A 217,286-nucleotide genomic window follows, 5' to 3' on the forward strand; every position below is an offset into this window, starting at 1 on the left:
GGCGGACATTGCGGACACAGGCCGCGAGGGCATAGACATAGAAAAAATCTCCGGGGCTAGATGAGGGCGCCGGAGGTTTCGAGCCTCGGATCGACGGCGCAAAGCGCTCAGTCAACCGCTCCGATCAGAATCGGCCAGACCAATATGGTAGCCGATTTCTGACCGCGCTTGTAAGGCCAATTGCCGGCACTTCGAAAGGATTTTCGATCGGGTCTGCCGATTGTGAGAGCTGGCCGTGAGGTCGTTGGACGCTCGCTCGGAAACGTGATGACGGCCGTCAGCTTGCGCTGGATGGGCGGAATTTAGCTGGTTTCTGGAGTTTGCGCACTGCCGATTTAACGGCCATTGATTCGCGTAGCGCATTTTGATATTTAGTGCGGGTAAATCCCCTGTTTCGGTTGTGTTTCGAAACTGTTCGAAACACTTTCATTTTTGTAGCCTCTGATTGCCGTGTCTTGGCCAGCCGTTATCGGACCGATCCCCCCGTGTCCTTCGTCGGCTCTGCAAAAACTACTTATTCCTAGGAGAACTGTGACCTTTCACAAACCTGTAAGGCGGTGGATCGCATCGGCTATCACCGTCGCTTGTACGACGGCGCTGGTGCTATCAGCGGCTTCTGTCGCTTCTGCCGTGGAGCCATCCGACCCTGTTGTCGCATCCGGAGACGACTGGTCAGTCACCTCGACACCAGGCGGCTACGTCGTTGATCTCAAACTCGATCAGCCGCTCCCCATCGTGAATGATGCCCCCACTCTGATCGTCGACGGTCATCCGGTCGGCCTCGCGGTCGAGTCGGCTGACGGACTCTCGCTCAGCGTGGTCACTCACGACCCTGCGGTGACCTCTGCCAGCGAGGTTACGAAGGGATGGTCCAGCGGCAAGGAGGACAAGGCATCCGAATCACCCGCTGCCCCGGTCACCCAGGGTGATACGCAGAACCTCAAGATGACGGAACAGTTGAACGCGCTGTCCGACGTCGCCGCCGTACCCGACCCCTCAGAACCCGGACCGTACACGGTCACGGAAGCCGAATACGACTTTGGTGACCAAGCCACACCTCTCGCAGCAATCGGCGGTATACGAGGCGAAGTCACAGGCAAGATGTACCTGTCGAGCGCAAGCGGAAACCGACCCGTCGTCATTTTGCTGCACGGTCGACATGTCTCGTGTGCCTCCACAGCGACTGATCTGCCTTGGCCTTGCGGACCCGGCCAGATGAACATCCGTTCCTATCTCGGCTATGAGGGCACCGCTCGTGCCCTCGCCACAAACGGGTACAACGTACTGTCGATCGCGGCCAACGCCATCAACGCCTATGACAACAAACTTGCGTTGGACTTCGGAGCCCAGGCCCGTGGCCAACTCGTCCTCGACACCCTCGGAATGCTCGCGAAAGCCAACGCCGGGGAGACCGTTTCCTACGATGACGTCACACCCGCGACCGCGAGCGCGCCGAGTACTACGACCTCTCGCACGCTCGATGATGCTCTCGTTCATGCGACCACCCGTAGCGATCAACCAGCCGCCCCCTCGGGAATAACCGCTGCATCGTTGAAAGGTCGTTTCGATCTCAATCAGGTTGGTCTGATGGGGCACTCGCGTGGAGGAGAAGGGGTCGTCTCAGCGGCGACTCTCAACGAGGCCCTCCCTACGCCGTACGGCATCAAGGCCGTGCTGCCACTCGCCCCCGTGGACTTTGGGCGCATGACGATGCCCGATGTCGCGACCGCCGTGTTCCTGCCCTACTGCGACGGAGATGTCTCCGACCAGCAAGGCCAGCACTTCATTGATGACTCGCGCCACGCGTTCGGCGACGACGTCCTGCGGTCGTCCGTCTGGATCATGGGTGCGAACCACAACTTCTTCAACACGGTCTGGACGCCCGGGGAGTACCCCGTCGGCGGTTCTGACGACTGGTGGGAGGGTGATGCCACCTCGAGTTGCTCGCCGGAGAACGCCACAAGGCTGACCGCGGCTCAGGAGTACCAAGTCGGCGTCAGCTATATGACCGGGTTCTTCCGGCTCACGCTGGGTGGTGAAACTCAGTTCCAGTCTCTTTTTGATGGATCGGTCAAACCATCCACCACGTCTACCAGCTTCGCCGATGTACGCGTAGCGGCAACTCAGCCCTCATCCGAGACGTCGCTGGTCACTGATTTCACGTCGAATAACTCTCTCATCCAAGTCTCAGGTGACGCGACCGCAGGGGTGTGTACAAACCTCGACGGGCTTACCAGTGCTCCGCAGCCGTTGCCGTTCTGTTCGACCACGCGGGGGGAGACTCAGGTGCCGCACTGGTCGCCGGGGTACCTCGCGCCGAACGTACCCGAGTTCCCCGTTACACGCTTTCTCTGGAAGGGTGCTTCAGCGGACGATCCGACGGCACAGAGCAGCGGTGAACTCCGGATCTCCGTCCCCAAAGAGATGAGGGATCTTTCAGAGCACACTCAGGTCACGATAAAGACGGCTCCTGACGAGTCGGTCCCCAGCGGCACGGACTTCACTCTCGCCGTTGTCGATGGCAAGGGGAAGGCCTTCAGTATCCGTGCGTCGGAGTTGAACCCGCTCGCGATCAACCGGATGCCAGGGGGGACTAACGAGACGCTCAACAAGATCGTGCTGCAACAACTCACGCTTCCCACCTCGTCCATCACGGGCATCGATCTCACGGACGTCCGCGAGGTACGGATCACCGCAGGTGTCGGAGCCGACGGCACAGGGGCAGGCGGGGTGTATCTTTCGGATCTCGCATTCGACACTCCATCGCTCGGCGCCGCCGTGTCGCAAACCCGCTCGACTGTGAACGTGGCGCCTACGGTTGTGGAGGAAGGTGCAGGACCCGGCACGGCCGAAGTCGCCGCGTACCTCAGTCGCCCATCAACCAGCACCGTGACTGGGTATGTCAGTGTGCTCGGTTCGCCGTCCGACACCGTGGGTGTCGGAATGCAGCAGGTCGTTTTCCAACCCGGTGAGACCTGCACCACCGTCGTCGTCCCGACTTCGGGCGACGAGACACCGTCCGATAGGCCGAGTTCGAAAGTCACGGTGAGCGCGACCAACACGAGCAATGCGGTCATGGGAGCTAACGCCTTTTCCAATTTGGTCGTTAGAGAAGACGACGGAGTGACGGGAGCCTCCGAGTTGGCCCCGGTCGGTATACAGGGAGACGCCTGTGCAGAGTACGAGGCAAGTCTCGCGCCGGTCGCGCTCGGCACCTCGGCGAGCACCGTCGTGCCCGGCGGAGAAGTCGACCTTGAGGCGACGGGCTTTCGTTCGGGCGAAGCAGTGCTGTTTTCTTTCGGAGACGTAGCTGCTGGCACGGTCACCGCCGACTCGGAAGGCAAGGCGCATCAGACCGTGAAAGTCGCGCCGGACTCGGTTCTCGGGCCGATCGAAGTCGTCGCGCGGGGTGCGGGATCTGCACGGGATGCGCGAGCGACCGTCTCCGTACTCTCGCCGACAACGACGACGCTGACCGCAACGCCCGCGTCGGCAACCGAAGGCGATGAGATCACTTTCACCGCCAATGTCACAGAAACCCTTAAAGCGGTTCCCGGCACACCCATCACCTCGGGTTCCGTGCAGTTCTTCGAGGGCGACGTCAGTATCGGCACAGCGAATGTAGCGGATGGAATCGCCACACTGCGCTATTCGGGCTTCGGCACGGGCAAGCATGACGTGACCGCAAGGGTCGCCGAAACTGCGACCACAGCTCAGTCTCAATCCGATCCACTTTCGGTAGAGATCGCCGCGAAAACCGCACCTCCCACGGCAACACCGAACCCAGGCGTGGGCAATAATTCGAATTCAGACACAGCATCGGCCTCAGCGTCACGGGGCGATGGCATCCTTGCCGCAACAGGCACGAACATCGCGATCTGGATCGCCCTGTCCGTACTCGTGCTCGGCGCGGGAATCGGAATCCGAATCGTAACCAGACGCCGTCACGCCTCACAGTAGGCACCGCAACAACGAGGGGCCCTGCTCCATTCACGGAGCGGGGCCCCTCGCTGCCTGACGCAACATTCGGACGACACGATGCGGGCCTGAGACGCTTTGCTACCTGGAGATGACTGTGCTTCCGCGCATGACAACCCTGGGAGCCAGGTATTCCGTGCCACCACTCAGCGGCTCTCCATCGATTGCCTCGAAGATCCGCTGGGCCGAACGACGCCCAAGCTCCTGCAGTCTGCAGTCGATGCTGGTGAGTTCGGGCCGGGAGTTGGTGGTAAGCACCTCCCAGTTGTCGTAACCGATCACCGAAACGTCTTCAGGTACTGAACGGTCGAAGTCGCGAAGTGTCTCAAGAGCCCCCCGAGCGATCTGGTCGGAGCCGCAGACGAATCCGTCGATATCGGGATACCGCTCGAGCAGGATAGCCGTGGCGTCACGCCCCCAGCCTTCGGACCAGGTGCCGAACATCGGTTCGGCAACAGCGTCTAGTCCTGCCGCCGCTAGCCCTTCTTGAAAGCCCTTTGCCCTGTCTCGGGCTGCAGCGTAGTCCGGGTTGCCCGTAATGTGCGCGATTCGACGACGCCCGAACGAGATCACGTGTTCTACAGCCAGCCGCCCGCCCGCAACGTTGTCGGGAGTGAGCGAATGGTCGGCCGGGTGATCGGATGGGGCGTATGCGTAAACCACCGGTACGGGCAAGTCCCGCCCGAGGGTGGGTCGCGGGTCGGTGGAGCTCCCTACCACGATGATGCCGTCAACACGGCGGCTCAGAAGGGTATTCAGATGGTAGGTCGCGCGGATGCTGTCGCCTCGTGCATCGCAGAGCAATACGCTGACCTGACCTGAGTCGAACGCATCCTCCGCTCCTGTCAGAATGGGTAACACAAACCGGCCCTCGAGGTCACACGTGAGTAGGCCGACGGTACTGGTCCGACCGGCGATAAGGCTTTGCGCTGAAGAGCTCGGCGTAAAGCCGATTTCCTCCACTGCCGCCATCACGCGCTGCCGAGTAGTCGCTGCCACTTCAGCTCGGCCGTTGACGGCTTTGGATGCTGTGGCCATTGAAACGCCGGCCAGCCGAGCGACATCGCCCAGTGTCGCGCCCCGGGGTTGACCGGCTCGTGCGCTGTTCCCCATAAAAATCTCACTTTCGAAAGCGTCGTTCGAGCCTACTCTTGGGATAAGTCTGCGCTTCGCGCTACTGACTGAAAGCTTGTTCGGAAGTCCTGCATCGCAGCAGCACGAACGCCGCTGATCGTCAGCGGAGTTTGCCCGTTCAACGGGAAGGTGGCGCGAGTTCTGCGGCTCTGCTCACATAATGATCCCGTTGGACGAGGTGGTTCCATTGGCTTCGCGCACTTGGATTCTCGCCCTTCAACGGATGGTCGAGGTCCCCGAAGGGGCAGCGATGACAGTCGAAAGAGAGAGTGACCCGATGACACGAGAACCCGGAGCAACGGTCCGAACGACCGGGGGGCGCGTTCAGGGCGTCATAGAGGGTGAGTTCGAGCATTGGCGGGGCATCCCGTACGCCTCCCCGCCCGTGGGGCCACGTCGGTTCCGCGGCCCCGGTGCCGTTGAGCCGTGGAAGGACGTCAAGTCGGCGGTGGACTTCGGCCCTGGCCCTTGGCAGACCCCGCTCTCTCGGTCGGCACGCCGCTTTCCCCAAGGGCCTGGTGTCAGCGAAGACTGCCTCACGGTCAATGTGTCGAGGCGCGTGAGTCATGATCAGGGACTTCCGGTGATCGTCTTCATCTACGGCGGAGGAAACCGAACAGGAAAATCCTCGCAATACCCGGGAGAACGACTCGTCGGCAACGGTGAAGTAGTGGCGGTGACCTTTAATTTCCGGGTCGGCGTGATGGGGTTCCTCGACGTCGCCGGCGTAAGCGGGGGAGAGGAATTCGACTCGAACCTGGCCCTTCGAGACCAGCTCGCCGCGTTGCGATGGGTGAAGGACAACATCGCAGAGTTCGGCGGGAACCCTGACAACGTCACGATCTACGGGCAGTCGGCCGGAGCGCTCGCGGTGACGACTCTGCTCGCGACTCCGAGCGCGGAAGGGCTTTTCGCCAGGGCTGTATCGGCGAGTTCTCCAGCCTTCCACGTGTACTCGCGTGATCGTGTGCGTGGATGGACCGAAGACTATCTAGCTCTACTCGGCCTCACTCCGCATAGCGATCTCTCGGAGCTGACGCGACTCCCGGCTGAGACTCTGATCACTGCCGCCATGACCTTCGATAGGCGCACGAGGAAGGACACTGCCGGCACCATCAGCATGAGCTATGTCGTCGACGGCGACCTCTTGCCGGAAACGCCGATCAGCGCATTCCGAGGCGGCCGCGCCCATCGGGTTCCTCTGATGATCGGAACCTGCAGGGACGAGCATAAGATGTTCACGAAGCTGATCAAGGGCGAGTTGGCGAACTCCCCGGCAGAAATCGAGAAGCTGTTCGCAGGGTCGCCTTCGGAGGCGCTCGAGCGGGTTCGTACCGCGTATTCGACGAATGGCAGGTTTGACCGCGGCCGTGTCGGAGGGGACGCGGCATTCTGGTATCCGTCCGTCGCCGTCGCGGAGGCTCACAGCCAGTTCGCACCGACTCGGATGTTCCGGGTCGACCAAGGGCCTCGTGTCTTGACGATGTTGGGCCTGGGCGCGACGCACGGGTCTGACATCGTCTTGGTATTCGGTCAGACCGACGGCATCGACAAGCTCCTCGGAGCGGCACGAACTGACAAGGTGATCGCAGAAAACCTTCGTGCCGACCTCGTGACCTTCGCTCGAGGAGAAGACGAGACATGGCCGCTCTACGAGGTGAGCGAACGCTTGACGGGTGTCTACACGAAAGAGCGCGCTATGGTCAGCGATCCTGAGAGCGACCGGAGGGTGGCGTGGAGCGGATTCGTCGGTTACGTCTGAGTTCGGTGCAGTGTTGAGTGAAGGTTGACGGACGATCGCGACCCACGCGTTCGCCTTCACCACCGGCACTCCGGCCAGCGCTGAGGCATCTGGTTGGGCGACTGTTCGTCATGACCCGGTGGTGCGTGCGCGCATGGTGCCCATCGCCTTCATGCTCGTAGTCTGCACTGGTGATGCCTACCGGCCGTCGCGCCTAGGGTGTGTCCTGTAAGTTATCTGAGCCAGACGATGGTGGCGGCGACGAGGATCTCGGCCGTGAAGTATGCGGCGCGTTTGGCGTAGCGGGTAGCGAAGTCGCGGAACTGTTTGTGCGGTGCGGGTGGCGTCAGACGCGCCCATTCGATCCAACGTCGATCACTCGCTGCACCGCTGTCAGAAGGTCTTCTCGGAATCTGCTTCGCAGCGTCGACTGAGGGGAACCCCGGTCGCCCTGGTCTGAGGCCGGGATCACGTTGTCGAGCGCACTGGCCATGCCGTACAGAAGCGCGGCGAGATTCGAGCTCGTGTAGGCCGCCGGGACGTGTCCTTCGAGCTGGGCCTGCTCGATAGCGCCGGTCCAAGGGAAGTGGTCCTCAACGGCAGCGGATTCCGAGTGGACCTCCTCGAGTCGCTTCCAGGCGGCAAGGCGCATAACGGTCGGGTTGTCAACGATGTAGTCGAATAACCGCCCTACGAACCCGAGAACGTCGCCGGAGTCACACGGGACAGCGGTGGACACGTTCTCGGACTGCGTTCGCAGGACGGCATCAAAAAGCCCGGCCTTGTCACCGAAATAGAAATAGATCAATTGCTTGTTGACCTTCGCAGCATCCGCGATACGGGCCACTCGAGCTCCCGCAAAACCGTACGACGAGAACTCGATTATTGCTGCTTCGAGAAGCCGATTCTTGCGCGCAACCTCGACCTCCACCATGGGGTCAGGTTATCAGCCGACCGATGCGCACCCAGCCTCTGACCGAATCACACGTTGGCTGTGAAGAACCGGTGGAGGGTGCCCACAACTTGTTCCACATATTCGTCGCGATCGTATAGGTCGATATGACTGGCGCCGTCGACCAGCACAAGTTCCTTTGGCTCGCGAGCCGCCTCGAATGCCGCCTCGTTCTGTCCTCGACTACCCGATACGGTCCCGACCACGAACAGGGTCGGTCGGGGCGCGATCATAGCGATCATGTCGACCGCGTTGAACGTCATCTGCTTCTCGATCGACCACGCCAAAACCTCGTTGTGCCACCGCGGATGGGCGCCTCTGTTCTCGTCGAAGTAGTACGACGGCGCCTCTTTCAAAGGCTCGATGACGTTCGCAGAGCCGGCTTCGGGAATGACCACTCCATACTGAGGGGGATTCCCCTCGCTGAACGACTGGCGCGCTGCGGACGTGCCGTCCAGTACGTACGCCAGAGCGCTCGGGTCCTCTCCCATCATCTCCTCGAAGGATGCTCGGTTGTTTGTCATGCCGCTGACCGTGGCGACCGCCTTGATTCGCCGATCAGTCGCCGCTGCGTAGGTCACGTAGCCTGCGCCGCCGCAGATTCCCATCGCGGCCAGTCGTTGAGGATCGATCTCCGGCCTTCTCCCGAGGAAGCTGATGGCGTTCTTGATGTCCTCGGCTTTTGCGATGGGGTCTTCGTCGTAGCGGGGGTAGCCCTCGCTTTCGCCGTAGCCCCGGTGGTCGAACGCCAGGGCGGCGAACCCCAGACGCGACAACTCTTCTGCATATCGGCCGGATGTCTGCTCTTTGATTCCGCTGCCCGGGCTGGCGACGACAACAGCGGGCAGGGATCGGGTGGAGCCAGAGGGGGAGTCATCGGGGAGGTAAAGATGACCGGCGAGCGCGTGGCGTTCGCTGGGAAACCAGACTTCATGACGCATGGCGAAAGACCTTCCTATAGGTTGAGCAGCCTCCAGCCTGAGGGTGTCGGCCGGTATGTGCTGTTGAAATGAGGCTACGTAGATTTCCATCAAGAGTCAACCATACGGTTGGTTGATAGTTCTCACCACAATCTTCCTCGTCGCGTCTTGAGGGTTGGTTTATCGAGCTCTGGCTAACGCTCCAGGACTACAGCGAGTCCTTGGCCGACGCCGATGCAGATGGCGGCGACACCGATACCGCCGCCGCGGCGCTTCAGCTCGTGCGCGAGGTGGCCGATTATGCGTCCGCCGGATGCGCCGAGCGGGTGTCCGAGGGCGATGGCACCGCCGTGCACATTCACTCGGTCGGGATCCAACTCCGGCCAGAGTCCTATGCAGGCCAGCGACTGAACGGCGAAGGCCTCGTTGAGTTCGAGGATGTCGACGTCGCTCCACGACCTGCCGGCATTCGCTGATGGCGGAGCACCCGTCGAAGGCTGGCCGCTTTACGAGTCGGTTGATCGTCAGACCAAGGTGTACTCAGACGATGCGACTATTGTCAGCGATCCTGAGGAGGGTCGCCGTTCCGCGTGGAAGGGCTTTCTGGGCTACCCGTGAGTCGTCATCTCATCAGAAGGGTCGTGGCACGAGCCTGAGACGGGAGCCGGTCAGGCGATTGCCTCTCCGAGCATCGCGGCCTGAAGGGTATTGCGCATTAGTGCTGCGATCGTCATCGGGCCGACGCCTCCTGGCACGGGTGTCATGTGCGAGGCGTGTCCCAGGAGCTCCTCGAATCGGACGTCGCCGATGAGACCTTCTGCCGACCGGTGGATGCCGACGTCGATGACCGTCGCGCCGGCCCGGGTGTCGTCTCGTCCGATGAGATGGGGAATGCCCGCAGCGACGACCAGGATCTCGGCGCGTAGCGTCACCTCTCTGGCGTTCCGCGTGCGGGAGTGAACCGTGGTCACCGTCGCATCCCGTTGCAGCAGTAGCTGAGCAAGAGGCCTCCCCACGAGTTCCGAGCGCCCCACCACGACGACCTCACGGCCAGCGATCTCGACACCGGCCGAATCGAGCAGCGTGATCACTCCGCTCGGGGTGCACGGCCTGAGGCCGGGGCGTGCCCGGGCCAGCAGGCCGGCACTCGTTGTCGTCAGCCCATCGACGTCCTTGTACCACGGGATACGGTCGATCACGGTTGTCGCGTCCAGCCCACCCGGCAGGGGCAGCTGCGCCAGGATGCCCGACACTGCGTCATCGCTGGCGAGTTCGTCGATCACCTCGAGGAGCCGGGCCTGGGTGGTGTCAGCGGGGAGGTGGCGGTGGTGATCGGCTATTCCTAGCCGCTCGGCGCTTCGTCGCTTGTTGCGCACGTACACCTCGGATGCGGGGTCTTCACCGACGAGCACCGTGGCAAGGCCCGGCTGCCGTCCCGTGCGTTCGCGGAACGCCGCGACCTCGAGAGTGAGCGACTCGAGCACGTCGCGCGCGACAGCAGCTCCGTCGATGATCGTGGTGTGCATCAGATCCTTCCGATCACGGCGATGTCGGGTGCGAAGAGGTCGCCGTCGTCGAGGGCGGCCGGGTCGTGTCCGGTCACGACGATGTCGATCGCACCCGACTCGAGTAGCTGTTTCACGGTCCAGAACCCCTTGTACATCGCAGGCAGGTCGGTCACCGAGACGAACGGACGCTCGTCTCGGAGCTCTTCGGTGAAGTGGACTACGTCGGAGGTCAGGAGAACGACTCCCGCGCTGGTGCGCACCGTCACCATCGATTGGCCGGGCGTGTGCCCTCCGACCCGCTGCATCGCGACGCCGGGAGCGATGTCCGCCCGCTCGTCGAAGTATGTCAGCCTGCCCTCCTCCCCGAGTCGGGCCAGCTGCTCGAGTTCCCGATCCTCGGTGAAGTACGCGATCACGCGCTGTCGGGAGACAGGTGTCGACCAGAAGCGCGCTTCGGCACGCGCGATCCAGAACTGCGAGGCAGGAAACAGGTCGAGGTTGCCGATGTGATCCCAGTGCGCATGGGTGATGACGACGGGGTGCCCGGCGCTGGGGTCGACGCCCATCCGCCGGAGGAGGTCCGCCGGGTGGTTCAGCACAACCCTCCCTCGTCGGGTCGCCGCTGTCGCGTCGAACCCCGTGTCGACGACGATCGTGCGGGCGGAGTTGCGGACGACCCAGAGGTAATAGTCGGTCGTGAGCGGGGCATCCGGTTCGCCGTAGAGCTCGTAGTTGAGGAAGGCCTCGCCGCGGGTGCCGGTGCGCGTGCCGTGCCGCGCGATCAGGACCTCGTACTCGTCGTCGGGCATGATGAGGTGCCGGACCGCACTAGTTGCTGGAGCCGTTGAAGCCTTCGACTGTCGGCTCGAGCCCGTCGGCGCCGACCACCTCGCGCCAGGCCTCGAAGCCATCCTGGAAGGCGACGATTCCGGCCTCCGGCAGGGTGATCTCGATCGCCTCGAGGATGGCCTGTTCACTTACCCCGAGCTTGAGCGCAACGCGGATGTGCGCCTGAATCTGTGCGCGGGGGGCGCGGATGACCGTGAGACAGCAGATGAAGATGAGTTCCTTGGTCACGCGGTCGAGGAGACGCTCGTTCAGATAGGCCGCGTTGACGATGCCGTTCGCGGCCTGGAGGAAGGTGAAGTCCTGCTTGGCCATGACCTTGTGGTAGTCGAGCACGTAGCCGCGGCTTGTGACCATGTCATCGATGTACTGCTGGGCTTCGTCGGTCATGATGGGTTCCTTTCGTGGGGACGCAGGAGCACGCTGTGCGTCGTCTCATACCATTCGGCGATCTGGGTGTGGTCGAGACCGGCGCCGCCGAGGTCGCGCAGCGCGGCCTCGGTGACACCGGCCGCCGCGTGAGTGACAGGGGAGTCGACCCCGAGCTCGTCTGCGAGGGACAGGGCGATGCGAACGTCCTTCACCATGAGGTCGAGCGCGAAGCCGGAGGCGTACTCCCCTGTGAGCACCTGCTGCGGGTATTTCACCTCGCTGGCCTGGCTGCGCCCGGTCGAGGCGTTGATGACGTCGACAAGAATCGCGGGGTCGATGCCGAATCGGGTGGCCACCACAAGCACCTCGGCGATGGCGGCGAGGTTGGTCGCCGAGATCAGATTGTTGAGTGCTTTGGCCGCGTGGCCGGCGCCCGATGGTCCGACGTGAATGAACGTTGATGACATCGGGGCGACGATCGCCCGTGCCCGTTCGACGGCGTGGGGGTCGCCGCCAGCCATGATCGCGAGTTCACCGGTCCTGGCCTTCGTGACGCCTCCCGACACGGGTGCGTCGACGAAGTCGATTCCCAGCTCGGATGCTCGTCGCGCCAGTTCACAGGTGCTCGCGGGTACTGACGAACTCATGTCGACGACGATCGCCCCCGTATTGAGCTTTGCCAGCAGCTGATCACCATCGACGAGCACGGACTCGATGATCCGGCTGTTCGGCAGCATAAGAACCACCGAGTCCACGTCGTGCGGAATCAGCGACAGGTCGGGGATGGCCCTCGCTCCGAGCTCGCTGGCCAGCGTCTGGGCGGCAGGGCTGAGGTCGAAGAGCACGAGATCCGTGGTGCCCGCGAGACGACGGACCATGGGCGTGCCCATCATGCCGAGTCCGACGAACAGGGTGCTCACGCGAGCTCCTCGTGGTGGCGGGGCAGTGAGCCGCGCAACACGGTCATGCCTGTGAGGCGGCCCAGTGTCGCGACCGGATCTGTGAAGTCCGAAGAGCCGCGCACCAGTCCTTCGAGCTTGGAGACGTCAGTCTCGTCGTAGACCATGTGCTTGGTTGCGGAGGCCATGGGTGACGCATGGCGACGGAAGGTCTCGAGCCTGACAGACGCCCACTCCTCGAGAGAAGACTCGTCAGTTTCGCCGGTGATGACTCCCGCGAGTGGCTCGATGAGCGAGAGCAGGTCGTACATCCCCGACGTGAGCCCGAGGCCGCCCGTGGGATTGGTCGCATGAGCCGCGTCGCCGATGAGGAGCACACGACCGTGTTTCATGCGGTCGGCGGAGCGCTGGTGCATCCGGTAGGGGGTGAACGCATCGATCTCGTAAGGCGCATCACCGAAGCCGAGCGCCGCGAGTCGACCGGGGAGGCGGTCAAGCACTCCTTCTTCCGGCAGCTCGGCCGACTCGCTCCAGGTCCAGCGGTAGAGGCCCGTATCGTCGATGCGCGCGATGACGCATCCGTTCTCGGGGTCGAAGATCATGTTGGCGTTGCCGAGCCCACCCAACTCGCCGAACGGGTAGCGCAGGTTGGTGGCGACGAAGCGGTCGGGCCACGTGGTGCCACCGAACCCGAGGCCCAGGCTGCGCCGCACCAGGCTGCGTGCGCCATCGGCGCCGACAGTCCAGCGCCCGCGCCACTGACCGCGGCCGCTGTCGCTCTCTCCTTCGATGACGACGTGGTCACCTTCGTCGGAGACCGCCGTGACCTTGGCTCCGAACTCGACGTGAGCGTTGGGCAGGCGCTCGAGATGCTCGAGGGCAATACGCACGAGCTCGTGCTGGCCCAGATGGATGTTGTACGGGAACCCGGTGACGGCGGCCACGGGTGCCAAGGGCACGTCGGCCTGCAGACCGGTCGAGAGGACGCGCTGTAGGAAAGCCTTGTTGCGGAAGCCGCGCGCATCCATGTCGTCGAGAACCCCGAGACGATCCAGGCCCTCGAGAACGTGCCAGTAGTAGACCATGGCCCGCGGAGACGGCAGGATGTTCGGCTCCGACTCGAGGAGCAGAACCTCGCGGCCGCGCTGGGCCAGACCCAGGGCGAGAAGCGCACCGACCGGTCCGGCACCGATGACAACAATGTCTGACTTACTCATGCGGCAAGCTTTCGCCGCCGCACCCCTGGGTCGCATCAGTGACCTCACCGGTGCGAGGGTTGGTGACGGAATGGGCTAGGGTACCGACCACGATGGAGTAGGCGGGAGTTGTCGTGGCCGGGATGCACGAGCACGACGCAGGTATTTTCGGCGACCTCCTCGACAGTCTTGCTGGCGGCAGCGGAGGAGTTCTCGTGGTCGCCGGCGCAGACTCGTCCGCCGCGGCGGACCTCCGCGCTGCGTATGCTCGCGTCATCCATGTTTCTGCAGCGGCGTCGGAGGCGTCTGTCGCTTTCGCCGGCCTGCACGCGATGCTGCCGTCGCTCCCCGCGACCGAAGCGGATCCGGCCGTTCTCGCCGCGGGGCTTCTCGCTCGCAGCGACCCCGGCACGTTCTGGCTTGTCGAGCGCGGCGAGTTTCTCGACCCCGCGACGCTCTTCGTGCTGCGCGAACTGTCGACACTGGTGGCGGGCCATCCGGTCGCGGTTGTTGTGACCGTGCGTGCCGCCGCCGTGCCCGCCGAGCTGGACGGCTGGCCGCGAATCGACCTGCCGGTCACGCGGATCGCCGACCTGGATGCCGATGGCCGGCTCGAGCTGGCGCTCGCCGCGGCCGACTCACCCGCCGACGAGATGTATCGGTCGTTGCCCTCGGAGTCCCGACGAGCAGCACACACGCTTCTCGCTCGAGTCGCCGCCGACCGTGGGGATGATGTCGCTGCGGCGAGGCACGAGGCCGCGGGAGCCATGGGCGCTGACGACAGGATCGCCAAGGACCTCGAGGACGCGGCATCGACCGTGACGTCTCGCGGTGAGCACGCCGCAGCGAGCGAACTCCTCGAGCGTGCCGCGCAGCTCTCGGTCGAGCCGTCAGCGGCGGCGCGCCGGCTCGTTCTGGCCGCGGAGTCGGCGTGGCACTCGGGCTCCGCCGCGGGTGTCCGCAGGCTGTCGCGCCAGCTGCGCGGACTGCAGGTCGAGGCGCCGTGGCGCGCGCGATCGTGCATCGCAGAGGGGTCTGCAGCCTTCGCGGGAGGAGACATGGCGGAGGCATATCGCGCCTTTATGCTTGCAGCGCGCCTGACCATCGAGGAGCGCCCAGCCACCGCGACCTCGGCGCTCCTGCGCGCTGCCGAGGTCGCGTGGTGGTCGGGGCGGCGGGACCGTGCTGCCGAGGTGGCGGCCGTGGTCGAGTCCCTTCCTCGGGACGGCAGCACGAGCGCCGAGTTCATTGTGGCGGTGCTCGCGGGCGGTGCGCACAGCTTCACCGGCGATCTCGAGGCGGCTGGGCATGAATTACTCACGGCACTTCGTCTCGCCGAGAGTCTGAGTGATCCCAGGGTCGCGGTGCTGGCAGCCCAGGCCGCACTGCTCCTCGGCGATGACCGCGCGGCCGCGACCTTCCACGAGCGAACACTCGCCGAGCTGCAAGCTGTCCACTCCGAGGGGGAGCTCCCCTGGGTGCTGCAGAGCTTCGCCTCGGTGGACATCTGGCAGGGGGACCTTCGGAGCGCGTCCGCGCGGGTGGCGCAGGCGGCCGAGCATGACGAGGTATCAGGGGCGGATGCAACGCAGCACTCGATCCTCGCCCACATCGCGGCGCTCCGTGGTCAGAGCGGCGTGTGCCGTGCCCATGTGTCGGAGGCGCTTCGGCTCTCGGAGTACGACCGCTCTCCGACAGCTGCCGCTTCTGCCCTGTGGGCGCTCGGACAACTCGAGCTCGGACTCGGTAACCCCAGTGCTGCACTCGCCCAGCTCTCGGCGATCGATGATCCCCGGTCAGAGCACGCCAACCCCGTGGTCGCCTTGTTCGCGGCGCCCGACCTCGTCGAGGCCGCAACCCGAGCGGCTCGACCGGAACTCGCGGCATCCGCCCTCGCGTCTTTCGAGCGGTGGGCCGACGCGGGGGCACGATGGGCTCAAGCAGTAGTTCCCCGCCTGCGCGCGCTGCGCGCCCAGGGCGACGGGACTTTCGATCATTTCGAGAGGGCTGTCGAGGCCGTGGCCGGCGAGGGGCTTCCGTTCGAAGAAGGGCGCACCCGACTGCTCTACGGCGAGTACCTGCGGCGGGACCGGCAGCGCGTGCTCGCCCGGAAGCAACTCGAGCTGGCCGTGAAGCTGTTCGACGCCGTCGGTGCCGAACCGTGGGCGGAGCGCGCGAGGCAGGAACTCTCGGCATCCGGGCAGACAGCTCGCCGGCGCGACGGCGGTTCCGAGGAGAGGCTCACACCCCGGGAGCGCCAGATCGCCGAGTTGGTCGCCGTCGGCGCGAGCAACCACGAGGTGGCGGCGCGGCTCTTCCTCAGCCGGAAGACCGTGGAGTATCACCTGCACAAGGCCTACACAAAGCTCGGAATCACCTCCCGCTCGACGCTCGCCGCCGCGTTGGAAGAGGCCGCTATCGACTGGTAGTCCCATCGATGCGAATCCCGCTCGTCGGCACGAACAATCGAAGCATGCGAAGAAGCTTCCCTCCCCGTCCCATGGTGACCGCGTGAGTACGAACGCGGGCCTCGACCCCGCGGCTCTAGAGCGTCTTGCCGCCTCGATCGAGTCGGACGTGGAGTCCGGGCTCTACGACGGGGCGGTGATTCTCGTCGCACGCGGTGGGGAGGTCGGCCTGCACCGCGCCGTCGGATACTCGGACCGCTCGACCCAGCGGGCGACGAGCGTCGACGACGTGTTCCGTATCTTCTCGATGACCAAGACGTTCACCAATGCCCTCGTGCTGAAGGCCTTCGATCGAGGACTCGTCTCGCCCACCACCAAGGTCGTCGACGTCATCCCGGAGTTTGCGGGCTCGGATCGCTTCCGTACCGGCGCGAAGAGCCGTGTGAGCATCGAGCACCTGATGACGCACCGCGCCGCACTCTCACCCACGCCGTGGCCCGTGCCACCGCTCGAGGCCGGCGATCAAGCACATACGATCGCAGCGATCTGCGAGATGGACCTCGTCGGCATTCCCGGGGAACGGGTCAACTATTCACCCTGCCTGTCGCACGCCCTGCTCGGTGAGATCGTGCGGCGCACCCTCGGTGACGGCCGCACATTCACGCAGACCCTCGAACAGGAGTTGCTCGACCCGCTCGGCATGACCGAGACGTCGATGGGCGCGCCGACGGCGTGGGCGGACAGGCTTGTTCCGGTCGCGGTGAAGTTCCCGCCGGGGGGATTCTTCTCGCCTGAGGACATCAAGGACACAGGAGCGGCCGCCTACGAAGGGGCCGAGATGCCGTGGGTGGGATGCGTATCGACGGTGCGCGATGTCTTTCGGTTCACGGAGATGCTGCGTCGGGGCGGAGAATTCGAAGGCAACCGAGTGCTGTCGCCGGCGTCGATCGCGCTCGCAACCCGAAACCACACGGGGGACCTCCTCAACGACCGCTACGCGAAACTGGTCTCCGCGATGGAGTGGTATCCGTGGGTGGCGAACATCGGCCTCGGCTTTATGCTGCGCGGCCCCCAGCTGTACCAGACGTTCTTCGGCACGATGGCGTCGGCGGGCACATTCGGCGGTTACGGTGCGGGATCATCGCAGTTCTGGATCGACCCCGAGCGCGACCTCACGTTCGTCTGCATGACGGCCGGAGTGCTTGGCGAGGCCGACAACGTGCGCCGCTTTCAGCGCCTGTCCGACATGGCACTGGCCGCCGCGGTCTGAACTCAGTCCGACGCCTGGATCGCCGTGGAGAGTTGTGCGCGCGAGCTGATCCCGAGCTTCACATACACCTTTGCGAGATGGTATTCGACGGTGCGCGGGCTCAGGTGGAGCTCCAGCGCGACGTCCCGGTTGGAGGCGCCTTCGGCGACGAGTTCCGCTATCCGAGCCTCACCCGCAGTGAGGTGCGCGGTCGGGGTGTTGCCGGGCGCGGCCACGGTTGCGCCGCTCGCGCGCAGCTCCGAGCGAGCTCGGTCAGCCCACGCCGTGAGCCCGAGGGCGGTGAATGACGCGAGCGCCTGACTGAGGTGCTCGCGTGAGTCGAGTCGGCGGCGTAGCCGCCGCAGGTGGCGGCCGAACAGCAGGAGCGTGCGCGCATACTCGAACGGTCGGCGCTGTGAGCCCGGCTCGTCGAGCGCACGCTCGAAGAGTGCCGTTGCCTCTTCCGGCTCCGCGAGCAGTGCGCGCACTCGAAGCAACGTGGTCTGTGCCCAGAGCGAGCCGTGGGCCGCCCACTGCTCGAACGCGGTCACGGCATCCTCCACAGCCTCGGCATGACCGCTGTCGACCGCGGCTTCGACGAGGTCGGGTGTGCCGTAGAGGGCGACGATCGGGTGCCGAGTCGTCTCCGTGAACAGCGGCGCGAGTTCGCGGTAGGCATTCTCGGGGCGATCGAGGCTCAGCTCGAGCCGACCCACGGCCCACCGGGCCGTGGGATAGCGCTTGTCGGGGGCGGAGGCTGCCGCCCGCTGCGCCAAGTCGCGCGCGGAGTCCGCCTCGCCCCGCAGTGCGGCGAGGTGGGCGAGCATGGCGAGCTGGAACGACCCCTCGTGCTCCTCGTGCGCCTCCTCGGCGAGCCGCAGGCCCTCCTGTGCCGCTGCCGCGCTCGCGTCGAGGCGAGCGTGGAGGGCGTTCGCGTAGGCATACAGTTCGAGGGCGAACGGCAGCTCTGGGGCATTGCTGGAGCCGCGAAGGGCGTCGATCGCGCGGGACTGTAGAACCACGGCGTTGATGTCGTCACCGAGCAGTCCAGCGCATTCACTCGCGTACAGAAGCCAGCGAGGGTCGGTGAACTCCTCGGCGTCGGCCAGTGCCGTCGTCATAGCGGGGCCACCCGACTCGAACCGGTAGGCGAGGATGTCGATCCCGGCTTGGGATGTCGCGCGCGCGAATCGAGAGAAGAGGGAGGCGCCGTCGGTCGACGAACTCACGAGGTTCATGGCGCTCTGTGACCAGTCACCGAGCCCTGCCCACCACGCGATTCCCGTCGCCCGCGACGCCAGATTGACCGCGAGCTCAGGGTCGGACTTCGAGACCGAGGTGGCCCCGGTGACGAGCAACGAGAACGCGTCGTCGGGATGCCCGCCGCCCAGGGCGATGGCTCCTGCTACGAAAGCTGCGGTCGCCTGGGCCGTGGGATCGGTGACGAGGGGCTCCGCGCGGCTCAGCAGCGCGGCCGCACGGTCACCCTGCCCCGACTGCCAGTGTGCAGAGGCCGCGGCGACGAGCCGACGGCCGCGTTCTGAAGGTACCTCGCTGAGCTCCGCGGCACGCTCCCACACCCGTGCGACTCCCGCCGCTCCCGCCCTGTGCCAGGCCAGGTCGATCGCCTGCTCCAGCATCGCCGCGGTCTCGTCTTCGGGGGAGTGGAGTGCCGACGCTCGGTGCCAGGCTTGCCGGTCTGCATCATCCGGGCCGTCGAGTGCTGCTGCGATGCCGAGGTGAATTTCGTCGCGTTGGGCGAGGGATGCTTGAAAGTACGCGATGGACCGCAGTAGCGGTGTGGTGAACCGCACGCGCTCCTGGGCGACGACGATGATGCCGGCGAGTTCGGCAGGTGTGAGGTCGGCGAGGGTGAAGCGACGATCTCGAGCGAGGGACGCCAGATCTGTGGCCCCCCAGGCCGAGAGGACGAGTAGCGCGCGCCTGGTGGCAACGGAGAAGCCGTCGAAGACGGGTGCCCACCAGGCCAGGGCGGAGGGTGCCGGTTCCGACAACGACGGCAGGTGGGTGCGCCCCTCCAGCTCGGCCCGGCTTCGCGCTTCGATGATCTCCTGCAGCCAGCCCGGGTTGCCGTCGCACACGGAGAGGATCGCCTCGAGGGCCTCGCTGTTGAGAGCAAAGGGCATCGAAGAGGCGGCGACGCGCTCGAGAGACGCCCTGTCGAGGGGGCCGAGGCGCACGAGGGGCAGTCCGGAGTCTGCGTAGACGGCTCCCGGCTCCCGGCTGACGAATACGAAGCCGAGCGGCGTGCCCGTGGCCCTGCGGGCGATGAAAAGCAGCACTCGAGTGAGTGCGGGCTGAAGGGCGTCGGCGTCGTCGACCATAACCAGTGTGCGCTGGTCGCCAGCCTCCTGAAGCAGCCGCTCGCGCGCGGCAACGAGCCCCCGCAGGTCGGTGCCCTCGGCGGCGAGTGATTCGAGATCGGTCCCGCGCACCATCCGCGGAACAGAGCTCGCGAGCGCGACGAGCAGGGCGCTCTTGCCGATGCCGGGAGGGCCGTGGAGCACAACGGCGCTGGGCGCATCCGGGCCGTCCCAGAGCAGCGCACGTAGCGTGCGCAGCTCGGCATTTCGGCCCGGGAGAGTGCCGCCCACCATCGACTGCGGGTCGACGGATCCGTTCGTCATCATGTCACTCCGTGGGTACAGGTGGGCTCATGGATGCGAGGCGTAGCGACCGCGAGCGACTATCTGAACATGTCAGACCCCAACGCCGCGGTCGTGTTGTCGCTCCATGAAGTGCAGCGCACACAGATCCTTACACACTCCGAGAAGACAGACGATCCCACACCGCGGCTGCTGAGCCGCTCCGTTGCACAGCCGGTGTCACGATGAGCAGACTGGCCGACGCACTTGCCCAGGCCGATAGGGAGCGCAGCGTCACCGAGCAGGTCGTCGAGAGCTTCGCTGCAGGGGAAGATCCGCGGTTCCGACTCGTTATGGAAAGCCTCGTGCGGCATCTGCACGGCTTCATCAGAGACGTCCGGCTGACCCAAGCCGAGTGGGATGCCTCGATCGCCTTCCTCACTCGAGTCGGGGACATCACCGATGAGCGGCGGCAGGAGTTCATCCTGCTCTCCGACGTGCTGGGTGCCTCGATGATGACCGTGGGTGTGAACAGTCCGGCGCGCACGGAGGCTACGGAATCCACGGTATTCGGCCCGTTCTTTGTCGCGGATGCGCCGGCTTTCGAACACGGGGACGACCTGTCGCAGGGCCTCTCCGGTCGGCCCTGCCATGTGCACGGCAGCGTCACGTCAGCGACCGGGACGCCGCTGCTCGGCGCTCGTGTCGAGGTGTGGGCGGCCGACGACGAGGGCTTCTATGATGTGCAGATCGAGGGCACGGAGTTCGCGGGTCGCGGGCATCTCGCCACGGACAGCAACGGCGAGTTCTCGTTCTGGACGGTTCAGCCGGCTCCGTACCCGATTCCTCACGACGGACCCGTGGGCGACCTGCTGACCCTCGCCAGACGCTCGCCCATGCGGCCCGCGCACATCCACTTCATGGTGACAGCCGACGGGCACGAGAAGCTGATCACGCACGTCTTCGTCGCCGGGGACCCCTGGCTCGAGAGTGACGCGGTGTTCGGAGTGAAGGAGAGCCTCATCCTGGACTTCGTCGAGCGCGAGCCCACGTCGCACGGCCCGCACGGGAGGGCGCTTGAGGAGCCGTGGAGTGAGGTCCGCTTCGACATCGTGCTGGCCGAGGAGTGATTCGAGCGCAGCCGGATGCCGTGTGGTCACATTCCTCGGCCGGCGAATGCCCCGGTGAGGATGCGTCGCACCGCGGCTTCGTCGACGAGGCGAGGGTGAACGATGGGCAATGCGGCGACCACGATGTCGATCGCCGACTCGAGCTGGTCTGCGAGCATCCCGATCTGCTGAAGCGAGCGCGAAACGCCGGCTCTATCGTAGAGTGCGCGCAGCCCTACCACGGCGTCAGCGCTGCCTAGCGCATCGGCCATGCGAGCGGCCTCGGTGGGAACCGACGGCGCCGTGAACTCGAGTACGTGCGGAAGCACGACCGCATGCAGCTGAGCGTGGGGCAGATCGAAAGCACCCCCGAGGATGTGACAGATCTTGTGGTGGAGGCCCGATCGCGCTCCCGCGAACACGAGCCCGCCGAGAAACGCGCCGTACAGCAGGTCTTCGCGCGCCGCTGCCCCGGTCACGAGCGCGTCCATACCGCGTGCAAGAATTCGGATGCCTTCGGTCGCCTCGAGCGCCAGCACCGGGTTGGACAGGGGGGTCCAGAACGCCTCGACGCAGTGGGCGAGGGCGTTGGCCGCAGACGTGAGCGCGGTGGAGTCGGGGAGGCCGGCCAAGAGATCAGGATCGTAGATCACGATCGAAGGCTTCACACGGGGGTCGACGCCGGTCTCTTTGTGGGATTCGGTCGTGAGGCCCCACACCGGTGTCATCTCGGAGCCGGAGTACGTGGTCGGCACGGCGATGATCGGAAGGCCGCTCGTGAGCGCGACCGCCTTGGCCGTGCCGGTCGCCGATCCGCCGCCGATGCTGATGAGCACGTCGATTTCCGAGGTCGCGGCGAGCGATCGGGCGACCTCGGCCACCGCGATCGGCACGTGCTGGCGCACACCCGTGAAGGTGCATGCCAAGCGATCGCCGAGTCCGGCGGTGAGGGCTGCGGCGCGCGGAGCCTCTCGGGAGGAGCACACAACCATTGCGTTGCGATATCGGCCGCGGCTGATCTCGTCCGTCAGGGCGGCGGCGGCACTGCCGGCGCCGAACCTGACGCGGCCCGGCAGCGATTCGAAATCGAATCGCATGGCTAGCCCGCCGTCGTTCTCCGCTGCACGGCGTCGTCGCCGGGCGGCGTCGGCGCAGGTCCGCCACGCATCCATTCGAGCTGCGATGTCGTCGCGCTGAGTGTCATCGCCGGGTGGGTGAGCAGGTAGAAGCGGCGCTCGCGGATTCCGTCGAGCACCATGGAGGCCACGTCCTCGGGGGACACCCCGACTTCGGCTGTCGCGCGGTCGATGTTCTGATGGATACTCATCCGCAGCGGGTCCTCGTCGGTGGGCGGTACGTCAACCGGTCGATTGCGCTCGGAGTTGTTCATGCGGGTCTGCACAAGGCCCGGTACGAGCAGCGAGACGCCGATGTGCGGATCCGTCTCGCTGAGTTCGCGCTCGAGGTTAGCCGTCATCGACGCGACCGCAGCCTTCGATGCGACATACGCGTGGAAGGTCTGCAGTCCGGTGGCGAATGCAGCGTGCGACGCGGTCGTGACGATATGCGCCTCGTCCTGTTGACGCAGGATCGGGAGAAACACGCGACAGCCGTGCAGCGGCCCCCAGAAATTGACGTCGAACACCCACTGCCACGTGCGAAGGGACATGTCGGAGAACAAAGCTCCACCCTCGACGCCGGCGTTGTTGCACAGCACATGCACGGCGCCGAACTCGGCTACCGAGCGTTCGGCGAGGGCTTCGATCTCGTCGAGCTGCGTCACATCGGTGCGCACCCCGATCGCTTCGGCGCCGGTGGCACGCACCTCGGCAACCGCCCTGTCGAGGGCCGACTGCTCGATGTCTGCAAGGACGACCTTCATCCCCTCGGCGGCGAACCTGTCCACCATCGCGCGTCCGATTCCACTGGCACCGCCGGTGACAACCGCCACGCGGCCGGAGATCTCGTGCATCTGCGCACCTTTCGTTCGTGCCCTCATGGTGCGCGCCAGTGCAGCGCTATCGCATCGGTGACCCCACCAGTGGCCCGCGACGGCCATGGGCTAGGCACCTCATGGATGCGACCCCTCCCGCCGCGAACGAGAGTTGCCTCAGACACGTACATTCAAAGGAGCACGTTCGTATGTCCATCACAGAGCCGACCGCCCGCCCGATCGGCGACATCGACAGGGCCTTGGCGGCCTTCACCATCCTTCTCGGCGAGGATGCCGTGATCACCGACCCACAGGAGTTGCTCGCGTTCCGCGACCCCTTCACCTACCGTGAATCCGACCAATGGGATGCCTCGGCCTGCGTGATGCCAACGAGCACCGAGCAGGTCTCCGCCGTCGTCAAGATCGCCAACGAGCATGGTGTTCCGCTCTGGACCTTCAGCCAGGGGCGCAACAATACGTACGGCGGGCCGGCCCCGCGTGTGCCCGGCTCTGTGATCGTCAATCTCCGCAACATGAACCGTGTGGTCGAGATCAACGAGGAGCTCGCCTATGCGGTCGTCGAGCCGGGCGTGCGCTGGTTCGATCTCTTTGACGCCCTCGAGGAGGCCGGGGGCAAGCTCTGGACCTCGATTCCCGACCTCGGATGGGGGAGCGTCATCGGCAACAGCAGCGAGTATGGCCGCGGATACACGCCATACGGCGACCACGCAGAGAACATCTGCGGCCTCGAGGTCGTTCTGCCGACCGGCGAGATCGTGCGCACGGGTATGGGCGGCATGATCGGCAGCCAGAGCGCGCACATCTACAAGCACGCCTTCGGTCCGCAACTGCAGGGGCTGTTCCAGTCGTCGGGCCTCGGAATCATCACGCGTATGGGCTACTGGCTGCAGCGTCGGCCGGAGGCCTATGCCTCGTGTTGGTTGAGCTTCCGCGGCGATGAGGCGCTCGCGGCATCCATCGACCTGATGCGCGAGCTCATGCTCGACGGCACCGTCACCAACTACCCGGTGGTGTTGCACGGCGTCGAGCTCGATGCAGACGGCAACCCGAGCTTCTCGCCCGAGAAGGACCTATGGCTCGTGCGGTTCGCGCTGTACGGCCGACCGGAGATCGTCGACGCGAACTGGGTTGCGTGCGAGCGTCTGTTCGGTGCGGTGCCCGGAATGTCTCTGCGACGCCGGGTATACGCGGGCGACGACCGCACGAGCCACGCCGGCCACGAGGACCGCGTGATGGCGGGTATCCCCGATATGGACATTCTCGATCTCTTCCAGAGCGTCTACGGCGAGGACACCGCCCATCTCGACTTCTCGCCGGTGGGTCCGCTTCGCGGGGCCGACGTCGTCGAGACGGCCCATCTCATGCGCGGGTTGTACGAAAAAACGAGGGAGAGGTTCTTCTCCGGCCTTATGCTCTCGCCGCGCAGCGTCATCCACATCAGCACGATGTTCTTCGACCCGCATGACGAGAAGCAGACAACAGCCGTGTACGAGAACTACTCCGCCATGCTCGCGGTCATGCGCGATCGCGGGTATCCGGTCTACCGCACGAACCTCCAGCACATGGATGCGGTCGCCGCGCAGTTCGACTTCAACGACAACGCTCTGCTGCGCCTCAACGAGCGAATCAAGGACGCCCTGGACCCGAACGGCATTATGCAGCCCGGCAAATCGGGAGTGTGGGCGCGTCGTTACCGGGAGACGGCCCAGTGAGCGAGAGCGGAGAGTCCTGGGTCCTTGCGTTCTCCTGCGACGACAGGCCAGGCATTGTCGCAGCAGTCAGCGGCGCGCTTTTCGAACTGGGCTTCACGATCCAGGAGTCTCAGCAGTTCGACGATCCGATCTCGGGTCGCTTCTTCTCGCGGCTGCAGTTCGCCCCGGCTTCGGTCCCGAACACTGCAGCTCTCCAGCTCGCCGTGGCCGAGGTTCTCGCGCCCTTCGAGGCCGAGTACACGCTCGAGGCGTCGACGACACGCAAGCGGGTACTTCTGCTCGCCTCGAAGCTCGACCACTGTCTCGCTGACCTGCTCTACCGTGCTCGCACAGGAGACCTGTCCATGGACATCGTGGGCGTCGTGTCCAACCATCCACGCGAGGTGTATGGCAATCTCAACTTCGGGGACGTGCCGTTCTTCCACCTCCCGATCGCGCCGGGCCGCAAGCGCGAGCAGGAGCAGCAGATATCGGCGCTCAGGGACGAGTTGCGGGTCGACCTCGTCGTGCTCGCGCGCTACATGCAGATCTTGAGCGACGAGTTCTCGGTCGAACTCGCTGGTCGGTGCATCAACATCCACCACTCGTTCCTGCCCGGTTTCAAGGGCGCACGTCCCTATCACCAGGCCTATGAACGCGGGGTGAAGCTCATCGGCGCGACCGCGCACTACGTCACGGGAGACTTGGATGAGGGGCCCATCATCGCCCAGGACGTCGAGGCGGTAAGTCATCGGGACGTGCCCGAAGCGCTTGTGCGCAAGGGACGCGATATCGAGCGACGTGTGCTGGCTCGAGCCGTGCGTTACCACCTAGAGAACCGAGTGCTGCTCAACGGTCGAACGACCGTCGTCTTTCCGGACTGAACCGTGACGACACACGCGCCCCACAACGCAGACATGCCCCCACTGTCGACCCGCCGCGGAGGGTTCTGGATCGAGGGCGACCACGTCGACATCGCCGGCGGCACGCACCAGCACGGCCCCATGTGGGCGGAATGGGAGGCTCCCGGGTCAGGCGCACGCGAGCTCCCCGTGATCTTTCTGCACGGGGGCGGGGGCCAGGGGACCGACTGGCTCACCACCCCCGACGGCCGGCCCGGATGGGCGCGAGCTTTCGTCGCCGCGGGGTTCGCAAGTTATGTGGTGGATCGCCCTGGCCACGGTAGAGCATCACAGACAGCCGAGGTCTTCGGGCCCGTCGGCGCGCAGGCTCCGGCGGAGCAGACCGCGTTCCTCTTCGCTCCTTCGGATGCCGTGGACAGTCAGACTCAGTGGCCCTGGAGCAGGCAGCCGCATAGCGCCGAAATCGGCCAGCTTGCGGCGGCGAACTCGGCCCTGCTCACCGACCTCGCCGAAGTGAACCGCATCGATGCCGCGCGCGTCGCGGCGCTGCTCGACCTCACGGGACCGGCGATCGTGGTGTCGCACTCGCTCGGTGCCATCGGCGCCTGGACGGCGAGCAACATGCGTCAGGGGCTCGTGCGGGCGATCGTCGCGATCGAGCCCGCCGGACCACCCTTCGGCACGATTCCCGGAGTGGGTACCCTGACGTCGGGCATCACCGTGCTGCCCTGGATTACATCAGCAGACGGTATTCCCGGTATCACAGGGACGCCCGTCGCGGTGGTGAGCGGTTCGGCCTCGCGCTTCCGCGGCGGAGCTGCAGCCGTGCGCGACTACCTTCGCGACGAGTGCGGCGCGCGCGCCGACCTGCTCGCGCTTGCGGATCAGGGGCTCGTGGGCAACGGGCACGGACTCATGTACGAGCGGAACTCAGACGAGGTCGCGAACGCAGTGATTCGCTGGCTCGATTCGCGCGTCGTCGACGGCACTAGTGGTGTCATGGATGCGCCCCGCGAGGAATTCGGCGAGGGTTGACCCCAGGCTGGCCCCGGCGTTGTGGTCCACGTTCGGGGTACCGATGACATCAGCCCGCAGCGCCGTTGCTGCAGGGCTTACCCAGAGAACGAACGTAAGGAGAAAGCCTCATGGCAGACACGAACACGGGAACGCCGATCGGGCAGGTCATCTTCGCCCCCGACAGCCCCATCTTCGCGGGCTCGAACGTGCAGACCAACATAGGGTTCGGATGGCTGCCCGCCGAGTACTCGACGACCCGCGAGGAGTCCCTCGCGGCGCGCGAGACGGCATCGCTTGGTTTCGTGCTCAACAACAGCCCCGTCTACGACGTCACCGGCCCCGACGCTGTGCCCTTCCTCAACTCCGTGGCGGTCAACAGGGACTTCGGTCTCATGAAGGACGGGTCATCGAAGCACATGCTCATCTGCAACGACGACGGCTTCATCCTCGCCGACGGCCTGCTGATGAAGGTTGCCGAGAACCACTTCCGCGCCTATTGGCTCGCGCCCGTGCTCGACTTCTACCTCCGTGGCAGCGGCATGAACGTCGAGGGAACCTGGGTCATTGACGAGTATTTCTTTCAGATCGACGGCCCCAAGTCGCTCGAGGTGATGGAGCAGGTCACGGGCAGCGATCTGCACGATCTGAGATTCGGCCAGAACAAAGAAGTGCAGCTCGCGGGCGACACCGCACGCGTGCACCGCCTCGGCATGTCCGGCGCCCTCGCCTACGAGGTGCACGGTCATTCGAGTGTGGCCCGCGAGGCCTATGAGCAGCTGCGCGCCGCGGTCGAGGGTGTGGGCGGGCGTCCGCAAGGCTTCTGGAACTACTCCCTCGTCAACCACACGAACGGTGGATACCCGAATCAGGTCATCCACTTCCTGCCTCCGTACCGCGACTCGGGCCCCGAGCTCGCCGCATTCATGGACCAGGTCATCCCCTTCGACCTCGGCCTTCATGGCAGCGCCGCCGATGTCAAGACGAACGCGTTTGTCACGCCGTACGACATCGGCTGGGGCTACCTCGTGAACTTCGACCACGAGTTCCCCGGCAAGGAGGCGCTGAAGCGCATCGCCGAGAACCCGGCCCGTACCGCGGTCACCCTCGAGTGGAACGCCGATGACATCGGCGAGATCTACTCGGCTCAGTTTCGCGGCAAGGATTCGGTTGTGTACGACCGTATGAGCAACGACCCGGTCATCGCGATCGAGGACTACGCCGTAGGCCGAATGCGCATCGACTACGTGCGCGTCGATGGCAAGGATGTCGGACTCGCCACGGGTCGTACACCCTCGTTCGACTACGGCACGATGATCTCCCTCGCCTGGATCGACCGCGAGTTCGCGGCCGAAGGCACCGAGGTCACAGTTCTGTGGGGAGATGTCGGTCACCCGCAGTTCGAGATCCGCGCCACCGTTGCGCGCTTTCCCTACTACAACGGCAAGTACCGCAATGAGACGTTCGACACCTCGGAGATTCCCCGACTGCACGGCTGAGTCGAACGCAGAATGGCCCGGGCGGATTGCCCGGGCCATTCTGCGTTGCGGTTACCTCAGTGACCGAGGTCGTCCGCCCTTGTGGACATCCCCCCGATGACGGTGCCGCCGTCGACGGTGAGCGCCGTGCCGATCACATACGACGCGCCGTCGGAGCATAGCCAGAGGACCGCCTGCGCTATCTCGTCAGGCTCCCCTAGGCGGCCGATGGGGGTGCCCGTGAGGAGGCGATCGAGTACGGGCTTCGGGAAGTCGGCGATGAACGGGGTGTTGATGGGACCGGGCGCGAGCGAGTTGATACGGATGTTGTGTTCGGCCATCTCCTGAGCGACGTGCTTAGTGAGGCCGATGACTCCGGTCTTGGCTCCGCCGTAGGGCGCGAAGCCGTAGCCGCCGATGATGCCCGCTGCCGAGGCGGTGTTGACGATACTGCCGCCGCCGCGCTCGAGCATCGCAGGGATCTCCGCCTGCATGCAGTGGAAGATCGAGGCGTAGTTGACCGCGACGGTCTTGTCGAAGTTCTCCCTGGACTGCTCGAGGAACTTGCCATGCTGGCCTTCGGCCCCGGCGTTGTTGTGTGCGAAGTCGAGCCCACCGAAGGCGGAAACCAGATCGGCTACGCCCGCCTGGACCGAGTCGGGGTCGGTCACGTTCACCTCGAAGAACCTCGCGTTGCCGCCGGCATCCGTGATCTCCTCAGCAACGGACCGCCCGCCCGTCGTGTCGATATCGGTGACCGCGACAGTCGCGCCGGCCGCAGCGAATGCGAGGGCGCTCACGCGGCCCATCCCCGAAGCCGCTCCGGTGACCAGCGCTACCTTGCCGGAGAAGTCGTATGTGACATTCATATGTTGTGCCTCTCTGTGACGTCGTCGTCGAACATCACCCCATGGTGCGCGGGGGTGCTCCGGAGCCGCATCCATGAGGCCACGTGTGTGCTCGGCGCGCCGCATGGGCGCCCGAGGTCAGGACAGCGGCCAGCCGGTGTAGGCCTCCGCCAGCAGCGTGCGGCCCGCCTCCGACTCGGCCACCGTTCGGAGCTCCCCGAGCTGGCGTCGACGGTCGAACTCCGTGGCGTCCGGTGCGACGTGCAGCAGATTCGTCATCCACCACGAGAAGTGCTGCGCCTTCCAGATGCGGTCGAGAGCCCGCTCCTCGTACCCGTCGATCGGGCCCTCGTTCTGATCGACGAGGAGGGCGCGGAGAGCATCCGACAGCAGGACCACATCGGCGATCGCGAGGTTCATCCCCTTGGCGCCCGTCGGTGGCACCGTGTGGGCAGCATCGCCGACGAGGGCGACTCGACCACGACGGAGATCCCGGGCCACGAAACTGCGGAACCGGAGGACATCCCGTTGGATGATGGGGCCGTCGATCAGCGTTGTGCCGGGCACTCGGGCTTGCAGAGTGTCCCAGATCTCGGCGTCGCTGGGGGCGGCCGGATCGGCTCCGGGGTCGCACTGGAAGTACATGCGCTGCACCTCCGGGCTGCGCTGGCTGATCAGGGCGAATCCTGCTTCGGAGTTGCTGTAGATGAGTTCGGGCGAACTCGGCGGCGCCTCGCAGAGAATGCCGAACCAGCCATACGGGTACTCCCTGAAGTGCCCGGTCGATCGCGCGTCGGTCACCGCTGCGCGCACGACGCTGCGCGAGCCGTCGGCCCCGACCACGAAATCGGCGGTGACGCTGAGAGATTCGCCCCGGGCATCCGTCGCGACGACGACCGGATGCTTGGGGTCGCTCGAGTCGACGCCCGCGACCGAGACGCCGAACCGTAGGTCCTGGCCCGCCCTCAGCCGCAGGGCCAGCAGGTCTTTCAAGACCTCGTGCTGGGGATAGAGCCACACGCTCCGGCCGACCAGAGCGGGAAAGTCGATGCGATGCCCCTCGTCTCCGAACCGAAGTTCGATGCCGTCATGCCGGTTGCCGACGGTATCGACCCGGGTGTCGGGGTCGATACGACGCAACAGGTCGACGGTGCCCTGCTCGAGGATGCCGGCGCGGATGGTCGCCTCGATGTCCTCGCGCGACCGGGAGTCGACGATGACGGAGTCGATGCCCGCATCGGCCAGCAGCTGAGACAGGATGAGCCCGGCGGGTCCGGCGCCCACGATGGCGACGCGTGTACTGACAGAGCTGGACATGGGCGTCTCCTTCGACGTGGTGACGCCATTGTGGGAGCCGGTGATTCTGCGAAGGCACGTGTTCCCGTTCAACGGGAGATTCACTCAGGAACGGAAGCCGAGCGACCTTGCGATATCTGTGGCCGCGCGGTGCAGCTCCACGATCGCGAAATCGGACTCCGCATCGCGTGGAAGCACCACCGACAGTGCCGCAATCACCCGGCCGGTCTCATCGCGCACGGGCACCGCGATACCGGTCGAGACCTCCTCGATGTAACCGGGAGCGATGGCGTGCCCCAGCTGGCGCACCTCGGCGAGCTTGCTGCGCACGGCGTGCGGGTCGGAGAGCGTCGCCCGCGTGAGCTGAGTCAAGCCCGACGACAGCACCCGCTCCTGGAGGTCTGGCAGCCCGAAGGCCAGCAGCACGAGGCCAGAGCTCGATGCGTGCAGGGGCAGTCGGCCTGCGACGCGCGTGACGTTCGAACCCGATGCCGGGCTGCTCAATCGTTCGAGAAACAGTGCTTCGTCTTGCTCCAGGATGGCGAGCTGGGTGTGCTCCCGCACCCGCGACTGCACCCGCTCCATAAAGGGCATGGCCGCCTGGCGCAGTCGGAGGGCGTGCGAGGATCGGGTTGAGAGCTCCCACAGCCTCATGCCGATCCGCACTCGTCGATCCTCGTCGCGCTCGAGCAGTCCTGCGTTGACCAGTTCGTTCACGATGCGGTGCGCAGTGGAGCTGGGCAATTCCGCTCGGCGGCCGATCTCGGTCACCGTCTGGACGGTGCGAGTGGGCGTGAAGGTATCCAGAATTCGCACGAACCGATCGGTCCCGGAGTCCCCGGTGGGCGAGTTGGCCATGTCTCATCATGGCACGCCGTGAAATCTGTTCCCGTTCATCGGGAAGGTTCGATGACCGTGGCACGTGGTGGCGCACCATGGGAGAACCCAGATCGAGCAGTCGAAGGAGACGCCGTGACCCCACCGCCGGCCCCGGCTCCCGAGAGTCTCACGGACACGCCCGTCCGTGCCTCGCAGGCTGACATCACGGCAGAGATCGACGCTCTTCACCGTTCTTTTGAGCAGCGCGAACTCTCGGGTGAGCGCCTCCCGTCTACCGTTCATGACTTCCCCGCCTACCGCTCGAGCGTGCTGCGCCACCCGACGAAGAACCTCAAGCTCGTCGACCCCGAGACGATCGAGCTGCTCTCGCCGGCCTTCGGGCAGCGCGACGTCGCGGCGATCGAGAGCGATCTCACCATCCAGCACGCGGGCGAGCCGCTCGGCGAGCGGATGACGGTCAGTGGGCGGGTCACCGATTCTTGGGGCCGTCCGGTGGCGAATCAGCTGATCGAGGTGTGGCAGGCCAATTCCGCCGGTCGCTACATCCACCAGCGCGACCAGCACCCGGCGCCGCTCGATCCGAACTTCACCGGCGCGGGGCGCCTCATCACCGACGACGCCGGCGAGTACACGTTCACCACCATCAAGCCCGGCCCCTACCCCTGGAAGAACCACGTCAACGCCTGGCGGCCCGCGCACATCCACTTCTCCGTCTTCGGCTCATCGTTCACCCAGCGCTTGGTTACGCAGATGTACTTCCCGGGCGACCCGCTGTTCGCGCTCGACCCGATCTTGAACACCATCTGGCGGCAGAAGGATCGCGACAGTCTGATCGCCGTCTACGACCATGAACTCACCTCGCCGGAGTGGACGACCGGATACCGTTTCGACATCGTCGTCGACGGCCCGGATGCGACCTGGTTCGAGAACGACGATGAGAGAGGCGAGCAGTCATGAGTGTCCCAGCTCGCACCCTGCGCGCCACCCCGGGCCAAACCGTCGGACCGTTCTTCGCATACGGCGTGGAGTACGACCGGATGAATCAGGTCGTGCATCCGTTCGCCCCCGGAGCCGTGCTGCTGGGTGGCACGGTCTACGACGGGGCAGGGGCTCCCGTTCCCGATGCTTTCCTCGAGATCTTCGCGGCCGACTCCGACGGGAGGATGCCGCGCGTCCGTGGCGCCTTCCGGCGCGATGACCACACCTTCGCCGGTTTCGGCCGGGCCTTCACGAACGACGATGGCCGATACGAGTTCTTCGTCCGCAACCCCGGTGCAGGGGCTGGCCACCCCGCCTTGTTCGCGGCCATCGTCTTCGCCCGTGGCCTGCCCGACAAGCTCCACACCCGCATCTACCTCCCGGACGACCCCGATTCCCTGGCATCCGACCCTTTCCTCGCCTCGCTCGAGGGCGCAGAACAGGCGACACTCATCGCGGAGCGACGGCCAGATGGCTCCCTGCAGCACGACATCAGGCTTCAGGGCGAGAACGAGACGGTGTTCCTTGCCTTCTGAGATCGGGCCACGGGCAGCCTGCTTCGATCGCGGCCTGCTCTCACCAGTGACTTTCGCACACGATTCCCTGGTGTCCGACGACGCCGTGCTCGACGCCTTGGTGGCCGCTGAAGCCGGACTGGTGCGTGCGTGGGCGGCCGTTGGCGACCTGCCTCCGGCGGAAGCAGAGTCGATCACGGCGGTGTGGGACTCGCTCGCGCTGGATGTGGAGGCAGTCGCCCGGTCTGCGGTCGACGGGGGAAACCCGGTCATCCCGCTGCTGTCCGAGCTGCGTCGGGCGCTCCCGGAAGCGCAGCGTGGGTGGCTGCACCGGGGCGCGACAAGTCAGGACATCCTCGACACCGCCATCATGCTGGTGTCGCGGGGGGCGGTAGATGTGGTGCTGGCCGATCTCTCCCGGGCCGAGGCAGCCCTCGTGACCCTCGCGCGGGAGCACCGCGATGTCGTCGCCGCCGGCCGCACGCTCGGGCAGCACGCGGTGCCGACGACCGTCGGGCTGCGAGCTGCGGGTTGGCTGTCCGGAGTTCGCCGTTCGACGGGACGTCTTCGCAGCCTCACCTTTCCAGCGCAACTCGGCGGAGCATCCGGCACACGTGCCGCTTTCGTGGAACTGGGCGGCGCCGCAGCGACCCAGCTGCCGGCGCGGTTCGCCGAGGCGCTTGAGCTCGATCACGTCGGGGCTGTCTGGCACACCTCCCGGTGGCCGATCACAGAACTCGCCGATGCCCTCACCCAGGCGACGGATGCTCTGGGCAAGTTGGCCGGGGACATCGTGACGCTCACGCGCACCGAGCTCGCGGAGTTCTCGGTGGGAGTCGGCGGAGGGTCGTCGGCCATGCCGCAGAAGCGCAACCCTGTGGCCGCGGTGCTGATCCGGTCGGCGGCGTTGCGCGCACCCCAGCTCGCCGCGACCTTGCATCTCTGTGCGGCCCTGTCCGAGGACGAGCGTCCTGCCGGCGCTTGGCACGCCGAGTGGCCCACGCTCCGAGAGCTCCTGCGGCTCACACTGGGGGCGAGCGCCCACGCGGTGCAGCTCATCGCCGCTCTCCGCGTCGACCACGACGCGGTGGCGCGCAACCTCGCGCTCAGCCGGGGGCTCCTGCTCTCCGAACGCCTCTCGATCGTGCTCACTCCCCGCATCGGACAGGCCCGCATGGCCGCCCTGGTGGCCTCGGCGGCCGCTGGCGGCGACCTGACGACCCTGCTTCGCGAGCTACCGGAAGCTGCGGACCTCGATATCCCGGGGCTGCTCGATCCGGCCGGCTACACCGGCGAGGCGGGTGCTGCTGTGGATCACGCGACCGGTGATGGCGCCGGGGAGGTGCGATCATGACCGCTCCCGCGCTCGCCTTCCGAGAGCTCGGCGGCGCGCTTGGCCTCCCAACCCTCGTGTTGGGCCCCTCGCTCGGCACCTCGACGATCCTCTGGGAGGCGGCCGCGCCGGCGCTGCGTGAACGGTACCGGCTACTGGCGTGGGATCTGCCGGGGCACGGCTCCGCGCCGGCCGCGGAGCAGTCTTTCACTGTGGCCGATCTGGCCGATGCCGTCGCATCCTCGATCGACGGTCCATTTTTCTACGCCGGTGTCTCCCTCGGCGGAGCGACGGGACTGGAGCTGCTGCTCCGGCACCACGAGCAGGTCCGCGCGGCCGCGATCATCGCTTCCGGAGCCCGGATCGGCGACCCGGCGGCCTGGCTGGCGCGCGCGGTGACCGTGCGGGCGGAGAGTACGTCGAGCATCATCGTCCCGTCTGCGCAACGGTGGTTCGCGCCGGGGTCGGTGGCCGCGCATCCGGAGCTCACCGGGCGGCTGCTGCACGCCCTGCAGAATGCAGACGACGAGTCGTACGCCCTGTGCTGCGAGGCGCTCGCCACGTACGACGTGCGGTCGCGGCTCGCGGAGATCAGCACGCCCGTGCTCGCCCTCCAGGGCCGCGAGGACGCCGTCACCCCAGTGGAGAAGGCGGTCGAGATCGCCCGAGGAGTGGCCCGCGGAGAGATCGCCGTGATCGACGATGCGGCCCACCTTCCACCCGCCGAGCAGCCGGTAGCTACCGCGGAGGCGCTTCTCGGCTTCTTCCTCCGCGCGACCGAAGGAGCGTGACCGTGACCCGACCAGATGGCACCGGACTCAGCGATGCCGAGCGATGGGCGCAGGGCATGGCGGTCCGACGCGAGGTTCTCTCTGATGAGCATGTCGACCGGGCAGTCGCGGCTACGACCCCGACGACGGCAGCCTGGCAGGACTTCATCGTTCGCACGGCCTGGGGAGACGTCTGGTCGCGACCAGGTCTCGACCGCCGGGCACGTTCGATCGCCGTGCTCAGCTCGCTCATCGCGCATGGCCATCAGGAGGAACTCGCAATGCACCTGCGCGCCGCGCTTCGCAACGGCCTGACCATCGATGAGATCGGTGAGGTCATCCTCCAGTCGGCGATCTACTCTGGAATTCCTGCCGCGAACACCGCCTTCCGCATCGCGGGTGCGGTTTTCGCGGAGACAGACGGGAAGCGGCCGTGATCGACAAGACCGTCGCCAGTGCGGCGGACGCGGTGTTCGGGATCGAGGACGGGTCGACCGTGATGATCGGCGGTTTCGGTCGGGCCGGCCAACCGGTCGAACTCATCGACGCGCTGATCGCTCAGGGTGCGGGCGACCTGACGATCGTGAGCAACAACGCCGGCAACGGCGACACCGGGCTGGCCGCGCTGCTTGCCAGAGGCCGCGTTCGTCGTATGATCTGCTCCTTCCCTCGTCAACACGACTCCTGGGTGTTCGACGGTCTCTATCGTGCGGGGAAGATCGAGCTTGAACTCGTGCCACAGGGCAACCTGGCCGAGCGCATCCGGGCAGCTGGCGCCGGCATCGGGGGGTTCTTTACTCCGACCGGGGTCGGCACCGACCTGGCACAGGGTAAAGAGGAACGCGTCATCGACGGCCGCCGCTACATCCTGGAGCATCCGATCGCCGCCGATGTGGCCCTCATCTCCGCCTACCGGGGAGACCGCTGGGGCAATCTGGTGTACCGGGAGACCGCTCGCAACTTCGGCCCGGTCATGGCGTCGGCCGCCACCGTGACGGTTGCACAGGTCGACCACGTGGTCGAGCTGGGTGCGATCGAGCCCGAGTCGGTGGTGACGCCCGGCATCTTCGTAGACGGGGTGGTCGCCGTCCCGCCACGACGCTGGGTCGACCACGGCCGGTTCGTGGGCGGCGTCGACATCGATGGCGAACCACTCGAGGTGACCCGGTGACGGGGCTAGGGCGCGTCGAACTCGCGCAGCGGATCGCCCGTGACATTCCGGAGGGCGCCTACGTGAACCTCGGCATCGGTGCTCCGACCCTCGTTGCCGACCATCTCCCCGACGGGCTCGAGATCATCCTGCACACCGAGAACGGGCTGCTCGGCATGGGGCGGGCACCCGAGCCCGGGGCGGTCGATCCCGACCTCATCAACGCGGGCAAGCAACCCGTCACCGCGCTTCCGGGCGCGGCGTACTTCCATCACGCCGATTCGTTCGGCATGATGCGTGGCGGCCACCTCGACGTATGCGTGCTGGGCGCCTTCCAGGTGAGCAGCTCCGGCGACCTCGCCAACTGGTCCACTGGCGCCCCTGGTGCGATCCCGGCCGTAGGAGGGGCGATGGATCTCGCCATCGGGGCGAAGAGTGTGTGGGTGATGACCGATCTGCTCGCCAGGGATGGCACATCCAAACTCGTCTCCGAGTGCACCTACCCGCTCACCGGTGTCGCCTGCGTCTCCCGGGTCTATACCGACCGCGCGGTCTTCGACGTGATGCCCGACGGCTTCCGGGTGAGGGAACTACTGGGTGGCGCAACCGTCGCAGAACTGGAAAGCCTCACCGCATTGACCTTAAGGGATCGCCCATGACCGCGAGCTTCATCTACGACGCAGTCCGCACGCCGTTCGGTCGCGCCGGCGGCGCACTGTCGGGCGTGCGGCCCGACGACTTGGCCGCCGTCGTCATGGCCTCGATCGTCGAGCGCTCGGGACTCGACCCGGCTCGCATCGACGACGTCGTGTTCGGCGACGCCAATCAAGCGGGCGAGGACAACCGCAACGTGGCGCGCTTCGGCGCCCTGCTCGCCGGCTTCCCGACCTCGGTGACCGGAACCACCGTCAACCGGCTCTGCGCCTCCTCGCTGGACGCGGTCATTCATGGATCGCGGGCGATCGAGGCCGGCGATGCCGAAATCGTGCTCGCCGGCGGAGTCGAGTCGATGAGCCGCGCCCCGTACGTGCTGGAGAAGTCATCCAAGCCTTGGCCGGCTTCTGGTAACCCGACGCTCTGGAACACCTCGATCGGGTGGCGGATGACCAACCCGGCACTGCCGCGGGAGTGGGCGATCAGCAACGGGGAATCGGCTGAGTACATCGCCCGCACCCGAGGTATCGGCCGGGAGGCCCAAGACGAGTTCTCGGTGCGCTCGCATCGGCTCGCCGCGGAGGCCTGGGCCTCCGGGATCTTCGACCGCGAGATCGTGCAGGTCCCGGGCGCGCCGCTGGACCGTGACGAGGGCATTCGCGATGGTACGAGCCTCGAGCGGCTCGCCACCCTGAAACCACTGTTCGCCGTCGACGGTACCGTGACGGCGGGCAACGCCTCGTCGATCAACGACGGCGCCTCAGCCGTGCTCGTCGCTGCGGAGAATGCGCTCGACGGCGAACCGCTCGCCCGGATCGCCGGCAGGGCCGTCCACGGGGTGGACCCACAGGACTTTCCGATCGCTCCGATCGAGGCCGCGAACAAGGCGCTTGCCCGGGCGGGACTCAGCTGGCAGGACGTCGACTTCGTCGAGCTGAACGAGGCCTTCGCCTCGCAGACGCTCGCGTGTCTCGCGGGCTGGCCCGACCTCGATCCGGCACGGCTCAATATCCACGGGGGAGCGCTCGCCATCGGGCACCCGCTCGGTGCGTCAGGGGGTCGCATCATCGGCCACGCCGCGCACGAACTGGCACGCCGCGGCTCCGGCGTTGCCGTCGTCGCTCTATGCATCGGCGTGGGCCAGGGGCTCGCTGTCGTGCTGGAACGTTAGCGTTCTGTCGCAGCTCAGTCGACGACGGCCGGGATCCACGTGTGCTCAATCTCGGGTGGCGTCGATCCGCAGACCTTGGTCGACGAGCGCGCCGTCGACCAGCCGCAGCACCGCGTGCATGCGCGGAAGGTGCACGAGGTCGTGGGTGACGAGCAGCGTAGACGTGTCGAGCTCGGCGGTGAGCCGCAGAATCAGCTCGATGATGCTCGCGCCCCTCTCTTGATCGAGCGCGCTCGTCGGCTCGTCGATCAGCAGAACGCTGGGCTCGTTCATCAGCGCGCGGGCGATGTTGACCCGTTGCCGCTGGCCGCCCGACAGTTGGTGCGGTCGCTTGTGTCGCTGGTCGGCCAGGCCGACCGCGTCCAACAGCATCGCTGCGCGATCGGATGCGACGGCTCGGCCACGTCGCCCGGTCCGCCCGCGTCGCGCCCCGAGTTCGTTCATGACCATCAGCTGCTCCTGCGCCGTGAGCGACGGAATCAGGTTGGACTGCTGGAAGACGATGCCGATCTTCTCGCGGCGCAGCTCGGTGGCCTCCGTCGCGTTCAGACGGCCGGCGTCGACTCCGTCGATGAGCACCTCGCCCGAGTCCGGCCGGATGAGCGTGGCGGCGACCGCGAGCAGGCTCGACTTGCCCGAGCCGCTGGGCCCGGTGATGCCGGTCACGGTTGCCGGATGCGCCGTCAGCGACACACGGTCGATTGCGGTGACTCGCCTGTCGCCGTCGGCGAAGGTCAGAGTGATGTCGTTGAGGCGGATCATCGGGTGCTCCCAAGGGCGGTGAGGGGGTCGGCGGAGGTGACGGAGCGCAGCGCGAACGCTGCTCCGGCCAGCCCGAGCGCGATCATGATCGCTCCGGGCAGCAGGGTGGTGAGGGGGCTGAGCAGAAAGGGCAGCGCCGAGCCGGCGAGCAGCCCGAGCGCGGTGACGACGCCGAGGCCGACCGCGATGCCGACGACCAGAACGACGAGCGCCTGGCCCAACGCATCCACTCGCAGAGACCGGGTGCTCGCGCCGAGGGCTTTGAGCACGGCGACGTCGCCCTTGCGCTGCATCGTCCAGACCGTGAAGAACGCGCCGATGACCAGACCGGAGATGCCGAAGAGCATGGCGACCATCAGCAGGAGGGAGCCGATCTCCGAGCGGAAGGCGCTGAGCGCGGTCAGCGAGCCGAGGATGCTCGTCGATACGGTCGCGGTGGCGGCGTCGGCCGCGTTCCAGTCGGGGGTTCCGGATACGGCCAGCACGGTCGCATAGCTGTCGGGGTTGCCGGTGGTTGCCGCGTCGGCCTGCCAGTCCGCAAGCGTCATCCAGACGACCGGAGTGTGGCTGTACCAGGCATCTCCGGCGACACTGTCGACGACGTAGTCGGATCCTCCGATCGTGACGGAGTCGCCGGCCGACACCCCCAGGTCCTTCGCGGCCGGCGCCGCAAGGCTCACGTGTCCGCTCTGGGTGGGCGAGGTGGGCCTGAATCCGGGCTGTACCCCGAAGACAGCAATCGCTGCCCGGGTGTCTCCCGCCTCGGCGCGGGTCTGGGTGATGCCGATCGGCTGCGTCGAGGTGACACGATCGGTCGCCGCCCATGCTGCGGCCTGTTTCTCGGTGACGGTCGAGTCGGAGTAGCTCGCGGCCTCGCCGCCCGGGCTCGAGAAGACGATCCGGTCGCCGGGCAGCTGCAGAACCGCCGAGATGTTCTGGGTGGCCAGCCCTCCGGTGAGGCCGCTGAGAAAGCCGACGAGAATCGTGATGAGGGCGACCACAGAGCCGATCAGAATGAATCGGCCCCGGGCGAAGCGCAGGTCGCGGAGTGCGACGAACATAAAGCGTCCTTTCGTGTCACCGGTGCGATGACCCTCCTCACTTTTCCGCCGAAGCCAGCCCGAGGCATCCGTCGCCCGCACGGCGCTGAACGACCGATGTATCGGGCCCGCAGTCGTACTTTCGGAGGATGACGCCGCCGAGCCGACGCGTAGAGTTCGATTCATGGCTCACTCGGCGCTCACCCCTGTCTTCGTGGGGCTGCGCACCGGGCTGCATATTCTCTTCGCGGCGCTCGCGGTGTTGGTGATCGTTCGCGCCGCAGTGGATCCGAGCGAACGCGGCGGAGTCGTCATCGGCCTCGCGATTCTGCTCCTCGTCACCTACGCGTTCGGGGGAGTCGTGGCCCGGGCGGCTCGCGTTTCGGGCCGGCGTCGCATCGCGGGTTCTCTGTGGCTGGGCGCGATCACCCTCGAGTGGATCGCCCTGGTGTGGCTCACTCCCGAGGCCGCCTACCTCGTCTTCCCCCTGTTCTTTCTCTATCTGCATCTGCTCGGCCGCTGGTGGGGGTCGGCGGCGATCGTGGCGGCGACCGTCGTCGCGATCTGCGCCCTCGGCATCCACGGCGGATGGACCGTCGGCGGCATCGTGGGTCCGCTCGTGGGCGCCGGCGTCGCGCTTCTCATCGGCCTCGGCTACCAGGCGCTCGCCCGTGAGGCGCAGCAGCGCGAGGAGTTGATGCGGGAGCTGCTCGCGACGCAGGGGCAGCTCGCGGCGACAGAGCACGAGTCGGGTGTCCTCGCAGAGCGTGCGAGACTCGCCCGCGAGATCCATGACACGCTCGCCCAGGGGCTGTCGAGCATCCAGATGCTGTTGCACGCGGCGGAGCGAGCCGACCCCGACCGGCCGGGCGTGGAGCACATCCGGCTCGCGCGTGAGACCGCGGCCGACAATCTGGCCGAAGCCAGGCGCTTCATCCGCGAACTCACCCCGCCCGACCTCGACGACAACGGGCTCGGGGGTGCTCTGCGCCGGCTGGCCGCCGGGCAGTGGAAGGCGCAGGGCCTCGACGTCGCGGTGCGGGTCTCCGATTCCGTCGAGCTGCCGATGCACCTGCAGACCGCGCTGCTGCGAATCGCCCAGGGCGCGGTGGCCAATGTCATTCAGCACGCGCAGGCCTCGGGCGCCGTGATCTCACTCGAGTCCGACGATTCGACTCTGCGTTTCACCGTGGTCGACGACGGTGTCGGCTTCGATCCTCAGGCGGCGGATGCTCGTGGGGGCCGGTCGGACTCGTTCGGTCTGAAGGCGGCCCGGGAGCGTGTCGCCCAGCTCGGAGGCCTCCTGTCGGTGGAGTCGTCGCCCGGTCGGGGAACGACCGTGCGCGTAGATCTCACCCTCGAGAGCATCGCATGATCAGGCTCGTCGTCGCCGACGACCACCCCATCGTTCGCGCCGGACTCGCCGCGCTGTTCGGCCTCGAACCCGACATCGAGGTCGTCGCCGAGGCATCCACGCCAGACGAAGCCGTTGCGGCGACCGTGCACGAGAACCCCGACGTCGTGCTCATGGATCTGCAATTCGGCGCCCGCTCGCAGGCGACGGGCGCCGACGCGACCAGGCGCATCCGGGCTCTCGACGCCGCGCCCTACGTTCTGGTGCTCACGAACTACGACTCGGATGCCGACATCTTGGGCGCGGTCGAGGCCGGGGCGAGCGGGTATCTGCTGAAAGACGCCCCGCCACACGAACTCATCGCGGCGGTGCGCGCGGCGGCGGCGGGCGAGAGCGCCCTCGCGCCGGTGATCGCGTCGCGACTGCTGAGCCGCATGCGGGCGCCGCAAGCGAGTCTGAGCTCGCGCGAGATAGAGGTTCTCGAGCTCGTGGCGGCCGGCCGGTCCAACACCGAGGTCGCCGGCGATCTGTTCGTGAGCGAGACCACGGTGAAGTCGCACCTCGCGCACATCTTCACGAAGCTGGGCGTGAGCTCGCGCACCGCGGCCGTGTCTGCCGCCCGCACTCGCGGCATCCTGCGTTAGGGCTCGCCCTCGGTCGGGCTGCGGTCCGGGTGTTCCCGCAGTCGGGCGGAGATTCGGGGCATCCGGCGAGCAGAGGAGCACGGGACCCTCGAATCTCCGACCAAACCCCGCACAACGGGAGGAGTTTTGACGATCCGACGCTGTATTCACGATGGATGCGTGATTTTCCTCCCGTTTCAAGCCGTGCTCGGCGGTCCCCACCCTTCTTTCTCGCGGATGGCGCGCTGGATGCGTTCGCTGATCGCGCGCAGCTGCAGTTTCTGAGCGCTCGTCAGCGGATCGAGCACGAGCTCCGTGACCGTCTGCTCGTGCACGGGCGTTGCGTTCTCGAAGACCTCGAGACCTCGAGCGGTCAGGATGGCGAGAGTCGAGCGCCCGTCGGCGGGGTCGCGCGTGCGGCTGATCCAGTCGCGTCGTTCGAGCCGGGTCGCCGCGCGAGAAAGCCTGGAGAGCGAGCTGTTCGCGTATCCCGCGAGAACGCTCATGCGGAGCGTTCGCCGCGGAGCCGCGGCCAGGGCGTAGAGGATTCCGTACTCGAAGTGCGTGAGATCGAAGTCGCGTACCAACCGGGCGTCGAGCGCCGGTGGCAGCCACTCGAGCACTGTGGCGAGGGCCGCCCACGTCGATAGCTCGTCGCCGCTAAGGGTGGAGGGGTTCACGTCGTTCACAGTCGAAGACTACGCGATTGGTTGCCCAGTCAAGTGAAATCGTCTATCTTTTTACTTGCTCAGTCAAGTAAAAAGGGAGAAACACACCATGGAGCTGCAGCTCGCCACCAAGCGCGCCTTCATCAGCGGCTCGACCCAGGGCATCGGATACGCCATCGCGAGAGCCCTTCTTCGCGAGGGCGCGGAGGTCGTGATCAACGGGCGAGACGCCGATCGGGTGGAGGAGTCCGTGCAGAGTCTGCGTCGTGAGGTCGCCGGCGCTGTCGTCTCGGGCATCGCCGCCGACTTCTCTGACGCCGACGACGTGCAGCGGTTGATCGGGTCGATCGGTCGCGTCGAGATTCTGGTCAACAACGTCGGGCTCTTCGACGTGGCGGCTTTCGCCGACGTGACGGATGCCGAGTGGGCGCGCTACCTCGACGTCAACGTCATGAGCGGGGTGCGATTGTCGCGTGCGCTGTTGCCGAGCATGCTCGCAGACCGGTGGGGGCGCATCCTGTTCATCTCGAGCGAATCGGGCGTCGACGTGCCCGCCGACATGACGCACTACGGCGTCACCAAGGCAGCCATGATCGCCCTGGGCAACGGGTTGGCCAAGCTGACCCGCGGAACCGAGGTGACGGTCAATACGATCCTCGGCGGACCCACGTATTCCGATGGAGTGGCGGCGACCGTGGGTCAGATCGCCGAGTCGCAGGGGATGCCGGTCGAAGCGCTGAAGTCGGCGATCATCGGGCAGAACCAGACGTCGCTGCTCGAGCGCTTCATCGAACCCGACGAGATCGCCCACCTCGCCGCCTACCTGGCGAGCCCGCTGTCGTCGGCAACGAATGGTGCCGCCGTGCGCGCAGACGGGGGAGTGCTGACGACGATGCTCTAGGCGGGGTTTGGGATGTCGGGTCTCATCGCTCGTTTGCCCCTCGGGAGTGAGCGGGCAGACTTGAGGCAGGCGATCGAAGGAGAAAACGCGATGCGAGTCGTGCGGGAGCATCCGACCGTGGTGTTGGCCGCCGCCTGCATCGTTCTGCTCGTAGGAATCGTCGCTACGGGCCTCGCTCTCTCGTCATCGGTGAACTCGCTGACCGTCGACGACGTCACGACCCAGGTGACCGACGGCATGGACGAGTTGCAGGGGCAGCTTCCACAGGACGCAGTCTTATCGGCCGCGGACACCATCCGAACCGAGCCGTGTCCAGACGGCGGGGAGGGAACGCTCGTCGCCGTCGAGCGATCGATCGTGACGGTCGACGGATTCGATCTGACCGGGTGGGTGCGCGAACTCTCGGCCACGTACGCGGCCAAGGAGGGGTGGAGCGCGACCATGAGGTCCGAGCAGGGGCCAGCGCCGATTCTCACCCTGGCCAGCCGTTCACTGATGCTGTTCACTCTCAAGCCTTCCGCCACCTCCGCCACGGACCCTGCCCCGAAGCTGACGATCGAGGCGACCTCCCGATGCTCGACCGTCGATTGATCTGACCGTGCACGACAACGATGCTTTGGAAAGGCTGAAGACATGAAGACATCGACGGTGGTTACGGGGGCGGTGGTGACGCTGTCACTCACTGCAGCCCTCTCGGCATGCGCACCGGTCGGAGGGCTCGACGTCTTCGACCGCGACCAGGCGGCGAGCGATGCGCTGCCGGCCGGCGGAACGGGGAATGTGGTGGCCTCTGTCGACGCAGATTCCACCCGGCTGCTCTGGCAGAAGGGCGAAACGACGTTCTACGCGGCGAAGGGCACCGGAGATACTGAAGGCAACACGTGCCTCATGATCTTCGAGGGCGACGTCGGTGTCAGCGGATGCTCGAGCGGCTTGCCTCTGACAGTCGGTGCCGAGGGCACGCCGAACTACATGCTCAGCGACACACCTGTCGCGGGCGACGACTGGATGAAGGTCGCCGACTACCTCTTCGTCGAGAGAGGTCGGGCTGAGAGCGGCTGATCTGGGCGGCCATGGGCGTTGCCGCGGGGAGCCTCGTCTTCTATCGTGACTCCATGACCAGCCACCGCGTTGTCGCCCCCGAGCAGCCCACCGACGGATCGAAGCTGAAGGGGCCGGCGTCGTACTTTCCGAGCATCGAAAGCACCTATGGCAAGCCCATCCAGGAGTGGCTCGATCTCGTCGTGGTCGAACTGGCCGACCACCCTCACATGCAGGTCGTGTCGACGCTCAAGTCGGAACACGGGCTGGGGCACGGACACGCCAACGCCATCGTCGCCTATGTGAAGGCGGCTCTCGCCACGCAGTGATGCGTCACGCGGCGCTGGCGTGACCTGTGGCCTCAGGCTCGCGCGGTGACCGGCCCTCGATTGCTGACCGGCACGAAGGCGGCGATCACAGAGATGATTCCCGTGACGAGGTGGAATCCGATGTCGAAGCCGGTGAATCCCGTCGGCAGGAGGCCGAACAGGGTCGAGTCGGCGAAGGCCAGCAGGGCCATGGCGACGTACATGATGCCGACGATCGCCAGCACTGCGCGGAGCGCGCTCGCGGAGGTGCGACCAAAGCCGACCCAGAGCAGAGCTACGGCGATGATGACGCGCGCGATGTCGAGAGTCAGGTCGACATTCGCGATGCCCGCGAGGTGTTCGCCTTCGACAAAGAAGCCGACCACCGCCAGAAGGGCGACGATGATGCCGAGAATTCTTGCTGTCCAGCGTGCCATAACGCGACCTCAGTTCTGTATCGAAGCGGGTCCGGGCTGTCCGGACTCCTGTTTCGACGCTAGTTAGGGTGCGGCGGCCGCCGAAAAGGGGGTTGACCTCGAGTCGTGGGTGCCTCTAGCCGGCACGCCTTCCTGCCCGTGCCTCCCTGACGAGGAACCAGACGAGGTAGCAGCCGCCGACGACCACGGTGACGACGCCGACGGGCAGCGTGACCGGCAGTGCGTGCTGGGCGATCAGGTCGGAGCCGCTGAGCATGGCTGAACCGAAGAGGGCCGTGGTCAGGAGCGGGATGTGCGGAGTGCCGACGAGGCGTTTCGCGATCTGCGGGGCAGCGAGGGCGACGAAGGCAACGGGCCCTGCCACGGTCGTCGCCACGCACACGAGAACCACACCGACCGCGAGCATCGTGATGCGGGTGACAGAAATGCGCACTCCCGTGACGATGGCGACGTCGTCACCCAGGCCGAGTTGGTGCAGCGCGCGAACGTGCAGGGGGATCACGGCGAGCAGAAGGCCGATGAGCACCGCCGCGGCGGCTACGCCTCCTGCGGTCGCGCCGGCGAGGGTGCCCGCGCCCCAGGCCGAGGCGAACAGAGCGGTGTCGAGGTCGACCTGCAGCAGTAGCCAGGTGCCGAATGCGGCGGCCATCGACGAGATCGCGACGCCGACGATGATGAAGCGGAAGCCCCCGAATCCCACCCCACGAGAGAACGCGAAGATGAGCAGAGCCGTGGCGAGACCACCGACGAGGGCGCCGATCGTGCGCGACTCGACAGATGAGCCGGCGACGACGAGCGATACGAGCATCCCGACGAAGGCGCCGTTCGACAGGCCCAGCACATCGGGACTGGCGAGCGGATTGTGCGTCACCGTCTGAAACAGGCCGCCGGCGACGCCGAGGGCCGCACCGACCACGATCGCCGCCGCGATGCGGGGCAGTCTCCACTCGAGCACCACCGTCGTCGTGAGGTCGTTCGCCGTGCCCGAGATCACCTTCATCAGATCGGGGAAGGGGATGGGGAAGTCGCCCGACATCGCTCCGATCGCGGCGAGAACGGCGATCACCGCGATCAGCGTCAGGTTCACGGTTGCCGGGCGGATGCGCCGTCGTGCGTGATGCATCACAGCCCCGTCACCCGTCGATTGCGCCGCACCAGCAGCACGAGAACGGGAGCGCCAACGAATGCAGTGACGATACCCACGGGCATCTCCGCGGGCAAAGCCACGAGCCGCCCGACGATGTCGGAGGCGAGCACCAGAACGGGCGCGGCGACGATCGACCCGGCGATGATCCGACGGTGATCGACTCCGACGATCCACCGCACGACGTGCGGCATCATCAGCCCGACGAACGAGATGGGGCCGGCGACGGCGGTGGCCGTTCCGGCGAGCAGCGTGATGGCGACCACGGCCAGCAGCCGAGTGCGGGGAACGCTCACGCCCTGACCTGCGGCCACGTCGTCGCCGAGTGCCATGGCATTGAGCGCCGGACCGATCGCGAGCGCGAGCGCGATGCCCACGGCCAGTGGAAGAAGAACCGGGGTCGTCACGTCGAAGCCGCGGACGAGCAGGCTGCCGGCCGACCAACCGAGCATCCGTTCGAAGGCGTCGGGGTTGGTGAGGGTGAGACCGGTCGTGAGTCCGGACAGGACGGCGCCCACGGCCAAACCGGCGAAGGTGAGAGTGAGGGGGTCGGCCCGGCGGGGGCCAGCGGAACCGAGAAGGAATACCGCCACCGTCAGAACGAAGGCCCCGGCATAGGCGAACCACACATACTGGCCCGGGCTGGCGGCGCCGAGGAACACGATGGCGACCGCCACGGCGGCCGCGGCTCCGGCGTTGACGCCGAGAATGCCCGGATCGGCCAGCGGATTGCGCGTGATCGCCTGAATGAGTGCGCCCGCGCCACCGAGTCCGGCTCCGACTACGAGCGCCGCCGCCGTCCGCGGCACCCGCTGATCCAACAGGATGAAGCGCGACTCCTCGGTTCCTCTGCCCGCCAGGGTGTCGAGGAGCATGGTCGGCGCGACCGTGTTCGCGCCGACCACGAGCGAGAGAACGACGAGCAGTGCAATAAGCACACAGGCGCCCGCGACGAAGAGAACAAACCGTCGGGTCGGGTGACTGGTCACTGAGCGTCGCGGAGGATGCTCTCGATGTCGTCGAGTACCTTCAAGCCGCCCATCGGTCCTACTCCGGTGATCCAGTACGACTGGTCGACGAGGTGCACGTCGGGGAACGACGACGGGTTCGCGGTGATCGCCTCGGGCATGGTGGTCGGGTCGTCGACGTTCGTCGTCGTCACGACCACGAGATCGGCGCTGGCCTCGAGGACCTTCTCGGGAGACAGATCGACCGAGATCGAGTTCTGCCAGTCTCTTGCCGGCGTGGTGAATCCGACGCACTCGAGCGTGCTTCCGGCGAACGACTCCGGTCCATAGACCGTGAGCAGGCCGTCGCGGGGTCGGATGAGCTGCGCGGTTTTGCCCTCGACGGCGAACTCGGCCTTGACCTCGTCGCAGCGGGCGTCGTAACCCGCGAGCAGGGTGTCAGCCTGGTCAGCGAGGCCGAGCGCCTTGCCCACCAGTTTCACGTTGTCCTTCCAGGGGTCTGCCTGCGAGGCGAGGAAGACCGTGGGCGCGACCGAGGAGAGCTGGTCGTAGAGCGCCGAGTGGCGCGACTCGGTGCCGATGATCAGATCGGGTTTGAGCGCGGCGATCTTCTCGACATTGGGCTCGGTGACCGTGCCGACCGACTGGATGCCACTCGCCGCCTTGCCGAGATATGCCGGGATGCCAGCGGCCTCGTTGAGAACGGCCGCACCGACCGGAATGACTCCGAGAGCGACCGAGGCATCGAGCGCAACGGGCTCGAGAACCACGACGCGCTTGGCCTGGGCCGGAACCTCGGACTCGCCGCGAGCGTGCGTCACCGTGATGGTGCCCGCATCCGCTGCACCGGTTGCGGCAGGAGTTGTCGTTGTGGCTGAGCAGCCGGAAAAGGCCAGAGCGGCAACGACGAGGCCGGCGATCAGCGCGGGGCGTCGGAGGCGACGGGATGCAGGGCGGAGCGGGGGCATGGAGGGTTCTCTCGTTCGACGTCGGGTGGAGGCGTCGACGACGATGGCGACTCAAGTTAGGGTACCCTATCTAAATCCTCGAACCACGTGCACCGTGGTTCCAATATCCCTGAGAGTGCACGAGTTTGCGTGGGATTCCAGCGTCGGCGACGATGGAACGAAGCCGCGAAACCGCAGAGCTCTCCGCCGCGATCCAGGCGGCGAAAGCTTCGTCGGCGGCCCGTGCGGCACGAGCATCCGATGCGGCCCACGAGTGTGCGGCGGCAGAGAGAGCCTCGCCAGCAAGCCGGCCATCGCGCGCGAGGTACTGCACGCTCACGCCGCTCGGAACGCGCTCGATCGTGGGGCACGCCCCGACGTCGTCTGCTTCGACCACGATGCTGCCCAGGGCATCAGGGGAGAGGGATGCGACGATGCCGTTGAGAGCGGGAATCGCCGTTTCGTCGCCGAGCAGCAGTACGTTGGTGGGCGGCTCGGCCGGCCGCCATTGGATGCCGTGCCGCCGATCGTTCGCCCGCGCATCCGGCCCTGAGACAAGGATGCGGTCGCCGGCGACGGCGGAGGTCGCCCAGTTCGAGGCGGGCCCGGTCGGATGGTGGATGAAGAAGTCGATGTCGAGTTCGCACTCCTGCGGCCGTGCGCTGCCTGTTGTATAGGTGCGCGCGAGGTGGCGTTCGTCTGCGGGCATGCCGGCCAGGGCGGCCCGCCATTCGGTGACCGAGAGTCCGTCGACGTCGCCCGAGAACGGCCCCTGCCACGGTTGCCGTCGCGCCGCCGTGTGGGTCACATCGTGCGGAAGGATGAGTTTGAGCCGCTGGTCCAGGCCCCACGGAGCGAAGTGGCGAAGCGACGGCGATCCGAGCGTGACGCGCACGAACGTGCGTGTGATCCTGCGGGTGCGGATGACGCGGGTGTCGAAGAGGCGGTACGCGGGGATTCCGGGCACGATCGTCACCCGAGGGAGCCTAGCGGGGTCCGGCCCGCTAGGCTCACCCGCATGGTTTCCCCGTCTCTTCTGGTGAAGATCTGCGGCCTCCGCACCGAGGCTGCGATCGATGTGGCCGTCGCGGCGGGGGCGGATGCCGTCGGTTTCGTGATCGCCGAAGGCAGCCCTCGGTTCGTCGATGCTGAGACGGCTCGCCGACTTATCGACCACACCGCCGGGCGGGCGACCACCGTGCTCGTGACGAAGGGGCTCACCCCCGAAGCTGCGGCGTCCGCCGCGCACGGATGCGGCGTCGACGTACTGCAGGTGCATGGATTCGACCGGCCGCAGGTCGAGCGCACGCTCGAACTCTTTCCGCGCGTGTGGCGGGCCACGTCGCTCGCTGCTGCGACGGTCGCGTCCGACCTCGACTCCTGGGGCGAGGAGATTCTGCTGATCGACTCACCCCGCGCCGGGTCGGGCGAGCGCTGGGATCTGGGTGCATTGCAGGCGGGTCGGCCTACCGGCTCCTGGTTGTTGGCCGGTGGACTCGACCCGCAGAACGTGGCACAGGCCGTGAGCGAAGCGCGGCCGTCGGGAGTCGACGTGTCGAGCGGCGTCGAGTCGGCTCCGGGCATCAAGGACCACGCGCTCATCGAGCGGTTCGTGGCCAGTGCCCGGTCGGTCGCGTCGTCGTCGTCGTCGTCTCCACGCGAACGCCGCACGATCTGAACTGAGTCGGGACCATGGTCGACTTGTCGCGGGCGGCCGTTGTTAGTGTCAGACGGTGGACAGTAGAGCAGCGGCACCGTCGAAGGGCATCACCTTCGAGAGCGGATCCGAGCTGTCCCGTGCGATGGTCGACGAGGTCTCTCGCGCGTGGACGCTCCTTCCACGGATCAACGCGGTTGCGCCTGGAGACTTCGCCGCGATGCGTGAGGTTCTCGCTGAGCTCATCGGCGAGGAGCTCGAACCGACCGTGCGGGTGCTGCCCCCTTTCTATCCGGATGGCGGCCGCAATCTGCGGTTCGGTCGAAACGTCTTCGTGAACCACGGATGCACGGCGGTGGTCGTCGGTGGAATCGATATCGGTGACGACGTGATGATCGGCCCCAACGTGCAGCTCATCAGCGGAGGGCACTCCCTCGACCCCGACACCCGCCGGTCCGTGTGCACCTGCGCTCCGATCCGGATCGGCCGCGGCGTGTGGATCGGAGCCGGCGCGACGATCCTGCAAGGTGTGACCGTGGGAGACGACGCGGTCGTCGCGGCGGGTGCGGTGGTCACGAAGGATGTCGCACCCCGCACCCTCGTCGGCGGTGTGCCGGCACGCCTGATGCGTGAACTCTAAGCGGCAACACGCCACCCGACCCGAAAGGAAACCGACACGATGAGCGATCCGCAGGATGCTCTTCACGATCTAGCGGCAGCGGCCCGCCGATCTCCAGGAGCCAGACTCGTGACCATCTCGACCATCGATGTGGATCAGGACGAGATGACCCGGGTCTACTCGACCGATCCCGGGAGCTATCCGGTCGGAGACCGGGACAAGCCGCTTCGAGAGGGAGACGACGACCCCTGGTATGACCGCGTCGTCGTGCAGCAACGGCCCTGGGTGAGTCTCGACGTCGATGACCTTCGCGCGAATTTTGCAGACCATGAACTCATCGAGTCTCTCGGGTGCGGAGCGATCATCAATGTTCCCGTTGTGCACGAGGGTGCCACGATCGGCTCGATCAACCTGCTCGATGCCGCTGGCCGATACGACCAGTCTTCCGTGCACGCCGCAGTCGCGCTTGCCGCCCGCATCGTTCCGGTCTTGGCTGCGCTGTAGACGTCGTGGCGCCGTGACAAGCTGAGTGCCATGCCCAACCCGCGCTTCTCGCCCTCGGATGCCGAGCGCGTCGCATCCGACCCGGGGCTGCTTGTCGAGTTCGTCGAGCATTACACGGGTGTCCATGATCCGCTCGATGCACTGTGGTGGATGACGCACCCGAACGATCCCGCTCCCAGCGGACGCCACTCGCCGCTGAACGAACTCAAGCCCCTGGAAGCGGTCGTCTACGGCGTTCCATCACCGGCTACCGCGGCGGCCACAGAGCAGCTGCGCAGGCTGGTTCAGACAATCGAATCGGAGCGTGCGGCGACTCGCGCCGCCCTCGCCGCGAGCCTCGCCGCGGAATCGCGAGCCATCGCTCGGGGCGCCGAGCAGGCCGACTCGTCGCATCCGGAGCCGTCGCATCCGGAGCCTTCGCAGCGGGAGGCGGGCGTGCGGATCACGAGACGGCGCTTCTACCGAGCGACGGTGCTCACGTCGGTAGCGGTCATCGCTGCGCTGATCGGCGTGCTGGCAGGCGGTTTCGTGGGCAACCAGAGAGAGGCGCCGGCGGTCGACACGACGGGAGCCCTTGCGATCTTCGACGAGCCTCAGGTCGTCGCGGACGTTCCTCCCAACGCACTGAACCAACCGCAGTTCGACGTCCTCAGTTTCCGCGCACTCGTGGACTCCCCGCCGGTGTACGTGGCGCGGGCAGCCAGCGGACAGGACGTGTGCCTGGTTCTTGTTCAGCCCGAGGGCAAGATGGCTGCGAGCTGCGTCGACGCTGAGTCGTTTCCAGAGTCAGGGCTCACCATCAGAGGTTCCTACGAGAACCCGGGAACTGTGCAGGCAGACGATCCCGACACCGGAACGTTCTTGCTGGTCGACGTGACCTGGCTGCCCGACGGAAATTTTTACAGCAGATCCGGCTGACGGGCGCAACCGCGCGATTCGATCCGCCGCCCGCGGCGCGGGCATAATCGAGGTGTGGAGTTGGAACAGGTGTCGCCCTCTGACACCGGCTCGATTCGAGAGTTTCTGAGGGCTGCCGATCTGACTCTGGCAGGGCTGGATGCGCCGGGCGTGCACCTCTGGGTCGCGCGAGACGAGCGTGGCCGAATCGTCGGCAGCACGGGCTTCGAGCTCAGTGCGGATGGCCGACACGCGCTCATCCGGAGTGTCGCGGTGGACCCGCAGCAGCGTTCCGCGGGTTCCGGCTCCCGACTCGCGCGATTCGCGATGGATGCCGCGCGGCAGAGGGGCGTGGAGCGCGCGTGGTTGTTTTCACGCAGGTCAGGGCCGTTCTGGCAGAAGCTGGGCTTCACGGGTGCCGACCGAGGCGAACTGGCGTCAGCCCTCGCCGATACGCACCAGGTGCGACTCTTCGTCGAGACGGGGCAGCTGGACCGCGAGGTCGCGTGGTCATGCCTACTGACGAGTTGACGAGATGACGAACGGCGCACCCCGGGTTGTCCGGAGTGCGCCGCGTGCTGTCAGCGCGAGCGCTGAGGCTGACGTCGTTACTGCTGAATGAACGCCAGCAGGTCGGGGTTGATCACGTCGGCGTGCGTCGTGAGCATGCCGTGGGGGTAGCCCTCGTAGACCTTCAGGGTCGAGTTCTGAAGCAGCTCGTGCTGCTTCAGCGACGCGTCTTTGTAGGGCACGACCTGATCGTCGTCACCCTGGGTGACGAGAACGGGAACCGAGATCGCCTTCAGATCCTCGGTCTGGTCGGTCTCGGAGAAGGCCTTGATGCCCTCGTAGTGGGCGAGCGCGCTGCCCGTCATGCCCTGACGCCACCAGTTCGCGATCACCGGCTCCGACACCTTCGCGCCCTCGCGGTTGAAGCTGTAGAAGGGGCCGGATGCGACGGCCTGGTAGAACTCGGAACGGTTGGCTGCGAGGGCCTCGCGGAATCCGTCGAAGACCGCGATGGGCGTTCCCTCGGGGTTGGCGTCGGTCTGCACCATCAGCGGCGGAACGGACGAGACGAGCACGGCCTTCGCTACGCGGCCCTGCGGCTCGCCGTACTTCGCGACGTAGCGCGCGACCTGGCCGCCACCGGTCGAGTGTCCGATGTGGATGGCGTTCTTCAGGTTGAGGTGCTCGACGACGGCCGAGACATCGCTCGCGTAGTGGTCCATGTCGTGACCGGTGCCGATATCGGTCGATCGGCCGTGACCGCGGCGGTCGCTCGCGATGACGCGGTAGCCCTTCGAGTGGAAGAACAGCATCTGGGCATCCCAGTCATCGCTCGACAGGGGCCAGCCGTGGTGGAACACGATGGGCTGGGCGTCCTTCGATCCCCAGTCTTTGTAGTAGATCTCGGTGCCGTCTTCTACGGTCACAAACGCCATGATTGACCTCCATTTTCGTGTCGAACCAAGTCGTGCTCGGGACGACTGCGTGTGGGAATTGCGCTCGTCGATGAGGTGAGGAGCGTCTTCACAGTAGCCCCGCTGAACGGCGCAATCGAGGGAAAATGCGAGGGTTGCGACATCTGTCCAGTGAGCCTCCGATCATCCGTCGCAATCAGTGAGTTCGCTCGGGCTCCAACTGCATACAGACCAGCCGCGGTCTCTCCTCCCACGACGCCACCGTCTCGAAACCGCGCGCGCGATACAGCCGGATGGCGTCGTCGCGCCAATCCCACACTGTCAGGCGCACCGGCAGATCCCTGAGGTCCGTCGCCGCGTCGAGCAACGCCGAGCCGACCCGCTGGCCGCGGGCGCGGGGGGCGACCCAGAGCCTCTTGATCTCTCGCGTCGTGCTGTTCGTCTGCACCACGACCATGCCGACGATCTCTCCGTCTGACTCGGCCACATGAACGACCGAGTCCTCATACGCTGTCGCCGGCTCGTCGATCTCGGACCGGTATCGCGCGGGGAGAGCGGCGTCGAGCGAAGCACCACCGATTTGCGCAGCCTTCTCTCGCTCGGTCTGCCTCAGGTACGCCTCGACGAGCTGACTCACTCGTTCGCCGTCCGGTCCTGACAGATCCGCCCGACGCACGGACAGGTGCAACGCGCCCGGGGCGCCATCGAGTGGTGTCATCAGACCAGTATTGCGAGCGGTGCGCTACGGCGGCACTTGCAACTATCTTGCATCGCACGTATCGTGTGATGCATGGTAGCGGATGTCGGAACCCAGCTGCGCAAGGGCGTGGTCGAGTTCTGCGTGCTCGGGCTGCTCTCGCGGCAGGCCATGTACGGCTGGGAACTCTCGGAGCAGCTCGTCTCGAGCGGCCTGATCGCGAGCATCGGAACTCTCTATCCCATGCTCGCCCGTCTGCGCAGTCAGGGGCTCGTCACGGCTTACGACGAGGCATCGGTCTCCGGTCCGGTGCGCAAGTACTACAGACTCACGGCTCTGGGCGAGGCGCAGCTCGAATCGTTCCGGCTGCAGTGGGCGCCCTTCGCCGCCACCGTTGATCAGCTCGTCGGAAAGGACAGCGGCTCATGACCGAACAGACCTCGAACACCGTAAAGACCTATCTCGCCCGCCTCGATGCGGCGCTTGCAGGAGTCGACCCCGATGTGCGCCTCGAGATCGTGTCGGGCATCCGCGAAGAACTCGCCGGGCTCGACGATGACGCAGCCGCCGCCCGCATCGCCGAGATGGACGACCCCGCGCTGATCGCAGCAGAGGCACGCGCCGAGATGCCTCCCGCTCCTGCGCCCCCGGTCGCAGAAGCTGCTCCGGGTCGGGCGTTCTCGATCGCCGCCGTGCTCGTGCTCATCATCGGCACGTTCGTCGTGCCGATCATCGGCCCGCTGGTCGGCCTCGTCTGGGTCAGCATGGCCAAGGCGTGGACGCGTCGCGAGAAGATCGTCGCATGGGTGCGGCCCTTCGCCGCCGGACTGATCGTGCTCGCGATCTCGTTCGTGGCGAGCCTGTTCGGGCAGAACCAGCCGACTCAGACCAATCAGCCCACGCTGGCCTTCGCCTTTGTGGCGCAGTGGCACTTCGTGTTCATCGTGATGTTCATCGTGCTGCCGATCGAGGGTATCGTGCTGCTGGTTCGGGCCAACAAGCGCGGGTGGCGCGCCCCTTCGCAGCCGTAGCAGGCTCTACGTCAGGAAGAACCGCGCCTCGGCGTGCGAAGCCCGCTGATTTGGCCGGTTCTTCCTGAAAACGAGCGTGCGCAGCTCAGTGCCCCCGCGCGATCCACTCGTCGAGATGCGGGGACTCCGCGCCGATCGTCGTGGAGCCACCGTGACCGGTGCGCACCTCGGTGTCGGCGGGCAGCGTGAGTAGCTTCGCGGTGATCGAGTCGATGATCGTGCCGAAGTCGCTGTACGAGCGGCCGGTCGCTCCAGGCCCTCCGGCGAACAGCGTGTCACCGCTGAAGACGGTGCCGAGTGACGGGGCGTAGAAGCAGACCGCTCCCGGGGAGTGCCCCGGCGTGTGCAGCACCTGAAGCTCGGTTCCCGCGACGCTGAGAACCTGGCCGTCGTTCAGGCCGGAACTCGGCGCGGAATCGGGGTAGACCGCGTCCCAGAGCATCCGATCGCCGTCGTTGAGCAGCACCGGCGCGCCGGTTGCAGCCTGCAGCGCCGCGACGGCATCGATGTGGTCGTTGTGGGCGTGCGTCAGCAGAATCGCGGTGAGGGTGCGGTCGCCGACGGCGGTCAGGATGGCGTCGGCATCGTGGGCGGCGTCGATCACGACGCACTCACGGTCGTCACCGACGATCCACACGTTGTTGTCGACATCCCACGTTCCGCCGTCGAGGCTGAACGTGCCGCTCGTGACCAGGTTCTCGATGCGGGCGGCCATTACAGAACCACCACCGAACGGAGCACGTCGCCGCTCGCCATGCTGGCGAACGCCTCTTCGATGTCGCGGATGCCGATGCGCTCGGTCACGAATTCGTCGAGGGGCAGTCGGCCCTGCAGAAACAGGTCTGTGAGCATCGGGAAGTCGCGTTCGGGTAGGCAGTCTCCGTACCAGCTCGACTTGAGCGAGCCTCCGCGACCGAACACGTCGAGCAGGGGGATCTCGAGCATCATGTCGGGGGTCGGAACGCCGACGAGAACGACGGTTCCGGCGAGGTCGCGGGCGTAGAACGCCTGACGCCACGTCTCGGGGCGGCCGACCGCGTCGATCACGACGTCGGCGCCGAAGGAGTTGGTGAGTTCTTGCACGGCTGCCACGACTCCCGCCTCGTCGAGCTCGCTCGAGTCGATCACGTGGGTCGCGCCAAGTGCGGCAGCCTTGGTGAGCTTCTTGGCGTCGCGATCGATGGCGATGATCGTGCTCGCGCCGGCCAGCTGCGAACCGACGATGGCTGCGGTGCCCACGCCGCCGCATCCGATGACCGCGACGGAGTCGCCGCGCGTGACGTTGCCGGTGTTCATCGCGGCTCCCAGGCCGGCCATGATGCCGCAGCCGAGCAGGCCCACGGCGGCGGGATCGGCATCCGGATTGACCTTCGTGCACTGCTTGGCGTGCACGAGCGTCTTCTCGGCGAACGCGCCGATGCCGAGCGCGGGGCTCAGCTCGGTGCCATCTTCGAGAGTCATCTTCTGGGTGGCGTTGAAGGTGTTGAAGCAGTACCAGGGCTCGGCACGAACGCAGGCGCGGCACTCGCCGCAGACGGCGCGCCAGTTGAGCACCACGAAGTCGCCGACTCTCACATTGCTGACGCCCTCACCGATCGCGCTGACGCGGCCGGCTGCCTCGTGGCCGAGGAGGAAGGGGAAGTCGTCGCTGATTCCGCCCTCGCGGTAGTGGTAGTCGGTGTGACAGACGCCGCAGGTCTCGACGTCGACGACGGCCTCGCCTGGCCCCGGATCCGGGATGACGATGGTGGTCAGCTCGACAGGAGCGCCTTTCGAGCGGGCGATGACGCCGGTCACGGTAGTGGGCATCGAAGGACTCCTTTGTGCGGGGGCAAGGCCGTTTCAGCGTACCCGTCATCAGGGCACAGAAAAGGGGCAGCAGCGACCGAACGGTCGCGGCTGCCCCCTTCTTATGGTGCTAGTTGGTGCGGGTGGCGCCGATGCGACGTGCGATGAGCATCATGCCGCCAGCAGCGATGAGCAGCGCGAGGCCACCTCCGAGCAGCGGCATCACGGGCGCACCCGTGTTGGCGAGAGCCGCGGGAGTGCCCGGGGTTGCCGCCGGTGCCGTTGCTGCGGCGATCGTGATGGTCGAGGTCGCAGCAGTTCCGGTGACGCCGTTGATCGCCTGCGTAGCGGTGATGGTCACCGATCCGGCAGCGAGCTGTCCGACGAGGGGCAGAACCCATTCGCCGTCGGCAACGGTGGTGGTGCCGGCCGAGACGCCGTTGACCAGCACGGTGACGATCGCACCGTTGATGCCGGTGCCGTTGACCTGGGTGGGGCCGTTGCCTTCGGCATAGACCACGCCAGCGGCGGGGGTGCTGATGACGGGGGCTACGGGGCCGACCTGGAACGCGACGGTGGTGCCGGTCGACGCGGCCTGAGCCTGGAACTCGCGAGCGGCCGTGGGGTTCACGTCAGCCGTGTCCTGGGTCGCGGTGATGCTGTACGAGCCATACGACAGATCGGCGGGAACCGACCAGTTTCCAGCGCCGTCGACCGTGGCGGTTCCGGTCACGTCACCGGTGAGGGTGACGGTCGCGCCGGCCTTGCCGGTTCCGGTGACTGCCTTGAGCGAGGTCTCGATCAGCTGGCCGTTGACCGGTGCAGTGAAGACCGGCGGGGCGAGAACCACGGCGATGTCGAACGTGGTGGCGGCGGAGGTGTCGAAGCCCTTCTTCGCGACGATGGAGTAGCTGTAGTTGCCCTCCGTGCCGGGTGCGGCAAACGACCAGGCGCCGTTGGCGTCGATCGCGACGTCGAACGGGGTGCCGTTCTCTGGAGTCACCGTGAGGGTGGCGCCCGCAGGACCGGTTCCCGAGACGGGAGCGTCCGTGAAGTACGGGGTGCTCTGCGCGGTAACGACGGGAGCGTCGAGGAAGAGGGCGACGGTGTAGCCGCCGGTCAGGGCGAGACCGTTCTGGATGTTCGCGCCCCACATGACCGACTGGCCCTGCACGGTGGTGCCACCGGAGACGACGCCGACGGCGCGGTCACCCTGGATGATCGAACCACCCGAGTCGCCCTGGCTGGAGGTGAGGACCGACAGGAATCCGGATACCTGACGGCCGTCGACGTTGGCCCATCCGACCGACTCGACGTTTCCGGAGGTGAAACCGGTCGTACGACCGCTCTTGCTCACAGGCGCGCCGACCTCGGCAGCACCCACGGAACGAACCGGAAGGGTGGAGCCGGAGAGGTCCTCGGTGGCCGATGTCGTCCAATCGGTGACCTCGGGGAGGGTCGTCAGTGCCGGGTTGGCTACATCGATGACCGAGATGTCGACGCTGTCTGCTGCGCCATCTGCGCCGGGGGTGTTGCCGGGGCCGCCGTACTGGGAGAAGGCGAGCGTTCCGAGCGCCTGCGTGACCGTCACGGTGCTGTCGTTGCCGCCGCCCGCGGCGTCTCCTGTCGGGAGGGTCAGGCCGCTGATCACTGCGGTGCCGTCTTCGGTGCAGTGTCCGGCCGAGATGACGGCAGGATCGCCTGCGGGCGACCACGCTGAGAAGCCGATCGAGCAGAGGCTGGCCGAGGTTGCGTTGGGGTCAGTGAGACCTGCGTAGCCGGCTCCGCCGACGACGTCGTTGGTGGAATACGAGGAGATCGGCTCATCCATGACCTTGACGACCACGTTGCTGCTGTCTTCTGCGACGGAGCGAGCGCCGGCACCGATGTCGTCGGTGGGCTCGGTCGTGTAGATGACGACGTTGCCGTCGGCGTCCGTCGCGACGGCCTGAACGGCATCCTCAGTCAGCAGCGACTGCGCGAGCGTGTCGAACTGGGCGCCCGACGTAGGAGCGACATCGTCGCCCTCGGTGGCGAACGCGGCTGTGCCGAACGTTCCGCTGAGGCCCGTCAGCGCGAGCGAGCAGACTGCGACATATGCAGCCCTCTTTTTCCAAGTGGACAAGTGTTACCCCTAGTTCCGTATGTGATGAGAGCCGAGGGCATAGATCTAGTTCTGGCTGCGCGTGCCGCCGAGATACCCCCGCCCCTGAGAGCGTAATTAAAAACTCGCGGCAAAAGCAAAGAATATTCAGAGGTTAACCACAGCTGCTTGATCGAGGCGGCATCGACTGATCAGATTGCGTCATGCGTACATCACCGATTCTGGCCTTGGCCCTCGCTGGCGGAGCCGTGCTCGGCCTCGCGGGATGCGCGAGCTCGAGTTCATCCGACCCTGCCGCTGTCGATCCCGAGGGAACCTGGCAGGCCGCAGATCCGGATGCGGCGTGGCTCACAATCGATGCCGCCGGAAAACTCGAGGGCGATGACGGCTGCAATCACTTCACCGGCACCGCGACCGTCGTCGATGACGAGGTTCGCTTCACACTCGATCTGTCGACTCTCAAAGCATGCCTGGGAGTCACCACCTCGTTCCAGGGGATGTCCTCGGCGGTCATCGAGGGCGAGACGATGACGACGCGAGACTACAAAGGCAATGAGATCGTTCAGCTGCACCGCTGACGCGACCTCAGCGCAGCATGAGGTCTGCGGTGCGCAGCGACAGCGCCTGCTGTACCAGACACGGATTCGCGCTGAGCGAGCTCGCGAACGTCGAGTTGTCCGAGATCCACATATTGGGGATGTCGTGGCTGCGCCCCTCGGAATCGACCACACCCGACGACGGGTCGACACTCATGCGGCACGTGCCGAGGGTGTGTGCGGTGCGAGCGAGCACGCGGGTCTCGAGAGCCCCGGCTGCCTCGAGGATGCGCGTCATCGTGACGGTGGCGTGCTCTTCGATGGCTGTCTCGTTCGAACCCGCCGTGAAGGAGACGACAGCGCGCGGCACGCCCCACTCGTCGAGTTCGTCTGACAGCACGAGCCGGTTCTCGTCGGACGGCAGGCACTCGCCGTTGATGCCGATCCCCGCGGAGTACCGCCAGGCATCCAGAGCGTTCATGAGTTCGTCGCCCCACAGACCGGCGCCGCGCACGAGGCTCGTGGCGTAGTTGAGCGGCATCACGCCCAGGCTCTGCAGGAGGTAGCCGCCCACGAAGTCGACGCCGTCGGGGCGCACGAAGTCTTCGCTGATGAGCGACGACGGGTAGCCGCGGTAGCCGCGGATCTGTTCGTCGAAGCGGCCCCACACCTGTACGCCTCCGTGGGCGAGGAAGTTGCGGCCGACCTGGCCGCTCGAGTTAGCGAGGCCGGTGTTCAGTAGCAGGCGGGGCGTCTCGATGCCCCCGCCCGCCAGCACGAGGTTCGCGCAGCGCTGGCGGACGTCCTGTCCGTCGCGCCGATAGACGACGGCCTCGACGCGACCCTGCGCATCGACTTCGATCTCGTGCACCATCGAGTCGGCGCGGATCTCGGCTCCATCGGCGACGGCCGCAGGCAGGTACGTGTTCGCGGTCGTGGCCTTGGTTCCGTAGCGTTCGCCCTGGTGGATGCTGCCCAGGTTCTGGCTCGACCGGCGGTTTCCGAAGTGCGGCTGGTCGCGGTCTCGGCTCAGGATGGCCGCCGGCGCATCCGTGGCCCGGATGCCGAGCTGTGCGCATCCGGCGGTCATCATGTCGGCCGCAGCGTTGCGGTCGACGGGCGGCTCGAGGTATTCGCGCTCTGGATCCCAGGGGTAGGGAGTCGGTCCGGAGACGCCGATGGTGCGCTCGACCTCGACGACATAGCGGGTGAGCTCGGCGTGGTCGATCGGCCAGTCCTGCCCCTCGCCGGTCTCCGTGCGCAGGCGGAGGTCTCGTGCGTCTGGGCGAGGAGTGAAGGCGCCCCAGTGCAGGGTGCCGCCGCCCACACCGAAGCCGCTGTTGTTCGAGCCGAACGCGGTGGGGTCGTCGCCACCCGAGAGTCGCTCCGACATCCAATTGATGCGCGGGGCCTCGATCTCGTCGTTGGTGAACCCATCGGCGTTGGTGTTCGGTCCGGCCTCGAGAGCTACGACCTTCAGGCCCCGTTCGGCGAGGCGGGCGAGCAGCGGGCCACCGCCCGCGCCCGTGCCGACCACGACCACGTCGACGATCTCCTCGGTGTCGTACGTGCGCATGCGACTCAGATCCACGCGGGGTTCTCCTCGACGGTTCGGGCGTTGTTCAGGGCGGGGTGGTCGTGGTGCTCGTCGTCTCGTTCGTCGACATCGTCGTCATCGGATGCGACGCTCCCGAGCTCGGCCGGCTCCCACGGGTCGCGCTCGCCGGCGGCGACGGTGACGTAGCCGGCGGGGCCGCTCGCCGGCCCGCTGGTAGCGAAGCCGTCGTAGCCGACGCGGGCCATCGACGCCGGATGCGACAGCCACACCCGGGTCAAGTCGGTGCGTACGTCGTCGAGCCAGTGCTGGCGCATGGTGCCGTTCCAGGCGGAGTTGCCGCCAGCTTCGAACTCGTTCAGCTCGCCGGAGATGATGCCGTCGATGAGAGCGTCTTGTTCTGCGCGGTCGTCGTCGGGCCAGAGCGATGCCAGGTCGTCGAGCCCAAGCCGATACGCCGACACGTCTGCGGGCTGGCCCGTGTTGCGCCACCCGTCGCTGCGGCCGATCGCGAGGTCGTCGTCGACCCGCGCGGCGAGGTCGATGCGAGGCGACTCGGGCTGCGGAACCAGCCGGTCGGCCACTGTGCGCAGCATCTCGAGCTGCTCGGCAGACAGCGCTCGGGGCGTGTAGTCCGGGTCGTCGGCGATCGCTCGACGCGCAAGAAAGCCGCGAGCCTCGGGAGCCGTGCGCTCGGAGGCGACGAGCCGACCCCACTCGGGCGTGAGTTGCGGGGTCACCGACACCGTCGCATCCCACAGCCGAACTATCTCGGCGGCGACCTCGTTCGGCCGCTCGTAGGGCAGCAGATGCCCGGTGGATGCGAGCGAGACGAAGCGGGCCTGCGGGTACACGCCGTCGAGCAGGCGGGGTTGGGCGGATGCGCCGAGGTCGTCGTCGTCTTCGCCGGCGAGCACGACGACGGGCAGGTCGATCGGGCCGACGTCGTTCGACACGTCTTCGGTGCTGCCCTCGTCGAGCCAGCGGCGCCAGGCGAGCGGCGACATCAGTCGCACCTGGGCGATGGCCGCGCGCTCGTCGTCGTCGGCGAGGCTGGTCGCAACGTTCTGGGCGACGAACTCCACGGCGTGATCCTCGGAGATCAGGCCGTTCTCTGCCCAGGCGAGCATCTCGGCGCGTTTGTCATCGGACATGGGCTCGGGCGTGCGCGGTGACGGCGCGAGAAGCACCATGCCGGCCAGACCGAAGATGTTGGCGTCGCCACTCAGGATGCGGTCGGCGACGAGGGCCGCGACCTTGCCGCCCATGCTGTGGGCGGCCAGAAAGAAGGGGCCGCCGTCGGCCTCGGCCTCGATGACCTCTACCGCGCGATCGGCGAGGGCCGCGACCGAGCCGTTCGGCGCATCCGGAGACCCGCCGTGACCGGGCAGATCGATGCCCACGACCCGGAAGCGGTCGGCGGCGATGCTCTGGAGGGCGGCGTCGAGCGGCGTGGCCGCCACCGCGTCGAATCCGAGGCCGGGAAGGAAGAAGATCGTGCCGTCGTGAGCGGTCACGGGGTGACCATTGCTCCGTTGACGTTGAGCGTCTCGCCCGACACGTAGCTCGACTCGGGGGAGGCGAGGAACACGAAGGCGGGTGCGAGTTCGGCCGGCTGGCCGGCGCGCTGGTAAGTGCTCTCGTCGTCGAAGGCCGTCATCTGCTCGTCGGAGACGCCCTGCGACACCTGCAGTGCTGTCCACACCGGGCCCGGCGCCACGACGTTGACTCGGATGCCGCGCGGCGCCAGCTGCTGAGCCAGACCCTTCGAGAGGTTGTTGATCGCGGCCTTCGTCGAGGCGTAGTCGAGTCGATCGGGCGCAGGCTTGTAGGCCTCGAGCGACGCGGTGTTGATGATGGTCGCGCCCTCGGGCAGGTGGGGGAGGGCGGCTTTGCTGAGCCAGAAGTTGGCGAAAACGTTGGTGCGGAAGGTCTGCTCGAACTGCTCGTCGCTGAGGTCTTCGAGGCGGTCGACAGCGACCTGCTTGCCCGCGTTGTTGACGAGGATGTCGAGTCCGCCGAGCACGCTCACGGCCTCGGCGACGATGGCGCGGCAGGTGGCCGCCTCGGTGATGTCGGCCGCGATGGAGTGGCCCTTCCTGCCCGCCTCGTCGATCAGGCCCACGATGCGGTCGGCATCCTGCTGCTCTGCGGGCAGGTGCACGATGACCACGTCGGCGCCCTCGCGAGCGAAAGCGATCGCCACGGCGCCGCCGATGCCCGAGTCGCCTCCGGTGATGAGCGCCTTGCGGCCCGTGAGCCTGCCGGTGCCGCGGTAGGTCTTCTCGCCGAGATCGGGAACCGGAGTCATCTTCGCCTGCACTCCGGGTTCAGGCTGGTGCTGAACGGGAGGCTCGACCCGATCGTAGAGGGTGACCGGGTTGCCAAACGTGTACTGATCGCGTGCAGTCATAGGGATCAGGTTAGGCGGGTGGCCCGATTGGACGAGGGCATTGCACGCCATGTGATTTCTGGTAGTGCCGGGTGGGCTTCGCGGCCGGCTCCCGACATGAGTGAAGCGGTGCCACATGATCTGGCACCGCTTCACCGGTTCGTCACGTCTGAGGCGGAGACCTGCTCCTGCCCGGGTGTACCCGAGGGGGTGGAGTCCAGATGCTGTAGCCGTCTTCGGATTCATCCGCGTGCGCGGACCACGCATCCGGCTCCGGCTCACGAGCGTCGACCGGGGTCAGCAACTGACGCACGATGTCGTCGAACAGGGCGCTCACGACGATGTCGTCGGCCTCCGCGAGAACTTGGTCAGACGCTGAAGCCGACGTCGTTCGCGGTTCGTCGCGAGGCTTGATCGAGGCGACGAGAAACATGGCTCACCTCGTCAGCTTTGCAGAGCGGCCTGCTCGCGCGGTGCGCTGGGGTGGACCTCGATCTTGCGGGGCTTCGCGCGCTCGCTCACCGGAAGCAGTAGCGAGAGAACACCGTTGTCGTAGTGCGCAGTGATGCTCGCCGAGTCGATGCCCTCTCCCACACTGAACTGCCGCACGTACGAGCCGTGCGGGCGCTCCTGGGTGAGCCACTTCACGCCGCTTCGGATGTCGGAGGTGCGTTGGGCGCGGACCGTCAGCACCTGCCCGTCGACGTCGATGTCGACGCTCTCCGGATCGATCCCGGGGAGGTCGGCGTTGAGTACGTAGTGATCACCTTCGCGGTAGAGATCGACGGGCATGAACCGCGGGCCGGTCTGGCCGCCGTTCAGGCTGCTCGCTAAGCGGCCGAACTCGGTGAAAGGATCGAAAAACATAGCCATGATGAGGAGTCCCCTTTCTGATATCGCGTGTGGAATTGTGCTGGCTAACGAGGGTTTTGACCTTCGGACGGCAACATATTAACTCCACTCGAGAGCCCGATTCAAGACCCTTTTTTGCATAATTCTGAGCGCAATGCTTCAACTCAGGAAAAGCCGTATAGCGGCGTGCGAAACCGCCTATTTGGGGCGGTTTTTCCTGAATTGGAACGGAGCCGGTGGACCGGTCAGCGGGCCGAGCACCAGTTGGGGTCGCGGCCGTCGACCGTGCCGAGAGTCGTGCCGTTCGAGAGATCGACGTAGGTGATCTGCTCGGCACTCGTCGTGACCGCGGCGTAGAGACCGTTGGGTGCGACGCAGACGCCCGTGATGGATTGGCCGGCGGGCTCGAGGGAGTCGAGGGAGTACAGAATCTTGCTGTCGGCGGCTTCGAGCCTGGCCACGGCCGTATCGGGGCCACTGCCCGAGTCTTGGATATCGAGGGTGGTGCCCGCGGCATCCACGATCGCGGAGTCGGCGGCGTCGGGGTCGCCGGCGACAGAAGGGAACGAGCTGCTGGGATGGTCCGCCTGACCGAAATCCGTCGCCGTGCGTGTGCCGCCCGTCGCCGTGATCAACGTCTTGGTCGTGGGAACGAAACCGACCAGTGAGTCCGCGCTCCCGATCGGCACCGGTCCAGACGTGCCATCGCGTTCGCCGAGAGTGTCGACCAGCAGCAGGTCCGAGCCCTCTGTCTGCGCGACCAACGAGGTGGTGCCGGGGATGAGCGTCCAATCTTTGGCCGTCAGTACCTCGAAATCGGTGCCCGTGATGGGTATCGAGTAGTCGTTGCCCCGCGTGATGTCGTAGACGTAGAGCTGGTCGGGCTGCGCCTCGTAGTGCGGGGACGGCTGTGGCGTGAACGTGTAGCCGAAGAGCTTGCTCGTCGGGTCGGCCTTGAGGCTTGTGATGGTGCCGGAGCCCGCGAGGTTCACGACGATGGGCGCACCGCCCGTGAGCGGCACGATGGTGAGAGCGTCGGTTCCATCGTCGTTCACGGTGTCGACGACCAGGGTGTCGCCGAGCGCCACGAACTGCCGGATGCGCGCGGCTTGGTAGACCGGTTTCGGTGTGCCCCCGCCGATGGGTGCGGCCAGAACAGCGTCGCTGAACTGTTCTCCGTCTTTTGACGGTGACAGGAAGTAGGTCGTCGGATTCGCCGTGGTGAAGGAGTAACCGAGGGTCGACGCGCCTCCACCCGCGACGCTGCGAACCTCGGGCACAGAGACGGTGTAGCGGGTGTTGTAGCTGAGGATTCCGGTGAACTGCACGTCGATGGTGTCGCCGTCGACGGTTGCGGTGGCCGCCGCTGCCGGGCTGACCGTGAGCTTGCCCGCAGCCGAGGGGTCGAGCGGCTCGTTCGCCTGCAGAAGCAGGCGCTGGCCCGAGCGTTCGACCGCGGTGTTCACGTTGATCTGTGCGGACTGCAGCTGTGGCCCGTGCGAGAAGTTGGCGCCGACCAGAACGGCAGCCACGACCGACACGATCGTGATGCTGCCGTAGAGCAGTCGACGGAACCTGCGGGCCGCGCTATCAGTAGACATAGGGCTCGGCAGGTTGATCGACGGCGGTGAGGCTGTCGGGGCGGACGACGGTGGTGGCTGCGCTGAGCACGCTGGGGTTCGGCTCGAACGCGCCCGTGACCGTCACCCAGCTGTCTGTGGGGTAGCTGCTCGACCAGCCTGGCGAATAGACCGGAACCCCGACGGGCTGCGCGTCGACCGCGCAGCAGGTCACCACGAAGCGGGCGACGTAGAAGACGTTGTCGGGATCGTCGGCGTCGGGGGTCACGAACCCCGTGAGGGTGGCGGTTCGGCCGCTCAGATCGTCGGCGCTCGCGCCCTGGCGAATGAGCGCGGCCCAGTCTTTGACCGAATACGCCGAGGTGTCGTCCGACGTTCCCGGGGGCGGTCCGGCGTTCGCGAGGGTGTTCGATGAGCCGTTGAGGCTGCGCTGTTCGACCGCCGCCGACGTGAGCGAACTCGGGGGCACGACGAGCAGGGCGACGGCCGCGGCGGCGACGATGACGACGGCGGTGAGCGATCCGCCGAACGCGAGCAGCGGACGGCGGCGACCGGCGCCGGCGACGTCGCGGGCGTTGGGCCTGCGCCCATCCGGCCCATTGAACCCGGCGTGCTCGTGATCGTGCTCGTCGTCTTCGCCCGGCCCCGGAATGACGAGGAGCGCACCGATCGTGAGCACGAACGCGATGCCGGCCATGATCAGGGTGAACACGTAGTAGCGCGGGTTGATGTAGAGGCCGAGCTGGCCGGTGACGCCGAGCCAGACCGTGGCGATCGCAGCGAGCAGTGTCAGAGCCAGACCTTTCCAGCGCGTGACGAGACGACTAAAAAACAAGGTTCACCGCCAATCCGATGGCCGCCGCGCAGACGGCGATGAGCACGCTCACCTGCACCAGAGTGCGCACGGTGAAGGTGGTGCGCATCAGGGCGAGCATCTTGATGTCGATCATGGGTCCGAAGATGAGGAAGGCGACGATGCCGCCGGGCAGGAAGGTCGAGCCGAACGAGAGGATGAAGAACGCGTCGACGTTCGAGCAGATGGCGACGATGAAGGCGAGCGCCATGAGTGCGAGCACAGACCACAGGGGGTTGCTGCCCAGCGTGATCAGCAGGTTGCGCGACACGGCCACCTGGATGAGTCCCGCGACGCCCGCGCCCACGATCAGAGCGGGCATCATGGCGGCGGATTCGCGTCCGAAACTGATAAGAGTGCGGCGCGTTCGAGTGCCGTGCTCGGCGTGCGGATCGACGGCGCAGGCCGCCTGAAAGCCGCGCGTGAGCAGCGTCTGCGGAGCCGGGTGGGCGCTGTAGATGAAGCCGACGAGGTTCGCGATGAGCAGGCCGCCGACGATGCGGCTGATGAGGATGCCGTCGGTCCAGCCGAACGCTTGATAGGTCGTGACGATCGTGATCGGGTTGATGATCGGCGCCGCGAAGAGAAAGGCCATGGAGTCGGCGACGCTGAGGCCACTGACGATGAGCCCTCGGGTCAGGGGCACATTGCCGCATTCGCAGACCGGCAGCAGAACGCCGAGCAGAGAGATGAGGCTGCGCCGCAGCACGGGATTTCGGGGCAGTCTCCTCAAAAGAAAGCCCGCCGGCAGCCAGATCTGCACGATGGCCGAGAGCAGTATTCCGAGGATCACGAACGGAAGCGACTCGATGATGACGCTCACCGACAGAGTCACGAAGTCCTTCGCCGGATCCGTCATCCACGACGTCCACTCGGCCGGCGCCAACAGCCTGATCGCCACGAGAAGCAGCACCGCGGCGATGCCGATCGTGGGCGTCCAGCGCCACTCCGACCGGGTCAGTTCGCGCAGTGAGGGGTGCGCCGCGGGTGTCGTGCTCAGCGTTCGCTCCTCGCTCTGTCGACCGTCGTTCCGGCTACCCCATCATGGTGCGCTCATGCCGTGCGGTAGCTGGGCGTGACTGCTCACACGCTGACGCTGGGTCCGATCGCCCTGTCGCGTTGCTTCTCCTGTCTGCGCAGCAGGTGGGTCAGAGCCGTGAGATGAGGGAATTCGATGAGCATGCCCAGGATGATCGCCGCGTAGACGACGGGCTGATCAGGCAGGGCGACGGTCGTGACGGCGAGCATCAGCGGCGCGTTACGAGCGGAGGTCGTCATGGTCAGCAGCGCCTTGGACGGATATCCGAGATGGAACAGGCGCGCGACTCCCTCGCCGATCACGAAGACGACGACGAAGAAGAGGAAGACGACCAGCAGCACCCGCGCGAACGAAGCCGGGTCGGCAAGGATCGTTCCGACGTTGCCGGCGAACAACCCGAGGATCACCACGGCGATCACGAGGGGAACCAGCCTGTCGGCCGCCTCGACGATGCGCTCCCGCAACGACGAGTCGAGGAACAGACGCATCAGCAGCCGCGCTCCCAGCGCGAGTCCTGCCGGCACGGCGAACCACGTGACGAGCGTCGGCGCGATCTCGACAGGCGAGCTCCCCACCTGCTGGCCGCCGAAGAGGCCGAGCCAGACGGGATAGAGCACCAGCTGCAGCGTCATCTGAATCGGGATGAGCGCCGCCCCCGTCGTCGTGTCGCCGCCGGCCATCCGGGTGAAGCCGAGGAACCAGTCGGTGCAGGGGAACAGGCAGTAGATCAGCACTCCCAGTCGCAGCGCCTGCTCGGGCAGCAGGAGCGAGGTCAGACAGAACGCGACCAGCGGAACCAGGGCGAAGTTGAAGGCCAGTGCGAGCAGCACCGTTCGAGGCGCACGCTTCAGCGCGGCGAGGCCGTCGAGCCGCAGCGTGAACACGAGCAGCCCGACCAGCACCATGATCGACGGATCCACCATCGATGCGACAGCGGTGCCCGCCGCGGGAGCGAGTGCGCCCGTGAGGCTGCCGATGAGGATGGCGGCGACGAAGAGCGCGGTCACCGCCCAGGGGCGAGGTGTTGCGGTCAGCACGCGCACTCCACTCCACAGCACGACAGGTCGTCGGTGAGCATGCCCGCGGTGCGCCATTCTTCGAGGCCGCTGCAGTCCTTGCCCTGCGCTTCGCCGATCACACGAGCGACGTGGGCGAAGCGCTGTCTGAACTTGTAGATGAAGCAGAACTTGAGCGCGCCGTGCCGCATTGCCGGACCGGACAGGAAGAGTCCGGGGGTGATGGTGGACTGGTCGTCGTCGTCGAGTTCGGGCCACCCGTCGCGGCGCAGCGTGAACAGCTCGGACACCGGGCCCAGACCCGGGCCGAAGCCGGTAGCGGCGATCGGTCGAGAGTCGGCCCGGATGCGCGTGCCGTTGTCGAGGCTCACGACCCATTCGGCGCCGTCGCGTTTGATGCTGCTCGCGTGAGCGGCGGTCAGCGTCAGCCGGCCGGTCGCTGTGGCGCCGTCGAGTCGCATCCGTGAACGCGGAGCGAGGCGGAACGACGGATCGGAGCCCGAGCCGGCATCCCAGGGGCTCCCGGCATCCACGACCGTGACCTGCGCGCCGTGCTCGATGTGATGGCAGGCGATGTCGATGCCTGATTCGTAGCCGCCGATCACGATCACCCGGCCCGAGCGCGGCTCCCAGGCCTCGGGGGTGGCGGAGTGATCGGAGAGGCCGGCTCCGGCAAGACGCACGTCGGGGCGATCGGAGAACTCGCCGCCGGCCCACACGACGGTGCGCGCAGACACCGGTCCGCGCGAGGTCGCCACCGTGAACCCGTCGCCGACAGCCTCCACCGCGGTCACCTCGGTATCCGACAGCACCGGCACCTCAAAGTGCTTCACCACGCTGCGCAGATACTTCGCGTACTGCGGCCCGGTGAGGTAGTCGGCGCCCAGGCTGAAGGCGGGCGACGTGCGCGGGTGCACCGCGTTGAGGTCGGTCGCGCCGAACCCGTTGCCCGTGAACGAGGGAGTGAGAAAGGTCTGCTTCGTTGGCCAGTTCAGAAACGTCTGACCGATCTGACCGCGATCGACCACGCCGATCAGGAGGTCGTCGACCGCCGAGAGGGCAAGCGCCGTGCCGATTCCGGCCGGGCCGGCGCCGATGACGAGCGCGTCGAGGGCCTTGGCTGTGGGAGCCATGTCGCGTCGGGAGCTCATTGCGCGAGGACCCCGTAGACCACGTGATCGTCGAGGTACTGCCAGACCGTTCCCGTCTCGGCGAATCCGGCGCTGGCGAGGCTCTCGAGGTGGAAGCCGAGCGTGACCTTCGGCGGCGCCTCGTGCAACTCTGCTCCCCAGACCTCCGACCGCCGCGCCAGGGCCTCTGCGTAGCGGGGCTCGTCGGCGACGGCCTGCCACCACTCATCCCAGGTGTCGGTGTCGCCGGCGAACGTCGTCTGCTGCATCGCCGCGTCGTCGGCGAGGGCGACGCGAGCCAGCGTGCTCTCGTGCCGGGCGCTGTACGACAGGTGGTCGCCGTTCAGCACGATGCCGCCCGGGCGCATCAGATCGGGCAGAGCCCGGTAGACATCGGCGAGGGTTCCGGGCTGCAGCCAGTGCAGCGCGGTCGACGAGACCACGGCGTCGAACGGCGCGGCCGCGATGGCCGGATGCGTCGCCCAGTGTGGGTGCGCGAGGTCGACTTCGGCGGTCTGCAGGCGAGCATCGCCGGCGGCCAGGTCGGCGGCGATGGCCAGAAGTGCCGGATCTTTGTCGGTGACGACCGCGCGACCGTTCGGAACGTGGCCGAGAACGTGCAGAGCCAACGAGCCCGTGCCCCCGGCGAGGTCGAGGATGCGCGGCTCGGCGACGTCGGAGCACACAGCGGCGACGACGCGGGCGATGGTGTCGAAGCGCTCGGCGCGGTGTCGGATGTAGCCGGTCTGCTGGGCGTCCCAGCGGGCCGCGAGGGAGCGTGCGGTGTCGAGGGTGGCGAGGTCTGTCATGCGGATTCCTTTGTTCGAGGGGTGAGATGCGGCGAGGGGAGGGTGAAGGAGAGGCGCGCACGCCCATCCGGCCCGGGATGCGTGTGGGTCGTGACGTCGTACACGTCGTCGAGCAGCTGCGGCCGAAAGACGTCGGACGGGCGCCCGGCACCGGCGACCCGTCCGCGGTGCAGAACGACGACGTGATCGCACACCTCGGCCGCGAGGTCGAGGTCGTGCAGCACGATCACCACGGTCGGAGCGATGCGCCGGAGCAGAGAGACGATCTCGAGCCGATGCCTGATGTCGAGGTGGTTGGTGGGCTCGTCGAGCAGAACGTGACTCGCGCCGTGGGCGAGCGCTCGGGCTAGCGCCACGCGCTGCAGTTCTCCGCCGGAGAGGGTCGACAGCCGGTCGAAGGCCCGATGCGACAACTCGACCGCGTCGAGTGCGTCGGCCACGCGGTCGTCGAACGCGGCTAAGCCCGAGCGCAGCACCCCGTGCTCGGCGAGCCCGCCGAGCGACACCTCGTCGACGATGCGCAGCGAGGGGTCGGGCTCGCTGCGTTGGCCCACCTCGGCGATGTGTCGCGCGATCCAGCGTCGGGGCCGGATGCGGAGGTCGTTGCCATCCAGAACGATCCGGCCCGACGACACCGGCGCTGCACGAACGAGTGCGCGCAGCAGAGTGGTCTTGCCGCTTCCGTTCGGCCCGACGATTCCGGTGACCGCCCCGGTCTGCGCAGTGAACGAGACGTCATCGAGCAGCACCCGGCGGCCGATGCGAACGGTCACCGCCTCGGCTTCGATCACGGCAGAGTCGAGAGTAGCTCGCGCAGGTGCTGCGGTCCAGCGATCGAGAGCATGCTCGGCGGGTCGGTGTAGGGGAACTGCAGCGCAACGACCCGTCCCTTTTGCACCGCCGACAGGGCGGAGACTCCGGGTGCGCTCATGAAGCTGTCGATCACGTCTTTCGGCTCGCCGCTCGAGTAGAGCAGCACGATGGTCGCCGGGTCACGCGAGATGATGTCCTCGATATTGGCGTCGAAGACCCGCTCTGTGGAGTCGGCGTAGACGTTGGTGAGCCCTGCCGCGGTGAACACCGGCGTGACCATGCTCGGGCCGCCGTAGGGCGAGAGCACGCTTCCTCCGGATGAGACGTAGAGGGCGGCGGCGGTGCCGGCATCCGGAGCATTCGAACCGAGGTTTGCCGAACCCTGCTCGACGACCTGCTCGGCCTTGTCGCTCTCACCGAGGAGGGTGCCGAGGGTGCGCACCTCGCTCCAGACACGACCGAAGGTCGCGGGCTTGCTCAGCTCTGGGCCGGGGTTGGCGCAGTAGGCGCTGGGCGTGTAGACGGCGATTCCGGCGGCGGCCAGGGCGGCTCGGTCGACCGCGTTCTCGGGCGCGATCACGAGATCGGGCTGGGCGCCGAGGATGCTCTCTTGCGACACGATCGACCCGCCGGTCGCGTTCTTCTCGGTCGAGAGCAGGTCGAGCGAAGCGAGGGTCGTGTAGGTGGAGTCTTCGTAGAGCCCCGGCTGCACAGCCGAGGTGAGGGCGACCACGCGGTCGACCGCGTCGAGCGCCTCGAGGTTGGGCAGGGAGTCGTTGTTCACGAGCACGATGCGCTTCGCTGGCGCCTTCAGAGTGACCTCCGACCCGCAGTTCTCGATGGTGATGGGTGCGTCGGCGGCACTCGTTGTGGAGACGCTGCTCGCCGTCGTGCTCACGCAGGCGCTCACGGCCGCGAGGGTAAGCGCGGCGATGGTGAGGGCCGCCGGCAGTCGCCGGAGGAGGGGTGTATTCATCGGGTTCTTTCTAGATGGGTTACGGGGTGTGTGCTGACGAGGAGGGGGTGCGGAGCAAGAGGAGCAGAAAGGGGGCGCCGATGATTCCGGTGATCACGCCCACGGGAATCTCCTGGGGAGCGAATGCGGTTCTCGCCACGGTGTCGGCGGCGACAAGCAGGATGGCGCCGAGAAGCGCAGAGATCGGCAGCACGACGCGGTGGCGGCCGCCCGCCAGTCGGCGCGCGAGATGGGGCACGACCAGGCCGATGAACCCCACGCCTCCGACCGCGGCGACGGTGACGCCGACCATCGCCGAGACGCCGACCATCACAGCGATGCGGGTGCGCTCGGGATCGATTCCCGCCGAGCGGGCGGAGTCGTCACCCGAGGCCAGCGCGTCGATCATCGGCGCGATCGCGATCAGGATGCCGATGCCGACGGCCGCGGTGACGGCTGCGGCCGCGAGGGCGGCCGGCTGCACGGCGGCGAGCGAACCGAGCAGCCAGAAGAGCACCGAGCGCGCCGCCTCGGGAGAGTCGCTCGAGAATACGAGAAAGCTGGTGGCGGCGTTGAGCGCGTAGCCGACGGCGAGGCCGGCCAGCACCAGGCGCAGCGGACCGCGCCGGTTGGCTACGCCGGCCAGCATCAGAACGAGAAGCACGGCGCCGATGGCACCGGCGAGGGCCGCGCCGGAGAACAGCAGGGCACTTCCGCCGCCGATCACCAGAACGACGAGGGCGACACCGGTGGATGCGCCGGAGTTGAGTCCGAGCAGGTAGGGGTCGGCGAGGCTGTTGCGCACGAGCGCCTGCAGCACTGCTCCCGACACAGCGAGAACTGCACCGGCGACCAGGGCCATCGCCACACGCGGCAGCCGGGTCGCCCACACGATCTGCTGGGCGGAATCCGACCAGTCGCCGTGACCGGTCGAGAAGAGTCCGTCGCCGATGATGCCGACGACGCTCGCCGGGGCTATCGGCACGGGGCCGATGCTGACCGCGACCAAGGCCGCAATGGTCGCTGCGCTCGCCAGGGCAGCGATCATCGCGGCGCCGCGTCGTCGACCACGTCTGATCGACGAGACGACCTGGCGCTGGGCGAGGCTCGTCATCCGTGAGGGGCTTTCGCTTCTCACCCCTGGCGGGCTTTGAAGCGCGGGTTGAGCTTGTTGATCACGAAGACACGACCGCGCCGTCTGACGACCTGCGAGCCGGGCATCTTCTTCATCGACTTGATCGAATTGCGGACCTTCACAGCCACCTCCATTTGTTATTGAGAACGATTCTCACATACAGTAACTCACTATGAATGAGTCCTCCGACCGCCGACCGATCACCCGTATCGCTGGCCTCGCCGTCACGCTCGTCTCGTCGAGCGATCGGCTCCGGGCCGAGCGGGTCGCCGCCATCCTCAGCGGCTGTACCGTCTCGGAGTCTCCGGCCGAGCTCGATGTCGGAGGCGACGACGACTCCACGTTCGCCGTCGAGCTCGCCGAGCAACTCGCATCCGACTACGACGACGGCCTCACGGGCAACACCGTGGTGGTGCTGGAGTCGAGCGCCGACATCGTCGAGATCGCGCTGGTGCTCGAGCACATGCTCGAGAGTCGTCGACCGCGCGTGCCCGTAGGCATTCGCGACGTGGTGGCGGTGACCTCGGTGCGCGAGGTGGGGCAGCAGCTCCTCGGCTGGGCCGCAGGAAAGTCTGCGCCGGCAGACGACTTCACCTCGCCGGGGCGGTTGGCCTCGCGCCTGGAGTTCGCCAGCATGATCGTGCTGACCGATGCGCCCAACGGGGCTGCCGCCGACGACACGCGGCTCGTCCTGGCGCTTCTCGAACGGCTGGCGCCATCGGCTCTTATGCTGACGCCCTTAGACGTGGCGCACGCGCGGCAGTTGTCAGGGCTGCTGGTGCGCGGACGCGCTCGCCGACTCGGAGCGTCGATGGGCTGGCAGCGGGAGCTCGCGGAGGGTGCGCCCGCGCATCCGGTGTCTGCGTGTTCGACGTTCGTGTTCCGCGATCCGCGACCGTTTCATCCGGGTCGGTTGCACGCCGCCGTCACGCTGCGGCTGACCCCCGAGAACGTCGGATGCATCGCGCGCTCGCGAGGGTTCGTTCGGCTGGCGACGCGCGGCGGCCGGGTCGGGTCGTGGGCGACCGCGGGCAATGTGCTCGACCTCGAGCCGACCGAGATGCTGAGCTGGAGTGCGGACTCGCCGATCGGGCAGGAGATCGTGTTCTTCGGTCCAGGTCTCGACGAGACTGCCCTCGAAGCGGTGTTGTCGGAGTGCCTGCTGACGACCGAGGAGTTGGCGGCGGGGCCCGAGGAGTGGGCTCGCTACCCTGACCCGTTCCCTGAGTGGATGGTCGAGCACCACCACTGAGGTGCGGCGCTGCGGCGGGCTCGTGGTGGCTGGGCTGGTGGGCTGTGCTGCAACTCAGGAAGAACTGGCTTTCGGGGTGCAGAAGTGCCCGATTTCGGTCGATTCTCCTGAATTAGAGCGGCGCTGCGGCGCCGGCAGGCGCCGTCGTAGCCACGTGTCAGCCCAGAGCGGCGGTCAGCTGGGCGAGCGAGTCGAGGCGAATGTCGGCGAGCTGTGCTTCCTCGCGTTGAGAGTGGATATAGCCCCAGGGGCCGCGACGAATAAACGCAGTGCGCATGCCCAGGTGGCGCGCGGGCAGAATGTCGTTGTCTAGGCGGTCGCCCACATAGAGGATGGCGTCGGGATTCAGGTCAGCGCGCTCCGCGATCCGAGAGAAGAACTCCAGTGACGGTTTTGCGACACCCCACTCGGCTGACGATGCGACGAAGTCAGCCTCGAACCCCAACGTGTGCAGCTGCGTGACGGCGCCGGCCGGCTGATTCCCTGCTATACCGACGAGAAGCCCGGCGGCGCGGGCCGCGTGGAGGCAGGGCGTCGCGTCGGCGTAGAGGTCGTCGCGCTCGATCTGCACCACGACAGTGGGCGGCTCGACGTCGAGGATGTCCCAGACCCGCCGATGATCCTGGCCTCGTTCAATGAGTGCTCCCAGAGCGCCCATCAATGCAAACGGAGTGACCCCCACGTTTAAGGCCCGGAGGGACCATGCTCGCGACTCGTCGACCAGCGTCTCGCCGACGTCGAAGACGATCGCCTGCACGTCTGCCGGAAGCATGATCTTGTCCATGACTCACATTGTCTCGTGTCGCTGACGGCGTGCCGCAACTCAGGAAGAACCGGCCCTCGGCGTGCAGAACTGCCCGATTTCGGCCGATTCTCCTGAACTAGAGCGGCGCACGTCACCTATCGTCGCTGGCATTCGTGGGCGGTGTGGCTTAATCGGGAGATGGATACCCTCGCGATGTGGGCCGGCACCATCGGAGCCTGGTTGCTCTTTGCGGGGCCTCTGTTTCAGGGGTCGCTCGAACTCTGGGAGGTCGCTCGCACCGGTCCGGCGTGGCCCGACCGCAAGCGAATCGACAAAGCCCTCTGGTTGGTGCCGCCCGTCATGTACTTTGTGCAGCGCGCTCGCTTCAGACGCAGCGGCACAGCGGCGGCAGACGTGACGAGTTCGTTCTCCAACCGTGCCTCGGGCTGGTTCGCGGTGGCCATCGGAGGACTGCTCGTCGCGGTCAAAGAAACGTGGGAACTTGCAGAGCGATATGAGCTGTCGCCGGTCGCCTACTGGTCGATCGTGGTCGTTGTACTTCTCGTGTCGCAGCTGAATGTGACCGTTCGGATGCTCCGCCTCAGTAGAGAGCCTGCTGCTGGCGGTTCCTCCTGAATTAGAGCGGCAGGGCGCGATCGTCAGGAGTTCGAGTGTGCGGCCATCTCGTCGAGGTGATCGAGCACGTCGACGAATGTGCGTTGGCTATCCGTGAGCCGAGATCTCGTGATGGCCATGACGTCGGCCATATTTCCTCCCGGCACCTCGACGAGGGGCTCGCCCTCGCGGATCACTCTCCACTGGCTTCCGGGAATCGACTGGATGACGACATCGCCGAAGTACATCGCCATCGCCTCGTCGAGTCCCTCGGGAAGAGTGGCTATGGACGCATCGAACGCCGCCAGCCCTGCGCGGCTCACTTCGAGGTTCATCCCGATCTGGTCGGCGGCATCGATGAGTGCGTCGTATCCGCCCACGTCTGTGATCGGCACTCCCGCCGGCTGGTCGGTTGGTGCTGCTCTATAGCTTGCGTAGCGTCGGGCCATGCCGGACGGAAGCGTCTGAGTGGCCTGTCGATGTGACCGATTCATCTATCCACCATCTGTCGGTTTTAGTGTCATGTCAAGCTGCGCTTATCGCCTCTGCGGTGTCGCCGGTTCTCAGGGGTCAGGACTCTCGTCGCCATAATTGGTCATGGCGAATTCTCCTCGTGAGTCCTGGTTGGCAACGACTCATGCGTGGGCCGACGAAGTCGATCTGGAGCATCTGGACGCGGCTCGACAACTCGTCGGTTCCGTCGGCTCTTCCGAACTCATGCACATGGTGCTCGAGGTCGTGGCATACGCCGACGACGAAGCCGCCGATCAACAGCGAATCGCTCACGTTCTCATCGAGGTGGCTGACGATCAGATCAGCGTTGCCGACGACGGGCGTGGAACCAATACTCGGCGCGATGCAGACGGCAGAGCGGTGAGGAAGCCGGTCATGGCGACGAAAGACATACGTTTCTTCGAAAGACGAGACGCTCCGGCGCTCCCCGATGGTGAACCGCGTCGGGGCATGTCTGCCGTAGCGGCAGTGTGTGAGCGGCTTGTTCATGAGAACCGGCGGCACGACGGTGCGTGGTCTCAGACATACGAGCGCGGAGTCCCCACATCTGCCCTCGAGAACGTGGAGCGGCAGGGCGGGACGGGGACGGTCGTGCGACTGTCGCATCTCGACCGACGGGCAGTCGCAGATCTCGACGTGGACCGGCTCCGATCGTTGCTCGCTGCCTTCCCGAACGTCGAGGTCGTCGTCCGATCGTTCAGCGAGTCGCTCGAATAATCGCCTGCTCGTCGACTGCGCTGAGCCCCGCCCGGCGCTCGCGGTCGACGCCCCGTGCGACCTCATCGGCATGCACGCGCGACAGCGTCTCGTGAAGCGATCGCCGGATGCCGGATGCCAGGTAGGCGGCTCCGGAACGCTGAGCAAAGGCCGCGTCGCTGAGCGGAAGCCACAGGGGGAGCGACCTGGGCCCGGCCCAGTAGTTCACCTCGTGAGTGAGCAGCGCCTCGTCGTCGACCTCGACGAGTTCGCCGTCGTAGCCAGCCACCGTCGCTGCAGCGCGCAAGAACTCCGCCATGGGCAGTGCCTCTCCGACAGCATTCACCACGCCCGACAACCGAGTATGCCCGGCGCGCTCGATCCACGAGGCGAGGTCGGAGACGTCGATCGCCTGCACAAATCGACCCGCCGTCGTGGGGACGAGCGCAGGGCCCGTGCGGCTGAACCGTGCCGGCCAGTACCCGTAGCGATCGCTCGGGTCGCCGGGGCCGACGATCAGTCCCGGACGAGCGACGAGCAGGCGGTCGCCGAGGTGCTCGAGGCTCAGGCGCTCCGCGGCGACCTTCGCGTCCGCGTAGTCCGAGGTGTCGCGGGGCTCCACGACGGCGGCCGACTCGTCGGCATCCGGTTCATCGTTTCGGCTGTAGACCGAGACGCTCGACACGAGCGTCCAGTGCGCCGCGTTCGACGCGAGGGCATCGAGGGCTGGGCCGACGAGTCTCGGGTCATACGAGAGCTCGATCACGTCGTCCCACTCGTCGGTCGCATCGTCGTACGCCTGTGGCGACATGCGATCGGCTGGCACGAGATGCGCACCATCAGGAGCCGACCCCGATTCGCCCCGAGCGAGGCAGGTGACCTCTGCTCCCTCGGCCACCGCCCGCTGCGCGATCTCGCGCCCAAGCCATCCCGTTCCGCCCAGTACAAGCACTCGTCGCATGGGGCTAGTCAAGCGTGCGGGGCGACCTCGCGTAGTGGGCTTCGCTGGGGGCGCAATCCGCGACGATAGTGCGCGCCGTCAGGTCGTCACGACGACGTGCTGCCGCGGTTGGTGAGCAGGCGCTCGCTTCAATGCAGGAAAAACGGGGTGTCTACGTTCGAATTAGCCCGATCGGGGTCGTTTTTCCTGATTTGGGGCGGCCGCCACGAGGGAGCTTGCCCGAGTCTTGAAGCCCACTCGATAGGGTCGATGGAAGGCACGAAAGACGGTGGCCGGTCTGACGGAGGAGTTCGATGACTCGGTGGAGATGGCGTTACGCCTTCTGGTATCTACTGCTGATTCCGCTGATCGTCCCCCTGTCCGTGGTTGCCGGATGGGTCGTGAAGAACTCGTCTCGTATGGCGGATCCGCCCGACTACCCGCTGTCGGCGAACCTCTTCCTCGGCACAGTGGTCATCGTGCCCATCGTGATCTTCCTGTTCATCTACGAGGCGAGGGCTGCCCGGCGCTTCGCGGCAATTCGCGCGCAGTTTCCTCGAGCGGTCGTGGTGGAGTTCGGTGTCAGCCGTGAACTGCGAGCTGCGTTGCAGCAGCTTCTCGGTCGACGATTGGCCGGGCCTGTTCTGGCGTCGATGGTCGTCGTCGTGTCCGAAACAGCGATCGGTCTGCACCGCCGTGCCGACCCGACGACACCCGAGATCGTTCTGCGTTGGAGTTCGATCGGTCGGGTCGCCGTCGTGCGCGAAAGAAGAACGATCGATGTCGTCGTCGAGATCCTCCGGTCGAGCACATCAGAGAGCAACGCTCAATCCGACTCGCTGATCATCAACCTGCCCGTGGCGCTCAACCACTCACCGAGCCCACGGCAGTACGCGGGTCGCCGCGAGGTGCTCGAATCGGCGCTCGACGGCATCGCGTCGTGGCGCGAGCACCGCTTCGTGGCCGGAGATGCTCGGATATGAGCGCCCTCCCTCCCCTTCCGTCGATTCGCAAGCCACCCCCAAGGTTGCCCGCGTGGCCGGTCTGGGTGCTCTTCGTCGTCATGCTCATTCCCGGTACCATCGCTCTCGCCCTGCTCGGTGTCAACAAAGATGCCGCAGCGAACGGCCTCGATTTTCAACGCGATGCGATCGGCCACAGCGTCGTGCTCACGGGGACCTTGACGAGCGTCGACACGACCTCGGGCTTGCCCAAGACCACGAGCTACTACGAGGTCGCGATTCCGGATGCCGACGGCGGCCCCGGCGACATCGTCACGTTCGCCGGCGGCGAGCAGTGGGGCTTCCCGCCATCGAAGGACTACCCGGCCGAGCGGTCTTTTCTCGTGGTCACCGACGACCCGCCGCGAGTGGTCAAGCAGGGGCCCGTCGACAGCGTCGAGCCGGTGACCGACGAGACGGTGCGCGAGGCCGAAGGCGCCATGACGATCGCTCAGACGGTGTGGGTTGTGGGCATCGTCTTTTTCTGGATCTTCGCGGTGGGGCTCCCCGTGCTCGGGACCGTGCTCGCGGTGCGCAGACATCGAACGCGCCCCGGGGTCGTTCCACGCATCTAGTGCGTCGCGAACTCAGTACTCGCGAAACGCCGGTGCCTGCGCGCGCTGCGTCGTCATGGCCTGAGAATTCAACTCGGCACACCAGCTCGGATACACCCGGAAGCCGCGCTTTCCCGGCCGGCGACCGGAGGTGACGCCGAGTCGGGCGAGGTGCTCGCGGGTGAATCGGAAGACCCCGCGTCTGCCTTGCCGTTCGACGAAGACGAGCAGCCCGGCAGAGAGATCGTCATCGCCGAACGGCACCGTCGTCCCGTCTGCGTCGCGCTGCCAGAAGGCGACGAAGGATCCCGGCTTGGTCGGGGTGTTCCGCGCGGTGCGAATGTGCCACGTTTCGTCATCGATCTGCGCGACACCCGACTCATAGTCGCTGTTCTGCGACTCCGGGGTCACCGAAAATGCCGCCCCTACCGAGGCCGCATACTCCTCGAACGCATGGAACTGCACGCGGCCAAGCTATCCCATCTGTCCGCGCTCCAATTCAGGAAGAGCCGACCAGCCGCGTGCGAAACCGCCCGATTCGAGGCAGTTCTCCTGAATTGTGGCGCGCACTCCTTTATGACCCCAGCGGCGCCGCGAAGAAGGCCAGTTCGTGCTCCGCAGAACGCACGAACGCCTCTCGCATCGCCTCGCGACCCGGTTCGTCGGCGCGCGCGGCAGCCTGCATCACGAACTCGACCGCCGTCTCGGTCACCTCGGCGATGCCGGCGTCGGCGTACGTCTCGATCCACGATCGATACGGGTGCGCGTCGTGCGATCGAGGCAGCAGTCGCAGGCCGATGTCTTGATACAGCCAGAAGCACGGCAACAGCGCGGCGATGAGCGTGTCGTAGCTGCCCTCGGCGCACCGAGCGAGCAAGTGGTCGAGATAGGCGGTCGTCGCGTCGTCTGCGACCGTGCCGTCATAGGCTCCGTCGGCGAGCCACGACTCGTGCAACTCCAGCTCCGCGGTGATCGATCCCTCTGCCGCTGCCGCCCAGAACGCCTGCTCTGCGACGGTCGGAGCCAGGGCGCTCGCGGTCGCCAGAGCACGTGCGTAGTCGCGCAGATAGAGCGCATCCTGAGCCAGATAGCCGCGGAAGGCGTCGTCGCGCAGCGATCCGTCGCCGAGGCCAAGCACGAACGGCAGCGCATCGATCTGCTCGCGCACGGGCCGGATACCGTCCCACCACTGAGCCCGGATCTCGCCGGCCGTGGGGCGGGTCTCGAGCCCGGCGCGCTGCCACATTCCCGCGAAGTGGTGGATCGGCCCGTTGCCTCCCCCGACAGAGAGGTCGCCGCCGCCCCGGATGCTCTCGCTGATCCAGCGCTTCACCTCGCCGACCGCGTGCGCCGGGTGCGCGGAGCCCACGAGTCGGGTGGCGAGGCCCGACGAGAGGGAGCATCCGGTGCCATGCGTGTTCGTCGTCTCGATGCGCGTGGCCTCGTAGACCGTCACGAGCAGCTCGTCGCCCGTCGCGTCGACCAAAGCGTCGGGGGCGGTGTCTCCATCGAGATGCCCGCCCTTCGCCAGCACCATCACGCCGAGTCGCGTCGACACTCGCGCGGCCTGGTCGAGCGTCTGCTGCCAGCTGGTTGCCTGCGGTTCGTCGGCCAGAATCGCCAGCTCGGGGATGTTCGGGGTGACGACGTGCGCCAGCCGGGCCAGCTCGCGAAGCGCGCCCTCCGCATCGGCCCGCAGCAGTCGGTCTCCGCTGGTCGCGACCATCACGGGGTCGAGCACCACGATCGGCGGAGCCACCCGAACCAGCCATTCGCGCACGGCAGCGATCACGTCCACGTCGGCGAGCATCCCGATCTTCACCGCGTCGATCTCGACGTCGTCGCTGACGGCATCGAGCTGCTCGCGCAGGAACGCTACCGGAGGCACATGCACCGAGCGCACCCCGCGTGTGTTCTGCGCGACGAGGGCCGTGACGACCGCCATGCCGTAGCCGCCGTTCGCCGCGATGCTCTTGAGATCGGCTTGAATCCCGGCGCCGCCCGTGGGGTCTGTGCCGGCGATGCTCAGCACACGAGGCACGGCGCGGGTCGCAGACGTTCGAGTCGCGGCGCGGGTTGTCTCGACGCTCATCGGGCGCTCCGCCACTCGCTCGCCAACTCCCGAGCAGCGTCGCCGGGGTTCGGCGCCGAGCAGATGGCCGACACCACGGCGGCACCGGCCGCTCCCGCTCGGCGCAGCGGTGCGATGTCTACCCGCCCGATGCCGCCGATGGCGACGGCCGGCAGACGGGTGGATGCGGCCAGGGCCGCGAACGCCTCGAGCCCCAGAGGCCGGGGCGCGTCGGTCTTCGTCGTGGTCGCGTGCAGCGCCCCGATGCCGACGTAGTCGATCGCGCCGGGATCGTTCTCGGCCTCGAGCAGCTGCGTCGTCGTCGACGCGCTGAGCCCCAGCACGGCGTCGGGGCCGATGAGCTCGCGCGCCAAAGCCGGCGGAAGGTCGGACTGTCCGAGGTGCATGCCGCTGACTCGCGCACCGAGCCTGCGGGCGGCGAGAAAGACATCCACCCGGTCGTTGACGATCACGGCGACCTCGTCGGGCACTGCGTCGCCGACCCGGCACACCAGGTCGAGAAACTCGCGGGCCGTGGCGTTCTTCTCGCGCAGCTGCACGACGGTCACGCCGCCTGCGACGGCCTCGCGCACGACCGTGAGAATCGGATGCCCGGCCGCCGTCGCGAGGGCCGTGTCGGTCACGAGGTAGAGAGACAGATCGAGCGTCGAATCGACGCTCACAAGATGCTCGCTCGCGCCACGATGTCGTCGGCATCGACGGAGGCCAGTGCGTCGAGGAAGGCGACGCCGAAGCTTCCCGGGCCGACGGACTTCAATGCGGCCAGCTCGGCGGCGACCGTGTAGACGGTGACCGCCGCGACGGTCGCAGCCAGCCGGTCGTCGTGGGCCGCCAGGAATGCGGCCATCACGGCGCCCAACGCGCATCCACCGCCCGTGATTCGGGTGAGCAGCGCGTCACCGTTGGCGATGCGCACCACCCGCGTGCCATCGGTGAGCAGGTCGACAGCTCCGGAGACGGCGACGACGCCCGACGTCGTCTCGGCGAGAGATCGGGCGGCGGGAAGGGCGGCCTCGACCGAGTCGAGGGCGTCGACGCCGCGCCCGCCCTCGCCCATGCCCGAGAGCGCGATGATCTCCGAGGCGTTGCCTCGGACGACCGTGGGGTGCAGATCGCGCAGGCGGTAGGCGAGGGGTGTGCGCACCGGAAGCGATCCGATGGCCACAGGATCGAGCACCCATGGGGTGTCTCCCACTGCGGCTCCGGCCTGCGCTTCGAGCATCGCCGCGCGCTGCTCGGGCGTCGGCGTACCCAGGTTGATCAGCAGGCCGGACGCGACGGTCGCGAACGGCCCGGCCTCGCCGACTATGTCGACCATCGCGGGGGAGGCCCCCACGGCGAGAAGGGCGTTGGCCGTGAAGTTCACGACCACGCTGTTAGTGATGCAGTGCACGAGCGGGCTGCTCAGCCGCACCTGCTCGAGGGCATCGACGGTGGATTCGATAAATGGTTTTGACGTGCGCATGAGCGCGACATCCCTTCGCTAGTACGAACTAGATCAGGTTCGACGGGTGTGTTCTCAGCCCGGATGGGCACCCCGTGTCACGTAATTGCGGCCAGCCTAGCAAAGTCCCCGATCAAGCTGTGGCTAGACGAAGGCGGGCACAATGAGTTACTCCCAGCGCTCTCGTAACCAGGCGGCTCCGGCGATTCCTTCCTTGCGCTGAAACTCACGCAGGGCAGGCATATTCGGAGGGGAAGGCTGGCGAGCCTTGTTGAAGAATCCGCCCGTGACGGCCGACAACACCGAGTCGATCGCTGAGGCGTCGACGCCCTCGAAGAGAGGATGCGTTCGAAGAATCGTGTCGCTGTCGACCGCTTCGTCTCTCACCCGGCAGTCGAAGAGATACATCAGGCCATCGACCCATCTCGCTCCGACGCTCGCCCACGGCCAGTCGATTATCCACGCCTTCTGTGTCACGTCGATGAGGACATTGTCGGCTCGAGAATCGAGGTGCTGCAGATGCTCCCCGTCGGCTGCCTTCGGCGCCGCGTCGGCTGCATCCCGCAGCTGAGCCAAGCGCGACTGAGCCCATTCCGGCAGGAGGTTCGCTGCGCCATCATCTGCGATCTCTCGCCATCCGCGCGCTTCTGTCGCGATGTCGTCGAAGACGCGAGGAAGCCGCCCCTGCGTCGACCGATCGATACGGGGGAAGGTTGCGAACGCATCGAGTACCGCCCACGTCTCGGAACCGTCGCCGTCGTGGCCAGGGTGACGCCCGTCGATGTCGTCGAGGATCAGAGCGACCCAGCCATCGCGGTCGTACGATCCGAGCAGCGCGGGTGCGCTGACCGTCGGCGGCAACACTGTCATGACATCGATTTCTCGTCGATGCAGATCGAAGGCGCCGGGGTTTCGGTCACGGTGCACGGCTTTCACGAACGCTCTTCCGCCGTTGGCACCCGAGACTCGATCGGCGCTTCCCGGCGAGAACCCGTTCATCTGACTGATCGCGCTCGTGACTCGGGCATCGAGGATCTCGGCCACAAACTCGTGGATTGCCGGGGGGAGGTCTATCCAGTCAGTGCGCGGGCGCTCAACGGTTGCCATGCGACAACGCTAGCGAGCACCGGCGTCGCTTCATGGTGTCGTTTCGCCCGATCAGGGCAGTGGCCGCATCCGCCGCCGCGAGATCGCCACGAGCGTCAGTGCCACCCCGACGGCTCCGGCGATCACCAGCGATGCCGTCGCCGCGCCGACCTGTGCCCAGCCGCCGTCGCCCGCCGCGAGTGCCTGCAGCGCCCGGGTCGCCTGCGCCAACGGAAGGCTGGCGGCTAGCGACTGCACCGGATTGTCGGCCCCCGCACGCACGAACAGAGTGCCGACGGCGGCGAGCTGCAGGGCGATGAACGCCAGCGAGATCACCCAGCCGACACGGCCGAACAGCGCCACCAGTCCCTGATGCAGCAGCACGAATGCCAGCGAGATGCCGAGCACGACGAGCACACTGCCGACGTGGTGAACGGGCGATACGCCGAAGGCGGCCAGCCAGACCAGCACCAGCACGGCCTGCGTAAGAACGAGGGCGGCCACGACCGCGAACGAGCGTGCCCCGATGCGCCAGCTCGACGCCGCCGAGAGCAGGGCTCGTGGCGGGAACGGGCGTAGCAGCACGAACAGCACGAGCGCGCCGATCCACAGTGCCAGGGGCAATACGGCGATCGATATCGCCGTCTTCGGCGCGGGCGCAGAGGTGGTGTCGCTGGTCGTCGTGACGATCGGGTCGCTGACCACGGTCGACAGCGTCTTCTCCTGGTCGTCGGTGTAGCTGGGCACGGCGTCGGCCGCCGTGCGAAGGCCGGATGCGAGTTTTCCCGTTCCGCCGGACAGCTCGGCCGCTCCGCTCGCGAGAGCGGCGGTTCCTGTATTCAGAGACGAGGTACCCGTGGCCAGTTCTGAGGCGCCACCCGCGAGCAGGGTGAGTCCGTTGCTCAGCTCGGGAGTCTTCGTGGCGAGCGCATCCGTGCCCGTCGCGATGAGCTTGTTCGCTTCGGTGACAACGCCGGCGCCGAGGGTCGCAGCGTCGAGATCGATGCCGAGTTCGATGGCCTGGGCCTCGGTCGTGTTCGCGGTCGTTTGCGACGCCTCGAGCTTCTGCTGCAGCTCCAGCTTCAGGGGTGCCAGCGCGGGGTCTGTCGTCGTGTCGATGCCGTCGATGACCTGGCGCAGCGCATCCATCTCGCCGCGCAATTGCAGCTGATTGGCCTGGAGGGTCTCGGCTTTGCGGGCGGTGTCGCCGAGGCCCGAGGTGAGCAGTGTCGACCCATCGACGGTCACGCCGGCCAGGGTGTTGAGTTCTTTGGTCGCGGTGGGCAGCGCGCCGGCGCCGACCGCCGCGGCGGAGAGTGCACTCGACAGCTGCTGCGCGCCCGTATCGAGCTTCGCGGTGCCGGTTGCTGCGTCCTGCAGCCCCGTGGCCAGCTTGCCCGCTCCCGAGGCGAGGGTGCTCGCGCCGTCGGCAGCCGTGCCGAGCTGGTTGTGCAGATCGGTGTATCCGACGAGCAGCTGAGAGACGAAGCCCTGAGTGAACGTGGTGGCGAGGCTCTCGTGCAGGCTGCGGGCGAGTGCCGAGGCGAGCGCCTGCGCGGATGCTCCCTCGACGCTGCTGGTCTGAACGTCGAGCTGCGCCTGCACGGGGGCGTCGCCTGTGCTCGAGACGTAGGCCGCCGAGAAGTTCGACGGAACCGTCACCACGGCCGAGTAGAGGCCGTCGGCAAGGCCGGCCGACGCGGCGGTCGGATCGGTCAGCGTCCAGTCGAAGCCGCTGTCGTCGGCCGACACCAGCTGCTGGGTGAGCAGTTTTCCGGCCGCGACGGGAGTCGATTTTCCGCCCGCCTTGCTGTCGATCGGAGTGTCGAGGTTCACGATCGCGGCGGGCATGGTGGGCACCCCGTTCGCCGCGGAGGGGGTGGCGGGCGTCATCGCCGTGACGGCGATGCCGGCGACGACGAGCGGCGTCACGAGAGCGAGCGCGAGGATCGCCCCGCGCAGCCAACGCGGCCGCCGGGAGTCGGCGTCGTTCAGCAGGCCGGTGAGCGCGCTCATGCCAGCACCTTTCCGTTCAGGTCGTGCGCCGGGTCGTCGACGGCCATCCTCAGCTCGACGGTGTGAGCGACACGATCGATGTTTCCTGTGCCGCTCGCGTTCGCCTCGAGAGCGATCACCAGCGTGACGTCGGTGGCTGCGGCCTCGGCGAGGGCGACCACGAAATCGGATGCGTGCCGCGGCTCGATCGCGCCCGTGTCGACGGCGATCAACGGCCGGCCCGACGAGAGCGCGATGGCGGCATCGACGGCGAGCAGTTGCCCGCTCGAAAGCTCGCGAAGAGGTGTCTTGTCGGTCACTCGCCGTGCGCCCGCGATCGGGCGGGCATCTATCGCGGGCAGCACAGCCGTCCATCCCATGGCGCCGTCGTCGCTCACCGCGACGAGCAGGGCGGGCAGGATGCGGTGCGCGACTCCGCGACGATCCGCACGGTGGCCGCGTGGCGCATCCATGGCGATCTGGGCCGTGAGGTAGCGGCCGACGGTCAGCGGTTCCGCGGGCTGGGCGATCACGAGCTCGCTCTGGGCGCGCAGCGCGTGTGCGTCGAAGGGCAGGGCGTTGCCGAGAACGCTGAGATGGCCAGACGCGGGGCGGCCTCGCCCGGTGAGCGTCGAGAGGAGCTCGACGCGTGCGGGTGCGGAGGCTCCGACGAGCAGAAGCACGTCGCCCACTGCCGCGTCGATGTCGATGGGGGAGAGGCCCGCGGTGGCAAGGTCGCGCGCCTCGACCGCGGGTGCGGCCGGAGCGGCCGGGAGCGGGCCGGTGTCGGGGTGCCAGCCCCGGGCATCCAGAAGCTCGTGCACCGTCTCGCCCTCGATGTCGACGTTCGGCACGATGCGGTCGAGCCACGCCGGCAGGCCCCACGCGCGATCTCCGAGCAGCGCCATCAGGGCGGGGATGAGGGTCATGCGCACAACGAAGGCGTCGATGAGCACGCCCACGGCGAGGCCCCCGGCGAGGGGCTGCAGCACGGCGCCTCCGCCGGGAACGAACGAGGCGAAGACGCTGAACATGATCAGTGCGGCGGCCGTGACCACGCGAGCCGACGCCGTGAAGCCATCGATCACCGAGCGGTGTGCGTCGCCGGTGTTCGTGAAGTCCTCACGCATGCGGGTGACGAGAAAGACCTGGTAGTCCATGGCGAGGCCGAAGAGAACGGCCATCACGAGAATGGGCATGAAGCTGATAACGGGCCCGACCTTCTCGACTCCGAGCGGGTCGGCCAGCCAGCCCCAGTTGAAGACCGCTGTCACCAAGCCGAAGGACGCCCCGACCGACAGGAGGAAGCCGAGCGTCGCCGTGAGCGGAACGGCGAGCGAGCGGAACACCATGGTCAGCAGCACGATGCACAGGCCGACAACCACCAGGGCGAAGGGCAGCAGCGCGTTGCCGAGGCGTTCGGAGATGTCGATCGCGACCGCGGTCTGGCCGGTCACCATGTAGCCGAAACCGTTCGCCTTCTCGAAGGCGGGTTCCCTGTCGCGGATACCGGTGACGAGCGCCTTGGTGGCGTCGGAGTCGGGCGCGCTCGATGGGGTAATCGAGATGATGGCCATGTCGAGTGCCTGATTCGGAATCGCCTGGCTCACGGTGGCCACATCGGCGACGCCGGTGAACTGCTTCTCGAGGGCGTCGAGCGCATCCTGGATCTCTAGCGTGCCGCTGATGTCTGCGGTCACGAGCAGCGGGCCATTGAAGCCGGGGCCGTAGCCCTTGGCCAGCAGATCGTAGGCCACCCGCGCCTGCGATCCGGGGGCGTCGTAGCCTGCGTCGGGCACGGTGAGCTTGAGCCCGAGGGCGGGCACGGCGAGCAGGCCGAGGCCCAGAACGGTGGCGACGACGGTGATCACCGGGCGCCGGGTCGCCATGGTCACCCAGCGGTGCCGGATGCTCGTCTCCTCGGTGCGCGGGCGTCGCGGTGCGCGAACGGTCGGCTTCTTCGATGGATGCTTGGCGGCCTTCGCAGCGGCCTTCGCCTCTTTCTTGGCTTCTGCGGCGGCCACCTTCGCGGGGGCCGACCGGGGGATCAGTCGTTTTCCGCAGAGACCGAGGATCGCGGGCAGCAGAGTGACGGAGATGACGATGGAGATGACCACGCCGAATGCGGCACCCGCGCCCATGACAGAGAGGAACGGGATGCCCACGACCGAGAGGCCGAGCAGGGCGATGATCACGGTGAGGCCGGCGAACACCACTGCGCTGCCGGCAGTCGCGGTGGCGAGAGCCACTGATTCGCGCGGCGCCATGCCCGTGGCCAGCTGTGCCCGGTGCCTCGACACGATGAAGAGGGCGTAGTCGATTCCCACGGCGAGGCCCAGCATCGAGGCGAGCACCGGAGCTGTCGATGAGATGGTGACGAAGGCCGAGAAGATGCCGATGCCGCCACTCGAGATGCCGACGGCTATCAGGGCGGTGACCAACGGCATCCCCGCTGCGAGAAGCGAGCCGAAGGTGACGGCGAGGATCACGAAGGCCACACCGAGCCCGATGGACTCCTGGCTCACATCGGAGGCCGCCGCGGGTGGGGTGACGCCCGCGTACGACACCGTGAGCCCGTCTTTCTCTGCGGCGTTGCCGATGCTCTGGATGTTCTCCTCGGCCTCCGGGGTCAGCGACGTCTGGGGAACGTCGTACTGAACAGATACATAGGCGAGCGACTTGTCTGCGCTGATCTGGCTCGAGTTGCCCGACGCGAAGGGATCGGCCGCGTTGGCGACATCGGCCATCGCGCCCAGGTTCTTCGAGATGGCGCTGATCTCGGTGGAGTAGTCCTCGATGTCGTCGCCTGCGGGCGCTTGGAAGATGACCTTCGCGCTGCCGCCGCTGGCCTGCGGAAAACGCGTCTCCAGCATGTCGATGGCGGTCTGCGACTCGGTTCCCGGAATCTCGACGCCCTGCTGCATCTGCCCGTTGAGAACGGCGGATCCGCCGAGCGCGGCGGCGGCGAGAAGCAGCCACGCGACGATGACGAGAAAGTGCCGACGGGCAGAGAACGCCCCGATCGAATACAGCAGTGTTGCCATCAGAAAGCACGTCCCCCGGTGAGCGCTTGCGCCCCGACGGGTGCGCCGCACGGTCGCGGCCACGGGGCATCCCCACGATACCGGAGGAGGACCTCAAACGCGACGAGGTATCGCGATTTTGCGCGGGCGGAGAATCGGGTGGTCCGAGCGCGAGAGGCGGTCGGATGCGCGGAATCTCCGCCCGTCTGCCAGGTCGCGCTAGCGTCGAGCCAACGACAACGGCAAGGAGGTCTCGATGCGAGCCGAATGGGATGAGTCGTACTTCGATGCACAACCGGAGGATGCAGCCGTCTACTGGGTCTGCTTCTGGACGGGCGACGACATTGAACGGCCCGCCGCGTACGACCCACAACGCGTCACCGGGGCCGAATCGGTCGAGGAGGTTCTCGCCTGGGTGCACGCGGTAAAGGGTGAGAGATTCTTCGAGCTCTTCGTCGAAACCGACGGCAACTCGCAGACGCGCGAGCACGGTTGGATGCCCTACCGTAAGCGGATCCGCCTGGCCGGCGACTTCACCCCGGCCCGAGTCACCGTCACGATCACCGCTACGCGTCCGGATTGAGGTCGCTCAGGCGGAGTCTTCCGGCCTGTTCTCGATGAGACTCAGTTGCGTGCCGTCGGGATCGATGAGGAATCCGGCTCGATGACCCCACGGCTGCAGCGTCACGGGATGCAAGCGCGGTGCGCCGACGGACTTCTCCTCGACTCCGGACCGTTTGATCTGCTCGTAGAGCTCATCGATGTCGTCGACGCGAATGCTGCACATGAACGAGCTGTCTTCGGGAACGAGCTCGGGAAAGGGAAAGAACTCCACGTGCATCTCGCCGCGGCGCAGGATCAGCCAGTCGTCGCTTCGGTAGCTCGGCTCGAATCCGAACGCGCCGTAAAAGGCGGCGGTCACGTCGAAGTCTCGGGACGGCAGATTCGGCACGGCGCGATCGTTCATAGAACGAGGCTAGTGAGACGGATGCGTCGGGGCTAGTTCCACACGTACAGCTCGTGCGAGCCGACGCCGTGATGCGGCAATATGGAGCGCGACGACATCGAGGAGGTTCTTTTCCATGACATCGCCGAGAGCTCCGAAGCTCGCTCTCTTGTTCGGTACCGCCATCATCGCAACGGCGCTCGCGGCGTGCTCCACGACGGCGGCCACTGACTCACCGAGTTCGACCCGACCCACTGCGATGGCGACGCCGACGCCCACTGCGACGCCCGACGCATCCGGAGACTCTGCCGAAGAGCGATACGCGGCTTTTTGCTCCGCCAACACGGCTGCGGCGGCGGCGAAGGCCGGCACGGTCGGCGAAGACCTCGAGGCCGTCCAAGCTCAGGGCGCCGCGATCCGAGAGCTCCTTCCGATGACCGAGGTGAGCCCAGAGGTCGCAGCGGGCGCCGAGGTGTTCGCAGCATCGACCGACGAGACCGCCGGGATCCTCGCGCAGTTTCCGGCAGACAGCCTGGTCTCGGATGTCGGGCTCGACCCGAGATTCACGCAGTCGCAGTCGGTGCAGAGCGCGATGACCGACCCGAACTACCAGGCGTTCATAGCCTGGACCATGCAGACCTGCGGACTGGGCGCAGCCGACGAGGGCTGATTCAGGCACGTCACGCGAGGCCGGTTTCGTGTGCCATCGGCGAGGTGATTTCGAGCCGGCTCTGGGGCGATACAGCTGTCTCTCGGTATGATCGCGAGACCGGGCCCTGGGGAAGCGTGCCTGACATCGATGGACGGATGGCATGGACGAGACACAGCAGCTCCGCGAGGTAGAGGCACGATCTGTTCTCGAGACGGGCATCGCCGGTCTCGACCACATAACCGGCGGCGGGCTGCCGCGCGGGCGAGTGATCACCATCTTCGGGGCGGCCGGTGCGGGAAAGACCGTGCTCGGCCTGCAAATTCTCGCCCATCGCGTGGCTGAGGGCGAGCGCGCCGTCTTCATAAGTTTCGAGCAGACGGCGGATGGCGTGCTCGAAGACATGGCCGGCTTCTCCTGGGGCGCCGATGGCTTTGCCGAAGACGATCTGATCGTGCTCGAGACCGGGATGCCGACCGAACTGCACGTCTCTGGACGCTTCGACATGCAGGGGCTCATCGCCACGCTGCTGGCCGTGACCGACGCATCAGGCGCCACGATTGTGATGCTCGACGGACTCAACGCGCTGCTGTCGCTGCTGCTCGAAGAGGCTGACGAGCGGCGAGAGCTCTTGCGTTTGACCGACTGGGTTCGCAGCCAGGGGCTCACCGTGCTGATCACGGCCAAGGCGAGTGCAGAGAACGATCGAGCACGTACTCGCGCCGAGATCCTCGACTACCAGACCGACTGCGTGGTGGTGCTCGATCGGCTTCAGACGGGCAACTCCATTTCGCGCACGCTCCAGGTCACGAAGTACCGGGGCGCCGCGCACATCGGGCACGTCGTTCCGGTGGTCATGACGAACGACGGCCTCGAGGTCGTCATCGCGGGGGGACTGGCATCCGAGGAGCTCGCGTCAGGCGCCCCCTCGTCGCGGCCAGATGAGCGGATGCCTACCGGCGTCGAGGAGCTCGATCCACTTCTGGGCGGCGGATATCTCCTGGGATCGAGAACATTGCTCTCGGGTGCGCCCGGAACGTCGAAGAGCACCCTTGCGGCGGCGTTCTCTCTCGCTGTCGTGCGCGGTGGCGGGCGAGTCCTCTACGTGAGTTTCGACGAGGTGCGTGCTCAGCTCGAGCTGCATACCGCGAGCGTCGGCTACTCGTTCCGGGAACCTCTTGAGAGCGGGAGCCTCCGCATCCTCGAGGAGTCGGCGACGGGGAGCACGCCCGAGGAGTCGGCGCTGCGGATCATCCGCGCAGTCGATGAACTGGGCGCCAACGCGGTGGTCATCGACCCCGTCTCGGCATTGACCGGCTCGGGGCATCCGTTTGCCGATGAGGCGCTCAGCTATCTTCTGACCAGCCTGAGCCAGCGCGGGATCACGGTGCTGCTGACCTCGCTGCTGCACGGCGCGGCCTCGCTCGATGAAGAAGCGACGAAGAGCAATATCTCGACGATCGCCGACAACTGGATCCACCTCACCTATATAGCGAACGGTGGAGAGCGCAACAGGGCGCTGACGATCGTCAAGTCGAGGGCGACCGCACATACGAATCAGGTGCGAGAACTCGTGATCACCTCGGAGGGCATCGAGCTGCGTCCGGCCTACGTCTCCGACGGCGATGTGCTGCTCGGCTCGGCGCGCGCTCAGAAAGAGGAGCTGGATCGCACGGCTGCCTGGCTGCGTGCGGTCGAGTACGAGCGGGGCGAGGCGGAGATTCTCGCTTCGATGGCCGAGCTCGAAGGCCGCATCTCGGGCCTCGGCAACGAGGTCGATCTGCGTCGACGAGATCTCGAGCGACTCAGATCGACCAGGGATGGCGCGTTGGAGCGGACGGCCACGGCGCTCGAGGCCCGCGTGGCTGCCCGAGGGTCGGGCAACCTCGCAAACGAGGAAGGGGACCAGCGATGACCGAGATGTCTACATCGAGAAGCGCCGAGTTGACCCTGCTCGTGGCTGGCGAATCACAGGCGACGCGATCGGCGCGGGCGACCCTCGACAGTCTGATCGGCGACGGTCTCGCAGAGGCATCGCACGTGCGCGTGATCGATATCCTCCAGCAGCCCGACTACGCGCTGCGCTACAAGGCCTTTTTCACGCCGAGCCTCATCGTCGAGACCCCGACCACGACGACGACGATCGTGGGAGACCTGCACGAACTCGACGAGGTCAGGTCGCTGCTGGCCGCTGCCTGAGAACTGGGCAGCGCCGCTGATTTTTCGCGTCGGCCGGCGCCTGCTTAGCTGGTCGGATGCGTGACCACCTTCCTGTAGTCGAGTTCGCCTTCCCTGGTCCCCTCCGGGATCGCCTCGTTGATGCCATCCGCTCCGGCGCCAAGACGGCCACCAGCTCTTTGCTGAACGAATACGAGGTCAGCGAGGACCCGCTGCCCCTCGTCGGTGACAAGGGTGCGGTCATCGACTCGAACGGCGACAGGGTCGCCGTGATCGAAACGACCGCTGTGCGCGTGGTCGCTCTCGAGGACGTGTCGCTGGAGCATGCCATTGCCGAGGGTGAGGGCTACGAGTCGGTCGCAGAATGGCGCGCCGGGCACACCCGTTTCTGGACCTCGGCGGCCATGCGTGCCGAACTCGGCGACGGCTTCGAGCTCACCGACTCGTCGCTCGTCGTGCTCGAGCAGTTCATTCTCGTCGGCTGAGGTCTCTGTCGCCCCGGGCTCTTCGCAGCTTCCGGATGGGCCGGATGCCTACGCTTGGTGCACCCGCGAACAACCGAATGGACCGTATGCCCTCCGTGAAGCACGCCGCACCGACGCCCGGAGCGCATTCGCACATTCTTCGTGCCGACCCGCATCCTCGTCGAACGCTCATCGTGGCCGCCGTCGCGATCGTGGCGCTCACGCTTCTCGGGTTCCTGCTGCGATCCCACCCCGTCGACCAGCAGCTGTCCCAGGCATTCAACGTTCTGCACACCGGCGCCCTCGGCGCCGTCACTTCGGCTGTCTACGTGGTGATCGGCCCGGGCCCCGCCATCGTCGGCACGGCACTCGTCGCCGTGGCGATCGGCTTCGTCGGGCGGCACTGGCGCAGGGCCGCGGCGTTCGCCGGCGTCGTCGCTCTCACCTGGGTCCCTTCCGACCTCGTGAAGATCCTGGTCGATCGGCCACGACCGGATGCGCAGGCGCTCGCACACCCCACCGTTCCGGCGGCGGTCGATGCCTCGTACCCGAGCGGGCACACCGTCTTCATCGTGGCACTGGTGATCGCCGCGCTGTACCTGCTCGCGGGCACGCGCTGGTTTCGTGTCGGGGTGATCGTCGGCGCACTCTTCGTCGCGGTCGTCGTGCTGTCGGTCGTGATCGACGGCCTGCACTATCCGACGGATGCCGTCGCATCCGTCGCCTGGGCTCTGCTCGTGGCGCCGGCGGCCCGCGTCGTGTGGGTCGACTGGATCCTCGCCCGGTTCTGGCCAGGCAGGCGCTAGGCGAGAAGTTCCGCGTCGCTCACACCGGCGCCTCGGTGTCACGATGGTGGTCGGTCCGGTGCGAGATCCAGGCCATCTTGCGCCTGGTCAACGACTCGACGAGAGGGGCCGTGTCGAGATCGACATCGGGCTCGTCGCTCGGAGCGACGTGCAACTGATCCCCAGGAATCAAGACGAGGGAGAGCAGATTCTCTCCTGTCGCGGAGTCGGTGACGATCGGTACGTCTATACGAACGACACGCCCACGTCGTTGGGCTGCCTCGTAGAAGTTGCGGAGCGCGTCGGCGACGTCATTCGTCGTGACGAAGGTTCTTCCCTGGCATGTCACCGTGCGCATCGATCGGTTCCCCACCTGATTGCGGCAAACTGCGGCCTGCGAAACTTCGGGGTCTGGGAAGAGCGCTGTGGAAAGCATATTGCGCATTAGTGCCGAGAGTGAACCCTTGAACAGGGCGATCGACTCAGCGCGTGCGCGCGAGCCGCAGCGCCAGCGCCGTGCGATCGGGCTCGTCGAGTTTGCGCAGCAGTGCCGACACCGTGTTCTTCACCGTGCCGTGTGCCAGGTGCAGGCGCGCCGCGATCTCGGCATTCGGCATGCCTCGCGCGACGAGGTCGGCGACGGCGCGTTCCGCCTCGGTGAGAGCCGGATGCCGCTCGCTCGGCTCGGCGGTGGAGAGCGCGGCTCGTGCGACACGAGGGTCGAGAACGAGGCCCCCGCCCAGAACCTGACGGATCGCATCCGTCAGCGCATCCGTCGAGATGTCTTTGAGAAGAAAGCCGGCGGCGCCGGCGTCGAGCAGCTCGCGCACCAGGCGCGCATCGTCGAAGGTCGTGAGCACGAGCACGGGCAGCCCGGGATGCGACGCCGCGCACTGCTGCACCAGCCCGAGCCCGTCGAGCACGGGCATGCGGGCATCGGCGAGCACTACGTCGGGGGCCAGCTGGGGAATCAGTGCGAGGGCGCGCGTGCCGTTCTCGGCCTCGCCGACCACGTCGATCGACGGGTCGGTCTCGAGGATCATGCGCAGACCCCGCCTCAGCAACTCTTGATCGTCGACGATGAGAACGCGGATGCCGGTCATGCGGCATAGCCCGTGACTGCAGCGGCCGTGTCAGTGCCCGCCGTCGCGCTCGCCGGGAGCGGTCGTGCCTCGACCGACGCCTGCGCCGGCGTGGGCAGGGCGAGCGACAGTCGGAAGCCGGACGCGGTGGGCGTGGCGTCGAGCGTTCCGCCGAGTGCCTCGGCTCGCGCGCGCAGCGAACGAAGGCCGAAGCCCGGAGTTAACGAGGCCGCCGAGGCGCTCGACGATGGGCCTCCGCGATCCTCGAGTACGGCGTTCACGGCGCCGTCGCGCAGCTCGTCGCTGGCGCCGCAACCGACGACCACGCGCAGCTCCGCCTCGCTCGCGTTCGAGTGCCGCACCACATTCGTGAGCCCCTCTTGCACGAAGCGCAGCAGCAGAAGCGAGCGCTCGTGACTCAGTGCAGAGTCGTCGCCCTCGATCGCCACGCGGATGTCGATGCCTGTGCCTCTGAATGCCTCGGCCACGGCACGGAATGCCTCCGCGTTGCCCAACGTGCTGAGCTCGACCGGGTGCATCGCGCGCACGAGCCGGCGCATCGCATCCAGGGACTCGCCGACCAGGTCGCGGGCGCGGCGCAGCTCGTCACGCGCGGCATCCGAGTCGTCGACTCGGGCGGCGTAGTCGAGCGAGAGGCCGATGGCGGTGAGGCGGTGGCCGAGTCCGTCGTGCAGCTCGCGCGCGGTGCGTTCGCGCTCCTCGGCGAGCACCAGGTCGCGGTCGGTGTCGAGGCGCCCCCGCAACTCGGCGTTGGCCGCATCCAGTTGCTCGAGCGCGCCGCGCAGGGCCTCGCCCACGCTGAAGCTGTCTCGCAAGATGCCCGCGACCGCGGCAGCGATGCCGGTGAAGAACGCGGCGCCGATCGCTTCGGCCACTAGGAGTTCGATCGAGCTGCCGGACGAGAGATGCAGCGCCACGGACAACGTCACCAGTGCCGCGGCGTAGCCCCATACGACGGCACCCCTCGCGAAGGTGACACCGAGCATAAGACAGGCCGCCCAGATTATGCCGTAATAGAGAACGCCGTTGCCGAGCATCAGGGTCGCCGTGGCGACGATCACGAAGGCGATCGCAGCGGTGCGTGACCTCTGCCCGGAGCGGCGCCACAGCACCCAGATCACAATGGCGGCGATCAGCAGCAGCACGACCGACATCGTGGCCTCGCCGGGCCTGCTGTCGAAAGAGTCGAGCACCATGAGCGCCGGCCCACCCAACCCGATGGCCGCGGCGAGGTCGAGCAGCAGGGCGCGGCGGGTCGGGATGCTGGGCATACTCTTCAGCGTATGCAGTCGCCGGGTCCGGCCGCACGTGACCGCGGTCACGTTTCGTCGTGACCCCAGGGGCGGGCCGGATGCCGTGCGGCTCCGTAGCGTGCTGGATATGACCACCGCACCCGTCGCATCCACCCCGCCTGCCGCCCCCACGTCGCCCGCGTCGTCGCCCGGGTCTCCACGACTCGGCCTCGGCCCGCTCGGCATCGCCGTTCGTGTCGTGGTGGCCATCGGCATCCTGATGATCGCGAACCTCGTCGCCGGGCTGTTGCCCGCCGCCATCCTGCTCATTCCGGGAACGACCGAGATCGTCGAAGGGTCATCGCCGTGGGTCTTCGCGCTGGCGTTCGTGCTGCAGGCGATCGTGCTGTGCCTCGTGGTGCTCTGCGTGTGGCTCTGGATGCGGTGGGTCGAGCGCGCCCCGATTCGCGCCGCCGGCTGGCGCTGGGGCAGGCGCTCGATTCTGTGGCTGCTGCTAGGAGTCGTGATAGCGGCGGGCAGCGCGTTCGCGGTCGTGGCGTTGCTGCCGGCGACGGGACCGGTGCTCGACGACTCGCAGTTGCCTGGCGGTCAGGAGGCTACGCCGCTGATGATCGTGCTGCTGATCGCCTATTACCTCGGCCTGGCTTTCCTGCAGCAGGGCATTCCCGAGGAACTGCTGTTTCGCGGGATGCTTCTCTGGAGTCTGCGCGAGCGACCGGTGCTCGCGGTGGTCGTGACGACTCTGGCGTTCACGGTGATCCACCTCGTGTCGAGCGGCGGGCAGCAGTCGGCAGCGGAGCACGTGCTCTACCTCGCCCTGCCGTTCGGCTTCGCGCTGCTCGCGGTGGGGCTGCTGCTCTGCACGGGCTCGCTGTGGGCGGCCGTCGGCGTTCACGGAGGATTCCACGTGGGCAACTACCTCGCGGTGGCGTTCCTGCACCAGGTCGAGCCGGTGGCATCGTGGCTTGTGATCGGCGGAGTGCAGGCGGCGCTCGGGCTTGTGCTGGTGGTCACCGCCCTGCGCCGGGGCAAGCGCATTCTCGACGGCCAGAGCTGAGAGCCGGCGCGAAAGGAGGACATATTGCGAGGAGCAGAGAAGTCCAGCGGATTCAGCTCCCGAACTCTGCACCTTGGGGCGAGGGCGCAACCAAGTTGTCCTCAGTTGGCCATCGGGCTGTCGACCATGTCGTGCTTCTCCGGGCTAAAGAAGCACGTTTTGAGCAACATGCCGCTCTCAGAGCCCTGGGTGGCGGCGTGTCGACCGATTCGTGCTCCGTTAGCTCGTTCCGAACCGCTCCGTACGTTAGTCGCGGGAGTCCGAGCGATCGGCCGGGTCGGTCCAGTGGTCCAGTGCAACCGTGAAGCCGCGGATCAGCCGCTCGAAGCTGCGGTCTATGTCCGCCGTGAGGGCGAATCCTCCCGTGGTCTCGAGCGACACGAATCCGTGGAGAAGCGAGCGGAAGGCGCGGATCGCGTCGACCGAGTCGTCGCCCTCGAGCCGATACGCGGTGAGCACATCGGCGATGACCTGCACCGCAGACATCATGGTGTTCTCGTCTTCGGTATCTCCAGGGGAGGCCGGTGTCTGCGTGACGTCGTAGCGGCCGGGATGCTGGATCGCCCAGTTTCTGTAGGCATGCGACATGGCGAAGATGGCGTCGGAGCCGGAGCGACCGACGGCGGCGCGCGAGATCGCCTCTCCGAGTTCGCGTTTGGCGAGCAGAGAGACGCTTCGGTGCAGGCCCGCCAGCGAATCGAGATGCTTGTAGAGCGAGGGCTGCTTGACGCCGAGTCGTTCGGCCAGGGCGGCGAGGGTCAGGGTGTTGAGCCCCACCTCATCCGCCATGACCGCGGCCGTCTCGACGACGCCGTCGCGAGTGAGGCCCGCCCTAGGCAACGGGAGCCACTGTGCGGAGGAAGCCCAGAACCGCGGGCGTGGTGATCTCGGGACGCTGCGACTGCGGGTAGTGCCCGGCGTCGGGCACCATGACGACGTCGGCGTGCAGCTTCTCACCGATCCACTGGGCTTCGCCGACCGGGTTCTTGAAGTCGGGATCACTATCACCCATGATGACGATGGCTGGAGCCGCGACCTTGCCGAGGCTGGCCTCTGCGGGGGCGTGGTCGGTCTGCCTGGTCGTGAGCGAGAACGCCTTGCCGTATCCGGGGCGCTTGAGGCTAGCGACCACGCGCGCGCGGTACTGCTCGAAGTCGGCGGGCTTCGTGCCCTTGTAGAGCGTCGGCATGTAGGCCTTCCACATGGTGGTCACCCACAGCGGAGCCATCATCGTGCGGAACATCCAGGTCTCGAACCCTGACGCTTGTGGATTGCGCACGAACGGACCGAACAGCAGCAGGCCCGAGACCTTCTCGGGGTGCGCTGCGGCGACGATGACCGCCGCGCCCGCCGCGAGCGAGTTGCCGCCGATCACGGCCTTTCCGCCCAGCTCGTCGATCAGGGCGTCGATGTCGCCAGCGGTCTCGGGGTCGCCGTAAGACGAGAAGGTGATGTCGCTGTCTCCGTGGCCGCGAAGGTCGGTGGTGGCGACGGTGTATCCGGCCGCGACGAGCTCGGGGGTCAGGTAGCGGTAGGTGGCGCGGAGATCGCCCATGCCGGGAACGAGGACGACGAGGGGGCCGGCGCCCTGAACGTCGTAGGCGATGCGGCCTTCGGGCCGCTTGATGTAGCGAGTGGAAGGCGATGATGTTGTCATGTAGCTAGTATGCATTCCCGTTTGGCTAACGTCAATAGCCAACGTTGGAATTGCTCGTCGTGGCGTCTGCGGATCGCCGCCCTCCTGATGCCTATGTCGCGACGGCGGTGGCTGTGATAGTTCTTAGGTGCCCGTCGAAGGCCGACGGTGTCGACCGAACGAACATCGATGTCAAGGTGGTGGCTCGACGATGCTTCTGAACGTGAACGAGTTCCTCCTCGGTGTCGCCGGCGTCGCATCGACCCTGATCGGTACGTTCATCGTGGGTGTCTTCTTCTATATCGACACCGATCTGCACCGCATGATGATGTCGTCGGATGCCGCCGATCGCTATCTGCGTTCTGGAGTGCGCTGGGTCTTCATCATCTACACCGTGCCGCTCTTCGTCGCCCTGGCGCTCGCGGCGTTCGAGCCGATCTGGGGTGCGGTGACGTTCATCGCTCTAGGCCTGTTCGTCGTGCTCACCACTGTCGATACCGGACTGCGCATGCTGCGGCGGGGCGGCTCGGGCAACTCCATGGCCCTCGTGGTCAATCAGTGGGCGTGCACGGTGGCCGTCGTCGTGATGGTGGCGCTTCCGTGGGTCATCGGTGGCTGGGTGCCTCCTGCGACGGCATACATTCCGTCACTTCTCATCGCGCTCGGTGCCGGCTTCGCCAGTACGGCGGCGCTGATCATGACGCAATTCGACGCGACGGCGGCGATGGCCGCGTCGCGCGATGAGGATGGCAGGCCGAGAGGGCCGCGACATTAGAGGTGCCGGCCGGGCCCGCACCCGGCCGACACCCGCCTGCCGAGCCGGGCTTAGTAGTACTCGCCCTGTCGGTAGTCCCAGCTCGAGAATGTGTCGGCCAGCAGCGACATGATGCGGTCTACCGCCAGTCCCTTGCGAATGAGCGTCGGAGCGGGCGTGATCGATCGCTGCCCGTTCTGCTCGGGCACGAGAGTGCCGAATACGTCGACCATCGACACCATGACGCCCTGCTCGTAGCGGCTGTCGGCATCCTTGTCGGGCTGGATCGACGCGACGTAGTCGTCTGCCTCGATGATCACGTCGGCGGCGTCGAAGATGCGCTCGCCGATTCCCTCGACGAGACCCCGGTTGCCCTTGCCCGAGGGGTTCGCCGAGCTGGCGAAGGCGATCTTGCCGTGCGTCTCGTAGAGTTCGCGGGCCGTGTTCTCGGCCGGAAGACCGAACTTGATGACGAAGCACGACGTGCCTCGGGTATCCATCATGAGTTCGTCCGAACCATCGGCGGGCAGCGACGCCTTGCCCTCCTCGCTCCACGGCAGGATGCATCCGAGCAGCACGTCTTCATTCCAGCACCGCTCGTAGAGCGAGTCGATCTCCGGGGTGAGCTGAGCCAGCTTGCGCAGCATCTCGAGCGAGCTCACCAGCACGACTCCGGGCTTGTTGCGGTTGCGCTCCTTGGCGTCGAACTTGCGCTCGAGTCCCTCCTTGTCGCTCGTCATGATGATGTAGCCGACCTTGGTGGCGACGACGGCGATGCCGCCTTCGCCCGAGAGAAGGTCGACGGCCTCGGTGGGGGTGCCGCCAGTCCAGTGGATGGGTGTCGTGCTCATCGGGTTCCGTTCAGTGGGTCGTGACGCGGTGAATGATGTACGCCCCGGCGATCTCATTAGACGATCGTCTGAGCAAGTTGATCGTACGGTCGTCGACGTGGTGCCGGATGCCTGACGGCGGCTTTAGCGGCGGGCATTCAGCGTCTTCAAGGCGGGAGCGAAGCTGGGGATCCGTTTAAGCGGTGCGAGCGTGAGATCGCGACAATTGACGCATCCGGCGGCCCGCTGCGTCGAGCAAGATGGCACTACCGAGCTGAATGGGGAGCAATGCCTGAGCCGCACGTCGTTGAATCGACCACTGACACCATCCGATCCGGTTATCTCGACCCGACGGCCCCGCCGGTCGTGTCGATCGCCTCGGGAGACCGTGTGTCGTTTCCCAACACCTGGACTCATTGGGGAAACGAGGCCGTGTTCGGCATGACGTTCGCCGAGCGGGAGCCGCTGCGCCACAAGTATCCGCAGGGCCCTTACTCGATGCTCGGCCCCGTTGAAGTCGTCGGAGCCGAGCCTGGCGATGTCATCGAGTGCAGCATCGAGACGCTGAGGACTCTGGATTGGGGCTGGAACAGCTTCCCTCTCGGCGTCGGAGCGCTACCCCATGATTTCTCCGAGCCCTATCTGCACTACTTCCGCTTCGACGACGACCGCCGGCGCGCCGAATTCGTCTCCGGTGTCGAGTTCGATCTGAACCCTTTCGTGGGAGTGATCGGCACCGAACCGGCCGGCGAGAACGCGACGAGCGCCATCCTCTCTGGACCATATGGCGGAAACCTCGTGCTGAACTCGCTCACGGCCGGCACCTCGGTCTTCCTTCCCGTGTTCAAACCGGGGGGACGGGTCTGGTTCGGAGACATCCATGCGGTTCAAGGCGACGGCGTCGTCGACCAGACGGCGATCGAGACGGCCGCCGAAGAACTCGTGATCCGCTACGACCTCCGCAAAGACGTTCCCTTGTCTGGGCCGTTGGTCGAGACAGAGACGGAGTGGATCGGGTTCGGGTTCAGTGACACCCTCGACGACGCGCTCGTGCAGTGCCTGCGCGGCCTCATCGCGTGGCTTCACGTCGCAGCGGGAATCAGTGAGAGTGAGGCCTACGCTCTGTGCAGCCTCTCGGTGAGCTTTCGGGTCACCCAGTTCGCGAACCAGACGGGATCGGCCTACTCATCGGTACCCGCGAAGACGGTGCACGGCGTGGTTCCGAAGCGGGTGTTCTCTCCCGACAAGGTGGCTCAGATCAATGCATGGTTGAGGCCCGCTACGTGAGCGCGCTGTCCGACGCTGATCAGCAGCAGATCGTCGCGGTCGTTCGTCGAGCGGACGAGCTCGCGACGGCACGCGACGTCGACGGGTATCTCGCACTCACGACGCCCGACATGGTGCTGGATGGAATTCAGGGTGCTGCCTCCGGCCGCGACGCAGTTCGGTCGGCGATTGGTGGCATCTGGGCGGCTGAACCTGTCGGCACGCGGCATGTCACGAGCGATGTCGTCGTCACGTCGAGTGACGACGCAACCGCGGATGCCCACTCCACCCTCACCCTGATAGGTGCTGACGGCGAGGTGCGCGCCGTCGCCAGCATCTCGCAGTCACTGCGCAAGACGGATGGCACGTGGCTGATCGCCCGCCGCTCCGTCGGTTAGAACCGGATGCGCACAAGGCGCCTCGCCATCAGCTATTCGGCGCGGCCTCTCTCACCGAGAAGAGGTTGCCGAAAGGGTCGAGCAGCTGGCACAGGCGCTCACCCGTGAACACCGTCTTCGGCCCTCGATGTGCCACCGCGCCGTTGTTGGTCCACTCCTCGACGAAGGCGTCGACGTCGGAGACCGTCCAGTAGGGGCTGGTTCCCGCCGGCCCCGGCGAATTGAGTTCGTCTTTCTGATGCAGTGTCAGCCTGGTGCCGTCGAGGTCGAAGGCCACGAGTGCTCCGCCGCGCACGACCGGCTCGCGTTGCAGTCGCGCCGAATACCACTCGACCGCGGCGTCGAGATCGTCGACGAAGTAGAAGACGTTGCCGACCCCGGCGAACTCCACTGCTGCTGGCTGATCCGACATCACAGACCTCTTTCCGTCGGGCGGTGTGATCATCGCCAGCCTACGAGCGGGTGCCGCCGCGTGACGAGCCCTCGTGGGGTCACCCCGACGGCATCCGAGACGCGACGATCACGAATCTACTTCTCCGGCTTCTCCTGAATTTTCTGAACGGCTTCGTTCCATTCAGCGGCCAGCGTCGCGCGAGTGTCATCGTCGAGCCGATCATCGAGTACGTCGAGGAACGGGTTGGGCATGGCCTTCTTGGCGGGTAGGGAGGACAAGTAAAGGCTGGCCGCCTCCCTCACGCGCGACGTGGCGCGTTCGATCTGCTTCATGGAGCTCTTGTCGGCGTTGGCCACAAGGGAGTGCTTCTCTAGAGCCGACAACAGCTTGTTCAGAGCCTTCGCGTTCTTGGTCATGTACGTATTGTGGCGCGTTCAGGCGTGCGGGGCGTACGGCATTTTGAGCAAGCCACTGGGCGCCCGAGTCAGCTCTCCAACTCGGCTCTCAAGAGTGCGATGGCTTTCGGTCCGACTCCATGAAGTGTCGCGAGAAATGCGAGATCGGCATTCTCCAGGTCGTCGAGGTTCCGCACCCCTACCTCGGCCAGCGCACGAGTTGCCGGCGCCCCGATGGCGGGAAGGGGCCGGGGATCGTCCATGATTTTTAGGGTACGCCTCCGTCGGAGCGGCCCGTAAGTCGGTCGGTCACCTCGTGCCGACATCCCTCAGCGAAGACGTTCGGTCTGCGCCCTGACTTGACGAAGGCGCGCGGACGGTGGAGGAGGACCCGACCCGACGGAGACAACGAGGATGAAATCGCTCCTCCTTTGGTAGGACCGGCCTCCATCCGCCGACATCCGACGTCGTCTTCGACCTAACGTGATGGCATGCAACCTGTCAGACGATTTCGGTGGGCGGTCGAGCCCCTGGTGGCCATCCTGTTCGTGTTGGTGTGGTGGGCGAGCGAGTCCGATGGATTCACCGATGCCGTGTCGCTGCGCTCAGACACCTCCTTCACCAGCCCGTACGGCGTCGCGGTCGCCGCGGGATTCGGCCTCTCTGTTGCCGTGTCGCGGTTGAGTCCCGCGTGGTCGGTAGGGATGACAGGCACGCTGCTGCTGGCCCAGCTGCTCTTCTGGCCGGCCCGGTTCAGTCAGGTGAGTTGGACCGCATATCTGTTCTTGGCTGTCTTGGTGTTTCTCCTCGGCCTCAGCGCCCCTCCTGTGAGCCGGTGGGTCGTCATCCCCTCCCTTGTCGCTGGTGCTGTGGTCGTGACGGCCCTTCTGAACTTTCCGTCACTGTCGATCTCGGGAAGCTATGGAACCATCAACGGAAAGTCGTGGGACTCGATCGAGATCGTTCAGGGTGCCGCTGTGTGGTGTGTCGTCTGCCTCGCTCTGGCGGCCGGATGTTGGCGGTACGGCCGCAAAGCAAGGCGCGTCATCGAGGTCGAATCGGCTTCTGCGCCCAGCTCGGAGCCGGCGGCGCGGACATCGACGGAGTTACTTCTGGCTCCGCTCTCCCCTCGCGAGCGGCAGATCTTTTATCGAGTCGCCGAAGGCCTGTCGAACGGCGAGATCGCGAGCGAGGAGTTCATTGCAGAGACCACCGTCAAGTCCCACGTCGGCAGCATTCTCAACAAGCTCCATGCCTCATCGCGCAGCGAACTCATCGCCCTGGCCTACCGGCCGCGGGTCGCCAATACTCAATCAGTGACCGACCGGAGTCTCGGCAACTAGACGGTGTCATTGGCTTTACCGTAGAATGAACGTGTTCACTGAATGCGTTCATTGGAGGAATTAGTTGGCAGCAACACGCACAGAGCTGCGCGAAGCGACCCGGGAGCGGGTGCTCGCCGCGGCGGATCGACTCTTCCGTGAGCGCGGGTTCGACGCCGCGACGATTCGCGACATTGCGGAGGCGAGCGGCGTGAGCGTCGGCTCGGTGATGGCGACGGGAGACAAGAACGCTCTGCTGGTACAGATCTTCGATGGACTGATCGAGGCCGGTCACGAGCGGTCGACATCCGATGCCGGCGATGACACGTCGTGCGCCCAGCACATCGTGAATCTCGTGCGGCCGTTCGTCTCTCTGTTCGCGAGTCGGCAAGATCTGTCGAGGACGTACGCGTCGATCCAGGTTTCGGGAAGAGAGCCGTCGCCCCTTTTCTCGCGTCTCGCCAAACTGCTCGTAGACGAGATCACTTCCACCATCACGCGTCACGGATGCACCACGCTCGGAGCCGTCGCACCGACGGCTCAGGCGATCTACTTCGCCTACCTCGGCACCCTCTTCAGCTGGTCGGCGCGCACGACGATCGACGAAGGCGAACTCACCGACAGCCTGCACGCCACGTTCGCTGCTATCTGCACCTGCAAGGAGTAACCGAGATGATCCTCATTCCCGACGTGTGGTGGCCGACGGCCCTGCTCGCTTTCGTGCTGTTCGTCGATGCGGCGATGTCGGTGCGACCGCCCAAATTCATCAGCGACTGCCTCGACGGTGTCGGCTTTCCGCGTGACTGGTGGTGGACCTTGATTGTCATCAAGACCCTGGCGGTGGTTGGTCTGATCGTGGGCATCTGGGTGCCCGGTGTCGCACTCTCGGCGAACGTCGCCGTGATCATCTACTTCTGCAGCGCAGCAGTCGCTCACCTGCGAGCACGCAATACCGGACAGGCATTCTGGATGAACTGCCTCGGCATGCTCCTGCTCTCCGTCGCGGTCCTCGTGCTGTCGCTCATCCTCTAGGGTTTCTGCATCGCAAGGAAGACGCGGATCGCCGTGCGCAACCGTGTCAGCGGTCCGCTCCCGAATCGCGAACGCTACGAGAATCTCGTTTTCCAGTTCATGACCCTCCGCTGGGGAAAGGTGTCATCCGTGGAAACGGTGGAAGACCTGCAGGTCCTCGAGCGAGCGCTGCAGATCGTCGCTGAGGCTGGAAACTCCGAAGCCCGTGCAGCACCGATCGTCGGCTAGAGACGGTTCAACTGCGATCAGGACGCGGTCGGCACGTCTTCATCCGCCGCAACATCCTTCTGCACAGCGAACTGCGTGCGGTGCAACTCCTCATACCGCCCGCCCGCAGCCAGCAACTCCTCGTGCGTGCCCCGCTCCACGATCGAGCCGTCCTCGACGACGAGAATCAGGTCTGCGCTTCGGATGGTCGAGAGGCGGTGCGCGATCACCATCGCGGTGCGCCCCTCGAGCGCCTCGCTGAGCGCCGCCTGCACGGCGGCCTCCGAGGTCGAGTCGAGCGCCGCAGTCGCCTCGTCGAGGATGACGACGCGCGGCTGCGCGAGCAGGAGCCTCGCGATGGTCATCCTCTGGCGTTCACCGCCCGACAGCCGGTAGCCCCGCTCTCCCACCATCGTGTCGAGCTGGTCGGGCAGCGATCGGATCAGCGGCTCGAGCCGCGCACGACGCACAGCGTCCCACACGTCGTCATCGGATGCATCCGGCCTCGCGAGACGCAGATTGGAAAGAATGGTCTCGTGGAAGAGGTGGCCGTCTTGGGTCACCATGCCGAGGGTGTGCCGCATCGACGCGAAGGTGACGTCGCGCACGTCGGTGCCCCCGAGGCGCACTGCGCCGCTGTCGACGTCGTAGAGGCGCGAGAGCAGCTGCGCGATCGTGGACTTGCCGGCACCAGACGTACCCACGAGGGCGACGGTCTGACCCGGCTCGATCCTGAAGGACAGGCCGTGCAGAACCTCCTCGCCACCGCGGGTGTCCAGCGTCGACACCTCTTCGAGCGACGCGAGCGACACCTTGTCGGCAGACGGGTAGGCGAAGCGCACATCGTCGAACTCGACCGACACGGGCCCTTCGGGCACGGATGCGGCGTCGGGCTTCTCCTGGATGAGCGGTTCGAGATCCAGAATCTCGAAGACCCGCTCGAAGCTGACCACCGCGCTCATGATCTCGACCCGGGCGCTCGCGAGGCCGGTCAGCGGTACGTAGAGGCGGGTGAGCAGCAGAGCCAGCGTGACCACGTCGCCGGTGTCGAGCTGGCCGGCGAGGGCGAGGAAGCCGCCGAGCCCGTAGACGAGCGCGAGGGCGAGGGCGGAGACGAGCGTCAGGGCGGTGACGAAGACGAACTGCAGCATCGCGGAGCGCACCCCGATGTCTCGCACGCGGGCGGCGCGCACGCGAAACTCCTCGGCCTCGTCGTCGGGCCGGCCGAACAGCTTCACGAGGGTGGCGCCGGGAGCCGAGAAGCGCTCGGTCATCTGCGTGCTCATAGCGGCGTTGTGGTCGGCGGCCTCGCGGCGCAGGGCAGCGAGTCGGCTGCCCATGCGGCGTGCAGGAAACAAGAAGAGGGGCAGCATGATCACGGCCAGGATCGTCACGAGCCACGACGTGCTGAGCATGACGATCAGGGTGAGGATCAGCGCAACCACGTTGGTGACCACCCCGGAGAGCGTGCCACTGAAGGCCTGCTGAGCGCCGATCACATCGTTGTTGAGGCGGCTCACGAGGGCGCCCGTTCGGGTGCGAGTGAAGAACGCGATCGGCATCTTTTGCACGTGATTGAAGACGGCGGTGCGCAGATCGAGGATCACGCCTTCGCCGATTCGGGCCGAGAACCAGCGCGTCACGAGCGAGACTGCGGCGTCAGCCACGGCCACGAGGGCGATGACGACGGCGAGCCACACGATCGTCGAGACCGCGCCCCTGGCGACGATGACGTTGACCACCTGGCCGGCGAGTACCGGCGTCGCGACCGCGAGGAAGGCCCCCACGACGGAGAGCGCGATGAAGATCAGCAGCTTGGCTCGGTAGGGCACCGCAAACGTCAGGATGCGCCGCACGGACTCACGGGAGAACCCGTGCTTGCCGTCTCTGGCAGACGAGATCTTGTACAGCGAGCTCCAGGCCGCGCTCTCCATGCTCATAGCAATTCCTTTCGAGGGCACCAGGCCACAATGAAAGTCTGACTGGTCATGCTCGAGGTTCTGACCAGCGGGCGCCCGACTTGGCGAAAAGTCGTCGATTGAGAGGGGACCTCGTCAGATCGAGTACCCGAGCGCCGCTGCGCCGAACGATGCGAGAGCCGTGCCGACGGCGTAGGTCGCCGCAGGCATCCATTGGCGTTTGAGCAGCAGGTCGGCGCTGTCGACACTCGCCGTGCTGAAGGTGGTGAAGCCGCCGCAGAATCCCGTGCCCGCTATGGCGAGCCAGGCCGGGCCGGCCGGCGCGAGAGCGGCGCTCATGACGAGCCCCAAGAGGAACGACCCGCTGACGTTGATGACCAGTGTGCCGATGGGAAAAGACGTGCGCACCGCGTGTTGGATGGCTCCGCCGAGAACGAGGCGCGCGACGGCCCCGAGCCCGCCGGCGATGGTGATGGCGATCACGGTGAGCGGCAAGAAATCGGTCATCGCTTGCTCCCGGATGTCGGCCTCGTGACGAAGGTCTCGACGAGGCAGCGTCCCGTCATCGCCGCGATGGTTGCGACGACGATGCTCGCCACGGCGAGAAGGGCTGCGTCAGCCACAGAACCGGATGCCGCCTCGGTCGCGACCGCGACGGAGAACGAACTGTAGGTGGTGAAGCCGCCCATGAAGCCCGTGCCGAGGAGCAGCCGAAGACGACGTTGAGCGGGCGGAGTCTCGACCCGCAGCTGAATGAGCGAATAGATCACGGCGAGTGCGAACGAGCCGACCACGTTGATGATGAAGGTCGTGTGCGGCAGATTGTGCGCCGGCGTGATCAGGTCGAGCGACTCCCTGGCGAGCGTGCCGATGGCGCCGCCCAGAAACACCAGCCACACCGCTGACCAGGTGCGATAGTCGGGCTTCGGCGCATCCGGAACCCGTGACACCGCGGTCTGCTGACCGAGAGCGCTCATGACGCGGGCTGTTCTTCGCGCGGCGCGAACAGGCGCGGATATACGAGTGCGGCCAGCGCGCCGCCGAGGAGCGGGAACACGATGAAGACCCAGCTCTGCGCTAGCCACTCGGGCCCGCCGAAGAGTGCCGTGGCGATCGACCGTGCCGGGTTGATCGACGCGTTGTCGATCGGCAGCGCGACCAGGAGCATGGAGGTGAGAGTGAGGCCGACCACAAGAGGTGCCAAGGGAGTTCCTTTGACCGGGTGGGTAGCAGCGAGCACAACGAACACCAGCACAGCGGTAGCGATCGTCTCGACCGCCGCAACGGGGAGCAGCCCGAATTGCCCCGGCGACAACGAGTCGAAACCGTTCGACGCGAATCCCGATGACACGGCCTTCTCGAGAAAGCTCTGCTTCGCTCCGGATGCGAGCCCGTAGACCGCCGTCGCACCGACGATTGCGCCCACGATCTGGGCTACCAGGTAGACCGGCACCAGGCGCCACGGCAGACGCCCCGCGATCGCGGTTCCCAGCGTGACGGCCGGGTTGAAGTGACCGCCCGAGATCGGGCCGAACGCGAAACCCCCTGCCGTGACGGCCAGGCCGAGTGCCAGCGCGATGCCCAACAGGCCCGTTCCGGGTTGCGCGGCCGCCCCATTCGAGTCGGGCGCCGTGAACAGCGCTGCTCCGACGAGGCCGAAGACGAGGAGAAACGTTCCCGCGAATTCGGCGGCAGCACGCGAGCCAGGGCGAGACGCAGCGGGAAACGGCCGGTGCTGGGGATTCGTCATGCCGCCAGGCTAAAGAAGATCCCGCTCAGCACACTCGGACTGCTGTCGCGAGACGATTCGACGAACTGAGCAATCTTTGCCTACGTCCGGCGAACAACCCTCCCGGCAATGACGACAGCCGCCGCCGCCGCGAGAGCCACCGCCAGCGGCAGTATGGGCCCGGCCCATTTGGCGGATGCGATGACCACGGTCTCGCAGACAGCCCCGAGTGGCAGCATGAGAATGCTGAGAACGCGAATGAACTGTCCGGAGGAGCTGCGTTCGGCCAGGGCTTCCATCGTGCTCGTCAGTGTGCCCGTGACATAGGTGGTCGTGACGCCCGAGCGATCCGACAGGCGCCGGGCCGCGACCGTCTGCAGGGCCAACGCCGCAGAGGCGAGCGCCACTGCGAGAATCTGGCCGTTCGGGGCCGTGGCCCATTCGAAGACCCAGACCAGCACAACGATCGCCTGCAGCACGATCGAGCCGACCAAGAGATGGGTCCAGGTCGTGGCGCGGGGCGAATTCGTCGGCGGGCGATGCGCGCTCGTCAGCCGGAAGCCGAGGTAGAGAAAGGCGGCGAAGGCCAGAATCGCCGTGACGGAGCCGATGAAGGTCTGCAGAAACTCCGGCCTCGAGAACATGCCGCTCAAGATGAGGTTGCCGGTCATGTTGGCGGTGAAGATGCCGCCTAGTGCGAGGAACGCGAACGCGTCGGCCGCGCCAGAACCGAACGACAGCAGCAGCAGGCTGACGTGAACGGTGCGTCCGCGGGACTCACTCGGCGGTGTCGACGTCATCGAGAGTCGTTGCTTCTTCGTCCTCCGCTGCGTCGTCGCTGTCGGCGAGCTCACTGAGAATCGCTTCGGATGCGTCGGCGTCGGCCGGTTCGCCGGCGAACTCGAATCCGTCTTGATTGGGGTCGCTTGGCAGGCTCATACGAGTTCCGATCTGAGAGAGTGGCTGGCACATGCGGGCCCTCGCGACACTACCCGCGAGGCCGGATGCCGCCACGCGACAAACGTCGAAAGCCTGGCCCCTGCTGCACCTCTTCGGCGTACACATACTCGTCATGCTCGACAAGAGTCGTAGACAACCGAGCACCTGGTGGATGAGGATCGACACGACACCGTGCAGCACCGCTGAACGGACTCTCAACACGCAGATAAAGGAGCAGATCATGGCCGACCTCGAAACCCAAGCAGCGCTCTCCGAAGCGCGCAAAGCCGCAAGTGCTGCGAGCTATGACATTCAGAAGCTCCCCGAGGATTCCGTGGAGCGCCAGGCGCTGCACAACCTCCTCACCGCCGTGGACTACTTGATTCAGGCGGCCGACGGATCAGAGTGACGCATGGCCTGACCGTCGAGTCTGGGCATCACATGAACCCGGCGTCTTTGAATATGCGGCGCAGTTCGAGCAGCGTCTGCTCGCTCACGGGAGTGCCCTCGGGTCGAGTCAGCTCGAGCCGCTGATTGGCCAGGTGCACGACGACCTTCGCGCCGGCGTGGCTCTCGTCGACCGTGGCGACCTCTTTGAGCATGACGACCAGGTCGTGCCAGCCCAGGTTGTGCGTCGTGGGGTGGTACTCGATCTGATCGAGAACGCGTCGGGCTTCGGGCGTCAGATCGCTGGGTGCATGCATGGCTGTCCTCGTTCCGTTGGCTGGCCCCGGCATCGACGTGCTGACCCTCTCAGTTGTCCTCCGGAGCGTGACTGCGACGTTACTCCGGGGGTTGTTCGCGACGGCACGACAAACGTCTGAACCCTCGGGCCTCGTCCGCCCGTCGTTCGGGCCAACTAGTATGCCTACGTGTCTGCCATGTTGTACGTCGAGATCGCCGATGACCTGCGCCGCAAGATCGTGAGCGGCGAGCTGTCCCCGGGTGACGACGTGCCGAGCGAGGGAGAGCTCGCCGACCTGTGGCGCAGCTCCCGCGGCCCGATTCGCAACGCGCTCGCGGCGCTGAGAAACGAGGGGCTCATCGAGACCCGTCGTGGTCGCCCCGCCAGGGTCGCCGAGCGCAAGGCGCAGCAGGCGGCGGATGTGTCGATCCCGTTCACGCGTTGGGCGGAGCAGATGGGAACGCAGCCTGGTGCCCAGACCCAGGAGGTCTCCCTTCGTCGCGCCGACGAGGACAAGGCCCGGGCGCTCGGAATCGAGAAGGGTGCCCCGATCGTCGACGTCGTGCGTCTGCGCCTGCTCGACGGCCGACCGACGATGCTCGAACGCCTCACGTTCATCGAGGAGGTGGGCCGTGTTCTCTTCGATGTCGATCTCGACACCGTCTCGATCACCGAGTACCTGAACGAGCGAGGCTTCGGCTACCAAGACGTCGACCACGAGATCGACGCCGTCGCTGCCGACGAACTCGACAGCCGGCTCCTCGACGTCGAGCCCGGAGCGCCGATTCTGCGCCTGCACCGCGTAACGCGAGGCCCCGACGGTCGCATCTTCGAGGCGTCGGATGACCGCTACCGCAGCGACATCATCCGCTTCACCGTCTCGGCGTCAGGGCGCGCCCGAGAAGGCAGCCACTTCATCCGCGCGATCGGCTCGATCGGCGCCTAGCCGGTCTGCGTGCGCGATCCCACCGGTTCGAGGCTGGGGGACACACCGATGCGCACGGCACCCCCGCCGGCCGCCGCCTCGATGCCGTCATCGAGGTCACCCAAGGCGACCGTCGCTCCGACGAGGTCTGCGAACGGGTAGGCATCGTGTCGAGCCTCGACGAATCGGGCCGCCTCCTCCAGGTGCCGAGGGGCGTAGTTGTGCACTCCACGAATCGTGATCAGCCCTCGCACGATGGCCTCGGGGTCGATCGGCACGGCCGCCGAGGGTGACACGCTGCCGATGAGAACGGCGACTCCGCCGGTGCCGAGGCAGTCGATCGCCGACGCGACGGCGAGAACCGATCCGGATGCTTCGATCGCCACGAGCGGACGCGTCCCGATCCCGTCGATCGCGGCCTCGAGCGATCCCGGGTCGCCTGTCTTCAGGGTGGGATCGACGGTGGCCGCAGCGCCGAACCGCGAGGCGAGGGTTCGACGACGCCGGGCCGGATCGACGACGATCACGCGCGCTCCCCGGTCGGTGGCGAGCGCGCTCGCGGTGAGCCCGATGAGACCGGCTCCGAACACGATCACGACGGCGCCGTCGAGCGGAGTGATGGTGGATGCTGCGTCGAGTGCAGCGACCGCCGTCGCCGTTCCACACGAGACCGGTGCCAGCACTGCGGCGGGCAGCACGCGAGAGACGGGAACGATGGCCGTGCCGCGGCGGAGGTGCGCGTGAGAGGCGAACCCGCCGCTGAGCTCCCATCCGGCCTCGAGCCGTTCGTGGCCGTACTTTCTGACCGTCTCGCACTTCTGTGGGAGCCCGCGCAGGCAGGTGTCGCAGCTGTCGCATCCGAGGGTCAGCGACCACACGACCCGTTCGCCCACGTCGAGCGGCTCGCCCGTCGACGTGACGGCTCCAACGCCCACAGCGACCACCCGCCCGACCTGCTCGTGCCCGAGCACCAGAGGTGTGGGGGCGCTGCGATGCCCCTGGGTGGTGTGCACGTCGGAGCCGCAGATAGTTGCGAGCTCGATGGCCACCAACGCGTCGCCGGGGGCCAGTGACACCGTCGGAACAGCGATGCACTCGTGCTTCTGACCCGGCTGCACCCAGACCATGGCCGTGGGTGCCGGGTCGAGCTGCAGGCGCGTGACAGCAGCGACGGCTGGCGGCTCAGCCAAAGGTGTCGAGGTGCGGCTGCGAAAGAGGATCACCGAGCAGCCAGCTGAGGCAAGGATGCGAGCTCGCACACGCTGTCGAGCACGACGTCGGCGCCCGCGGCCTCGAGCTGCTCACGGTTGTGTGCCCCGGTGGTGACGCCCACCACGAGGCCCGCGCCTGCGTTGCGGCCCGAGCGCATGTCGCTCATGGTGTCGCCGACCACGACGACGGATGCGACGGAGCTCGCACCGGTCGCCATGAGGGCGGTGAGAACGAGGTCTGGCGCGGGGCGGCCGCGACCGGCGTCGGCGGGCGACAGCGCGGCATCCACCTGCCAGCCGAGGCGGGCGAGCACGGCGTCGCGGGTGACGGGCGAGAAGCCGGTGGTGAGTGCGACCTTGATGCCGGATGCCCGGAGCGCGTCGATCGCGTCGCCCGCGCCGGCGATCGGGTCGACTCCGATCTCGTCGATGAGCTCGGCGTAGGCCGCCTCGAACGCCGTGTTCGCGGCGTGAGCCGCGTCTTCGTCGCCGCGCGTGAGATAGCGGAACACCTCGATCTTCGACTGGCCCATGGTGTCGCGCACGTACTGCAGTGACTCCTCGAGCGGCCGGGTCGACGCGAGACCCGAGCGGCGGGCGGCGCGTTCGAAGGCCTGCTCGACGATGCCGTCGTCGACGACGGTGGTGCCGGCCATGTCGAGAACGACGAGCTCGACGGGAACGATCGCGGCGGCGGAGTCTGCGGAGGCAACGGGAGTGGTGAGGGTCATGAGATCGTGCTTTCTGTCAGTGTGCGGGCGAGGGTGTCGAGGTGTCCGCCGACGACCTTTTCGGCCAGGCCGAGTCCGGTGGTCATGCCGATGCCGGTGGTCACGATGGTGACGAGCACGCCGGGCTCGATCTCCTCGATGAGGAACTCCTCGGGTGCCGTGGCGTACACGCCTTGCCAGCGCTCGACCACGTCGGGCCGGCGCTGAAACAGCGTCTCGAACTCGTCGAGGAGCGCGTGAGGCGCAGCTTCGGGCTGGAAGGGCGAGACTGTGGCGCCCTTCCAATGGCTGTCACCCACGATGAGTGAGCCGTCGGGCCGCTGCGTATACATCTGGTTGAGGTCGAGCGCGGCCAGTTCGGGTCGCTCGGCCGTGAGTCGATCGCGCACGTCGGACGAGGCGGCCATGCCCGTGAAGGCGCTGTACCGAATGAGCGACCATCCGGTGAGAAGCGGCCCGGTGAGCGGCCTCGGCAGGTCGGCGGTGACGCGCATCATGTCGAGTCCGCAGCGCACCACGCCGTATCGCTCGGCCAGCTCGGGGAACAGCTGATCGATGTCGTGGTTGACCGCGACGACGACGGTTCCGGCGTCGACCGGTCCGCGGCTGGTCTCGACCCGCCCGCTCGCGATGCGGCCGGCGGCCGTGCGCATCCGGAACTCGACGCCGCGGCCCGACAAGAGGTCGCGGATGGCGGCGGCGGCGAAGCGCGGATCGACCTGCAGGTCGAGGGGCAGTCGCGCCCCTCCCACCGCGGTGCCCGGGGGCAGGGCCGCCAGCGTCTCGATCTCGGCGGCGTCGAGGAGTTCGATCTCGACCCGGTCTGCGGCGGATCGTGGGGACCGCTGTGCGGCGAGCTCGCGGAGGAGCTGCAACTCGTCGTCGTGCCGGGCGACCACGAGGGTGCCGGCGTCGTCGATCCAGAATCCGGCGTCGCGCGCCAGGCGCAGCCAGATCTCGCGTGACGCCATCGCGTAGTCGCGGGCGACGCCCGACTGCGGGGTGAAGCAGAGGTGACCGAAGTTGCGGATGCTCGCGCCCGCGATCTCGGACGCACGGTCGATGACCAGCACCGAGCATCCGCGATCGACGGCGGCGAGGGCCGCGCCGAGCCCCACGATGCCAGCCCCGACCACCACCACGTCGAAACGCTCGATCGCGCTCATCGGAAGACCCGTCGCATCCAGATCGCGAGACCCTCGACGAGCAGCACGGTGACGAGGATCATCAGCACGATCGCCGTGACGACGCCGTAGTGAGAACCCTGACTCGCGTTGAGCAGGTAGTAGCCGACGCCGCCGGCGCCCACGATGCCCAGAAGGGTGGCGGAGCGGATGTTGCAGTCGATCATGTAGAAGGTGTGGCCGATCATCGCGCGCAGCCCCTGCGGCACGGTGGCTCCGGCGTACACCTGCAGTCGCGACGCACCCGCCGCGGTGAGCGCCCGCTCGGGGCCTGCCTTGACCTCCTCGAAGGAGTCGGCGAGCAGCTTGCCGAGCAGACCGACGCCGCCGATGGCCAGGGCGATCGTGCCCGCCTGGGTGCCGAGGCCCGAGATCACGATGAGCACGATGGCGAGGATGATCTCGGGAATGCCGCGCACCACCACGAGCAGCAGCCGCATGCCCCCGCGCACTCCGCTGTTCGGGGCGACGTTGCGGGCGGCGAGCGAGCCCACCACGATCGACACGATCGCGGTGAGGAGGGTCGCGGCGAGCGCGATCGCGATGGTCTCGCCCATGGCGTCGAACATCGTCGAGGCTTCGTAGCTGCCGAACGAGGGTGGCCAGAACTGCACCGCGATCGCCGGAACCTTCGCCCATACGGTGACGAGGTCGCCCCACTGGATGTTGCAGATCAGGATGCTGCCGACCACGACGGCCGCCGCGATCCATCCCCACACCGTGTTGCGTACCCGCGCACTGTTCCACGGGCGGTACAGCATCGCGGCGGGGGAGGCGGCAGCGGCCTGAACGCCGAGCCGTGCAGAACCGGGCCGGATGCGCCGGAGCCCTCGGAGCATCCGGTCGCCGAGGCCTCGGCCGGTCGGCTGAATGCCGAGCATGGCGGCCCGCACGGCGCTGGAGACGACCTCCATCACTACGCAGAGCACGAAGATCACAAGGGCGAATCCGAGGCCGAGGCCGTAGTCGAGCGACTTGAACGCGAACGACATCTGCATGCCCAAACCGACGACGCCGACGTAGCCGAGAATCACCGAACCGCGCAGGTTGATGTCGTTGCGGTGCAGCACGGTGGCCACCCACGACGGCATCACCTGGGGCAGCACCCCGGCCATGAACTCCTGGAGCTTGCTTCCTCCGCCGGCGCGGATGGCCAGGCGCGGACCCTCGTCGATCTGCTCGATGGCGTCGGCGAACATCTTCGAGATCATGCCGATCGAGTGGATGCCGATGGCCAGGATGCCGGGCAGCGCACCGAGCGAGAAGATCAGCACGAAGACCATCGCGAAGACCACGTCGGGGATGGCGCGGGTGAGCACTCCGAAGAACCGGGCGAAGGCTCGCCAGCCATTGCCGGGCGTGGTGTTGGATGCCGCCAGGTAGGCGACGGGAACCGAGATGACCGCGGCGAGCAGCGTGCCGCAGATCACGAGTCCCAGGGTGAGGCCGGTGAGGTAGAGCAGCTCGCCGGGTTCGGGAAACGAGATGGCGCCGACTCGAGTGAAGAAGCGCTCTGCGTTCGACCAGCTGCGCGCCATCTTCGCGGGGTCGATGCCGATGTTGTCGAGGGCCACGATCGACGCGGCGAGAAGGGCGAGCAGCGTGATGCCGGCGGCGATGCGCTCGGGCGAGATGCGGCGGCGCGGTGCGCGTTCGGCGACGCTGCCCGGAGGAGTCTGGGGGCCGCTCGGCTCGCGCGATCCGGAGCGGTTGCCCGCTCGGCTGTTCGAAGAGGTGCGGGTCGCGGTACTCATCGCACCGAGCCCGCGATGGTGTCGGCGAGCAGCTCTGCCTCGATGGCCTGCAGCTCACGGGTCGTGGTGGCGACGCGGCCGTAGATCTCCATCACCTGCGCCTTCGTCAGTCCGACTGTCGTGGTGTCGAGCACGACCTCGCCGTGCCGAAGACCCACGATGCGGTCGGCCCACGAGAGGGCGAGATCGACCTGGTGCAGGCTGCAGAGCACGGTGAGTCCGCGGTCGAGGGCGATCTCGCGGATGAGAGCCATGACCTGGTCGCTGGACTCCGGGTCGAGCGACGCGACCGGTTCGTCGGCGAGCAGGATCTCGGGGTTCTGCATGAGGGCCCGAGCGATGGCGACCCTCTGCTGCTGACCGCCGGAGAGGGTGTCGGCGCGCTGGTACGCGCGGTCGAGCAGGCCGACCCGGTCGAGGTGGCCGAGAGCGGCGAGCTTGTTGGTGCGGCCGTAAGACCAGAGGCCGAGCCGAGGGCCTCGAAGGGTGGCGAGTGCCCCGGTGAGCACGTTCTCGAGCACCGAGAGCGAGGGCACGAGCTCGAACTGCTGGAAGATGAAGCCGACCTTGCTGCGGAGCGCGCGCAGGGGTCGACCGGAGAGCCCGGGAACATTCTCTCCGAGCACCTGGATGCTGCCGTCGGTGGGCTGCTCGAGCCCGTCGACGTGGCGCAGAAGGGTCGACTTGCCCGATCCGGAGAGTCCCAGGAGGACGACGATCTCGCCGCGCTTGACCTCGATGGATGCGCCGTTGAGAGCGGTCGTCGCGCCGAAGCGCTTCGTGACGCTCGACAGCGTGATCACGGTGTCGGTCGGTGTCTGGGGATTCGTCATTGCAGTCTCCGGATCGGGTTCGTCAGCGGGTTTCGGTCTCAGGCGTCGCGCTCGGTCAGCTCTGGCACTGTTTCGCCTTGGTCTTGTCGCAGATGTCGCGGATGGTGTCGTAGTAGGTGTCGTCGACCGGCTTGGTCTCGTAGAACACGCTGCGGAACCCGTCGGAGTCGGCCGAGCTGACGCCCGACTTGATCATCTGGTCGATGGTGACGTCAGAGAGCGTCTTCGTGAGCTTCGTCTGCACATCGGTGGGGAGCGTGCTCGACATAACGATCGGAGCTCCGGGCACCATCGTCTGGGCGATGACGGTCACCTTGTCGGACTTGGCGACCTCGCTGTCTTCGGCGAAGCCGGCGTCGCACTCGGTGCCCTCGCCCACCTTGGTGACGCTCACGTCGTGCTTGCCGGCGAACACCGGAGTGACGTCCTTCTCAGGGTCGATGCCGGCCTCGAGCAGGTTGTAGCTCGGGAACAGGTAGCCCGAGGTCGACGACGGGTCGACGAAGCAGACCTTCTTGCCCTTGAATCCGGCGAGGTCAGTGATGGAGCTGCCCTTGGGAACGATCGCCTGCGAGTAGTAGCCGGGCTCCTGGCCCTCCTTGGTGACGATCGACGAGATCGGGGTGAGCTTTGCGCCGTTGTTCGAGGCGGTGACGTAGGTGAAGCCGGAGAAGCTGGCGACGTCGATCTGGCCGGCGATGGCGGCCTCGATCAGCGCGGCATAGTCGGTGGACTCGTGGTACTCGACCTTCTTGCCCGTCTCCTGGGCGATGTAGTCCATGAGGGGCTGGTAGTTGGTCTGGGTGTCGACCGAGTCGGGAACGACGCCGAACACCAGGGTGTTCTCGTCGACGGCGTAGGTGCCCGCACCCGAGGCGTCGTCGGTGGAGGGGGTGGATGACGCGGCAGGTGACGCGCAGCCGGCGAGCGTGGCGGTGAGGAGCACGACGCCGGCGAGCGCGGTCGCGAGCGGTGAACGACGGATTTTCATGACGGCCTTTCGGTGAGAACGGGACGCCAGAATCGTGTCATGCAGCGGAAAACAAATATACCTAAGTAAGCCCAATTCAGCTTAAGTTCATGTGTTGTATGCCTATCTCGTGCCCACCTCTCAGATCGCGAGCAGCACAACGCCCGCGACGACGACGAGGGAGGCAGCGATTCGCCATCCGGCTCGCCCTTCTCGCAGCACGACCACGCCGAAGAGGCTCACCAGAATGACGCTGATCTCGCGCATCGGGGCGACGAGCGCGACGGGAGCCATGGTGATCGCCACCAGCACGAGGATGTACGACAGTGGCGAGAGCACGCCGAAGGCGACGAGTCGGGGCCAGTGCTGTCGGAACACGGTGGCGAGCTCACGACGGCGACGACCGAGCGCGGCCGTGTAGATCGGAATCTCGATCAGCGTGCAGCCCACCATAAAGGCCACGGGCGCAAGGCCCAGCTCGCGAACCGCGTGGGCGTCCCAGATCGTGTATGTCGCGATGGCGACGCCGGTGAGCAGGCCGAAGAGGATGCCGGGGTCGAGTCGCCGACGTGCCCCGGGCATCCGGCTCTCGCCCCGCTCGCGGTCGACGAGCCCGACGGTCACGACGCCGAGCAGGATGGCCGCGACTCCGACCAGCGCGACCCACGACGGGCGCTCGCCCAGAAACGCGACGGCCACCACCACGCTGATCGTCGGCCCGGTTCCCCGCGCTGTCGTGTAGACGGTCGAGAGTCGTCCGACGGCATAGCCGCGTTGCAGCACCAGCATGTAGGCCACGTGCATCACTCCCGAGACGCCGACTCCCAGAAGGAAGGCGCCGATGTCCGGGGTGCCCAGCCCGCCGGTGAAAGGAATGGCCCCGGCCCAGAGCACGGTGCTGAACACCGCGGACCACCAGAGGAACGGCAGGCCGATGCGGCTGACGCCGTGCGCGAGTATGTTCCAGGCGGCGTGGCAGACGGCGGCGGCGAGAACGAGGAAGACGGCGAACGAAGACACGGGCAGACCCTTCTACCTGTCGCAGGCGCGACAAAGCAGGGTCCTCCGGGCTTTTGTCCTGTCAGATGACGGTCGTTGCATGGGCTTCGACCGTGGCGCCGCTCGGACCAGGCGAGCGTGCTGCTCCGGAACCCTAGGCGCTATCGCGGCTGACCGTAGCAGACCGAAGTGTCTGGCTGGGGGTTGGGCGGCTCAGGGTGCAGTGGCTGGGGGTGCAGTGGCTCAGGGCGCCACGCTCCAACTCAGGAAGAACCGTCTCTCGATGTGCAGAAGCATCCGATTCCGGCCGATTCTCCTGAAATAGAGCAGGCGAGGCGCGTTCAGTCGTGGGGCTCCGAGTGAAGGAAGCGGCGCAGGGCTGCGTAGCGGTACTCCTGGTAGAGGCCGTGCAGAACGGCGAGAAGCGCGGCGGTTCCCAGCCCGACGAGGATCGACGGCGTGGCCTGCTCGGTGGACTGCACGATGATGATCGCGACGCCCGCGCCAGCCACCATCGAGTTCACCACTGCGATGGCCGTGGCCGTCGTGAAGAACACTCCGATCCAGGAATGCCGGCGGCCGATGGGCAGCATCTCGTTGGGTGCGTGCGGGCCGACGGGGCGGGGAAAGTACTTCGCCGCCCCCGGCAGGAGCGTGGAGTAGACGGCGCGGATGCGCTGGATGGAGTCGAGGGCCGCGACGTCTTCGAGGGAGGTCTCGACGAGTCGCTCATACGTGAAGATGCCGAGCAGAAAGACGACCGGGATGATCACCATGAGGAACCCCAGCGCATAGTCCGTCTGGGCGAGGAAGCCGAAGGCGACGAGGCTGCTCGACAGCGTCGTGAGGTACAGGGCGGCTCGGCTGCTGGCCTCGCTCACGGTGATGCTGCGCGCCGATTCGAGCACGAAGTGCTCGTTCATCAGCGCGCTGTAGAACGCCCCGGCGCGATCAGACAGCGCTGCGATCGCCTCGTCAGCGGTCGGCAGATCTGCCGAGGTGGCCGGCGGCAGAATCGCAGGACGCTCGTCATCAGTCATGGAGGGCTCCTTCTCGATTGGCAGCTTACGGCGCACAATCGAGCCTAGAAAGCGACCTCCCCGCGAACCACGCCCCGCTGGGGCCAGTTGGGGCTGCGGCGTTCGAATCGACCTCTCGCGGCTCAGCCCGCACTAATGCAGGAAATGTTGAGGGTCTGCGTGCAGAACTTCCCGATTCCAGCCGTTTCTCCTGAATTAGAGCGGCGCGAGCCGCGGGCTCAGGCTTTCGGAGCAGTGTTGAGCGCCGCCGCCGCGCGGATCACGGCGCGGAACGCATCCGCATCCGGTGTCTCGCCCTCGCGGATGTCGATGGCGCGACGCACGCCCGCGCCCACCGCGAGCAGCCCTGCGGGGTCGTCGATCGACGAGCCCTTCGGGAACGTGAGTTTGACCTTGTCTTTGTAGGTCTCGCCGGTGCAGATGAGGCCGCCGAGGCTCCAGGTGGCGACGCCGAGCGGGTTGGTGGGCTTCTTCCACTTGGCCTCTTCGGTCACGTCGGGCAGCGCCTCGACGATCAGGTTCCGGATGCGCGAGAGCGTGTCGCCGCGCCAGTCGGGAAATGCGGCGATGATCTGGTCTACCTCGGGTGATGCCATGGGATGACCTTATTGGGGTGCGGCGAGTTCTGGGCCACATTTCTGGGGAGACTCGGCAGGCGAGTCAGATGCCCCGACGCTAGAGCGTCAGAGACAGCACGAGTACGGCGACAGAGAACGCGAGCATTCCTAGGCAGTTCAGCCAGAATGCCTGTGTGGTGTTGCGCGCCCTGATGTGCGGCCCACGACGGTGGGTGGTTGGTTGGGCATGGCCCTTCTCGATGAGGGAGTCGAAGACCTGAACCAGCAGAGAGTTCTTGTCGCCTGACGCCATGACCGATCCGACGCTCACGCCGCTGGCCTCGGCGATGTCTCGAATGGTCGTCGCGTCGAATCCGCGCTCGCGGAAGAGGCTGTCGGCAGCGGTGAGTACTCGCTCTTGCGTGGCCAGTCGAAGCTCGGCGTGTGCAGCTCAGCCCGCTTGGAGCGTGTACCCGACCCCGTAGACGGTGACGAGTCGAGCGGGGCTCTGCGGGTCATCCTCGATCTTCGCGCGGAGGTTCTTCACATGCGTGTCGATGGTGCGGCCGCCGATCCAGCGGTCAGTTCCGTGGAGTCGATCAAGGAGCCTGGCGCGGCTGAGCACGATCCCGGGGTGCACCGCGAATTCCTCGAGCAGGTCGAACTCGGCGCGGGTGAGGTCGAGTGACCGTTCGGCGATCGTCGCCTGACGTCGCTCTGGGTCGATCTCGAGGTCGCCGACCGTGATCACGTTGGAGGCGGGAGCAGTTCGGCGGGCCCGTCGCAGAAGTGCACGAACCCGCGCAACGAGCTCTCGGGGGCTGTAGGGCTTGGCGAGGTAATCGTCGGCGCCGAGCTCGAGCCCGAGAAGGAGGTCGTTCTCGGTGGAACGGGCGGTGAGCAGAAGGATCGGCAGTTCGTACTGCTCCTCGCGCAGTGTGCGGCACACTGTGAGGCCGTCGGCGCCGGGCAGCATCACATCGAGTACGAGCAGGTCGGGCGCGGAGCGACGTACCTCGGAGAGCGCCTCGAGGCCGTCGGCCAGAACCGTCACGTCGTGCCCCTCTCGTTCGAGGTAGCGGCGGATGAGCTCGGACTGCAGCACATCGTCCTCGACGATCAAGACTCTGGTCACGCTCCGATCCTATGCATGCAACAGACATGCGGTCGGGCTCTGCACCGATCGCTCACAAGTCCCTCACATTCGGCGGCGAGTGTGGATCACAGCCACTCTCGACCTGAGGAGGAACCGTGTTTCGTATAACCCACCGATCCCTGACAGCCGCAGCGGGCGGCCTTGCACTGCTGGCGATGCTTGCCGCGTGCGCTGCCCCTGCGGATGAAGAAGGCAAGGGCGGCGATTCGAAGATCGCCACGCTCGAGACCGGGAGTCCGGCGCCGACTGCGAGCGCCGATCCGCTCTTCGCCAAGTACGGTGAGCCCGTTCGGGAGCGCCTCGACATGACAGACGAAGAGGGAGAGGCCGCATGGAAGCCGCGTGATCGCTGTGTCGCCGACCACACCTCCGCGCCGCAGGGCACCTCGGAGCAGGGAGGCGGCGGCAGCAGCGCGGCCGCGGGCGATGCAGAGGCGGAGGCGATCTGCTCGCGCCTGGCTCCGCTGCCCCCGTGGCAGCTGGATGCGCAGAACCCCGATGCGCTGCGGTTCGTGCAGCAGGTCGTGGACTGCCTGCGCGAGCACGGCGTGCGTGAGGTCGAGATCGGCGAGGCTGATCAGTTCGGTCGCATCGGCATCCTGCTTGGCGGCGAGAGCAACGACTCCTCTTCGATCTCGCTGGGCATGCAGCACACCGATGCCTGCATGGCAGCCGCGTCTGAAGAGGTCGCTCCGTGACGCGGTCGCGACGTCGCACGGCGCTCGTCAGCACGCTCGCGCTCTGCCTGGCCTTGGCTGCGGGCGGCGGCGCAGCTGTTCTGCTGCTCCACCCGGCCGACGACGCTGCCCCCGTCGAGAAAGCGGCTGCTCCGGTCACCGTCGTCATCGAGCGCGGCACGCTCACGCAGTCCGCTCGCCTCGACGGCGCCATCGGCTTCGGCCCGGCAGTGCCGGTGACAGTCAAGGCCGAAGGCGTCATCACCAAACTGCCCGCCGTCGGCGAGCAGTTCGATCGCGGATCGGTGGCACTGCGCGCGAATGAGCGCGCGGTGCCGGTGCTTATCGGCGATGTGCCGCTATACCGAGCGGTCGACGGATCCGGGCTCAAGGGCGCCGACGTCAGCATGGTCGCCGCGAACCTCATGGAGCTCGGACAGCTGCGTCACAGCGACCCCGCGGCCTTCGTTACAGGGCCGCAGTTCGCCGAGGCCGTGCGGGACTGGCAGGAGTCACTCGGCCTGGAGCGCACGGGCGTGCTCGGCCCCGCCGACGTGATCGTCTTGAGCGCGCCGAGCCGCATCGCCGCCGTGTCCGCTCGCCCGGGCGATGCGGCATCCGGTCAGCCGTTCACGGTCACGGCCACGACGAGAATCGTCGAGGCATCGGTGCCGGCCCAGGATGCCGGGGTCATCGGGGTGGGGGCCAGGGCGACGGTCGAACTGCCAGACGGGCGCACCGTGGAGGGTTCCCTCGTTACGGTGACGACGACGGGCGAGGGCGTCGAGGCCAAAGTCCATGCGGTAGTCGCGATCGATGATCAGGCTGCGCTCGACGGTGTGGATGCTGCGGCCGTGACAGTGCGTGTCGTGACCAGAACGGTGGAAGATGTGTTGATCGCACCCGTGGCCTCGCTTGTGGCGCTCGCGGAAGGCGGCTATGCGCTGCAGGACGAGCGGGGTGTGCTTCATGGCGTCGAGCTCGGTCTCATCGCCGATGATCGCGTCGAGGTGCGCGGCGCAGGAATCGATGCCGGCATGACGGTGGTGTCGGCACGATGACGACTCCTGCGCTCCAGCTCGACCGCGTCAGCCGCATCCATCCCGGCGGTGTAGCCGCCCTCGACGATGTCTCCCTGCAGGTCGACGCGGGGGAGCTGCTTGCGATCGTCGGACGCTCCGGCGCCGGCAAGTCGACGCTGCTCAACATTCTCGGCACCCTCGACCGGCCTACAGAGGGGACGGTGCGCATAGGCGGCGTCGACACTCGCGAGCTCTCGGATCGAGCGCTGTCGGATTTGCGGGGCAGCACGATCGGATTCGTCTTTCAGAGTTTCCATCTGACCGACGGCGTCACCGCCGAGCAGAATGTCGCCACCGCCCTGCTCTACAGCGGTGTGCGCCGGCGCGAGCGCCGTGGTCTCGCGCGTGCAGCGCTGGAGCGCGTCGGGCTCGGTCACCGCATCGGGCACGCGGCGCAGGACCTCTCAGGCGGTGAGCGCCAGCGGGTCGCCATCGCGCGGGCGATCGTGACCGACCCGCTCGTTGTGCTCGCAGACGAACCGACCGGCGCTCTCGATACGGCGAATGGAGAACGCGTGCTCGCTCTACTCGAGCAACTGCACGACGAGGGAACCACTGTCGTCGTCATCACGCACGATGTCGAGCTCGCCGCACGACTGCCGCGGCGCGTCGAGCTGCTCGACGGACGGATCGTCACCGACACCGAGGCGGTGGCTCATGCATGAGCGTCGCCCCCGCCTCGATATTCGCGATCTGTTCGAGGTCGGCACCGTCGGGCTCCGCACTCGACCCCTGCGTGCGGTGCTCTCGGCGATCGGCGTCGCCATCGGCATCGCCACGTTGGTGGCCGTCACCGCCGTGCCCGCGTCTTCGCAGGCCGCACTCGACAAAACCCTCACCGCGCTCGGCGCCGACCTGTTGCGCGCTGATCCGAGGACAGGAGGCGACGGTGCACTCGTGCCGCTTCCTGCCGAGGCCGTCGGCATGCTGGAGCGAATCGGAACCGTGACCGGTGCCGCATCCGTCGGCAACACGCACGCCCCTGTGCGCAGCAACGAGCTGCGCAGCTACCCGGAGAGCGGCCTGACCACCCTCGCCGTTCGCGGCGACCTCGTGGGAGTGTTGCGAGCCGACGTGTCGTCTGGTCGCTGGCTCGACGGCAGCGACCTGCCGACGGCCGTGCTCGGCGTCGAGGCGGCCGAACGACTCGGCCTGTCTGAACTCCCTGATCGGCCGGTGGCGATCGATATCGGGGGTGTCGCATTCACGGTCGTCGGGGTGCTCGCTAAGACCCCGCTCTCCGCCGATCTGCAGTCGGCGGTTCTGGTCGACGATGCTGCCGCGCGGCGCTGGCTCAGCTTCGATGGCGTGCCCACCGCCGCCTACGTCACCGGTATCGAGTCCTCGATAGAAGCCTTGCGTCCCATCGTCGCGGCGACTCTCTCCCCGAAAGCGAGCGGGCTCGTGCAGGTGAGCCAGCCCTCCGCCGTGCTCGCGGCCAAAGCTGCTGCCCGCGACAGCTTCGACGGTCTCTTTCTCGCTCTTGCTGCGGTCGCGCTCGTGATCGGGGGTATCGGCATCGCCAACACCATGTTCGTCTCCGTGCTCGAACGACGCAGAGAGATAGGACTGCGCCGCGCACTCGGCGCACACCGCGGTCAGATCCAGGCGCAGTTTCTGGTGGAGGCGATCGTGTTGTGCGCGCTGGGCGGGGCAGCAGGGGTGCTACTCGGTCTGCTGGGCACTGCCGCCTGGAGCGGCTATCAGGGTTGGCCGTTGGTGGTGCCGGTGCAGACGGTGCTGGTCGGCATGGCCGCCTCTCTCGGCACGGGCGCGATCGCTGGACTCGCACCCTCCGTGCGCGCCGCTCGGCAGTCGCCGACCGCGGCGCTCGCGGCGACCTGAGCGCGCAATGCGGCTACGGCGAGGGCGGATGCGTGTAGGGACGCAGGACGATGAGAGCATGGCATACGACATGGGCACAACGACGAGACGCTCAGCAGAGGGTGCTCGACGCATGCCCCGGATGCTCGCTCGCTACCTCGCGGCTGGCTTGCTGCTCGTACTCGCCTCGGTGGGCGGAACCATCTGGCTCGCCCAGACCTCGGAGTTCAGCTACGACCAGCAGGCATCCGATGCTGATTTCGCGCGAGACGAGCAGGTGGTGGACGCGCTCACCACCTGGGCCGGCAGCCACGCGGACTGGCGCGACGTCGGACCCATGCTTCTTGAGCTCAGTCACGAGACGGGGCGCCGCATCGCGTTGATCGACGGCACGGGAGCGGTGATCGCCGACACCGCGCCCGGCCTGCCCCGTCCGGCGGACTCCACGAGGTTGCTCGACCCGCTCGAACCACGTGCCGACTCCGAGACGCTTGAATTGCAGCTGAGCGACGGCATCAGCGGGCCCTTTTCGCTTGATGAGGCGCAACGTGAGCAACTCACCTGGCAGGCGAGCGCGGTGGTGGAGTGTCTGGGTGATGCGACCGTGGGAACGGCGGTGTGGGCGACGGGTCGCCCCGTGGTCAACGGCTACGACGATGCGCCGGATTGTGGCCGTGCCGCATTGAACACGCTGTTGCCGAGCGAGCGAACCGCCCTCGACGAGCTCCGTGATCGCACGAACGCCTGCCTGCTCGCCGCAGATGCACCTCTCGTCTCCGACGTCGACCTCGACCTCTCTTTATCGAGCGCCCCCGCGCATCTCGCGCTGCGCACCGTGCCGGCAGGCGACGACGTCGTAGACGACTGCCTCCTGCAGGCGCGCGTCGACCAGTCCAGAGCGACGACGGCGCCCGCCGTGAACCTCGTGCTCACCGACCCGCGAGGCGACGCGCGCGGCCCGCTCGACGCGAGCCCTGGGTCGATTGCCCGTGTCGCGGTCTTCATCGTGGTGCTGCTGGCACTTCTGTCGGCAGCGGCGGCGCTCATCATCGTGCCGACCCTGCGCAGCGCGCGCCGACTCGAGACCGCCGTCGATCGCTTCAGTGCGGGCGACCGCGCGGCCCGCACGGGGCTGCATGCCCGCGACGATCTCGCCGGCGTCGGTGCCGCATTCGACCGTATGTCGAGCGAGATCGCCGGACACGAAGCGTCACGCCGACGGCTGCTCGGCGACATCGCCCACGAGCTGCGCAGCCCGCTCACGAACATCCGCGGATGGGTCGAGGCAGCAGACGATGGGCTCGGCCTCGACGATGCGGCCCTCCGTCGGCTGGTGCTCGACGAGGCGGGGCGCATGGAGCGGATTACCGGCGATCTGCAACTTCTCGCACTCGCAGAGTCGGGAGACCTCGTGCTGGAGAGAAGGGCGAGCGACGCGGCTGCGGTCGTGCGAGAGCTCGCCGAGGCCTACCGGGCCCACGCGACGACCTCGGGTGTCGCGCTGAACGTCGAGGCTCCCAAGTCGCTTCCGCTTGAGACCGACCCCGCCCGTTTGCGGCAGATCCTCGACAACCTGCTCTCGAACGCACTGCGGCATACTCCGGCCGGCGGGCGCGTCGACCTCGAAGCGACGACGGATGCCGGCACCGTGCGTATCGCCGTGGTCGACACCGGTGAAGGCATCGCTGCGGCAGACCTGCCCCACGTCTTCGATCGGCTCTGGCGCGGCGAGCCGTCTCGGGTGCGCGCAGGACAGAGCACCGGCCTCGGGCTCTCGATCGCCCGCGGTCTAGCCGAGGCTTTGGGCGGAACGCTGCAGGCCCAGAGCGCCCTCGGCGAGGGCAGTCGCTTCGAGGTGTCGCTGCCTGTGCGCGTACCCCGTGCCTAGCGCACGAGGGAATGGTTCATTGCCTGCGCGATCAGCTGGGAGTACGTCGCGATAGCGTCGGCCTCCGTGGTTGCTCCTTCGAGAACCGAGGTCGACAGAGATTCTCCAGCGCCCACCAGTGCAACGCAGAAAAGCTGCAGCTCCGAATCGGGCATACGCACATGAGGTCGAAGAACGGCCTCGAACATCTGCACTCCCGTGTCTACGAGCTCACGATAGATGCGCGCCCGCTCTTCGTTGCCGCTCATCGCGGCCCCGATCGCGAAGAACTCACTGCTCGCATCGGTCGCGCACCGGATGTACGTGGAGGAGAGAGCGTCGATCGTCGCTTCGTATGCGAGATCACCCTGGGCCATCCCGTCTTGGAACGCCCGTTTTCGTTCCGCATCGACCCAGCGGTAGAGGGCGGTCAACAATGCCGAACGAGTCTCAAAGTGATCGTAGACAACAGGTTTCGACACTCCTGCCTGCTGTGCGAGAGCGCCGAGCGTCAAGGCGTCCACCCCCAGCTCCCGCACGATGGAGAGCCCCTTCTCCAGCAGATCCTCTTGGCGAGCTTGCCAGGAGAGACGCCGCTTTGGCGGTTCCTCGTGCGACGCAATTGCTTCGATGGTCATTAGCTACCTTTGGTAGGTTACTGTTTCTACTAAAGGTAGCTTAACGAAACGGAGACAGGCATTGGATAGATCAGCAGGACGACCCGTGGCTCCGCGCGTCTTCATCTTCGGCATCACGGGCAGGGTCGGTCGACTTCTTGCGAAACGGCTCAGGGCTCAGGAGGTGCCTGTTTCTGGCCTGGTGCGCACGCCGCAGCAAGCCGCGACTCTCGAGGGGGCCGAGATATCGACAGTGGTCGGTGATCTCACAACCGCGACCACAGAGGAGCTCGAGGCAATGATCACGAACTGCGATGTGGTCGTCTACGCGGCGGGCTCGAACGCTGGCCCCCAGGGCGTGACGGATGACATCGACCTCGTCGCTCTCGGCCGTGTAGCGGAGGCGATCGAGCATGTCGGGGCGACGCGACTGATCCTTGTATCCGTTCTGCCCGAGGCGTGGCGTGAGCGTTCGCTCAGTGACGACGAGGAGCACTACTTCGCGGTCAAGAAGAGAGCGGAGGTTCGATTGACCCGTCGAGACATCAATTGGGTGATCCTCCGGCCATCCCTGCTGACCGATGACTCTGGAACGGGAAAAGTCTCGCTAGGCCCCGCCGAGGAGCACGGCGAAATACCCCGCGACGACGTGGCAGCTGTTCTCGAGGAGTTGGTGTTCGATTCGACCATCGACAGGCAGATCCTCGAGCTGAATGAAGGGCAGGTGCCCATCGTCGAAGCGGTCCGCGCCTACGAGTCTGATGCGTAGACGTTCAATGAGTGGTAGATTACTCACATGTCTAAAGAACGCATCCTCAGTACCGCTGACGCCCGACGAGCGGACGTGCTCGCGGCGGCCACGCAGGCCTTTGGTCGCACTGGCTACTGGGGAACGAACACCACTGAGATCGCGCGCGACGCGGGCATCTCTCAGGCATACCTCTATCGCCTCTTCGCGAACAAAGAGGAGCTGTTCGTCGCGGTGATCGGCGAGATTCACAATCTCTTCCGCGACGAGATCGACCGCATCCTCGCGGAAACCCCTCGCGAGGATGCACTGCAGGCCCTTCTTTCTCCGAGCTCGACAGAGCGCACCGGCAGCAGCGATGCCGGCAAGGTTCTGCTGCACGCGTCGGCGGCGTCGAATGTCGAGCCCATCGGCGTGGCTGTGCGTCAGTGCTACAGCGACCAGGCCGACTACCTCTCTTCGCGCGGCTTGAATGATGAGGAGATCCGCTCCTACTTCGCCTGGTCGCAGTATGCGAATGCGCTGCGATCCGCAGGAATCGGCGCCGACGTTGAGGGCGGGGCGCTGCAACGCCTCCTGCCTCACTAGCGGCGCATTTCCTTCCTTCGATGACCCCATAGTTCTTCATCGTTTTAGTGAGTGATTTACCACTCTATTTGAAAGGTGTTTCCTTTGTCTCAAATCCTGACCAGACGGCATCCGCTGCTTCTGCCTGTGCTGGCGTTCGCACAGTTTCTGCTCGCCGTTGACTACAACATCGTGCTCGTCGCCCTCCCCGACATGGGAGCCGAACTCGGAATGAGCGAGTCTGCGCTGCAGTGGGTGGTGAGCGCCTATGCGCTGGCTTTCGGCGGCTTGCTGCTCGTCGGCGGCCGCTTGAGTGATGTGTTCGGCCCGCGCCGGATGATCCTGCTCGGCCTCGCGCTGTTCGCTGCTGGCTCCTTGGTGGCGACTCTTGCCCCGGGCGCGGCCGTTCTGCTCATCGGCCGCGTGTTGCAGGGCGCGGGTGGCGCGCTCATATCGCCCGCCGTACTCGCAACGATCGCGGTCTCTTTTGACGAGGGCCCCGCACGATTCCGCGCCCTGGCGATCTGGTCGTCGGCGGGAGCGGTGGGACTCGCGCTCGGCTCGGCGCTCGGCGGAGTTCTGATGGCGTTCTTCACTTGGAGGGCGATCTTCCTCCTCCTCGTTCCGTTGGCGCTGATCGGGCTCGTCGTTGCGTGGCGCGCGACGTCCCGTGAGGAGCGCCCGGCGAATCGTGGATCGCTCGACTTTCCGGGCGCGATCTTTGCGGCGCTCGGAGTCGCGGCCATCGTCTTCGCCCTCGCGGAGCTACCCAACCGCGGCATCGACGCGAGCGTCCTTGTCTCGGGGGTTGCCGGCATCCTGTTGTTGATCGCGTTCGTCGTGCGAGAGAAGACTGCACGGTATCCGCTGCTGCAGCTGACTATGTTTCGTAGTCGGACTCTCACCGGTTCTTTGATCGCCATGGTTCTGTTCATGGGTTCCATCGGCACTAGCTACTACGTGTTCACGGTCTTCACCCAGAGCGTGCTCGGTGCCTCGGCGCTGCTCACCGGGTTGGCGTTCCTTCCCTGGGGAGTGACGGCGCTTCTGGCATCGAATCTCGCAAAAGCAGCGCTGAACCGGCTTGGAGTGCGCGGTGCACTCATCGTCGGGCTCCTCATTGCGGCGGTCGGCAACGCGGGGTTCGCCTCCGCGCTGCACGCGGACGCACCTCTGTGGGTCGTCGTCGCGTGGACCGCATTGCTCGGGATCGGACAGGCCGTGGGATTTGCCACGCTGTTCGCCGCGGCAGGAGCCGGTGTGCCGCCAGATCAGCAGGGTGTTGCTTCCGCGCTGATGTCCACGATCCAGCAGGTGGGAACGGCTCTCGGACTCGCGGTGCTCGTGGGGCTCGCGACGTGGACGACAACGACATCCACCCTGCACGGAGTCGAAGCCACGGCTGCTGGACTGCAGGCAGCGACCTGGATCGGGGCGGCCATCCTGGCTGTCGGCGCGGCGGTCACCGCGATCGTGATCCCCTCGAGACGGTGAGCCGGGTCCGCATCCACGCGAGGGGTCGTAGTCCGCTTGTGTCCGCCCAGATGTGCCACAGTTCTGCTATGGCTTCTCCCCAATCGCTAACCGAGAGTGACCGTCGACTTGTCGCAGCCTGGGCCGCCGACTGCGCCGAGCGCGTTCTGCCTCTGTTCGAGGCGGAGGCCCCCGACGAAGACAGGCCGCGGGATGCGATTGCCCGGGCGCGCGCATACGCTCGCGGCGAGCTCGACACGGCCGGCGAGATCCGGCGGCGCCTCGTGGCCAACCGCGCGGCGCAGGTGGTGAACTCGCCCGCGGCGAAAGCCGCAGCGTGGTCGGCCGGACAGGCATCCGGTGTCGTTCACATGGGCGCGCACGCGCTGGGCGCGGCCGCCTACGCCGCGAAGGCTGCTGGTCTTGCTGACCCGGATGCCGGTGGCGCGGCTGAGATCGCCTGGCAACTCGAGCACATGAGCGAGCCGGTGCGTGCGGCGCTGCGACAACTGCCTTTGCTCGGCACGGATTCGTCGGGCCCGCTCGGCGCCGGACTCTTGGCGTCGGGAGTTCTCGGCGAGAACATCCGGCTGATTCAGGCGGGTCTGTAGATCAGCGCTGATAGCGTCGGCCGTGTTGACGATCGAGAGAATGGATGCGCAATGCCCCTCTCCTCCACGAGCTGCTCTGGCGGTGTCGTCTCCCTGGCCTGGTCGCTTGCGGCACCGACCGAACGTGTGTGGTCGGCGTGGACTGACCCGACGATGCTCCCCTTCTGGCTGGGTGAAGCGGTCGCGTGTGACATCAGGAAGGGCGGCCTGCTCGTGGTCGACCATGGTGGAGACACGCTTTCTCGAAGCGAGATTCTCGACGCTGAGGAACCGCATCGACTGCAGCTGACGTGGGAGTTTCCGGACGAGGCGCCTTCACGGCTGTCCATCACGCTCGAGAGCGCGGACGACGGCGCGGTCCTGCACCTCGTTCACTCGCAACTCGGCTCTCTCGAGAAGTCGTACGAGGCGGGGTGGATGACCCATCTGACGTTTCTCGAAGCCGCCGTCGAGGGTGACCCACTGCCCATCTCGCAGTTCTGGAAACTGCACGACACGTTCCGCGCGCTGACAGCTGTCGACCCCGTTTAGTTCGCGACCGCGGCGACGCTCTGGTTGGCAGAATAGAAACGTGCCGCACCGTCAGTCCGCCCTGCAGAACGAGCCGAACGAGAAGGTGTGCGCATCCTGCGGCCGGCCGATGCAGTGGAGAGCGAAGTGGGCCCAGAACTGGGCCGAGGTGAAGTACTGCTCCGACGCCTGCCGGCGCCGAGGCGTGAACGAGACCGACAAGCGGCTCGAGGCCGTCATCGTGAGCCTCACGTCTGAGCGTCAGGATGCGCCCGTCACCCCTGAGGTCGTGGCACGAACCGTGGCGCCCGACGACTGGCAGTCGCTCTACGAACCCGCCCGCCGCGCGGCAAGACGGCTCGCACACCGCGGCGAGGTCGACATCGTTCAGAACGGACGTGCCATCGACCCAGGCTTGGTGCGCCGGCCGTTCAGTATTCGAGCGGCTCTGCGCCGGTAGTCGATCATCGTGCCGGATGCCGTGCGGGCCCCTCGAAGTCGCTCGCGCTGAGGAGTAATCTCGCTCGCATGTGCAGGAACATCCGAGTACTCCACAATTTTGAACCCCCGACCAACGACGACGAGGTGCGCGAGGCGGCGCTGCAGTTCGTGCGCAAGGTCAGCGGATCCACCCACCCCTCTCACGTGCGAACACCGAGGCGTTCGAGTGCGCCATCGACGAAATCGCAGACGCGACGCGGCGACTGCTCGACGGACTGGTGACGAACGCCCCTCCGAAGAGCAGGGAGCTCGAGGCGGTGAAGGGACGCGAGCGACATGAGAAGCGCATGGAACGCGAGGTGCGCATCCGCACGGCGACCGGTTAGCGGGTGCGACTACCCGCGTGACTCTCGGTCACTCGGTGCCGTCACGAGCACGAAAGCGGGCCACTCTGTGTCCCGGTCTCCCACCTAAACGATGTCGCCAGGCTTGAGTGCAAATGGGGCACGCTTTGGAATCTCATGATCGGCAGTCAACACGTATCGCACGCATTTAACTTTCAGACGCATCGCGCCCGGCATGGGTTCACTTCGGGCCCACCTCGGCGGCCAGTTACGATCTCCACATGGTGCAACAGTCAAGCTCCACTCTGCCGAAGAACTTTGAAGACCTTCTGGCTGAGGGCGACGAGGCAGCTGTGCTCGCCGTGTTCGACACCTGTGAGGTCGATGCGCGGGGCGGGTATTGGAAGAGCACAGCTCTTGGTTTTGCCAACTGCCCTACAACCGTCGCCCGCTGGCTTGTCGATCATGGTGCCGATGTCGAAGCGGTCGACTCGGGCGGTATGACCCCTTTGCATCGACACGCAGGAGCATGGAACGGACAGCCAGGGCTGCTGCTCGACCTCGGCGCGAACATTGAGTCGGTGACCAAGCATGGTGAGACGGCCCTGCACATAGCGGCGGGTAGGCACCGTGCGCAGAACGTGCGATTACTTGTCGAGCGCGGCGCGAATGTGTCGGCCGAAGCTCAACGTGGCCTCACGCCTGCTGCAATTGCTGTGAAGCTCTGTGAAAATGCCAGCATCGCAGAGACCGCCGAGATTCTTGAGATTCTCGTTGCGGCCGGTGCTGTGCTCAGCGAAGATCTGCGTGCTGACGCAGCGCGGATCGGCAAGCAATTCGAGTTCCATCGTGACAATTTCAACCGGGACAAGTTGGCTGAAGCTGACGCGGGTCTGCAGAAGATCTACGAGTTGCTGAAGGCCTCGCCGGTTCAGCGAAGGCGCATGCATGACGGATCTTCTGACATCGTGGTGACAGGGTCGACCTGGCAGCAACAGCACCGGGAGCTGTGGGACTTGCTCGTTCCCTCGCAGGGACCGGCGGCGACGGTACAAGGCGAAGTGATTCGCATCACAGGACGAATCTCAGACGAGCTCGATCGAAACGGCGGCGGCAACTGGGATCGCGATTTCCAGCGGATGGCGGACGCTCTGCCCGAGTACCTGAGCTCATCGACACCGCTCCCCGCCGCCGATCTCAAGGCAGCGAGAAACGCAACGAGGCTTCTCAAGGGGAGGAAGCGGCTCGCCGTCGATCATGCGATGCTGTCGGAGTACGCGGTGAGGTGGGTGCGCGAGAACCCGCAACCGATCCCGTTGATCACGCCGAAGTACCGGCGATAGCTCAAGGCGCGGGCCTGCCTGCGATGGTCGGCGGATGAACTCTCCCGACCCCGATCGTTCTCTTCGACACCTTCGCCGAGCGCAGCCGCGAGGCGATGATCGCGACTCGCGACTCAAGCGCCGCATCCGATCTCAGCCGTGCTCACCTCGTCGCACTCCGCGACGGGCTCGGCTCGCACACTTCGTCGTGAGTGATCCTCCCGATCCTGATCGCCGCTTAGCTGGGCAACTCGAATGTGCCGTCGATGGTTCCCTTGATGACAAGAGCCAGAAAAAGAAGGATGACGAAGCCGATAGTGGAGGCAGTCGACCAGACGGCGATGCGAGTCGCACTCCAGTAGTGGGACTTGGCTCCGGCTGCGCGCAAAGCGTGCATCCACTGGGCGACACCTGACGTTGACGCGGCGCTGAATGATCCGGTGCGCGCGGCCATCGAGAAGTCGACTCGATACCCGGCACCTGCCACGCTGAAACTCGGCGTCGTGAACCCGCCTCCGATCGCCACGTCGCGTATCGCGGCCTCGAAGAGTGTTTCGATGGGCGCGCCCGCCGTGTCGAGCGCTTCGAGGCGAAGGCGATCATCGCCTGTCCAGGTAAGCCGAGCCGGCACTGCAGACAGCTGAGTCGTGCCACGAAAGTAGTCGAGGTCTCGTACGGCTTTCGGATAGGTCACGCGCACAGCATATGGTCGGCGGGGCGTCGCCGCGGCCCATGCGGCCGGGATGGAGGTGGGCGCGGCTCGCCTGCTCAAGCGGGAGAATCCGCGCCTATCGTTCCGCGACTACTTCTTTTCGTACACGTCGAACTGGGTGACCGTCGGTGCGCCCAGCTTCTTGCCCGTGGTTCTCAGTTCGCAGATCCAGTCTCGAAATAATTCGGGACCTTTCATGGGGAAATTTTTCGACGTGCCACTGACCCAGTACATGCCGAATTCTGCGTCTTCACGTGGTGCGCGCACAACGACGTCAAATACCTCTGAGTAGTAGCCTTGATGGTCGGTGACATCGGCGAAAGACAGCGTGTTCTGTGCGCACAGCACGACGGCTTCTTCGTAGGGCCCCTCGTAAAGAATCCGACTCGGCGGATCGAGATCCATCACATCCGAGCAGCCGGCGGGTCCGACCACGAGTCCGGAAACGAGCGTGAGCGCTGCGCCTATGCGAATTCGCCGTACCATCGGAGATCCAATCGGTCGGCAGTGGGGTTGGCTCATGCTGGCGTGAAAGTTGTTGGCCTGTCAATACGCCATGGCTCGGCGGGCGCTTTGTATCCTCATCGAGCCGTTCGAGGGCTCGATCTCGACGGAACGCCGTCGATGTCAGAAGCGGAATACTGCGCGCGGGCCGGTCGCGCGGCCCGGTACTGCGACTGGGTAGCGCGGGCCAGTTGCTAGCGTCGTAGGTAGTTCGATCGTGATAGCGACAAAGGATGGTGATTCAGATGAAGACAAAGACCTCGCCACTGGAGGTTGCAGCCCTCGTTGTTCTTGCCGGATTGGGCCTGTATTTCGCTGTCGTTGTTCCTGCTCTCACGATGACACTGCACGCGCTCCCCGTCGGACTCATCTTTCTGGCGGCCGCGGCCGCGCTGGTGATCTTCATGGTGCGACGCTCGCATCGACGCTGACCCGCTTACCGGATGCGGTTCACAAACGGGTCGATGACAGCCCAGGTCGATTCCGGGGCCTCAAGGTGGGGGAGGTGTCCTGCGTCTGGGACGACGGCGAACTCCGCACCGGGAATGGCGCGGGCGACAGCCGGGCCATAGGCGGGCGTGACGATGCGGTCGCTGGCGCCGAACACGACGAGTGTCGGCACGGTGATCGCGTCGAGGCGCTCGAGGAGTGTCGCGTCGCTCATGCCGCGCCCCGCGATTGCAGCCATGGTCTGGCCGTTCGACTGCTGGATGGCGCGCTGCTCGTCGGTGAACGCCGCGGGGTCTCTGTAGCCGAGCTCGGGGTTGTGCCAGGCGGCCTCGGCGAGTTGGCGGGCGTCGAGCGCAAAGAAGTCCGCGACCGGCTCGCCCTCGACGACAGCGCCGACGCCGTCGATGTCGATCACGGCGCCGACCAGGCCGACGTAACGCTCGTCGGCGGACTGGATCGCCATCTCGAGTGCGATCCAGCCGCCGATCGACGACCCGACCACCACGACGTCGCGCTCGCCACGCTCGAGAAGGTTTTCGAGGTAGGCGGTTGCGAGCTGGGCGACGGATGCGATGTCGTCGGGTCTGCTCGTGCCGTTCCATCCCGGGTGGGTCGGGGCCAGAACGTGCATGGTCGCGGCGAGGTGGCCCGCGATCGGCGCGACGGTTTGGGGTCCGCCGCCGCCGTGCAACAGCAACAAGGTGCGCGCATCCGGATTGCCGGACTCGACGATGGGTGTGTCCTGGGGGAGCGAGGGAGTCATCACGGGCCTATCTAAGTATGTTTATGTACTGGTGTTGATACGCTAACACGATGAGGACGAATCTGGAATCGCTGGGGCAGGCGATCAAGCAGGCGCAGTACCGCAATCACCGCACGATGGATGCCGCCCTGCGCGAGGTCGGGGTGAGCCTGGTTCAGTGGGACGCCCTGCGCGCGATCGACCGCATGCCCAGCGCATCCGGTCACGATCTGGCGGTTGCGACATTTCAGAGCGACCAGGCATTCGGCACGCTGGCCAACCGACTCGTCGACCGAGGGCTCATCTCACGCGCCGCAGGGCGCGGGCGGCGCATCGAACACGTCCTCACCGACGCGGGGCGGGAGGCGCTGCGAGAAGGGCACCGCGTCGCTGCGAACGTGCTCGAAGACCTCTTCGCCCCGCTCGACGAGGAGCAGCGCTCCACGCTCGAGGGGATTCTGCGGAGGCTCGTGCAGGAGCCGTAGACCCGTGGTCCAAGAACCCTCTTCTCGCCTGACGCTTTACTTCTTTTTGCCAAGCCCGCTCACCTGTTCGGCCTCGCCTGCATCCGTTGACGATGACGACGAAGTTTCCGGAATCCTGAGGCCTCCGCTGAACCACGGCTCGGGTTGTAGCTCAGTGCCTCTGGTTGCGCGGGTGCTCCTTGGGACTCTCTCGTTGCCACGCTTGTAGTTCCCCGTGATGCGCGCCATGAGCTGATGAGGCTCGTGCCCTACTTCGGCCAGAAACTGCTGGGCGGCGGCTCCTCGCAGGGTGGCGGCACGGCGTCCGTGATGGCTGATCACGACGTCGCCGCCAATTGACTCGTACGTGAAGCCGTCGGGTCGATTGGCCGTGCAACCCAGCATGCCTGACGGTGTGACGAAGCTTCAAGGCGGTTCGGTGGATGCGGCGCGCAGGCAGTTGGGTCGGGTCCTGGTAGCCGGGAACAACCGAAGAGCTGCTGCGCATCGCCCGCTGCTTGAATGACGTGGTCGGACACCGTCTTGCGATGTTCAGCGTAAAACTCAGCGTTGCCGACATCAGCGTGCCGTCAGAGGCGATGTAATCTCGGCAGGCACTAACTAACGCTAGGTGGAAATTCTCCTGAATGTGTAACCGGCCTTCTTGATGTTGGCGTCGAAGAACCGCCCGTGACTCGTGGCGGACATGAGACCCTCGTAGATGAGGGGTGGCACGCCGGAGTACCGGTAAACCCCGCCCTGGTTGAAGGCAATCTCAAGTGTGCGCGTGCCGGGGTCGTACCCGACTTCGGAGAGGTTGCTGCTGATGACTGGAACGCGGTTCATTCGTGATCTCCTTCGATCTCGCCTGAGGCCTCGAGTTCGGCGAACTTCGATGCCATTGTGGGGTTGCCTCGGGTAAGCCTTCTCAGGGTCACATCCTGCGCTTTATCGTTGGCAAGTCGCAGGTTGCGCTCGGAGCCGAGCAGCGCTTCTTTCGCTTTTTGCAGCCTGTCGATCGACTTGTCGATCTCGTCGATGGCGGTATGAAAGCGGCGCGACGCCAGGTCATAGTTCTTGCCGAACGACGTCTTGAAGGTCTCGAGCTCGCTCTCGAAATTCGTTATGTCAACGTGCTGCGCCTTCACTAATGCGAGCTCGGTCTTGTACTTAAGGGAATTCGTGGCGGCGTCTCGGAGCAATGTGATCATCTGGATGAAGAACTGAGGCCGGATGACGTAGGTCTTTGGATAGCGGTAGGAGACATCGACAATCCCGGTGTTGTAAAGGTCGTTGTCCGGCTCGAGCAGCGAGACGAGAATTGCGTACTCGCATCCTTTCTCGTTGCGGTCCTTATCGAGCTCCTTAAGAAAGTCCTCATTCTTTTTCTTTATGGCGGTGGTGTCGTTCTCGTTCTTCATCTCGAACATGATCGAAACGATTTCGGTGTTCGCCTCGTCCGAGTCGCGGAAGATGTAGTCGCCCTTGCTGCCAGTGCGAGCGTCGTTGTCCTTTTCGAAGTAGGCGCGAGGGAATGCGGTCGAACGGATTCGATTGAACTCGATCTCGCAGTGCTGCTCCAGGGTCTCGCCGACCATTTTGGTCGAGAGTTTTGCTTTCATGTCCCGCAGTCGTTCGATCGCATCGTCGCGATCCTTTAGTTGCGTCTCGTACTTATCTTTCAAAGAAGTCTCTGCGAGTTGTTTTTCTAGCTGAACCTTCTCCAGCCCGTTCCTTAGTTCGTCACGCTCCTTCTCGACGACGCCGAGCGCTTCGGTAATCTCCAGCTTTTTGGCCAATTCAACGGATTCGAGTGTGGCCTTGAGCTGTTGGATCTCCGAGTCCTTTGCGGCCTCAGACTTCTGCGACTCAGAGGAGAGCTTTGCTTCCGCCAGCTCGACCGCTGACTGCTTATCGTGTTTGGCAGTCGCAAGGCTGTTGAGTGCGGCATCGCGCTCTTTTTCAATCGTGCTGAGTGCTTCCGCTATGGCCATCTTTTGTTGCAGCGCACCGGCATCTAGCTTTGCCTTGAGCTCGTTGATCTCGGCGTCCTTCATAGCTGTCGACTGCTGCTGTTCGCCGACCGTCTTTGCCTGGGCCAGCTCCAAAGCGTTTTGCTTGTCTTGTTCCGCGAGTTCGAGGCGTTCATGGAGTTGCTTTTCAAATGCTTCGTCACGAACTTGCTTAACGATGTCGGCGTAGCCCGCTTCGTCAATCGTGAACGTTCTCCCGCAATGCGGACATTTGATTTCGTTCATTGTCTTGTTCCCCTATCGTCGCCGTGCGGTCAGATCGTCGTCTCAGTTCCTGCCGGCATAGGTTCGCCAGTGAGGGCGGCGATCTGTATAACTACCGCTCGGAAGATGCTCGGCAGATCGGCATCATCTGCCGAGAACACGGCATTCCGGTAGGCGAGAAGATTCTTGTTACTTCGTGAGGCGAGCGTGATCCCCACCGCGCTGAGGGCCGCGTCGAAGGTCTGCCAGGCTCCGAGTTCCTCTTCAATATCGTCGGTCCACATAGTGAAGTCGCCGCATACGACGCTCGGGCTACCGAACGTGTAGGGGAGGGCTCCGACGGTGGCGGTGGAGATCGATGGCAACGCCGCAACCAGTCTTTCGGTTTCTGCCTTGTGGCTCCCGTGAGCGGTCGCCCGTTTAACTTGAATCTCGTCGTCGGTGAGGCCTTGATAAGTCTTGCGGGCCGCTGTTCCGTAATCACCGTCTGCAAGCACGTAGGTTGGTATGCCGAGCGCAACCAGGATCGCGCGTGCAACCCGCAAACCGCCTTTACCCTCGACGGACAGGACAGTTACTCCGAGCCGGTCTAGATCATTGCCAAGTTTCGTTGCCACTGCTTCGAGCACGATCCGGTCAGTCTGTCCCTCGACGAGGACGACAGCGTCGGCAAAAAAACCTTCGGAGAACTCCGTGGGGACGTAAGAAACGATGGCCTTTTCGATGCTGTCCTGATTCAAGCCTGATGCGACCGCGACCGACGTGACGGAAGCCGTCGCCACGGAGGTCTCACCGTTTGCGTAGGTGAATCGGTGAAGGGCCTCGAACTGTTCAGGTTGAATGAAGTAAGGGCTGTGCGTCGCGAGGAGCACTTGAACGTTCGGCTGGCCACTTAATTCAAGCAAGGTCCTAGCGAATGATCGTGCGCGCACCGGATGCTGATATATCTCAGGCTCCTCGATCGCCACGATGATGCTCGGTAGAGCGCTGAGCGATTCCTCTAGACGAGTCTGTGTCGCGGCTTCATCCTCTCCTTCGTACGCTTCGTGAGTCTTTCGGGTGAGATCTTCGTCTGGAACCATGACCTGAAACATGGAGATCATGACGGCTCGTTGTACTCCATGTCCTTGCCGGGAGACGTCGTTAGTGACTCCCGCGATGGTCACCGCGGTTGCGATCGACGGGTCAAGTTTGGGGACGAACTCCGGCACGGTCGGTGTGAGCGTCACACTGGCGTTCGGTATCAGTGAAGCGAGGCGAGCGTTGATACGGCCAGCCTGGACACCGGTGGCGCCTTCGATGCTGGTTCGGATCTCACCCGCGAGTTCGTTCACGGCATCAGCATGCTTCTCCAGCCACGCGGCCTGAGCGCGCGCACTGGCCGCTGCCATGAACGCACCAACAAGTTCTGTCAGCGCGGTGCCCCGCGATGATGTCCCCACCTCACCTGCGATGCTGGTGGCCGCGGGAATGAGCACAAAGCGCACGCAATCTCGAATTACGTTGGCCCCGTTCCACCCCATCATCTGGGTCGCGTCAGAATCTGCAATCTCGATGAGCAACGTCGTATGAGTGGCGTCCGATTCCCAGTCGATGAGTGCGTCAAAGATTGTGTCCTTGCTCGCAGTTCCGGCAAGCTCCGGGAGATCAGTGACGCTTTTTCTGAGCTCACGGTACATTCTGCGCCGGTCCGCAATGGGCTGGTCGGCGCGCAACTCAGCAAAGCCGGGGCCTTGCTTCGCGTTGCCGACGGTCTTGGTTTGTTTGGTGTCTGCGTACCAAGTACGACGAATTTCTGCCCTGTCGCCCCGGCCATACTGCTGCAATCGGTCGCGGTCCTTATCAGTGAGAGCGGTGAACGTGACAGTCACCTCGACGGTCGCACCAGGTTCGAGAATGCCGCCTTCTTTGCACCCATGGACATCGATTTCGGAGAGCGGCGTTGCGTTAAAGAACCAGTCCAGCGCATAAAGCACGGACGACTTTCCTGAACCATTTGCGCCTATGAATGCCCCATAGTCGTCGACTCGGAGCGTGATGTCTTTCAGGCTCCGGTAGTTGCGAATGGTGACCGTTTCGATGCGCACTTATTCCCAATCCTTCTGTCAGACCAACATGAATATCGCGTCAAGGAGCGTGTCGCGTGTCTGGACTAATCGGGGCGTTGTCTTCTATGTCCACCCCAGTGGAGAAATCCCACAGGTCGACTCCCCCAAGCCCATACCCCAGTGTGTCCAATCACCGGGTCAATAGATAGAGGAATCGAGAATTGCTCGAAAGGCGTCGCCGTCGCGGCCGGCCTCGGGCTCGGCCCGCTCGAACGCACGCAACGTCGTGAGCGTATCGGCACGGGGAGGGAGCAGCGGCCGCTGATGTTCGCTCGGACGGCGGGAGGATTCACGTGAGTGTGGAGAATCGGATCAGTCACACGCTGCGCGGTTCGGTCGCAGGCAGTGGCCTCGGGCTAGTCGGCATGAGGGAGCGCGTGGAGTCGTGCGGCGGGACGCTCTCGGTGTCTTCGGTCGATGATGTCTTTCGCGTGAGCGCCGTGCTCAGCCCGGTGGGAGCGCAGCTCGCATGACGAACATTCTGATCGTCGACGACCAAGACGACATGCGGGCGGGGATCCGGTCGATGCTGCTGCTTGACCCCACGTTCGTTGTTGTGGGGGATCTGTCTGATGGGCTGCAGGTGCCCGCGTTTCTGCGGGACAAGGCGGTGGACCTGGTGCTGATGGACATTCGGATGCCCGGGATCGACGGGGTCGAGGCGACGCGGCGGATCCGGAAGGAACATCCGGCTTCAAATCTGCGCGTGATCGTTCTGACGACGTTCGACCAGGATGAGATCGTGCCTGCGGCGCTGCGCGCGGGGGCGAACGGGTTCCTGAGCAAGAAGGTAAGTCCTGCTGAGCTCGTGGCAGGCATCGCGGAGGTGGTTGCCGGTGGCGGGGCCCTGTCCGGGGCGGCTACTGCTGCACTGATCGGGCACATGACAGACAGCCCGCCGCCTGCGATCGACAAGGAGTTGCTTGAGCGCTTCTCCGCTATGACGCCCCGCGAGCGCGATGTTGTCGTGGCCGTCGCGAGCGGACTCGACAACCACGAGATCGCCGCGCAGATGTCGGTGTCGCCGTTCACGGTGAAGACCCACGCGGTGCGGGCGATGACGAAGGTCGGAGCGAGGGACAGGGCGCAGCTGGTGACGTTCACGTTCCGGGCGGTATTGTATCCGTGACGTCAACCGCAGTGAGCGAACCGCCGGGTCCTCCATCGGCCCTGGAGCTTGGGTGGGGACGGCTTCAGCGGCCTAGGGCTCCATGACCGCACGGCGAATAGCTCCCAGCTATCATGATTGCCTCATGAAAGAAAGTTAAGAAAGTCCATCCGCGACGCGCCTGACGAGGCCAGCGGCCTTCAGCTTCAGATGGTCATGACTTTCGACCAGTCTGGCTGTCATGACGGTAAGCGCTCTAGGTGCGTTGATAGTAGTTGTCGGCGTTATAGGAGCCGCTGTCTTGAGCGCAAGGGCGTTGGCGCTCGCGCTACTCGCGTTCGGGGCACAGCTATGATCTCGCTCGCGCAAGGAATTGCGGCGGGACAGGAGCTTGCAAGCGTCGAGAGGAGGAACGCCAGCGTCACCGCGCCGCCGGTGTCGAGCTGGCCGCCGAACGCGAGGAAGCCGCCGAGCCCGTCGATTGTTCTCGATCAGCACATTGAGGAACCACGCCCCTCGGCCGTTTGGGCCGCCACTCCGCCGACCTTTGAGCGCCTCTCTTCGCGTAAGCGAACGATCGTCTTCTTCCAAACAGTCGATGATCGGAAAGCACTCGATCCAGGGGGCTACGGTTCTGACCCATAAATGTTGCGGAAGGTTCAGCTCTTCTTTGACTACAGTCTTGTCATGGGCGAACTCGAAATTCCCGATCTGGCTGATCTCGGGTTGCCCGGTGCGTTGGCTGGCGCCGGGGCCCTAGGTATCTATTGGACGCTCGGACCCTCGATCAAGGCTGTAGGAAACTCGTTCGGTCAGTGGACCGAGTACCGCATGAACAACCTGCTTCGAATCGGAGAAAAGGTCAGCGCACGTCGCGAATTGCAGTCAGATCTCGATGACGGATCCCCACGAGCCGTTCACCCGCGCCTGGCCGCGGCACTCATTGAGAATTCATCGTGGGTAGATGACGATTTACATCAGGAGTACTTTGCGGGACTCATTGTTGGTGAGAAAAATGAGTCTGATGATGGTCTTTTCTACTCCCGCGTCGTATCGGAATTGACGGCTTCGCAAGTTAGGCTGCATTTTCTGATTTATCGCGCTTACGAAGGATCCTTCGCGACGATTCAAGCCCCACGCTTCAATGGAGGAGATGCTGCACTCAGGCAGCTCACGGTGCGCGCCTCAAAGTCGTCGTTTACGGGCGCGTTGCAACTTCGTTCTTTCGACTCTCCGTCTTGGGCAGCCGCAGTTCACGGTCTCGTAAGAGCTGGACTGGTCACCGAAATAGCCCCAATATCCGCGGGCAGTGACACGATCGTGGCAGTCCCTAGCTTGCTTGGCGCGATTATTTATCACCGAGCGCTTAGCTACACAACGGAGGGCATAGACGCCATTCGATCTGACCGCGCGCAGCTCGAACGAATCGATGGACATTCATACGCGCCGTTTCCAGATGGCGTGGCGGGTCTGGCAGACGTCGTGATTGGCGCTGTCTGACCGAATGCGGGAGCGTGTGGAAGAGGGTTCCGTCTCCCTGCACGTCCAGACCGTACCGCTATTCTGCGGGCATTAGGTTGAACGCAATGGTGTTCAGATGAACGGTCATAGGGATGATGCGCACGCAGCTCTTGACGCCTGCTTGGTGCCAAGCGGCTCGGCCGCCGTCGTGGAAGTCGGTGCCCCGGGTCCTGGTGTCGGGTTTTACCAAGACGCACCATCGCAACACCGAGGTTCATTATTCGCCAGCAGTGCTGGATGCCAATCGGCAGGCGTCGAATTGGACACGCGCTTCCCAAATGAGATTTGGGCACCCCGGCGCTCTCACGAAAAACCTTGCGATTGCATTTAACGGCTTGAGCTAAGAGGGCGGAATGGGGTCAGTTGACATGCGAGAGCGCGCGAAGTCCGTTGTGACTTTCCTGATCACCCATAGGGCTTCTAGTCCAATATGGAGAGATGGACTACGACTTCTCGACCCTGGGACCGACGAATTTTGAGCATTTGGCTCAAGCGCTGGTCGCCAAGACTGTAGGCGCTTCAATCACTGTTTTCGGGGTCGGTCCCGACGGTGGGCGGGAAGCCTCCTGGCTTGGTAACCAACTCTTCGAAAAAGATCCCGAGGGCGGTTTCGGGGTGCTGCAGGCCAAGTACAAGACCATCTCGTCCACCCCGTCGGAAAATTTGGATTGGCTTAAGGAGCAAATCGGCGATGAGCTTCGAGATTGGGTAAAGCCTGACTCCAAACGAGAGCAGAAGCCAGACTCACTTCTTTTCGCGACAAACGTTCGACTAACCCCAGGTGACGGAGGCGGCAAAGAGCAGGCCCGTGACTTCGCGGAAGGCCTTGCAAAAAAGATTGGGTTGGACTCTACTCGGCTTCACATCTGGAGTTACGACGAGATCCGTTCCTTACTTGATGGTGCCGACGATATCCGTCGCCGTTACGCGGCGTTTGTCACGCCGGGCGATATTCTCTCGCGAATTCTCGATGACCTGAACGCTCAAGATAAGGCCCTGACCGAAGCGCTGGCCTTATACACGGCTCGGACTTTGGTGGACGATGACCTCCTCAACCTGACCCAGGCCGGAACTGTAAATGACCAACGGGTGAGTGTTTCTGATGTCTTTGTAGACCTTCCTGTCGTGAGCGCTGAACGTGCCCAAGACGCAAGAACACTTCAACGCCTGCACAGAGAGTCCGAGGACGAACTTGGTGTTGCCTCGCGGATGATTCGTGCATTCAGTGGGATTGGAACAGGTACCGATGCAGAAGTTAAGAACGAAAGGATTGGCAATAATCGAGCAGTTCTGGTGGGTGGTCCCGGACAAGGGAAAAGTACTATCACGCAATGGCTGGCGCAGGTCTATCGCTCAGAGTTTCTGCGCGAATCGCGCATAGCTGAGTCAGAAGAAGTAGACGACGTAATAAAACGTCTTGAGAATCGAATGAGTGAGGTTGGGATTGAATCGCCAAGGTCCCGACCCTGGCCGTTTCGGCTCATCCTCTCAAATTTCGCGGATTACCTTACCCAGCATCCTCAATCGAGCCTGCTGAGCTACATGTCTCACGAGATATCCGATAGGTCCCCGGTAGAAGTGGATGCAGCTGCGCTTCGAGGATGGCTGTCTTCATACCCCTGGCTTCTGCTCATCGATGGACTCGACGAGGTACCCAGTTCGAGCAATCGAGATCAGGTCATGGAGAGTATTGCGGCATTTTTTCGGGATGTAAAACTCCTTGATGCAGACGTTCTCGCTCTGGCCACGACGAGACCGCAAGGGTACAACGACGAATTTTCACCAAAGGTCTATAAGCATTTTCACTTACTGCCGCTCAATGCGAATCAGGCGCTTGCTTACGCCCAAGGCCTCGTTGTTGTCCGAACAGGCAAGGGGACAATTCAGTCCGCCAAGACCATTGAGAGATTGACGCGAGCCAGGGGAGAGGAATCAACCGCAAACCTTTTCGAGTCGCCACTCCAGGTCACGATTCTCACCGTTCTACTGGAAAAGATTGGAAGTGCTCCTCGTGACCGATGGCGACTTTTCTCTCAGTACTACAAGGTGATCTCCGACAGGGAGCAGGAGAAACAAGGAGAACTGTCAGAACTCCTTCAGAAGTACGAATCGGAGGTAGCTCACATCCACCGAATAGTCGGCATGGAGCTTCAAAATCGCAGCTCGCAAGCGGGAGGGGCTTCCTCTTTTCTCACGGTGGAAGAATTTGACGGCATCATTAAGGAGCGTTTTAGGGCAATTGGCTATACGGAGGAGGGGCTTGAGCAAATACGTGACAACTTCAAAAGACTGGTCACTGACCGCCTGGTCTTCCTGACAATATTGAACGCGTCGCGGGTGGGATTCGAGCTGAGAAGCTTTCAGGAATTTATGGCGGCGGAGCACATCGTGCACCAGCGTGAATCGGAGATTATCGCCGAAATCCGATCAAGGGCTTTGACTCCGTTCTGGAGGAACGTCGTACTATTTGCCATTGGTTCAGTGTTCGCCAATAGGGACTTCCTTAGGTCGGATATTCCTCTTATGTGCGCCGACATCGATTCGTCGGGAGGACCAGAGGACATCACTCGTCCAGGTGCGTATCTGGCCTTGGATATTCTTAAGGAGGGTATTGTCCAGGCGCAGCCGCTCTACGGACGGGCCCTCGCCGTAACAATGATGAAGCTAATGGACGGACCGCTTAACCGTGATCTCACGACGCTGAGGGCTCTTTCCGACACTGAGGCTCTTGAAGTTATCCGAAACATAGCGTCTGAGACTTCAACGGCTGGTTTGTCGACGTGGCTGAACCGAGCCCTAAGTCTCGACGCGATCGATGCCGAACCCGCACTCCAAAAACTTTTTGCTCACGCAGGTGCAGAACTTCGAAAATTGCTAGTAAGTCTTGCGCAATCCGTCCCAACGCTTGCGGCCCGCGACTTCGTTCGTGATGAGGCTTTCAAACAGAGCCCATTCCCTACTTTGTCAATGACCGAGATCTTTTCCCGAAGGGGAGATGAGTGGGATGAAGGTAGCCAGGACGTCCGGTGGGACGTACAAAAAAGCGTGGTTACCTACCCGCGTTTTAGAAGTTTTAACGTGCGCTTCAAAAGAGACGAGAACGAGAATCTACTCATTCGAGCAAACTCCGTGCTTCCTGATGAAAGTTCAGCCAGAGTATGGCAAAGCTTGGCATCAAGCCAGGGGGAAGGCGAGGACTGGGAGGCAATTAAGGCATCCGGCCGATTTGCTCACGATCCTGGGCCTGAGCAGCTCGCCCAGGCCCTCGAAGCCTTCGCCAGTTCGACCTGGGAACTTTCGCACTCCTACTACGGTCTTCCGTGGGTCTTGGTCACTTGCCTACAGAACGCAGGACTGTATGCGGCTACCTTCGGACGCGAGCGCCTGAGAAATCGACTACTTCGACTGGCTGATCTGGCTAGGCACGGGTCTTTGGGGACCTTCGACGACTGGGAAGCGGCCGAGAGGAGGTGGGCAAGCTCTCTAGCGGTAACGGATTTATCGACGCCGCCGGAAGTCGACTCGGGCGATGAAAATGAGTGGGATATGCCTGTCTGGCCTGCACTTTCCTCCGTGGGCTTCGTCTCTACCATCGGAATGATACTTTCTCGGTCGCGGCTTCCGGGCGACGATGATTCTGCCGATTCGACTTTCCTGAGCGCCTTAATGAGACAGGATCAATTCCTGTCTCCCGGTGGCCACCGAACTAATCTGCGAACTGCTGCGTTGATGGCCGCCTCAACCATCGCCGACGATATCGACAGGAAGGGTACGACTCCACCTTCATTTGTCTTCCAGCTCGAGGAGGCTCGATGGTTGGCCTCTGCACTTGCCACACCGGGGGTTACTCAATACGCATCTTGGCTCTTAAATGTTCCTGGCGATCTGAGCGAAGAACCAGGGCGGTCCATAATTAAGCTGCTGGGAGAATCAAACTTCGAGCCCGGTCGTCGCAATGATGCGCTGGGGCTTCGACTTATAAGCGGCCCTTCCGACGATCTTTGGGCGTCGTACCGGCTGGCTGTTCTCTGGTCGCCGCTTCTGGCACGTGATCTGCCAGAAAAGTTGTCACGCCTCGGCCCCGCCGTGTCGAGTGACCAGAGGAAACTCGAAAGAATTGCCGAACTTCTCACGGCCAGTAAGGCGGAAATAGCAGCCGGTCGCTTTGACGACGCGCTGGTTTGGATGAGTGATGAAACGGACTCGCTCAATAGCGACTGGTTCGAGGCGACAATGGCGACGATGGACCATGAATTCGCAATGGTCGCCACCACAAGATTTGCCAAGGTGACTCAAGATTCTCATCCGTTCGTGGCCGATCAAATGATGAGCTCGGCGCAAGAACTCGAAGAGGAGAACGACTAGCCTCGCTTCGAAGGGTCGAACTAACGGCCGCATGGAACAAAACTAGGTCTCCAGCAAAAGGTGGCGTGCAAAATGGCTGAAATGGCTTGTCCGTCCTGGGTTTAGATTTTCGCATCACCAAGCCTGGTGGAGTCGAAGGTTTCATACCGCACTATCCATGAGTTCATCGCGGGGTTGTGACGTTGCCCGCGTCCCGATCTGCCGCAACATAGACTGACCCAGTGAGTGACTCCTCCATTCCCCCCGTCAAGCTGCGCCCCGAAATCCTCGCTTTGCCGCCGTATAAGCAGGGCACCTCTATAGAGGGAGGGTTCAAGCTCTCCAGCAACGAGAACCCCTTTCCGCCGCTGCCCGGGGTGCTCGAGGCCGTGCAGCAGGCGAGCGCCTCGCTCAATCGCTATCCGAATGCCGCCGCGCCCGACCTCACCGCCAAGCTTGCCGAGCGGTTCGGCGTGAGCGCTGACGAGGTCATCATCGGGGCCGGGTCGGTCTCGCTCTTGGTCCAGCTCGTGCAGGCTGCAGCCGGCGCGGCTGACGAGGTCGTCTATTCGTGGCGGTCGTTCGAGGCCTACCCCTGGATGCCCACACTCACCGGCGCGGTCAGCGTCAAGGTTCCCAACACCGACGACCACCGGCACGACCTGCCAGCGATGCTCGACGCCATCACCGAGCGCACCCGCCTGATCATCGTGTGCAGCCCCAACAACCCCACCGGAACGATCGTCACCCAGACCGAGTTCGAAGAGTTCATGGATGCTGTTCCGAGCGATCTGCTCGTGATTCTCGACGAGGCCTATGCCGAATTTGTCACCGATGAGGATGCCGTCGACGGCGCCGCCCTGCTCGGCCACTACCCGAACCTCGTTGTGCTGCGCACCTTCTCCAAGGCCTACGGGCTGGCCGGCCTGCGCGTCGGCTACGGAATCGGTCCGGCGGCCATCCTGCAGGCGGCGCGCACGACCGCCATTCCGCTCGGAATCACCGATCAGGCGCAGCACGCCGCGGTCGTGAGCTTGGGCGACGAAACCGAACTCGAACAAAGAGTCAGCGACATCGCCGAGCGCCGCGACACCCTCTGGGCCGCGCTTATCGACCAGGGGTGGGACGCCCCGAAGCCACAGGGAAACTTCATCTGGCTACCCACCGGAGAGCACACGGCACACGCCGCCGTCGTATATGCCGAAAATGGAATAGTAGTCCGCGCATTCCACCCCGAGGGTGTGCGGATTTCGATCGGCGAGCACGAATCTGTAGAGAAACTCATCGCTATCTCGGCAAAGCTTGTCGCAACCCTCTCAGAGGGCCCGTCGACGCACCCGATAGCGTAGGCACACAAGCGAAAGACAAGAGGGTTCATCTATGACCACTCCTCCGCCCGCGGTTCAATTTCTGGCCACAGACGGTTCCTTCGCTCCCAGCGCCGGGAGCGACGAGTACCTGCCCTATATAGAGGCGCTTAGCGACGAACAGCACGAGCAGTTCTATCGCGACATGGCCGTCATCCGGCGCTTCGACACCGAGTGCACCAACCTGCAGCGCCAGGGGCAGATGGCCCTGTGGCCGCCGAGCCACGGACAAGAGGCGGCGCAGGTCGGATCGGCCCGCGCCACACGCGCGCAAGACCACATCTTCCCCAGCTACCGCGAGCACGTCGTCGCGAAGATCCGCGGCGTCGACCTCATGGGCATCGTCGAGCTGATGCGCGGCACCACCCTCGGTGGGTGGGACGTGAACGACCCGAAGAACGGCAACTTCCACGGCTACACCTTGGTGCTCGGCACGCAGACCCTGCACGCCACGGGCTACGGCATGGGCATCAACTTCGACGGCGCCGTCGGCACGGGCAACCCCGACACCGACACTGCCGTGATCGTCTACTTCGGCGACGGCTCCACCAGCGAGGGCGACGTCAACGAGGCCATGGTCTTCGCGGCCAGCTACCAGACGCCCACCGTCTTCTTCTTGCAGAACAACCAGTGGGCCATCTCGGTTCCGGTGAGCACCCAGGCAAAAGTCCCTCTCTACCTGCGCCCCCGCGGCTTCGGCATTCCGAGTGTGCAGGTCGATGGCAACGACGTTCTCGCCAGCTACGCGGTGAGCGCCAAGCACCTCGACGACGCCCGCAACGGACTGGGGCCCAGCTATATCGAGGCCCAGACGTACCGCATCGGCGCGCACACGACATCCGACGACCCCACCCGCTACCAGAACGACGAGCAGCTGGCCTACTGGGTCGCCCGCGACCCGATTCTGCGCTTCGAGGCGTTCCTCAAGAACAAGGGCGCGAGCGAAGCTTTCTTTAAAGACGTAGAGGCCGAGGCGGCCGACTTCGCGGCAGACATCCGGCACCGCACCCTCGAGCTGCCCAACCCCACGATCGACAACCTGTTCGACCACGTCTACAGCGAGCCGCACCCGCTCGTCGCCGAGCAGAAGGCCTGGCTCGCGAACTACGAGGCGTCGTTCGGAGGAGACAAGTAATGGCCGTCGAAGAACTTCCGCTAGCGAAGGCCATCAATGCTGGCCTGCGCAAGGCCATGCGCGACAACGACAAAGTGCTGCTCATGGGTGAAGACATCGGCACGCTCGGAGGAGTGTTCCGGGTGACCGAGGGCATCAAGGCCGAGTTCGGCGACAAGCGAGTGCTCGACACGCCCCTCGCCGAGTCGGGCATCGTCGGCACCGCCATCGGCCTCGCCCTGCGCGGCTACCGGCCCGTCTGCGAGATCCAGTTCGACGGCTTCGTCTACCCCGCCTTCAACCAGATCACCACGCAGCTCGCCAAGCTCACCAACCGCGGACGCGGAACCCTGCGCATGCCCGTGGTCATCCGCATTCCTTACGGCGCCCACATCGGCGCGATCGAGCACCACATGGAGAGCCCCGAGGCGTACTTCGCGCACACGGCCGGCCTGCGCGTGGTCAGCCCGTCGACCCCCAACGACGCCTACTGGATGATCCAGGAGTCGATCGAGTCGAACGACCCCGTGATCTTCTTCGAGCCCAAGAGCCGCTACTGGCCCAAGGGCCCGGTCGAACTGGATGCCTCGGCCTCGCCGCTGCACGCCAGTCGCCTCGCGCGCACGGGCACGGATGCGACCCTCGTCGGCCACGGCGCCATGGTCACCATGATGCTGCAGGCCGCCGAGCTCGCCGCCACCGAGGGCGTGAGCCTCGAGGTCATCGACCTTCGCTCGATCAGCCCCATCGACTACACGCCCATTCTCGACTCGGTCACCAAGACCGGACGCCTGGTCGTGTGCCAGGAGGCTGCCGGCTTCGTCAGCGTCGGCTCCGAGATCGCGGCCACCGTCGCCGAGCGGGCGTTCTACTCGCTGCAGGCTCCGGTAATCCGGGTGTCGGGCTTCGACGTTCCCATGCCCGCGCCTCGCATCGAGAACCTGTACTTGCCCGACGTCGACCGCATCCTCGAAGCGGTCGACCGGTCGCTGGCGTTCTAGACCTATGAATTCCCTTCGACGGGCTCAGGGAACGAGCCGTTCCCTGAGCCCGTCGAAGGGCCCGTTCCAATCGCAAAGGATGGCATCGTGACCACCTCGCACTTCAACCTCCCCGACGTCGGCGAAGGCCTCACCGAGGCCGAGATCGTCTCGTGGCGCGTCGCCCCCGGTGACACCGTCGCCATCAACGACGTGCTCGTCGAGATCGAGACCGCCAAGTCGCTCGTCGAACTGCCCTCTCCGTTCGAGGGCGTCGTCGAAGGACTGCTCGTGGCCGAGGGCGACACCGTCGACGTGGGAACGCCGATCATCACCGTCACCTCCTCCGGCTCGGGAGCGGTCGCCCCCGCACCCGTTCCCGGATTCGAGACGCCCATCACCGCCGCCGCTATGCCCGCGTCGGCACCGGCCTCGGTTCCCGCCGCACCGGCGCCGACCGCTCATCACGTCGCTCCCGCGGTCGCGTCGTCGCCCGCGGTCGTCGAGGCCGAGCAGGTGCGAGCGGATGCCGCCGCTTCCGTCTCGAAGGAATCAGACAGCTCCTCGGGCGCGGTCCTCGTCGGGTACGGCATCAAGGGCCACGTCGCCAGCCGCCGGCCCAGCCGCGCTGGCGCCGCAACGGCCGGGGCCAAGCCGGCCACGGCATCCGCGGCACCCGCCTCGAGCGGCCAGCCGCAGGCATCCGGCGCCCGCGCCCCTCGCGTGCCCGTGCTGACCGGCCTGCCGATCATCGCCAAGCCGCCGATTCGCAAGCTGGCCAAAGACCTCGACGTGAACCTGGCCGAGGTGCAGCCCACGGGCCCGATCGGCGACATCACTCGTGCCGACGTGGTGCGTCACGCAGAGCAGGCGAAGGTGTTCCACAACATCGAGACGCCGCAGTGGGCCGACACGCGTGAAGAGATCATTCCGGTGAAGGGCGTGCGCAAGCAGATCGCGAAGGCCATGACGCACTCCGCGTTCTCGGCGCCGCACGTGAGCCTGTTCGTCGACGTCGACGCCACGCGCACTATGGAGTTCGTGAAGCGTCTGAAGACGTCGACCGACTTCACGGGCGTGAAGGTCTCGCCGCTGCTGATCATGGCGCGCGCGATGATCTGGGCCGTGCGCCGCAACCCGATGGTGAACTCCGCGTGGGGCGACAAGGAGATCACGGTTCGCAACTACGTGAATCTGGGCATCGCGGCTGCGACGCCGCGCGGGCTCATCGTTCCGAACGTGAAGGATGCGCAGGACATGTCGCTGCTCGAGCTCGCCACGGCGCTAGAGCAGCTCACGCTGACCGCGCGCGAGGGGCGCACCTCGCCGGCGGATCAGGCCAACGGCACGATCACCATCACGAACATCGGTGTCTTCGGCATGGACACGGGCACGCCCATCCTGAACCCGGGCGAGGTCGCGATCGTCGCCCTGGGAACGATCAAGCAGAAGCCGTGGGTTGTCGATGGCGAGGTGCGTCCGAGGTTTGTGACGACTGTGGGAGCGAGCTTCGATCACCGTGTCGTCGACGGTGACGTGGCGAGCCGGTTCCTGGCCGACGTCGCGAGCATCATCGAGGAGCCGGCGCTGCTGCTCGACTAGCTTCCTTGCGCTGGTCGAGTAGCCAGAGGCCGCCTGCGGCCGAAGCGTATCGAGACCACGGGTGGTGATCTCCTTGCGCTGGTCGAGTAGGTCGCTCAGCGACCGTATCGAGACCACGAGTGGTGATCTCCTCCGCTGGTCGAGTAGGTCGCTCAGCGACCGTATCGAGACCACGCTGGTGATCTCGATACGCGGGCTCCTTCGTCGCGCCGCTACTCGATCAGCGCAGAGCGGTGCGCTGGCGCTCAGTCGTAGCGGACCGAGATGGGCTCGTCTCCGTCGGGCACTGCCTGGCAGCCGAGAATCAGGTCGTTCGCCAGGTCATCTTCGTCGAGGATCTCGTTGATGGCCATGGTCACGCTGCCGCCGGTCAGGCGCGCGATGCACCCGCCGCAGTAGCCCTCTCCGCACGCGTAGGGAACCTTGATGCCACGGGACTTCAAGAAGACGGCGAGCGGCACGGCCGGCGGCCACAGTAGTTCGTGCTGTTCGCCGTCGAACTCCACGACGAGTGGATTGCCGGTGTCGCTCGCCATGCCTACTCGCTTACTCCTGGAAGGGATCGATCGGTTGCCTGGTTGAGAACTGGGTGGCCCGACACGAGTGCGCGCTCAAGCCGTGTCAAAGCCTCGAGAAGCGTAACTCAGAGCAGCCCTGCGAGCCACTGCACTGTCGTCTTCGGCCGAAGCGTATCGAGACCACCCGGGGTGATCTCGATACGCCGGCTCCTTCGTCGCGCGACTACTCGATCGGCGCAAACAGGCGTCTCACCAATAGGGCCCCGCAGTGGGGACTCCTGGCGGCGGTCGGAGAGTCAGGCGCCGGTTGCTACTCGGAGGGCGAGCCACACCGAGGTTGTGCCCACCGTCGTCCACAGGGTGATCGCGACGGCCTGCCAGAGGAGAACCCATGCCCGCGGGGTACCTCCGGCGACCAGGATGGCCGACGTGATCTGAGTCGGGATCGCCAGCGGCCCGAGGATGCTCGCGCCCGGAACGCCGAAGCGCAAGAGCCACCTGTTGAAGCGCTGGCGACCCTTGGAGAGCGGTTTCTCGGGCTTCGGCTCGGCTGAGTCCGCAGCGAGCTCGCCGACGTCGACCGTGGCGATGCTCGTGGTCGGAACACCCGCCGTCGACGAGCCGACCCCGACACCGCCTGCGCGCATCCGCTTCGCCGAAGCCGACGCACGCGCCGCCCGCCGGTCGACGACCGCGGTGCGGGCCCGCGAGCTCAGCAGCACAACGAGCAGCACGCACAGAAAGTTGCCCGTGGCGCCGGCGATGGCGGCAGCGATCGGATTCACTCCGCCGATGACACCGATCATGGAGGCGAGCTCGCCTTCAACGAAAGGAACGGCTCCGGCGAGCACGAGGATGAGGGGTTGGAGGAACTCGGGCACCTGGGCGACGAGGTCTTGAAAATTGCTGACAAGCTGTTCGATGGGGTTCATGAGAGTCAGTAGAAACCGTGTTCTCTGCACAGGGTCAAGCGCCCTTGACCCTGTGGTGGGAACAGGGTGTCTCCTGTGGTCATGACACAGAAAACGTACGAACCCGAAGTACTCGCCTCACACAACCGGCGGCCCCGGATGGTGCGCCGCCCCTTCGAGATCATCGGCGCGAACAAGCGCGCCTACGTCGCCATCAGCACGATGGCCTATGGCTTGGTGGCCGTCGGCTTCCTCGTGGGAATCATGTTCCCCGAGCTCAGTCGCGCCCAGGCGCAGACGCAGCAGACCGACGGCACGGCTGATCTGATCACCTCTCTCCTCAGCAACCCCTGGCTGCTTGCGGTGGTCATCTTCGCCGTCAACATCGGAAGGCTCAGCGCGCTCACGATCGTGCTGCCATCGCTTGTCGTGCCCTTCTTGGGCCTGCCGCTGTTCGCGTACTGGTCGTTCATGACCGGAGTCACCATCGCCCCGACGACCGACATGGCGTGGGTGGCCCTCATCCCGCATTCCCTGACGGTCGTGATCGAGCTGCAGGCATACATCCTGCTTCTGCTCGGCGTCTACCTGCTCGGCCGGTCGTCGATGTGGCCGCGCTCCGCCGACGCGATCACTCACCGCCGGGGCTACCTGAGCGGCCTGCAGATGCTGGGCTGGCTCGCCCTGCCCGCCCTCGTTCTGCTCGTGATCGGCGCGCTCTACGAGTCGTTCTCGCTGCTCTACCTCGTGCACCCTCTCTCGTTGTGGCTGCTGTGAACCGGTGGGATGCCGTGACGGCGGCACCGATGTTTGACACTGTGGGGTGCACAGGCACCTCGATCGCCGCCCGCCCCCTGGCGATGCCGAGAACCGAAGGGAGCATGCGACATGCCGTGGAGCACCCGTGAAGTGGCCGACCTCGCCGGAACGACCGTGAACACCGTGCGGCACTACCACCGCATCGGCCTGCTCGCCGAGCCGGTGCGCATGTCGAACGGCTACAAGCAATATCAGGTCGCCCACCTCGTGCGGCTGCTGCAGATCAGGCGGCTGCGCGACCTCGGCGTTCCGCTCGATCAGATCGAGCAAGTGGGCTTCGGTGCAGACTCTCCGGCGGATGCCCTCCGCGCGATCGACGCCGACCTCGCGTCGAGCATCGGACGGCTGCAGCGGGCCCGCGCGGAGGTTCGGGCCATCCTCGACGGCACCTCGGTCACGGGCGTTCCGGCCGGATTCGAGAACGTCGCAGCGAAGCTCACGAAACCGGAGCAGTCGCTCATGCTCATCTACAACCAGCTCTACGACGACCGTGCGATGTCCGACCTGCGTCAGATGGCCGAGATCGATCCGGATGCGGTCGATGAGGAATTCGAGAACCTGGCGCCCGATGCCGACGAAGCCACGCGCATCCGGTTGGCGGAGCATTTCGGGCCCGTATTTGCGAAGCTCTTCACCGAGTACCCCTGGCTGGTGACGCCCGGAGCGCACCTGACGAAAGGTTCACACGTCGTTCGCGAAACGATCGATGAATCGGTGCGAGTGACATACAACGCCGCCCAGCTCGAGGTGATGGCCAGGGCCGGCGTCATCGCCCGCGAACTCACCGATGAGCACCATGACTGATCACCAGGCTCTGCCCGGTGATCTCGATACGTCGGCTCCTTCGTCGCGCGACTACTCGATCATCGAGACGTGCGCTGGTCGAGTAGGTCGCTCAGCGACCGTATCGAGACCCTGTCGCGCCAGTAGGACCCCGCGCGGACAGTAGTGCCCGGTGCGCCGGTACATGTTGTCCGCGCGGGGTACTACTGCCGGGTGCAGCCGCCTCTACTCGCGGGCAGCCGCGCGGGCGAGGTTGAGCAGCAGGCTCGCCGCGTAGTCGCGGTTGTCGTCGGTGATCGCCGGAAGCGTGGGGGCGGAGTGGTCGTTCGACACCCGGAACGTCTTCGTTTCGGCCTCCCAGACGAAGCCGTCGACGTCTTCCAACGCGGTGCGGAACAGCGGCTCCATGAGGTCTTTGGAGTACACCGCCTTGTTCGTGATGGCGATGCCGTACACACCCGCGAACGTCGCGCTCGAGAGCGAGACGAGCAGCACCTCGTCGGCGGGAAGATTCCACTTGGCCGACAACTTGTTCAGCGCCTTGACGTCTTTGGGGCGAGCAGGAAGCCTGAAGTCGGAGCCCATCCGGCTCGCGAGAACGAGCTGCTCGACTGTCTGGGTGGCTTCAGCGCTGGGTGCACTCCCGTGGCCGGCGACGGAGCGGCCGGCCACCTGCACGGCTGCGACGACGGCGGACAGGTAGGCAGCGGCATCCACAGCGGTTGTCGGCTCGAGCATGCCCGCGATCTGCGCGAGATCAATGGATGCGCCGCCCACCTCGAGCGATTCGCCCGCCACCCGAATGCACGCGGGGTCGACGCTGTCGGTCGCGAACTGGGCTGAGCTGTTGCCCACGTCGTCGAGGTAGACAGTGCGATCGGTGACGAGAATGCCGTTGGAACGGCGGCGGAGCAACAGGTCGATGGAGTGGAAACCCCAGTAGACCAGGGGCAACTCGCCATCGCTGACGGCGTTGCACAGCTGCAGTTGCTCGACGGCCTTCCAGAACACAGACTCGGCGTCGTCGAATTCGGGGTGCGTGGTCTGCCCGGCGAGAAAGACGAAGGAGTTGTTCGACGGGGGCACGGGCACCGCCGCAACGGCGGACATCAGCCCGTCGAATGCATCACGTCGATCGGCGGGGAGGCTGCTGAGGTATTCGGTCAGGTTGCTCGCTGCGGGCAAGATGGCGCTCCTATCGCTGATCGTGTGATGCGACCATCTTGGCGTATGGCCGTGTCATGGAGTGCGGCGGCCCCGGAGCTGCCTCGCTAACTGAGGACATCTTTGGCGAGTGCCGTCGCAGCCCCTCGACGGTTAGCGGATCGACCGAGCGGCCTCCGACAATGTCCTCAGTTAGCGCGGCGGCAGATGAAGGATCGACACTGCCACCAGAGGTCGCGCTACAACTCAGGAGATCTCGACCCCTCGTGCACGAAAAGACCGGTTCCGCCCAGCTTCTCCTGAATACGACCAGCGAGCCACTACTCGACCTTCAGCTGGCGGCCCGAGCTAAGTCAGCACGATGTCGACGACGCGCCGCCGAGCGAGGTGTCCAGCCCGGCGAGTCCACCTTTTCGTGCTGACTTAGCCCCGCCACGCTCACTCGTCGCGAGCGGGCGGCAGCAGCCTGATGTCACCATGGAGCGATGGAGCCCCTCATCCGTGCCGCGACTGATGCGGATGCCAGCGAATTGGCGTGGCTCAGTCTCATCGTGTGGGACGAGGCGTACGGAGACCTCATCGATCCGACAGTGTTGCGCGCGCGCCACGACGAGCCTGCGGATTCTCGCGCTGCGCGTTGGTCGACGCGCGTAGAAAACGAGAATGTGCTCGTTGCGGTCGAGGATGGCGCAATCGTCGGCTTCGCCCGAGTCACAGACAGACCGAAGACGGAACTCCTCTCGCTCTACACGCGGAGAAGTCACTGGCGATCGGGGCTCGGAACTCGATTGCTGAACGAGAGTCTGCAGGGAGCGGCCGCCGAGTTGTGGGTGTTCGAGAGCAACGCACGAGCACTGCGCTTCTACGAGCACCACGGATTTCGTCTCGACGGACAGCGGCGTGACGACCAGCCCTACGGGTTCGAGTTGCACATGATTCGACCCTGAGCTTCGTTGAACAGGATGCTTCGACGGGGAGTCAGCGTGTCGTCGACACAAGGGCGGCGAGGCGACAATCCACCCAGTACTAGCGAAGCCGGGACTACTCGTCGAGGTCGTCGAGCTCTCTCAGAGCGTGAGCAGCCCGATCGATCCGATCCTTCTCGGGTGAGTCCCACCAGCGGGGCCCGCGCTCGCCCAGGCCGTGCTTCGCCAGGTCGGTGCGCCGTCGCGCGGAGGCCACCGCCTCATCGTCGCCCGCCTTCTTCGCGCTGCGCACTCCCGAGCGGCCCCGGCCCAGATGACTCTTCAGTCGGGCCACCACGCCCTCATCGAGAACGGGGTCTGTGCGACGCCACTTGCGGCCATTGATGACCAGCCAGCGGTCGTCGTCGACAGACCCCGCCTCAGACACGTTCGTCGCGCGAGAACGCGGCTCTAGGCCGCGATCAACTCGTGCTCGAGCTGCGCCGTCCACGAACCAGAGGGGTTCTCCACGGGAGTCCCATCGGGCTCGGTTCCCTTGTCGGGGTCGATCTCGTCGGGCTTGGGGGTGTGCTCGGGGCGAGGGTCACTCATCGTCTGCTCCTCCTCCGGATGCGGTGTCCTCACCGCTCTCGGGATTGCTTCCGTCGGATGCCGAGCCATCGGGCAGCTCATCGGCATCCGGCTTTTTGGATTCGTTCGTCGTCATGTGTGCTCCTTTCCGTCCGCGACGTTACGCCCACACGCTTGCCCGACGGCAGGGGTTGACGCGTGGCCGACGGTTCAGCGCGAGAGCAGGGCCCGTGCGCTGCGCACGACGAGATCGCGGTCGGTCGTGAGCGCGAACTCGTAGAGCCCCTCGCGATGCCGCGACGTATCGATCTCTCTCGCGGTGAGAGCGGCGGCGTAGTCGGCGGTGAGCAGAACGACATCCCATTCGGCGGCCAGCGGGTCGTCGTCGTCGACCGTCACGCTGCGGGCCGGATGCGGGAGGGCCGCCGACGCGCCGGTCGAGTAGGCCGTCAGCAGGCATCCGGATTCGATCAGACGTTCGTAGCGGAGCCGGGTGTTCTCGCTGATGTTGTCTTCGGCCTGAAAAGTCGAGAGCAGCACGGCAGAGTCGCCGGCCGCCGCGGCCCGCTCCTCGAGCAGGATGCTGACCTGCACGAGCATCGCGCGGTCGCCGGTTCGCAAGGCAGTCGTGGCCGAGACGACGCCGAACGGCGTGATCTCGATCGGGTCGACCGCCCGCATCTCGCTGTGTCTGCCCTGTCCCGACCGTCGAACGCTGACGCCCGGGGCGTCGTGTGCGGTTTCGCTCGGCTTGCCGAAGTGCCAGCCCTGGGCCACGGATGCGCCGAGCGCCCGCGCCCGCGTGATGTGCTCGGCGGTCTCGACGCCCTCGGCCAGAACGAGCGCGCCGCTTCTCTCGGCGTACGAGGCGAGCGCCGTCATCATCGTGGCTGCCGTGCGGTCGGGCTGGCGGCGGATGAGGTCCATGTCGAGCTTCACGATCTCTGGCGCGAGAAGCGGAAGCAGCGCGAGCGAGGCGGGTTCGGCGCCCAGGTCGTCGATGGCGATGAGATGGCCGGCGGCGCGGAGGGCAGCCGCGGCGGTGAGGAGGGCTCCGGGATCGGCGGTGAGCGCCCGCTCGGTGATCTCGATGACCAGAGGGGGAGCGCTCAGCAGCGGCGCGGTGATGAATCCGTTGACGAGGCTGATCGGCTCGACGTTCACGAACAGCGAGTGAGGTGAGAGCAGGCCTCGTGCCGCCGCGGCACGCAGAGCGGCCTCGATGAAGTACGAATCGAGCTCGTCGGCCTCGCCTCTCTCATAGGCATCGTGAAGAAGCCGATCCGGAGCCAGGGGAGCGCCGTTGACGAAGGGGCGGCTGAGTGCCTCATGAGCCACCACGCGACCTGTATCGATATCGACCACGGGCTGGAAATGGGTCGTCAGCCCATCGATACCGAATGTCCGCATACCTCCATTAACGCAGTGCGTCTGCTGAGCGCCTATTCGGGGTTGTCTACCGGAGGTTCGTGTCGATCCACACGTGGATCGCCGCGCGAATCGTCTCGGCGTTGGCCTGTCCGCCGTATGTGGCGGCGAAGCGTGGATCGGTGACATACAGGTCAGAGAGCCCGGAGTAGGAGTTCTTATCGGGTCGGCGTCCGTTCCAGTGCTCCGTCACCCATGCATGGTGCTTGCCGATCAGGTCTTGGAATGCAGCGGAGGTCGGATCGACACCCGACTCGGCGGCCTCACGGAGGGCAGCGTTCACGTCGAGGCTGCGCTCATCGTCGGCCCTGCGCTCAACGTCGGTCATCTGTTCGCGACGCTCGGCGCTGCGTTCCCACGCGTCGTCTCCCCAGCGCTCTCGTACCTCGGTCTCGTACTGGCTCGGGTCGAAGCCAGCGAAGATCTCGTCGATGCTCATGTCTTGGCCTTTCTGTACCGCCTCGAGCGTTTGGCTGACGACGGTGATCTGTTGGTTGGTTCGGTCTCTGCGTTCTTCGAGGAACGCAAGGTGCGATTCGATCGTCTCGACGAGTGATGTCTCGTCGTCGAGAGCGAGGTGGATCGCGGCGAGCGGCAGTTCGAGCGCTCGCAGGGAGAGGATTCTGTAGAGGCGCGACATCTCTGCCTGCCCGTAGAACCGATAGCCGTTGCTCGCCACCCGTGACGGGCGGAGCAGGCCGATCTGTTCGTAGTGTCGAAGCGTGCGGCTGGTGAGCCCGGTCGCCCGGGCCACGTCCTTGATCGGCCACTCCTGCATGGCTAGACCCTCCTGCCTTGTTTTCTTCTTCATGGTTGCAACCATTCCAGTTGACGCAACGGCAGAGTCAAGAGCGTGCTTGGGCTAGACCATGCGCCCAGAGCGAACCGCTCTGGGCCCGCGGCCCGCCGAGGCTTAGTGTCTGAATCACCACCGCATCCGAGAGGACCCATCATGCAGCTGCTCTTCGTACACGGCGCACTCGTTCGCGACGGAGCCTGGTGGTGGCAACCCGCAGCCGACCTGCTCGAGCGGCGCACCGGCATCCGGAGTCGCGCCGTGGCGCTGCCGTCGTGCGGCGAGCGCGCGCCCGGCGGCGACAGTGAATCGGATGCCGCGGGCGGGCTCGTCGCAGACGCCGCGGCCCTGCGCCGCGAGCTCGACGACACCGACGAGGCGATCGTGGTCGGCCATTCCTATGGCGGAACCGTCATCGCCGAGGCGGGAGCGCATCCGGCTGTGAGGAGCCTGCTCTACATCTCGTCGTACCTGCCCGACATCGGCCAAGCGCAGGGCGCGATCATGAGCGGCGAGGCGGATCCGGTGGCGATCCGAGACAACGGTGACGGCACGCTCGGCGTCTCAGGCTACGACGCCGCCTCGTTCGGTGCGCGGTTCATGCAGGATGCCGATGCCGCGACCCAGCGTGAGGCTTGGAAGCGCGTCACGGCTCAGGATGCGCGGGCGTTCGTGACTCCGACGACGGCGGCCGGATGGCAGGGAGTCGACTCGACCTATCTCGTGTGCGGCGAGGATCGCAGCACGTCGCTCGAGCTGCAGCGTTTTCACGCGGCGCGGGCCACGCGCTCGGTCGAGGTGCCGACGGGGCACCACCCGTTCATCACCCGACCAGACCTCGTCGTCGACGAGCTGGTCAAGCAGGCCCAGCGGACGCCAGGGCCTGCTTCAGAGTCGCGTTCGCGCTGACCCATTCCTCGGCGTCCTCGTCTTCCCACAGCTCGGTCAGCTCGCTGTCGGGAGAGGTGGCGGCGGTCAGCGCGTCGAGCGCCAGAGCCACGAGGTCGGCGTCGGGGCGACCGGCTCGCTGCGCGAACGATGCCACGGACTCCGTGTAGGCATCCGTCTGCGTCGGGCGGTCGAGGCCGTGGGCGACCACCTCGGCGGCCGCGATGGCGATGACCGCATCGTCTGAGTCGACCTCGCTCTCGCCTGCGACCGCTGTCAGCGCGTCGCGCACGATCGACCAGTCGGGGGCTTCAGCCAAGTCATACGCCCAGTCGCTCGCCGAGTCGCTTCCGAAAGGTTGTCCGCTCCAGGTGCCCATGGCTCCACGATAGATCAGCACCGCTAGTGCGCGGGATAGTCTGGAGGCACTGATGGTCGGAGACGCGTGATGAGTTCGAGGTGGGCGCGAGTAGCGCGCGGGTTCCTCGTCGCCGCTTTCTCCGTCTTCGTCGCTATGTTCTCGCACGCGATCGCCGGCGGTTCTGCTCCGGGCGCCGTCGGCCTGGGGCTCGCCCTCACTTTTGCCACTCTGGCCAGCATCGCGATGGTGGGCAGGCGTCTGAACATGGTGCGCATGACCGCGTCGGTCATCGCGAGCCAGTTCGCGTTTCACCTGCTCTTCTCTGTGGGAGCCTCGACCAGCTCGCGGTTTCACCAGGCCGGACACCACGGCGTCGTTTCGGTGACGACGGGCGCGGCATCCGGCAGCGGCATGCAGATGATTCATGGCGACGCGTCGATGTGGGTCTGGCACGCGGTCGCCGCGGTGCTCACCATCGCCTTCCTCTGGCGCGGCGAACGCGCTGTCTGGCGGGTGCTGGCCACGGCATCCCGTCGTCTCTTCGTGGTGCTGATCGGCGCCTTCGTCGTCGTGCCCGTGCGCACGACCGGCGCGGCGCTCGCGGCCGTGCCGGCATCCGTTTGCGCTCTTCGCGACGACCTCGGGGTCGTGCTCTCGGCGCTGAGGCACCGCGGTCCGCCGGTCGGTGCGCTCTCCGCCGTCTCCTCCCTGGTCTAGCTCCGCTCTCTGCGATGCGTGCCTCGGCGGGGCTCGACGGGAGCCGTTCCCCTCGATTCCGCAGATCATCTGCAGCCGGGCACGCGCGAACGCGCGGCTCTCAGCCTTTCGTCCGGCCGCGCAACCAGGAGCATCCGTCGTGACCCAACAGACAGACGTCGACACCACACGAGGCGAGATGACGACGCGCACCGTGTCGCTCGCCCACATCGGCTGGATCGAGATCGTCCTGCTGCTCTGCGTGCCGGGCAGTGTCGCCCTCGCGCTCGCCGGCATGGTCTACACCGGTGCGTTCACGAACATCCTCATGGATCCCGGGGTGCTCACGACCCGAGGCCTCCCGATCGCCCGTGTGGTGCACGACGCCGCGGCCGCCGTGACGATCGGACTCCTCGTGCTGGCGTCGGTGGCGCTACCCGGGCAGAAGAAGATACCCGGCGTCGTGAGCTACACGCAGTGGACCGCTGCGCGCTGGGCCGCCCGATCGGCTGCTGTGTGGGCTGCGGCCGCGATCGTCGGCCTCTTTCTCACCGCGTCGAATGCCATGGGGCCGGTGTCGTCGTCGGTGTTCACCACCCAGTTCATCTTCTTCGCGACCGAACTCGAACTCGGCCAGTCGCTGCTCGTGTCGATCGTCTGCATCCTGATCGCCTTCGTCACCCTGCTGCTGAGCAGGCGCGTGTCGTGGGTCGCCTTCGCGACGGTGATGAGCATCCTGTCGCTGCTGCCTCTGTCGTTGTCGGGCCACGCCGCCGGATCAGACGAGCACGCCAACGCGGTCAACAGTCTGGCGATCCACCTCATCGGCGTCACCGTCTGGGCGGGTGGCCTCACGGCCTTGATTCTGCTGCGGCGACGACTGGGGTCGAGCCTGCCCGTGGTGGTCGCCCGCTACTCGGTGCTGGCCGGGTGGGCGTTCGTGGCTGTCGCGGTGTCGGGCACGATCAACGCGATGCTACGCCTGTCGTCTCCGGCCGACCTGCTGGGTGGCTACGGCCTGCTGATCCTCATCAAGATCGTGATCCTGGTTCTTCTCGGACTCGCCGGAATCTGGCACCGGCGACGGGTCATCCCGCAGCTCGTGCGGCATCCCGATCGCCCCGGGCTCTTCGCTCGCCTCGCGGTCGCCGAGATCGTGCTGATGGCCGTGGCCATGGGTGTCTCGGTTGCGTTGTCGCGCAGCCAGCCGCCGGTGTCGCAGGAGCCCGTCGGTGCCGGCGACACCCGCCGCGGACTGCTCGGCTTCCCGTTTCCCGAGCCTGTCGACACCTGGCGCATGCTCACGTCGGTGCACGTGGACTGGCTCTTCCTCTCGGCCGGCGTCGTTCTGGCCGGGCTGTACATCGCCGCGGTCGTTCGGCTGCGTCGGCGGGGCGACGCGTGGCCCGTGATGCGCACGGTCAGCTGGGTCGCCGGATGCGTCGGGCTAATCTATACGACCAGTGGCGGCCCCGGGGTCTACGGCGCCGTTCACTTCAGCACCCACATGATCCAGCACATGGGGCTCATGATGTTCGTGCCGCCGCTGCTCGTTCTCGGTGGACCGATCCTGCTCGCCCTGCGGGTTCTGCCGAAGCGGCATGACGGCAGCCGGGGTCCGCGCGAGTGGATCCTCATCATGGTGCACTCGCGCTACCTCAAGGTGCTGTCGTACCCGGCCGTCGCCGGAGTGATCTTCGCCGGCAGCCTGGTGGCGTTCTACTACACCGACTGGTTCCAGTACTCGCTGCAGACCCACCAGGGGCACATCCTCATGTGTCTGCACTTTCTCGCCAGCGGCTACCTGTTCTTCTGGGTCCTCATCGGAGTCGACCCCGGGCCGGGCCGGCCGAGCTACCCGCTGCGGCTCATCCTGCTGCTCGCCACGCTGGCGTTCCACGCCTTCTTCGGCCTCGCCATCATGTCGGCCACGAACGTGCTCGCGATCGACTGGTGGCACGCGCTCGGCTACACCGACACTGCGGCGCTGCTCGCCGATCAGCAGGTGGGAGGCGCGATCGCGTGGGGCGCGGGAGAGCTGCCGGTCGTGCTGGTCGCCCTGATGGTGGTGCGGCAGTGGGTGGTGTCCGACGAGCGCACGGCGAAGCGCACCGACCGCACGGCAGACCGCGACGGCGACGCCGAACTGCGCGCCTACAACGAGCGGCTGCTGAAGATCGGCGACCGCGACCGCCGGAGCGGCGACGCGTAAGGGAGCTGTGACGGCGCAAACGGGAGGAGCCACGCGCATCTGACGCACATGGAGCGTCGATGTGCGAAATCTCCTCCCGTTTGTCGCTTCGGGCGGAGATTCCTGCCATCCGGTGGCCTCTGCGCCCCGGTGGGTACGAATCTCCGCCCGATCGGCTGTACTTGCGTCGCCGGCAGCCCTTCGACGGGCTCAGGGAGCGACGCGGCAGTATCGAGATCGGGCCGCGATCGCCGACACTGGATGCATGACGAACGTTTTCGGGATCGATGTCGCCGCCGAACTGCAGCAGGTCGACAAGCACTGGACTCCTCGGGTCGTGGGCCGGGTGAACGACCAGTACATCAAGGTGGCGAAGCTGCTCGGCGAGCTGGTGTGGCACGCGCACGACCAGGAGGACGAGATGTTCCTCGTGGTTTCGGGGCGCCTTCGCATCCAATTGGAGGGCGGCGACGAGGTCGTGCTCGACCCCGGCCAGTTCTACGTCGTTCCCCGCGGAGTTCGCCACAACCCCGTGGCCGAGAGCGAGGTCGAGATCGTGCTCATCGAGACGGTGACCACCGCGCACACGGGCGACGTCGCATCCGAGAGATCTGTGCCGATCGAGCAGCAGCTGGGGTCTTTCAGCTGACGCGACCGGCGCCTGTCACGCCGATCGCTTCGCGTGTTGCCAGTTCGGTTGACGCGAACTGCCAACTCGCGCGATCCAGGTGACCCGAACTGGCAACTCGCGTTCGCCTCGACGGGGGAGGGGTCCGTTCCGGCAGTCGGCAACTCGGCGCCATAATTCATCCCTTCGGATGAGCTGGAAGGCGGGTCTGGTCCTCCGCGTGGATAAGACTGGAAGACGTGCGAACGAACGGTGCTTGTGGGCCTTGTCGCCGGTGTTGGGCGGCTCATAGCGTCTAGCCCTGTCGGCACAAGACGAGCTTCGTCTCACCTCGCCGGCCCAACGCAAGGAGAATGACATGGATCACTCACACGACAGCATCCCCTCGAGCAGTCGCAGCACAGGGTCGGCCTTCCGACGGGTCGGAGCGACGGTCGCGGTGGCGTGCGCCGTCACCGGTTCCATCATCGGGCTCGGCGCCATGGGTGCGCTTGCTGCGCCGACCAGTTCCTCGGTCGCTGCGCCGACAGCTGCCGGTGCGTCGACGACCGGAACGGCGGAGCAGCCGGCGATGTCGGGGAGCATGGACGCGGGCGTTCAGAAGGCCAAGGCGACCTACAGCGATGAAGACCGGGCCGCCTTCGCAGCATCGCCCTACGTCGACGATGCAGTCAACCTCGCCGCAATCTGGGGAACCATTCCCGAGATGGCCAAGGGTAAGGCCGGCTCCAAGATCAAGGCTGGCGTCGCGCTGCCCTTCGCTCCCGGCGAGGCACTGACCTACGCCTATACGCCCGACCAGCAGCGAGTCGCTTTGCAGATGGCGGGCAACTTCGACGATGCTCTTCGCCTGGCCAGTACGTGGGAATCAGGGAGCCTGCTCGATGCGAAGGCCGCGGTCGGAGCAAAGCTCCTGGCTCACCAGCCGGTGCCGACCTACTCGAGCTTCACCGAGGAGCAGGATGCTCGCGCCTTCAGCCTCTGGGGCTACTCGGATGCTGATGCCGCGCAGCTCGCGGGCCTGTGGCAGACCGACACGCACAGCGCGGTCGTGCGTGCCGGAGCAAAAATCCTCGCGGGTCAACAGCTTCCCCTGTAATCAGAGCTGAGAGGCCCCATTCCTTCAACGACGGACGGCACTGAACGACCATGATTCTGAACGAGCGCATCGGTTTTGAAATCGAGCTCCTCGCCCCGGCTGGAGCAGATCGGGGTACGCTCGCGGAGCGCCTCGCCCTGGAACAGGGCGGGCGGGTCGTGCGGTTCTTTCATACCGATTCGGAGCCGTCACTTGTGCCGGGAATGGGGCACTTCTGGCACCTGACCCCCGGATTCACGGTGCATGACAGTCACGGGGCTCCCCTCGCCTCGCTTGTCGACGACATCACCATCGTCGCCGACCTCAGGCGCGACATGCAGCCAGCGATACAGGCCGCCGGGCGCCACGCCGCCGGTCCGAGTCGGCAGGCAGACGAACACTCCTATCGCATCTTGTCCGACGACGCCCGCCTGCTGCGTCTCATCGCAGACCATACGCATCCGGATACGCCTTTTGCTCGGGTGCTCGACGACGTGGGCGTTCTCTTCGGAACCTCGGTCGAGACGATCGACACCGTGCGGCGGCTGCGCGACCGTGCGGGAGCGAGCATCGCCATGGCCACGTCGCTGGCACGAGGGCGTGAACGCCCGTGCGAGATCGTCACACCACCCCTGAGTCGCGATCATGAGGCCGCGCTCGAGATGCTGCTGCGGCCGGCCCGTGAACTCGAGTTCACGGTGCCGGTCGAAGCAGCGGTGCATCTGCATTTCGATGGGGCTCCCTACCGTTCGGTGGCTGCGTTCTCCAACCTGGTGCGCCTCTTCGGGCACTGGCGAGAGGCGCTGCATGTGGCGCTCGGCACCAACCCGGCGTGCACCCGGCTGCAGCCCCTGCCGCCGGCGCTTCTCGAGCTCGTCGATCGACCGGATGCCGCCGGCCTCGCCGAGACCGAACGCTGGGGCGGTCTGCAGACGGCAGCCATGGCCACCGGCCTGACCAAATATTTCGACATCAACCTCATCGCGCTGCTCACCGACCGGCCGCCGCGCGACACGGTGGAGGTGCGCATCCTGCCCGCATCGCTGTACGCGGCAGACATCGTTCGCCGAGCCGCCTTCGTCGAGGCGTTGCTCTCCCGGTGCATCGAGCCCCGTCCGTTCCCCCGGCCGACGGGGGCTGACCCCTCCGCGCAGGCCGCGGAGCTTGCCGCCATGGTGGGAATCGTACATACGAACGTGAAGGCGACGACGCGGTGACGGTAGCGTGAGCGGCGTGCCCACGACCAGGCGGATTCGCGCGTCCTTCGCTGTCTCGGAGCGACGGCGACTCGTCGTCATCATCGCGGCCGGGGCCGTGTATCTCGTCGCCCTGGCGGTCGCGTTGCGCTTGGAGTGGTATCCGCAAGGACTTCCGGGCTACGTCTACCTCGGGGTGGCCGCGGTCGCCGGCGCTGCGACCGCGCGCCGCTGGCCCTTGGAGGCCCTCGTACTCGTCACGTCGTTCACGGCGTACACGACTCTGGCTCCTCTGCCGGTAGAGCTCTACGGTCTGTATGTGGGAGCGCCGCAGGCCCTCGTGCCCCTCGCCATCGTCTCGTTCATCATGATCTCGGACGACGGCCCGGTGTTCGCACCGGCCGCCACCTTCGGCACCCTCGCGGTGCTCACCATCCTGCCGTGGCGAGACATCATCAGCGTTCTTCTCGAGAACCAACCGCTGGATCAGGCCCTCCGGCTCGACAGCGGTCAAGACAGGTCGGTTCTGGTGGCGGAGCTGGCCGCCTGTGTTCTGGTGGTCGTCTTCGCGCTGATGCTACGTCGACAGCGAAGCGCGGCCGCAGAGCTGGCCCTGAGAAACCTGGAACTCACTCAGCTGCGGGCCGTCGAGGTCGCCCGCATCGCCGAGCAGGAGCGCACGCGCATCGCCCGCGACATGCACGACGAGGTGGCCCATCACGTCGCAGCCCTCGTCATCCGCGCGCAGGCAGCCTCGCGAGTCGCCGACACACAGCCCGAGCAACTCGCCCAGGCGGTGAAAGACATCGCCGAGGGCGGCCAAGACGTGCTCGCGCGCATCCGCACCGTGGTGCGCGTTCTCAAGTCCACGCCGGTGCGTGACACGGAGGCCCCGCTGCCTCTCGCCGACGAGCTCGAAGCACTCTTCGAGCGGGTGAGATCGATCGGCTACCGGGTAGACGACACCGTGCGGCTCGACGACGATGTTCCGCCGGCACATGCGGTGGCGATCATGCGGGTGGTGCAGGAGTCCGTGACTAACACGATGCTGCACTCCGCTTCGCGCTGGTTGCGGGTCGTCGTCGCCGAGGAACCGGCCGTGTGGACGGTGCGAGTGAGTGATCCTGGGCCTGCCAGGGAGCGGTTTCCTGACCTGCCGAAGGGCGGATCCGGGCTGGCGTCACTGGAGGAAAGACTCACGCACCTCGGAGGCAGGGTCACGACCGGCGCCGACGCGGGCGGCTGGGCAGTGACCGCCAAGATCCCCCGTTCAGTTGTCGCCACCCGACGCGAGAAGACAGCATGACCATCCGCGTGCTCGTTGTCGACGACCAGCCGATTGCCCGCGCGGGCATCGCCGCCATGCTCGACGCCGAGAGCGACATCGACGTGGTCGGCCAGAGCGCGGATGGCGAAGCTGCTGTGCGTGACGCACACGCGCTCGGCCCCGACGTGGTCGTCACCGACATCCGGATGCCGCGACTCGACGGAATCTCGGCGACCCGGCGCATCCTGGCTGATCTCGAGTGCGCGGTCGTGCTGATCACGACCTTCGATGACGACGAATACCTCTTCGACGGCATTGCTGCGGGAGCCTCGGGCTTCCTGCTGAAAGACTCCGGGCCTGATCTTCTCGCGGCGGCGGTGCGATCGGCCGCGCGAGGGGACTCGCTGATCGACCCCGCCATGACTCGGGCTCTGATCGAGCAGACAGTCGCGCCCGCTCGGCCAGAGGTGACACGCGCGCCGGATGCGCAGCAGCTCGCCTTGCTGAACGAGCTGAGCGAGCGCGAACGCGTGGTGCTCGGGGCCGTGGCCAGGGGCTTGAGCAACGTGGAGATCGCGGCCGAGCTCTGGGTGAGCGTACCGACGGTCAAGTCGCACATCTCGAGCGTGCTCGCGAAGACGGGTACGCGGACTCGTGTGCAGGCTGCGGTCTTCGCCTACGAGTGCGGGTTCATGACGCCGGGGGCGTAGGAACGGCCGCTTATGCGGTCGCCTCGCGAAGGGCGATCTCGACCATTTGGATGGCATGGGTCGGCTGAACTCCTAGCCGTCGCGTCAGCGCCGCGAAGTCGGCTGCCGCCATCTCGACGTCGCTCCGAGCCTGGTCGTTCGAGAAGGCGACGATCGTGCCGGCACGGCCTCTCGTCTCTACGATCCCGTCGGACTCGAGCTCTCGGTAGGCACGAGCCACGGTATTCGAGGCGAGGCCGAGATCTGCCGCAAGCCTTCTGACGGTGGGTAGGCGCGTGCCGTGCAGCAGCTGACCGGTGTGAATCAGCTCTTGCAACTGACGTCGGATCTGCTCGTAGGGCGGAATGCCGGAGTTCGGATGGACGGTGATCATCGATGGCTCGATACGACTGGTGCCGAGCCGTCGGCGAGTGCTGATGTGGCAAAAGTGGGGCCCCGGGACCACAACGGGTACAACACTGCCGCTGCGAGGAATGCGGCTCCGGCGCTGGCGGCCAGCCATGGCAGCGAGAGGCCCAGCCCGGGCACAAGCGAAACGTCGAGATTCATGATCACGTCTGCAATCGAGAGGGCAATCGAGGCCAGTCCGAGACCCATTGTGGTCGTCGCCAGGTCTCGTACGGCGAGCCATCGAACCACATCATTGCTCACCAGCTGCGCCTCGTTGCTCGCAATGCTCGGCCTTCCGACGAGAATTCTGCCCAACAGTTCGAACGCGACGAGGGCGGATGCGCCGAGCACAAGCAGCAGGAGAGAGGGAGAAGGAGCAGGGGAGAATCCGCCGAAGCGGGGTGACGTCGCGGTCACCACCGCACTCAGCACTCCGAGCGTTGCGGCGCCGCAGACGGATACCCACGCCGCGGTCCGCAGCCAGGTCGGTGTGGTGTCGGCGAGAGTGGCGCGCTGCACGTGCGCCACTCTGGGCCCTGCGGCCGTGGCGCGGCGGCGGCCCAAGCCGACCCACGAGCATCCGAATGCTGCGCCGGCTGCGGCGCCCAGCACAAGAAGATCGACCGCCGGCCCACGACGGTCGGCGCCTATCCACCAGACGTACAGAGCGGAACCCGAAGTTCCCACTGCGATGCCTACGGCGATCGCAGTCAGTCGGCGCGTCCACCAGCGACGGGTCGCAACCGCAGACTCACTACGTGGTTCTCCTGCGGGAATGTCGCGGACAGCCGCGGTCGCCGCGCGGGTCGTGACCGGTCGCGAGTACGCGAGGAACAGCGTGACAACGGCTACTCCGAGCAGCGTCAGCAGCGTCGGACCGGAAGTAGAACTGAATACCATAGCGCGACCCCTTTGTCTCAATACAAAGAGAGTACTGATACAAAACTTAATACACAACCCTGCGGAGGAGTGCCGGGGCTGCCGCGGCGAACAGGCTCGCGGCCGACCCGCAGCCGACTATGGCGAGGATGAGGTTCGCGTCGCCGCTGATCACGCCCACGACGGCGCCGACCGCTGCCGAGGCGAGCAGTGCCGCCCCGAGCCAGTAGAAACCTCGCCAGAAGAGTCGCCCGAAGAAAAGAAAGTGGAGGCCGACGACCGCCGAGACGAGGGCGATTCTGAACTGGCTCTGCTCGGTGCCGGTCAGAACGAGGTTTCCTCCGACGATGGCGAGCACCTCGGCGACGACGATGATCACGTATGCGCGGGACGAGAACAGGGTGCGACCGCGGGCTGGGCCGCCGTCTCTCGCCGTCCGCGTCAGCCGTCTCACTGCCGCGATGACGATCACGAGGCCGAGCAGGGAGGCGGCGACTTGGATGCAGAGGGCTGCGAAATCTGGCAGACCCGACGACCCCCAGAATCCCCATGCCACACCGAAGGCGCCGGAGATGATCGATCCGATGAGCGACCCTCGGTCGGACGTCGCGATGTCGGCTCGCAGACGCTGGTGTTCAGGCATCTCGTTCATGCGGGCACGATAACACCGCGCCCTGTCCCAGCGTCGTTGGGCGTAGTCTTCAGGCCATGATCGAGTTGCCTGAGCCGCCCCGATTGACCGTGCCGTCGACCGCGCTGAAGACGTCCTACCTCGTCGGCGAGCAGGCAGACATGCGGCATCGCGGATCGGATGCGTCGTGGTTGAAGGATGCGAGCCTCGACTTCGACGCCTATGTCGCCGAGCGAACGGGTGTGCGCGAACGCTGGGGTGTCGCGTCCGAGCTGTTCTGGTTCGCATCGGGGGAGTACTACATCGGCTCGCTCGTGATCAGGCATGAGCTCACCGACGACGAAGGCGGCGGCCACATCGGCTATCACGTCGTCTATCCCTGGCAGCGTCAGGGTCACGCGACCCGGATGCTGCGGGAGGCTTTGGTGAAGTGCGCCGGCCTGGGCATCGAGCGGGCGTTGCTGACGGTCGCGCCCGAGAACGCCGCGTCGATCGAGGTCGTCCGACGCAATGGCGGCGTCGAAGACCTCCTCAACCATGAGGGCGAGATGCGCTTCTGGATCAATACGGTCGCACGGGCTGACGCAGAACCGTCTTGAGCTTCTGCGGCGCCGTTCTGCGAGCGTCGCTCAGATAGACCTCATGGTGCAGCCCGTTGAACGTCAGCCCGTTCTGCGGCAGATACTCGTCGTGAAGTCGAGCGAGGGTCGGCCCTTCGTCGTCGTACGACCCCACGTGCAGAATCTGGATGCTGCGCCCCTCGTCGAGCGTGATCAGTCGCGTCAACGTCAGGGCCGGGTTCGGCTTCTTGGCGGCGACCGTCGAGAGGGCGGCGGCGACGTCGTCTGCCGTGATCCACTCGGGCTGGTTGATCAGCGCCGTCCACCGCCACGAGTCTTTGTCGCGTGACACGAAGGCGTCGGTGTCATCGGCGGTCCAGAGCGCTTCGAGCGGACCCACCACGAAGTCGCGCCCGTGCGCTTTGCTGGCGAACTTGATCGTGTACGAGGTCGAGAACAGTGCTTCGATGGCCGCGGCGTAGGCGGGGGCCGTGTTCGGGTCGCCTTCGCCGTCGACGGCGAGGTAGTTCAGCGGCGGCACCACCACATCGCTGAACGTCGTGGCCGACGGGGAGTAGAGCGCCGCGTGCTCTTTCTTCACGTCGTACTTCTGCATGATCCGCAGACTAACGGGGCCGCGCTGCTGCCGCTACGGAGAGAACGACGAAGACCCGGGTCGTGGACCCGGGCCTTCGTCGTGACGTTCTGATCGAGATCAGTGCTCGTCGTAGTGCTCGCCGTGCGCGGCGTGCTTGTGACCGTCGTGGTTGTAGTCGGTGTGGTCACCGTGCTCGACGGCCTCGTGGCCGCAGTCGGCTCCGTGGGCGTGCTCGTCGACGGTGTGCTCGGCGACGCTCTCGTGCTCGTCGTAGTGGTCGTCGTGCAGAGCGTGGTGGTGGGTGCCGTGCACGTAGTCGGTGTGGCCCTCGTGCTCGACGGCCTCGTGGCCGCAGTCCGCTCCGTGGGAGTGCTCGACGACGGTGTGCTCGGCGTGGATCTCGGTGGTGCTCATGTTCTTACTCTTTCTCTTCGGGTGTGTCTTCGGTGACGTGTGCGATCGCGTCGTCTACGACGTGCGCGATGTGATGGTCGGCGAGCTGATACTCGGCCTCGCGGCCTATTCGGGAGACGGTGATGATGCCCGCCTGACGCAGCGTCTTGAGATGCTGCGATACGAGCGGCTGCGACATCCCGCTGAGACCCGTGAGCTCGCTGACCGTGGCGGGCTTGCTCGACAGGAGCCTCAGCAGGACCAGCCGAGACTCCGACCCCAGCACCTTGAAGAGTGCGGCGGTGGCTTCGAGTCCTGCTTCTGCTGCCATGACTCGAGTTCATCACACGTATAAACAAATGACAATACATTTATGCAATCGATAATGATCGTCATTTACGCCGCGCTAGCCGGGGTGCGAGGCTAGTCGCTGCAGAGTGGACGTGAGTGATGCGCACTCGGTCGTGGTCAGCGTGTTGAAGTAAGCAGCGTCGGCCGATTCGACGTCGCGGGTGGCCGTGTTCGCCAGCTCGACTCCCTGCTTGGTGGGGTGCAAGGCAAAAGCTCGTCTGTCCTCGGGGTGCGGTTCCCGGCGAAGATACCCTTTGGTTTCGAGCGTGCGGAGCACTTGCGAGGTCATCATCACATCGAGTTCGGCGTGCCGCGCGAGATCGCGCTGAGTCACCGGCTGGGTGCGGTCCATCCAGGTGAGCGACGCGAGGAGCACGTATTGAACGTGGGTCAGGTCGTGGGGCGCGAGAGCTGCGCGGATCTGCCTCTGCCACGCGTTACTCGCTCGCCAGAGGGCGAGCCCGGGGCTCGATTGGGCATCCGGATAGTGAGTGTCGAGGTCGCCAGGCATGGTTCTACTCTGAGGGATTTTCCGCCGCAGACAAGAGTTCGGCCATGGCTACCGGGAAGTCGCCGCTGATTTGCGGTCCAAGCGCTGGTCCTACCTCGTCGGAGCCGGGACCGTCGATGAAGAGTGTGTGCGTTACCGTCGTGCCGCCGCCTGGCGCGGGCGTGAGGTCATGTCGAAACGTCAGTTCAAGATCGCCGAAAACCGTTCGGTCGGCATACGTGGTGTCAGTGACCAACGCGACGATCGTCGACTGCATCGGTTCCTGGCCCTGGGGCGTGATCGTGAGCGTCGTTCCGACGGCGAACGGTCCGTGCAGCTCGAAGGAGTCTGAATTGGGGCCGATCGATGTGCCGGAGTGCAGCTTCGTCAGTGCGCCCCAGACCGCTGATGCGCTGGCGGTCGTCGTCTGCTCGTAGTTCGTGGTCCACATGGCAATCCTCCTAGTAGTAAGTGCGCTTACTATATCACTCCGAGGTGTGTCGGCGGAAGCGGCGGCTTATGGCCCGCAGCCGCGCCGCTATAGCTGGCCCACCGACTTTGTCAACGGTTCAAAACGGCTTCGACGCCTGCCGGTAGAACGGAACAGACGAAGGGATCACCATGAGTTCACGGGCATCCTGGACTGCTCCGCATCTGCCCGACGAGGAGTCGGCGCTGCGGCGGGCCAAGCGCCCCCGCAGCATCCTCGCGGGCCCGTACGGGCATCCGTTTCACGCTTTGATGATCACCGTGCCGATCGGCGCCTGGACTGCGAGCCTGGTGTTCGACATCCTCGCTCTGTTCGGCGTGGAGCCCGAGGCCTTCTCGCTCGCTGCGCAATGGCTGGTCGCGATCGGCATTGTCGGCGCACTGCTGGCCGCTGTCTTCGGCCTCATGGATCTCTCGAAGCTGACGAGCGGCACTAGGGCGCGCCTCATCGCCCTCACTCACATGGTCTTCAACACCATCGCGATTCTGCTCTTCGCGGGCAGCTTCATCGTCAGGCTCACGCAGCCGGATCAGGTGAGCGTCGCCGGGTTCGTGCTGAGTGTCGTCGCCATGCTCTGTGTCGGCTTCTCGGGCTTCTTGGGCGGCGAACTGACCTATCGGTACGGGGTGCGAGTGGCCGACGAGGAAACGCAGCAGCGCGGTTACTGATCGCGCCCAACGAAGAGATTAACTCGAAACGCAATCTGCTCGTCGGCGCGATCGGAGTCGGCCTCCTCGCTCTCGTCGTCAATAGATCGGGGCGCCCGAGCCGCTAGCTGCGGCTCCGGGGATGCGTCGGCGCTGCTCTCAGGCGCGTCTGGTGCGCATCGGAGGGCGACCTCTCAGCATCGGGTCATTGTCGGGTGATCGGGACTCGTGTAGGAAAGACAATAGACGATCGTCTAACGAGAATGCTTCCTTCTCGTCGCCTGACCCGAAAGGCTCCCTATGTTCCGCCTGTCCTATCGCTCTACTCTGCTGAGAGGGAGCGTCGTCGCCGCCGTCGCTCTTGCCACGAGCGTCGCCGCCGTCGCTCCGTCTGCCTGGGCTTCGGATTCCGGCGACCGCGTGATTGCTTCCGTCGAGCTTCCGCACGTTCTGCCGACACAGACCAGCGCCGAACAAGCCCAGCGCGCTGTCGAGTACTGGACGCCGGAGCGGATGATGGCTGCGGAGCGGGAGACGGACTCCGGTGAGAGGACGACCGCGACCGGCAGTGACGAGTTCGTCGACTCGGCCGAAGGCACCACGACAACCGCGACGCCGGTGTCTGTGGCCCAACAGGTCGCTGCGGTTTCGCATATCGGCCGTGTCTTCTACACACTCAACGGTATCGATCATGCGTGCAGCGCCAATGTGGTGCAGTCGGCGAACCGCTCCACCGTCGCGACCGCGGGCCACTGCATGACCGGCGACGGCGGATTCTCCGCGAACTCCGTGTTCGTGCCCGCCTATGAGAATGGCGATGCTCCTTACGGAAGGTGGCCGGTCGTTGCCGGCGAAATCGCGGGAGGCTTCACGGAGAACAACGCCGATCAAGCCGACGACACCGGATTCCTCGTGGTTGCGCACGACGACGACGCCGATATCACCAGCGTGGTCGGTGCCTCGCCTGTTGTCTTCAATCAGTCGCAAGCTCAGGAAGGCAGCGTCTTCGGGTACCCGGCCGCGGGTCGCTTCGACGGCGAGACGCTCCAGGCCTGCAGTGGTCAGTTCGCGGCCTATGCCGGCCCGCAACAGATCGACTTGCCCTGTGACATGAACGAGGGCGTGTCGGGTGGGCCGATGTTCGAGGGCGACAGCCCTGAGGGTGCGCAGTTCGCCAACGAAGATGCTCGGTACAACGACTACTCCCACATAATCGGTCCCATCTGGCAGGACAACGAGAAGTCGGCCTACGATCTGGCCGCCGCGATGAATCCAGGCGAATAACCAACCGCGCGTTCGTTCAGCCGACGTGGGTGTGCTGGTCGCCGTCGAGCAGCATGCCGACCGAGGTCGCGCAGGTGTCGCCGCGCCAGGCTTCGATGCCCTCGCGAATGGCGAAGCCCGCGATCACAAGTCCTGCCACCGCGTCTGCCCACCACCAACCGAAGAGACTGTTCAGCACGAGGCCCACGAGCACGGCTGCAGACAGGTCGGTGCAGATCAGTGTCTGCTTCGAGTCTGCGACCGCCGTCGCCGACCCCAGCTCGCGACCGGCGCGCCGTTCTGCCAGCGACAGGAATGGCATGATGACCACGCTCAGGGCCGTGATCACGATGCCGATTGGGGAGTGCCGCACCTCCTCGCCGCCGACGAGTGCCGCGACCGACGACACCATCACGTATGCGGCAAGGGCGAAGAAGGCCACTGCGATCACCCGCAGTGTGCCCTTCTCCCAGTGCTCGGGATCGCGTCGTGTGAACTGCCACGCGACGGCCGCCGCCGACAGAACCTCGATAACAGAGTCGAGCCCGAAACCGATAAGCGCCGCCGACGACGCGAGGGAGCCGGCCGTGATGGCCACGATCGCCTCGACCACGTTGTACGCGATCGTCGCGCCGACGATCAGCCGGATGCGGCGCTGAAGAAGCCGGCGTCTCTCGGGGGCCGCGGCGGGCGCGATCGTCATGCGCACACGCATCCGGGGCCGTCGCAGCAGTCGGGCTCGACGAACAGAACGACCCTCAGCAGTTCGTCGAGGGCGGGCGCAAGGTGCTCGTCGGCCAGCCGGTAGGCGGTGCGTCGGCCCTCGGACAGTGCTTCGACCAGGCCGCATCCGCGCAGGCACGCGAGCTGGTTCGACATGACCTGGCGTGAGACGGCGAGGCGATCGGCCAAATCAGACGGGTAGGCCGGCGCCTCCCGCAGGGCCAGCAGGATGCCGGCGCGGGTCGGATCGCCGAGGGCATGACCCAGCCGAGAGAGTGCTGCGGTGTGCGAGAGCGTTGCAGTGGCCGTGGACATTTCTCGATAGTACAGCGAATCGTGAACTATCGGGTGTGCCGTCCGACGGCTCAGCGGCCGACGAGTCCCAGATGCTGCTCGTTGTAACGCTCGCCTTGAACGCCGAGCCGGGCGGCGATTCCGTCGAGTGCCGCTATATCGTCTGCCGAGAGCACGGCCTGTGTCGAACCGGCGTTCTCGATGACGCGTTCGATTCGTCGGGTGCCGGGGATGGGCGTAATCCACGGTTTCTGCGCGAGCAGCCAGGCGAGCGCGATCTGACCGGGTGTTGCGCCTCGGTCGGCGGCGAGCTTCACCACGTGGTCGACGAGTGCCTGGTTCACCGCGCGGTTTTCTGCCTCGAACCGGGGAATCGTGCCTCGCACGTCGCCCTCGGAGAAGGGCGCGCTCGTGTCGATCGTTCCGGTGAAGAAGCCTTTGCCGAGCGGGCTGAAAGGCACGAAGCCGATGCCGAGCTCCTCGAGCACGGGCAGCACCTCGGGTTCGGGGTCTCTCGTCCACAGCGAGTATTCGCTCTGAACAGCGGTCACCGGAAACACCGCGTGCGCCCGCCGAATGGTCGACGCCGATGGTTCTGACAGGCCGAAATGCCGCACCTTGCCGGCCTTCACCAACTCGCCAACGGCGCCGGCGACGTCTTCGATGGGAACGTCGGGGTCGACCCGGTGCTGGTAGAAGAGGTCGATCACATCGGTGCGGAGACGGCGAAGCGACGCGTCGGCGACTGCGCGAATCTGCTCGGGTCTGCTGTCGAGTCCCTCCGACCTGCCGTTCTGGATGTTCCACCCGAACTTGGTCGCGATGACCACCTGGTCGCGCAGGGGCTCCAGGGCCTCGCCCACCAGTTCCTCGTTGTCGTAAGGGCCGTACACCTCGGCCGTGTCGAAGAAGGTGATCTGCTGATCGACCGCGCCGCGCAGCACCTCGATCATCTCGTCGCGGCTGCCGGGGTTGGGGCCGTAGCTCTGCGACATGCCCATGCAGCCCAGGCCGATCGCCGACACCGTGAGTCCTTGGCCGAGGGTGCGTGTGTGCATGGATCTCCCGCTTTCTCACTGAGCTGTGCGACCATTCTGTCTCGCCGGGGCATCCGCTGGTCGCATATCGACCTAACTCGGCGCCGTTGGGTCGATTCGTGACAGACGGATGCGCTCTCGATAGCGGATGTCGCCGCTCAGATCGTGATCGACACCTCGACCGCGTGGTCCGCCTCGGTCTCGCCGAGGGAGACCTGGCGCACCTCACGCCCGGTGAAGGTGATGCCGCGCTCGGCCAGCCCGTCGAAGAGGGCCACGATCGCGGGATGGGTCGCTCCGTCGGCGAGGGTCTCTCCACGGGTAGGTCGCCACAGAGCCGTGAGCTCGGTGCGCTCGGGCAGCACGCCGACGGATGCCTGTGGCCCCACGGTCTGCACGTCGAGTTCCGTCGCGGTCGGCCAGCAGAGAACCAGCTCGACGGCATCCTGATCACGACCCCGGAGGGCCGTCCAGGGCTGGCCGTCAGGGGAGACACCGGCGTTCTGCAGAATGCCGAACAACTCGCCGAATGCGGCGTTGGCGTCGTCATTGCTCTGATCGACGTCGTCATCCAGCCCGACCTCGAGCACCCGAGCGATATAGGGCCGCTCGGGCATCCGTCGTTCGCTCACCACGACAGGAACGGCGAGCCCGCGCAGTTCGGCCTCTGCCGCGTCGAATGCGCGATCCTCTGCCGCACGGTCGGCCAGAATCTGTCGCCGCTGCGCGTCGAGCGCATCGAGGGCGGCATCGGATGCGATCGCCTGGGTGACCGCGGGAAGCGGTACGCCCGCCTCGCGCAGCGCCCGAACAACGACGCCCGCGCGAACCTGGCCCTCGTCGTACTCTCGATACCCCGAGAGCTCGTCGACATCCGCCGGAGGCAAGACGCCCCTGTCGTCGTAGTGCCGCAGCGCCTTCACGCTCAAACCTGTTATGCCGGAGAACTCGCCGATCTTCATCATGAGTCCAGCATCGCGGCTCCCCCAAGGGGAGGGTCAAATCGAAGGACAGAAATGGCTCAGTTGGCGCCTAGGAGGCGGGTGACCTTCTCGTAGAACTCGGCGGGATCACCCGCAAGCGACGCTTTGACCATCTGGGTCCAGTCGTCGACGATCACCTCGATCTTTCCGGCCGTCACACCATCGAGCGAGAGGCGGGCGACGTCCCGCGGGTCGGTCTTCGGGCCGTCGTACGATGCCATGAGGTCGGTATCCGCTGCGCCGAGCAGAACGCCCTGCACAAGCGTTCCCTGGGCGGCGAGTTCGAGCCGAACACCATTGGTCATGTTCCACTCGGCCGCTTTCGCTGCGGCGTAACCTCCTGCGCCCGGGCCGGAGAACCATGACAGGGCCGAGAGCACGTTCACGATGGCTCCTCCGCCATGGGCTGCCAAGACCGGTGCGAACTCCCGGATCACATCGAGCGTTCCCCAGAAGTGTGTGTCGAGCTCGCGTCGGATCTCGCTCAGTTCGCCCGTGACAAGCCGTGCTCCGGTCGAGATGCCGGCGTTGTTCACCAGCACGGTCACGTCGTTCGCGACTGCTGCGGCGGCGGCGACGGACTCGTGATCCAGCAGGTCGAGCCGCAGGGGAACGACGCGGGCGTCGTCGAACTCCAGTGTTTCGGGGCGTCGCGCCGTGGCGTAGACCTTGGATGCGCCGCGTTCGAGCAACTCGAGAACGAACTGTCGGCCGATGCCGCGGTTGGCTCCGGTGACGAGGGCGACCTGATCTGTGATCTTCATGGTGTGTTGGTGCTTTCTGGGTAGAGCGTCGATGCTGCGGAGCGGATGCTCGACAGCCATCGACTACGCTAAATGTTGACGTTGACGTCAAGGTCAAATGCAACCGGCACATTCCCGGAACTATTTTTGAAATGAAGGACACTCATGCGAATAGGAGAGGTCGCCCGCCAAGCCGGTGTCAGCACACGAGCGCTTCGCTATTACGAAGAGCAGGGCTTGCTCGGGTCTGAACGCACCCCCACCGGTCAACGCAGCTACGCCGAATCGGCGGTCGAACGAGTGCAGCTGATCCAGCAGTTCTTCACTGCTGGCCTGCCCAGCCGAACGATCCATCAGTTGCTGCCCTGCGTCGACAGCGGGCACGCTACGGCCGAGGTCTTCGAGGTGCTCGAGACGGAGCGACAGCGAATCACTGCCGCGATGGCCGATCTGGCTGCCGCCCGCGATGCGCTCGACCGCATGATCGACATGGCCCACAACCCGACCCCAGAACACTGCCCCGCTCTGCGGTAACGCCTCGTCGCTCACGCTGCGCGATACTCTGGACACCATTCCCCGCTGAACGCTGAGCGGTCTGACGCCCCCACCCCAAGGAGACGCCCATGTCGGTCGGCCTGCTCGCCGTCGTCGATGACATTCTGACCGCCGCCCTCAAAGCGAGCGCCAAGACAGCCGGAGTCGTGATCGATGACGCGGCCGTCACGCCGCAGTACGTTCAGGGTCTGACGCCCGCTCGTGAACTGCCGGTCGTGTGGAAGATCGCGCTCGGAAGCCTGGTCAACAAGTTCGTCATCATCATTCCGATCGCGTTGCTGCTCTCGGCGTTCGCGCCCTGGGTGCTGCCGTTCCTGCTCATCATCGGAGGCACATACCTGTGCTTCGAGGGGGCTGAGAAGGTGACCGAGTGGTTCGGTGTGCATCACGAGGCTGCCGATGAAGAGCAGAAAACCGAGAAGAAGCTCGTCTTCGGCGCCATTCGCACCGACCTCATTCTGAGCACCGAGATCATGCTCATCGCGCTCGACAGCCTCGACCCCGACTTCGGCATCTGGCTCACGCTCGGCGCGCTCATCGTCATCGGCCTCGGCATGACTCTGCTGGTCTACGGCGCCGTGGCGCTGCTGGTGAAGATCGACGACATCGGGCTGCGTTTTATGAAGAGTGAGTCTCGTGGCGTGCGCCGCTTCGGTGCCCGCGTCGTGGCCGCGATGCCCGCCGTCTTCCGCGTCATCAGCATCGTGGGCACCGTCGCCATGCTCTGGGTCGGTGGCCACCTGGTGATCACGAATCTGGCTGAGACGTTCTGGCACGGTCCGTACGACCTGCTTCACGTGATCACGCACGCCGTCGAGGCCGCCGGCCCCGTCATCGTCTGGCTCGCCGACACCGCGGTGTCGTTCGTGTTCGGACTGGTGCTCGGCATGGTCATCGTCGTGATCCTTACCGGCATCTCGCGCCTGCGAAACCGCAACCAGCCGGCATCCGTCGCACACTGATCGGCCGACTCATCCGGCCGCGAGGCGATCGAGTCTTCAGCCCTGCCAGAGCGCGAGCTTCGGCGGGTTCATCGAGATCCAGACGTCGGCGACCAGAAGCTCGTCGAGTTGGCCGAATCGGATGCGCGGGGCCGGGCGCGCGATCTCGCCGGCCCCCGAGAAGAGCGGCTCATCGACCTCGTGCGATCGTATGCCTCGGTCGAGGGGCTGCGGGCGCCGATCATCTCGATCCCGCTACCGGGCGGGATGGGCGCCGCCATGCGCAGCGGGGCACTGCTTCCAGGCCCGGATGCGCAGCTCGGCACGCTCACGTTCTCGGAGTGGATGCGCTCTCGATAGCAGGGTTCGAGGCAGGCGAAGCGGGTCGTCTGCCCCATCCGCGCGAGAAATGGTAGCCCCTTCATTTGCTTGAGTCGGATTCACATTGCGCAGTACGGTGGCCGCAGAATGCGGCGCCCCAGACCCCGGTGCCGAGGAGTGATCATGGGAAAACTGATCTATGGTGATGCAGAAATCGAGATCGAGTTCGACGATCGCGCGTTGACGCACGTTCAACTCGTTTTGGGCTCCAAGCTTCGGCGCGGAGAGAGTTTCTTCTTCTCGTGGAAAGACGCCGTCGCCGCCGCTCGGGCCTACTGCGCCGACCGAGAGGGGGCGGATGCGGCGATCGACTGACGCGGTCGAGCTGATCTGCCGCTGGCCTCCGATCGAGGTGACAGTTCGGTTCACTCGAACTGGCAACACGGCGGCTCGAGCTCGCGCAAAGTGGAAACACGAGGCCGCTCGCAGTTGCGTGGTTGTCGGCACGTGTCCAGGGTTAAGGGTGTGACCATCACTACGCCTACGCTCCCGCGCGCGACCTCGCCCTCGATGAAGCCGACCTCGCTCGGCCGGGTGGTGCTCATCGCCTGCGCGGTGATCGCCGCAGCGTCGCTCGCGACCGTCATGATCGCTCTGCCGGGAGGGGCGCCGACATCGCCCGATCCCGGTGCACCGGTCGTGCCCTGGTGGGTCGTCCTTCTGCCCGCGGTCGTCGGAATCGCGCTTGTGACCGTGCTGCCGCTGCGGGCTCCTGCTCAACCCGCCGTCGTCGAGAACAGGTCCCGTCACGCCGCAGCGACATGGAGTCTGCTGGCGCTCGCCATCGCATTCCCGCTCGTTTCCGGGGTGTTCGATCTGGGCGGGGGAGAAGGCTACGTGCTCGCGAAGCTGGTTCTTCTCATAGCGATTCCCGCCGTGATCGTCGGTGTTCTGCGCGGTATGCGTCTGGAGAGAGTTCGAGGCTCGTGGCGCTGGTGGGCGGCGGCCGTTGTGGTGGCGGTATGGGCGCTACTCTCGCAGGTTGCGCCCTGGAACCCTCGGCCAGATTTGTCGGGCATCGACCCTGTCGTTCTCGTCGTGACAGCAACGGCGACGGCGATCACAGCGGGGGTGGGCGAAGAACTCTTCTACCGCCGGTGGCTACAGACCCGCCTCGAGGCTTCACTGGGTGTCTGGCCTGGCATCGCGCTCGCATCGTTCGGGTTCGCCCTGATGCACCTGGGCTCTCACTCGACGGGCGCGCCTGTTCTCGACGTCGCGCGCGTCGTCGTCGCGCAGGGGTCGTTCGGACTCTTCCTGGGAGTGCTCTGGTGGAAGTATCGCAACCTGACGGCGATCGTCGCCGCCCACGTGATCATGAACGGGTGGCCCGTCGCGGCTGAGCTAGTGAGTTAACGGTCCTGCAGAAAAAACGGTGGCTCAGGCCGGCTGCCACAACTCGATGCGGTTTCCCTCTGGATCGGTGACCCAGCCGAACCTGCCGACTCCATCCATGTTCTCTACGCGGGAGTCGACGTCGGCGCCGCGGGAGCGAAGCTGTTCGAGCATCGCGTCGAGGTTTGGCACCCGAAAGTTCAGCATCACCTGCTGCTTCGCCGATCCGAAATAGTCGCTGCCTCTCTCGAACGCTGCGAAGACCGTCGGCCCGGACTCCTGCTGCCACGGAGCGGTCGGGTCGACACCCACGCCGAGATTGTCGCGGTACCAGGCCGTGAGTGCGTCGGGATCAACGGAACGAATAAAGACGCCGCCGATGCCGAGAACATTTTCCATGCCGCCATACTGCCGCGGGCGGCGACGCTCGTCCAGCGCCAATTCGGGGCTCGGAGGTCCATAGACTCTTGCGTTATCGGCAAGAGTCCATGCCATCAAGCCAACACGCGCTTAGCGTTGAACCATGTCCTCAACACACTTCCCCCCACTAGCCCCGACCCTCGACGACCACGCCGATGTGGTCGTCGTCGGGGGCGGCGCTGCCGGTCTCGCCGCGTCGATCGCCCTCGCTCGCTCCCGCCGCTCCGTGATCGTCGTCGACGCGGGGCAGCCGCGCAACGCTCCCGCGGCGGGGGCGCACAACGTGCTCGGCCACGAGGGCATCCCTCCGCTCGAGCTGCTCGCGAGCGGCCGAGCCGAAGCCGAAGCGTACGGCGTTCGCATCCTGAACGGCCTCGTGACCGGCGCATCCGGTGTCGCTGACGCCTTCACGCTCGAGATCGACGGCGGCGCGACCTGCGTCACGGCTCGTCGCGTCATTCTCGCAACGGGGTTGGTCGACGATCTGCCCGACATTCCCGGAGTCGGAGAGGCATGGGGGCACAGCGTTCTGCACTGTCCGTTCTGCCACGGTTGGGAGGTGCGCGACCAGCGCATCGCCGTGATCGGGCGGAGCGAGAATGCCATGCATCAGGTGCTGCTGTTCAGCCAGCTCAGCGACGACGTCGCGCTGTTTCTGCACGACGCGCCCGAGCCCAGCGACGAGCAGTGGGAGCAGCTCGCCGCGCTCGGCGTACGGGTCGTGACCCCGCGGGTAAAGCGGCTCGTCGTCGATGGCGCCCAAGTGCGCGCGGTCGAGGTGGATGGCGGTCGGTCGTTCGAGATGGATGCCGTCGTCGTCGCGCCCGTGTTTCTCGCGCGCACGGAGCTCTTCGAGGCACTCGGAGGGGAGCGCACGATCACCTCGTTCGGCGAGCACGTCGAAGGCGACCCCCGGGGAGTGACCGCCGTGCCGGGCGCTTTCGTCGCCGGCAACACGGGACAGCCCATGGCGATGGTCGCCGCCGCGGCAGCATCGGGGGTCATGGCCGGGGCCGCCGCGCACGGAGACCTCGCGGCCGCAGACCTGGCGCGAGCCGTGGCACGGCGGGCGCGGCCGTTCTCATCAGCGATGGAGCAGAGAGCCACCGAGGCGGTTCTCGGCGATCGGCGACACGGGATCTGAGGTCAGTTCGCGGCTGCGGTGTAGCGTTCGGCCAGTTCGCCGAACGCCGTCGCCAGCTGCGGGGGTTCGACGACCTCTATCGATGCATCGAACCGTCCGAGCGAGGCGGCCAGCGCTCTCCACGACCACGACCCGGCGGTCAGGCTGCAGCTGTCGCCGCCGACGTCCTCGACGACTCCATCGCCAGCGAACGGCAGCACGTCGCGCGCGGGCAGGCCGAGAATCACGGTGCCTCGGCACGGCCACGAATTGGCGCTCGCGGAACCTTTGAATCGCGCCGAGACGAACGTGCGCGCATCGCCGCCCGGCACCTCGCGCCGAACGAAGCGCGGCCCGGTCGGCGTGCGTGGTCGGATGCGATCGGCTCGGAAGACCCGCCAGTCCGCCCTGTCGAGATCCCAGGCCAACAGGTACCAGCGCCCGCTCGCGGTGATGAGGTGGTGCGGTTCGACGCGACGGGGTGGTTGAGGGGCCGCGGCCGCGGCGTCGCCGCCGTCTACTCGGCTCGAGTCCGATCCACTGCTCTCGTAGTCGAAGCGCAGCACCTCGCGCCCCCGCACCGCCGCCGAGAGGGCGATCAGCGCATCCGGTGTCACCGAGACCTTCGCCGATTGGCCCGCCGCCGCTATCGCCTCGAACTCGAGCGCGTCGAGCCTGTGCCGCAACCGCGACGGCATGACCTGCCGAACCGTCGTCAGCGCGCGCAGGGCTGCCTCCTCGACCGCGACACCGCTCACGGCCGCCGCCTTCAGCGCCACGGCCAGCGCGACGACCTGCTCGTCGTCGAACAGTAGCGGCGGCAACTCGCTGCCCGCGTCGAGGCGGTATCCGCCATCCGGCCCCATCGTGGCCTGGATGCTGTAGCCCATCTCGCGCAAGCGATCGACGTCACGGCGCACCGTGCGGTGACTGATGTCGAGTCGCTCTGCGAGCAGGGCTCCCGGCCAGTCGCGCCGGGTCTGCAGCAGAGACAGCAACGTGAGGAGTCGCGAGGTCGAGGCCATGTTCCGATCCTAGATCCGGTCTAGGACAAGAACTGGCCTATACCGCTGCGACAGTGGATGTCGTCGGGCAACCGCGCCGGCACCCTCACCGTCAGGAGCAGTCATGAGCATCACCACCACAACCCACCTCAACTTCGCCGGCCAGGCGCGCGAGGCGCTCGAGTTCTACCACTCGGTCTTCGGTGGCAGCATCACGATCGCCAGCTACAGCGACTTCGGCATGCCCGCCGAGGCTCCGGGAGCTCAGAACGTGGTCTTCGGCCAGGTCGAGAGCGAGGCCGGCTTCCGGGTCATGGCCTACGACATCCCGGGGCAGGCGGGCGATGCTCCGGATGCCGCTGGCGCGGCCACCGCTGACATCGCGGCCGGTGCGGGCACTCGTCGCGCCGGCACTCACCGCGAGAACGGCATGACCATCACTGATCAGTCGTTCTTCGTGTCGGTGCGCGGCGAGACTCTCGCCGAAGTCGAGGGCTATTGGAGCGCGCTGTCGGTCGGCGCATCCATCGTCGAGCCGCTGGCAGCATCCGCCTGGAGCCCGGGCTTCGGCATGCTCACCGACAGCTTCGGTGTGACCTGGATCCTCGACGTGGCGGCGGCCTATCCGGCTGAGTAGTCGTAGCTGAAGCGCGGTGAGATGTCGCAGATGGCCGGCTGCGCTCGAGTCGCGCGCGCCATCTGCGACATGTCACCTGTTCGTGCGGATGCGTCGCGCATTGATGGCGATGCACGCGAGCACGAGGGCGATGATCCCGGCCGCTGCTGCGACGAGTGCTTCGGAGTCGAGGTGTGTCGAGAGGGGCAGCAGAATCCAGGGCAAGACGATGCCTGCCGGACCCCAGGCCACGATCTCTCCCCACGGAGCGCGGTAGCGCAGCGATTCAGCAGCGCTCGCCACGAAGAACAGGCTGATTCCGGCGCTGAGGGAGACCGCGGCGCCCGGAGCCAGGTGGTGTCCGGCTTCGGCGACCGCTGTGCCCAGCGCCGACGCGAACAGCGTGATGCCTGCCACCAACAGGAACGGCAGGTACATCACCGTGTCGCGCAGTCCGCCGACGTTCCCGCGCAATTGCAGTCTCTTCAACCCGCTCTCGACAGATGAGGTGGCGTAGGTGAAGTAGAACCAGGCGAGCATCGAGACGGCCGCGAACCCCAGGAGGGCGGCGAGGCCCGATATCGGCGTCCAGTGCGAGTCGAGCTCGGCGATGGTGGTCAAGACCGACTCGCCGAAGACGATCACCACGAGCAGGCCCACGCGTTCGGCGAGGTGATCGACGTCGAGTGCTGTGCGCAGCCAGGCTTGTTCGCCGTTGAGGAAGACGAGCAGCACGACCTCGACCGCCACCGCTGCGGCCCACAGCGCGTACTGCCAGGGTGGCGCGACCGCGATCGAGGCCAACCACAGCGCTGCTGGGATGCCGCAGTAGAGCGCCGAGCGCCACCACGGAGCGCCTATCGTGCGGCGATTGATGAGCCACGGCACCGCCCAGATGATCCGGATGACGGCGTTGCCGATCGCGAATGCGCCGGCTCGATCACCGAGGACATCCGGAACCGACGCAGCCATCACGCCGATCGAGAGCATGGCGATGGTGACGGAGATCCACATGGTGGCGCTTACGCGCGCGCCGAAGAGGTTCATCGTGAGGGTCGCGTTCACCCACGCCCACCAGGCGGCGGCGAGAAAACCGACGAAGACCAGCGCGTCCATCCACGATGGATCGCCGTGCATCGTGTGGGCGATCTGGCCGATGTAGGCCACGATCACGAGGTCGAAGAACAGCTCGAGCCAGTGCACTCGCCGGCTGGTGCCCGTGATCGTCTGTGTCGTCGACATGGCGTACACCTCCGGAGGAAGCAGTGGAGCCGGTGAGGGAATGTATGGCCGAGCATAGACCGTCGATAGCATTCCGCCGAGGCAGGGACTGGCCTAGGTTATGAGTCATGGCAGACACATTCGAACAGGCACAGGCGCGCGTCCTCGCGCTCAACAGCGACGAGCTCCCGTTCGTCTACCAGGCCGCGCCGTATGGCATCCAGGCGGTGTGGAAGTACGCGGATGTGAAGTGGGCGGCGATCACCGCGGCCGGCACCATCGACTCCTCCTACGAGCTGCGGGTCACGCTCGACGGCGCCGAGGCGCAGTGGGAGTTCGACGAGACCGACACGCAGAGCGAGTCGAGAATCCGAAGCACGGGCGGGGGCGGATTCAGCATCGGCGGCTCGACCTCGACTTTCAAGGGTCGGGAGAGCAAGAAGAGCTTCTCGTTCGGAGTCGGGTCAGCCGCTCGCACGACCGACCGCCAGGGCACCCACGACGGATTCACGTATGGATACTCGTTCACGACCGACGAGATCAAGCAGCCGCTGATCGCAGCGCTCGAACAGGGTGGCTGGGAGGCCAAGAAGAAGGGCCTCTTCGGCAAGCTCTTCGGGGGCTGAGTGCCGGGCGCTACACCACACCAGATGCGCCGAGCAGCGCTCCGACCGAATAGGTCGCGATGAGCGCCAAGGCTCCACCGAGCACCACTCGTGTCACCGCGCGGATCCGCGAGCTGCCGCCGATCTGCGCCGAGACGGCGCCCGTGATGGCGAGGGCCACGAGCACGGCGACGAACGTCACCGGCACGCGCCACTCGGGAGGGGGAAGCAGGATCGCCAGCAGGGGCAGGATCGCTCCGATCGTGAAGGCCGCTGCTGAGGCCGCCGCCGCGTGCCAGGGGCTCACCACGTCGCTCTCGTCGATGTTGAGTTCCGCCGACAGGTGCGCCGCGAGGGCGTCGTGCTGGGTGAGTTCGACCGCGACCTGGTGGGCCGTCTCCTCGCTGAGACCCTTCGCTCGGTAGAGTCCAGCGAGTTCCTCGAGCTCTTCCTCCGGCATCTGCTCGAGCTCCTGTCGTTCCTTCGCGATGAGGGCCCGCTCGCTGTCGCTCTGGCTGCTCACCGAGACGTACTCCCCGAGCGCCATAGAGATTGCTCCGCCGACGAGGCCGGCGATGCCCGCGGTGAGGATGGGCCCAGAGTCGCTCGTGGCGCCGGCGACGCCGACCACGATGGATGCCACGGAGACGATGCCGTCGTTGGCGCCGAGCACCCCGGCGCGAAGCCAGTTGAGTCGCTGGGCGAGGCCGCTGCGGTGCGGCTCATTGTCGTGAGCCGCGACTTCTGTCGCCGCGGGATCGCCGGGGATATCGGTGGACATATCGCCACCTAAGCACTCTCGGTCCGCCCGAACAACGTCGGTAAGCCTCACCACACCGGCATCCGCGCCAGTTCGGTGCATTCGCTCCTAGACGACCAGGGGCGGATCGACCGAACAGGCGCGGATGTGGCTACTCCCGGTTGAGCGTCGGGAGTGCGTCGACGAGGGGCGCGAGTTCGGGCATGTCACGGGCCTCGCTCAGCGCGCGCTCCAACGTCTGCTCATGCACCGGACGAGCGTCGGCGAGCAGCGCCTGGCCCGGCTCGGTCAGCTCGGTGTAGATCCCGCGTCGATCGTCGGCGCACAGTACGCGGGTGAGCAGTCCGCGCTCTTCGAGCCGGTTCACGAGACGCGTCGTGGCGCTGGGGCTGAGAGCCGTGGCGCGGCCCAGCTGCTGCATGCGCATGTGCCAGCCGTGCTGGCGGCTGAGCGCATCCAGAACCGTGTATTCAACAACCGAGAGATTGACGCCCGAGGTGAGCGCGCGCTCGAGTTCGCTCTCGATGAGTCCGTGCAGAGCGGCCAGCGTGCGCCAGCCCTGAGAGCGGATCTCGACGGCGTCGTCTGCGATTCCCATGGTTCCTCCGGTGCTCCGACAAAGTAGTTGCTTGCGCGGCATAAATGCGTGTGCAATGATTTAGCCCGCGCTTGCAAATACTAGCGTACGCGCTCTACCCGAGTGCGTGAAGCCTCATCGAATCGCACACGGAGTCACGCATGCCCCTCGGTCTCATCGCCCTTGCCATCGGAGGGTTCGGAATCGGACTCACCGAGTTCGTCATCATGGGTCTGCTGCCCGAGGTGGCGAGCGAATTCGCTGTCACCGAGGCGGCGGCGGGGTGGCTCATCACCGGCTATGCCCTCAGCGTCGTCGTCGGTGCTCTTGCGATTCCCGCGCTCGTCACTCGCCTGCCGCGCAAGAACGTGCTTAAGGGTCTGCTCGCGCTCTTTGTGGCCGGCAACCTCATCTCGGCCGTGGCGCCCAGCTATGAACTGATGCTGTCAGGCAGAGTCGTGGCCGCGCTCTGCCATGGAGCATTCTTCGGCATCGGTTCGGTCGTTGCGGCCGGCATGGTCGCCCCGAACAAGAAGGCCAGTGCGATCGCCATCATGTTCACGGGCTTGACCGCGGCCAATGTGCTCGGTGTTCCGTTCGGCACGTTCCTCGGTCAGGCTTTCGGATGGCGCTCCACGTTCTGGGCCATCACGGTCATCGGCGTGATCGCGCTCGCCGGCATCCTCGCCCTGGTACCCCGTTCGGCGGGCGCCGCGGCCGACGCCCCGAGCTTGCGCGCAGAGCTCGGTGCCTTCCGCGCCCCTCAAGTCTGGTTCTCGATCGCCATCACCGTGCTCGGCTACGGGGGAATGTTCGGCGCCTTCACCTATATCGCCTACGTGCTCACCGACGTATCGGGCTTCGCCTCGAGCGCCGTTCCGTGGCTGCTGGTGTTGTTCGGAGTGGGGCTGTTCATCGGCAACTTCGTGGGCGGCAAGGCAGCAGACAGGGCTCTGGATGCGACGCTCATCGTCGTTCTGGCGGCCCTCGCGGTCGTGCTGCTCGCCTTCGCCCTGACGGCCCAGAGCCAGCTCGCCACGATCATCGCCCTCTTCTTCATGGGAGGTTTCGGGTTCGCCTCCGTTCCGGCTCTGCAGATGCGCGTGATGCGCTCGGCCGGCTCCGGCGCCGCCACCCTCGTCTCGGGAGCGAACATCGGAGCTTTCAACCTGGGCAACGCTCTCGGCGCGTGGCTCGGCGGACTCGCCATCGCGGCGGGGCTCGGTTACACAGCACCGATCTGGGCGGGAGCGGGGCTCACTCTCCTGGCGCTCGCGGTGGTCATTCCCGCTGCGGCTGCCGTGAAGCGCTCCGCCTCGCCCACGGATGCGGACGTTGCTGCTCCGGTCTGCGCCGGTTCGGGGCATCCGCTGCCTGTCGACCGGTAGCGAGTGGCCGGAGTTGGCGCCGATACCCACCCTCGACGATGGCGCCTCTCAGTGGGCCTGGCTGCCCAGCTCGATCACGAGCACGCCCACCGCGATCAACGCGATTCCGGCGAGCATGCGGGGCGTGAGCCGTTCTTTGAAGAAGACGCGCGCTCCGATCGCGGTCAGGGCGACACCGGATGCGGCCCAGATTCCATAGGCGATCCCGACGGGCATGCCGGCCGACAGCGAGAAGGTCAGCAGGGTGAAGGCCGTGATGTAGAAGACGGCGACGGGAGCGATCCACCTCTTCTTGCGCAGGCCTTCGGAGGCGCGGAGCGACATGGTCGCGGCGACTTCGGTGATGATGGCGCCGATGAGCAGAAGCCAGATCATGACCCGACCTCCGTCTTCGTCTTCTCGGATCGCGGATGGCCGGTCTCGACCAGCACGACGCCGGCGACCACGATGACGATGCCGAGGCCGATCAGAAAGGTGAATGCCTCGCCGAAGACGAGTGACGCGAAGACCGCGGTCAGGGCGACGCCCGCAGCGGCCCAGATGCCGTAGACGACTCCGATGGGGGCGCCGATGCGCAGAAGGTGCGACAGGGCGATGAACGCTCCGATGTAACCGAGCACCGCGAGAATCGCCCACCATGGGTCGTCGAGCGCCGCGCGAAGAGACAGGGTCGCCGTCACCTCCAGCAAAATCGCGCCCGTGAGAACCAGCCACTTTCTCATTCGGGGTTCCTCTCGATGAGCGCGAGCAGTCGCCCGACGAGTTCGGTGCGGCGATCCGCGTCGAGGGTCAGGATGCCTGTGGACTCTGCGATCCAGAGGCCGTTCGCCGCGAGCCACACGAGAAGGAGGCCTGTGCTGTCTCGAGCGTCGAAGTCGAACCAGGTGTGCAGGTAGTCGAGCCACGGCTGCGAGAGATCGGGCCTGCGCACCGCTTCGGAGAAGACCACGAACTCGCCCGAAGTGACGCCGCCTTCGCTCGCGAACCGCACAAAGGCGTCGACGCGCTGCTCGAGGCTCGATTCGGCGAGGGGCACGGAGAGTACTTCTTGGAGTTCGGCCTGCCAGCGCTCGATCACGTGCTCGATGACGGCCACCATCATGGCGTCTTTGCTGGGGAAGTGGTACATCAGGCCCGCTTTGGTCAGCCCGGCCTCCGTTGCCACCGACTGATAGGTGATGTCCGCGCCTCCGCTGGCGTCGACGACTCTCAATGCGGCGTTCAGTATGTCTTCTCGTGAACTCGATCTCATGACGACAACTGTACCGTACGTACGGTATAGTTTGCTTGAGGGATCCTGAGAGCGCCGAACGGAAGGCGTCAAGATTCCGGCCTCGCCCGCTCGGATTCCGTTAGGACGCCTTCACGGCCGACGATGACCGGCGTAGACCTGCATCTGTGACCCTCACTTCTCTTCTCCCCTCGCTCAGAAAAAGCATCCCCGACCCGTTCGTCATCGATCGCTGGCCCGAGTGGACGCATCTCACCACCACCGATGTCGTCGTCTCGGGAGTGTCGCTGCTGCGCCTCGTCGAGCTCTGCGACACCCCGTGCGTGCACATCGCGGCCGCCGTGGTGCCGGGCACGCACGGGCGACCGTCAGACATCGAGCAGTCGTCGGTCGTCGTGGCGAGAGTCGTCGAGATCGCCGCCGACGGCGTGCTGGTTCTGGATGCCGACATCACGCGCGTGCAGGCTCACGCGTCGGAGGCGCGCCTCATCGGCCGCGTGTCGACGCAGCACTCGGTGCCCTTCTCGCTCTCTTCCGAGCAGTCCGCGGTGCTGCCTGCCGACCTCCGCGTCGACGACCTCATCGCTATCCCGTGCCGCGGTGCGGTCTGCCGTCGTCAGCTGCGGTCGGGCGGGGTCTCGTGAGCCTCATGTCCACCGTCGCGCGCTATGGGCGCACCCAGAAGCGCGGCCTCGATCGACGATTCTGGCCGCGCGATGCACAGGCGCTCGGAGACGACATCCGGGTCGTCGGGGAATCGATGGTCGGCATGGCGCGAGCCGTCGGAACGCCGTGCACTCGCGTCGTCGAGGCGATCGATCGGGGTGAGTCGGCGATCGATCGAGAGGGCGAATCCCAGCGGTTCTGCGCGGTCGTCGTGGCCGCGGTTGAGCTCGTCACGCCCTCGAGTGACGGCGCGGGCGCCGATATCTGGCTTGACGCGGAGCTCGACGGATGCGAGCCCGTCGCCGAGGCGGTGCGGCTGATCGGTCGCCGTTCGTCGGATGCGCAGTGCGCGTTCACCCTTCGACCCACGCCGCGGCGGGGCGAGCTGCGCGCGACGCTGCCTGCGGACATCCGGGCCGGCGACCTGCTGGCATTCGTCGTGGAGCAGCCCGTTGCCCTGCACGACATTCGGCGACGTTCGTGGCACCGGGAGCGTCTGATCTGACGCGAGTAGGGCCCGAGGCGGACAAGGGGTACAGGTGTGCCGGTACCCCTTGTCCGCCTCGGTACATCCTGAGGCGAGGCGCCGCCGCAGTCAGCGGCTCAGCGCAGCGCGAGCACCATCTCGACCTCGTTCTGCGTGTGGTCGAGGGGATAGGGGATCGTTTCGCCCGTTTCGACGTAGCCCCGTCGCGTATAGAAGGAGCGCGCTCGCGGGTTGTCCTCGTGCACGTGCAGTCGTAGATTCCCCTCGGGAACGGCGGCGCGCGCCCATGCCTCCACCTGGTCCAGCAACGCATCCGTGAGGCCTCGGGCCCTGCCCCGCCAGGCGGGCGTGACGTAGACGCTCACGAGCATGGCGTCGCCGTGACCGTCGAGGTAGCAGCTCATCGTGCCGAGCCAGGCGCCGGTCGAGGTGTCTACCGCCGCGAGGCCGAGGCTGCCCTCGCGCTGTGTGCGCGACGCGCGGGAGCGCCACTCCGCCTCCGGCTCGCGGCGGGCGTTCTCGAGGGTCTCGAGAAAGGCGAGCGGGGTGTCGGCGAGCATCTCGAGGCGCAGATCGCGTAGACGCTGCCAGTCGCCCTCGGCGATGCGGTCGATCCTGAATTCTGACTTCACCGGGCGAGGCTAGCGGGATGCCCACACTCGCGCAACGGGGTACGCGACCGCTCGAGCGCGGGTGTTCTCGCCGGGCGCGGTGGTTGTGCCACCGCGTAACGCGGCAACACCCGCACTCGGCGTCAGGGGCGCAGGCGCCGGATGCGGATCGGTCCGCGGGCCGTCGCCAGATCGACCGGCTCGCCACCTTGGGTGATCTCGACCTCGCCCTGTGCGACGAGGCGAGCCGCGGCGCTGCGCGACGCATCCATCAGATCGCGCCAGTCGTCGTCGCCGACGGCCCGCGCTGCATCCGAGGGGCAGATTGTCGACGTGAGCGCACGCTTCTCGAGCAGATCGATGATCGTCTGCTCCAAGCGGCGGTCGATCTCAGGATTCGAGCCGGAGGACATGATTCCAGTGTGCGCCCTCAGCTGCTGCGCGGCCACCAGCTCGGCAGAAAGAGTTGATAGGCGGCCATGAACGCATCTGTGCTGCGGGGCGCGGGGGTAGAGAGCCAGGCCTCGAGAGCCCCGACCGTGCCGTTGGCGATGAAGCGGGCGGCAGCGTTCGCGACGAACCCCTCGGGAGAGACGATCGCGGACTCGGGCACCGTGATCGCGTGCCGGTCGAGCAGTAGGGTGACCGTCTCGGCGAAGTGCTGGCTGAGCATCGGCTGCAGGCTCGCCGATCCGCTCGACTTGCCGAGCCCCCGGATATAGATGGAGGCGTGCGAGTCCACGTGCTGCAGAACCGCGACGGTCGCGTGGGTGATCGCTTCGGATGCCTGACGCACGGTTGTGAGATCGGCCTCGGCGAGGTGCGTGGTGCGAAGTTCGTCGAGTTCGGCGCGCAGTACGCCCTCGAGCAGTGCCGCGGGCGACGCGGCGTGCTGGTAGAAGGTGGAGCGGTTGATCTCGGCCGCGATGGCGATCTCGGATGCCGTGATCTCGCTCGCCTGCCTGTCGGCCGCCAGCGACAGCACGGCTGAGGCGAGCCGAGCACGGGTCTTTCTTTGGCGGGTGTCCACACAGCGAGTGTAGGAGCCTTAGCCGCTGGTTCCCCCCGAAGGTCGTCCTGACTTTGACAATCATTATCAATAAAGCTATTTTCAAAAATGACCCGCATGACATTCGACCTAGAACGGCTCACCCCACCCGTGAAAAAACTCCTCTCTATCACCGCGCTCGCCGCGGCCACCGCACTCGCCCTCTCCGGCTGCGCATCGGCATCCACCGATGCTGGAGCAACCGACGCGCCGACGAACGACTCGGGCGTGCGCATCGTCGCATCGACCGACGTCTACGGCGATATCGCCAAGCAGATCGGTGGCGACCGGGTGAGCGTGACGTCGATCATCGACGATCCAGACAAAGACCCGCACGAGTACGAGGCAGACGCCCGCACGCAGCTCTCGCTCTCGAAGGCTCAGCTGGTGATCGAGAACGGCGGCGGCTACGACGACTTCGTCGAGAAGATGCTCTCTGCTGCCGACAACAAGGTCGCGCCGGTGCTCAACGCCGCCGACATCTCGGGCTTCGACCAGAAGCCCGCCGAGGGAGAGTTCAACGAGCACGTCTGGTACGACTTCCCCACCGTGCAGAAGCTCACCGACGAACTCGTCAACCAGCTCAGCGCGATCGATCCCGAGGGCGCCACGAGCTACGAGAAGAACGCCGAGACGTTCGAGGTGCAGCTCACCGCGCTCGAACAGCAGGAGAAGGACATCAAGGCATCCTTCGCCGGTGCAGGCGCCGCGATCACCGAGCCCGTTCCGCTCTACATGCTCACCGCCGCGGGTCTCGTCAACAAGACGCCGACCGCCTTCAGCGAGGCGATCGAGGAGGGCACCGATGTTCCCGCCGACGTGCTCAAGCAGACCACCGACCAGTTCTCCTCTGGAGAGGTCAAGGTACTCGTCTACAACGAGCAGACCTCCGGCGCCCAGACCGAACTCGTGCTGACCGCCGCGAAAGACTCGAAGGTGCCGGTCGTTCCCGTCACCGAGACGCTCCCCGCCGGCTCCGACTACATCAGCTGGATGACGACGAACCTCAACGCGCTTCAGGGCGCGCTCAGCGGCAAGTAGTCTTCACCGAGTGAAGATCTTCGGCGCGAAGTCGGCGCGGGCCGACGCAGAAGCCGCCCCGCCGCCCCGCAATGCACCACGACACGTCGTGCTGCGTGTGCGGGGCGGCGCGCTTCAATTCGGTGATCGTCGGCTCTGGCACGACCTCGACTTCGACGTTCGCTCGGGCGAATTCATCGCCGTGCTCGGAGCCAACGGATCGGGCAAGTCGAGTCTGCTGAAGGTCATCCTGGGCCAGCAGCACCTGAGTGCCGGAACGATGACCTTCGAGGGCTCTCCCGTCACACGAGGAAATCGCCGCATCGGCTACATCCCGCAGCAGAAGCTCGCCGATGAGGGTGCCCCGCTGCGCGGCCGCGATCTCGTCGCCCTCGGCGTCGACGGCCACCGCTTCGGGTTTCCGCTGCCCCGGGCGGCGCGACGCCGCGAGGTCGACGAGCTGCTCGCATCCGTCGGGGCATCCGAGTACGCGAATGTGGCCGTCTCGACTCTGTCGGGTGGCGAGCAGCAGCGCCTGCGCGTCGGGCAGTCGCTCGCGGGCAATCCGCGTCTGCTGCTCTGCGACGAGCCGCTGCTCTCTCTCGATCTCGCGCATCAACGCGCCGTCTCCGAACTCATCGACACGCATCGTCGGCAGCGCGACCTCGGTGTGCTCTTCGTGACGCACGACATCAATCCCATTCTCGACATGGTCGACCGCGTCCTGTATCTCGCCGGCGGATCCTTCCGCATCGGAACGCCCGACGAGGTGCTGCGCAGCGAGGTGCTCTCCGAACTCTATGGCTCGCCCGTCGACGTCATCCGCACGCGCGGCCGCGTGATCGTGGTCGGGGTTCCGGATGCCGGCCACGGGCACGACGGGCATCATCACCACGACGACGACCCCGGCGGCAACGGCCCGATCGGATCGACCGCGCAGGGCGGCGGGCCGCGATCGTGAACGGTATCGACTGGTCTGACCTCTGGTCGCAGATCTTCAACTTCTCCGACTACGGAGACTTGATCGTACTTCTGCAGAACTCGATCATCGCCGGCGCCGTGCTCGGTATCGTGGGCGGCCTCATCGGCGTGTTCGTTATGTCGCGCGACATGGCCTTCGCCGTGCACGGCATCAGCGAGCTGTCGTTCGCCGGCGCGTCCGCCGGTCTGCTCTTCGGAGTCGGAGTGGTCGAGGGCTCTCTCATCGGCTCGATCGTCGCCGCCCTGATCATCGGCTTTCTCGGGGCGAAGTCTCGCGATCGCAACTCGATCATCGCCGTGCTGATGCCCTTCGGGCTGGGGCTCGGAATCCTGTGTCTGGCCCTCTATCCGGGCCGCAGCGCCAACAAGTTCGGCCTGCTCACCGGCCAGATTGTGGCCGTAGACGACCCCAGGCTCAACTCGCTTATCGCGATCTCGATCGTCGTGGTGGTCGGCCTGCTCGTGGTGTGGCGCCCGCTCACCTTCGCGAGCGTCGATGCAGACGTGGCCGCAGCACGCGGCGTTTCGGTGCAGACGCTCTCGATCGTCTTCATGCTGCTGCTCGGCCTGGCGGTGGCCGTCTCGGTGCAGGTCGTGGGCTCGCTGCTCGTGTTGTCGATTCTCGTCACTCCTGCCGCCGCCGCGTTGAGGGTATCGTCGTCGCCGATCGTGGTTCCCCTCCTCAGCATGCTCTTCGCCGTGCTCTCTCTCGTCGGCGGAATCATGCTGGCACTCGGCGGATCGGTGCCCATCAGCCCCTACGTCACGACGATCTCGTTCGCCATCTACGTGATCTGCCGCATCATCGCGGCATCGCGGGCGCGAAGGGGCATCTCGGGTCGAAAGGCGGTGGCGTGAGGATGCCGGGCCGAACGTCGGCGACGCGGGTTAAGATTGAGGGGATTTCGGTCATACGTGACCCCGGAGGTAGATCATGGTCGTGAAGCGCAATACGTGGCAGCGCGAGGCGGTGCGTGCCGCACTCGGCACACAGATCGGCTTTGTGAGCGCCCAGGGTCTCCATTCCAATCTGCACTCCACCGGCTCGCCCATCGGCCTGGCCACGGTCTACCGTGCACTGGCCGACCTGGCGAACGAGGGCGAGGCCGACTCGCTGCAGTCGCCCGACGGCGAGAGCCTCTACCGAGCGTGCAGCACGGGGCATCACCATCACCTCATCTGCCGCAGCTGCGGCCTCACGGTCGAGATCGAAGCTGACGAGGTCGAGTCGTGGGCGCGCAAGACGGCCGCTCTGCACGGCTTCTCCCGCCCCGAGCACGTGGTCGACATCTTCGGCTTCTGCAATTCCTGCGTTCCGACGCCCGCCGGCTGAACCCGCACAGGCGCGTACTTGCGCGCATCCGGCCGGTCGCCTAAACTCGGTAGCTGGTCGAGTGGCATCTCCACTCGCATGTACACCAACCCCCACCTGTTTCATTAGGGGCAGACGTGTGCCGACAAGCAATCTTGGGTAGAACGCGTGGGCAACTGCGTTTTTCTACGGTAACTATGGAGGAAATCATGGCAGCAACCTGCCAGGTGACCGGCGCCATTCCCGGCTTCGGACACAACATCTCGCACTCGCACCGTCGCACGAAGCGCCGGTTCGACCCGAACATCCAGAAGAAGACGTACTACGTTCCGTCGCTTCGTCGTAACGTGACCCTGCAGCTCAGCACCAAGGGCATCAAGGTCATCGACGCACGCGGCATCGAGAGCGTTGTCAAAGATCTTCTCGCCCGTGGGGAGAAAATCTAATGGCTAAGTCACAGGACGTTCGTCCGATCATCAAGCTGCGTTCGACGGCCGGCACGGGTTACACCTATGTCACCAAGAAGAACCGCCGCAACAACCCCGACCGCCTCGTGCTCAAGAAGTACGACCCGGTCATCCGCCAGCACGTCGACTTCCGGGAGGAGAGGTAACACATGGCCAAGAAAAGCATGATTGCAAAGAACGAGCAGCGTAAAGTCATCGTCGCTCGTTACAACACCAAGCGCCTTGAGCTGAAGAAGGCCCTCGTCAGCCCGACGTCGACCGACGCCGAGCGCGAGGCCGCCCGCCTCGGCCTGCAGAAGCTGCCCAAGAACGCCTCACCGGTGCGCGTGCGCAGCCGTGACGCGGTCGACGGCCGCCCCCGTGGTGTGCTCACGAAGTTCGGCATCAGCCGTGTTCGCTTCCGTGACATGGCCCACCGCGGCGAGCTGCCCGGCATCACGAAGAGCTCCTGGTAATCCAGAGCTTCTCGCACTGAGCATCTGAAAAAGGATGTCGGCCCATCGGGTCGGCATCCTTTTTCGCGTTTCAGGGGTGTCGTGTGGTCGCTGAGGCGCGGTAATCCGCGAAATCCCGGCGATCTCTGATACATTCGTCACGGTCAACAGACCAGACGTGTGGCCTACTCAAGGTTTCCACCGTTTCGTTTCTAGAGCTGCTTTTCGCAGCACAAGGTCCGAGGAGGACACCCATGGCTGATAAGTCACTCAACAAGACCGAGCTCGTCGCCCAGGTCGCCGCTGCATCCGGCCAGACGCAGTCCGCTGTCAACGAGGTTCTCGACGCCCTCTTCGCGACGCTCGCGGAGTCGGTCGGCAACGACGTCAAGGTCACCATCCCGGGATGGCTCGCTGTCGAGCGCACCTCGCGTGCAGCCCGCGCCGGTCGCAACCCGCAGACGGGTGAGGCCATCCAGATCGCCGCCGGTCACTCGGTCAAGATCTCCGCTGGCTCGAAGCTCAAGGCTGCCGCCAAGTAGTCTTTTCGATTCTTCATCCTCAGGGGTGCCCGCTTCACGCGGGCGCCCCTGAGGTGTTTAACGGCGTCCGTTCCCTGATCCTGTCGAAGGGGCGGCGTCTCGACGGGCGGGGTCAGCGGGCCCGACGGGCGGGGGTCATCGCGCCAGCGGGCGGCGGGGGCGCATCGGCGTGCGAGGTGCGGCAGCGGGCGGGGCACCGGATGCCCGTGCTGGCGACGCGGGCGTGCGTCTGACCGCGGGGGCCAGCGGCTGTCGCGACGGATCACCCGCCTGCCGTTCAGGCGCGAAGCTCTCGATGCGGGCGATAGCGGCATCGAGTGCCGTCTCGAGGGGCGCGGTCTGCTCGTGGAGCCGAGCGATCAGCAGCCCGCCCTGAAGTGCAGCGAGCAGGCCGACGGCGAGGCTTCGTGGGTCGGCATCGTCGCGCAGCGCTCCCGCGGCACGCACGGCCTGGAGGCCGTTCTCGACCAGCGCGAGCCAGAGGTCGAAACCCTCGACCAGCCCAGCCCGGGCATCCGGATCGGTATCGACGAGCTCGCTGGCGAGCGAGCCGAGCGGCGACCAGCCGTGTCCGACGCGATCGCGAGCCTGAGCGACGACCGCATCGCGCCACGATCGCAGCGACTCGATGCTGTCGATCGATTCGAGGTGCGGCTGCTGCTCCGCGATGGCTACAGCGGCTTCGTGCGCCACGACCGCGCGCACGAGCTCTTTCTTGTCAGAGAAATAGTGGTAGAGCTGCGATGCGCTGACCTTGGCGTCGGCCCGAACATCGTCGATGCTGGTGCCGGCTGCGCCCCGAGTCCGGATGCGTGCGGCTGCGGCCTCGATGATGCGGAGCCGGGTGGCCGCCCCTTTTGCCGTGAGCGCCGGGCGGTTCGGAGCGGGCGCATCGGTGGGCGGCATCGTGTCGGTGCTCATGGGTGTCGAGTGTAGATCGAGTGGAATGAGGCATCCATTTGCCACGCCGCATGTGGGCAGTCTGAACGGGCGAGGCGCACAGGAATGCCGCGTAAAGTTGACGGGTGCCGAGAGTCGTTCGAACCGTTGGTCCCGCCGTGCTCCTCGCGGTGGGATTCGTGATGCTGTTCGTCGGCCTGCGCATCGCCGGCGGCGCGGACGCCCAGCTGCTGCAAGATCCCGGCCCGGTCGTGCGCTATGGCATTCCGGTCACCAAGATGATCGTCAACCTCGGGGCCGCGGGCGTGCTCGGCGCCCTGATGCTCGCCGTCTTCGCCCTGCGCTCTGACAAGCCCGAATTCAACCGGGCACTCGATGTGGCAGCGGGATCGGCTGCTGTGCTCACGGTGGCCTCGGCGGCCACGGGCTTTCTCACCTTCATGCAGCTCACGGTCAAGTCCGTGCGCTTCGACAATTCCTACGGTGAGCTGCTCGGCCAGTTTCTGACCCAGGTCGAGATCGGCCAGGCCTGGCTCATCACGACGCTCATAGCTGCGGCCGTCACCGTGCTGTGCTTCGCGGTGCGCAACGTGACGGCTCTCGTGTTCGTGGGTGTGCTCGCGGTGGTCATGCTCGTGCCCATGGCGCAGCAGGGCCACGCGGCCGGAACGACCGGCCACGACGCCGCGATCACCGCGCTCGGCCTTCACCTCGTCTTCGCGGCGGTCTGGCTCGGCGGTCTTCTCGTGCTGGTGATCATCTCGCCTCAGCTCGACAACGACCGCATGCTGTCGGTCGTCTCGCGGTATTCGACCGTGGCGCTGGTCGCGTTCATCGTGGTCGCGGCATCCGGTTATGTCAGCGCCGAATTGCGCATCGGCAGCCTCGATCGTCTGCTGACTCCCTACGGTCTGCTCGTTCTCATCAAGGTGGGGGCGCTTATCGCGCTCGGCATCTTCGGCGCCGCCTACCGTCGCTCGCTCATCGGCCGCCTCGCCGAGTCGGGCCGACGCTACTTCTTCTGGAAGATCGCCGTCGTCGAGTTGGCGTTCATGGGTATCGCCTCCGGCGCCGCCGCGGCTCTCGGCCGCTCGGCCCCGCCCGTAGACCAGACGATCCCCGCCGTGCAGACTCCGGCGCAGATCCTCACCGGCGAGCAGCTGCCGCCCGAGCTCGTGTTCTCGCGCTACTTCACCGAGTGGAACTTCGACCTGCTCTGGATTCTGCTCTGCGGATTCGGCATCGTGTTCTACCTGGCCGGCGTACGCCGTCTGCGCAAGCGCGGAGATACCTGGCCCATTCACCGCAGCATTCTCTGGGTCGCCGGCATGCTGTTGCTGTTCTACGTGACCAACGGTGGAGTGAACGTCTACGAGAAGTACCTCTTCAGCGTGCACATGCTCGGGCACATGACGTTGAGCATGATGGTGCCGCTGCTGCTTGTTCCGGCGGCTCCGATCACCCTCATCATGCGCGCGGTCGCCAAGCGACAAGACGGCACGCGCGGCGGTCGCGAGTGGGTCCTCCTCGCGGTGCACTCCAAGGTCGGCTCGTTCCTCGCCAATCCGATCGTGGCAGCCCTGCTCTTCGCCGGCAGCCTCTGGCTCTTCTACTACTCACCGCTGTTCCGGTGGGCGACCGTCGATCACATCGGCCACGAGTGGATGATCGCCCACTTCCTCGTCACCGGTTACCTACTCGTTCAGGCGCTCATCGGCGTAGACCCCGTGCCCTACCGCTTCCCCTACCCGTTCAGGCTGCTGCTCCTGCTCGCAGTCATGGCCTTCCACGCCTTCTTCGGACTCGCGATGATGACCGGAAACGGGCTCCTGCTCGCGGACTGGTACGGCGCGATGGGCAGGCCGTGGGGCGTGAGCGCCATCGAAGACCAGCAGGCCGGCGGAGGAATCGCCTGGAGTGTGGGCGAGATCCCGACCGTCATCCTTGCGATCGCCGTCGCCATCCAGTGGAGCAAGCAGGACAAGAAAGAGACGACCCGCCGCGATCGCACGGCCGACCGCACGAACGAGGCGGAGCTCGGCGAGTACAACGCGATGCTCGAGCGCCTGAACTCCCGACGCTAGTTGGGCTGCGCCATATTCTGCGAGCGGGCAGTGAACGTGATCTGCCCCGCGTCGTCGAGCGAGATCGCGTAGTTCAGCGAGAAGGGGACATCCTCGCTCAACGCCGACACGGTGCCATCGAACAGCGACTTCACCTCAACATCGATGTGGGCCGCTCCGGAGTTCTCTGACAAAAGCCAGGACGACGGGCCGGCCACCACCTTGATCTGTGGATAGGTGACGATCGACCAGCTCGGATCGCCCTCGATGCGATCGCTGATGCTCTTCGAGAAGGGGCAGCCCACCGGGAACAGCACCTTCTGGGCCGCGCAGTCGTCGAGAAAACCGGTGAGCTGGTCGGAGACGGCCTTCGTGAAGAGATCATTGGGAACGGCCTTGACCATGCCGCTCTCCGTCTCGCCAGGTGAGGCGAGGGCCACGGCCACGGTGTCGCTGGTGAGATAGTGCGACTCGTGCGACAGAACCACGAGCGAGGGCACGAGCACCGTGAACCGCCCCCCGGCCCCGAATGCGCCGGCGCCGGCGCCGAGATCGGATGCCTCGAGCTCGCCGGTGCCCACCGTCACGCTGGTCGTGTTGGTCACCGCGAGCGAGAGCGTCGCCACGGGAGACTCTTTGAAGCGCCACTGGCTGAAGACGCCGAAGTTCATACTGTCGTGCTCGACGACGAACTCGCTCTGGGTTCGTGCGGACTGGCGATCTGCGCCCTCGAGCGTGTAGCTCGCGGTCACGCGATGAACACCGGAGCCGAGATCGGTGTCGTCGGTGATGCGGATCTTGCTGATGGTGCCGAGTGTGTTGCGCTTGAGCAGAGCCGCACCCGCAGAATCGGGGGTCAGGTCGCTCGGGAGGTCGACGCCGGGCATGGAGAGTGCGCCGTCGACGTCGCGCGCCCCGAGCGTCTGCAGGTAGGTGGTGACGAATCCACTCGAGCTGAACACGGTGAGGTTGAGTGCGAGAACCCCGCCCGCGAATACTCCGATGAGCAGCAGCAGCGAGCCGCACCAGGCCAACACGACCTGCGTCGATGAGATGCGCCGCTTCTGCACATGCACATCCATGGGGTCAGTCTAGGCAATGCCGCCGTGGGCCCGCCTCGCCGGAGGACACGCCCGGTAGATTGGATGTCCTCCCCTCGTCGCCGTGCACAGAAAGTCGTTCCGCGTGTCCCTTCCCGATCTGTCAGCCGAGCAGAAGCGCGTCTTCGATCTGATCGAGTCGACGAAGAACCACGTGTTCGTCACGGGCCGCGCGGGCACAGGAAAATCGACGCTTCTCAATCACCTCAGCTGGAACACCGAGAAGCAGCTCGTGATCTCGGCTCCCACGGGCGTCGCCGCGCTCAACGTGGGCGGGCAGACCATCCACTCGCTGTTCCGGCTGCCGATCGGGGTCATCGCCGACTCCGACATCGAGCAGAACGGCGATGTGCGCAAGATGCTCAACACCATCGACACGCTCGTCATCGACGAGGTCTCGATGGTGAACGCCGACCTGATGGATGCGATCGATCGCTCTCTGCGCAAGGCTCGCCACAAGCCGACCGTTCCGTTCGGCGGGGTTCAGGTGGTGCTGTTCGGAGACCCTTACCAGCTGGCTCCTGTCCCGGGCGATTCCGATGAGCGCGCGTATTTCACCGACCACTACCGCTCGATGTGGTTCTTCGACGCGAAGGTGTGGAGCGAGGTCCCGCTCACGGTCGTCGAGCTCACCGAGATCCATCGTCAGCACGACGACGACTTCAAGTTCATGCTCAACGCAGTGCGTCACGGCCAGGTGACGAAAGAGATAGCGGATGCGCTCAACGGCGCGGGTGCCCGAACTCCTCCCAGCGACGGCACGATCACCCTGGCCACGCGCAACGATGCCGTGAACCGCATCAACGCCGAGGCGCTGAAGCGGCTGCCCGGCAAAGTGCGCACCGCGAACGCCGAGGTATCGGGCGACTTCGGGGGCCGCAACTATCCGGCCGAGGAGGCGCTCGAGCTCAAAGTCGGTGCGCAGGTCATGTTCCTGCGCAACGATTCAGAGCAGCGCTGGGTCAACGGGTCGGTCGGCGTCGTCTCGAAGATCAGCAAGGCGGGCTCGATCTGGGTCGAGATCGACGGCGAGGTGCACGAGGTCGACCCCGTGAGCTGGGAGAAGCACCGCTACTCGTACTCGGCCGACGACAAGAAGCTCACGAAGAACGTCATCGGCGAGTTCACGCAGTTTCCGCTGCGCCTCGCGTGGGCCGTCACCATTCACAAGAGCCAGGGCAAGACCTACGACCAGGCCATCGTCGATCTGGGGCAGCGCGTGTTCAGCGCGGGCCAGACCTACGTCGCGCTGTCACGACTCACCTCGCTCGACGGGCTCTACCTCACCCGACCACTGCGCCCCGCCGACATCTCGGTCGACCCCGCCGTCAAGCGCTTTATGTCGCGCGGACAGTAGCGCCCGCGTCGATAGGTGCTGCCATTGCAACTCACAGAGTTTTCGCAGTCTGATACCGTCGGTATCGATTGGTGCACCACCGCTGAGTCGATTCGCCTCCGGATGTAGAAGCACACGAATCTCCCGGGAGAAATCGAATGACAGTTCGTTCACGCCTGTTCGCGCGGATCGGCGCCTCCGTCGCCGCTGTCTCGCTGAGTGTGCTCGCTGCGGGTGCCCTCGCTTCGCCGGCTGCCGCTGCATCGTCGCGCACCCTGCCGGACGGCTCCTCGATGTACGCCATCTCGTGCGACACAGACCTCACCGACCTCTCGCTCTTCTCGGTCGACGCGACCACAGCTGCCGCGACGCTCGTCAACAACGGAACCCCCGACTCCGCTGATTGCGCCAGCCAGTCAGCGTGGAACGCCGCCACGTCTGTCGCCTATTTCGTTGCCTGGCAGGAGACGGGTCCGGCCATTCTCGCCACCGTCGACACAACGACGGGAGTCAGCGAGCCCGTCGGCACGTTCACCATCGACGGCACCCCGGTGAGGGTGAGCGCGATCGCCATCGGCCGTGATGGTGCGGCGTATGCCATCAGCGTCGGTGCGCTCTATTCGCTCGACCTCGGCACAGCGGCGCTCACGGAGATCCGCGATCTGAACATCTTCGGACTCTACGGATTCGCGGCTGATCCGACGACGGGCGCCTTCTACGGCGTGGCATCGGGCGGCGGCTACTATGCGATCGATGTGGTGAACGGCACTGCGACCCTGCTCGGCAACACCGGACTCGCCGAGATCAACGACGTGCCGTCGTCGCTGCAGATCGACTCACGAGGAACGCTCTGGGTTGTCACGGAGCTCGTCGACGAGGTCGGTGACCACTCGCGCCTCTGGAGCATCGACCCCTCCGACATCTCTGGCAGCGCTCAACTGTCCGGCGAATTCACCGCTGCGACGGGGCAGTTCAGAACGTACTCGCTCTTGTTCGTGCCCGGGGTTGCCGTGCCCGCCGAGGTTCCGCTTGCTCCAGCCGACCCCGTTGTCGCGCCGGCCGCTGTTCCGACGCTTGCGAACACCGGGGTCGACGCCGCGCCGATCGCAGCGGGTGGAGCCCTCGTGGCCATGCTCGGTCTCGCGCTGCTGGTGCCCGGCATCCGACGTCGCGCCAACGTCTAAGCGCACCGATAGGAACGGCCCCCGGCGCGGTGCGCCGGGGGCCATTCCTTCGTCTGTGTGCACCAGTGGCACAGCGATATGGCGCAGATCGACCTTCCCGTCGTGGTTTTGGTCGATTGCTGACAGATAGATCGTGGCCGGGCAGGTCTCGCGGGGTTCGCGGCGTCAGCGGATGGCGGCGACGACCGCATTGGCCAGGTCGCGAGGCCGCGAGAACTGGGGCCAGTGGCCGGTCGGCAGCTCCACGATTCCGACCTCATGGAGGCGCGGCAACTCCGCGAAGTACGGCACTCCCGCCCCCATGCCGCGACGCATCTCCTCGGCGCTGTACGTGCACGTGATCACGGTGACAGGAACCTCGAAGCGCGCCTCGTTCGTCAGCACCTGCGGGTCGCGGGCGACGCGAGTAGGAGTGGGCACGGCGCGAGCTCTGAAGTTCTCGAGGTCAGCGTCATCGAGACCGCCCAGTTCGAGGTCGTCGAAGAAGTCCCACTCGGGCAGCGGCAGCTCGCCGTTGACCTCGGGGATGTTCGCGTTCACCTCCATGCCATCGGGGGTCGGGCCGCTGTCGACGTAGACCGCGTGCCGGATGCGGTCGGGATGGCGATCGACCACGGCGTGAATCACCGACCCACCACCGCTGTGGCCCACGAGCACGACGTCTCCGTCGAGCGCATCGACGTACTGCTCGACGTAACGGATGTGGTCGTCGAGGCTGATGCCGCTGCGGTCCGAGTCGAGCGAGTCCATGCCGGGAAGGGTCAGTGGGTGCGGGGTGTGGCCGGCCGCTTCGATGGCAGCGGTCACCGGAGCCCACGACCACGCACCGAGCCAGAATCCGGGAACGAGAACGATGTGCATGCGGGCCAGGATACGCCGGGGCGGCATGATCTCGATACGCCGGCTCCTTCGTCGCGCGGCTACTCGATCGGCGCAGGCAGACGCTGGTCGAGTAGGCCGCCCGCGGCCGTGTCGAGACCCGGGTCTCGGCGTCAGCGCAGCTGCGTCAGTGCGCGCACGGCCTCGACCGCGGCGGCGGCCGCCGCCTCCACGTCGGCGGCGGTCGACGCCGGCGAGAGGCTGAACCGAACGGCGGTCTGCGCATCCACCGGGTCGATGCCGAGCGCCAGCAGCACGGGCGACGGTTCGTCCCTGCCGGCGGCGCATGCCGAGCCGCTCGACGAGACGATCCCGCGCTCCTCGAGTCCGAGCAGCACGCCCTCGCCGCTCGTTCCCACGAAGAGGAACGACGCGATCGACGGCAGTCTGTGCTCACGTGACCCGGTCAGTCTCGCCGAGGGAAGCGCGGCCTCGACGCGCTCGATGAGGTCGTCGCGCAGTGTGGCGACGCGTTCGGATGCCTCGGCTCGGCCGGCCGCGGACAGTTCCGCAGCGATGGCGAGCCCCACCGCGGCGGCCACGTTCTCGGTGCCGGATCTGCGGCCGCGCTCCTGCCCACCGCCGTGCAGAAGCGGCTCGAGAACCACGCGGGAGCGCGCGGCCAGGGCGCCCACGCCCTTGGGCGCGCCCAGCTTGTGACCCGAGATCGACACGGCGTCGGCACCGAGCGCATCCAGGCTCACGTCGAGCCAGCCCGCCGCCTGCACGGCGTCGACGTGCATCACGGTGCCGGCCTCGTGGGCCAGCGCGCCGATGGCGACCGTGTCTTGCACGGTGCCGATCTCGTTGTTCGCCGCCATCACGCTCACGAGAGTCGTGTCACGGCGCAGCAGGCCGGCGAGGGCGGCGAGATCGACCCGGCCCGTCGCATCCACCGGCACGAACGAGACCTCGAAGCCGTGCACCCGGCGCAGAAAGTCGACCGACTCGAGCGTGGCCTCGTGCTCGATCGGCGTGGTCACGATGTGGCGACCCCGTGGCTGGCCGAGCGCGATGCCCTTGATGGCGAGGTTGATGGCCTCGGTTCCGCCCGAGGTGAAAGTGACCTCGCTCGGACGCGCGCCGAACCAGCCGGCGAGGCGAGCGCGGGCGTCGGCCAGAGCGCGAGAAGCCGCGTCGCCCAGAGCGTGATGGCTCGACGGATTGCCGAACTCTCCGGTGAGGTACGGCCACATGGCCTGCAACACTTCGGGCCTAACGGGCGAGGTCGCGGCGTGGTCGAGGTAGATCACGGGGTCACCGCAGTTGTCGCCCGTGCGGACAGTAGTGCCCGGTGCGCCGGTACATCTTGTCCGTAGCGGTATCTGCTGGCGATCATCGGGCCTCGCTCATGCATCGACGATGAGGTCGAGCCCCAAGTCGAGAGCGCGGGCGCTGTGGGTGAGCGCTCCGACCGAGATGATGTCGACTCCCGTCTCTGCGATCGCCCTCACCGTGTCGAGGTTCACGCCGCCGCTGGCCTCGACGAGTGCCCGCCCCGCCACGATGGCGATTCCCTCGCGCAGCTCAGCGAGCGTGAAGTTGTCGAGCATGATCGTGTCGACTCCACCCGCGAGCACGGGCTCGATCTGGTCGAGGCGGTCGACCTCGACCTCGAGGTGGGTGGTGTGCGAGATGCGGGCGCGGGCGCGAATGATCGCGTCGGTCAGCGAGACACCGGATGCCGTGAGCACCGCCAGGTGATTGTCTTTCGCGAGCACGGCGTCGCTCAACGAGAAGCGGTGGTTGCCGCCTCCGCCGCTTCGCACGGCGTGCCGCTCGAGGGCACGCAGCCCGGGAGTCGTCTTGCGCGTATCGACGATGCGCGCTCGGGTGCCCGCGACGGCCTCGACGTAGCGCGCGGTCACGGTGGCGATTCCGCTCATGCGCTGCACGAGGTTCAGGGCGACGCGCTCTCCGAGCAGAACTCCGCGCGCCGGGCCCGAGACGGTGGCGAGCACCGCGCCGGGTTCGAAGTGTTCGCCGTCGCCGAGCAGCACCGAGGTCGTGATCGACGCGTCGGCCGCGAGCATCGTTCTCGAGAAGGCCTCGCCGCCCGAGAGCACTCCGGCCTCGCGCGCCACAAGCTGGGCGCTGGCCGTCGCACCCTCGGGAAGGAATGCGTCGGAGGTCGCGTCGCCCCAGGGGGCGTCCTCGGCGAGAGCGGCTAGGACGACGAGGTCGATCGCCTGGGGTGTGAGCAGCATGTCAGTGTCCTTGAGTCTGAAGCGTGAGGGCGGTGTCGGGTGAGGCGTCGCCGGATGGATCTGCGGCTGTCCCGCTCGAGTCCCGGAGAGACGCGCGTCGCCGAGCCGCGGAGTCGGTCTGGGGGAAGTCGCTGCGTGCGTGGGCGCCGCGCGACTCGCGCCGAGCCTGCGCAGCATCGACGAGTGCCCGGGCGACGACGAGCAGGTTCGCTGTCTCGATCTGCTCGCGGTCGTCAGCGCGAACGGTGGATGCCTCGGCCCAGACCCGCAGGCGGGCTGCGGCCGTGGCGAGCCCCACTCCGGAACGGGTCAGCCCGGCGTAGCTCCACATGAGCGCCTGCAGTTCGCTGCGGTCGACACCGCTCCCGCTGCGCTGGTCGAGTAGGCCGCCCGCGGCCGTATCGAGACCGGCTCGCGGGTGGTCTCGATACGCCGGCTCCTTCGTCGCGCGGCTACTCGACCGGCGCAGCTCTGTCGTTGCGCTGCTACTCGACCGGCGCAGCTCTGTCGTCTCGCGGCTGCTCGACTGGCCCAGCCGGCTGTCGACCTCTCGTTGGTCGAGTAGGCCGCCCGCGGCCGTATCGAGACCACCCAGCGCAGCCGCCACCCGCCGGGCGAACACGGCGCCCTCGAGAAGACTGTTTGAGGCCAGCCGGTTGGCACCGTGAACCCCCGTGCGCGCCGCCTCACCCACCGCGAAGAGCCCCGCATGAGAGGTGCGACCGTCGAGATCGGTCTCGATTCCGCCCATGTAGTAGTGCGCTGCCGGAACGACGGGAACGAGCCCGCCGGCCAGGTCGAAGCCGGCAGCCGCGCACGCCGCCATGATCGTGGGAAAGCGTTCGGCGAGCGTCTCTCGACCGATGCCCCGGGCATCCAGATTCACGGGCACGCCACTCTGCTTCGCCATCTCTGCGGCGATCGCTCGGGCGACGACGTCGCGTGGCGCGAGTTCGGCGTCGGGGTGAACGCCGAGCATAAAACGTTCGCCCCGCTCGTTGCGAAGAACCGCTCCCTCGCCGCGCACGGCCTCGGAGACCAGGAAGTTCGACGGGGCAGCGAGCGTCGTCGGGTGAAACTGGTAGAACTCCAGATCGGCGGTGGCCACGCCCGCCCGCAGCGCTGCGGCCAGCCCGTCGCCCGTCGCGATCGCAGGATTCGTGGTGTGCGAGTAGAGCTGGCCGGCGCCACCGGTGGCGAGCACCACGGCGTCGGCAGGCAGCACCTCGCGCTCGCCGTCGGCCCGCAGCACCTTGATGCCCACGACCCGCTCGCCGGCATCCGCGCCTGCTGGGCGCATCGGCGCCTGGTCGACCGGCAGCGGATGCGCCGAACGGGCGCGCACCCCCGTCGCGTCGGCGAGCACCAGGTCGGTCAGCATGGTGTGCTCGTGCACGGCGACCCCGCTCGCCCGCACCGCAGCCACCAGGGCAGTCTCGATCGCAGCGCCCGTCGCGTCGCCGCCGGCGTGCAGAACACGCGGCCGCGAGTGTGCCGCTTCGAGCGCGCGGTCGGGCTCAGAACTGCCCGGCCGGCGGTCGAACAGCACGCCCCACTCGATCAGGCTCTGGATGGCCGCCGCCCCCTCGTCGGCCAACACGCGCGCGGCCGTCTCGTCGGTCAGCCCCGCACCCGCCCGGATCGTATCGTCGGCGTGCAGGGTGGCGCTGTCGTCGAGCGCGGTCGCGGCCGCAATGCCGCCCTGCGCGTAGCGGGTGTTGCTCTCGGCCAGCTCGCCCTTGGTCACGAGTGTCACCTCGTGCCCGTGCTGCAGTGTGGCGTGCAGCGCGGTGGCCAGCCCGGCGATGCCGCTGCCCACGATGATCACGCGCGCCATGTCAGCGCACCGTGTCGGCGACAGGCGCAGACGCGGGCGGCCGGGCCGCGAGCATCCGTTCGAGAGCGACCGTCGAGTCGGCGATCACATCTGCCGCGACCTGGATGCGATTGCGCACGACACCGTCGACCAGGCCCTCGAGTACCCAGGCCAGGTAGCCGGGGTGGATGCGGTACATCGTGGAGCAGGGGCAGATCACGTCGTCGAGGCAGAAGATGGTGTGCTGCGGGTACTCGGCGGCGAGGCGGTTCACGAGGTTGATCTCGGTTCCGATGGCGAAGGTCGAGCCGGCGGGAGCCGCCTGGATCGCCTTGACGATGAAGTCGGTCGAGCCGGCAGAATCGGCGGCGTCGACGACGGCCATGGGGCACTCCGGGTGCACGATGACCTGAACGCCGGGGTACTCGGCGCGCGCCTTCGCGATCTGCGCAGGAGTGAAGCGCTTGTGCACCGAGCAGAATCCGTGCCAGAGAACGACCTTGGCCTCGACGAGATCGTCGGCCGAGTTCCCGCCGAGTGGCCTGCGCGGGTTCCACATGGGCATGAGCTCCACGGGGATGCCCATGGCCTTCGCCGTGTTGCGGCCGAGGTGCTGGTCGGGAAAGAAGAGCACCCGCTGCCCGCGCTCGAACGCCCACTCGAGCACCGTCGCCGCATTCGACGACGTGCACACGATGCCGCCGTTGCGACCGCAGAACGCCTTGAGCGCGGCCGAGCTGTTCATGTAGGTGACCGGAATCACGGGGACCCGACCATTGGCATCCGGCGCCGTGCCGTAGATCTCGGTGAGCTCGGCCCACGCCTCTTCGACGGAATCGATGTCGGCCATGTCGGCCATCGAGCATCCGGCGGCGAGGTTGGGCAGGATGACCGCCTGCGACGGCTGCGACAGGATGTCGGCCGTCTCGGCCATGAAGTGCACGCCGCAGAAGACGATCGCCTCGGCATCGGGCTTGGCCTTGGCGGCGTTGGCGAGTTGGAAGGAGTCGCCCACGAAGTCGGCGTACTGCACGACCTCGTCACGCTGATAGAAGTGACCGAGCACGACGACCCGCTCACCGAGCGTCGCCTTCGCGGCCCGGATGCGCGCATCCAGTTCGTCGGCGCTCGCCGTCGTGTATTCGGCGGGCAGGCGGCCCTGCACGGGAGACCCGGTGGGGATGACGTCGGTCATGGACGCACCGGGTCCGTAGTTCGGAACGCCCGCGTCGAAAGCCCACGGCTGAAGGGCGAGCTCGGGCGTGCAGGTGCTCTCGGCGGCGGAGCCGGTCGTCGCTTGCTCGCGAGTGAGGAGCTGGATGGTGGTGTCGACGGATGTCATGGTGGTCTTCTTCGTACGCTGAGCCTGTCGAAGCGGGTATACCGTTCCCTTCGACAGGCTCAGGGAACGGACGGATTTCTATTGGAGGGGGCCGCTGTCGGCGAGGTCGATCGACCCGTCGTAGCGGTAGAGACGCGCGGGGCGATGCCGTGTGCCGGTGACGAATTCGCCCGTGGGCACGACGGTCTTACTGGACTCGATCGTGCGGCGGAAGTTCGCCGGATCGAGCGGCTTCTGCCTGACGGCCTCGTGCACCTCGCGCAGTTGGGCGAGGGTGAATGTGTCGCCCAGAAAGGCGTGCGCGATGCGGGAGTACTCCATCTTGGTGCGCAGCCGCCACAGGGCGTAGTCGACGATCAGATTGTGATCGAAGGCCAGCTCGGGCAGCTCGTCGGTCGACAGCCAGGTCACGTTCTCGCCCACGGTCGCTCGCGCGGCCTCGTCGCTTTCGACGAGGGCCCAGTAGACGATCGAGACGACGCGGGGCCCCGGTGATCGACCGACCTTGCCGAATGCGTAGAGCTGTTCGAGGTACTTCGGGGTGAGGCCGGTGGTCTCGAGCAGGTGGCTGCGGGCCGCCTCCTCGAGATCGTCATCGACTCGAAGCGGGCCTCCCGGCAGCGCCCATCGACCCTCGTGGGGTTCCCGGATGCGACGAACGACCGGAATCCACACGGTGCTGATTCCCGTGGTCGGGTCGGAGCGCAGCGAGAAGATCACGGTGGATACCGCGAGGACCGCCTGCTGCTGGCTCATGCCGTGCCGTTCGTGTCGTTACTTAAGGTATTGATGACCCTAAGTGCTGCAATAAGCTTAGTGTCACTCTGACCCGAACGCAAACACGCAGCGGCTCACTGTTTGGCAGCTCTCTTCTGCGCTGGTCGAGTGGTCGCGCAGCGACTGTATCGAGACCACGCAGGGTGATCTCGATACGCACTGCTCCTTCGTCGCGAGTGCTACTCGATCAGCGCACGCTTGGAGCTAAGCGGCCGCAGTCGCCTTCGCATTGGCCAGGTCGACGAACAGCTCGGTGTTGAAGCGGTAGGCGACCAGAACCTCGTCGATCACGCGGTCTCGCTCGGCGTCGTCCCAGCCCGTCGCATCCAGCTGTGCGCGGTAGGTCTCTTTGAACTCTTTCGGCTTGGCGATGTCGCCGAAGAGATAGAAGCCCACGCCATTGGTCTCGAAGCCGAACTGGCGCTGCATGAGCGTGCGGATGACCTGGCCGCCCGAGAGGTCGCCGAGGTAGCGCGTGTAGTGGTGGGCGACGAAGCCGCCGTTCCAGGTCGCGGCCACCTCGTTGATGCGTGCCACGTAGCGTGCCGTCGTCGGCAGGGGAGTGATGTGCTCGCGCCAGTCGTCGCCGATCAAGAAGCGAAGGTCTTCTTCGATGGCGGGCAGGCGGGTGAGCTTCGAGGTGATGAAGGGCGCGGCGACCGGATCGTTCTTCATGAGGTCGGCCGCAGCCTCGATCGCCTCGTAGATGAAGAAGTGCTGTGCGACGAGCGCGATGTAGTCGTCTCGCGTGCCCTTTCCGCTCATGAGGTCGCCCATGAAGTTGGCGCCCTCGCTCTCGCTGTGGCTGGTCCAGGTGCGCTCGCGCAGGGCTTGCGAGAAGGGGATGACGTTGCTCACGATGACGACTCCAAGACGGTGGGGTTCTCTAACCGTGAAGTTAGGTTGCCCTTACTTTATAGGACGCGCGGGCTCGATCGCCAGACGCAGTTGCGCTGTTCAGGGCTTTGTCAGTGCGGGCGCGGCTCGACGCCGAGGCGAGCGCAGGCCGCGTCATAGAGGGCGACGACTTCGCGGCGCACCTCGCCGCGCTCGGTGATCGGGCCGGCAGGCCACGCGATGCGCACCTCGCTCGTGACGCCGGCTGCGGTCGAATCCCAGGTCGCGACCGACCCGTCGAAGCCCGTCATGACTGCAGACGTGGCAGCCGGGTTCGCGAACGCCCGCACGATGAGCAGATTGTCATCGGTGTGGTCGCCGTTCATGTGGTTCAGGATCGCGGACACGACGTCGGGGCTGAAGGTGCTCATCCGTCGAGCGTATCTGCCCTCCAGGTCGGCACGAAGTCGACGACGCGTGGCGCAAATGGCCTGGTGGGGCCGCTCGACGCATCCATAAACTCGGCCCATGCCTATCGTTCCCGAGACCAAGAGCTGGACCTGGGTGCTCGAGAAGCCGTGCCCCGAGTGCGGTTTCGACGCATCCACCGCCGACGCCCGCGAGGTCGCCGAGCTGACCCGCGAGAATGCCGCCGCCTGGCCCGCCGTCCTGCAGCGGGCCGATGTGCGCGAGCGACCGGATGGCGACACCTGGTCGCCGCTCGAGTACGCGGCGCACGTGCGCGACGTCTTCACGATCATGCGGGGCCGGCTCGAACTGATGCTGGCCGAGAACGATCCGCAGTTCGCCAACTGGGACCAGGACGCGACCGCTGTCGAGGAACGCTACAACGAGCAGGACCCGACCGTCGTGGCGACGCAGCTGGTCGAGGCGGGTCGAGCGATCGCCGACGCGTTCGATGGCGTGCCCGTGGATGCGTGGGGCCGGTCGGGCAGGCGCGGAGACGGAGCGGGTTTCACCGTCGAGACGCTGGCGCAGTATTTCATCCACGACCCGGTGCATCACCTGCACGACGTGTCGAAGGCCTAGAGCCAGCCGTTCGTCTCGGCGATGCGCGCCGCATCCGCTCGATTGCGTGCCCCGGTCTTGCCGATCACGGCTGACAGATGGTTGCGCACCGTGCCCTCGGAGAGATGCAGGATGCGCGCGACATCGGCGATAGATCCGCCGGTGCGTGCGGCCGCGAGCACGTCAGTCTCTCGTTCGGTGAGGGGGGAGTCGCCCTGCGCGAGCGACTCGGCGGCGAGTGAGGGGTCGACGACGCGCAAGCCGCTGGCGACACGGCGAACGGCGTCGGCCAGCTGGGCCGACGGTGTGTCTTTGACGACGAAGCCCGATGCGCCCGCCTGCATCGCCCGCGCGAGGTAGCCCGGGCGGCCGAACGTCGTCACGATCAGCACGCGACAGTGCGGAACCGCCGCGCGCAGTTCGGCTGCCGCGGCGATGCCGTCGATACCGGGCATCTCGATGTCGAGCAGAGCGACATCGGCGGCGGACGACCTGGCGGCATCCACGACCTCGTCGCCGCGCCCCACCTCGGCGACCACCTCGATGTCTGCCTCGAGCGAGAGCAGCGCGGTGAGCGCGCCGCGCACCAATGCCTGGTCGTCGGCGATCAGTAGCCGGATCATGAATGTGCGCCTGTCTTCTCAGTCGTCAGGGTCGCGGTGGCTGGCAGGCTCGCGGTGAGGGTGAAGCCGCCGAGCTCGCCCGTTCCGACTCGCAGAGATCCGCCGGCCGACTCGACACGTTCGCGCAGACCCTGAAGACCTGTCGATGACATCGATCCTGCGAGAGCGTGTGTTCCGGGTCCTCGCCCATCGTCATCGATCGTCACGCCCTGCGCCGAGATGCGGATGCGGCAGCGCGAGGCTCCCGCGTGCCGGATGACATTTGTGACTCCTTCGCGGATCACCCAACCGACGAGCTCGCGGTGCTCCACTGGAACGGTCTCGGTCGACGACGGGAGCTCGGCCTCGACGCCCGCCGCGGCAAGCGCTCGCCGCACAGCCGCGAGTTCTCCACTCGCGGTGACGCCGCGCGCGCCCGACA

The 217,286-nt window shown here is 66.1% G+C and carries 242 protein-coding genes, 2 pseudogenes and 1 riboswitch (1 of these 245 running past the window's edge); of the genes and pseudogenes, 110 read left to right on the forward strand and 134 right to left on the reverse strand.

The features are described from left to right. Window positions 1-672: 672 nt before the first annotated feature. Window positions 673-828 carry a hypothetical protein gene (locus tag CCK87_RS18370; protein WP_170927319.1) on the reverse strand — a complete coding sequence of 52 codons (156 nt, stop codon included), beginning with the start codon at window positions 826-828 and terminating at the stop codon, window positions 673-675. Between the two features lie 9 nt (window positions 829-837). Between CCK87_RS18370 and CCK87_RS15685 the strand changes: the two genes are divergently transcribed. Continuing rightward, window positions 838-3,960 carry an Ig-like domain-containing protein gene (locus tag CCK87_RS15685; protein WP_140162892.1) on the forward strand — a complete coding sequence of 1,041 codons (3,123 nt, stop codon included), beginning with the start codon at window positions 838-840 and terminating at the stop codon, window positions 3,958-3,960. A 99-nt stretch (window positions 3,961-4,059) separates the two neighbouring features. Here the strand turns inward: CCK87_RS15685 and CCK87_RS15690 are convergent, their stop codons facing one another. Beyond that, window positions 4,060-5,091 (reverse strand): LacI family DNA-binding transcriptional regulator, encoded by a 1,032-nt coding sequence (locus tag CCK87_RS15690; RefSeq protein ID WP_086462373.1) that lies wholly within the window; start codon window positions 5,089-5,091, stop codon window positions 4,060-4,062. A gap of 298 nt (window positions 5,092-5,389) precedes the next feature. Between CCK87_RS15690 and CCK87_RS15695 the strand changes: the two genes are divergently transcribed. Continuing rightward, window positions 5,390-6,874 carry a carboxylesterase/lipase family protein gene (locus CCK87_RS15695; RefSeq protein WP_170927320.1) on the forward strand — a complete coding sequence of 495 codons (1,485 nt, stop codon included), beginning with the start codon at window positions 5,390-5,392 and terminating at the stop codon, window positions 6,872-6,874. Between the two features lie 325 nt (window positions 6,875-7,199). On the opposite strand, the gene CCK87_RS15700 is transcribed toward CCK87_RS15695, so the two are convergent. The 8 genes and pseudogenes from CCK87_RS15700 to CCK87_RS15740 form a co-directional block, all read right to left on the reverse strand. Beyond that, window positions 7,200-7,787, reverse strand: coding sequence for a TetR family transcriptional regulator (locus CCK87_RS15700; RefSeq protein ID WP_086462375.1), 588 nt, complete (start codon window positions 7,785-7,787; stop codon window positions 7,200-7,202). Window positions 7,788-7,834: 47 nt separating this feature from the next. After that, a complete protein-coding gene (locus tag CCK87_RS15705; RefSeq protein WP_249273959.1) occupies window positions 7,835-8,836 on the reverse strand; it encodes an alpha/beta hydrolase in 1,002 nt (333 codons plus the stop codon). Between the two features lie 83 nt (window positions 8,837-8,919). Continuing rightward, window positions 8,920-9,192, reverse strand: a pseudogene (locus CCK87_RS15710) (3-oxoadipyl-CoA thiolase); the annotation flags it as partial. Between the two features lie 201 nt (window positions 9,193-9,393). Next, window positions 9,394-10,251: a bifunctional 5,10-methylenetetrahydrofolate dehydrogenase/5,10-methenyltetrahydrofolate cyclohydrolase gene (locus CCK87_RS15720; RefSeq protein WP_086462378.1), complete on the reverse strand. Its 858-nt coding sequence runs from the start codon at window positions 10,249-10,251 to the stop codon at window positions 9,394-9,396. Then, entirely contained in the window at window positions 10,251-11,042 is a 792-nt protein-coding gene (locus tag CCK87_RS15725) for an N-acyl homoserine lactonase family protein (protein WP_170927321.1), read from the reverse strand. The genes CCK87_RS15720 and CCK87_RS15725 overlap by 1 nt, the downstream gene beginning before the upstream one ends. A gap of 19 nt (window positions 11,043-11,061) precedes the next feature. After that, complete coding sequence (locus CCK87_RS15730) at window positions 11,062-11,469, reverse strand: carboxymuconolactone decarboxylase family protein (protein ID WP_086462380.1); 408 nt, start codon at window positions 11,467-11,469, stop codon at window positions 11,062-11,064. Next, a complete protein-coding gene (locus CCK87_RS15735) occupies window positions 11,466-12,371 on the reverse strand; it encodes an NAD(P)-dependent oxidoreductase (protein WP_086462381.1) in 906 nt (301 codons plus the stop codon). The genes CCK87_RS15730 and CCK87_RS15735 overlap by 4 nt, the downstream gene beginning before the upstream one ends. Then, window positions 12,368-13,567 carry an NAD(P)/FAD-dependent oxidoreductase gene (locus tag CCK87_RS15740; protein WP_170927322.1) on the reverse strand — a complete coding sequence of 400 codons (1,200 nt, stop codon included), beginning with the start codon at window positions 13,565-13,567 and terminating at the stop codon, window positions 12,368-12,370. The genes CCK87_RS15735 and CCK87_RS15740 overlap by 4 nt, the downstream gene beginning before the upstream one ends. Before the next feature lie 122 nt (window positions 13,568-13,689). Here CCK87_RS15740 and CCK87_RS15745 point away from each other — a divergent pair, with 122 nt between their 5' ends. Continuing rightward, entirely contained in the window at window positions 13,690-15,975 is a 2,286-nt protein-coding gene (locus CCK87_RS15745; protein ID WP_086462383.1) for a LuxR family transcriptional regulator, read from the forward strand. A gap of 82 nt (window positions 15,976-16,057) precedes the next feature. Continuing rightward, complete coding sequence (locus tag CCK87_RS15750) at window positions 16,058-17,224, forward strand: serine hydrolase domain-containing protein (RefSeq protein ID WP_086462384.1); 1,167 nt, start codon at window positions 16,058-16,060, stop codon at window positions 17,222-17,224. A gap of 2 nt (window positions 17,225-17,226) precedes the next feature. Here the strand turns inward: CCK87_RS15750 and CCK87_RS15755 are convergent, their stop codons facing one another. Continuing rightward, entirely contained in the window at window positions 17,227-19,854 is a 2,628-nt protein-coding gene (locus CCK87_RS15755) for a LuxR C-terminal-related transcriptional regulator (RefSeq protein ID WP_086462385.1), read from the reverse strand. Window positions 19,855-20,054: 200 nt separating this feature from the next. Here CCK87_RS15755 and CCK87_RS15760 point away from each other — a divergent pair, with 200 nt between their 5' ends. Continuing rightward, window positions 20,055-20,939 carry a dioxygenase gene (locus CCK87_RS15760; protein WP_086462386.1) on the forward strand — a complete coding sequence of 295 codons (885 nt, stop codon included), beginning with the start codon at window positions 20,055-20,057 and terminating at the stop codon, window positions 20,937-20,939. A gap of 26 nt (window positions 20,940-20,965) precedes the next feature. On the opposite strand, the gene CCK87_RS15765 is transcribed toward CCK87_RS15760, so the two are convergent. Together CCK87_RS15765 and CCK87_RS15770 are read right to left on the reverse strand one after the other, a co-directional pair. Beyond that, a complete protein-coding gene (locus tag CCK87_RS15765; RefSeq protein WP_086462387.1) occupies window positions 20,966-22,015 on the reverse strand; it encodes a maleylacetate reductase in 1,050 nt (349 codons plus the stop codon). Window positions 22,016-22,017: 2 nt separating this feature from the next. Beyond that, window positions 22,018-22,890, reverse strand: a complete 873-nt coding sequence (locus CCK87_RS15770) for an SDR family NAD(P)-dependent oxidoreductase (RefSeq protein ID WP_086462388.1) — start codon at window positions 22,888-22,890, stop codon at window positions 22,018-22,020. Window positions 22,891-23,060: 170 nt separating this feature from the next. Between CCK87_RS15770 and CCK87_RS15775 the strand changes: the two genes are divergently transcribed. The 4 genes from CCK87_RS15775 to CCK87_RS15790 all read left to right on the forward strand — a co-directional run bounded on the left by CCK87_RS15775 (window position 23,061) and on the right by CCK87_RS15790 (window position 27,939). Continuing rightward, entirely contained in the window at window positions 23,061-24,584 is a 1,524-nt protein-coding gene (locus CCK87_RS15775) for an FAD-binding oxidoreductase (RefSeq protein WP_170927323.1), read from the forward strand. Continuing rightward, a complete protein-coding gene (gene purU / locus CCK87_RS15780; RefSeq protein ID WP_086462390.1) occupies window positions 24,581-25,447 on the forward strand; it encodes a formyltetrahydrofolate deformylase in 867 nt (288 codons plus the stop codon). The genes CCK87_RS15775 and purU overlap by 4 nt, the downstream gene beginning before the upstream one ends. A 33-nt stretch (window positions 25,448-25,480) precedes the next feature. Further along, window positions 25,481-26,461, forward strand: coding sequence for an alpha/beta fold hydrolase (locus CCK87_RS15785; RefSeq protein WP_086462391.1), 981 nt, complete (start codon window positions 25,481-25,483; stop codon window positions 26,459-26,461). A gap of 110 nt (window positions 26,462-26,571) precedes the next feature. After that, window positions 26,572-27,939 (forward strand): aminomethyltransferase family protein, encoded by a 1,368-nt coding sequence (locus tag CCK87_RS15790; RefSeq protein ID WP_086462392.1) that lies wholly within the window; start codon window positions 26,572-26,574, stop codon window positions 27,937-27,939. A 56-nt stretch (window positions 27,940-27,995) separates the two neighbouring features. On the opposite strand, the gene CCK87_RS15795 is transcribed toward CCK87_RS15790, so the two are convergent. The 3 genes from CCK87_RS15795 to CCK87_RS15805 all read right to left on the reverse strand — a co-directional run bounded on the left by CCK87_RS15795 (window position 27,996) and on the right by CCK87_RS15805 (window position 30,878). Continuing rightward, window positions 27,996-28,787: a glucose 1-dehydrogenase gene (locus CCK87_RS15795; RefSeq protein ID WP_086462393.1), complete on the reverse strand. Its 792-nt coding sequence runs from the start codon at window positions 28,785-28,787 to the stop codon at window positions 27,996-27,998. A 117-nt stretch (window positions 28,788-28,904) separates the two neighbouring features. After that, window positions 28,905-30,083, reverse strand: a complete 1,179-nt coding sequence (locus CCK87_RS15800; RefSeq protein ID WP_086462394.1) for a 4-hydroxybenzoate 3-monooxygenase — start codon at window positions 30,081-30,083, stop codon at window positions 28,905-28,907. Between the two features lie 84 nt (window positions 30,084-30,167). Continuing rightward, on the reverse strand, window positions 30,168-30,878 hold the full coding sequence (locus CCK87_RS15805) for an IclR family transcriptional regulator (protein ID WP_349290000.1): 711 nt from the start codon (window positions 30,876-30,878) through the stop codon (window positions 30,168-30,170). 156 nt (window positions 30,879-31,034) lie between these two features. Between CCK87_RS15805 and pcaH the strand changes: the two genes are divergently transcribed. From pcaH to CCK87_RS15845, 8 genes are all read left to right on the forward strand, one after another. Then, window positions 31,035-31,859 carry a protocatechuate 3,4-dioxygenase subunit beta gene (gene pcaH, locus CCK87_RS15810; RefSeq protein WP_249273942.1) on the forward strand — a complete coding sequence of 275 codons (825 nt, stop codon included), beginning with the start codon at window positions 31,035-31,037 and terminating at the stop codon, window positions 31,857-31,859. Next, a complete protein-coding gene (gene pcaG / locus CCK87_RS15815) occupies window positions 31,856-32,416 on the forward strand; it encodes a protocatechuate 3,4-dioxygenase subunit alpha (protein ID WP_086462397.1) in 561 nt (186 codons plus the stop codon). The genes pcaH and pcaG overlap by 4 nt, the downstream gene beginning before the upstream one ends. A 70-nt stretch (window positions 32,417-32,486) precedes the next feature. Then, window positions 32,487-33,749, forward strand: a complete 1,263-nt coding sequence (locus CCK87_RS15820) for a lyase family protein (protein ID WP_249273943.1) — start codon at window positions 32,487-32,489, stop codon at window positions 33,747-33,749. Beyond that, a complete protein-coding gene (locus CCK87_RS15825; RefSeq protein WP_086462399.1) occupies window positions 33,746-34,519 on the forward strand; it encodes an alpha/beta fold hydrolase in 774 nt (257 codons plus the stop codon). Before CCK87_RS15820 ends, CCK87_RS15825 begins: the two co-directional genes overlap by 4 nt. A gap of 2 nt (window positions 34,520-34,521) precedes the next feature. Next, entirely contained in the window at window positions 34,522-34,935 is a 414-nt protein-coding gene (locus CCK87_RS15830; RefSeq protein WP_249273944.1) for a carboxymuconolactone decarboxylase family protein, read from the forward strand. Further along, window positions 34,932-35,669: a 3-oxoacid CoA-transferase subunit A gene (locus tag CCK87_RS15835; RefSeq protein ID WP_086462400.1), complete on the forward strand. Its 738-nt coding sequence runs from the start codon at window positions 34,932-34,934 to the stop codon at window positions 35,667-35,669. The genes CCK87_RS15830 and CCK87_RS15835 overlap by 4 nt, the downstream gene beginning before the upstream one ends. Continuing rightward, window positions 35,666-36,307 carry a 3-oxoacid CoA-transferase subunit B gene (locus CCK87_RS15840; protein WP_086462401.1) on the forward strand — a complete coding sequence of 214 codons (642 nt, stop codon included), beginning with the start codon at window positions 35,666-35,668 and terminating at the stop codon, window positions 36,305-36,307. Before CCK87_RS15835 ends, CCK87_RS15840 begins: the two co-directional genes overlap by 4 nt. After that, entirely contained in the window at window positions 36,304-37,473 is a 1,170-nt protein-coding gene (locus CCK87_RS15845; protein WP_086462402.1) for a thiolase family protein, read from the forward strand. The genes CCK87_RS15840 and CCK87_RS15845 overlap by 4 nt, the downstream gene beginning before the upstream one ends. 45 nt (window positions 37,474-37,518) lie before the next feature. Here CCK87_RS15845 and CCK87_RS15850 read toward each other — a convergent pair whose 3' ends face one another. Both CCK87_RS15850 and CCK87_RS15855 read right to left on the reverse strand, forming a co-directional pair. Then, window positions 37,519-38,235, reverse strand: a complete 717-nt coding sequence (locus CCK87_RS15850; RefSeq protein ID WP_086462403.1) for an ABC transporter ATP-binding protein — start codon at window positions 38,233-38,235, stop codon at window positions 37,519-37,521. After that, window positions 38,232-39,296 (reverse strand): FtsX-like permease family protein, encoded by a 1,065-nt coding sequence (locus CCK87_RS15855; RefSeq protein ID WP_086462404.1) that lies wholly within the window; start codon window positions 39,294-39,296, stop codon window positions 38,232-38,234. The genes CCK87_RS15850 and CCK87_RS15855 overlap by 4 nt, the downstream gene beginning before the upstream one ends. A 163-nt stretch (window positions 39,297-39,459) precedes the next feature. Here CCK87_RS15855 and CCK87_RS15860 point away from each other — a divergent pair, with 163 nt between their 5' ends. Together CCK87_RS15860 and CCK87_RS15865 are read left to right on the forward strand one after the other, a co-directional pair. Then, complete coding sequence (locus tag CCK87_RS15860; protein ID WP_086462405.1) at window positions 39,460-40,650, forward strand: sensor histidine kinase; 1,191 nt, start codon at window positions 39,460-39,462, stop codon at window positions 40,648-40,650. Then, complete coding sequence (locus CCK87_RS15865; RefSeq protein WP_086462406.1) at window positions 40,647-41,273, forward strand: response regulator transcription factor; 627 nt, start codon at window positions 40,647-40,649, stop codon at window positions 41,271-41,273. Before CCK87_RS15860 ends, CCK87_RS15865 begins: the two co-directional genes overlap by 4 nt. 176 nt (window positions 41,274-41,449) lie before the next feature. Here the strand turns inward: CCK87_RS15865 and CCK87_RS15870 are convergent, their stop codons facing one another. After that, window positions 41,450-41,941 (reverse strand): MarR family transcriptional regulator, encoded by a 492-nt coding sequence (locus CCK87_RS15870; RefSeq protein WP_249273945.1) that lies wholly within the window; start codon window positions 41,939-41,941, stop codon window positions 41,450-41,452. 88 nt (window positions 41,942-42,029) lie between these two features. Between CCK87_RS15870 and CCK87_RS15875 the strand changes: the two genes are divergently transcribed. From CCK87_RS15875 to CCK87_RS15890, 4 genes are all read left to right on the forward strand, one after another. Next, complete coding sequence (locus CCK87_RS15875; RefSeq protein ID WP_086462407.1) at window positions 42,030-42,821, forward strand: SDR family oxidoreductase; 792 nt, start codon at window positions 42,030-42,032, stop codon at window positions 42,819-42,821. A 90-nt stretch (window positions 42,822-42,911) separates the two neighbouring features. Beyond that, window positions 42,912-43,412 (forward strand): hypothetical protein, encoded by a 501-nt coding sequence (locus tag CCK87_RS15880; RefSeq protein ID WP_140162894.1) that lies wholly within the window; start codon window positions 42,912-42,914, stop codon window positions 43,410-43,412. A gap of 42 nt (window positions 43,413-43,454) precedes the next feature. Continuing rightward, the gene (locus tag CCK87_RS15885) at window positions 43,455-43,883 is read left to right on the forward strand and encodes a hypothetical protein (protein ID WP_086462409.1); all 429 of its coding nucleotides are present in this window, start codon (window positions 43,455-43,457) and stop codon (window positions 43,881-43,883) included. 53 nt (window positions 43,884-43,936) lie between these two features. Beyond that, window positions 43,937-44,191 (forward strand): DUF4287 domain-containing protein, encoded by a 255-nt coding sequence (locus tag CCK87_RS15890; RefSeq protein WP_086462610.1) that lies wholly within the window; start codon window positions 43,937-43,939, stop codon window positions 44,189-44,191. A 32-nt stretch (window positions 44,192-44,223) separates the two neighbouring features. On the opposite strand, the gene CCK87_RS15895 is transcribed toward CCK87_RS15890, so the two are convergent. The 5 genes from CCK87_RS15895 to CCK87_RS15915 all read right to left on the reverse strand — a co-directional run bounded on the left by CCK87_RS15895 (window position 44,224) and on the right by CCK87_RS15915 (window position 48,642). Next, window positions 44,224-44,607: a hypothetical protein gene (locus CCK87_RS15895; RefSeq protein ID WP_086462410.1), complete on the reverse strand. Its 384-nt coding sequence runs from the start codon at window positions 44,605-44,607 to the stop codon at window positions 44,224-44,226. A gap of 115 nt (window positions 44,608-44,722) precedes the next feature. Further along, on the reverse strand, window positions 44,723-45,730 hold the full coding sequence (locus CCK87_RS15900) for an iron chelate uptake ABC transporter family permease subunit (protein ID WP_086462411.1): 1,008 nt from the start codon (window positions 45,728-45,730) through the stop codon (window positions 44,723-44,725). Beyond that, complete coding sequence (locus CCK87_RS15905) at window positions 45,730-46,689, reverse strand: iron chelate uptake ABC transporter family permease subunit (RefSeq protein ID WP_249273946.1); 960 nt, start codon at window positions 46,687-46,689, stop codon at window positions 45,730-45,732. Before CCK87_RS15905 ends, CCK87_RS15900 begins: the two co-directional genes overlap by 1 nt. Window positions 46,690-46,736: 47 nt before the next feature. Continuing rightward, window positions 46,737-47,687 carry an iron-siderophore ABC transporter substrate-binding protein gene (locus tag CCK87_RS15910; protein WP_086462413.1) on the reverse strand — a complete coding sequence of 317 codons (951 nt, stop codon included), beginning with the start codon at window positions 47,685-47,687 and terminating at the stop codon, window positions 46,737-46,739. 70 nt (window positions 47,688-47,757) lie between these two features. After that, window positions 47,758-48,642, reverse strand: a complete 885-nt coding sequence (locus CCK87_RS15915; RefSeq protein WP_170927324.1) for a siderophore-interacting protein — start codon at window positions 48,640-48,642, stop codon at window positions 47,758-47,760. Window positions 48,643-48,684: 42 nt separating this feature from the next. Between CCK87_RS15915 and CCK87_RS15920 the strand changes: the two genes are divergently transcribed. The 5 genes from CCK87_RS15920 to CCK87_RS15940 are packed head-to-tail and all read left to right on the forward strand — an operon-like array spanning window position 48,685 to window position 51,874. Then, a complete protein-coding gene (locus tag CCK87_RS15920) occupies window positions 48,685-49,344 on the forward strand; it encodes a phosphoribosylanthranilate isomerase (RefSeq protein ID WP_086462611.1) in 660 nt (219 codons plus the stop codon). A gap of 55 nt (window positions 49,345-49,399) precedes the next feature. Beyond that, on the forward strand, window positions 49,400-49,963 hold the full coding sequence (locus CCK87_RS15925) for a DapH/DapD/GlmU-related protein (RefSeq protein ID WP_212638251.1): 564 nt from the start codon (window positions 49,400-49,402) through the stop codon (window positions 49,961-49,963). Between the two features lie 39 nt (window positions 49,964-50,002). Further along, window positions 50,003-50,446, forward strand: coding sequence for a GAF domain-containing protein (locus CCK87_RS15930; RefSeq protein ID WP_086462415.1), 444 nt, complete (start codon window positions 50,003-50,005; stop codon window positions 50,444-50,446). Window positions 50,447-50,476: 30 nt separating this feature from the next. Continuing rightward, window positions 50,477-51,364, forward strand: coding sequence for a hypothetical protein (locus CCK87_RS15935; RefSeq protein ID WP_086462416.1), 888 nt, complete (start codon window positions 50,477-50,479; stop codon window positions 51,362-51,364). Window positions 51,365-51,418: 54 nt separating this feature from the next. After that, complete coding sequence (locus tag CCK87_RS15940) at window positions 51,419-51,874, forward strand: GNAT family N-acetyltransferase (protein WP_086462417.1); 456 nt, start codon at window positions 51,419-51,421, stop codon at window positions 51,872-51,874. Window positions 51,875-51,951: 77 nt separating this feature from the next. Here CCK87_RS15940 and CCK87_RS15945 read toward each other — a convergent pair whose 3' ends face one another. Then, window positions 51,952-52,788 (reverse strand): alpha/beta hydrolase, encoded by an 837-nt coding sequence (locus CCK87_RS15945; RefSeq protein ID WP_086462418.1) that lies wholly within the window; start codon window positions 52,786-52,788, stop codon window positions 51,952-51,954. Window positions 52,789-52,963: 175 nt separating this feature from the next. Then, window positions 52,964-53,485, reverse strand: a complete 522-nt coding sequence (locus CCK87_RS15950) for a GNAT family N-acetyltransferase (RefSeq protein ID WP_086462419.1) — start codon at window positions 53,483-53,485, stop codon at window positions 52,964-52,966. Between the two features lie 72 nt (window positions 53,486-53,557). On the opposite strand from CCK87_RS15950, the gene CCK87_RS15955 reads away from it, so the two are divergent. Further along, window positions 53,558-53,893: a PadR family transcriptional regulator gene (locus CCK87_RS15955; RefSeq protein ID WP_086462420.1), complete on the forward strand. Its 336-nt coding sequence runs from the start codon at window positions 53,558-53,560 to the stop codon at window positions 53,891-53,893. Then, window positions 53,890-54,495 carry a hypothetical protein gene (locus CCK87_RS15960; protein ID WP_086462421.1) on the forward strand — a complete coding sequence of 202 codons (606 nt, stop codon included), beginning with the start codon at window positions 53,890-53,892 and terminating at the stop codon, window positions 54,493-54,495. The genes CCK87_RS15955 and CCK87_RS15960 overlap by 4 nt, the downstream gene beginning before the upstream one ends. An 85-nt stretch (window positions 54,496-54,580) precedes the next feature. Here the strand turns inward: CCK87_RS15960 and CCK87_RS15965 are convergent, their stop codons facing one another. The 3 genes from CCK87_RS15965 to CCK87_RS15975 all read right to left on the reverse strand — a co-directional run bounded on the left by CCK87_RS15965 (window position 54,581) and on the right by CCK87_RS15975 (window position 58,408). After that, complete coding sequence (locus CCK87_RS15965) at window positions 54,581-55,210, reverse strand: MBL fold metallo-hydrolase (protein ID WP_086462422.1); 630 nt, start codon at window positions 55,208-55,210, stop codon at window positions 54,581-54,583. Then, the gene (locus CCK87_RS15970; RefSeq protein WP_086462423.1) at window positions 55,210-56,304 is read right to left on the reverse strand and encodes an S-(hydroxymethyl)mycothiol dehydrogenase; all 1,095 of its coding nucleotides are present in this window, start codon (window positions 56,302-56,304) and stop codon (window positions 55,210-55,212) included. Before CCK87_RS15970 ends, CCK87_RS15965 begins: the two co-directional genes overlap by 1 nt. A gap of 109 nt (window positions 56,305-56,413) precedes the next feature. Next, window positions 56,414-58,408 (reverse strand): S1 family peptidase, encoded by a 1,995-nt coding sequence (locus tag CCK87_RS15975; RefSeq protein WP_086462424.1) that lies wholly within the window; start codon window positions 58,406-58,408, stop codon window positions 56,414-56,416. 182 nt (window positions 58,409-58,590) lie between these two features. Between CCK87_RS15975 and CCK87_RS15980 the strand changes: the two genes are divergently transcribed. Continuing rightward, the gene (locus CCK87_RS15980) at window positions 58,591-58,965 is read left to right on the forward strand and encodes an META domain-containing protein (RefSeq protein WP_086462425.1); all 375 of its coding nucleotides are present in this window, start codon (window positions 58,591-58,593) and stop codon (window positions 58,963-58,965) included. Between the two features lie 7 nt (window positions 58,966-58,972). Here the strand turns inward: CCK87_RS15980 and CCK87_RS15985 are convergent, their stop codons facing one another. The 15 genes from CCK87_RS15985 to ykgO all read right to left on the reverse strand — a co-directional run bounded on the left by CCK87_RS15985 (window position 58,973) and on the right by ykgO (window position 73,174). After that, complete coding sequence (locus tag CCK87_RS15985) at window positions 58,973-60,514, reverse strand: GMC family oxidoreductase (protein ID WP_249273947.1); 1,542 nt, start codon at window positions 60,512-60,514, stop codon at window positions 58,973-58,975. After that, complete coding sequence (locus CCK87_RS15990) at window positions 60,505-61,995, reverse strand: alpha/beta hydrolase (protein WP_086462426.1); 1,491 nt, start codon at window positions 61,993-61,995, stop codon at window positions 60,505-60,507. The genes CCK87_RS15985 and CCK87_RS15990 overlap by 10 nt, the downstream gene beginning before the upstream one ends. After that, window positions 61,992-62,891: an SDR family oxidoreductase gene (locus tag CCK87_RS15995; protein WP_086462427.1), complete on the reverse strand. Its 900-nt coding sequence runs from the start codon at window positions 62,889-62,891 to the stop codon at window positions 61,992-61,994. Before CCK87_RS15995 ends, CCK87_RS15990 begins: the two co-directional genes overlap by 4 nt. Before the next feature lie 142 nt (window positions 62,892-63,033). Further along, window positions 63,034-63,303 carry a hypothetical protein gene (locus tag CCK87_RS16000; RefSeq protein ID WP_086462428.1) on the reverse strand — a complete coding sequence of 90 codons (270 nt, stop codon included), beginning with the start codon at window positions 63,301-63,303 and terminating at the stop codon, window positions 63,034-63,036. Between the two features lie 11 nt (window positions 63,304-63,314). Further along, window positions 63,315-63,743: an Hsp20/alpha crystallin family protein gene (locus tag CCK87_RS16005; RefSeq protein ID WP_086462429.1), complete on the reverse strand. Its 429-nt coding sequence runs from the start codon at window positions 63,741-63,743 to the stop codon at window positions 63,315-63,317. A 224-nt stretch (window positions 63,744-63,967) separates the two neighbouring features. Beyond that, on the reverse strand, window positions 63,968-65,323 hold the full coding sequence (locus CCK87_RS16010; RefSeq protein WP_086462430.1) for an Ig-like domain-containing protein: 1,356 nt from the start codon (window positions 65,321-65,323) through the stop codon (window positions 63,968-63,970). Continuing rightward, window positions 65,313-66,137 (reverse strand): TIGR03943 family protein, encoded by an 825-nt coding sequence (locus CCK87_RS16015; RefSeq protein ID WP_249273948.1) that lies wholly within the window; start codon window positions 66,135-66,137, stop codon window positions 65,313-65,315. Before CCK87_RS16015 ends, CCK87_RS16010 begins: the two co-directional genes overlap by 11 nt. After that, a complete protein-coding gene (locus CCK87_RS16020) occupies window positions 66,127-67,068 on the reverse strand; it encodes a permease (RefSeq protein ID WP_249273949.1) in 942 nt (313 codons plus the stop codon). Before CCK87_RS16020 ends, CCK87_RS16015 begins: the two co-directional genes overlap by 11 nt. 170 nt (window positions 67,069-67,238) lie before the next feature. After that, window positions 67,239-68,231 (reverse strand): hypothetical protein, encoded by a 993-nt coding sequence (locus tag CCK87_RS16025; RefSeq protein ID WP_212638252.1) that lies wholly within the window; start codon window positions 68,229-68,231, stop codon window positions 67,239-67,241. Continuing rightward, window positions 68,225-69,343 (reverse strand): NAD(P)/FAD-dependent oxidoreductase, encoded by a 1,119-nt coding sequence (locus tag CCK87_RS16030; protein ID WP_086462616.1) that lies wholly within the window; start codon window positions 69,341-69,343, stop codon window positions 68,225-68,227. The genes CCK87_RS16025 and CCK87_RS16030 overlap by 7 nt, the downstream gene beginning before the upstream one ends. Before the next feature lie 14 nt (window positions 69,344-69,357). Continuing rightward, complete coding sequence (locus CCK87_RS16035) at window positions 69,358-70,149, reverse strand: class I SAM-dependent methyltransferase (protein WP_086462432.1); 792 nt, start codon at window positions 70,147-70,149, stop codon at window positions 69,358-69,360. Then, window positions 70,146-70,940 carry an ABC transporter ATP-binding protein gene (locus CCK87_RS16040; protein WP_086462433.1) on the reverse strand — a complete coding sequence of 265 codons (795 nt, stop codon included), beginning with the start codon at window positions 70,938-70,940 and terminating at the stop codon, window positions 70,146-70,148. The genes CCK87_RS16035 and CCK87_RS16040 overlap by 4 nt, the downstream gene beginning before the upstream one ends. Next, window positions 70,937-71,938: an ABC transporter substrate-binding protein gene (locus CCK87_RS16045; protein WP_086462434.1), complete on the reverse strand. Its 1,002-nt coding sequence runs from the start codon at window positions 71,936-71,938 to the stop codon at window positions 70,937-70,939. Before CCK87_RS16045 ends, CCK87_RS16040 begins: the two co-directional genes overlap by 4 nt. A 19-nt stretch (window positions 71,939-71,957) precedes the next feature. Further along, on the reverse strand, window positions 71,958-73,031 hold the full coding sequence (locus tag CCK87_RS16050; protein ID WP_086462435.1) for an iron ABC transporter permease: 1,074 nt from the start codon (window positions 73,029-73,031) through the stop codon (window positions 71,958-71,960). A gap of 20 nt (window positions 73,032-73,051) precedes the next feature. Next, window positions 73,052-73,174, reverse strand: a complete 123-nt coding sequence (gene ykgO / locus CCK87_RS16055) for a type B 50S ribosomal protein L36 (RefSeq protein WP_044441107.1) — start codon at window positions 73,172-73,174, stop codon at window positions 73,052-73,054. Window positions 73,175-73,224: 50 nt separating this feature from the next. Between ykgO and CCK87_RS16060 the strand changes: the two genes are divergently transcribed. Further along, a complete protein-coding gene (locus CCK87_RS16060; protein WP_086462436.1) occupies window positions 73,225-74,304 on the forward strand; it encodes a GTP-binding protein in 1,080 nt (359 codons plus the stop codon). A gap of 157 nt (window positions 74,305-74,461) precedes the next feature. On the opposite strand, the gene CCK87_RS16065 is transcribed toward CCK87_RS16060, so the two are convergent. Further along, window positions 74,462-75,088, reverse strand: a complete 627-nt coding sequence (locus tag CCK87_RS16065) for an HAD family hydrolase (RefSeq protein ID WP_086462437.1) — start codon at window positions 75,086-75,088, stop codon at window positions 74,462-74,464. A gap of 159 nt (window positions 75,089-75,247) precedes the next feature. On the opposite strand from CCK87_RS16065, the gene CCK87_RS16070 reads away from it, so the two are divergent. After that, window positions 75,248-75,685 (forward strand): hypothetical protein, encoded by a 438-nt coding sequence (locus tag CCK87_RS16070; protein ID WP_140162895.1) that lies wholly within the window; start codon window positions 75,248-75,250, stop codon window positions 75,683-75,685. A gap of 23 nt (window positions 75,686-75,708) precedes the next feature. Here the strand turns inward: CCK87_RS16070 and CCK87_RS16075 are convergent, their stop codons facing one another. Further along, window positions 75,709-76,158: a DUF6278 family protein gene (locus CCK87_RS16075; protein ID WP_140162896.1), complete on the reverse strand. Its 450-nt coding sequence runs from the start codon at window positions 76,156-76,158 to the stop codon at window positions 75,709-75,711. A gap of 103 nt (window positions 76,159-76,261) precedes the next feature. Here CCK87_RS16075 and CCK87_RS16080 point away from each other — a divergent pair, with 103 nt between their 5' ends. After that, a complete protein-coding gene (locus CCK87_RS16080) occupies window positions 76,262-76,894 on the forward strand; it encodes a hypothetical protein (RefSeq protein WP_086462440.1) in 633 nt (210 codons plus the stop codon). Here the strand turns inward: CCK87_RS16080 and CCK87_RS16085 are convergent. Continuing rightward, a complete protein-coding gene (locus tag CCK87_RS16085; protein WP_086462441.1) occupies window positions 76,875-77,834 on the reverse strand; it encodes an NAD-dependent epimerase/dehydratase family protein in 960 nt (319 codons plus the stop codon). The genes CCK87_RS16080 and CCK87_RS16085 overlap by 20 nt on opposite strands. A 293-nt stretch (window positions 77,835-78,127) precedes the next feature. Here CCK87_RS16085 and CCK87_RS16090 point away from each other — a divergent pair, with 293 nt between their 5' ends. Next, window positions 78,128-78,796, forward strand: a complete 669-nt coding sequence (locus CCK87_RS16090) for a hypothetical protein (RefSeq protein WP_086462442.1) — start codon at window positions 78,128-78,130, stop codon at window positions 78,794-78,796. Beyond that, window positions 78,793-79,389: a hypothetical protein gene (locus CCK87_RS16095; protein WP_140162897.1), complete on the forward strand. Its 597-nt coding sequence runs from the start codon at window positions 78,793-78,795 to the stop codon at window positions 79,387-79,389. The genes CCK87_RS16090 and CCK87_RS16095 overlap by 4 nt, the downstream gene beginning before the upstream one ends. Window positions 79,390-79,401: 12 nt before the next feature. Here the strand turns inward: CCK87_RS16095 and CCK87_RS16100 are convergent, their stop codons facing one another. The 7 genes from CCK87_RS16100 to CCK87_RS16130 all read right to left on the reverse strand — a co-directional run bounded on the left by CCK87_RS16100 (window position 79,402) and on the right by CCK87_RS16130 (window position 89,029). Next, entirely contained in the window at window positions 79,402-79,833 is a 432-nt protein-coding gene (locus CCK87_RS16100) for a MepB family protein (protein WP_086462444.1), read from the reverse strand. A gap of 109 nt (window positions 79,834-79,942) precedes the next feature. Further along, the gene (locus CCK87_RS16105; RefSeq protein WP_086462617.1) at window positions 79,943-81,460 is read right to left on the reverse strand and encodes a bifunctional hydroxymethylpyrimidine kinase/phosphomethylpyrimidine kinase; all 1,518 of its coding nucleotides are present in this window, start codon (window positions 81,458-81,460) and stop codon (window positions 79,943-79,945) included. Beyond that, window positions 81,457-82,122 (reverse strand): thiamine phosphate synthase, encoded by a 666-nt coding sequence (gene thiE, locus CCK87_RS16110; RefSeq protein WP_086462445.1) that lies wholly within the window; start codon window positions 82,120-82,122, stop codon window positions 81,457-81,459. Before thiE ends, CCK87_RS16105 begins: the two co-directional genes overlap by 4 nt. Then, a complete protein-coding gene (gene thiM / locus CCK87_RS16115) occupies window positions 82,119-82,925 on the reverse strand; it encodes a hydroxyethylthiazole kinase (protein WP_086462618.1) in 807 nt (268 codons plus the stop codon). The genes thiE and thiM overlap by 4 nt, the downstream gene beginning before the upstream one ends. Further along, window positions 82,919-83,010, reverse strand: a riboswitch (TPP riboswitch). Its footprint overlaps the gene before it by 7 nt. A gap of 62 nt (window positions 83,011-83,072) precedes the next feature. Continuing rightward, entirely contained in the window at window positions 83,073-84,011 is a 939-nt protein-coding gene (locus CCK87_RS16120) for a phosphotransferase (RefSeq protein WP_086462446.1), read from the reverse strand. 51 nt (window positions 84,012-84,062) lie between these two features. After that, window positions 84,063-86,006: a hypothetical protein gene (locus CCK87_RS16125; RefSeq protein WP_086462447.1), complete on the reverse strand. Its 1,944-nt coding sequence runs from the start codon at window positions 86,004-86,006 to the stop codon at window positions 84,063-84,065. Beyond that, window positions 86,003-89,029, reverse strand: a complete 3,027-nt coding sequence (locus tag CCK87_RS16130) for an MMPL family transporter (RefSeq protein ID WP_086462448.1) — start codon at window positions 89,027-89,029, stop codon at window positions 86,003-86,005. Before CCK87_RS16130 ends, CCK87_RS16125 begins: the two co-directional genes overlap by 4 nt. Before the next feature lie 235 nt (window positions 89,030-89,264). Here CCK87_RS16130 and CCK87_RS16135 point away from each other — a divergent pair, with 235 nt between their 5' ends. Then, a complete protein-coding gene (locus CCK87_RS16135) occupies window positions 89,265-89,591 on the forward strand; it encodes a hypothetical protein (RefSeq protein ID WP_086462449.1) in 327 nt (108 codons plus the stop codon). A 6-nt stretch (window positions 89,592-89,597) separates the two neighbouring features. On the opposite strand, the gene CCK87_RS16140 is transcribed toward CCK87_RS16135, so the two are convergent. Beyond that, window positions 89,598-89,975, reverse strand: coding sequence for a bleomycin resistance protein (locus CCK87_RS16140; RefSeq protein ID WP_086462450.1), 378 nt, complete (start codon window positions 89,973-89,975; stop codon window positions 89,598-89,600). Window positions 89,976-90,090: 115 nt separating this feature from the next. Here CCK87_RS16140 and CCK87_RS16145 point away from each other — a divergent pair, with 115 nt between their 5' ends. The 5 genes from CCK87_RS16145 to CCK87_RS16165 all read left to right on the forward strand — a co-directional run bounded on the left by CCK87_RS16145 (window position 90,091) and on the right by CCK87_RS16165 (window position 94,051). Continuing rightward, a complete protein-coding gene (locus CCK87_RS16145; protein ID WP_086462451.1) occupies window positions 90,091-90,624 on the forward strand; it encodes a hypothetical protein in 534 nt (177 codons plus the stop codon). A 142-nt stretch (window positions 90,625-90,766) separates the two neighbouring features. Beyond that, window positions 90,767-92,518: an ATPase domain-containing protein gene (locus CCK87_RS16150; protein WP_086462452.1), complete on the forward strand. Its 1,752-nt coding sequence runs from the start codon at window positions 90,767-90,769 to the stop codon at window positions 92,516-92,518. Then, window positions 92,515-92,802: a circadian clock KaiB family protein gene (locus CCK87_RS16155; RefSeq protein WP_086462453.1), complete on the forward strand. Its 288-nt coding sequence runs from the start codon at window positions 92,515-92,517 to the stop codon at window positions 92,800-92,802. The genes CCK87_RS16150 and CCK87_RS16155 overlap by 4 nt, the downstream gene beginning before the upstream one ends. A gap of 56 nt (window positions 92,803-92,858) precedes the next feature. After that, on the forward strand, window positions 92,859-93,266 hold the full coding sequence (locus CCK87_RS16160; RefSeq protein WP_086462454.1) for an ASCH domain-containing protein: 408 nt from the start codon (window positions 92,859-92,861) through the stop codon (window positions 93,264-93,266). An 86-nt stretch (window positions 93,267-93,352) separates the two neighbouring features. Next, window positions 93,353-94,051 (forward strand): phosphatase PAP2 family protein, encoded by a 699-nt coding sequence (locus CCK87_RS16165; RefSeq protein ID WP_170927325.1) that lies wholly within the window; start codon window positions 93,353-93,355, stop codon window positions 94,049-94,051. Between the two features lie 19 nt (window positions 94,052-94,070). Here the strand turns inward: CCK87_RS16165 and CCK87_RS16170 are convergent, their stop codons facing one another. From CCK87_RS16170 to CCK87_RS16180, 3 genes are all read right to left on the reverse strand, one after another. Further along, window positions 94,071-94,388: a hypothetical protein gene (locus CCK87_RS16170; RefSeq protein WP_086462456.1), complete on the reverse strand. Its 318-nt coding sequence runs from the start codon at window positions 94,386-94,388 to the stop codon at window positions 94,071-94,073. 124 nt (window positions 94,389-94,512) lie between these two features. Further along, window positions 94,513-95,133, reverse strand: coding sequence for a response regulator transcription factor (locus CCK87_RS16175; protein WP_086462457.1), 621 nt, complete (start codon window positions 95,131-95,133; stop codon window positions 94,513-94,515). After that, the gene (locus tag CCK87_RS16180) at window positions 95,130-96,404 is read right to left on the reverse strand and encodes a sensor histidine kinase (protein WP_140162900.1); all 1,275 of its coding nucleotides are present in this window, start codon (window positions 96,402-96,404) and stop codon (window positions 95,130-95,132) included. Before CCK87_RS16180 ends, CCK87_RS16175 begins: the two co-directional genes overlap by 4 nt. 109 nt (window positions 96,405-96,513) lie before the next feature. On the opposite strand from CCK87_RS16180, the gene CCK87_RS16185 reads away from it, so the two are divergent. Continuing rightward, the gene (locus CCK87_RS16185) at window positions 96,514-97,443 is read left to right on the forward strand and encodes a CPBP family intramembrane glutamic endopeptidase (RefSeq protein WP_140162901.1); all 930 of its coding nucleotides are present in this window, start codon (window positions 96,514-96,516) and stop codon (window positions 97,441-97,443) included. 246 nt (window positions 97,444-97,689) lie between these two features. Here the strand turns inward: CCK87_RS16185 and CCK87_RS16190 are convergent, their stop codons facing one another. Together CCK87_RS16190 and CCK87_RS16195 are read right to left on the reverse strand one after the other, a co-directional pair. Then, window positions 97,690-98,283 carry a TetR-like C-terminal domain-containing protein gene (locus tag CCK87_RS16190; RefSeq protein WP_086462459.1) on the reverse strand — a complete coding sequence of 198 codons (594 nt, stop codon included), beginning with the start codon at window positions 98,281-98,283 and terminating at the stop codon, window positions 97,690-97,692. Then, complete coding sequence (locus tag CCK87_RS16195) at window positions 98,276-99,100, reverse strand: alpha/beta hydrolase (protein WP_086462460.1); 825 nt, start codon at window positions 99,098-99,100, stop codon at window positions 98,276-98,278. Before CCK87_RS16195 ends, CCK87_RS16190 begins: the two co-directional genes overlap by 8 nt. Window positions 99,101-99,290: 190 nt before the next feature. On the opposite strand from CCK87_RS16195, the gene CCK87_RS16200 reads away from it, so the two are divergent. Further along, window positions 99,291-99,854 (forward strand): hypothetical protein, encoded by a 564-nt coding sequence (locus CCK87_RS16200; RefSeq protein WP_086462461.1) that lies wholly within the window; start codon window positions 99,291-99,293, stop codon window positions 99,852-99,854. A gap of 50 nt (window positions 99,855-99,904) precedes the next feature. Here the strand turns inward: CCK87_RS16200 and CCK87_RS16205 are convergent, their stop codons facing one another. After that, window positions 99,905-100,684: a Sua5/YciO/YrdC/YwlC family protein gene (locus CCK87_RS16205; protein ID WP_086462462.1), complete on the reverse strand. Its 780-nt coding sequence runs from the start codon at window positions 100,682-100,684 to the stop codon at window positions 99,905-99,907. Window positions 100,685-100,951: 267 nt separating this feature from the next. Between CCK87_RS16205 and CCK87_RS16210 the strand changes: the two genes are divergently transcribed. Beyond that, on the forward strand, window positions 100,952-101,950 hold the full coding sequence (locus CCK87_RS16210) for an acetamidase/formamidase family protein (protein WP_086462463.1): 999 nt from the start codon (window positions 100,952-100,954) through the stop codon (window positions 101,948-101,950). Next, the gene (locus tag CCK87_RS16215; protein ID WP_170927326.1) at window positions 101,947-102,327 is read left to right on the forward strand and encodes a nuclear transport factor 2 family protein; all 381 of its coding nucleotides are present in this window, start codon (window positions 101,947-101,949) and stop codon (window positions 102,325-102,327) included. Before CCK87_RS16210 ends, CCK87_RS16215 begins: the two co-directional genes overlap by 4 nt. Before the next feature lie 28 nt (window positions 102,328-102,355). Here CCK87_RS16215 and CCK87_RS16220 read toward each other — a convergent pair whose 3' ends face one another. The 3 genes from CCK87_RS16220 to CCK87_RS18140 form a co-directional block, all read right to left on the reverse strand. Then, window positions 102,356-102,772, reverse strand: a complete 417-nt coding sequence (locus tag CCK87_RS16220) for a VOC family protein (RefSeq protein WP_140162902.1) — start codon at window positions 102,770-102,772, stop codon at window positions 102,356-102,358. Between the two features lie 83 nt (window positions 102,773-102,855). Next, window positions 102,856-103,137, reverse strand: a complete 282-nt coding sequence (locus tag CCK87_RS16225; RefSeq protein ID WP_086462466.1) for a hypothetical protein — start codon at window positions 103,135-103,137, stop codon at window positions 102,856-102,858. A gap of 68 nt (window positions 103,138-103,205) precedes the next feature. Beyond that, a complete protein-coding gene (locus CCK87_RS18140; RefSeq protein WP_140162903.1) occupies window positions 103,206-103,379 on the reverse strand; it encodes a helix-hairpin-helix domain-containing protein in 174 nt (57 codons plus the stop codon). Window positions 103,380-103,607: 228 nt separating this feature from the next. On the opposite strand from CCK87_RS18140, the gene CCK87_RS16230 reads away from it, so the two are divergent. The 3 genes from CCK87_RS16230 to CCK87_RS16240 all read left to right on the forward strand — a co-directional run bounded on the left by CCK87_RS16230 (window position 103,608) and on the right by CCK87_RS16240 (window position 105,470). Further along, window positions 103,608-104,459 (forward strand): helix-turn-helix transcriptional regulator, encoded by an 852-nt coding sequence (locus tag CCK87_RS16230; protein WP_086462467.1) that lies wholly within the window; start codon window positions 103,608-103,610, stop codon window positions 104,457-104,459. Window positions 104,460-104,523: 64 nt separating this feature from the next. Then, a complete protein-coding gene (locus tag CCK87_RS16235; protein WP_086462468.1) occupies window positions 104,524-105,105 on the forward strand; it encodes a TetR/AcrR family transcriptional regulator in 582 nt (193 codons plus the stop codon). Window positions 105,106-105,110: 5 nt separating this feature from the next. Next, the gene (locus CCK87_RS16240) at window positions 105,111-105,470 is read left to right on the forward strand and encodes a DoxX family protein (RefSeq protein ID WP_086462469.1); all 360 of its coding nucleotides are present in this window, start codon (window positions 105,111-105,113) and stop codon (window positions 105,468-105,470) included. Window positions 105,471-105,715: 245 nt separating this feature from the next. Here CCK87_RS16240 and CCK87_RS16250 read toward each other — a convergent pair whose 3' ends face one another. The 6 genes from CCK87_RS16250 to CCK87_RS18375 all read right to left on the reverse strand — a co-directional run bounded on the left by CCK87_RS16250 (window position 105,716) and on the right by CCK87_RS18375 (window position 110,264). After that, window positions 105,716-107,617, reverse strand: a complete 1,902-nt coding sequence (locus tag CCK87_RS16250) for an ABC transporter ATP-binding protein (protein WP_086462471.1) — start codon at window positions 107,615-107,617, stop codon at window positions 105,716-105,718. A gap of 114 nt (window positions 107,618-107,731) precedes the next feature. After that, the gene (gene crcB, locus CCK87_RS16255) at window positions 107,732-108,103 is read right to left on the reverse strand and encodes a fluoride efflux transporter CrcB (protein ID WP_086462472.1); all 372 of its coding nucleotides are present in this window, start codon (window positions 108,101-108,103) and stop codon (window positions 107,732-107,734) included. Continuing rightward, on the reverse strand, window positions 108,100-108,573 hold the full coding sequence (locus CCK87_RS16260; protein ID WP_086462473.1) for a CrcB family protein: 474 nt from the start codon (window positions 108,571-108,573) through the stop codon (window positions 108,100-108,102). The genes crcB and CCK87_RS16260 overlap by 4 nt, the downstream gene beginning before the upstream one ends. Then, complete coding sequence (locus CCK87_RS16265; RefSeq protein WP_086462474.1) at window positions 108,570-109,346, reverse strand: aquaporin; 777 nt, start codon at window positions 109,344-109,346, stop codon at window positions 108,570-108,572. The genes CCK87_RS16260 and CCK87_RS16265 overlap by 4 nt, the downstream gene beginning before the upstream one ends. A gap of 80 nt (window positions 109,347-109,426) precedes the next feature. Beyond that, window positions 109,427-110,125: a DUF1275 family protein gene (locus tag CCK87_RS16270; protein ID WP_086462475.1), complete on the reverse strand. Its 699-nt coding sequence runs from the start codon at window positions 110,123-110,125 to the stop codon at window positions 109,427-109,429. Next, window positions 110,103-110,264 carry a hypothetical protein gene (locus CCK87_RS18375; protein ID WP_170927327.1) on the reverse strand — a complete coding sequence of 54 codons (162 nt, stop codon included), beginning with the start codon at window positions 110,262-110,264 and terminating at the stop codon, window positions 110,103-110,105. The genes CCK87_RS16270 and CCK87_RS18375 overlap by 23 nt, the downstream gene beginning before the upstream one ends. A 241-nt stretch (window positions 110,265-110,505) precedes the next feature. On the opposite strand from CCK87_RS18375, the gene CCK87_RS18380 reads away from it, so the two are divergent. Further along, complete coding sequence (locus CCK87_RS18380) at window positions 110,506-110,673, forward strand: hypothetical protein (RefSeq protein ID WP_170927328.1); 168 nt, start codon at window positions 110,506-110,508, stop codon at window positions 110,671-110,673. A 28-nt stretch (window positions 110,674-110,701) separates the two neighbouring features. Here the strand turns inward: CCK87_RS18380 and CCK87_RS16280 are convergent, their stop codons facing one another. Continuing rightward, a complete protein-coding gene (locus tag CCK87_RS16280) occupies window positions 110,702-110,968 on the reverse strand; it encodes a hypothetical protein (protein ID WP_086462477.1) in 267 nt (88 codons plus the stop codon). A 177-nt stretch (window positions 110,969-111,145) separates the two neighbouring features. Between CCK87_RS16280 and CCK87_RS16285 the strand changes: the two genes are divergently transcribed. Beyond that, window positions 111,146-111,895, forward strand: coding sequence for a GntR family transcriptional regulator (locus CCK87_RS16285; RefSeq protein WP_249273960.1), 750 nt, complete (start codon window positions 111,146-111,148; stop codon window positions 111,893-111,895). Here the strand turns inward: CCK87_RS16285 and CCK87_RS16290 are convergent. The 11 genes from CCK87_RS16290 to CCK87_RS16340 all read right to left on the reverse strand — a co-directional run bounded on the left by CCK87_RS16290 (window position 111,892) and on the right by CCK87_RS16340 (window position 122,288). Further along, window positions 111,892-113,097 (reverse strand): zinc-binding dehydrogenase, encoded by a 1,206-nt coding sequence (locus CCK87_RS16290; RefSeq protein ID WP_249273950.1) that lies wholly within the window; start codon window positions 113,095-113,097, stop codon window positions 111,892-111,894. The genes CCK87_RS16285 and CCK87_RS16290 overlap by 4 nt on opposite strands. Further along, the gene (locus CCK87_RS16295; protein WP_086462478.1) at window positions 113,094-113,816 is read right to left on the reverse strand and encodes a phosphonatase-like hydrolase; all 723 of its coding nucleotides are present in this window, start codon (window positions 113,814-113,816) and stop codon (window positions 113,094-113,096) included. Before CCK87_RS16295 ends, CCK87_RS16290 begins: the two co-directional genes overlap by 4 nt. Then, window positions 113,813-114,982 carry a TIGR03364 family FAD-dependent oxidoreductase gene (locus CCK87_RS16300; protein ID WP_086462479.1) on the reverse strand — a complete coding sequence of 390 codons (1,170 nt, stop codon included), beginning with the start codon at window positions 114,980-114,982 and terminating at the stop codon, window positions 113,813-113,815. The genes CCK87_RS16295 and CCK87_RS16300 overlap by 4 nt, the downstream gene beginning before the upstream one ends. Next, on the reverse strand, window positions 114,979-116,754 hold the full coding sequence (locus CCK87_RS16305; protein WP_086462480.1) for an ABC transporter permease subunit: 1,776 nt from the start codon (window positions 116,752-116,754) through the stop codon (window positions 114,979-114,981). Before CCK87_RS16305 ends, CCK87_RS16300 begins: the two co-directional genes overlap by 4 nt. Continuing rightward, window positions 116,751-117,587 carry a phosphonate ABC transporter ATP-binding protein gene (gene phnC, locus CCK87_RS16310; RefSeq protein ID WP_086462481.1) on the reverse strand — a complete coding sequence of 279 codons (837 nt, stop codon included), beginning with the start codon at window positions 117,585-117,587 and terminating at the stop codon, window positions 116,751-116,753. The genes CCK87_RS16305 and phnC overlap by 4 nt, the downstream gene beginning before the upstream one ends. Window positions 117,588-117,642: 55 nt before the next feature. Then, window positions 117,643-118,578, reverse strand: a complete 936-nt coding sequence (locus tag CCK87_RS16315; protein ID WP_086462482.1) for a phosphate/phosphite/phosphonate ABC transporter substrate-binding protein — start codon at window positions 118,576-118,578, stop codon at window positions 117,643-117,645. A 120-nt stretch (window positions 118,579-118,698) separates the two neighbouring features. Beyond that, window positions 118,699-119,577: an EamA family transporter gene (locus CCK87_RS16320; protein ID WP_086462483.1), complete on the reverse strand. Its 879-nt coding sequence runs from the start codon at window positions 119,575-119,577 to the stop codon at window positions 118,699-118,701. A gap of 320 nt (window positions 119,578-119,897) precedes the next feature. Continuing rightward, window positions 119,898-120,596, reverse strand: a complete 699-nt coding sequence (locus CCK87_RS16325) for a hypothetical protein (RefSeq protein ID WP_086462484.1) — start codon at window positions 120,594-120,596, stop codon at window positions 119,898-119,900. Between the two features lie 218 nt (window positions 120,597-120,814). After that, the gene (locus CCK87_RS16330; protein ID WP_086462485.1) at window positions 120,815-121,192 is read right to left on the reverse strand and encodes a DUF1801 domain-containing protein; all 378 of its coding nucleotides are present in this window, start codon (window positions 121,190-121,192) and stop codon (window positions 120,815-120,817) included. 79 nt (window positions 121,193-121,271) lie between these two features. Next, the gene (locus tag CCK87_RS18470) at window positions 121,272-121,583 is read right to left on the reverse strand and encodes a helix-turn-helix domain-containing protein (protein WP_086462486.1); all 312 of its coding nucleotides are present in this window, start codon (window positions 121,581-121,583) and stop codon (window positions 121,272-121,274) included. 21 nt (window positions 121,584-121,604) lie between these two features. Continuing rightward, window positions 121,605-122,288 (reverse strand): response regulator transcription factor, encoded by a 684-nt coding sequence (locus CCK87_RS16340; RefSeq protein ID WP_212638253.1) that lies wholly within the window; start codon window positions 122,286-122,288, stop codon window positions 121,605-121,607. A gap of 116 nt (window positions 122,289-122,404) precedes the next feature. Here CCK87_RS16340 and CCK87_RS16345 point away from each other — a divergent pair, with 116 nt between their 5' ends. The 5 genes from CCK87_RS16345 to CCK87_RS16365 are packed head-to-tail and all read left to right on the forward strand — an operon-like array spanning window position 122,405 to window position 127,780. Continuing rightward, window positions 122,405-123,007, forward strand: coding sequence for a hypothetical protein (locus CCK87_RS16345; RefSeq protein WP_140162904.1), 603 nt, complete (start codon window positions 122,405-122,407; stop codon window positions 123,005-123,007). Then, window positions 123,004-124,047 (forward strand): peptidoglycan-binding protein, encoded by a 1,044-nt coding sequence (locus CCK87_RS16350; protein WP_086462488.1) that lies wholly within the window; start codon window positions 123,004-123,006, stop codon window positions 124,045-124,047. The genes CCK87_RS16345 and CCK87_RS16350 overlap by 4 nt, the downstream gene beginning before the upstream one ends. Continuing rightward, the gene (locus CCK87_RS16355) at window positions 124,044-124,733 is read left to right on the forward strand and encodes an ABC transporter ATP-binding protein (RefSeq protein WP_086462489.1); all 690 of its coding nucleotides are present in this window, start codon (window positions 124,044-124,046) and stop codon (window positions 124,731-124,733) included. Before CCK87_RS16350 ends, CCK87_RS16355 begins: the two co-directional genes overlap by 4 nt. Next, window positions 124,726-125,913: an ABC transporter permease gene (locus CCK87_RS16360; protein WP_086462490.1), complete on the forward strand. Its 1,188-nt coding sequence runs from the start codon at window positions 124,726-124,728 to the stop codon at window positions 125,911-125,913. Before CCK87_RS16355 ends, CCK87_RS16360 begins: the two co-directional genes overlap by 8 nt. Window positions 125,914-125,971: 58 nt before the next feature. Further along, complete coding sequence (locus CCK87_RS16365) at window positions 125,972-127,780, forward strand: HAMP domain-containing sensor histidine kinase (protein ID WP_170927329.1); 1,809 nt, start codon at window positions 125,972-125,974, stop codon at window positions 127,778-127,780. Here CCK87_RS16365 and CCK87_RS16370 read toward each other — a convergent pair. Continuing rightward, a complete protein-coding gene (locus CCK87_RS16370) occupies window positions 127,777-128,397 on the reverse strand; it encodes a TetR/AcrR family transcriptional regulator (protein WP_086462492.1) in 621 nt (206 codons plus the stop codon). The two genes, CCK87_RS16365 and CCK87_RS16370, sit on opposite strands and share 4 nt — an antisense overlap. Window positions 128,398-128,482: 85 nt before the next feature. Between CCK87_RS16370 and CCK87_RS16375 the strand changes: the two genes are divergently transcribed. The 8 genes and pseudogenes from CCK87_RS16375 to CCK87_RS16410 all read left to right on the forward strand — a co-directional run bounded on the left by CCK87_RS16375 (window position 128,483) and on the right by CCK87_RS16410 (window position 134,413). Beyond that, entirely contained in the window at window positions 128,483-129,145 is a 663-nt protein-coding gene (locus CCK87_RS16375; protein ID WP_212638254.1) for an NAD(P)H-binding protein, read from the forward strand. A gap of 27 nt (window positions 129,146-129,172) precedes the next feature. Then, window positions 129,173-129,712 (forward strand): TetR/AcrR family transcriptional regulator, encoded by a 540-nt coding sequence (locus CCK87_RS16380; RefSeq protein ID WP_086462493.1) that lies wholly within the window; start codon window positions 129,173-129,175, stop codon window positions 129,710-129,712. An 84-nt stretch (window positions 129,713-129,796) separates the two neighbouring features. Then, window positions 129,797-131,185: an MFS transporter gene (locus tag CCK87_RS16385; RefSeq protein WP_170927330.1), complete on the forward strand. Its 1,389-nt coding sequence runs from the start codon at window positions 129,797-129,799 to the stop codon at window positions 131,183-131,185. Window positions 131,186-131,253: 68 nt separating this feature from the next. Beyond that, entirely contained in the window at window positions 131,254-131,775 is a 522-nt protein-coding gene (locus tag CCK87_RS16390) for a putative immunity protein (RefSeq protein WP_086462495.1), read from the forward strand. A gap of 51 nt (window positions 131,776-131,826) precedes the next feature. Continuing rightward, window positions 131,827-132,306, forward strand: a complete 480-nt coding sequence (locus CCK87_RS16395; RefSeq protein ID WP_086462496.1) for an SRPBCC domain-containing protein — start codon at window positions 131,827-131,829, stop codon at window positions 132,304-132,306. A gap of 40 nt (window positions 132,307-132,346) precedes the next feature. Continuing rightward, window positions 132,347-132,745, forward strand: coding sequence for a DUF2256 and DUF3253 domain-containing protein (locus tag CCK87_RS16400; RefSeq protein ID WP_249273952.1), 399 nt, complete (start codon window positions 132,347-132,349; stop codon window positions 132,743-132,745). A gap of 68 nt (window positions 132,746-132,813) precedes the next feature. Continuing rightward, window positions 132,814-133,112, forward strand: a pseudogene (locus CCK87_RS16405) (DUF2277 domain-containing protein). Window positions 133,113-133,351: 239 nt separating this feature from the next. Continuing rightward, the gene (locus CCK87_RS16410) at window positions 133,352-134,413 is read left to right on the forward strand and encodes an ankyrin repeat domain-containing protein (protein ID WP_086462497.1); all 1,062 of its coding nucleotides are present in this window, start codon (window positions 133,352-133,354) and stop codon (window positions 134,411-134,413) included. Between the two features lie 217 nt (window positions 134,414-134,630). Here the strand turns inward: CCK87_RS16410 and CCK87_RS16415 are convergent, their stop codons facing one another. Beyond that, the gene (locus CCK87_RS16415; protein WP_140162905.1) at window positions 134,631-135,086 is read right to left on the reverse strand and encodes a hypothetical protein; all 456 of its coding nucleotides are present in this window, start codon (window positions 135,084-135,086) and stop codon (window positions 134,631-134,633) included. Window positions 135,087-135,194: 108 nt separating this feature from the next. Beyond that, window positions 135,195-135,539, reverse strand: a complete 345-nt coding sequence (locus CCK87_RS16420; RefSeq protein ID WP_140162906.1) for a hypothetical protein — start codon at window positions 135,537-135,539, stop codon at window positions 135,195-135,197. Window positions 135,540-135,853: 314 nt separating this feature from the next. On the opposite strand from CCK87_RS16420, the gene CCK87_RS16425 reads away from it, so the two are divergent. Beyond that, window positions 135,854-136,039 (forward strand): hypothetical protein, encoded by a 186-nt coding sequence (locus CCK87_RS16425; RefSeq protein WP_140162907.1) that lies wholly within the window; start codon window positions 135,854-135,856, stop codon window positions 136,037-136,039. 5 nt (window positions 136,040-136,044) lie between these two features. Here the strand turns inward: CCK87_RS16425 and CCK87_RS16430 are convergent, their stop codons facing one another. Continuing rightward, entirely contained in the window at window positions 136,045-136,821 is a 777-nt protein-coding gene (locus tag CCK87_RS16430) for an alpha/beta fold hydrolase (protein ID WP_086462501.1), read from the reverse strand. Between the two features lie 50 nt (window positions 136,822-136,871). Between CCK87_RS16430 and CCK87_RS16435 the strand changes: the two genes are divergently transcribed. Then, window positions 136,872-137,285, forward strand: a complete 414-nt coding sequence (locus CCK87_RS16435; protein ID WP_086462502.1) for a MarR family transcriptional regulator — start codon at window positions 136,872-136,874, stop codon at window positions 137,283-137,285. 606 nt (window positions 137,286-137,891) lie between these two features. On the opposite strand, the gene CCK87_RS16445 is transcribed toward CCK87_RS16435, so the two are convergent. Genes CCK87_RS16445 through CCK87_RS16455 form a run of 3 tightly spaced genes read right to left on the reverse strand, consistent with a single transcriptional unit; the run spans window position 137,892 to window position 141,588 of the window. Then, entirely contained in the window at window positions 137,892-138,110 is a 219-nt protein-coding gene (locus CCK87_RS16445) for a KTSC domain-containing protein (RefSeq protein ID WP_086462503.1), read from the reverse strand. Continuing rightward, window positions 138,107-139,522, reverse strand: coding sequence for a DUF2130 domain-containing protein (locus tag CCK87_RS16450; protein ID WP_086462504.1), 1,416 nt, complete (start codon window positions 139,520-139,522; stop codon window positions 138,107-138,109). The genes CCK87_RS16445 and CCK87_RS16450 overlap by 4 nt, the downstream gene beginning before the upstream one ends. Window positions 139,523-139,551: 29 nt before the next feature. Next, window positions 139,552-141,588, reverse strand: a complete 2,037-nt coding sequence (locus CCK87_RS16455; RefSeq protein ID WP_086462505.1) for an AAA family ATPase — start codon at window positions 141,586-141,588, stop codon at window positions 139,552-139,554. Between the two features lie 490 nt (window positions 141,589-142,078). Between CCK87_RS16455 and CCK87_RS16460 the strand changes: the two genes are divergently transcribed. The 7 genes from CCK87_RS16460 (at window position 142,079) to CCK87_RS16490 (ending at window position 153,645) form a co-directional block, all read left to right on the forward strand. After that, window positions 142,079-142,738, forward strand: a complete 660-nt coding sequence (locus CCK87_RS16460) for a response regulator transcription factor (protein WP_086462506.1) — start codon at window positions 142,079-142,081, stop codon at window positions 142,736-142,738. Window positions 142,739-143,404: 666 nt separating this feature from the next. Next, entirely contained in the window at window positions 143,405-144,217 is an 813-nt protein-coding gene (locus tag CCK87_RS16465; protein ID WP_140162908.1) for a hypothetical protein, read from the forward strand. Window positions 144,218-144,676: 459 nt separating this feature from the next. Continuing rightward, on the forward strand, window positions 144,677-148,603 hold the full coding sequence (locus CCK87_RS16470; RefSeq protein ID WP_086462508.1) for a hypothetical protein: 3,927 nt from the start codon (window positions 144,677-144,679) through the stop codon (window positions 148,601-148,603). A 221-nt stretch (window positions 148,604-148,824) separates the two neighbouring features. Then, a complete protein-coding gene (locus tag CCK87_RS16475) occupies window positions 148,825-149,931 on the forward strand; it encodes a histidinol-phosphate transaminase (protein WP_086462509.1) in 1,107 nt (368 codons plus the stop codon). Window positions 149,932-149,962: 31 nt separating this feature from the next. Continuing rightward, window positions 149,963-151,084: a thiamine pyrophosphate-dependent enzyme gene (locus CCK87_RS16480; protein ID WP_086462510.1), complete on the forward strand. Its 1,122-nt coding sequence runs from the start codon at window positions 149,963-149,965 to the stop codon at window positions 151,082-151,084. Then, on the forward strand, window positions 151,084-152,064 hold the full coding sequence (locus CCK87_RS16485) for an alpha-ketoacid dehydrogenase subunit beta (RefSeq protein ID WP_086462511.1): 981 nt from the start codon (window positions 151,084-151,086) through the stop codon (window positions 152,062-152,064). Before CCK87_RS16480 ends, CCK87_RS16485 begins: the two co-directional genes overlap by 1 nt. Before the next feature lie 87 nt (window positions 152,065-152,151). After that, entirely contained in the window at window positions 152,152-153,645 is a 1,494-nt protein-coding gene (locus CCK87_RS16490; RefSeq protein ID WP_086462512.1) for a dihydrolipoamide acetyltransferase family protein, read from the forward strand. A gap of 245 nt (window positions 153,646-153,890) precedes the next feature. On the opposite strand, the gene CCK87_RS16495 is transcribed toward CCK87_RS16490, so the two are convergent. Continuing rightward, window positions 153,891-154,181, reverse strand: coding sequence for a 2Fe-2S iron-sulfur cluster binding domain-containing protein (locus CCK87_RS16495; protein WP_086462513.1), 291 nt, complete (start codon window positions 154,179-154,181; stop codon window positions 153,891-153,893). Between the two features lie 278 nt (window positions 154,182-154,459). Beyond that, window positions 154,460-155,095, reverse strand: a complete 636-nt coding sequence (locus tag CCK87_RS16500) for a small multidrug efflux protein (protein ID WP_086462514.1) — start codon at window positions 155,093-155,095, stop codon at window positions 154,460-154,462. A gap of 81 nt (window positions 155,096-155,176) precedes the next feature. Between CCK87_RS16500 and CCK87_RS16505 the strand changes: the two genes are divergently transcribed. After that, window positions 155,177-155,851: a hypothetical protein gene (locus CCK87_RS16505; protein ID WP_212638255.1), complete on the forward strand. Its 675-nt coding sequence runs from the start codon at window positions 155,177-155,179 to the stop codon at window positions 155,849-155,851. 111 nt (window positions 155,852-155,962) lie between these two features. Then, window positions 155,963-156,697, forward strand: a complete 735-nt coding sequence (locus CCK87_RS16510; protein ID WP_086462516.1) for a MerR family transcriptional regulator — start codon at window positions 155,963-155,965, stop codon at window positions 156,695-156,697. 204 nt (window positions 156,698-156,901) lie between these two features. Here CCK87_RS16510 and CCK87_RS16515 read toward each other — a convergent pair whose 3' ends face one another. Continuing rightward, window positions 156,902-157,861 carry a hypothetical protein gene (locus tag CCK87_RS16515; protein WP_086462517.1) on the reverse strand — a complete coding sequence of 320 codons (960 nt, stop codon included), beginning with the start codon at window positions 157,859-157,861 and terminating at the stop codon, window positions 156,902-156,904. Between the two features lie 464 nt (window positions 157,862-158,325). Between CCK87_RS16515 and CCK87_RS16520 the strand changes: the two genes are divergently transcribed. Next, the gene (locus CCK87_RS16520; protein ID WP_086462518.1) at window positions 158,326-158,787 is read left to right on the forward strand and encodes a GNAT family N-acetyltransferase; all 462 of its coding nucleotides are present in this window, start codon (window positions 158,326-158,328) and stop codon (window positions 158,785-158,787) included. Between the two features lie 94 nt (window positions 158,788-158,881). Here CCK87_RS16520 and CCK87_RS16525 read toward each other — a convergent pair whose 3' ends face one another. The 5 genes from CCK87_RS16525 to CCK87_RS16535 form a co-directional block, all read right to left on the reverse strand. Then, a complete protein-coding gene (locus CCK87_RS16525) occupies window positions 158,882-159,193 on the reverse strand; it encodes a biopolymer transporter Tol (protein ID WP_086462519.1) in 312 nt (103 codons plus the stop codon). Between the two features lie 23 nt (window positions 159,194-159,216). Continuing rightward, on the reverse strand, window positions 159,217-159,357 hold the full coding sequence (locus CCK87_RS18390; RefSeq protein ID WP_170927331.1) for a hypothetical protein: 141 nt from the start codon (window positions 159,355-159,357) through the stop codon (window positions 159,217-159,219). Further along, window positions 159,350-159,472, reverse strand: a complete 123-nt coding sequence (locus CCK87_RS18660; RefSeq protein ID WP_283160441.1) for a hypothetical protein — start codon at window positions 159,470-159,472, stop codon at window positions 159,350-159,352. The genes CCK87_RS18390 and CCK87_RS18660 overlap by 8 nt, the downstream gene beginning before the upstream one ends. A 74-nt stretch (window positions 159,473-159,546) precedes the next feature. Then, entirely contained in the window at window positions 159,547-160,746 is a 1,200-nt protein-coding gene (locus CCK87_RS16530) for an EAL domain-containing protein (RefSeq protein WP_170927332.1), read from the reverse strand. A gap of 46 nt (window positions 160,747-160,792) precedes the next feature. Further along, entirely contained in the window at window positions 160,793-161,575 is a 783-nt protein-coding gene (locus CCK87_RS16535) for a MerR family transcriptional regulator (protein ID WP_170927333.1), read from the reverse strand. Between the two features lie 141 nt (window positions 161,576-161,716). Between CCK87_RS16535 and CCK87_RS16540 the strand changes: the two genes are divergently transcribed. Next, on the forward strand, window positions 161,717-162,469 hold the full coding sequence (locus CCK87_RS16540) for an alpha/beta hydrolase (RefSeq protein ID WP_086462522.1): 753 nt from the start codon (window positions 161,717-161,719) through the stop codon (window positions 162,467-162,469). Here the strand turns inward: CCK87_RS16540 and CCK87_RS18395 are convergent. Then, a complete protein-coding gene (locus CCK87_RS18395) occupies window positions 162,417-162,827 on the reverse strand; it encodes a DUF4259 domain-containing protein (protein ID WP_170927334.1) in 411 nt (136 codons plus the stop codon). The two genes, CCK87_RS16540 and CCK87_RS18395, sit on opposite strands and share 53 nt — an antisense overlap. A 66-nt stretch (window positions 162,828-162,893) precedes the next feature. On the opposite strand from CCK87_RS18395, the gene CCK87_RS18400 reads away from it, so the two are divergent. From CCK87_RS18400 to CCK87_RS16580, 7 genes are all read left to right on the forward strand, one after another. Next, window positions 162,894-163,526, forward strand: coding sequence for a hypothetical protein (locus CCK87_RS18400; RefSeq protein WP_170927335.1), 633 nt, complete (start codon window positions 162,894-162,896; stop codon window positions 163,524-163,526). A gap of 139 nt (window positions 163,527-163,665) precedes the next feature. Then, the gene (locus CCK87_RS16550) at window positions 163,666-165,717 is read left to right on the forward strand and encodes a cytochrome c oxidase assembly protein (RefSeq protein WP_249273953.1); all 2,052 of its coding nucleotides are present in this window, start codon (window positions 163,666-163,668) and stop codon (window positions 165,715-165,717) included. 244 nt (window positions 165,718-165,961) lie between these two features. Then, the gene (locus CCK87_RS16555) at window positions 165,962-166,345 is read left to right on the forward strand and encodes a cupin domain-containing protein (protein WP_055856934.1); all 384 of its coding nucleotides are present in this window, start codon (window positions 165,962-165,964) and stop codon (window positions 166,343-166,345) included. 337 nt (window positions 166,346-166,682) lie between these two features. After that, window positions 166,683-167,423, forward strand: a complete 741-nt coding sequence (locus CCK87_RS16565) for a hypothetical protein (protein ID WP_140162909.1) — start codon at window positions 166,683-166,685, stop codon at window positions 167,421-167,423. Between the two features lie 50 nt (window positions 167,424-167,473). Further along, the gene (locus CCK87_RS16570) at window positions 167,474-168,619 is read left to right on the forward strand and encodes an amidoligase family protein (RefSeq protein WP_086462526.1); all 1,146 of its coding nucleotides are present in this window, start codon (window positions 167,474-167,476) and stop codon (window positions 168,617-168,619) included. A 16-nt stretch (window positions 168,620-168,635) separates the two neighbouring features. Then, window positions 168,636-169,904 carry a histidine kinase gene (locus CCK87_RS16575; RefSeq protein WP_140162910.1) on the forward strand — a complete coding sequence of 423 codons (1,269 nt, stop codon included), beginning with the start codon at window positions 168,636-168,638 and terminating at the stop codon, window positions 169,902-169,904. Continuing rightward, entirely contained in the window at window positions 169,901-170,575 is a 675-nt protein-coding gene (locus CCK87_RS16580; RefSeq protein WP_086462528.1) for a response regulator transcription factor, read from the forward strand. The genes CCK87_RS16575 and CCK87_RS16580 overlap by 4 nt, the downstream gene beginning before the upstream one ends. 10 nt (window positions 170,576-170,585) lie before the next feature. Here CCK87_RS16580 and CCK87_RS16585 read toward each other — a convergent pair whose 3' ends face one another. Genes CCK87_RS16585 through CCK87_RS16595 form a run of 3 tightly spaced genes read right to left on the reverse strand, consistent with a single transcriptional unit; the run spans window position 170,586 to window position 172,496 of the window. Further along, on the reverse strand, window positions 170,586-170,948 hold the full coding sequence (locus tag CCK87_RS16585; protein WP_086462529.1) for a GntR family transcriptional regulator: 363 nt from the start codon (window positions 170,946-170,948) through the stop codon (window positions 170,586-170,588). After that, window positions 170,945-171,865, reverse strand: coding sequence for a hypothetical protein (locus CCK87_RS16590; protein WP_086462530.1), 921 nt, complete (start codon window positions 171,863-171,865; stop codon window positions 170,945-170,947). The genes CCK87_RS16585 and CCK87_RS16590 overlap by 4 nt, the downstream gene beginning before the upstream one ends. A gap of 46 nt (window positions 171,866-171,911) precedes the next feature. Beyond that, window positions 171,912-172,496, reverse strand: coding sequence for a hypothetical protein (locus CCK87_RS16595; RefSeq protein ID WP_086462531.1), 585 nt, complete (start codon window positions 172,494-172,496; stop codon window positions 171,912-171,914). 56 nt (window positions 172,497-172,552) lie between these two features. Here CCK87_RS16595 and CCK87_RS16600 point away from each other — a divergent pair, with 56 nt between their 5' ends. Further along, window positions 172,553-173,074, forward strand: a complete 522-nt coding sequence (locus CCK87_RS16600; protein ID WP_086462532.1) for a GNAT family N-acetyltransferase — start codon at window positions 172,553-172,555, stop codon at window positions 173,072-173,074. Here the strand turns inward: CCK87_RS16600 and CCK87_RS16605 are convergent. From CCK87_RS16605 to CCK87_RS16625, 5 genes are all read right to left on the reverse strand, one after another. Next, a complete protein-coding gene (locus tag CCK87_RS16605) occupies window positions 173,037-173,651 on the reverse strand; it encodes a GyrI-like domain-containing protein (RefSeq protein WP_086462533.1) in 615 nt (204 codons plus the stop codon). The two genes, CCK87_RS16600 and CCK87_RS16605, sit on opposite strands and share 38 nt — an antisense overlap. A gap of 99 nt (window positions 173,652-173,750) precedes the next feature. Next, entirely contained in the window at window positions 173,751-174,047 is a 297-nt protein-coding gene (locus CCK87_RS16610; protein WP_086462534.1) for a hypothetical protein, read from the reverse strand. Window positions 174,048-174,051: 4 nt separating this feature from the next. Continuing rightward, a complete protein-coding gene (locus CCK87_RS16615; protein WP_086462535.1) occupies window positions 174,052-174,357 on the reverse strand; it encodes a metalloregulator ArsR/SmtB family transcription factor in 306 nt (101 codons plus the stop codon). A gap of 75 nt (window positions 174,358-174,432) precedes the next feature. Further along, entirely contained in the window at window positions 174,433-174,888 is a 456-nt protein-coding gene (locus CCK87_RS16620) for a MarR family transcriptional regulator (protein WP_086462536.1), read from the reverse strand. 4 nt (window positions 174,889-174,892) lie between these two features. Continuing rightward, window positions 174,893-175,318, reverse strand: a complete 426-nt coding sequence (locus tag CCK87_RS16625; RefSeq protein WP_086462537.1) for a polyketide cyclase — start codon at window positions 175,316-175,318, stop codon at window positions 174,893-174,895. A 170-nt stretch (window positions 175,319-175,488) separates the two neighbouring features. Here CCK87_RS16625 and CCK87_RS16630 point away from each other — a divergent pair, with 170 nt between their 5' ends. Then, entirely contained in the window at window positions 175,489-176,025 is a 537-nt protein-coding gene (locus CCK87_RS16630; RefSeq protein WP_086462538.1) for a DUF2231 domain-containing protein, read from the forward strand. A 279-nt stretch (window positions 176,026-176,304) separates the two neighbouring features. Beyond that, window positions 176,305-177,288 (forward strand): hypothetical protein, encoded by a 984-nt coding sequence (locus CCK87_RS16635; protein ID WP_086462539.1) that lies wholly within the window; start codon window positions 176,305-176,307, stop codon window positions 177,286-177,288. A 16-nt stretch (window positions 177,289-177,304) separates the two neighbouring features. Here CCK87_RS16635 and CCK87_RS16640 read toward each other — a convergent pair whose 3' ends face one another. The 5 genes from CCK87_RS16640 to CCK87_RS16660 all read right to left on the reverse strand — a co-directional run bounded on the left by CCK87_RS16640 (window position 177,305) and on the right by CCK87_RS16660 (window position 181,068). Then, window positions 177,305-177,970 (reverse strand): cation transporter, encoded by a 666-nt coding sequence (locus tag CCK87_RS16640; RefSeq protein ID WP_086462626.1) that lies wholly within the window; start codon window positions 177,968-177,970, stop codon window positions 177,305-177,307. Beyond that, a complete protein-coding gene (locus CCK87_RS16645; RefSeq protein WP_086462540.1) occupies window positions 177,967-178,305 on the reverse strand; it encodes a metalloregulator ArsR/SmtB family transcription factor in 339 nt (112 codons plus the stop codon). The genes CCK87_RS16640 and CCK87_RS16645 overlap by 4 nt, the downstream gene beginning before the upstream one ends. 50 nt (window positions 178,306-178,355) lie before the next feature. After that, window positions 178,356-179,342, reverse strand: coding sequence for an aldo/keto reductase (locus CCK87_RS16650; RefSeq protein WP_086462541.1), 987 nt, complete (start codon window positions 179,340-179,342; stop codon window positions 178,356-178,358). 137 nt (window positions 179,343-179,479) lie between these two features. After that, window positions 179,480-180,286, reverse strand: a complete 807-nt coding sequence (locus CCK87_RS16655; protein WP_086462542.1) for a MerR family transcriptional regulator — start codon at window positions 180,284-180,286, stop codon at window positions 179,480-179,482. Between the two features lie 56 nt (window positions 180,287-180,342). After that, entirely contained in the window at window positions 180,343-181,068 is a 726-nt protein-coding gene (locus tag CCK87_RS16660; RefSeq protein WP_086462627.1) for an SDR family oxidoreductase, read from the reverse strand. A gap of 144 nt (window positions 181,069-181,212) precedes the next feature. Here CCK87_RS16660 and CCK87_RS16665 point away from each other — a divergent pair, with 144 nt between their 5' ends. From CCK87_RS16665 to CCK87_RS16685, 5 genes are all read left to right on the forward strand, one after another. Then, window positions 181,213-181,581, forward strand: coding sequence for a MerR family transcriptional regulator (locus CCK87_RS16665; protein WP_086462543.1), 369 nt, complete (start codon window positions 181,213-181,215; stop codon window positions 181,579-181,581). An 89-nt stretch (window positions 181,582-181,670) separates the two neighbouring features. Continuing rightward, the gene (locus tag CCK87_RS16670) at window positions 181,671-182,564 is read left to right on the forward strand and encodes a DUF808 domain-containing protein (RefSeq protein WP_086462544.1); all 894 of its coding nucleotides are present in this window, start codon (window positions 181,671-181,673) and stop codon (window positions 182,562-182,564) included. Window positions 182,565-182,672: 108 nt separating this feature from the next. Then, window positions 182,673-182,903 carry a hypothetical protein gene (locus tag CCK87_RS16675; protein WP_086462545.1) on the forward strand — a complete coding sequence of 77 codons (231 nt, stop codon included), beginning with the start codon at window positions 182,673-182,675 and terminating at the stop codon, window positions 182,901-182,903. A 144-nt stretch (window positions 182,904-183,047) separates the two neighbouring features. After that, window positions 183,048-183,239 (forward strand): hypothetical protein, encoded by a 192-nt coding sequence (locus CCK87_RS16680; protein ID WP_140162911.1) that lies wholly within the window; start codon window positions 183,048-183,050, stop codon window positions 183,237-183,239. A gap of 150 nt (window positions 183,240-183,389) precedes the next feature. Beyond that, complete coding sequence (locus CCK87_RS16685; protein ID WP_249273954.1) at window positions 183,390-184,280, forward strand: CPBP family intramembrane glutamic endopeptidase; 891 nt, start codon at window positions 183,390-183,392, stop codon at window positions 184,278-184,280. A 24-nt stretch (window positions 184,281-184,304) separates the two neighbouring features. Here the strand turns inward: CCK87_RS16685 and CCK87_RS16690 are convergent, their stop codons facing one another. Next, on the reverse strand, window positions 184,305-184,658 hold the full coding sequence (locus CCK87_RS16690; protein WP_086462548.1) for a VOC family protein: 354 nt from the start codon (window positions 184,656-184,658) through the stop codon (window positions 184,305-184,307). 124 nt (window positions 184,659-184,782) lie between these two features. Here CCK87_RS16690 and CCK87_RS16695 point away from each other — a divergent pair, with 124 nt between their 5' ends. After that, window positions 184,783-185,823 (forward strand): NAD(P)/FAD-dependent oxidoreductase, encoded by a 1,041-nt coding sequence (locus tag CCK87_RS16695; protein ID WP_086462549.1) that lies wholly within the window; start codon window positions 184,783-184,785, stop codon window positions 185,821-185,823. A gap of 2 nt (window positions 185,824-185,825) precedes the next feature. Here CCK87_RS16695 and CCK87_RS16700 read toward each other — a convergent pair whose 3' ends face one another. After that, complete coding sequence (locus CCK87_RS16700; protein ID WP_086462550.1) at window positions 185,826-186,827, reverse strand: WYL domain-containing protein; 1,002 nt, start codon at window positions 186,825-186,827, stop codon at window positions 185,826-185,828. A gap of 103 nt (window positions 186,828-186,930) precedes the next feature. Here CCK87_RS16700 and CCK87_RS16705 point away from each other — a divergent pair, with 103 nt between their 5' ends. Continuing rightward, window positions 186,931-187,443: a VOC family protein gene (locus CCK87_RS16705; protein ID WP_086462551.1), complete on the forward strand. Its 513-nt coding sequence runs from the start codon at window positions 186,931-186,933 to the stop codon at window positions 187,441-187,443. Between the two features lie 72 nt (window positions 187,444-187,515). Here CCK87_RS16705 and CCK87_RS16710 read toward each other — a convergent pair whose 3' ends face one another. Then, on the reverse strand, window positions 187,516-188,664 hold the full coding sequence (locus CCK87_RS16710) for a low temperature requirement protein A (protein WP_170927336.1): 1,149 nt from the start codon (window positions 188,662-188,664) through the stop codon (window positions 187,516-187,518). Between the two features lie 107 nt (window positions 188,665-188,771). Here CCK87_RS16710 and CCK87_RS16715 point away from each other — a divergent pair, with 107 nt between their 5' ends. Next, window positions 188,772-189,269: a hypothetical protein gene (locus CCK87_RS16715; protein ID WP_086462553.1), complete on the forward strand. Its 498-nt coding sequence runs from the start codon at window positions 188,772-188,774 to the stop codon at window positions 189,267-189,269. A gap of 10 nt (window positions 189,270-189,279) precedes the next feature. On the opposite strand, the gene CCK87_RS16720 is transcribed toward CCK87_RS16715, so the two are convergent. Further along, window positions 189,280-190,029: a VIT family protein gene (locus tag CCK87_RS16720; protein WP_086462554.1), complete on the reverse strand. Its 750-nt coding sequence runs from the start codon at window positions 190,027-190,029 to the stop codon at window positions 189,280-189,282. Window positions 190,030-190,159: 130 nt separating this feature from the next. Continuing rightward, a complete protein-coding gene (locus CCK87_RS16725; RefSeq protein ID WP_086462555.1) occupies window positions 190,160-190,606 on the reverse strand; it encodes a MarR family transcriptional regulator in 447 nt (148 codons plus the stop codon). 140 nt (window positions 190,607-190,746) lie between these two features. On the opposite strand from CCK87_RS16725, the gene CCK87_RS16730 reads away from it, so the two are divergent. Continuing rightward, window positions 190,747-191,973, forward strand: coding sequence for an MFS transporter (locus CCK87_RS16730; protein ID WP_086462556.1), 1,227 nt, complete (start codon window positions 190,747-190,749; stop codon window positions 191,971-191,973). Between the two features lie 48 nt (window positions 191,974-192,021). On the opposite strand, the gene CCK87_RS16735 is transcribed toward CCK87_RS16730, so the two are convergent. Genes CCK87_RS16735 through CCK87_RS16745 form a run of 3 tightly spaced genes read right to left on the reverse strand, consistent with a single transcriptional unit; the run spans window position 192,022 to window position 193,225 of the window. Continuing rightward, window positions 192,022-192,348 (reverse strand): multidrug efflux SMR transporter, encoded by a 327-nt coding sequence (locus CCK87_RS16735; protein ID WP_170927337.1) that lies wholly within the window; start codon window positions 192,346-192,348, stop codon window positions 192,022-192,024. Continuing rightward, window positions 192,345-192,695, reverse strand: coding sequence for an SMR family transporter (locus tag CCK87_RS16740; protein WP_086462557.1), 351 nt, complete (start codon window positions 192,693-192,695; stop codon window positions 192,345-192,347). The genes CCK87_RS16735 and CCK87_RS16740 overlap by 4 nt, the downstream gene beginning before the upstream one ends. After that, complete coding sequence (locus CCK87_RS16745; protein WP_086462558.1) at window positions 192,692-193,225, reverse strand: TetR family transcriptional regulator; 534 nt, start codon at window positions 193,223-193,225, stop codon at window positions 192,692-192,694. Before CCK87_RS16745 ends, CCK87_RS16740 begins: the two co-directional genes overlap by 4 nt. 146 nt (window positions 193,226-193,371) lie before the next feature. Here CCK87_RS16745 and CCK87_RS16750 point away from each other — a divergent pair, with 146 nt between their 5' ends. Beyond that, the gene (locus CCK87_RS16750; RefSeq protein WP_086462559.1) at window positions 193,372-193,848 is read left to right on the forward strand and encodes a hypothetical protein; all 477 of its coding nucleotides are present in this window, start codon (window positions 193,372-193,374) and stop codon (window positions 193,846-193,848) included. Between the two features lie 5 nt (window positions 193,849-193,853). Further along, window positions 193,854-194,375, forward strand: a complete 522-nt coding sequence (locus tag CCK87_RS16755; RefSeq protein WP_086462560.1) for a hypothetical protein — start codon at window positions 193,854-193,856, stop codon at window positions 194,373-194,375. 98 nt (window positions 194,376-194,473) lie between these two features. On the opposite strand, the gene CCK87_RS16760 is transcribed toward CCK87_RS16755, so the two are convergent. From CCK87_RS16760 to CCK87_RS16770, 3 genes are all read right to left on the reverse strand, one after another. Then, entirely contained in the window at window positions 194,474-194,989 is a 516-nt protein-coding gene (locus CCK87_RS16760) for a GNAT family N-acetyltransferase (protein ID WP_249273955.1), read from the reverse strand. Window positions 194,990-195,111: 122 nt separating this feature from the next. Continuing rightward, window positions 195,112-195,381 (reverse strand): DUF3253 domain-containing protein, encoded by a 270-nt coding sequence (locus CCK87_RS16765; RefSeq protein ID WP_086462629.1) that lies wholly within the window; start codon window positions 195,379-195,381, stop codon window positions 195,112-195,114. Window positions 195,382-195,398: 17 nt separating this feature from the next. Further along, entirely contained in the window at window positions 195,399-195,998 is a 600-nt protein-coding gene (locus CCK87_RS16770) for a TetR/AcrR family transcriptional regulator (RefSeq protein ID WP_140162912.1), read from the reverse strand. 96 nt (window positions 195,999-196,094) lie between these two features. On the opposite strand from CCK87_RS16770, the gene CCK87_RS16775 reads away from it, so the two are divergent. The 8 genes from CCK87_RS16775 to CCK87_RS16810 all read left to right on the forward strand — a co-directional run bounded on the left by CCK87_RS16775 (window position 196,095) and on the right by CCK87_RS16810 (window position 200,772). Beyond that, complete coding sequence (locus CCK87_RS16775) at window positions 196,095-197,057, forward strand: zinc ABC transporter substrate-binding protein (protein WP_086462630.1); 963 nt, start codon at window positions 196,095-196,097, stop codon at window positions 197,055-197,057. Between the two features lie 88 nt (window positions 197,058-197,145). After that, on the forward strand, window positions 197,146-197,997 hold the full coding sequence (locus tag CCK87_RS16780) for a metal ABC transporter ATP-binding protein (RefSeq protein WP_249273961.1): 852 nt from the start codon (window positions 197,146-197,148) through the stop codon (window positions 197,995-197,997). A 5-nt stretch (window positions 197,998-198,002) separates the two neighbouring features. After that, window positions 198,003-198,875, forward strand: coding sequence for a metal ABC transporter permease (locus tag CCK87_RS16785; protein WP_086462632.1), 873 nt, complete (start codon window positions 198,003-198,005; stop codon window positions 198,873-198,875). Window positions 198,876-198,951: 76 nt separating this feature from the next. Then, on the forward strand, window positions 198,952-199,350 hold the full coding sequence (locus CCK87_RS16790; protein WP_086462562.1) for a transcriptional repressor: 399 nt from the start codon (window positions 198,952-198,954) through the stop codon (window positions 199,348-199,350). 188 nt (window positions 199,351-199,538) lie between these two features. Then, window positions 199,539-199,775, forward strand: a complete 237-nt coding sequence (rpmB, locus tag CCK87_RS16795) for a 50S ribosomal protein L28 (RefSeq protein ID WP_055782318.1) — start codon at window positions 199,539-199,541, stop codon at window positions 199,773-199,775. Next, window positions 199,775-199,942 carry a 50S ribosomal protein L33 gene (gene rpmG / locus CCK87_RS16800; protein WP_055782315.1) on the forward strand — a complete coding sequence of 56 codons (168 nt, stop codon included), beginning with the start codon at window positions 199,775-199,777 and terminating at the stop codon, window positions 199,940-199,942. Before rpmB ends, rpmG begins: the two co-directional genes overlap by 1 nt. A 3-nt stretch (window positions 199,943-199,945) precedes the next feature. Next, complete coding sequence (gene rpsN, locus CCK87_RS16805) at window positions 199,946-200,251, forward strand: 30S ribosomal protein S14 (protein ID WP_044443722.1); 306 nt, start codon at window positions 199,946-199,948, stop codon at window positions 200,249-200,251. A 233-nt stretch (window positions 200,252-200,484) separates the two neighbouring features. Beyond that, window positions 200,485-200,772 carry an HU family DNA-binding protein gene (locus CCK87_RS16810; RefSeq protein ID WP_044443721.1) on the forward strand — a complete coding sequence of 96 codons (288 nt, stop codon included), beginning with the start codon at window positions 200,485-200,487 and terminating at the stop codon, window positions 200,770-200,772. A 135-nt stretch (window positions 200,773-200,907) separates the two neighbouring features. Here the strand turns inward: CCK87_RS16810 and CCK87_RS16815 are convergent, their stop codons facing one another. Next, window positions 200,908-201,693: a TetR/AcrR family transcriptional regulator gene (locus CCK87_RS16815; RefSeq protein WP_212638256.1), complete on the reverse strand. Its 786-nt coding sequence runs from the start codon at window positions 201,691-201,693 to the stop codon at window positions 200,908-200,910. Window positions 201,694-201,854: 161 nt separating this feature from the next. Here CCK87_RS16815 and CCK87_RS16820 point away from each other — a divergent pair, with 161 nt between their 5' ends. Next, a complete protein-coding gene (locus CCK87_RS16820; RefSeq protein WP_086462634.1) occupies window positions 201,855-203,756 on the forward strand; it encodes a cytochrome c oxidase assembly protein in 1,902 nt (633 codons plus the stop codon). On the opposite strand, the gene CCK87_RS16825 is transcribed toward CCK87_RS16820, so the two are convergent. Further along, a complete protein-coding gene (locus CCK87_RS16825) occupies window positions 203,753-204,817 on the reverse strand; it encodes a hypothetical protein (RefSeq protein WP_086462563.1) in 1,065 nt (354 codons plus the stop codon). The genes CCK87_RS16820 and CCK87_RS16825 overlap by 4 nt on opposite strands. A 103-nt stretch (window positions 204,818-204,920) precedes the next feature. Between CCK87_RS16825 and CCK87_RS16830 the strand changes: the two genes are divergently transcribed. Then, on the forward strand, window positions 204,921-206,192 hold the full coding sequence (locus tag CCK87_RS16830; RefSeq protein WP_086462635.1) for a DEAD/DEAH box helicase: 1,272 nt from the start codon (window positions 204,921-204,923) through the stop codon (window positions 206,190-206,192). Window positions 206,193-206,329: 137 nt separating this feature from the next. Then, window positions 206,330-207,355, forward strand: a complete 1,026-nt coding sequence (locus CCK87_RS16835) for a hypothetical protein (RefSeq protein WP_086462564.1) — start codon at window positions 206,330-206,332, stop codon at window positions 207,353-207,355. A gap of 165 nt (window positions 207,356-207,520) precedes the next feature. On the opposite strand, the gene CCK87_RS16840 is transcribed toward CCK87_RS16835, so the two are convergent. From CCK87_RS16840 to CCK87_RS16875, 8 genes are all read right to left on the reverse strand, one after another. Beyond that, window positions 207,521-208,216, reverse strand: a complete 696-nt coding sequence (locus CCK87_RS16840) for an alpha/beta hydrolase (RefSeq protein ID WP_086462565.1) — start codon at window positions 208,214-208,216, stop codon at window positions 207,521-207,523. A 131-nt stretch (window positions 208,217-208,347) separates the two neighbouring features. Beyond that, window positions 208,348-209,487, reverse strand: a complete 1,140-nt coding sequence (locus CCK87_RS16845) for a cysteine desulfurase family protein (protein ID WP_086462566.1) — start codon at window positions 209,485-209,487, stop codon at window positions 208,348-208,350. Window positions 209,488-209,583: 96 nt separating this feature from the next. After that, complete coding sequence (gene nadC, locus CCK87_RS16850) at window positions 209,584-210,438, reverse strand: carboxylating nicotinate-nucleotide diphosphorylase (protein WP_086462636.1); 855 nt, start codon at window positions 210,436-210,438, stop codon at window positions 209,584-209,586. A gap of 4 nt (window positions 210,439-210,442) precedes the next feature. Then, on the reverse strand, window positions 210,443-212,278 hold the full coding sequence (locus CCK87_RS16855) for an FAD-binding protein (RefSeq protein ID WP_086462567.1): 1,836 nt from the start codon (window positions 212,276-212,278) through the stop codon (window positions 210,443-210,445). A 1-nt stretch (window position 212,279) separates the two neighbouring features. Next, window positions 212,280-213,599 carry a quinolinate synthase NadA gene (gene nadA / locus CCK87_RS16860; RefSeq protein WP_086462568.1) on the reverse strand — a complete coding sequence of 440 codons (1,320 nt, stop codon included), beginning with the start codon at window positions 213,597-213,599 and terminating at the stop codon, window positions 212,280-212,282. 78 nt (window positions 213,600-213,677) lie between these two features. Further along, complete coding sequence (locus tag CCK87_RS16865) at window positions 213,678-214,355, reverse strand: NUDIX domain-containing protein (protein WP_086462569.1); 678 nt, start codon at window positions 214,353-214,355, stop codon at window positions 213,678-213,680. Window positions 214,356-214,580: 225 nt separating this feature from the next. Further along, on the reverse strand, window positions 214,581-215,234 hold the full coding sequence (locus CCK87_RS16870; RefSeq protein WP_086462570.1) for a biliverdin-producing heme oxygenase: 654 nt from the start codon (window positions 215,232-215,234) through the stop codon (window positions 214,581-214,583). A 110-nt stretch (window positions 215,235-215,344) separates the two neighbouring features. Continuing rightward, the gene (locus CCK87_RS16875; protein WP_086462571.1) at window positions 215,345-215,644 is read right to left on the reverse strand and encodes a DUF2470 domain-containing protein; all 300 of its coding nucleotides are present in this window, start codon (window positions 215,642-215,644) and stop codon (window positions 215,345-215,347) included. 97 nt (window positions 215,645-215,741) lie between these two features. On the opposite strand from CCK87_RS16875, the gene CCK87_RS16880 reads away from it, so the two are divergent. After that, window positions 215,742-216,263, forward strand: coding sequence for a DinB family protein (locus CCK87_RS16880; RefSeq protein ID WP_086462572.1), 522 nt, complete (start codon window positions 215,742-215,744; stop codon window positions 216,261-216,263). Here CCK87_RS16880 and CCK87_RS16885 read toward each other — a convergent pair. Continuing rightward, on the reverse strand, window positions 216,260-216,865 hold the full coding sequence (locus CCK87_RS16885; RefSeq protein ID WP_086462573.1) for a response regulator transcription factor: 606 nt from the start codon (window positions 216,863-216,865) through the stop codon (window positions 216,260-216,262). The two genes, CCK87_RS16880 and CCK87_RS16885, sit on opposite strands and share 4 nt — an antisense overlap. After that, a protein-coding gene (locus tag CCK87_RS16890; RefSeq protein ID WP_086462574.1) for a sensor histidine kinase crosses the window boundary here: on the reverse strand, window positions 216,862-217,286 show its end. The gene runs 799 nt beyond the window's last position; only the last 425 of its 1,224 coding nucleotides appear in the window; the start codon falls outside the window, past its right edge; the stop codon is at window positions 216,862-216,864. The genes CCK87_RS16885 and CCK87_RS16890 overlap by 4 nt, the downstream gene beginning before the upstream one ends.

Source organism: Agreia sp. VKM Ac-1783, assembly GCF_900177765.1.
In the GTDB taxonomy this organism is placed as follows: Bacteria; Actinomycetota; Actinomycetes; order Actinomycetales; family Microbacteriaceae; genus Agreia.

Excerpts from the sequence above, each read along its gene's own strand:
- CCK87_RS18140 (WP_140162903.1), bottom strand. The coding sequence starts at position 103,379 with ATGGACGATCCCCGGCCCCTTCCCGCCATCGGGGCGCCGGCAACTCGT.
- CCK87_RS16220 (WP_140162902.1), bottom strand. The coding sequence starts at position 102,772 with ATGATCACACCGCCCGACGGAAAGAGGTCTGTGATGTCGGATCAGCCA.
- phnC (WP_086462481.1), bottom strand. The coding sequence starts at position 117,587 with ATGACGAATCCCCAGACACCGACCGACACCGTGATCACGCTGTCGAGC.
- CCK87_RS15720 (WP_086462378.1), bottom strand. The coding sequence starts at position 10,251 with ATGCACACCACGATCATCGACGGAGCTGCTGTCGCGCGCGACGTGCTC.
- CCK87_RS16825 (WP_086462563.1), bottom strand. The coding sequence starts at position 204,817 with ATGGATGTGCATGTGCAGAAGCGGCGCATCTCATCGACGCAGGTCGTG.
- CCK87_RS16460 (WP_086462506.1), top strand. The coding sequence starts at position 142,079 with ATGACGAACATTCTGATCGTCGACGACCAAGACGACATGCGGGCGGGG.
- CCK87_RS16090 (WP_086462442.1), top strand. The coding sequence starts at position 78,128 with ATGACTCGGTGGAGATGGCGTTACGCCTTCTGGTATCTACTGCTGATT.
- CCK87_RS16285 (WP_249273960.1), top strand. The coding sequence starts at position 111,146 with ATGTTGTACGTCGAGATCGCCGATGACCTGCGCCGCAAGATCGTGAGC.
- CCK87_RS16425 (WP_140162907.1), top strand. The coding sequence starts at position 135,854 with ATGAAGACAAAGACCTCGCCACTGGAGGTTGCAGCCCTCGTTGTTCTT.
- CCK87_RS15950 (WP_086462419.1), bottom strand. The coding sequence starts at position 53,485 with ATGACACCACTCGATGGCGCCCCGGGCGCGTTGCACCTGTCCGTGCGT.
- rpmB (WP_055782318.1), top strand. The coding sequence starts at position 199,539 with ATGGCAGCAACCTGCCAGGTGACCGGCGCCATTCCCGGCTTCGGACAC.
- CCK87_RS16070 (WP_140162895.1), top strand. The coding sequence starts at position 75,248 with ATGGATACCCTCGCGATGTGGGCCGGCACCATCGGAGCCTGGTTGCTC.
- CCK87_RS16605 (WP_086462533.1), bottom strand. The coding sequence starts at position 173,651 with ATGCAGAAGTACGACGTGAAGAAAGAGCACGCGGCGCTCTACTCCCCG.
- CCK87_RS16620 (WP_086462536.1), bottom strand. The coding sequence starts at position 174,888 with ATGCCTGGCGACCTCGACACTCACTATCCGGATGCCCAATCGAGCCCC.
- CCK87_RS15930 (WP_086462415.1), top strand. The coding sequence starts at position 50,003 with ATGAGCGATCCGCAGGATGCTCTTCACGATCTAGCGGCAGCGGCCCGC.
- CCK87_RS15760 (WP_086462386.1), top strand. The coding sequence starts at position 20,055 with ATGAGCAGACTGGCCGACGCACTTGCCCAGGCCGATAGGGAGCGCAGC.
- CCK87_RS16305 (WP_086462480.1), bottom strand. The coding sequence starts at position 116,754 with ATGAGTACCGCGACCCGCACCTCTTCGAACAGCCGAGCGGGCAACCGC.
- CCK87_RS15725 (WP_170927321.1), bottom strand. The coding sequence starts at position 11,042 with ATGCCCGACGACGAGTACGAGGTCCTGATCGCGCGGCACGGCACGCGC.
- CCK87_RS16260 (WP_086462473.1), bottom strand. The coding sequence starts at position 108,573 with ATGAGCGCTCTCGGTCAGCAGACCGCGGTGTCACGGGTTCCGGATGCG.
- CCK87_RS16210 (WP_086462463.1), top strand. The coding sequence starts at position 100,952 with ATGCCTGAGCCGCACGTCGTTGAATCGACCACTGACACCATCCGATCC.
- CCK87_RS15875 (WP_086462407.1), top strand. The coding sequence starts at position 42,030 with ATGGAGCTGCAGCTCGCCACCAAGCGCGCCTTCATCAGCGGCTCGACC.
- CCK87_RS16700 (WP_086462550.1), bottom strand. The coding sequence starts at position 186,827 with ATGGCCTCGACCTCGCGACTCCTCACGTTGCTGTCTCTGCTGCAGACC.
- nadA (WP_086462568.1), bottom strand. The coding sequence starts at position 213,599 with ATGACATCCGTCGACACCACCATCCAGCTCCTCACTCGCGAGCAAGCG.
- CCK87_RS15955 (WP_086462420.1), top strand. The coding sequence starts at position 53,558 with ATGGTAGCGGATGTCGGAACCCAGCTGCGCAAGGGCGTGGTCGAGTTC.
- CCK87_RS16165 (WP_170927325.1), top strand. The coding sequence starts at position 93,353 with ATGCCCTCCGTGAAGCACGCCGCACCGACGCCCGGAGCGCATTCGCAC.
- CCK87_RS16585 (WP_086462529.1), bottom strand. The coding sequence starts at position 170,948 with ATGATCACCGTCCATCCGAACTCCGGCATTCCGCCCTACGAGCAGATC.
- CCK87_RS15755 (WP_086462385.1), bottom strand. The coding sequence starts at position 19,854 with ATGATGACGAACGGATCCGTCGACCCGCAGTCGATGGTGGGCGGCACT.
- CCK87_RS16650 (WP_086462541.1), bottom strand. The coding sequence starts at position 179,342 with ATGCACACACGCACCCTCGGCCAAGGACTCACGGTGTCGGCGATCGGC.
- CCK87_RS18375 (WP_170927327.1), bottom strand. The coding sequence starts at position 110,264 with ATGAGCCTGCCAAGCGACCCCAATCAAGACGGATTCGAGTTCGCCGGC.
- CCK87_RS16060 (WP_086462436.1), top strand. The coding sequence starts at position 73,225 with ATGAATGAGTCCTCCGACCGCCGACCGATCACCCGTATCGCTGGCCTC.
- CCK87_RS16135 (WP_086462449.1), top strand. The coding sequence starts at position 89,265 with ATGCGAGCCGAATGGGATGAGTCGTACTTCGATGCACAACCGGAGGAT.
- CCK87_RS16875 (WP_086462571.1), bottom strand. The coding sequence starts at position 215,644 with ATGAGCACCTTCAGCCCCGACGTCGTGTCCGCGATCCTGAACCACATG.
- CCK87_RS16715 (WP_086462553.1), top strand. The coding sequence starts at position 188,772 with ATGGCAGACACATTCGAACAGGCACAGGCGCGCGTCCTCGCGCTCAAC.
- CCK87_RS16120 (WP_086462446.1), bottom strand. The coding sequence starts at position 84,011 with ATGGCAACCGTTGAGCGCCCGCGCACTGACTGGATAGACCTCCCCCCG.
- CCK87_RS16175 (WP_086462457.1), bottom strand. The coding sequence starts at position 95,133 with ATGACCGGCATCCGCGTTCTCATCGTCGACGATCAAGAGTTGCTGAGG.
- CCK87_RS16495 (WP_086462513.1), bottom strand. The coding sequence starts at position 154,181 with ATGGCGAGCGACACCGGCAATCCACTCGTCGTGGAGTTCGACGGCGAA.
- CCK87_RS16720 (WP_086462554.1), bottom strand. The coding sequence starts at position 190,029 with ATGTCCACCGATATCCCCGGCGATCCCGCGGCGACAGAAGTCGCGGCT.
- CCK87_RS16530 (WP_170927332.1), bottom strand. The coding sequence starts at position 160,746 with ATGCGGACATTCGGTATCGATGGGCTGACGACCCATTTCCAGCCCGTG.
- CCK87_RS16005 (WP_086462429.1), bottom strand. The coding sequence starts at position 63,743 with ATGGCTATGTTTTTCGATCCTTTCACCGAGTTCGGCCGCTTAGCGAGC.
- CCK87_RS16510 (WP_086462516.1), top strand. The coding sequence starts at position 155,963 with ATGCCGTGGAGCACCCGTGAAGTGGCCGACCTCGCCGGAACGACCGTG.
- CCK87_RS16195 (WP_086462460.1), bottom strand. The coding sequence starts at position 99,100 with ATGACAACATCATCGCCTTCCACTCGCTACATCAAGCGGCCCGAAGGC.
- CCK87_RS16755 (WP_086462560.1), top strand. The coding sequence starts at position 193,854 with ATGTCCACCGTCGCGCGCTATGGGCGCACCCAGAAGCGCGGCCTCGAT.
- CCK87_RS15945 (WP_086462418.1), bottom strand. The coding sequence starts at position 52,788 with ATGGCGTTTGTGACCGTAGAAGACGGCACCGAGATCTACTACAAAGAC.
- CCK87_RS16065 (WP_086462437.1), bottom strand. The coding sequence starts at position 75,088 with ATGGACAAGATCATGCTTCCGGCAGACGTGCAGGCGATCGTCTTCGAC.
- CCK87_RS16465 (WP_140162908.1), top strand. The coding sequence starts at position 143,405 with ATGGGCGAACTCGAAATTCCCGATCTGGCTGATCTCGGGTTGCCCGGT.
- CCK87_RS16355 (WP_086462489.1), top strand. The coding sequence starts at position 124,044 with ATGACGACTCCTGCGCTCCAGCTCGACCGCGTCAGCCGCATCCATCCC.
- CCK87_RS16630 (WP_086462538.1), top strand. The coding sequence starts at position 175,489 with ATGAGTTCACGGGCATCCTGGACTGCTCCGCATCTGCCCGACGAGGAG.
- thiM (WP_086462618.1), bottom strand. The coding sequence starts at position 82,925 with ATGCGCACGTCAAAACCATTTATCGAATCCACCGTCGATGCCCTCGAG.
- CCK87_RS16745 (WP_086462558.1), bottom strand. The coding sequence starts at position 193,225 with ATGAGATCGAGTTCACGAGAAGACATACTGAACGCCGCATTGAGAGTC.
- pcaG (WP_086462397.1), top strand. The coding sequence starts at position 31,856 with ATGAGTGTCCCAGCTCGCACCCTGCGCGCCACCCCGGGCCAAACCGTC.
- CCK87_RS16865 (WP_086462569.1), bottom strand. The coding sequence starts at position 214,355 with ATGAGCCAGCAGCAGGCGGTCCTCGCGGTATCCACCGTGATCTTCTCG.
- CCK87_RS16180 (WP_140162900.1), bottom strand. The coding sequence starts at position 96,404 with ATGCCCAGCATCCCGACCCGCCGCGCCCTGCTGCTCGACCTCGCCGCG.
- CCK87_RS16430 (WP_086462501.1), bottom strand. The coding sequence starts at position 136,821 with ATGACTCCCTCGCTCCCCCAGGACACACCCATCGTCGAGTCCGGCAAT.
- CCK87_RS15795 (WP_086462393.1), bottom strand. The coding sequence starts at position 28,787 with ATGAATGTCACATACGACTTCTCCGGCAAGGTAGCGCTGGTCACCGGA.
- CCK87_RS16740 (WP_086462557.1), bottom strand. The coding sequence starts at position 192,695 with ATGAGAAAGTGGCTGGTTCTCACGGGCGCGATTTTGCTGGAGGTGACG.
- CCK87_RS16445 (WP_086462503.1), bottom strand. The coding sequence starts at position 138,110 with ATGAACCGCGTTCCAGTCATCAGCAGCAACCTCTCCGAAGTCGGGTAC.
- CCK87_RS16540 (WP_086462522.1), top strand. The coding sequence starts at position 161,717 with ATGCAGCTGCTCTTCGTACACGGCGCACTCGTTCGCGACGGAGCCTGG.
- CCK87_RS16665 (WP_086462543.1), top strand. The coding sequence starts at position 181,213 with ATGCGAATAGGAGAGGTCGCCCGCCAAGCCGGTGTCAGCACACGAGCG.
- CCK87_RS16050 (WP_086462435.1), bottom strand. The coding sequence starts at position 73,031 with ATGACGAGCCTCGCCCAGCGCCAGGTCGTCTCGTCGATCAGACGTGGT.
- CCK87_RS18395 (WP_170927334.1), bottom strand. The coding sequence starts at position 162,827 with ATGGGCACCTGGAGCGGACAACCTTTCGGAAGCGACTCGGCGAGCGAC.
- CCK87_RS15825 (WP_086462399.1), top strand. The coding sequence starts at position 33,746 with ATGACCGCTCCCGCGCTCGCCTTCCGAGAGCTCGGCGGCGCGCTTGGC.
- CCK87_RS15690 (WP_086462373.1), bottom strand. The coding sequence starts at position 5,091 with ATGGGGAACAGCGCACGAGCCGGTCAACCCCGGGGCGCGACACTGGGC.
- CCK87_RS16625 (WP_086462537.1), bottom strand. The coding sequence starts at position 175,318 with ATGTGGACCACGAACTACGAGCAGACGACGACCGCCAGCGCATCAGCG.
- CCK87_RS16075 (WP_140162896.1), bottom strand. The coding sequence starts at position 76,158 with ATGAATCGGTCACATCGACAGGCCACTCAGACGCTTCCGTCCGGCATG.
- CCK87_RS16370 (WP_086462492.1), bottom strand. The coding sequence starts at position 128,397 with ATGACCATCGAAGCAATTGCGTCGCACGAGGAACCGCCAAAGCGGCGT.
- CCK87_RS15935 (WP_086462416.1), top strand. The coding sequence starts at position 50,477 with ATGCCCAACCCGCGCTTCTCGCCCTCGGATGCCGAGCGCGTCGCATCC.
- CCK87_RS16030 (WP_086462616.1), bottom strand. The coding sequence starts at position 69,343 with ATGGCTCCCACAGCCAAGGCCCTCGACGCGCTCGTCATCGGCGCCGGC.
- CCK87_RS16570 (WP_086462526.1), top strand. The coding sequence starts at position 167,474 with ATGATTCTGAACGAGCGCATCGGTTTTGAAATCGAGCTCCTCGCCCCG.
- CCK87_RS16300 (WP_086462479.1), bottom strand. The coding sequence starts at position 114,982 with ATGAGCGCGATCGAGCGTTTCGACGTGGTGGTGGTCGGGGCTGGCATC.
- CCK87_RS16095 (WP_140162897.1), top strand. The coding sequence starts at position 78,793 with ATGAGCGCCCTCCCTCCCCTTCCGTCGATTCGCAAGCCACCCCCAAGG.
- CCK87_RS16395 (WP_086462496.1), top strand. The coding sequence starts at position 131,827 with ATGCCCCTCTCCTCCACGAGCTGCTCTGGCGGTGTCGTCTCCCTGGCC.
- CCK87_RS16705 (WP_086462551.1), top strand. The coding sequence starts at position 186,931 with ATGAGCATCACCACCACAACCCACCTCAACTTCGCCGGCCAGGCGCGC.
- CCK87_RS16435 (WP_086462502.1), top strand. The coding sequence starts at position 136,872 with ATGAGGACGAATCTGGAATCGCTGGGGCAGGCGATCAAGCAGGCGCAG.
- CCK87_RS16470 (WP_086462508.1), top strand. The coding sequence starts at position 144,677 with ATGGACTACGACTTCTCGACCCTGGGACCGACGAATTTTGAGCATTTG.
- CCK87_RS16225 (WP_086462466.1), bottom strand. The coding sequence starts at position 103,137 with ATGACCAAGAACGCGAAGGCTCTGAACAAGCTGTTGTCGGCTCTAGAG.
- CCK87_RS16085 (WP_086462441.1), bottom strand. The coding sequence starts at position 77,834 with ATGCGACGAGTGCTTGTACTGGGCGGAACGGGATGGCTTGGGCGCGAG.
- CCK87_RS15865 (WP_086462406.1), top strand. The coding sequence starts at position 40,647 with ATGATCAGGCTCGTCGTCGCCGACGACCACCCCATCGTTCGCGCCGGA.
- CCK87_RS16010 (WP_086462430.1), bottom strand. The coding sequence starts at position 65,323 with ATGTCTACTGATAGCGCGGCCCGCAGGTTCCGTCGACTGCTCTACGGC.
- CCK87_RS15800 (WP_086462394.1), bottom strand. The coding sequence starts at position 30,083 with ATGTCCAGCTCTGTCAGTACACGCGTCGCCATCGTGGGCGCCGGACCC.
- CCK87_RS16380 (WP_086462493.1), top strand. The coding sequence starts at position 129,173 with ATGTCTAAAGAACGCATCCTCAGTACCGCTGACGCCCGACGAGCGGAC.
- CCK87_RS16035 (WP_086462432.1), bottom strand. The coding sequence starts at position 70,149 with ATGACAGACCTCGCCACCCTCGACACCGCACGCTCCCTCGCGGCCCGC.
- CCK87_RS15785 (WP_086462391.1), top strand. The coding sequence starts at position 25,481 with ATGCCCCCACTGTCGACCCGCCGCGGAGGGTTCTGGATCGAGGGCGAC.
- CCK87_RS15695 (WP_170927320.1), top strand. The coding sequence starts at position 5,390 with ATGACACGAGAACCCGGAGCAACGGTCCGAACGACCGGGGGGCGCGTT.
- CCK87_RS16150 (WP_086462452.1), top strand. The coding sequence starts at position 90,767 with ATGGACGAGACACAGCAGCTCCGCGAGGTAGAGGCACGATCTGTTCTC.
- CCK87_RS16810 (WP_044443721.1), top strand. The coding sequence starts at position 200,485 with ATGGCTGATAAGTCACTCAACAAGACCGAGCTCGTCGCCCAGGTCGCC.
- CCK87_RS16735 (WP_170927337.1), bottom strand. The coding sequence starts at position 192,348 with ATGATCTGGCTTCTGCTCATCGGCGCCATCATCACCGAAGTCGCCGCG.
- CCK87_RS15995 (WP_086462427.1), bottom strand. The coding sequence starts at position 62,891 with ATGACTGCACGCGATCAGTACACGTTTGGCAACCCGGTCACCCTCTAC.
- CCK87_RS16105 (WP_086462617.1), bottom strand. The coding sequence starts at position 81,460 with ATGAGCGTCGAGACAACCCGCGCCGCGACTCGAACGTCTGCGACCCGC.
- CCK87_RS16080 (WP_086462440.1), top strand. The coding sequence starts at position 76,262 with ATGGCGAATTCTCCTCGTGAGTCCTGGTTGGCAACGACTCATGCGTGG.
- rpsN (WP_044443722.1), top strand. The coding sequence starts at position 199,946 with ATGGCCAAGAAAAGCATGATTGCAAAGAACGAGCAGCGTAAAGTCATC.
- CCK87_RS16555 (WP_055856934.1), top strand. The coding sequence starts at position 165,962 with ATGACGAACGTTTTCGGGATCGATGTCGCCGCCGAACTGCAGCAGGTC.
- CCK87_RS15740 (WP_170927322.1), bottom strand. The coding sequence starts at position 13,567 with ATGAGTAAGTCAGACATTGTTGTCATCGGTGCCGGACCGGTCGGTGCG.
- CCK87_RS16640 (WP_086462626.1), bottom strand. The coding sequence starts at position 177,970 with ATGACGATCGCGCCCGCCGCGGCCCCCGAGAGACGCCGGCTTCTTCAG.
- CCK87_RS16045 (WP_086462434.1), bottom strand. The coding sequence starts at position 71,938 with ATGAATACACCCCTCCTCCGGCGACTGCCGGCGGCCCTCACCATCGCC.
- CCK87_RS16140 (WP_086462450.1), bottom strand. The coding sequence starts at position 89,975 with ATGAACGATCGCGCCGTGCCGAATCTGCCGTCCCGAGACTTCGACGTG.
- CCK87_RS16775 (WP_086462630.1), top strand. The coding sequence starts at position 196,095 with ATGACATTCGACCTAGAACGGCTCACCCCACCCGTGAAAAAACTCCTC.
- CCK87_RS16230 (WP_086462467.1), top strand. The coding sequence starts at position 103,608 with ATGCAACCTGTCAGACGATTTCGGTGGGCGGTCGAGCCCCTGGTGGCC.
- CCK87_RS18390 (WP_170927331.1), bottom strand. The coding sequence starts at position 159,357 with ATGAGTGACCCTCGCCCCGAGCACACCCCCAAGCCCGACGAGATCGAC.
- CCK87_RS15965 (WP_086462422.1), bottom strand. The coding sequence starts at position 55,210 with ATGGCCGCCCGCATCGAGAACCTGGTCACGAGCGGCACGTTCAGCCTC.
- CCK87_RS16565 (WP_140162909.1), top strand. The coding sequence starts at position 166,683 with ATGGATCACTCACACGACAGCATCCCCTCGAGCAGTCGCAGCACAGGG.
- CCK87_RS16855 (WP_086462567.1), bottom strand. The coding sequence starts at position 212,278 with ATGGCGCGCGTGATCATCGTGGGCAGCGGCATCGCCGGGCTGGCCACC.
- CCK87_RS16270 (WP_086462475.1), bottom strand. The coding sequence starts at position 110,125 with ATGACGTCGACACCGCCGAGTGAGTCCCGCGGACGCACCGTTCACGTC.
- CCK87_RS16410 (WP_086462497.1), top strand. The coding sequence starts at position 133,352 with ATGGTGCAACAGTCAAGCTCCACTCTGCCGAAGAACTTTGAAGACCTT.
- CCK87_RS15895 (WP_086462410.1), bottom strand. The coding sequence starts at position 44,607 with ATGGCACGCTGGACAGCAAGAATTCTCGGCATCATCGTCGCCCTTCTG.
- CCK87_RS15745 (WP_086462383.1), top strand. The coding sequence starts at position 13,690 with ATGCACGAGCACGACGCAGGTATTTTCGGCGACCTCCTCGACAGTCTT.
- CCK87_RS16130 (WP_086462448.1), bottom strand. The coding sequence starts at position 89,029 with ATGGCAACACTGCTGTATTCGATCGGGGCGTTCTCTGCCCGTCGGCAC.
- CCK87_RS15790 (WP_086462392.1), top strand. The coding sequence starts at position 26,572 with ATGGCAGACACGAACACGGGAACGCCGATCGGGCAGGTCATCTTCGCC.
- CCK87_RS15885 (WP_086462409.1), top strand. The coding sequence starts at position 43,455 with ATGAAGACATCGACGGTGGTTACGGGGGCGGTGGTGACGCTGTCACTC.
- CCK87_RS16765 (WP_086462629.1), bottom strand. The coding sequence starts at position 195,381 with ATGTCCTCCGGCTCGAATCCTGAGATCGACCGCCGCTTGGAGCAGACG.
- CCK87_RS16485 (WP_086462511.1), top strand. The coding sequence starts at position 151,084 with ATGGCCGTCGAAGAACTTCCGCTAGCGAAGGCCATCAATGCTGGCCTG.
- CCK87_RS15705 (WP_249273959.1), bottom strand. The coding sequence starts at position 8,836 with ATGGAAATCTACGTAGCCTCATTTCAACAGCACATACCGGCCGACACC.
- CCK87_RS16145 (WP_086462451.1), top strand. The coding sequence starts at position 90,091 with ATGACATCGCCGAGAGCTCCGAAGCTCGCTCTCTTGTTCGGTACCGCC.
- CCK87_RS16600 (WP_086462532.1), top strand. The coding sequence starts at position 172,553 with ATGATCGAGTTGCCTGAGCCGCCCCGATTGACCGTGCCGTCGACCGCG.
- CCK87_RS16790 (WP_086462562.1), top strand. The coding sequence starts at position 198,952 with ATGGTCGTGAAGCGCAATACGTGGCAGCGCGAGGCGGTGCGTGCCGCA.
- CCK87_RS15765 (WP_086462387.1), bottom strand. The coding sequence starts at position 22,015 with ATGCGATTCGATTTCGAATCGCTGCCGGGCCGCGTCAGGTTCGGCGCC.
- CCK87_RS15860 (WP_086462405.1), top strand. The coding sequence starts at position 39,460 with ATGGCTCACTCGGCGCTCACCCCTGTCTTCGTGGGGCTGCGCACCGGG.
- CCK87_RS16295 (WP_086462478.1), bottom strand. The coding sequence starts at position 113,816 with ATGACCCTCACCACTCCCGTTGCCTCCGCAGACTCCGCCGCCGCGATC.
- CCK87_RS16365 (WP_170927329.1), top strand. The coding sequence starts at position 125,972 with ATGGCATACGACATGGGCACAACGACGAGACGCTCAGCAGAGGGTGCT.
- CCK87_RS16590 (WP_086462530.1), bottom strand. The coding sequence starts at position 171,865 with ATGGTATTCAGTTCTACTTCCGGTCCGACGCTGCTGACGCTGCTCGGA.
- CCK87_RS16635 (WP_086462539.1), top strand. The coding sequence starts at position 176,305 with ATGTTCCGCCTGTCCTATCGCTCTACTCTGCTGAGAGGGAGCGTCGTC.
- CCK87_RS15980 (WP_086462425.1), top strand. The coding sequence starts at position 58,591 with ATGCGTACATCACCGATTCTGGCCTTGGCCCTCGCTGGCGGAGCCGTG.
- CCK87_RS15845 (WP_086462402.1), top strand. The coding sequence starts at position 36,304 with ATGACCGCGAGCTTCATCTACGACGCAGTCCGCACGCCGTTCGGTCGC.
- CCK87_RS16325 (WP_086462484.1), bottom strand. The coding sequence starts at position 120,596 with ATGACTGATGACGAGCGTCCTGCGATTCTGCCGCCGGCCACCTCGGCA.
- CCK87_RS16840 (WP_086462565.1), bottom strand. The coding sequence starts at position 208,216 with ATGCACATCGTTCTCGTTCCCGGATTCTGGCTCGGTGCGTGGTCGTGG.
- CCK87_RS16880 (WP_086462572.1), top strand. The coding sequence starts at position 215,742 with ATGCCTATCGTTCCCGAGACCAAGAGCTGGACCTGGGTGCTCGAGAAG.
- CCK87_RS16185 (WP_140162901.1), top strand. The coding sequence starts at position 96,514 with ATGACCACCGCACCCGTCGCATCCACCCCGCCTGCCGCCCCCACGTCG.
- CCK87_RS15960 (WP_086462421.1), top strand. The coding sequence starts at position 53,890 with ATGACCGAACAGACCTCGAACACCGTAAAGACCTATCTCGCCCGCCTC.
- CCK87_RS16660 (WP_086462627.1), bottom strand. The coding sequence starts at position 181,068 with ATGAAGATCACAGATCAGGTCGCCCTCGTCACCGGAGCCAACCGCGGC.
- CCK87_RS15900 (WP_086462411.1), bottom strand. The coding sequence starts at position 45,730 with ATGCATCACGCACGACGGCGCATCCGCCCGGCAACCGTGAACCTGACG.
- CCK87_RS16155 (WP_086462453.1), top strand. The coding sequence starts at position 92,515 with ATGACCGAGATGTCTACATCGAGAAGCGCCGAGTTGACCCTGCTCGTG.
- CCK87_RS16500 (WP_086462514.1), bottom strand. The coding sequence starts at position 155,095 with ATGAACCCCATCGAACAGCTTGTCAGCAATTTTCAAGACCTCGTCGCC.
- CCK87_RS15970 (WP_086462423.1), bottom strand. The coding sequence starts at position 56,304 with ATGCCCACTACCGTGACCGGCGTCATCGCCCGCTCGAAAGGCGCTCCT.
- CCK87_RS16820 (WP_086462634.1), top strand. The coding sequence starts at position 201,855 with ATGCTGTTCGTCGGCCTGCGCATCGCCGGCGGCGCGGACGCCCAGCTG.
- CCK87_RS16885 (WP_086462573.1), bottom strand. The coding sequence starts at position 216,865 with ATGATCCGGCTACTGATCGCCGACGACCAGGCATTGGTGCGCGGCGCG.
- CCK87_RS16695 (WP_086462549.1), top strand. The coding sequence starts at position 184,783 with ATGTCCTCAACACACTTCCCCCCACTAGCCCCGACCCTCGACGACCAC.
- CCK87_RS16200 (WP_086462461.1), top strand. The coding sequence starts at position 99,291 with ATGCTTCTGAACGTGAACGAGTTCCTCCTCGGTGTCGCCGGCGTCGCA.
- crcB (WP_086462472.1), bottom strand. The coding sequence starts at position 108,103 with ATGACCGATTTCTTGCCGCTCACCGTGATCGCCATCACCATCGCCGGC.
- CCK87_RS16390 (WP_086462495.1), top strand. The coding sequence starts at position 131,254 with ATGGCTTCTCCCCAATCGCTAACCGAGAGTGACCGTCGACTTGTCGCA.
- CCK87_RS16520 (WP_086462518.1), top strand. The coding sequence starts at position 158,326 with ATGGAGCCCCTCATCCGTGCCGCGACTGATGCGGATGCCAGCGAATTG.
- CCK87_RS16730 (WP_086462556.1), top strand. The coding sequence starts at position 190,747 with ATGCCCCTCGGTCTCATCGCCCTTGCCATCGGAGGGTTCGGAATCGGA.
- CCK87_RS16160 (WP_086462454.1), top strand. The coding sequence starts at position 92,859 with ATGCGTGACCACCTTCCTGTAGTCGAGTTCGCCTTCCCTGGTCCCCTC.
- CCK87_RS16250 (WP_086462471.1), bottom strand. The coding sequence starts at position 107,617 with ATGAGCATGGAGAGCGCGGCCTGGAGCTCGCTGTACAAGATCTCGTCT.
- CCK87_RS15775 (WP_170927323.1), top strand. The coding sequence starts at position 23,061 with ATGTCCATCACAGAGCCGACCGCCCGCCCGATCGGCGACATCGACAGG.
- CCK87_RS16535 (WP_170927333.1), bottom strand. The coding sequence starts at position 161,575 with ATGAAGAAGAAAACAAGGCAGGAGGGTCTAGCCATGCAGGAGTGGCCG.
- CCK87_RS16580 (WP_086462528.1), top strand. The coding sequence starts at position 169,901 with ATGACCATCCGCGTGCTCGTTGTCGACGACCAGCCGATTGCCCGCGCG.
- CCK87_RS15920 (WP_086462611.1), top strand. The coding sequence starts at position 48,685 with ATGGTTTCCCCGTCTCTTCTGGTGAAGATCTGCGGCCTCCGCACCGAG.
- CCK87_RS16725 (WP_086462555.1), bottom strand. The coding sequence starts at position 190,606 with ATGGGAATCGCAGACGACGCCGTCGAGATCCGCTCTCAGGGCTGGCGC.
- CCK87_RS16615 (WP_086462535.1), bottom strand. The coding sequence starts at position 174,357 with ATGGCAGCAGAAGCAGGACTCGAAGCCACCGCCGCACTCTTCAAGGTG.
- CCK87_RS16690 (WP_086462548.1), bottom strand. The coding sequence starts at position 184,658 with ATGGAAAATGTTCTCGGCATCGGCGGCGTCTTTATTCGTTCCGTTGAT.
- CCK87_RS16835 (WP_086462564.1), top strand. The coding sequence starts at position 206,330 with ATGACAGTTCGTTCACGCCTGTTCGCGCGGATCGGCGCCTCCGTCGCC.
- CCK87_RS15730 (WP_086462380.1), bottom strand. The coding sequence starts at position 11,469 with ATGACCGACGAAGCCCAGCAGTACATCGATGACATGGTCACAAGCCGC.
- CCK87_RS16645 (WP_086462540.1), bottom strand. The coding sequence starts at position 178,305 with ATGTCCACGGCCACTGCAACGCTCTCGCACACCGCAGCACTCTCTCGG.
- CCK87_RS16595 (WP_086462531.1), bottom strand. The coding sequence starts at position 172,496 with ATGAACGAGATGCCTGAACACCAGCGTCTGCGAGCCGACATCGCGACG.
- CCK87_RS15850 (WP_086462403.1), bottom strand. The coding sequence starts at position 38,235 with ATGATCCGCCTCAACGACATCACTCTGACCTTCGCCGACGGCGACAGG.
- CCK87_RS16680 (WP_140162911.1), top strand. The coding sequence starts at position 183,048 with ATGGGAAAACTGATCTATGGTGATGCAGAAATCGAGATCGAGTTCGAC.
- CCK87_RS16815 (WP_212638256.1), bottom strand. The coding sequence starts at position 201,693 with ATGAGCACCGACACGATGCCGCCCACCGATGCGCCCGCTCCGAACCGC.
- CCK87_RS16240 (WP_086462469.1), top strand. The coding sequence starts at position 105,111 with ATGATCCTCATTCCCGACGTGTGGTGGCCGACGGCCCTGCTCGCTTTC.
- CCK87_RS16610 (WP_086462534.1), bottom strand. The coding sequence starts at position 174,047 with ATGAGCACCACCGAGATCCACGCCGAGCACACCGTCGTCGAGCACTCC.
- CCK87_RS16655 (WP_086462542.1), bottom strand. The coding sequence starts at position 180,286 with ATGATGAAGATCGGCGAGTTCTCCGGCATAACAGGTTTGAGCGTGAAG.
- CCK87_RS15770 (WP_086462388.1), bottom strand. The coding sequence starts at position 22,890 with ATGCACGAGATCTCCGGCCGCGTGGCGGTTGTCACCGGCGGTGCCAGT.
- CCK87_RS15880 (WP_140162894.1), top strand. The coding sequence starts at position 42,912 with ATGCGAGTCGTGCGGGAGCATCCGACCGTGGTGTTGGCCGCCGCCTGC.
- CCK87_RS15855 (WP_086462404.1), bottom strand. The coding sequence starts at position 39,296 with ATGTTCGTCGCACTCCGCGACCTGCGCTTCGCCCGGGGCCGATTCATT.
- CCK87_RS16710 (WP_170927336.1), bottom strand. The coding sequence starts at position 188,664 with ATGTCGACGACACAGACGATCACGGGCACCAGCCGGCGAGTGCACTGG.
- CCK87_RS16360 (WP_086462490.1), top strand. The coding sequence starts at position 124,726 with ATGCATGAGCGTCGCCCCCGCCTCGATATTCGCGATCTGTTCGAGGTC.
- CCK87_RS16450 (WP_086462504.1), bottom strand. The coding sequence starts at position 139,522 with ATGAACGAAATCAAATGTCCGCATTGCGGGAGAACGTTCACGATTGAC.
- CCK87_RS16170 (WP_086462456.1), bottom strand. The coding sequence starts at position 94,388 with ATGCGCACGGTGACATGCCAGGGAAGAACCTTCGTCACGACGAATGAC.
- CCK87_RS16330 (WP_086462485.1), bottom strand. The coding sequence starts at position 121,192 with ATGGCATCACCCGAGGTAGACCAGATCATCGCCGCATTTCCCGACTGG.
- CCK87_RS15910 (WP_086462413.1), bottom strand. The coding sequence starts at position 47,687 with ATGCCCCCGCTCCGCCCTGCATCCCGTCGCCTCCGACGCCCCGCGCTG.
- CCK87_RS16280 (WP_086462477.1), bottom strand. The coding sequence starts at position 110,968 with ATGCATGCACCCAGCGATCTGACGCCCGAAGCCCGACGCGTTCTCGAT.
- CCK87_RS16000 (WP_086462428.1), bottom strand. The coding sequence starts at position 63,303 with ATGTTTCTCGTCGCCTCGATCAAGCCTCGCGACGAACCGCGAACGACG.
- CCK87_RS16505 (WP_212638255.1), top strand. The coding sequence starts at position 155,177 with ATGACACAGAAAACGTACGAACCCGAAGTACTCGCCTCACACAACCGG.
- CCK87_RS15700 (WP_086462375.1), bottom strand. The coding sequence starts at position 7,787 with ATGGTGGAGGTCGAGGTTGCGCGCAAGAATCGGCTTCTCGAAGCAGCA.
- CCK87_RS16480 (WP_086462510.1), top strand. The coding sequence starts at position 149,963 with ATGACCACTCCTCCGCCCGCGGTTCAATTTCTGGCCACAGACGGTTCC.
- CCK87_RS16125 (WP_086462447.1), bottom strand. The coding sequence starts at position 86,006 with ATGAGCGCGCTCACCGGCCTGCTGAACGACGCCGACTCCCGGCGGCCG.
- CCK87_RS16670 (WP_086462544.1), top strand. The coding sequence starts at position 181,671 with ATGTCGGTCGGCCTGCTCGCCGTCGTCGATGACATTCTGACCGCCGCC.
- CCK87_RS16315 (WP_086462482.1), bottom strand. The coding sequence starts at position 118,578 with ATGAAAATCCGTCGTTCACCGCTCGCGACCGCGCTCGCCGGCGTCGTG.
- CCK87_RS18660 (WP_283160441.1), bottom strand. The coding sequence starts at position 159,472 with ATGACGACGAACGAATCCAAAAAGCCGGATGCCGATGAGCTGCCCGAT.
- CCK87_RS15890 (WP_086462610.1), top strand. The coding sequence starts at position 43,937 with ATGACCAGCCACCGCGTTGTCGCCCCCGAGCAGCCCACCGACGGATCG.
- CCK87_RS18380 (WP_170927328.1), top strand. The coding sequence starts at position 110,506 with ATGGCCGACCTCGAAACCCAAGCAGCGCTCTCCGAAGCGCGCAAAGCC.
- CCK87_RS16205 (WP_086462462.1), bottom strand. The coding sequence starts at position 100,684 with ATGAGCACGACACCCATCCACTGGACTGGCGGCACCCCCACCGAGGCC.
- rpmG (WP_055782315.1), top strand. The coding sequence starts at position 199,775 with ATGGCTAAGTCACAGGACGTTCGTCCGATCATCAAGCTGCGTTCGACG.
- CCK87_RS16265 (WP_086462474.1), bottom strand. The coding sequence starts at position 109,346 with ATGACGAATCCCCAGCACCGGCCGTTTCCCGCTGCGTCTCGCCCTGGC.